Source organism: Neobacillus sp. DZ-9, assembly GCF_059587065.1.
The window spans coordinates 1-161,956 of the sequence record NZ_JCAIOL010000012.1 but is presented as its reverse complement, the minus strand read 5'-3'; the positions used below and the strand labels follow the sequence as shown (position 1 = coordinate 161,956).

General features: G+C 40.4%; 135 protein-coding genes, 2 pseudogenes and 1 riboswitch. Of the genes and pseudogenes, 104 read left to right on the top strand and 33 right to left on the bottom strand.

Annotated elements, in window-relative coordinates; all coding sequences use genetic code 11:
- Together AC59HZ_RS26385 and AC59HZ_RS26380 are read right to left on the bottom strand one after the other, a co-directional pair.
- The coding region (locus tag AC59HZ_RS26385; protein ID WP_496548732.1) for a hypothetical protein at positions 1 to 326 on the bottom strand (326 nt) is incomplete at its 3' end.
- 105 nt (positions 327 to 431) lie between these two features.
- Positions 432 to 746: a hypothetical protein gene (locus AC59HZ_RS26380; protein ID WP_496548731.1), complete on the bottom strand. Its 315-nt coding sequence runs from the start codon at positions 744 to 746 to the stop codon at positions 432 to 434.
- 356 nt (positions 747 to 1,102) lie between these two features.
- Between AC59HZ_RS26380 and AC59HZ_RS26375 the strand changes: the two genes are divergently transcribed.
- The 6 genes from AC59HZ_RS26375 to AC59HZ_RS26350 all read left to right on the top strand — a co-directional run bounded on the left by AC59HZ_RS26375 (position 1,103) and on the right by AC59HZ_RS26350 (position 4,732).
- The gene (locus tag AC59HZ_RS26375) at positions 1,103 to 1,447 is read left to right on the top strand and encodes an alpha-helical endospore appendage domain-containing protein (protein ID WP_496548730.1); all 345 of its coding nucleotides are present in this window, start codon (positions 1,103 to 1,105) and stop codon (positions 1,445 to 1,447) included.
- Between the two features lie 205 nt (positions 1,448 to 1,652).
- On the top strand, positions 1,653 to 2,942 hold the full coding sequence (locus AC59HZ_RS26370; protein ID WP_496548729.1) for a glycosyltransferase: 1,290 nt from the start codon (positions 1,653 to 1,655) through the stop codon (positions 2,940 to 2,942).
- 130 nt (positions 2,943 to 3,072) lie between these two features.
- Positions 3,073 to 3,426 (top strand): alpha-helical endospore appendage domain-containing protein, encoded by a 354-nt coding sequence (locus tag AC59HZ_RS26365; RefSeq protein ID WP_496548728.1) that lies wholly within the window; start codon positions 3,073 to 3,075, stop codon positions 3,424 to 3,426.
- Between the two features lie 152 nt (positions 3,427 to 3,578).
- Positions 3,579 to 3,773, top strand: a complete 195-nt coding sequence (locus tag AC59HZ_RS26360; protein WP_496548727.1) for a DUF7164 domain-containing protein — start codon at positions 3,579 to 3,581, stop codon at positions 3,771 to 3,773.
- 70 nt (positions 3,774 to 3,843) lie between these two features.
- Positions 3,844 to 4,314: an alpha-helical endospore appendage domain-containing protein gene (locus AC59HZ_RS26355; RefSeq protein ID WP_496548726.1), complete on the top strand. Its 471-nt coding sequence runs from the start codon at positions 3,844 to 3,846 to the stop codon at positions 4,312 to 4,314.
- A 79-nt stretch (positions 4,315 to 4,393) separates the two neighbouring features.
- A complete protein-coding gene (locus AC59HZ_RS26350; RefSeq protein WP_496548725.1) occupies positions 4,394 to 4,732 on the top strand; it encodes a hypothetical protein in 339 nt (112 codons plus the stop codon).
- Between the two features lie 45 nt (positions 4,733 to 4,777).
- On the opposite strand, the gene AC59HZ_RS26345 is transcribed toward AC59HZ_RS26350, so the two are convergent.
- The 3 genes from AC59HZ_RS26345 to cidR all read right to left on the bottom strand — a co-directional run bounded on the left by AC59HZ_RS26345 (position 4,778) and on the right by cidR (position 6,794).
- Positions 4,778 to 5,149: a hypothetical protein gene (locus AC59HZ_RS26345; RefSeq protein WP_496548724.1), complete on the bottom strand. Its 372-nt coding sequence runs from the start codon at positions 5,147 to 5,149 to the stop codon at positions 4,778 to 4,780.
- A gap of 13 nt (positions 5,150 to 5,162) precedes the next feature.
- Positions 5,163 to 5,681: an acyl-CoA thioesterase gene (locus AC59HZ_RS26340; RefSeq protein WP_496548723.1), complete on the bottom strand. Its 519-nt coding sequence runs from the start codon at positions 5,679 to 5,681 to the stop codon at positions 5,163 to 5,165.
- A gap of 216 nt (positions 5,682 to 5,897) precedes the next feature.
- Positions 5,898 to 6,794, bottom strand: coding sequence for a cidABC operon transcriptional activator CidR (gene cidR / locus AC59HZ_RS26335; RefSeq protein WP_496548722.1), 897 nt, complete (start codon positions 6,792 to 6,794; stop codon positions 5,898 to 5,900).
- Between the two features lie 179 nt (positions 6,795 to 6,973).
- On the opposite strand from cidR, the gene AC59HZ_RS26330 reads away from it, so the two are divergent.
- The 3 genes and pseudogenes from AC59HZ_RS26330 to AC59HZ_RS26320 all read left to right on the top strand — a co-directional run.
- Positions 6,974 to 7,669 (top strand): helix-turn-helix transcriptional regulator, encoded by a 696-nt coding sequence (locus AC59HZ_RS26330; RefSeq protein WP_496548721.1) that lies wholly within the window; start codon positions 6,974 to 6,976, stop codon positions 7,667 to 7,669.
- 28 nt (positions 7,670 to 7,697) lie between these two features.
- A complete protein-coding gene (locus AC59HZ_RS26325; protein ID WP_496548720.1) occupies positions 7,698 to 7,898 on the top strand; it encodes a CDGSH iron-sulfur domain-containing protein in 201 nt (66 codons plus the stop codon).
- A gap of 14 nt (positions 7,899 to 7,912) precedes the next feature.
- A pseudogene (locus AC59HZ_RS26320) lies at positions 7,913 to 8,005 on the top strand (histidine kinase dimerization/phospho-acceptor domain-containing protein); the annotation flags it as partial.
- Positions 8,006 to 8,114: 109 nt separating this feature from the next.
- On the opposite strand, the gene AC59HZ_RS26315 reads toward AC59HZ_RS26320, so the two are convergent.
- The 4 genes from AC59HZ_RS26315 to bacA all read right to left on the bottom strand — a co-directional run bounded on the left by AC59HZ_RS26315 (position 8,115) and on the right by bacA (position 11,499).
- Positions 8,115 to 8,279 (bottom strand): FeoB-associated Cys-rich membrane protein, encoded by a 165-nt coding sequence (locus tag AC59HZ_RS26315; protein WP_496548719.1) that lies wholly within the window; start codon positions 8,277 to 8,279, stop codon positions 8,115 to 8,117.
- Between the two features lie 17 nt (positions 8,280 to 8,296).
- Positions 8,297 to 10,306: a ferrous iron transport protein B gene (feoB, locus tag AC59HZ_RS26310; RefSeq protein WP_496548718.1), complete on the bottom strand. Its 2,010-nt coding sequence runs from the start codon at positions 10,304 to 10,306 to the stop codon at positions 8,297 to 8,299.
- 3 nt (positions 10,307 to 10,309) lie between these two features.
- On the bottom strand, positions 10,310 to 10,531 hold the full coding sequence (locus AC59HZ_RS26305; RefSeq protein WP_289988616.1) for a FeoA family protein: 222 nt from the start codon (positions 10,529 to 10,531) through the stop codon (positions 10,310 to 10,312).
- A 170-nt stretch (positions 10,532 to 10,701) separates the two neighbouring features.
- A complete protein-coding gene (bacA, locus tag AC59HZ_RS26300; protein ID WP_496548717.1) occupies positions 10,702 to 11,499 on the bottom strand; it encodes an undecaprenyl-diphosphate phosphatase in 798 nt (265 codons plus the stop codon).
- Positions 11,500 to 11,869: 370 nt separating this feature from the next.
- On the opposite strand from bacA, the gene rlmD reads away from it, so the two are divergent.
- On the top strand, positions 11,870 to 13,249 hold the full coding sequence (rlmD, locus tag AC59HZ_RS26295; RefSeq protein ID WP_496548716.1) for a 23S rRNA (uracil(1939)-C(5))-methyltransferase RlmD: 1,380 nt from the start codon (positions 11,870 to 11,872) through the stop codon (positions 13,247 to 13,249).
- A 218-nt stretch (positions 13,250 to 13,467) separates the two neighbouring features.
- Here the strand turns inward: rlmD and AC59HZ_RS26290 are convergent, their stop codons facing one another.
- Positions 13,468 to 14,196, bottom strand: coding sequence for an FkbM family methyltransferase (locus AC59HZ_RS26290; RefSeq protein ID WP_496548715.1), 729 nt, complete (start codon positions 14,194 to 14,196; stop codon positions 13,468 to 13,470).
- Between the two features lie 566 nt (positions 14,197 to 14,762).
- Between AC59HZ_RS26290 and AC59HZ_RS26285 the strand changes: the two genes are divergently transcribed.
- The 11 genes from AC59HZ_RS26285 to AC59HZ_RS26235 all read left to right on the top strand — a co-directional run bounded on the left by AC59HZ_RS26285 (position 14,763) and on the right by AC59HZ_RS26235 (position 28,098).
- Entirely contained in the window at positions 14,763 to 17,933 is a 3,171-nt protein-coding gene (locus tag AC59HZ_RS26285) for an ATP-binding cassette domain-containing protein (protein WP_496548714.1), read from the top strand.
- A gap of 134 nt (positions 17,934 to 18,067) precedes the next feature.
- Positions 18,068 to 20,140, top strand: coding sequence for a sigma-70 family RNA polymerase sigma factor (locus tag AC59HZ_RS26280; protein ID WP_496548713.1), 2,073 nt, complete (start codon positions 18,068 to 18,070; stop codon positions 20,138 to 20,140).
- Between the two features lie 116 nt (positions 20,141 to 20,256).
- A complete protein-coding gene (locus AC59HZ_RS26275; RefSeq protein WP_496548712.1) occupies positions 20,257 to 20,652 on the top strand; it encodes a VOC family protein in 396 nt (131 codons plus the stop codon).
- Between the two features lie 113 nt (positions 20,653 to 20,765).
- Positions 20,766 to 21,263 (top strand): YehS family protein, encoded by a 498-nt coding sequence (locus AC59HZ_RS26270; protein ID WP_496548711.1) that lies wholly within the window; start codon positions 20,766 to 20,768, stop codon positions 21,261 to 21,263.
- Positions 21,264 to 21,276: 13 nt separating this feature from the next.
- Complete coding sequence (locus AC59HZ_RS26265; protein WP_496548710.1) at positions 21,277 to 21,984, top strand: M48 family metallopeptidase; 708 nt, start codon at positions 21,277 to 21,279, stop codon at positions 21,982 to 21,984.
- Between the two features lie 348 nt (positions 21,985 to 22,332).
- Positions 22,333 to 23,109 carry a transporter substrate-binding domain-containing protein gene (locus AC59HZ_RS26260; RefSeq protein ID WP_496548709.1) on the top strand — a complete coding sequence of 259 codons (777 nt, stop codon included), beginning with the start codon at positions 22,333 to 22,335 and terminating at the stop codon, positions 23,107 to 23,109.
- Positions 23,110 to 23,172: 63 nt separating this feature from the next.
- Positions 23,173 to 23,817 carry an amino acid ABC transporter permease gene (locus AC59HZ_RS26255; RefSeq protein WP_289986307.1) on the top strand — a complete coding sequence of 215 codons (645 nt, stop codon included), beginning with the start codon at positions 23,173 to 23,175 and terminating at the stop codon, positions 23,815 to 23,817.
- Entirely contained in the window at positions 23,814 to 24,542 is a 729-nt protein-coding gene (locus AC59HZ_RS26250) for an amino acid ABC transporter ATP-binding protein (protein ID WP_496548708.1), read from the top strand. The genes AC59HZ_RS26255 and AC59HZ_RS26250 overlap by 4 nt, the downstream gene beginning before the upstream one ends.
- A 110-nt stretch (positions 24,543 to 24,652) precedes the next feature.
- Positions 24,653 to 26,098, top strand: a complete 1,446-nt coding sequence (locus tag AC59HZ_RS26245) for an HD-GYP domain-containing protein (RefSeq protein WP_496548707.1) — start codon at positions 24,653 to 24,655, stop codon at positions 26,096 to 26,098.
- A gap of 138 nt (positions 26,099 to 26,236) precedes the next feature.
- A complete protein-coding gene (locus tag AC59HZ_RS26240; RefSeq protein ID WP_496548738.1) occupies positions 26,237 to 27,439 on the top strand; it encodes an MFS transporter in 1,203 nt (400 codons plus the stop codon).
- A gap of 53 nt (positions 27,440 to 27,492) precedes the next feature.
- Positions 27,493 to 28,098 carry a methyltransferase gene (locus AC59HZ_RS26235; RefSeq protein WP_496548706.1) on the top strand — a complete coding sequence of 202 codons (606 nt, stop codon included), beginning with the start codon at positions 27,493 to 27,495 and terminating at the stop codon, positions 28,096 to 28,098.
- A gap of 35 nt (positions 28,099 to 28,133) precedes the next feature.
- Here the strand turns inward: AC59HZ_RS26235 and AC59HZ_RS26230 are convergent, their stop codons facing one another.
- A complete protein-coding gene (locus tag AC59HZ_RS26230; RefSeq protein WP_496548705.1) occupies positions 28,134 to 28,709 on the bottom strand; it encodes a hypothetical protein in 576 nt (191 codons plus the stop codon).
- 319 nt (positions 28,710 to 29,028) lie between these two features.
- Between AC59HZ_RS26230 and AC59HZ_RS26225 the strand changes: the two genes are divergently transcribed.
- Genes AC59HZ_RS26225 through AC59HZ_RS26210 form a run of 4 tightly spaced genes read left to right on the top strand, consistent with a single transcriptional unit; the run spans position 29,029 to position 33,252 of the window.
- Positions 29,029 to 31,014 carry a GAF domain-containing sensor histidine kinase gene (locus AC59HZ_RS26225; RefSeq protein WP_496548704.1) on the top strand — a complete coding sequence of 662 codons (1,986 nt, stop codon included), beginning with the start codon at positions 29,029 to 29,031 and terminating at the stop codon, positions 31,012 to 31,014.
- Positions 31,011 to 31,679: a response regulator transcription factor gene (locus AC59HZ_RS26220; protein WP_496548703.1), complete on the top strand. Its 669-nt coding sequence runs from the start codon at positions 31,011 to 31,013 to the stop codon at positions 31,677 to 31,679. The genes AC59HZ_RS26225 and AC59HZ_RS26220 overlap by 4 nt, the downstream gene beginning before the upstream one ends.
- Before the next feature lie 14 nt (positions 31,680 to 31,693).
- Positions 31,694 to 32,248, top strand: a complete 555-nt coding sequence (locus AC59HZ_RS26215; protein ID WP_496548702.1) for a histidine phosphatase family protein — start codon at positions 31,694 to 31,696, stop codon at positions 32,246 to 32,248.
- A complete protein-coding gene (locus AC59HZ_RS26210) occupies positions 32,227 to 33,252 on the top strand; it encodes a DUF418 domain-containing protein (RefSeq protein WP_496548701.1) in 1,026 nt (341 codons plus the stop codon). The genes AC59HZ_RS26215 and AC59HZ_RS26210 overlap by 22 nt, the downstream gene beginning before the upstream one ends.
- A gap of 29 nt (positions 33,253 to 33,281) precedes the next feature.
- Here AC59HZ_RS26210 and AC59HZ_RS26205 read toward each other — a convergent pair whose 3' ends face one another.
- Complete coding sequence (locus AC59HZ_RS26205) at positions 33,282 to 34,538, bottom strand: ATP-binding protein (RefSeq protein ID WP_496548700.1); 1,257 nt, start codon at positions 34,536 to 34,538, stop codon at positions 33,282 to 33,284.
- Between the two features lie 244 nt (positions 34,539 to 34,782).
- On the opposite strand from AC59HZ_RS26205, the gene AC59HZ_RS26200 reads away from it, so the two are divergent.
- Positions 34,783 to 36,243 (top strand): PAS domain-containing sensor histidine kinase, encoded by a 1,461-nt coding sequence (locus AC59HZ_RS26200; protein WP_496548699.1) that lies wholly within the window; start codon positions 34,783 to 34,785, stop codon positions 36,241 to 36,243.
- A gap of 55 nt (positions 36,244 to 36,298) precedes the next feature.
- On the opposite strand, the gene AC59HZ_RS26195 is transcribed toward AC59HZ_RS26200, so the two are convergent.
- Positions 36,299 to 36,835 carry a ribonuclease H-like YkuK family protein gene (locus AC59HZ_RS26195; RefSeq protein ID WP_496548698.1) on the bottom strand — a complete coding sequence of 179 codons (537 nt, stop codon included), beginning with the start codon at positions 36,833 to 36,835 and terminating at the stop codon, positions 36,299 to 36,301.
- Between the two features lie 102 nt (positions 36,836 to 36,937).
- Complete coding sequence (locus AC59HZ_RS26190) at positions 36,938 to 37,441, bottom strand: DinB family protein (protein WP_496548697.1); 504 nt, start codon at positions 37,439 to 37,441, stop codon at positions 36,938 to 36,940.
- Positions 37,442 to 37,749: 308 nt separating this feature from the next.
- Here AC59HZ_RS26190 and AC59HZ_RS26185 point away from each other — a divergent pair, with 308 nt between their 5' ends.
- Positions 37,750 to 40,137 carry a M14 family zinc carboxypeptidase gene (locus AC59HZ_RS26185; RefSeq protein ID WP_496548696.1) on the top strand — a complete coding sequence of 796 codons (2,388 nt, stop codon included), beginning with the start codon at positions 37,750 to 37,752 and terminating at the stop codon, positions 40,135 to 40,137.
- A 105-nt stretch (positions 40,138 to 40,242) separates the two neighbouring features.
- Here AC59HZ_RS26185 and AC59HZ_RS26180 read toward each other — a convergent pair whose 3' ends face one another.
- Positions 40,243 to 42,639, bottom strand: coding sequence for a M14 family metallopeptidase (locus AC59HZ_RS26180; protein ID WP_496548695.1), 2,397 nt, complete (start codon positions 42,637 to 42,639; stop codon positions 40,243 to 40,245).
- 517 nt (positions 42,640 to 43,156) lie between these two features.
- On the opposite strand from AC59HZ_RS26180, the gene AC59HZ_RS26175 reads away from it, so the two are divergent.
- Positions 43,157 to 43,327 carry a hypothetical protein gene (locus tag AC59HZ_RS26175; RefSeq protein ID WP_496548694.1) on the top strand — a complete coding sequence of 57 codons (171 nt, stop codon included), beginning with the start codon at positions 43,157 to 43,159 and terminating at the stop codon, positions 43,325 to 43,327.
- 148 nt (positions 43,328 to 43,475) lie between these two features.
- Positions 43,476 to 44,402: a phosphotransferase family protein gene (locus tag AC59HZ_RS26170; protein ID WP_496548693.1), complete on the top strand. Its 927-nt coding sequence runs from the start codon at positions 43,476 to 43,478 to the stop codon at positions 44,400 to 44,402.
- A 103-nt stretch (positions 44,403 to 44,505) separates the two neighbouring features.
- Here the strand turns inward: AC59HZ_RS26170 and AC59HZ_RS26165 are convergent, their stop codons facing one another.
- Positions 44,506 to 45,753: a GGDEF domain-containing protein gene (locus tag AC59HZ_RS26165; protein WP_496548692.1), complete on the bottom strand. Its 1,248-nt coding sequence runs from the start codon at positions 45,751 to 45,753 to the stop codon at positions 44,506 to 44,508.
- A gap of 425 nt (positions 45,754 to 46,178) precedes the next feature.
- Here AC59HZ_RS26165 and AC59HZ_RS26160 point away from each other — a divergent pair, with 425 nt between their 5' ends.
- Together AC59HZ_RS26160 and AC59HZ_RS26155 are read left to right on the top strand one after the other, a co-directional pair.
- On the top strand, positions 46,179 to 46,550 hold the full coding sequence (locus tag AC59HZ_RS26160; protein ID WP_496548691.1) for a TfoX/Sxy family protein: 372 nt from the start codon (positions 46,179 to 46,181) through the stop codon (positions 46,548 to 46,550).
- 155 nt (positions 46,551 to 46,705) lie between these two features.
- On the top strand, positions 46,706 to 47,176 hold the full coding sequence (locus AC59HZ_RS26155; RefSeq protein WP_496548690.1) for a nucleoside deaminase: 471 nt from the start codon (positions 46,706 to 46,708) through the stop codon (positions 47,174 to 47,176).
- Between the two features lie 119 nt (positions 47,177 to 47,295).
- Here the strand turns inward: AC59HZ_RS26155 and AC59HZ_RS26150 are convergent, their stop codons facing one another.
- A complete protein-coding gene (locus AC59HZ_RS26150; protein ID WP_496548689.1) occupies positions 47,296 to 48,504 on the bottom strand; it encodes an MFS transporter in 1,209 nt (402 codons plus the stop codon).
- Positions 48,505 to 48,853: 349 nt separating this feature from the next.
- Here AC59HZ_RS26150 and AC59HZ_RS26145 point away from each other — a divergent pair, with 349 nt between their 5' ends.
- Both AC59HZ_RS26145 and AC59HZ_RS26140 read left to right on the top strand, forming a co-directional pair.
- Positions 48,854 to 50,203 (top strand): alkaline phosphatase, encoded by a 1,350-nt coding sequence (locus tag AC59HZ_RS26145; RefSeq protein WP_496548737.1) that lies wholly within the window; start codon positions 48,854 to 48,856, stop codon positions 50,201 to 50,203.
- A gap of 77 nt (positions 50,204 to 50,280) precedes the next feature.
- A complete protein-coding gene (locus AC59HZ_RS26140) occupies positions 50,281 to 50,928 on the top strand; it encodes a hypothetical protein (protein ID WP_496548688.1) in 648 nt (215 codons plus the stop codon).
- Positions 50,929 to 50,948: 20 nt separating this feature from the next.
- Here the strand turns inward: AC59HZ_RS26140 and AC59HZ_RS26135 are convergent, their stop codons facing one another.
- Positions 50,949 to 51,692 (bottom strand): IclR family transcriptional regulator, encoded by a 744-nt coding sequence (locus AC59HZ_RS26135; RefSeq protein ID WP_496548687.1) that lies wholly within the window; start codon positions 51,690 to 51,692, stop codon positions 50,949 to 50,951.
- A gap of 152 nt (positions 51,693 to 51,844) precedes the next feature.
- Here AC59HZ_RS26135 and AC59HZ_RS26130 point away from each other — a divergent pair, with 152 nt between their 5' ends.
- The 30 genes from AC59HZ_RS26130 to AC59HZ_RS25985 all read left to right on the top strand — a co-directional run bounded on the left by AC59HZ_RS26130 (position 51,845) and on the right by AC59HZ_RS25985 (position 92,690).
- On the top strand, positions 51,845 to 52,711 hold the full coding sequence (locus tag AC59HZ_RS26130) for a dimethylarginine dimethylaminohydrolase family protein (protein ID WP_496548686.1): 867 nt from the start codon (positions 51,845 to 51,847) through the stop codon (positions 52,709 to 52,711).
- Positions 52,712 to 52,730: 19 nt separating this feature from the next.
- Complete coding sequence (locus AC59HZ_RS26125) at positions 52,731 to 53,492, top strand: dimethylarginine dimethylaminohydrolase family protein (protein WP_496548685.1); 762 nt, start codon at positions 52,731 to 52,733, stop codon at positions 53,490 to 53,492.
- Positions 53,493 to 53,710: 218 nt separating this feature from the next.
- Positions 53,711 to 55,111, top strand: a complete 1,401-nt coding sequence (locus tag AC59HZ_RS26120) for an amino acid permease (RefSeq protein WP_496548684.1) — start codon at positions 53,711 to 53,713, stop codon at positions 55,109 to 55,111.
- A 37-nt stretch (positions 55,112 to 55,148) separates the two neighbouring features.
- A complete protein-coding gene (locus AC59HZ_RS26115; protein ID WP_496548683.1) occupies positions 55,149 to 56,768 on the top strand; it encodes a M20/M25/M40 family metallo-hydrolase in 1,620 nt (539 codons plus the stop codon).
- Between the two features lie 638 nt (positions 56,769 to 57,406).
- Entirely contained in the window at positions 57,407 to 58,789 is a 1,383-nt protein-coding gene (locus AC59HZ_RS26110) for an L-cystine transporter (protein ID WP_496548682.1), read from the top strand.
- A 194-nt stretch (positions 58,790 to 58,983) separates the two neighbouring features.
- Positions 58,984 to 59,610 (top strand): histidine phosphatase family protein, encoded by a 627-nt coding sequence (locus AC59HZ_RS26105; RefSeq protein ID WP_496548681.1) that lies wholly within the window; start codon positions 58,984 to 58,986, stop codon positions 59,608 to 59,610.
- 78 nt (positions 59,611 to 59,688) lie between these two features.
- Entirely contained in the window at positions 59,689 to 60,981 is a 1,293-nt protein-coding gene (locus tag AC59HZ_RS26100; RefSeq protein ID WP_496548680.1) for an ATP-binding protein, read from the top strand.
- A gap of 265 nt (positions 60,982 to 61,246) precedes the next feature.
- The gene (locus tag AC59HZ_RS26095; RefSeq protein WP_496548679.1) at positions 61,247 to 62,479 is read left to right on the top strand and encodes a Zn-dependent hydrolase; all 1,233 of its coding nucleotides are present in this window, start codon (positions 61,247 to 61,249) and stop codon (positions 62,477 to 62,479) included.
- Between the two features lie 163 nt (positions 62,480 to 62,642).
- Positions 62,643 to 63,422: an IclR family transcriptional regulator gene (locus tag AC59HZ_RS26090; protein WP_496548678.1), complete on the top strand. Its 780-nt coding sequence runs from the start codon at positions 62,643 to 62,645 to the stop codon at positions 63,420 to 63,422.
- A gap of 47 nt (positions 63,423 to 63,469) precedes the next feature.
- Entirely contained in the window at positions 63,470 to 64,354 is an 885-nt protein-coding gene (locus AC59HZ_RS26085) for an acetaldehyde dehydrogenase (acetylating) (RefSeq protein ID WP_496548677.1), read from the top strand.
- A 21-nt stretch (positions 64,355 to 64,375) separates the two neighbouring features.
- Positions 64,376 to 65,404, top strand: coding sequence for a 4-hydroxy-2-oxovalerate aldolase (gene dmpG, locus AC59HZ_RS26080; protein ID WP_496548676.1), 1,029 nt, complete (start codon positions 64,376 to 64,378; stop codon positions 65,402 to 65,404).
- A 597-nt stretch (positions 65,405 to 66,001) separates the two neighbouring features.
- Positions 66,002 to 66,400 (top strand): hypothetical protein, encoded by a 399-nt coding sequence (locus AC59HZ_RS26075; protein WP_496548675.1) that lies wholly within the window; start codon positions 66,002 to 66,004, stop codon positions 66,398 to 66,400.
- Position 66,401: 1 nt separating this feature from the next.
- Complete coding sequence (locus AC59HZ_RS26070) at positions 66,402 to 67,070, top strand: PspA/IM30 family protein (RefSeq protein WP_496548674.1); 669 nt, start codon at positions 66,402 to 66,404, stop codon at positions 67,068 to 67,070.
- 106 nt (positions 67,071 to 67,176) lie between these two features.
- A complete protein-coding gene (locus AC59HZ_RS26065; protein ID WP_496548673.1) occupies positions 67,177 to 67,851 on the top strand; it encodes a response regulator transcription factor in 675 nt (224 codons plus the stop codon).
- Positions 67,841 to 69,235, top strand: a complete 1,395-nt coding sequence (locus AC59HZ_RS26060) for a sensor histidine kinase (RefSeq protein WP_496548672.1) — start codon at positions 67,841 to 67,843, stop codon at positions 69,233 to 69,235. Before AC59HZ_RS26065 ends, AC59HZ_RS26060 begins: the two co-directional genes overlap by 11 nt.
- Positions 69,236 to 69,489: 254 nt before the next feature.
- Entirely contained in the window at positions 69,490 to 69,852 is a 363-nt protein-coding gene (locus AC59HZ_RS26055) for a VOC family protein (RefSeq protein ID WP_496548671.1), read from the top strand.
- A gap of 329 nt (positions 69,853 to 70,181) precedes the next feature.
- Positions 70,182 to 71,714, top strand: a complete 1,533-nt coding sequence (locus tag AC59HZ_RS26050; RefSeq protein WP_496548670.1) for a response regulator — start codon at positions 70,182 to 70,184, stop codon at positions 71,712 to 71,714.
- A gap of 12 nt (positions 71,715 to 71,726) precedes the next feature.
- Positions 71,727 to 73,499 (top strand): sensor histidine kinase, encoded by a 1,773-nt coding sequence (locus AC59HZ_RS26045; RefSeq protein ID WP_496548669.1) that lies wholly within the window; start codon positions 71,727 to 71,729, stop codon positions 73,497 to 73,499.
- Positions 73,500 to 73,683: 184 nt separating this feature from the next.
- On the top strand, positions 73,684 to 74,973 hold the full coding sequence (locus AC59HZ_RS26040; protein ID WP_496548668.1) for an ABC transporter substrate-binding protein: 1,290 nt from the start codon (positions 73,684 to 73,686) through the stop codon (positions 74,971 to 74,973).
- Positions 74,974 to 75,120: 147 nt separating this feature from the next.
- A complete protein-coding gene (locus tag AC59HZ_RS26035; protein ID WP_496548667.1) occupies positions 75,121 to 76,050 on the top strand; it encodes a carbohydrate ABC transporter permease in 930 nt (309 codons plus the stop codon).
- Complete coding sequence (locus AC59HZ_RS26030; protein WP_496548666.1) at positions 76,043 to 76,861, top strand: carbohydrate ABC transporter permease; 819 nt, start codon at positions 76,043 to 76,045, stop codon at positions 76,859 to 76,861. The genes AC59HZ_RS26035 and AC59HZ_RS26030 overlap by 8 nt, the downstream gene beginning before the upstream one ends.
- 35 nt (positions 76,862 to 76,896) lie before the next feature.
- Positions 76,897 to 79,929: a beta-galactosidase, LacZ type gene (gene lacZ / locus AC59HZ_RS26025; RefSeq protein ID WP_496548665.1), complete on the top strand. Its 3,033-nt coding sequence runs from the start codon at positions 76,897 to 76,899 to the stop codon at positions 79,927 to 79,929.
- Positions 79,930 to 80,278: 349 nt separating this feature from the next.
- Entirely contained in the window at positions 80,279 to 83,497 is a 3,219-nt protein-coding gene (locus tag AC59HZ_RS26020) for a glycoside hydrolase (protein ID WP_496548664.1), read from the top strand.
- A 79-nt stretch (positions 83,498 to 83,576) separates the two neighbouring features.
- Positions 83,577 to 85,817 (top strand): alpha-galactosidase, encoded by a 2,241-nt coding sequence (locus AC59HZ_RS26015; RefSeq protein ID WP_496548663.1) that lies wholly within the window; start codon positions 83,577 to 83,579, stop codon positions 85,815 to 85,817.
- Positions 85,818 to 85,953: 136 nt separating this feature from the next.
- Positions 85,954 to 86,790, top strand: a complete 837-nt coding sequence (locus AC59HZ_RS26010) for a DMT family transporter (protein ID WP_496548662.1) — start codon at positions 85,954 to 85,956, stop codon at positions 86,788 to 86,790.
- Between the two features lie 158 nt (positions 86,791 to 86,948).
- Positions 86,949 to 88,130 (top strand): galactokinase, encoded by a 1,182-nt coding sequence (locus AC59HZ_RS26005; protein ID WP_496548661.1) that lies wholly within the window; start codon positions 86,949 to 86,951, stop codon positions 88,128 to 88,130.
- Positions 88,131 to 89,120 carry a UDP-glucose 4-epimerase GalE gene (gene galE, locus AC59HZ_RS26000; RefSeq protein WP_496548660.1) on the top strand — a complete coding sequence of 330 codons (990 nt, stop codon included), beginning with the start codon at positions 88,131 to 88,133 and terminating at the stop codon, positions 89,118 to 89,120.
- A 4-nt stretch (positions 89,121 to 89,124) separates the two neighbouring features.
- Entirely contained in the window at positions 89,125 to 90,606 is a 1,482-nt protein-coding gene (galT, locus tag AC59HZ_RS25995; protein WP_496548736.1) for a UDP-glucose--hexose-1-phosphate uridylyltransferase, read from the top strand.
- 29 nt (positions 90,607 to 90,635) lie between these two features.
- Positions 90,636 to 91,694, top strand: a complete 1,059-nt coding sequence (locus AC59HZ_RS25990; RefSeq protein ID WP_496548659.1) for an aldose epimerase family protein — start codon at positions 90,636 to 90,638, stop codon at positions 91,692 to 91,694.
- A gap of 3 nt (positions 91,695 to 91,697) precedes the next feature.
- Positions 91,698 to 92,690: a LacI family DNA-binding transcriptional regulator gene (locus AC59HZ_RS25985; protein WP_496548658.1), complete on the top strand. Its 993-nt coding sequence runs from the start codon at positions 91,698 to 91,700 to the stop codon at positions 92,688 to 92,690.
- 76 nt (positions 92,691 to 92,766) lie between these two features.
- Here the strand turns inward: AC59HZ_RS25985 and AC59HZ_RS25980 are convergent, their stop codons facing one another.
- A complete protein-coding gene (locus AC59HZ_RS25980; protein ID WP_496548657.1) occupies positions 92,767 to 95,130 on the bottom strand; it encodes a glycoside hydrolase family 3 C-terminal domain-containing protein in 2,364 nt (787 codons plus the stop codon).
- 376 nt (positions 95,131 to 95,506) lie between these two features.
- On the opposite strand from AC59HZ_RS25980, the gene AC59HZ_RS25975 reads away from it, so the two are divergent.
- From AC59HZ_RS25975 to AC59HZ_RS25915, 13 genes are all read left to right on the top strand, one after another.
- Complete coding sequence (locus tag AC59HZ_RS25975; protein WP_496548656.1) at positions 95,507 to 97,915, top strand: beta-glucosidase; 2,409 nt, start codon at positions 95,507 to 95,509, stop codon at positions 97,913 to 97,915.
- A 148-nt stretch (positions 97,916 to 98,063) separates the two neighbouring features.
- Positions 98,064 to 99,065, top strand: coding sequence for a sugar-binding protein (locus tag AC59HZ_RS25970; protein ID WP_496548655.1), 1,002 nt, complete (start codon positions 98,064 to 98,066; stop codon positions 99,063 to 99,065).
- Positions 99,065 to 100,546 (top strand): sensor histidine kinase, encoded by a 1,482-nt coding sequence (locus AC59HZ_RS25965; RefSeq protein WP_496548654.1) that lies wholly within the window; start codon positions 99,065 to 99,067, stop codon positions 100,544 to 100,546. The genes AC59HZ_RS25970 and AC59HZ_RS25965 overlap by 1 nt, the downstream gene beginning before the upstream one ends.
- The gene (locus AC59HZ_RS25960) at positions 100,521 to 102,101 is read left to right on the top strand and encodes a response regulator (RefSeq protein WP_496548653.1); all 1,581 of its coding nucleotides are present in this window, start codon (positions 100,521 to 100,523) and stop codon (positions 102,099 to 102,101) included. The genes AC59HZ_RS25965 and AC59HZ_RS25960 overlap by 26 nt, the downstream gene beginning before the upstream one ends.
- 222 nt (positions 102,102 to 102,323) lie before the next feature.
- Positions 102,324 to 103,388 carry a galactose/glucose ABC transporter substrate-binding protein MglB gene (gene mglB / locus AC59HZ_RS25955; protein ID WP_496548652.1) on the top strand — a complete coding sequence of 355 codons (1,065 nt, stop codon included), beginning with the start codon at positions 102,324 to 102,326 and terminating at the stop codon, positions 103,386 to 103,388.
- A 218-nt stretch (positions 103,389 to 103,606) separates the two neighbouring features.
- Entirely contained in the window at positions 103,607 to 105,109 is a 1,503-nt protein-coding gene (gene mglA, locus AC59HZ_RS25950; protein WP_496548651.1) for a galactose/methyl galactoside ABC transporter ATP-binding protein MglA, read from the top strand.
- Between the two features lie 12 nt (positions 105,110 to 105,121).
- A complete protein-coding gene (mglC, locus tag AC59HZ_RS25945) occupies positions 105,122 to 106,144 on the top strand; it encodes a galactose/methyl galactoside ABC transporter permease MglC (protein ID WP_430063658.1) in 1,023 nt (340 codons plus the stop codon).
- A gap of 433 nt (positions 106,145 to 106,577) precedes the next feature.
- Positions 106,578 to 106,967, top strand: a complete 390-nt coding sequence (locus tag AC59HZ_RS25940; protein WP_496548650.1) for a GntR family transcriptional regulator — start codon at positions 106,578 to 106,580, stop codon at positions 106,965 to 106,967.
- Complete coding sequence (locus AC59HZ_RS25935; protein ID WP_496548649.1) at positions 106,960 to 107,862, top strand: ABC transporter ATP-binding protein; 903 nt, start codon at positions 106,960 to 106,962, stop codon at positions 107,860 to 107,862. The genes AC59HZ_RS25940 and AC59HZ_RS25935 overlap by 8 nt, the downstream gene beginning before the upstream one ends.
- Positions 107,837 to 109,801: a multidrug ABC transporter permease gene (locus tag AC59HZ_RS25930; protein WP_496548648.1), complete on the top strand. Its 1,965-nt coding sequence runs from the start codon at positions 107,837 to 107,839 to the stop codon at positions 109,799 to 109,801. The genes AC59HZ_RS25935 and AC59HZ_RS25930 overlap by 26 nt, the downstream gene beginning before the upstream one ends.
- A gap of 12 nt (positions 109,802 to 109,813) precedes the next feature.
- Positions 109,814 to 110,335, top strand: coding sequence for an RNA polymerase sigma factor (locus AC59HZ_RS25925; protein WP_496548647.1), 522 nt, complete (start codon positions 109,814 to 109,816; stop codon positions 110,333 to 110,335).
- A 153-nt stretch (positions 110,336 to 110,488) separates the two neighbouring features.
- On the top strand, positions 110,489 to 112,114 hold the full coding sequence (locus AC59HZ_RS25920) for an ATP-binding protein (protein WP_496548646.1): 1,626 nt from the start codon (positions 110,489 to 110,491) through the stop codon (positions 112,112 to 112,114).
- A gap of 59 nt (positions 112,115 to 112,173) precedes the next feature.
- Positions 112,174 to 112,917, top strand: a complete 744-nt coding sequence (locus AC59HZ_RS25915; RefSeq protein ID WP_496548645.1) for an NRDE family protein — start codon at positions 112,174 to 112,176, stop codon at positions 112,915 to 112,917.
- A 409-nt stretch (positions 112,918 to 113,326) separates the two neighbouring features.
- Here the strand turns inward: AC59HZ_RS25915 and AC59HZ_RS25910 are convergent, their stop codons facing one another.
- A complete protein-coding gene (locus AC59HZ_RS25910) occupies positions 113,327 to 113,569 on the bottom strand; it encodes a hypothetical protein (RefSeq protein ID WP_496548644.1) in 243 nt (80 codons plus the stop codon).
- A gap of 302 nt (positions 113,570 to 113,871) precedes the next feature.
- Here AC59HZ_RS25910 and AC59HZ_RS25905 point away from each other — a divergent pair, with 302 nt between their 5' ends.
- From AC59HZ_RS25905 to ebgA, 17 genes are all read left to right on the top strand, one after another.
- Positions 113,872 to 116,058, top strand: coding sequence for an alpha-galactosidase (locus tag AC59HZ_RS25905; protein WP_496548643.1), 2,187 nt, complete (start codon positions 113,872 to 113,874; stop codon positions 116,056 to 116,058).
- Positions 116,059 to 116,169: 111 nt separating this feature from the next.
- The gene (locus tag AC59HZ_RS25900) at positions 116,170 to 117,045 is read left to right on the top strand and encodes a GNAT family N-acetyltransferase (protein WP_496548642.1); all 876 of its coding nucleotides are present in this window, start codon (positions 116,170 to 116,172) and stop codon (positions 117,043 to 117,045) included.
- Positions 117,046 to 117,082: 37 nt separating this feature from the next.
- Positions 117,083 to 117,895 (top strand): VOC family protein, encoded by an 813-nt coding sequence (locus AC59HZ_RS25895; protein ID WP_496548641.1) that lies wholly within the window; start codon positions 117,083 to 117,085, stop codon positions 117,893 to 117,895.
- 375 nt (positions 117,896 to 118,270) lie between these two features.
- Entirely contained in the window at positions 118,271 to 119,446 is a 1,176-nt protein-coding gene (locus AC59HZ_RS25890) for an ABC transporter substrate-binding protein (protein WP_496548640.1), read from the top strand.
- A gap of 144 nt (positions 119,447 to 119,590) precedes the next feature.
- The gene (locus AC59HZ_RS25885; protein ID WP_496548639.1) at positions 119,591 to 121,303 is read left to right on the top strand and encodes a sensor histidine kinase; all 1,713 of its coding nucleotides are present in this window, start codon (positions 119,591 to 119,593) and stop codon (positions 121,301 to 121,303) included.
- The gene (locus tag AC59HZ_RS25880) at positions 121,303 to 122,427 is read left to right on the top strand and encodes a response regulator transcription factor (protein WP_496548638.1); all 1,125 of its coding nucleotides are present in this window, start codon (positions 121,303 to 121,305) and stop codon (positions 122,425 to 122,427) included. The genes AC59HZ_RS25885 and AC59HZ_RS25880 overlap by 1 nt, the downstream gene beginning before the upstream one ends.
- A gap of 138 nt (positions 122,428 to 122,565) precedes the next feature.
- Positions 122,566 to 123,831 (top strand): ABC transporter substrate-binding protein, encoded by a 1,266-nt coding sequence (locus AC59HZ_RS25875; RefSeq protein ID WP_496548637.1) that lies wholly within the window; start codon positions 122,566 to 122,568, stop codon positions 123,829 to 123,831.
- Positions 123,832 to 123,892: 61 nt separating this feature from the next.
- Positions 123,893 to 124,792, top strand: coding sequence for a carbohydrate ABC transporter permease (locus tag AC59HZ_RS25870; RefSeq protein WP_496548735.1), 900 nt, complete (start codon positions 123,893 to 123,895; stop codon positions 124,790 to 124,792).
- Between the two features lie 35 nt (positions 124,793 to 124,827).
- A complete protein-coding gene (locus AC59HZ_RS25865; RefSeq protein WP_496548636.1) occupies positions 124,828 to 125,658 on the top strand; it encodes a carbohydrate ABC transporter permease in 831 nt (276 codons plus the stop codon).
- Positions 125,659 to 125,673: 15 nt separating this feature from the next.
- Complete coding sequence (locus AC59HZ_RS25860; RefSeq protein ID WP_496548635.1) at positions 125,674 to 127,356, top strand: amylo-alpha-1,6-glucosidase; 1,683 nt, start codon at positions 125,674 to 125,676, stop codon at positions 127,354 to 127,356.
- A 15-nt stretch (positions 127,357 to 127,371) separates the two neighbouring features.
- Positions 127,372 to 128,151, top strand: a complete 780-nt coding sequence (locus AC59HZ_RS25855) for an SDR family NAD(P)-dependent oxidoreductase (RefSeq protein WP_496548634.1) — start codon at positions 127,372 to 127,374, stop codon at positions 128,149 to 128,151.
- Positions 128,152 to 128,197: 46 nt separating this feature from the next.
- Complete coding sequence (gcvPA, locus tag AC59HZ_RS25850; RefSeq protein WP_496548633.1) at positions 128,198 to 129,586, top strand: aminomethyl-transferring glycine dehydrogenase subunit GcvPA; 1,389 nt, start codon at positions 128,198 to 128,200, stop codon at positions 129,584 to 129,586.
- Between the two features lie 16 nt (positions 129,587 to 129,602).
- Positions 129,603 to 131,177, top strand: a complete 1,575-nt coding sequence (gene gcvPB, locus AC59HZ_RS25845; RefSeq protein ID WP_496548632.1) for an aminomethyl-transferring glycine dehydrogenase subunit GcvPB — start codon at positions 129,603 to 129,605, stop codon at positions 131,175 to 131,177.
- Positions 131,178 to 131,210: 33 nt separating this feature from the next.
- Complete coding sequence (locus AC59HZ_RS25840; RefSeq protein ID WP_496548631.1) at positions 131,211 to 132,506, top strand: ABC transporter substrate-binding protein; 1,296 nt, start codon at positions 131,211 to 131,213, stop codon at positions 132,504 to 132,506.
- A 140-nt stretch (positions 132,507 to 132,646) separates the two neighbouring features.
- The gene (locus tag AC59HZ_RS25835; protein ID WP_496548734.1) at positions 132,647 to 133,504 is read left to right on the top strand and encodes a carbohydrate ABC transporter permease; all 858 of its coding nucleotides are present in this window, start codon (positions 132,647 to 132,649) and stop codon (positions 133,502 to 133,504) included.
- Positions 133,501 to 134,319: a carbohydrate ABC transporter permease gene (locus AC59HZ_RS25830; protein ID WP_496548630.1), complete on the top strand. Its 819-nt coding sequence runs from the start codon at positions 133,501 to 133,503 to the stop codon at positions 134,317 to 134,319. The genes AC59HZ_RS25835 and AC59HZ_RS25830 overlap by 4 nt, the downstream gene beginning before the upstream one ends.
- A gap of 21 nt (positions 134,320 to 134,340) precedes the next feature.
- Positions 134,341 to 137,394: a beta-galactosidase subunit alpha gene (gene ebgA, locus AC59HZ_RS25825; protein WP_496548629.1), complete on the top strand. Its 3,054-nt coding sequence runs from the start codon at positions 134,341 to 134,343 to the stop codon at positions 137,392 to 137,394.
- Between the two features lie 71 nt (positions 137,395 to 137,465).
- On the opposite strand, the gene AC59HZ_RS25820 is transcribed toward ebgA, so the two are convergent.
- Genes AC59HZ_RS25820 through AC59HZ_RS25810 form a run of 3 tightly spaced genes read right to left on the bottom strand, consistent with a single transcriptional unit; the run spans position 137,466 to position 140,521 of the window.
- Positions 137,466 to 138,611, bottom strand: coding sequence for a glycosyltransferase family 4 protein (locus AC59HZ_RS25820; protein ID WP_496548628.1), 1,146 nt, complete (start codon positions 138,609 to 138,611; stop codon positions 137,466 to 137,468).
- A 23-nt stretch (positions 138,612 to 138,634) separates the two neighbouring features.
- Positions 138,635 to 139,165 carry a phosphatase PAP2 family protein gene (locus tag AC59HZ_RS25815; RefSeq protein ID WP_496548627.1) on the bottom strand — a complete coding sequence of 177 codons (531 nt, stop codon included), beginning with the start codon at positions 139,163 to 139,165 and terminating at the stop codon, positions 138,635 to 138,637.
- Positions 139,166 to 139,177: 12 nt separating this feature from the next.
- The gene (locus AC59HZ_RS25810) at positions 139,178 to 140,521 is read right to left on the bottom strand and encodes a UDP-glucose dehydrogenase family protein (protein ID WP_496548626.1); all 1,344 of its coding nucleotides are present in this window, start codon (positions 140,519 to 140,521) and stop codon (positions 139,178 to 139,180) included.
- 417 nt (positions 140,522 to 140,938) lie between these two features.
- On the opposite strand from AC59HZ_RS25810, the gene tatA reads away from it, so the two are divergent.
- On the top strand, positions 140,939 to 141,145 hold the full coding sequence (tatA, locus tag AC59HZ_RS25805) for a twin-arginine translocase TatA/TatE family subunit (RefSeq protein ID WP_496548625.1): 207 nt from the start codon (positions 140,939 to 140,941) through the stop codon (positions 141,143 to 141,145).
- 268 nt (positions 141,146 to 141,413) lie between these two features.
- Here the strand turns inward: tatA and AC59HZ_RS25800 are convergent, their stop codons facing one another.
- Positions 141,414 to 142,889 carry a M20 family peptidase gene (locus AC59HZ_RS25800; RefSeq protein WP_496548624.1) on the bottom strand — a complete coding sequence of 492 codons (1,476 nt, stop codon included), beginning with the start codon at positions 142,887 to 142,889 and terminating at the stop codon, positions 141,414 to 141,416.
- A gap of 219 nt (positions 142,890 to 143,108) precedes the next feature.
- Between AC59HZ_RS25800 and AC59HZ_RS25795 the strand changes: the two genes are divergently transcribed.
- Together AC59HZ_RS25795 and AC59HZ_RS25790 are read left to right on the top strand one after the other, a co-directional pair.
- A complete protein-coding gene (locus tag AC59HZ_RS25795) occupies positions 143,109 to 143,954 on the top strand; it encodes a VOC family protein (protein ID WP_496548623.1) in 846 nt (281 codons plus the stop codon).
- Positions 143,955 to 143,977: 23 nt separating this feature from the next.
- On the top strand, positions 143,978 to 145,051 hold the full coding sequence (locus tag AC59HZ_RS25790) for an LLM class flavin-dependent oxidoreductase (protein WP_496548733.1): 1,074 nt from the start codon (positions 143,978 to 143,980) through the stop codon (positions 145,049 to 145,051).
- 43 nt (positions 145,052 to 145,094) lie between these two features.
- Here AC59HZ_RS25790 and AC59HZ_RS25785 read toward each other — a convergent pair whose 3' ends face one another.
- The 3 genes from AC59HZ_RS25785 to AC59HZ_RS25775 all read right to left on the bottom strand — a co-directional run bounded on the left by AC59HZ_RS25785 (position 145,095) and on the right by AC59HZ_RS25775 (position 147,756).
- On the bottom strand, positions 145,095 to 145,886 hold the full coding sequence (locus tag AC59HZ_RS25785; RefSeq protein WP_496548622.1) for a Cof-type HAD-IIB family hydrolase: 792 nt from the start codon (positions 145,884 to 145,886) through the stop codon (positions 145,095 to 145,097).
- A gap of 181 nt (positions 145,887 to 146,067) precedes the next feature.
- A complete protein-coding gene (locus AC59HZ_RS25780) occupies positions 146,068 to 147,033 on the bottom strand; it encodes a LacI family DNA-binding transcriptional regulator (RefSeq protein WP_496548621.1) in 966 nt (321 codons plus the stop codon).
- An 18-nt stretch (positions 147,034 to 147,051) separates the two neighbouring features.
- Positions 147,052 to 147,756: a polysaccharide deacetylase family protein gene (locus AC59HZ_RS25775; protein ID WP_496548620.1), complete on the bottom strand. Its 705-nt coding sequence runs from the start codon at positions 147,754 to 147,756 to the stop codon at positions 147,052 to 147,054.
- 122 nt (positions 147,757 to 147,878) lie between these two features.
- Positions 147,879 to 147,978, top strand: a riboswitch (purine riboswitch).
- Positions 147,979 to 148,037: 59 nt separating this feature from the next.
- Between AC59HZ_RS25775 and add the strand changes: the two genes are divergently transcribed.
- Complete coding sequence (add, locus tag AC59HZ_RS25770) at positions 148,038 to 149,030, top strand: adenosine deaminase (RefSeq protein WP_496548619.1); 993 nt, start codon at positions 148,038 to 148,040, stop codon at positions 149,028 to 149,030.
- Positions 149,031 to 149,062: 32 nt separating this feature from the next.
- On the opposite strand, the gene AC59HZ_RS25765 is transcribed toward add, so the two are convergent.
- The 4 genes from AC59HZ_RS25765 to AC59HZ_RS25750 form a co-directional block, all read right to left on the bottom strand.
- Positions 149,063 to 149,977, bottom strand: coding sequence for a pseudouridine-5'-phosphate glycosidase (locus AC59HZ_RS25765; RefSeq protein WP_496548618.1), 915 nt, complete (start codon positions 149,975 to 149,977; stop codon positions 149,063 to 149,065).
- Positions 149,978 to 149,979: 2 nt separating this feature from the next.
- A complete protein-coding gene (locus AC59HZ_RS25760) occupies positions 149,980 to 151,083 on the bottom strand; it encodes a carbohydrate kinase (RefSeq protein ID WP_496548617.1) in 1,104 nt (367 codons plus the stop codon).
- 33 nt (positions 151,084 to 151,116) lie between these two features.
- A complete protein-coding gene (locus tag AC59HZ_RS25755; protein WP_496548616.1) occupies positions 151,117 to 152,190 on the bottom strand; it encodes a BMP family lipoprotein in 1,074 nt (357 codons plus the stop codon).
- Between the two features lie 187 nt (positions 152,191 to 152,377).
- The gene (locus AC59HZ_RS25750; protein WP_496548615.1) at positions 152,378 to 154,084 is read right to left on the bottom strand and encodes a ribonuclease J; all 1,707 of its coding nucleotides are present in this window, start codon (positions 154,082 to 154,084) and stop codon (positions 152,378 to 152,380) included.
- Positions 154,085 to 154,230: 146 nt separating this feature from the next.
- On the opposite strand from AC59HZ_RS25750, the gene AC59HZ_RS25745 reads away from it, so the two are divergent.
- The 4 genes and pseudogenes from AC59HZ_RS25745 to AC59HZ_RS25730 form a co-directional block, all read left to right on the top strand.
- A complete protein-coding gene (locus AC59HZ_RS25745; RefSeq protein ID WP_496548614.1) occupies positions 154,231 to 156,438 on the top strand; it encodes a sensor histidine kinase in 2,208 nt (735 codons plus the stop codon).
- Positions 156,419 to 157,066, top strand: a complete 648-nt coding sequence (locus AC59HZ_RS25740) for a response regulator transcription factor (RefSeq protein WP_496548613.1) — start codon at positions 156,419 to 156,421, stop codon at positions 157,064 to 157,066. Before AC59HZ_RS25745 ends, AC59HZ_RS25740 begins: the two co-directional genes overlap by 20 nt.
- A gap of 766 nt (positions 157,067 to 157,832) precedes the next feature.
- Complete coding sequence (locus AC59HZ_RS25735) at positions 157,833 to 158,702, top strand: DUF8832 domain-containing protein (protein WP_496548612.1); 870 nt, start codon at positions 157,833 to 157,835, stop codon at positions 158,700 to 158,702.
- An 11-nt stretch (positions 158,703 to 158,713) separates the two neighbouring features.
- Positions 158,714 to 158,800 (top strand): annotated as a pseudogene (locus AC59HZ_RS25730) (DJ-1/PfpI family protein); the annotation flags it as partial.
- Between the two features lie 152 nt (positions 158,801 to 158,952).
- Here AC59HZ_RS25730 and AC59HZ_RS25725 read toward each other — a convergent pair.
- On the bottom strand, positions 158,953 to 159,444 hold the full coding sequence (locus tag AC59HZ_RS25725) for an RrF2 family transcriptional regulator (RefSeq protein WP_496548611.1): 492 nt from the start codon (positions 159,442 to 159,444) through the stop codon (positions 158,953 to 158,955).
- 174 nt (positions 159,445 to 159,618) lie between these two features.
- Between AC59HZ_RS25725 and AC59HZ_RS25720 the strand changes: the two genes are divergently transcribed.
- Together AC59HZ_RS25720 and AC59HZ_RS25715 are read left to right on the top strand one after the other, a co-directional pair.
- Positions 159,619 to 160,062, top strand: coding sequence for a carboxymuconolactone decarboxylase family protein (locus tag AC59HZ_RS25720; protein WP_496548610.1), 444 nt, complete (start codon positions 159,619 to 159,621; stop codon positions 160,060 to 160,062).
- Positions 160,063 to 160,085: 23 nt separating this feature from the next.
- The gene (locus tag AC59HZ_RS25715; RefSeq protein ID WP_496548609.1) at positions 160,086 to 160,433 is read left to right on the top strand and encodes an ATP-binding cassette domain-containing protein; all 348 of its coding nucleotides are present in this window, start codon (positions 160,086 to 160,088) and stop codon (positions 160,431 to 160,433) included.
- 80 nt (positions 160,434 to 160,513) lie between these two features.
- Here AC59HZ_RS25715 and AC59HZ_RS25710 read toward each other — a convergent pair whose 3' ends face one another.
- Positions 160,514 to 160,747, bottom strand: coding sequence for a hypothetical protein (locus AC59HZ_RS25710; RefSeq protein WP_496548608.1), 234 nt, complete (start codon positions 160,745 to 160,747; stop codon positions 160,514 to 160,516).
- A 287-nt stretch (positions 160,748 to 161,034) separates the two neighbouring features.
- Between AC59HZ_RS25710 and AC59HZ_RS25705 the strand changes: the two genes are divergently transcribed.
- Positions 161,035 to 161,475, top strand: coding sequence for an SRPBCC family protein (locus AC59HZ_RS25705; protein ID WP_496548607.1), 441 nt, complete (start codon positions 161,035 to 161,037; stop codon positions 161,473 to 161,475).
- The last annotated feature ends 481 nt before the right edge of the window (positions 161,476 to 161,956 follow it).

Genomic DNA, 161,956 nt, shown 5'->3' with positions numbered 1-161,956 from the left:
ACAACTACTACAACTACTACAACTACTACAACTACTACAACTACTACAACTACTACAACTACTACAACTACTACAACCACTACAACCACAACAACTACTACAACCACTACAACTACAACAACAACAACAACTACTACAACTACTACAACTACTACAACTACTACAACTACTACAACCACTACAACCACTACAACTACTACAACCACTACAACTACTACAACCACTACAACCACTACAACTACTACAACTACTACAACAACAACAACAACAACAACAACAACAACAACAACAACAACAACAACAACAACAACAACTACTACTACCACTTCTACTACAACAACAACAACAACAACAACAGCAGCTCCAATCAGCGGTTGTGCTTGTGGTGAATTTAGTTGCGCAGCATTAGTATGTATCGCTAATTTAGTAGGTCAAGGACCACTTGCCGGAAGGATTTCCGCAACGGTAACAGCAAATATTAGTAGTGATGGATCAACAATTACATTTACGGTTACGAATACTTCGACTAGCTCTAGCGCGTTAATTGACCAATTTTTCTTTGAACTCAGTCGTGGATTTGATTCTAATATTACAGGGTCTTCACTTACACCACCATCCAAGAAATTTGATTTCGCCTCTGCTGCAGGGGGAGTAACACCAAATGATTGTGGTACTTTCCAATATAAATTTGGACGTGATACGCCTGCAGATAGACTAGCTGTTGGAGAAACTGGTATTTTTGTCATTAACGCAAACGGAGGTACTCCTTTTACGGCAGCGGACCTAATGGGTCAAACAGTTTGTGTGCGTGTTCAGAATATAACTTAAGTGGTGCAAGGAACTGGCGGATGTGCTTGTGGCACTTGGAATTGCCCCTCACAACAGTACCTTAGATTCTTATGAAACAATGACACTTCGATATTGCTTTTATCGGAGTGTCGTTGTTTTTTCAACGCAGATATAATCATTTTCACATGACATACAACTACAACTCCATATTATAAAAGTGCTTTTACATCAGGTGAAACGCCTAAACAAAAAGGACAACCCTTGAATAACCTATAATAGTAAGTCAAAAAAATTTAAGGAGTTGAAAACTTATATGTCTTTTCCTAATACTCCTCCAGGGGGTATAAATCCAATTCAGGGTTTAGATTCTACTCAGGTAGCCCTTTTGCTTCTTGCGAGCATTGCTTTTGAAGAACTTGGACTAGCCCATTTAATTAATGCAGAAGCAGAAAAGCTTCAAGGAGCTATTGGTACGCTTGTGAATAATAATGGACAACCAGTAAATCCAAACATTCGAGCTAGAAGTTTAGCTGAGTTATTAGCAGCTAACCGTTCAGCGGAAAAAATGCTGCAAACAATTATCAAAAAAGAAATGTTACTCCAATTTAAATTTGAAAATGTCCTTGAATTTCTTTCAACAACAACAACAACTACTTAAACACCGATATAAAGAGGCATTCAAAAAAGCGAACTTTTTGGATGCCTCTTTTTCTTTTTCAATCAACAAATTTACTTGAATTTACACCAGATTTTGTTTTCTATAATTAATTTAGTTTATATATACTTCCTCATTTATGTTCACCGGTAACCCTTTCCAAGTATATAGTATAATGTCTAGTCTCACACAAGGAGGAATTTTTTAAATGAAAGTTGCTTTGCTTACCATGTTTAATGGCCTTACTAGCACGTATTCTTTAGTGAATGTAGTGGCTGAACAGCTCCGGATGATGTTAGATTCTGGATTAGAACCGAAACTACTCGTGAGCGAAACCTGTCCACTTGAGGATCGATATGGAGTTTTTTTAGATGAACGGATTGAATGGGTAAAAATTGTAAACCAAATAGATGGAAAACAAATAAATTGGCGAGATTATTCCCAACCAAACGAAAAAGTGCACGACACTTTTTTTAATGAAGCGGAAGTCATCGCAAAAGACTTTGTTAAACACCTTGAAGACGTCGATGTCTGTATTATGCACGATATTCATTATCAAGGTTGGCATTTAGTCCATAATGTAGCCATTAGAAAAGCCCAAGAAAAATTACCTAAAGTGAAATTTATTGCCTTTACACATTCTGCCCCTGCGAATCGTCCGCCTAGTCCCAAATGGCCACTTTCAGCACGTTTTTCTTCCATGCCAAATACGCTGTATGTGTACCCAACACAATCGGGCATTCCGGCTCTAGCTAAACAATACAATGTCCCAGAGGGAAGATGTAGAGTCGTAAATAACAGTCTAGATTTATTAAACTTTGTAAGCGATGAAATTAAGATACTAAACAAAGAAACAGATTTAATTAGCCCTGATATATTAATCGTTTACCCTGGACGTTTAACCACTGGTAAAAAATTTGAAAAGGTAGCTATGCTAGCTGGTGCCATAAAAAAACAATCAGAACTGAGTGTCAAAGTCCTATTTTGTGATTTCCCAAGCATGGATATTTCCTCCAAAACCTATAAAGCTCTAATTCGATTACAAGGTTCAGCCTATGGATTAAGCCAAAGTGATTTATTTTTCACTTCAGATATAAAGGAATTTAAAAATGGATTTCCAAGAAAAGGTGTTATGGAGTTATTTGGTTTATCAAATTTATTTATATGCCCATCCTTTTCAGAGTCGTTTGGTTTAACCGTATTAGAGGCTGCCAGCAAAGGAAATTTCCTCGTTTTGAATGAAAGAGTACCTGCTTTAGAGGAATTAGGGAAAAATTTGGATGCCTATTTCATGAAGTGGGATGCTAGAAACTTTGGTTTTGATACGAAGGAAACCTATAACCCCTCAGAAGAAGCGTACCTTGCCGAACATGCTAATATCATTGTGAATAGGATGAGGGAAAATGCCATGCTGAAAGCTAAAACAATGGCCAGACAGCGTTACAGTCCTAAATGGGTGTGGGAAAACCAGCTCGAACCGATGATCCAATTTTTATAAATATAAACTGATGCCCAAACCAGCAAACAAATTATAGATGTTTCTTAACAATAAATTTTCTCAAAACGTCCAGACAATCTAGGCAAATTAGAATAATGTAATGTAGTATCCAAAAAGGGAGGTGGATGTCATGTCTTTTCCAAATATTCCAGAAGATATTAATCCCATTGAAGGTCTTGATTCTGAACAGGTAGCGCTTTTGCTCCTTGCTTCAATTGCTTTTGAAGAGCTAGGCTTAGCTCATTTAATTAATGTAGAAGCAGAAAAGCTTCAAGGAGCTATAGGAACACTTGTTGATGATGAAGGTAATTTAATCAACGAGGATATAAAGGCAGAAAGTCTAGAAGAGTTATTAGAAGCAAACAAATCTGCTGAAAGAATGCTTCAAACGATTGTCAAAAAAGAAATGTTACTTCAATTTAAATTTGAAAATGTTCTTGATTTTTTAAATCAAATAGAATCCTCTGACGATGATAAAAAGTGATGAATAATCGCTCTATATTACAGAGTAGTGAAAAAGGCCATGAATGATTTATTTCATGGCCAATTGTATTATAATAGTCCCCTTTTCATCCAGAAAATATCTTCTTTGGTCATTTGATCATAGCTAGATTCATATCTTTTAAAAAGTTGCTTTTGGAAGATTATTATATTGTTGTTGAAAGAGTGGACCATTATGATTATATATTAAGAACCGATGCGGGCACCTTTTTAACACCAGCATGGAATTCTTTCATCCCTTCTCTCTATACAGTTGGACAAGGTGGTTATGTCAACGATGCTAAAACACGATCTACCCTAAAAAGAAATACATTTTTAGGCTTGACATAATGGTTCCACCAAACCTATTTGGGCATAGACTACATGAGAAAGCAAATTGTTATAAGGAGGTTTTTCTCAAATGAGTATGCCTACAATCCCAAAAGAACCGCATCGTCCTAATAAGCAAGAAGTAGTAATTGATTTGCTTGAGTCGATTGCGTTAGAGGAAATTGCTTTGTCCCACATTATGAATGCGGAAGCAGAGAAAATCCAAGCATTTGTAGGGAAAAATTTGAATTTTCCTACCCATCCAGGAAATGGGGATATTATTAAATTTAATAATGGCGTTAACAGGCTACTTGAAACCATTGTGATGAAAGAGTGGCTTTTACTCAAAAAATTAGAGAATGTTATAGATTTCATCGAAGAAGAGGAGAACGAAGAGGAAAGCAGTTCATTTTTTAGCTCAAGCAGCAGTAGCAGCTCAAGCAGCAGTAGCAGCTCGGGTAGCAGTGGCAGCTCAGGCAGCAGTGGCAGCTCGGGTAGCAGTGGCAGCTCAGGCAGCAGTGGCAAGCCTGGTAAAAAAGGTCCTGGAAGAAAGGCTCCTTGAAAATAAGGTGAGAAATATACATCATTGAGGCTAAATCAAATGATGGCTGATTTAACAAAGGATAAAGGAGTGATCTTAATTGAACAGCCTAGATAATGATGAAAAAATCATAAAATCATTAAGGTCGGCACCCTACTTGCAAATGGCACTTGCAAACTATTTACAATCTTTTCTTACATTGTTAAAGGCGGAATTCAACATTATAGATCACCAAACAATTGCAGATAGTGTACACAGAATTAAAAAAAGTGTAAATCAATTACAAAATTTAACAGATGAAAGAATCAGGATTTATTCAAAAAATTACTCCAAACTTGAAATCAATAATATGTTGAAGAAGAATCAACCATTAAATGAGAAGATTAATTCTGAATTCAACCAATTCTTTTTGACACTCCAAAAACAAAGAAAAAATTGAGGAAAGGACTGATTACAAACAGTCCTTTTTCATTTTGGGGTAAGATTATTGAATACTAGAGGCACCTAATAAAGACTCAGGGGTATTCCCTAATGCTAAAAGGCTGATTTTTGCATATCCAATACTTTTAAATTTAGCGAAATATTGTTTCAGTACTTCGGAATCAGCATCATTTTTTACTCTTTGTAATTCCTTTTTATACAAACGGAGTACTGATCCATAGACAAAATTGGGGATATATTGACCAGGATCTTCATCCATTATTAAACATCCCATGTAATGATATTTAAATTGGAAAGCACGGGTAAGATTGACTGCTTCCAACAGTTTTTCAAAAAGGTTTGGATAGTCTTTTTTTAGGTTCTCAATGCTTTCTTTGGCTGCTTTTAATTCTTCTATATTAGATAAAGTAATCATAGAGGCTCCTCCTTTATTTATCCCAAGGTTTTTCTATTGAAATATACGATGCTAATTCTTTACTCTTTTGTCTTCTTAATTTACGGATTTCCGCCCTTTCCTTACCTGTTTGGTAAAGAAACTTTTCTTCTTCCGTTTCTGGAATGATACTTGGAACGATTACGGGCTGTTTATTCTCATCTAAGGCTACAAAAGTCAAAAATGCGGTAGCAGAAATGCGGCGTTCGCCAGTCATGATATCCTCAGCAATAACCTTACAAAAAATTTCCATTGAGGTTTTTCCTGTATAAGTTACAAACGATTCAACACAAACAGAATCCGTTTGATGAATAGGGCATAAAAAATCGATTGAGTCTGTTGAGGCCGTCACGCATTCTTTCACTCTCGAATGCCGACGTGCGGATAATGTAGCGGCATCATCTAGTTTTTTCATCAAAACGCCGCCAAACAATGTATTGTAGTTATTTAAATCGCAAGATAATACTTGAGCTGTATTAACAATACGGCTTTCTTTTACTTTTTTTGCTTTCATTGGTTGCATCCTTTCATGCTTGGATTTTAGTTAGTAAAAACTATATCCACGTTATTAAAAGGTTTTTCTTGCCTGAAACAAGTGTAAGCCGCATTGGAACATTAGTAAAATGGTTATATTTCATCAATCCTATAGCTTTTATCTATGTAAATGCTTTCAACTATTCAATGTATATATAGGTAGAATGTAAAAAAACGGTTCACAAAAATGAACCGTTTAATCGTTTTGATAACACATTGAAAGCTGGTCTTTCGTAAACTGCAGCCATTCTTTTGCCGCATAAGAGAAGTATTGATTTCTCCCCCAGATTATCCCGAGGTTCCAACTAATAGTCGGGTTTACAACTCTGACCGCCCTTACATGTTTATTCAAATGATGGCAAATACTTTCAGGTAAAAGCGAAACTCCAAATTTACTTGCGACCATTTCTTCTATAAAAGAGCGCTGTGAACTTTCTGAAATAATGTGTGGATTAAAGCCCGCACTATTGCAAGCAAATATGATTCGATCATTAAGGACGAAATCCTTGTTAAACAATATTAACGACTCATCCGCCAATTCCGCCAAATTTATTTCCTCTTTCTTAGCTAAAGGGTGTGATTCGTGCACGATAAGCTTTAGGTTTTCTTCCATAAAAGAAAAATGCTCAAATATCTCGTTCTTTGTTGGAAGAACTACAACACCGACATCTAGAAGATTCTTTTCAACATTTTCCTCTATTTTTTTTGAACCCTCCTCAACCAATTGGAAAGTAATCCCTGGGTATCTTTCGTGAAAATTGCCAACTATTTTAAGGAAATGGTGAGCATCAAATATTGGCGGCAGGCCGATGCGAATATGCCCTTTTTTAAGTCCTGTAAGGTTGTCCAATTCCATTTCTAAATTCTTAAATGCTTTGTCAATAAGTTTTGCTTGCTCTAAAATGATGCGACCAGCATCAGTTAAGGTTAATTGCTTTCGAGACCGATCAAACAGGGCGACTCCCAGTTCCATTTCTAGGTTCTTAATCATCTTACTAATGGTAGGCTGTGTAATGAATAAATGATTTGCGGCACGTGAGAAACTATTATAATTCGAAACTTCAATAAAATATTGTAAATGTTTAATATCCAATTTTGCGGTACACCTTCTTGTGTTTTATGTTAAACGCATAGTTAAAAAATGTTACTATTAGGCCTATTCATTAGATTGGGCTATTTTAATTCGATTAATCAACTTTATCAATAAAAAACTTGAACTATTATTTAAATTCGTGAATATATTTTTAAAAAGAACAGCAGGGAGGAGAACTTTTGAGTTTCCATGCCGAACATTTATCAGAACCAAGACAGAGGATTATTCATGTCATAAAAAGTAACGGGGCAGCTTCCATGAGTGAACTAGCGTCGGTGTTGGACATTTCTGGTGAGGGCGTACGTCAGCACCTTTTGCAATTAGAAAGGGATGGCTGGGTCAGCCGTTTTGCTGAAAAAAACAATGGCATTGGCCGTCCGCATATCCGTTATCATTTAACCACAGCTGGAGAGCATCTGTTTGAAAAAAATTATGATCATTTAACAATTGAAGTTCTTGATACAATGGTCAATTACCTTGGAGAGCCAGCACTTAAACAGGTACTTTCCGCGATGATTGAAGAAAGAGTTCGTGAATGGGAACCGAAATTGGCGGGGTTAACCACCCTCGAAAGATTAAATGCACTAAAGGATATTTATATGAAAAACGACTTTTATATGGAAGTTGTACAAAAGGGTGAAGAATATTATCTGATTGAGAGAAATTGCCCTTTTCACAATGTGGCCTTAAAGCGGCCCATCCTTTGCAGTGTTACGGTATCCGTTCTTACTCATTTACTTGGATGTACCGTAAATAGAGTCCAGCGCCTTCAGAATGGGGATGGCTGTTGTGCTTTTCATGTGCAAATAAATGAACCTGTCGATTGTAATACTTCCCGTATCATCATGGAGGATGAAAAGTCCAATTCAAAATAAAAAATAAGATGTTAGGAGACTGATAGACATGGAAAATCAAATTAAAATCTCGGACAATGGTCCACTTGCCGTAACCGGTGACTTCCAACTGATCGATGCGGAAGGGAATGAATTTCCGAAAAAGGCAAAAGTGTATTTGTGCCGCTGCGGTCTTTCGGGTAAAAAGCCGTTTTGTGACGGATCCCATAAGAAGGGAGGATTTGAGAGCAGTCCAAGGGCTTCTGACTGAAAGTAAATCCACAGATTGAAAGGCAAAGGCAAACGGAAAAATTAAAGGATGAGCTTATCGCCAATGTTTCCCGTGATTTACGCACACCCTTAACTTCTATCATGGGCAGTTACAAAAATCATATTATTTCCCTATCAATTACACTGCCATTACATGATTAATAAACAACAGGCCCCATGGTTTTCCAACCATGGGGCCTGACTTTTAAACCGTCCATCACTTCGAAACAGTTGTTGCGTCTGGAGTGGAGCAAGAACTGCTGCAAGATTTATTCAGCTCACAAGCCGCACATTTCCCTTGCTTGCTTTTTTTAATATGACGGGCCATCATCCAGCCTGCATATCCAAATATAACGAGACCAATCAATATATTTACGAACATGTGTCAAGCCTTCTTTCTTAAAAGAATAGACCACCAATTTGATAGATTAATATCGAAATGAAATAGGCAATGATCAAGGCATAGATAATGGAAATATAAGTCCATTTTTTAGAAGCTGTTTCTTTTCTAATCGTCGCTACTGTCGCTAAGCATGGTACATATAACAGGACAAACGCCATGAAGCTTAAAGCAGAAAGTGCTGAATAATGAGTGCTTAATACGCCTTGCAGCGATGTTGCATTCGGAACCTGATAGATAATATTCATGGTCGCCACGACGACTTCTTTTGCAAGGAAGCCGGTGAGCAAGGATGCACCCGCTTGCCAGGTTCCAAACCCTAATGGTTGAAAAATTGGCGCAAGAACACCGCCAATCATGGCAAGGAAGCTATCGTCCATTTCCACATTTAATCCATGCGGACCTGCATAGGTCAGCAGCCAAATGAAAACTGATCCTCCAAAGATAAACGTCCCCGCTTTACGGATAAAGCCTTTTCCTTTTTCCCATGTACTTCTCCATAAGGTTAACGCTTGAGGAACCCGGTATGGAGGCAGTTCAATTACAAACACACTTTTTTCTCCTTTTAACAATAAAAAGGAAAACACTCGCGCTACGATCATGGCTACAACAATTCCAAGGACATATAGAGATAAAACCACTAACGCTTGATATTTTACAAAGAAGGCACCAACGAATAAAGCATATACTGGAAGACGTGCTGAGCACGACATTAACGGTGTCAATAAAATCGTTAACAATCTTTCCTTCGGCTGTTCGATGGTCCGCGCTGCCATTACTCCGGGAACATTGCAGCCGAAGCCGATAATCATTGGAATGAACGCTTTCCCGTTAAGACCGATCGATTCCATTATGCGGTCCATCACCATGGCAACCCTGGCCATATAGCCAGAATCCTCAAGGAATGAGATAAAGAAAAACATGATAAAGATTTGCGGGACAAATACGAGCACCCCGCCAACCCCCGCAACAATTCCATCCAGTACCAAATCCTTAATAAAACTAGAAGCGCCAATGGCGGTCAGTCCTTTAGCCAGCCCCTCTGACAATGGACCAGAAAAAAAACCGTCTAATAGATCCGCCAGCGGTGTGCCTAGCCAATCAAATGTCAGCATGAACATCACATACATAAACGCTAGGAATATTGGCAGGCCAAGGAATTTGTTTGTGACGATGCGATCAATGAATTCCGTCGCCGTTTTTTTATTTAACGAGGTAACCGTTGTAACTTGGTCTAAAATACTAGTAACCTTTTGGTCACGAACATTGTAGATATATTGTCTAATAGAGGGTGCAAGACCAAGCTTTACGAGCTCTTCTTCTGTCTCCCTCTTTATTTGATCAAGCTTATCGGCATTGGCGATATGTTGATCAAAATAGGTTTTTACTCGTTTATTTCCTTCTAAAAATTGAATCGCCATCCATCTTCTATTCAAATTAGAATCGTTTGGAAGAATGTTGATGATTCGATCGATTGCTTTTTCTAAGAATCCATAATCCACATTGAAAACAGGGGTCTGGATTTCTTTTTTTTGATTGGTGATCAGTTCCTTCGATAATAGGTCACAACCCTTACCGGACCTGGCAATAATCGGAACAATGCTGACACCTAATAAGTCTTCCAGTTTCTTCTCATCTATTTTTGTGCCTCTTGTTTTGGCGACATCGATCATATTGAGACCCACTAAAAGAGGCTTGCCAAATTCGATTAATTGAATGGTTAGCTGCAGATTTCGTTTTAGCTGGGAAGCATCTACAATATTCAATATTTTTTCGAATTCCTCTGTTAATAAAAACTCCGTCACCACTTCTTCATCCCTGGAAAGTGGATTTAAGGAATATACTCCAGGCAGATCGATTAGCAGTCCGTTTTGATTACGAAGCTTGCCAACCTTTTTTTCAACGGTTACACCGCTCCAGTTTCCCACATATTCATAGGAGCCTGTTAGATTATTAAAAAGTGATGTTTTCCCTGTGTTAGGGTTTCCAAATAAGGCAAACTGAGACATTTGTTATCTCACTCCTATACATGATGCTTCTCTACGGCGCAGACTGAGACACTGTCCACATACTTCAACCATCACTGGCCCGCCAAAGGGCATTGTCCGTTTTAAACAGACTTCTACTCCTTCGACAAGTCCCATATCGATTAAACGTTGTTGAACTAAATCATTTATTTTTGAAATATCCGATACAATCGCTTTTGTTCCTTGCTTTAAATCCGTTAGATTCATCGCAAAGCCTCCTAGTGTTAACACAACTAATAATGATAATTATTCTCATTAGATTATATCACATCTACCACAAATAGACATAAAATATATGTGAAAATTTTATGTCATTAATTAGGCAAAAAAGCCAGTCCCCTTTCATGCAGGGACTGGCTTCCTTCAGCTTTCAATTCCTATAGAATGACAAAAATATAAAATAGGGCGGCCAAGATGATTCGGTAATAGGCAAAAACCGTTAGGCCGATTTTTCCTAATATTTTAAGGAATAGGACGGCTACAAACATGGCTACGACAAAGGCTGTGATAAAACCGATAGCGAACAAAGGAAAGTCGCTTGCCTGTAATATGTCCAAATTCTTTATAAAATCCAAACCTGTTGCCCCAACCATAATCGGAAGGGCAATTAAAAAGGAAAATTCGGCGGCTGTTTTATGATTCGCGCCAGCTAGTAACCCGCCTGATATTGTCGATCCAGCACGGGAAAAACCAGGGATAACCGCCAAGCATTGAAATAACCCAATGGTTAAAGCTTGTTTGTAGCTCAATTCATCCACATTGTCAGCGGTGAATGCTCTATGCTTTTTTTCTGCAAAAATCATCAAAATCGCTCCAGCAACAAGGCTGACAACGACAACCTGTGGTGAAAAAAGCTTTGTTTTAATGAAATCATGCAACAACAGCCCAGCTATTGCAGCCGGGATGACTCCTAATATAATATGTACGACATCTAATTTCTTTTCTGGTTTTCCAATCGTCTTGAAATTTAATAGTGAAAGATATCTTTTCCAATATAAAACTAAAATGGCAAGCATCGAACCAAGTTGAATTATGACCTCAAAGGTATTCGCCTTTTGGCCTGTAAAACCTAACAAACTTCCCACTAATATCAAGTGACCTGTAGAAGATACAGGTAGGTATTCTGTCAATCCCTCCACTATTCCCAAGATAAATGCTATGATGTGTTCGTTCATTTTTTTCCAATTCCCTTCATTTGTTCCTTGGTTTGTATTCAAGGACATACAGATCGGTTTTCTAATGAGGAGAAAAAATATGGTTTCTCTCTATTTGAAAGTATAGTCTTAATATTTTAATGATTTCAAGTCACAACTATTAATTTACACTAGTTTAACATTCTCTCATTGTTCTATTTCCTTTTTAACGTGTATGTTGTAACCATGGTCGAAGCGAATTGACGGAGTCAATCCTCACGGGTAGCTCCGTTTTCCCAGGCTACGGTGTTGGAAAATCGGCGGAATTGTTTGAGAATGCTGGCTCATTTCGTATTTCTGCTCATTCTGTGATACAATTCATCTAGTCAAAACGGAGCAAAGGAAGAAGCGAATGAGCAGAACATTGCCAGTAAATAAGAATGATTACATAGATGTAGTTTTTGAAGATTTAACCCATGACGGGGCTGGGGTGGCCAAGGTGGAAGGCTATCCAATTTTTGTTCCGAATGGGCTGCCAGGTGAAAAAGCAAAAGTTAAGGTTATCAAGGCCAATAAAGGTTACGGTTTTGGGCGCTTAATCGAGCTTTATGAAAAGAGCCCGTATCGGGTTGATATTCCAAACAATGAAAAGCACAAATATGGCGGCTGCCAGCTTGAGCATATTAGCTATGAGGGCCAGCTTCAATATAAGGAAAATCAAGTTCGTCAGGTATTGACTCGTATTGGTAAACTCGAAGACGTTATCGTCCATCCGATTCTAGGGATGGACAACCCTCTGCAGTACCGGAACAAAGCCCAGGTGCCAGTCGGGGAAAAAGACGGAAAACTGATTGCCGGATTTTTTAAGCCAAGAAGCCATGAAATTGTTGATACGGATGAAAGTGTGATCCAGCTGCCGGAAGTGAACGGAGCGGTACAGGCTGTGAAGGAAATCTGCAGCGGGCTTGGTATTCCCGCTTATCAGGAGGAATCGCATAAAGGTGTACTAAGGCACATAATGGCAAGGTACGGAAAACAAACTGGTGAACTGATGGTCGTGATTATCACAAAGACTTCAGAAATTCCTCATCAGAAAAAGCTAGTAGAGGAAATTATGGCCCGCCTGCCAAAAGTTAAGTCGATTGTCCATAATGTCAATTCCAAGCGGACAAACGTGATTTTAGGAGAAAAAACGACTGTCTTATGGGGGAACGAAGTCATATATGACTATATTGGCGACGTAAAATTTGCGATTTCTGCGCTATCCTTTTACCAAGTGAACCCAGTGCAGACAAAGGTTCTATACGATAAAGCGCTTGAATACGCAAACTTAACTGGGGAAGAAAATGTCATTGATGCGTATTGTGGAATCGGAACGATTTCATTATTTTTAGCACAAAAAGCAAAGAAGGTTTTCGGCGTAGAAGTTGTTCCAGAAGCGATTGAGGACGCCAAACGGAATGCGGAATTGAATGGGATTAAGAATGCCGAGTTTGCAGTCGGGGAAGCGGAGATTGTGATTCCTCAGTGGTATAAGGAAGGCAATGTTGCGGATGTACTTGTTGTCGATCCGCCACGCAAAGGCTGTGATGAGGCATTGCTGCGGACGATTATTGACATGAAGCCTAAAAAGGTTGTTTATGTTTCCTGTAACCCTGCAACGTTGGCGAGGGATTTACGGATTCTTGAAGACGGGGGCTATACGACCGTAGAAGTACAGCCGGTAGATATGTTTCCGATGACGACACACGTCGAGTGTGTCTCACAACTTATGTTAAAGAAAGGCAACTAACCCTTTTGGGCGTTGCCTTTTTACGTTTCTTGGGACGGATTAACAAGCTGTATTGAATGTGGACAGTTCCACGTGATAATAGCACTTCTGCTGCTATTTATTTGTATAGAAGAATGTAATAGTAAGGTTATGCAGACATTTGGAAGCGTTAGGAGGCTACCGATTCTGCCAAAGGTTTGCCTCTATTCCTAATATTTCCTGTATTTAGGATGATTCACTTAGATTTCTTTTAAGTTTTCAAAGTCCATTGAAATTTCAATAGGCACACAAAGCATGTTATTATCCGCATCCTGTTGATTCACGTAAAGTCTATACTCAAGACATCGTACATAATTAATTAAGGAAGCAGATTTATTTGCCCGATTATTTTCTACATACAAAAATGGTCTAAATTTTATTATTGTGTTTTGAGCTCCTCTTAAGACATTTTCCTCCATTCCTTCAACGTCTACCTTAATAAAATGGCATGACTTTAACCCAAGATTATCAATCGTGACAACAGGTACAGTCTCGCCCCCAATTACACGAGGCTGCCCGTGTAATGGCTCCGAAAGTGAAAAACCACCGAAATTATAGCTTTGATCCATATCAAGCTCTTTTACAAATATGCTTCCTTCCACATTTGAGACTGCCTTCTGATAGCACCGAACATTCGTTAAACTGTTAATCGCAACAACTCCTGCCAACATGTAAAAGATTAATCTCTGAGGCTCAAAAGCTAAAACATTTCCATTTTCACCAACCAGTCTTGATAGTGCAAGTGTATGGGGACCTATATTTGCGCCAACATCTATTACAGTCATACCTGGACGAAGGAACTTTTTCCAAATATTAATAGAATCCGATTCCCATTCTCCGTAGTAACCAACAATTTGTCCAATATAATCATTTTTATTACAAATCAACAAGCCATATGGACCATTAATAATATGATTAAACTCTTCCATTGTTTCACCCTTTTCTTTAACTTCTGCTTTAATTTATTCGTTAAAAATGGCAGTGTGTGGACAAAACCCCGTTATGCATAAAAATAGGAACCTCTGTTAGTGATTTGGTCTGTGATTGCTGAGGTGTTGTTGCATGAGATTGAAGAAATGGGTTTTGAGACGCTCATATGACAGAAGATATATGTAAGGAGCAGGCGATTGATTTAGATTCTAAAGGGAACCAATTTGTACAGTTGATGAATGGGGAATTTTAGTAACAACAACTCCTCATAACGTGAGGGGTTTCTTTTTTAAAATAAGTGAATTACTAGTTGAATAATCCAAACTAAAAGATTTTAAAAAAATATACTATGAGGAGGATTCTTAGATAGGCCGATGCAATTGGCGAAGATCTAAATGAACTATTGGGAGAAATGTCAGACCAAATCTATGCATACGTATAGGGAAAACAAACGGCTTAGTATTGGACTGAGCCGTTTTGATTCGAAAAAAACTCAGGCACATTCATTTGAAGTTGTGCTAACATGGCAATACTAGATTTAGAGAATAGAGAGAGAGGATACCCGATGAAAATAAATCAATTAATTGCCAACAATATTAACCGTTTAGATTGCCTATTGCCGGAGGATCAATCGATAGGAATTGCTGGTTTGTCCGGATCTGGTAAAACTACCTTTTGTCAAACCATTGGTGAAGAATCCAAGAAGCGTCTTGTTTCCTTATTGCCTAAGGCTGAATATCAGTATTTGTTTTCAAATATAATGGAAACGAATTTTAGTGCCATCAAGATGGAAGATATGCCTTTAGTACTTTTTCTAGGTAAATCATCGATTTCTTCGAATCCGCGTTCAACGATTGGCACCCATACTGGCGTTTTTAAAGAGATTCGAGAGAGGCTTGCAGAAAACTTTCATCTTTCGCCAGAAGTTTTTTCCTTTAATAATGAATTAGGCTGGTGTCCGGCTTGTAAAGGACGCGGAACTACCAAAAATGTCGAATGTCCAAAGTGTAAGGGCCGGCGATATAATCAAGAAGTTGAACAGAAGCAAATCGAATTATTTGAAAAACCTCATAGTATTTCCGATATCAATGAATTAAGCATTGAATCGATCCTTTCCATAGCAGAGGAATTACATATTAGTGAAGCGAAGCAGCATATTCTCCAAAATATCATCGATATGAATATTGGCTACTTAACATTAAATCGAATCATGGGTACATTGTCAGGAGGGGAATTAACACGGCTTTACTTGGCAGAATTCATGGCAGCAAGTGTTAATACAGTTATTATTATTGATGAAATCTCCGTTGGTCTTGATCACCAAACCCTATTGAAAATTTTAGAACAGATTAAACAATTGGGTTATAAGAATCAAATTTGGCTGATTGATCATTCTGACACGGTGCTGGATACAGCTGAAGAGCAATTGTTCTTTGGGCCTGGCAGTGGTAAATACGGCGGAAAAATTGTCGAGGAATCACCTCGTCCAAAACCTGTTTTTTGGGAACGAAATCAGGCTATGCCAACAGAATACTATCAATTTCTTGATCTTTACTGTCGTAATATTCAAATGGCTGAAATTCAGATTCCCAAAAATAGACTTGTAACCTTTACAGGGGAGTCTGGATGTGGTAAGTCGACCCTTGTAAATGAGTGTATCTCTAAGGATTTTCTGAAGCGATATCCAAAAGATAAACTGGTTATGGTAGGGCAGGACCGAAATCAATCGATTACCAGCAGGTCAACGGTTGCGACATTTCTGGATATTAAAAAGAAACTCACCAAATACAGTGACGAAATTGATGATATTTTTCAGCGCTCGATTGAAGATATTATTGAGGAACTGCCAAAGGAAGACATCGCTCATAAACGCTTGAGCTTATTGATCAAATTGGGACTTGGTTATTTGACGTTGGAAAGAAAAACACAGTCCTTATCTACGGGTGAATTTCAATGTGTCCATTTAGTTTCTGAGCTGTTTTCAAACTCAAGAAACCCGCATACGCTGTTTATTTTTGACGAGCCTTCAAAGGGGTTGTCACAAAATATTTTAAATCAATTTATTGATAGTGTCAGGGGCATTCTGCAAGATGAATCTGTCTCGATCGTGATGATTGAACATAACGCCTATATGCTGGAAAGTTCTGATTTTATCGTTGATTTTGGTAAAAGACAGCTTGAACCTGTTCGCCATCTTGATGTAGTCAGTCATGATGATTATTATCATGAACAAAACGGTACTAATGGTGTTGCTCCTTTGCATATTTCTTCAACACTAGCTTCGAAAAATGGCATTTACTACTTAAAAGAAAATCATATTGACTATTTTAAAAATGCAGAAAACGTCTATAAGGGCGGCATATTAAAAAGCTTATCATCAATGGCCCGTTTGATTTATGGTGAATACGAATCTGAAACCATTGCACCCGCCATCGCCATTGATCTTGAAAGGCATTTGTATAGTCAATATAGTTTTCTTTATGAAATGGGCGGTTTGATCAACCATATTGTGGCTGCACATCCGACCAATAAAGATACTAGAAGCTTTGATTTCTATTATCAAGATAATCATTGTCCAAGCTGCTCTGGACGCCGGGTAATTGAGAAATTTGATATTGATGTGGTTATCCAAGATAAAAACGCGCCATTCTGGGAGGGCTTATTACATCCAGACGTGATGGAGGTATTAAAATACTATCAATATCCCAAATTGCAATTCCTATTTGATGAGATCAAGAATGAGCTAGGTCAAGATATTAGTAAAAGCTATAATGAGATGACAGAGGCAGAAAAGCATACCTTTTTATATGGTTATTGGGAAAAGTCATTTTATGATAAAGCAGGCAAGGCTACAAGAACATGGGAGGGCTTCAATATCATCATTGGGCGGTATATGTTCATTTCGAAATCTATTATTAAGGAGCATATGAAAGCGTCAAAAGAGATGATTACTTGTCCAGTATGTCAAGGCACCGTGCTGAACCATCATAAAAAGCTAAGATTTGGTGACATAGATGTCCGTGAGATTATCCATCAACCGATTGATCAAGTCATCAAAACGGTAGGGAAGCTGCCACAACTGGAAAAACTGAAATCCATTGTTGGCGGAGAAATGGTGTTGACTGAGGATGTTTCCTTTCTGTCAAGGGAGACACAAGTGAGGCTGAAAATGCTGGAACTGGAGCTGGCGAGTTTTGCCGGCTATGAAGTGGTTTTACAAAATGCCTTGCCATTTTGGGACAATATTAAAGGCAATATCGAAGCCATTTGCTATAAAAACCAGATTACCATCTGTGATTTTGCCAATATTGCCGAAACAAGAGAAACCATTATTGATAAGTATTTTACCAATGGAAAATACAAAAAATTAACGTATGTCTATGAAGCGTTTGGTTACAAAAAGATTGTTACCCAAATCAATAAGATTAAAGCAAGTCATCCATGCCCATTCTGCAAAGGGAAGAAAGTCATTTCAGAAGATAATCTCCATGAGGGGGTCTATAAATTATCGGTACCATGTGTTAGCTGTTATGCAAGTGGCATCAATGAAGAAGGGCGGAAGGAAATCGTCGATGGTATTGATGTGCAAACATGGCTCACTGGCAAAGTAAAAGATGCTGTGGCTGAAAGCTTACAAACGGAGGATGTTGCTGATATTCCAATTTTTAATCGTATTCGTGAGTTGAATAAACGAGATATGATGGCGGTTTATCAATGTCTTGAGAGGAATAATTAATGTCAGTCAACGATAGAAAACTCATTTGCAATAATTGTAAATGAGTTTTTTTATGCTATTATGAAGGTAAATATAGGAAAAAACGAGTCATGCTCTCGCGTTTAAAGAGAATTTTAGGGGGGAGGAACACATTTATGATCGCAGCAAAAATAGATCCCATTTCAATCACTCCGATAAGAGAAAAAGGTGTGGGAACCATTGTTGAGTGGTTCGATCAGCATAAACATTCGTTCTATACTCTGGGGTGGTCCTATCTTAAAAATCAGCGGGAAATGGAAGAGCTTTTTTACCGGTCTATAATAAAAGTCCACAAAGAGCTGCCGCGATTTAAAGGGGAAACGTCATTCGAAACATGGGTTACCTCCATTTTTATTCATGAATGCCGGGAGCTTTCTAATAATAGTAGTTTAAAAGCTTCAGAGGAAAGTGAACAACATAAGGATTTATTTAAAGCGCTTGATCAATTGAAAGGGTACGAGAAAGAAGCGGTTGTCCTTACATATGTAAAAGGAATCTCTCAGGAGGAAGCGGCACATCTTCTCCAAGTTTCAGTGGAAAAGATGAAAGAGCTTTTGTTTTCCGGAATTCAGTCCCTTAGAAAAGAACTGGAGTATGGGTCATCCTTTAATGGCTGTAAGGAGTATCATAAGGATTACATCGATTACTTAGAAAGAACCATGGATCGATCGAAAAGAATTGATTTAGAGATACATATTTATCATTGTCAAGACTGTCAGAAGGATTTGGGTACCTTTCAGGATACTATGTTAACCATGTTAAATCTTTCTGAAAGGATGGAGGATTTCCATGTGCCATCTGATTTCATGGAGAACGTTAAAGCTAGGCTGGCAGAAAAGGAAAAGAACAGACAACAGAAGAACAAGAAACATAAAAGAATGGGCATTGTTCTTGCAAGTTTTTTGGCATTATTAATGGGTATAGAAGTTTTTACAGGGTTTTTTACCAACCTCTACTATACATGGACAGAAGAAGATCAAGAGCTGCGTGCCTTTCTGCAACAGGACCTGGGTGAAAGGCTGAACCTGGAAGCGGAAAGCAATGGAGTGAAAATTACAATCAAGAGTGCGATTACTGATGATGTTCAGACACTTGTTTTTTATGAAATAGAGGATATAGCTAAAGATAATCAATATGTGATAGAGTCTCAAGAAGGTATGTTTGTGGAGAACGAACATGAAATCATGAGTAGTGAAACATATCCAAGGTACTATCCTCCTGACCTTAAATCGAAAGAAAATAATAAAGGAAAGAATGTGTATCATGGAAAGATTGGTCTGCTGCCACTCAAATCGGATAAAGGGACAATCAAACTTAAGATCACTAAGCTTCAGAAATTGAATCGTGATTCCTCTGACCGGAATGGTTTAAGGGCTTACGAAATTATGGAAAATAAAACAGGGGAGTGGAACTTCGAGATCCCTGTAACAAAACAGCCCTCGATCGAATATGCATTGGATGAAAAAACAGAAATTGAGGGAATCCCGGTTCGATTTGATAAACTAACCATTGCTCCAACAGCGACGATTCTGCAATATGCAATTAATAATGAACGGGCAGGGAAGCGGATAGACGTTCTTAATTTTGACAATCTAGAAGTGAACAATAAAAAAATGAAAGATGATATGTATGGCAGCCCTTTTATGGATTCACAGCAAGACATGAATTGGACTACGCTTCAAACACATTTTGACCCTTTTATTGGAGAAAAACCGAAAGAGATAACTGTTCAATTTGAATCAGTTAATTTAATGTTTGAAGATCCAAAAACCATCGATCTGGATGCTGCTAAGAAGTATCCTCAAACCTTTGAATATGCAGGCAGTACAATTTCCATCGACAAGGTGGAAGTGGGACAGCCTTCCATTGTTGTTATAAGCAATCATGAAATTCAGAATCGAGCGTATGAGGCGCTTAACTTCAATATTTTGAGTGAGGATGAAAATAATCTTAGTTCAATGGAGATGAATTCTGAAGGAGTGCTCGTTGATAAAAACGGGGTGGAATACGATAACAATACGCCTGTCCCATACGATGAAATCGAACAGCCCCGTCATTTCTTAACAGTTCAAAGCATGAAGTTACAGGGTAACAACGATGGAGAGAAAGTGATTCCTAAAAGGCTCGAGATTTATGGATATAATACAACAAAATATTTGGATGATGTTGTGAAGATTTCGTTGGAATAACATTAAGTTAAAATATAATTGAATATTTTTACAAATTTTTTACGATAATAGAGAGGAAATTGAAAGCGGGCATTGAATAATTTAAGAGAATTTTTTGTTAAAAATGGGAGGTAATTATGGGGAGATTAGTTCATTTTGAAGTCCATGTGAGTGACATGGAACGAGCAAAGAAGTTTTACGGAGAGGTATTCGGATGGTCATTTCAAGATTGGAGTGATTATGCGGGTATGCCTTACTTTGGAGCCGTGACTGGCGATGAAAATCAACCTGGAGTCAATGGTGCATTGATGCAGCGTCAAAGTGCTCCGCCAGAACCAAATCAAGCGCTAAATGGTTATGCGTGTACAATGGGTGTGGAAAACTACGATGTAACGGAATCTAAAATTCTGGAGAATGGCGGCACGGTAGCGATGCCTAAGTACGCCTTGCCTGGAATGGCGTGGCAAGGATACTATATTGATACCGAAGGAAATGTATTTGGGATTCATCAGCCAGATGCGAATGCGAAATAGAATTTTTTCATAAGCATCGATCCTTTCATTTGCTGGATTGCACCCAGATAGCTTGATATAATAGTGCCTGTTGCCTTGGGTGACAGGCACTATTTTAAAATCGGAGGTCTATTGTGGATAATAACGATATATTAATTCGCTTGAGATATGCGCTGGAAATAAAAAATAAAGAAATGGCAGAGATATTTAAGCTTGGCGGCATGGATGTAACAGTTCCAGAAGTGATAAAGATTCTTTCAAAACAAGATGAAGATGAACCGGAAAACGACGATCAAATCAAATGTAATAACAGTATGTTCGATTCCTTTTTAAATGGCTTTGTTATTTTTAAAAGAGGAAAACAAGAACCCAAACCAGGACAGCCTGATACACCCGTACAGGTGTCACCAAAGAGCGTAAATGTTAATAATCTCCTGTTAAAGAAAGTAAAAATAGCTTTATCGTTAACTACTGAGGATATGCTGGATATATTCGAAAATGCAGGAATCACAGTGTCAAAAGGAGAACTCGGCGCTTTATTAAGGAAAGAAGGACATAAGAATTATAAAGAGTGCGGAGATAAATTTGCTAGGAATTTCTTGAAAGGTCTAGCTATTAAATACAGGGGATAAGTGCATTAAAGTTATGATTCATACCTACTCTGGTAAGACGATACGTTTTGAGATAAAGTACAAAAACCGAACCTCTATAGGTATTATGATAGATAGTTATGGAAATGTGGAAGTCCAAGCTCCAAAAGGGACCCCAGATGAAAGGGTACTTCAGTTATTAGAGGATAATTGGGATCTCATTCAGCAAAAATTAAAAGAATTGAAAGATAGGCTGCAAGGACCACAGAAAAAGGTCTATGAGCCTGGTGAGAGTTTTCTTTATTTAGGGAACACCTATCCGATACAGATTTTTCAGGAGAAAAATATCGAGCAGGACTATGTGGTGTTTGAAGGTGATAAGTTACATATATATGTAAAGCAGCTTGAAGATGAGAAAATAAAACATGCTTTGAAGCGCTTCTATTATCAGCAGTGTAAAGCCTTAGTAGAGAAGAGTATCACTCGGTATCAAAGTAATTTTAAAACAAAGCCGCGTTCTATACGTATCACGGATAGCAAAACTGCTTGGGGAACCTGTGATTCAAGGCAGCAGTTAACCTTTAATTGGAGGCTGGCAATGGCACCGCAGAAGGTAATCGACTATGTAGTCGTACACGAAATGTGTCACATGGTCCATCTGAATCACGATCGCTCATTCTGGCGCCTTGTTGGGAAAATCATGCCTGAATATAAGGAACAAGAAAACTGGTTAACATTATCAAACTGGAAAATGACCGTTTAGATTACCGGGATAAGTTTCAGACTAATGTACGATGTGGTTTGTAGAGCAGTATCTGAAATGAAACAATGAAATAGAAAACAAATGCCCTATTACATAAAAAGTAGTAGGGCATTTAATTTAACAATATTATTCAAAATTTACTTTGTATTCAAATCAATATTTGTAAAACCTCTTAAAATATAGTATCGACAATGGTGCAGAATGCCCATATTATATTTATTTGCTAAAGAGAATTTATATTCCGATAATTTATACTTTTTAAATGATTATTAACTATGCTATATTAGTAAGGTAAATTCAATATATTCTGCTAAAAAGAATAATCAAAAAAATATAGGGGTGACTTAAATGAAGAAATTGGGTTTATTAAGCTTGTTTCTGATTCTATCAATCTTTATTGCTGCTTGTGGAAGCAGTGATACATCAGGTGAGAAAGAAGAAAAAGGCGGCGGCAAAGTATATAAAGTTGGTGTCGATACAACTTATCCTCCGTTTGAATTTAAAGAAGGTAACGATTATAAAGGAATTGATATTGATTTAATCAATGCGATTGCGAAAAACCAAGGCTTTAAAATTGAACTTTCTCCAATGGATTTTGGCGGAATTATTCCAGCTATGCAAGCAAATCAATTAGACGTTGCCATTGCTGGTATGAGTATTACGGATGAAAGAAAGAAAGTAGTTGACTTCTCAACACCGTATTTTGATGCAGGATTAACAGTGGTTGTTAAAAAAGATAATTCAACTATTAAATCTGTTGATAACCTAAAAGGCAAAACTGTTGCTGTTAAAAAAGGAACAACTGGTGCGAAATATGCACAGGATAATGCAGCAAAGCTAGGAATCAATGTTGTTCAATTTAACGACAGCCCAGCAATGTTCCAAGAAGTATCAAACGGAAATGCTGATGCACTTATTGAAGATTACCCAGTAATCTCTTATGCTATTGCCCAAAAAGACCTTGGCTTAAAAATCGTTGGTGACCGCTTAAATGGAGACCAATATGGAATTGCCGTATTAAAAGGACAAAATCAAGATCTTTTGAAAAAAATTGATAAAGGTCTTGCTGAGCTGAAGAAGGATGGAACTTACGATAAAATCATTAAAACTTATCTTGGTGAATAATAGATTAGCCAAACTTAAGGCGCGCGAACCTGCGCGCTTTCTTTTTGAAAGGGGATGATTAGGATGGATATAATTTCAGCAGCATTGCCTATATTATTAAAAGGGCTTCAAGTAACCCTCTATATATTTGTAATAGCTATTATTCTAGGTTTTTTAATTGGTTTGGTTGTGGCCTTATTACGATTAGCCCCAATAAAGATTTTGAACTGGATTGCAAAGATATATGTTGACGCGATTCGCGGAACACCATTTATTGTTCAATTGTTCTTTATATATTTCGGTGTCAATTCCCTTCATATAGTGTCATTGAATAGTACAACAGCTGGGATTATCACGGTTGCCATCAATGCAGGGGCATATTTTGCTGAGATCATTCGCGCTGGTATTCAGTCAATTGATAAGGGGCAAACGGAAGCCGCAAGATCGATTGGTTTTACAGCCTCCCAAACCATGCGCTATGTCGTGCTTCCACAGGCTTTTAGAAGAATGCTTCCTACCATTACGAACCAGTCTATTATTAGCTTAAAGGATACGTCTCTTTTATCTGTTATCGGGATAGCAGATTTAACACAACAAGGACAAATTCAGGCATCGGCTACTTTTGAAGCGTTTAAAATTTGGTTGGCAGTCGGTGTGATTTATTTTATCATTATCTATTTACTAACCATTCTTGCTAATTTCATCGAAAGGAGGATTCAGCTTCGATGAGTATTATCACTGTTAAAAACTTAAGAAAATCGTTTGGAAAAGTAGAGGTTTTAAAAGATATTAATGCTGCAGTCCAAGAAAAAGAGGTAGTTTGTGTAATCGGACCTTCCGGATCGGGAAAAAGTACCTTCCTCCGCTGTTTAAATCGCCTTGAAGAGATTTCAGGCGGCGAGGTGGTTATTAACGGACATGATATCACGGATTCGAAAATCAATATTAATAAAGTAAGGCAAGAGGTTGGGATGGTTTTTCAGCAGTTCAATCTCTTCCCGCATAAATCGGTGTTAGAAAATATCACGATGGGTCCAATTAAAATCCTTGGAATGGAGAAAGCAGAAGCGGAAAAAATGGCCCTTGAGCTGCTGAGTAAAGTTGGCCTGCGTGAAAAGGCAAACAGCTATCCGGGGGAACTTTCCGGGGGACAAAAACAGCGTGTTGCAATAGCAAGAGCATTGGCTATGAATCCGAAAATCATGCTATTTGACGAGCCAACCTCTGCGCTAGACCCAGAAATGGTTGGAGATGTTTTGGAGGTCATGAAACAGCTCGCAAAAGAAGGCATGACCATGGTGGTTGTTACCCATGAGATGGGATTTGCTAGAGAAGTTGGCGATCGAGTCATTTTCATGGATGGAGGATATATTGTAGAAGAAAATGAACCAAATGAAATATTTAGTAACCCTCAGCATGAGCGTACCAAGGCGTTTTTAAGTAAAGTGCTTTAAAGATGAATAATGAATATTTTCAAAAAAACCCAGTCATTTGACTGGGTTTTAGTTTTAATTAGAGTGCTGCAGCATATGATTGAATATCTATTCGTTTTTGGAGGATGGTTATGAAGTCTTACAGCTTTCTGTGGCCTTTGATTGCTGCGTCATTTCCCTATTTAATATTTGAAGCTTTTCATCAAGGCATATTAAAGGATGAAGTTTTCCGGGTGCCGAGGGGGCATTTTTATATCGTCAGTCTCGTATCACTTCTAGCAAGTATTATTGCAATTGCTGTTGGGATTGCCGGTGTGAGAATCCGCAATATAAAAGTTAGTTTTCTATCACTCTCTTTCTTCTCTCTTGGGATTATGTTTTCGATTCATGGCCTGGCAACTCCGGATTTCTTTCTCGAAGACTACCATTTGCCTGCCATTGCAGCCCAATTAAGCTTGTTATTGGCAAGTGTTTGGATATGGTTGTCTTCGCTGCCTTCGGACAACCCTCTAGTAACTTTTTTAGCAAAACGGCAGCGATGGCTGCTTCCATTATGGACTCCAGTTTTAGTCATTTTCTCGATCATCGGGTTCCTGAATCCTCATCTTACCCATGTTATTCCATTACATGTAATGCCGTTAAATTTGATTTTGACGATTGTCATACTGTTATTAAATGGCGCGGCAGCTTATCGCTATTATCAATCCTATTTATTTACACGATTTCCGTTACAATTATCGATTGTATATAGTTCCGGCTGGTTCATAGCCTCGCAGCTTATTATGGTAAGAGGGACTGAATGGAACCTAAGCTGGTGGATCTATCATTTCTTATTACTCGCCTCGATGATTGTTATGATTACCGGACTCATCAAACAGTATGGCGTAAAAGGGACTCTAGCGGAATCAATTCGCTCCCTCTATACAACCGACCCTTTCGAACGAGTGATGAACAGTATTGGACAAAGTGTCAAAGCCTTGGTGAATGCTACTGAAAAAAAGGATCTCTATACAGTAGGCCATACCTTCAGGGTTACCTTGTATGCGTTGCAGCTTGCAGAAGAACTCGGATTGAAACCGGAACAGCTGCGCGCGGTTGCACAGGGGGGGCTTGTTCATGATGTAGGAAAAATTAGTGTCCCCGATGCAATTTTAAATAAACCTGGGAAGCTAGAGCCAGACGAAAGGGCTATTATCGAAAAGCACCCTTTAGATGGCTACGAGATTTGCAGGGAGCTTGGCTTTATGATGGAAGAGCTAGGAATTATCCGTTCCCATCATGAAAAATGGGATGGAAGCGGTTATCCGGATCAATTAAAAGGAGAAGACATACACTTCTTTGCTAGAATTATGGCTGTTGCTGATGTCTATGATGCGCTCACCTCAGAACGTTCTTACCGTAAAGCGTGGCCCCATTCGAAGGCGATGGAATTTTTAATTGAAAACAAGGGCGCCCATTTTGACCCGATTTGTGTAGATGCTTGGGAAAAGCTTTGTTTGCGAAGTCCATCTGTTTATCAATATCCAGCGCAGGTAATCAAGGATGAATTGGCTATCCGCCAGATTTCATCATTATAAATAAAAACGGCATGACTCCGAAACAAGAGGAATCATGCCGTTTTTTCTTTGGGAAGGGGCAGTATTGCTAATTCATTGAAATATGTTCACTATAGGAGTAAGGTGAAAATGAAACATATTATTGAGAGAAGGGTTTTTGTGAATAAGCTGCAACAGGGGACAACGGCATTTCGGAAAGCAAATCTTGCCCTTTTTGCCGGGGGATTTATTACATTTTCCATTCTTTATGACGTACAGCCGCTTATGCCGATTTTTTCAAAAGAGTTTGGGGTGCGGGCTGCCACGGGAAGTCTAACGTTATCAGTCACTACATTTACCCTCGCAGTATTCATGCTGATTACCAGTTCATTTTCTGAGGCATGGGGACGAAAGATTATCATGGTGGCTTCATTAGTTTTGTCCTCTCTCATTGTTATTTTTACGGCTTTTAGCCCCGATTTTGGGTCGTTACTGGCATTCCGTGTACTTCAAGGGGTTGTTCTTGCCGGCCTTCCCGCCATTGCGATGGCCTATCTTGGAGAAGAAGTCGAACCAAATAGTTTGGGTACAGCAATGGGACTATATATTAGCGGCAATTCCATCGGAGGAATGGCTGGGAGAATTATTACAGGCTCAGTGACGGACTTTTTTTCGTGGCGGATTGCCATGGGCAGCATCGGTGTCATCAGCCTATTGCTAAGTATCTGGTTTTGGCTGAATTTGCCGGAATCTCGAAATTTTAAACCAAAACCTTTGAATTTAAAGGGTTTATTTGTTTCTTTGTTTCGTCATTTGAGGGATCCTGCTTTATTATGCTTATTTGGAATTGCGTTTATCTTAATGGGTAGCTTTGTTACCTTATTTAATTATATTGGCTTTCAATTGCTGGAGCCGCCTTATCAGTTAAGCCAGACTATTATTGGATGGATTTTTATCGTTTATTTAACAGGTACCTTCAGTTCAACTTGGATGGGACGATTATCCGATTCGCTCGGACGCCGCAAAGTCCTTTGGATTGGACTTTTGATTATGCTATCAGGTGCGGTATTAACCCTGGGTGAACCCTTAGTATTAAAAGTAATCGGGATTGCCATTTTTACCTTTGGTTTTTTCGGCGCTCATTCCATTGCCTCAAGCTGGGTCGGACTAAGAGCGAAAACGGAAAAAGCACAGGCTTCCTCGCTTTATTTATTTTTTTACTACAGTGGTTCAAGTATAGCAGGGTCGGCCGGAGGATTTTTCTGGGCTCAATATGGCTGGGGTGGAGTTATTAGTTTTATCATTATCCTGCTTCTTTGCGCTTTCCCATTATCCGTTAAGCTTTCTTCAGTTTCATCGAAAGCCTTACGAGTGAAAAATTAGGAACATACATTTCCATAGCAATCAGCCTAATCATGCATACACAGGAGTCAACTATGAAAGAACATTATTACGACAAATTGTTTAATATTAAAACGAAGGGATATCCAAAGGATGTCCACAAATCCTTACATTATCATCGTTATGAACCAACTCCGTATAGTGCATTAGAGGTGCTTTTTCATCATTACAAATTAAAAAGCAGCGATTATATTGTGGACTTTGGCTGTGGAAAAGGGCGATTGAATTTTTTCATTCATTATTTATTTCATGCCCATGTACTCGGGGTTGAGTTGGACGAATCACTTTTTCAAGATGCGATTGAAAATCGAAAAAGTTATGCAAGGAAACATAACGGAATGGATCAAATTCACTTTGTTTGCTGCCTAGCTGAGGAATACCAGATTAATTCATCAGAAAATCGGTTTTATTTTTTTAATCCATTTTCGATTCAAGTTTTCCGGAATATTATCAACAATATTTTGCGGTCTGTGGAAGAAGCAGTGCGTGATGTGGAAATAGTTTTATATTATCCTTCTGAGGATTATATATATTTTTTAGAAAACCAAACGGCTTTTGAAATGATGCAGGAAATTAAATTGCCTCATGTTTATGAACATAATCCCAATGAAAGATTTTTAATCTATCGATTGGAATATTAAGTGAAAAGCCCCCATGCTTTTGGGGGCTTTTCGCTTTAATTAACGCTTGCATTAGATGTTGTTTTGTCTGTCTGTGCTGTTATGTTTTTGTACTTTCCTGTAAAAATGGTATAGCCCATCGCAACATAAGTCAGTCCCCAGAAGAAGGCAAACCAGTCACCGAGGAACGGAATTCCTAACGACAGCAGCATTAAAGCAAAAATCATGATATACCAGCGCGGAAAGACCTTGGCGCGAAAGGTAACAATCATTAGGATGAGTGTGCCTAGTATTAGTCCAGGATAGGTGAGCGATTCCGCGATATTAACGAACGTCCCCGGTTTCGGTAAATGTCCAAAGGCGAAGAAGCCATAAAAGCCGCTTGCTAATATGATATTGCCGACTGAAAGAAGGATGGCCGCAATAAAACCGAAAACCCCTGTTTGTTTCGATTGTGCTAAAAAGAGATTAATCGAACTAACCCCCATTAAAATACTGGCAATCAAGGCGAAGGTTATTTCCTGCTTGCTGTCCCCGCCAAAAATTAGTCCTGACGGTGTCATCCCCATTCTTGCAATTCCTGCCAAAATACAAATTAAGCCTAGCCACTTAACCACTTTTTCTAACGTCATTTTTCCCAGCTCCCTTATGTTTCTTATTTACATGTCAATCATAACAAGCGGCTATTCCTATTTACGAGGGCAGCCCATACCTAAATAGATGGGGAACTTTTATAGGTAGAATCGGGAAACGACGCTATACAGTAAGGGTCAGTCGTTGCTATAATTTCCCTATATGTTAAAAGGGGATGGTAGAGGACTGTTGCGAAAAAGGAAGGATCTTAAATTACTGCTCTTGCAATCATTCGTTTTCTTGTTTAGCGTTTTTACGATTGTTTTTTTCTTGAATAACATCCCTCAATATTTCGAAATACTTCGTTTGGAGTGTGTGTTGGACACATGCAGTTCACTGGCACCCGCGCCGCCTACAACGTTAGAGAAATTAGCAGTCTATCACTTAACGCCGGAAACCTACTCCTTATGGTTTGTCATCATAGAAAGTACATTCGCGTTTCTTTTTTATCTCGCCGCTTCGCTTATTTATTTAAAAAATAAGCGAGGTGGGATGGGACTTCTTGCCGTTATTGCCCTTGTGGCTTACGGAACCACGTTCACTTCACTTATCTATATGGGATCTGAGGGAGGCGTATTGGCATGGGCACCAGAGGTAATTGCGGGGATCGGAAGGATATCTTTATTTCTCTTTTTGCTGCTTTTTCCCAATGGCAGGCTTGTCCCGCGCTGGACACTGTTTGTGTTTGTTCCATTTTGCGTCTTCCAAATTATTAGCTTAATGATGCCAGGGACAAAGTTCGATCTGTTGAACTGGTCGAATATGGCAAGACTTATCTACTATTTGCTTATGATTGCAGTCACTATTTTCTCGCAGATTTTTCGTTATCGAAAGGTTTCCGGCTCAGTGGAACAGCAGCAAACAAAATGGGTTGTTTACGGGGTTGCCATTTCTTTCATTGGATCGATTATTCTCAGCGGTTTTTTTGTTTACCCCATTTTTGCAGAAAATCCTGTTTCCTATATTTATTTAAGCGCTTCGTTGTATGCGGTTGTGGCGATTATTCCGTTGACATTGGTGCTGGCAATCTTAAGGCACCGTTTGTGGGATATTGACCCGCTTGTGAACCGTACTATTTTATATGGTGCTTTGTCCCTATCTATTATTCTTCTATATTCGGGATTAGTCATGTATTTAAGCAGTTTATTTAAAACAGAAGGAAGTTTTATCATTTCCCTTATTTCTACCGCGGTAGTTGCTGTTCTTTTTTCACCTTTAAAAGAAAGGCTGCAGCGGATTGTGAATCGGCTGATGAAGGGGAGACATGATGATCCTTATGCAGTGCTGAAGGAATTGGGCGACCATCTCAGCAAGCCATTAGCACCTGAGGAGGTTCTTCAAGTTGTGTCGGAGACAGTCAAAGATGCCCTAAAGCTCCCCTTTGTTGGTATTTCGATAAAGGTGAATGGGGAAGAAAAAATGGCTGCCTCATCGGGAGCTGCAGCGTTTGATGTACACTATTTTCCCATCGTTCATGGCGGTGAGGAGTTGGGGCTTCTGACGGTATCAAGCCGATCGGCTGAAGAAGTCTTCACGGCAGAGGATTTGAGGCTGATGGACGTCATGCTCCGCCAGGCCGGACCGATAGTTCAAACGGTAAAAATGACATGGGGGATGCGGGTGCTCGCAACTGATTTGCAGACATCCAGAGAGAGGCTGGTTTTCGCGCGTGAAGAAGAACGTCTGCAAATAAGGAGAAATCTGCATGATGACCTTGCCCCGAAACTACTTTCATTATCCTTTAATGTGGCAGCGGCTGAGCAGTATGTGAAAAAGAATCCGGATAAGACGCTTGAGCTGCTGGGCGATCTAAGAAATGTTATCAGGACGACTGTAAGTGAAATTCGCACGATGGTTCATGATTTACGGCCTCCAACTTTAGATGAATTTGGTTTAATTGGTTCCATTCAAGCTAGAATCGATGAAATGAAAAAATCGTCAGTTCCATTGATGGTGAGTTTCAGTGCTCCTGCCCCAATGCCTTTGTTACCGGCCGCTGTTGAGGTTGCGGCTTACCGAATCATTACTGAAGCTCTGGTTAATGTAGTCAAGCATGCCAAGGCAGCCGAATGCGCGGTGTTGATTAGCGTGATTTCAGAAAAAGATTTGGAGATTGAGGTAATCGATGATGGGATTGGTCTGCCCAACCATATTAAACCGTCTGGCAGTGGAGGGATCGGCTTGAAATCGATTAGGGAGAGGACTTCCGAGCTTGGGGGTTATTGTTTTATTGAAAAAATAGATACAGGCGGGACGCGGGTTAAAGCCCTGCTTCCATTTTTACAAGGGGAGGAACTAAGATGAGAATTTTATTGGCGGATGATCACCCGTTATTTCGCAGCGGAGTCCGAAATCTCATTCAAACAACTGAAGATTTGGAAGTGATTGGAGAAGCAGCGACTGGTGATGAAGCAGTCGAAATGGCTTTGAAGCTTAAGCCTGATGTGGTAGTCATGGATATTCGCATGCCCGGTTTAAACGGGATCGAGGCGACGAGGGTCATTAAAGAACAACTGCCGGAAATGAAAATATTAATTGTCACGATGCTAAAGAATGATAAGTCGGTATTCACGGCAATGAAAATAGGAGCAAGGGGCTATTGTTTAAAGGATGCTGGCGAAATGGAGCTCATGCAGGCGATTCGGATGGTGGGAAATGGAGGTGCCGTATTTAGTTCAGATATTGCAGAACGGATGATGAACTATTTTTCGATGCCGGAGAAAAAAGAAGTTCTGAATCCTGCGCTTAGTGAGTTAACCGGCAGGGAGATCGAAGTGCTGGAGCAGATTGCACAGGGATATACGAACACCCAAATTGGTGCACAGCTGCATTTAAGCACGAAAACGGTGGCTAACCATATTTCCAACATTCTCAATAAACTGCAGGTGGCAGACCGGTACGAAGCAAAGAGGCTCTACAATGCATCGATGAATTCAGTGGAATCTCAAGATGGGGAAGATGAGTTTTAAGGGGGGAATTGGGAATGAAAAGCATTTATGTTATTAGGCATTGTGAGGCAGAGGGACAGCAACTGGAGGCGCTGTTAACGGCAAAAGGGGTGCAACAAGCCGAGACATTAGCGAGATTTCTTGCAAATAAGGATATTGAACGAATCATCTCGAGTCCCTTTGTCCGGGCTATTCAATCGATACAGCCTTTAGCAACCCTGAAAGAAATGAAACTTGAGCTCGATGAACGGTTATCTGAGAGGATATTGAGCGCCCTAAATCTGCCTGATTGGCTTGAAAAGCTAAAGGAAACCTTTGATGACCTGGAGTTAAAATTTGATGGCGGGGAGTCAAGCAGGGAAGCGATGAACCGTGTGGTAAGTGTGGTCGAGGACATTCAGAAGGGTGAGGCGGAAAATACCCTCATCGTGACCCATGGGAATTTAATGTCGTTACTCTTAAAGAACTTCGAGACAGACTTTGGTTTTGAGGAGTGGCGAAATTTAAGTAACCCAGACGTGTTTCTTTTACAGTTTTTGGACAATAATGAAGTGACAGTTGAACGATTATGGGTGTCAGATACCGTTTAGGAAGGAATGCGATGGATATAAGTAATCGGATTGATACGCTGGATTATTTACGAGGTTTTGCCCTTATGGGAATTATCCTCGTCAATATTATTCCTTTGCTTTCAGTAAGACCGCCGGAACCTGGTTCACTGGATGCCTTGTATTGGAGGTTTCTCTATTTGTTTGTGGAGGGCCGTTTTTACACCATCTTTACCTTTTTGTTTGGCGTCGGGTTTTATCTTTTTATCAGCAGGGCCTATGCGAAAGGAAAAAATGGTTATGCTTTGTTTCTGCGAAGGATCCTCGCATTGTTTATTTTTGGCCTAATCCATGTACAGTTTCAGCAAGGGGAAGCTTTATCCATTTATGCTATTTGCGGCTTGTTTATTTTGCCTTTCTATAAAGCAAATAAAATCGTTAACCTTGTGTTCGGAACCGTCATGCTGATTGTATTAAGTATTTTTTCGAACAAAATTTTCATGGTTGTTCCACTAATGCTATTAGGAATCGCTGCCGGACAGTTTCAGATGTTTGAAAGGATTTCTCATCGTTTGAAAATGGCCGTTATTTTTACTAGCATTTTGTTTGTCTTAAGTGGTTTAGGATTGATCTATCAGTATCAGCATATGCCGGTAATGACGGCTGCGAATAACCTCGAGGTGCAAAGGTTCTTCAATATTGGAATCACAATCGGTCCAATTGTCTCAGCTTTTTATATTGGAGTATTCATTTTGCTATTGCAAATTCCAATTATGCGAAAGGTTCTCTCTCCTTTAAAAAGCTATGGCAGGACGGCGCTGACGAACTATGTTTCGCAAACAGCCTTTATTTTGCTTGCTGGGGAGATTTTTGATTTATCTAACCGAATCACATATGTTCAGTCTTTTTTTCTGTGCTTGGCTATTTATATTATCCAGTTTATTTTCAGCACCTTATGGCTGTGTTTTTTCCGATTCGGCCCGTTCGAGTGGATTTGGCGGATGATGACGTACCTTCAAGTACCCCCAATACGGATAAAAGAATGAGGCTAGTTTCTTTTTTAATAGAAACTGCCTCATTTTTTTTCATGCAGTAATGGAAAAACAATTTTGACAACCGTGCCTTTATCGATTTCACTTTCATATTCTATTGATCCGTTTAGTTCACGGATGATTTTGTTGGTAACCATACTGCCTAAGCCAGTGCCTTTTGACTTTGTTGTATAAAAGGGGAGGCCGATCATCTTTAACTGTTCAGGTGTCATGCCCTTCCCGTTGTCTATAATTCTAATCTCAACCAGGTTTTTGAGAGGATCTCTATTTAAATTGATATGAACGGTACCTTTTTTAGATATAGACTCTATCCCATTTTTTATCACATTCATGAGGGACTGCTTTAAATGGTGTTCATCTCCTTGCACATAATATTTTCCTTTATTTTCATAGTCAAGGATGACATTTGAATAGGAAGCAAGGGGTCTCATTAATTGGACACAGTCACTTATGACATCATTTAGTGAAATGACCGAAAGCTGAAAGGGTTCTGGCTTTGCCAGTTTTAAATAGTTTGTAATAATGCTGTTGGTTCGGTCTAGCTCTTCCATAATTAAGGGGGAGAATTTTTTAAATTGTTCATCCTTGGTATCTGTACTTAAATATTGGATAAATCCTCTGACTGTTGAAAGCGGATTTCTAATTTCATGTGCAATGGATGCCGTCAATTGTCCAATCATTGTTAATTTGTCGAGATAAACCATCTCCTCGAACTGCTTGTTTATTTTTATCAAGTGTTCAATCACATAAATTAAGGCAACGGTGGTTAAATAAAAGGCAATAAAGTAAACAAGATAAAATGCCAGGTCTAATAAATGGACATTAAAGTAAAGAATCGTGATATACACAATAAAATAACAAAATATGACAAGGGACCCTGCTGTAACTTTTGACTGTGCTTTAAGAAAAATGCTTCTAAGTAAAATGGCACTTACGAATGAGGCAATCGAAACAATGATTCCAATGAAATGGAATTTCCCTCCGATAATATACCGTAAAATGCAGACACATATTAGAACTATGCTCCCTGGAACCCATCCCCCATATAGAGTGAGGATGATAATTGCACACATTCTTAAATCAAAATGGGTTTCCCCTAAAGTTTCGATAGGATAAAACATACAAAAAAGGGCACCAAATGAACCGATTAAACCCAAAATGAATTGTTGCTTAATGGTAAGAGGAGTCTTCGTTTGGAACGGAAAAAATAGGTTTGCGTTAAAAGTAAAAGAAAATAAAATCGTAATGTTCACTAACAGTGGTTTGATTAAAGTAATCAAGAAACATCCTCCGTGTTATTAATAGACACATTTCCAATCTTATCCTTCCCTGAAACAAAAATAAATTTCCCTAGTAGAAAACAAAAATGACAATGTACGCCTGCAGTGGACAAAATTGGTTGAAATGTCTTTTTGTGGTGCCTGACACCGTATATAATAGTCAAAAATTTCTCTTTTCTTTATCGTATAATTCTGTAAAATGGATATGATGAGTGAGAATAATTGATTGTTTGGGGAGATCTCTATGTCGAAGAGTTTTCAGATATTTGGCGAAGCAAATGAATCTGTCATCTATAATCCTGATGAGTTAATCGATCTTTTTCTTGATTGTACAGTCGATGGAATTTGTTTAGTCGATATGGACAATCGTTTTATTCGTGTAAACCGGATGTATACCAATATATTTGGTTATACGGAGGAAGAAATCATCGGGAAGAGATTTACGGAATTCCCGAATCCTGACATAGTGATCGAAATAATAGAGGCTGTCAAACTCGGTAAAGCTTTTCATAATATCATAACACAGCGTTTTCATAAAGATGGAAGTGTTCTTGATATCGCTGTATCCTATTCACCTTTTCGAAATTCAAATGGAGATATAATCGCGATAATGGCCATTTACCGTGATATTACAGATCGCCTGAATACTGAAAGGGAATTGAAAAGAACGCGGGAGCTATATAAACTAATTACTGAAAACACCTCAGATATGATCAAGGTTTATACGAAAGAAAAAAAAATTCTTTATGCTTCCCCTTCTCATGAGAAAGGGATTGGGTTTACTCCAAAGCAATTAGTTGGAAAGAATGTATATGATATTATCTTTCCTGAGGATAAAGAATATTTTGAAAGCGTAGTTCAAAACTTGATCGATACTGGAGAACCACAGCTGTTTCAAATAAGGATTAAAACCGGTGATAACGATGTAATTTATTCTGAAACGAATATTTCACCGATTTATAACGAGCAAAAAGAAATTGATTCATTTGTGGCAGTTGGAAGAAACATAACAGACAGGGTAAAAAATGACGATGCTCTTCGTAATTTAGACCGACTATCGATCATTGGCCAGCTCGCTGCAGGTGTGGCACACGAAATTCGCAATCCTTTAACCTCATTAAAAGGCTTTTCAAAACTATTGAAAAGTACGAGTGAGAAGAGTAAGCAAGAGAACTACTTATCTATTATTATGAACGAACTAGACCGAATTGATATGATTGTAAATGAGTTTATGTCCTTAGCAAAACCGCAGGCCATTCAATTTGAAAAGGAAAATTTAATAGGGATTTTAGATAGTACGATTAATGTTCTACACCCGCAGGCTTTACTGCATAATGTTCAAATCAAAAAAGCGTATCCACTGGATGATATTGAGTTACTTTGCAGTCCGCACCAATTAAAGCAAGTATTTGTCAATTTCCTTAAGAATGCCATTGAGTCGATGCCAAACGGAGGAAATGTACATATTAATATCCAAAAAATAGAGGACAAAAGGGTACTTGTTAGTTTTAGGGATGAAGGTGTTGGGATCGATACAGAGCTCATGGGTTTTCTAGGAACTCCTTTTTATACTACAAAGGATAAGGGAATCGGGCTTGGACTAACCGTCAGCAACAAAATTATACAGGAACATAACGGTATAATGAAAATCGATAGCCAGCCCGGTGTTGGCACTATAGTTAAAGTAGAATTAGAGTGTATATAATAAAGGGTGTCAGGCACCGCCCGTGGACAATTGTCCATTTGCGGTGTCTGACACCTTATTTAGTGTACCTATTCGCATAGCTGGAGGCAACGAAGGCGTCCGGTTTGATCTTGGGTTCAACTCCCATAGATTCGATTCGCGTAACCATTTCTTTTACAAATTCACTGGTTTTGTTACGTTTGCCGGCACCTATATCGATATGACCTTCTATAGTAAATGTAGCCCCTTGATAAAGATAGGGGAGGACAATGCTAATCAATTCATTTTTTCTATCTTCCGTAAACATGGACACAATCTCTTCTGTTAACGAAAGTTCGAGAGAAATCCTTTCATGTAAATGCGTCATTTTCCTTGGTACAATCACCTTTCTAATGCACGCCCACACGCCATGTCCCTCATTTTGAATCACGATGCCAGTAATAAATATGGTCGTGGATCTATGAACTTGTGAATCTGTGCCGACCATTAAACGGTAGTTCCCATTTGGGTTTATCTTCATGAACTCGACAATCCGTTCAAAGACCTGTTCAAACGACATCCCATTCTCCTGAAGATTTTGAAACGAATGATGATAAGCTTGGGAATTTTTCATTTAAAGCACCACATCTTTCCCTTCCAATCAGAAAGTTTTGTTTCGGTTCTTATTCCTATCATATGGGAAGGAATTTATAGTCGTGCAGCCTGACACCATAAATCAAAGAATTTGCGATTTGATTTCGTTGATTTGTTCGATATGCCGTTGTTCGTGTAAATAGATAAGTTCAATCCATTGAATAAGGGGGAGTTCGCCAAAGAGAGGATGCTTCGCTGATTTATCGCGCAAAATGGAATCGTTCTCAATCTTATTTAAAACGTTTAGCAGCATCGTTCTCGATTCCTTAAGCATATTGAGGATGTGGTGAATTTCAAAGGATTCTTCACTAGGTATGACGAAACTTGGTGCGTCAACTTTACTTGTTCGATCGGAAATACGATCGATTGATTTTGGTTCGATCTTTGGGCTGTCCTTTTGTTTCAGAGCATAATTAATCCCATGTACAAATGATTTTTCTGCTAAATAAAGGTGATGGCATACTTGAGCCACGCTCCAAGAATCACTTCGTAAAACAGTATTCAATTCTTCAAAACTTAATGTAGTAATTTCATCTAATAACTGTTTCCTCGTTTCCACTACGTTTCCATAAATGATTTGATTCATAAGCAAACTCCCCTCAATTATTAAATGTCCATATAGATTCCCTACTGTGTTATATTCGCCTGCTTAGAAAATATTCCTTTTAATATGGTGTCAGGCACCATTTATGGACATTTGTGCGTAGACGGTGGACGTAAGGTTTATTATCACTGGCCGTGATGATGGCATATTTACATATGTCCTTGTACCTAAAAATTTTCCTTATTTGTACAGGGAGTTAGTAGGATGCTATATTTTGGAATTATTACTATAATAATACAAGTGATAAAAATACATTCTTCATTATAAAAATACATATAGGGGGGTTAATCATGAAGAAGAACACTAAGAAAAAAGCTGCTGCCAGTATTTTGGCTGTTAGTTTAATTACAATGGTTCCTTGGTCAACAGGTTTTGCTGAGGGCCCAAAATGGACAAACGTCAATACATACGAAGAACAGGATGGCAGCAAGTTTAATAGTGAGAACTATGATTTTGTGAAGTTCTCACAAATTGGTACAAAATTAAATGAAATTGCAAAACAATCTAATAGAATTAAAGTTGAAGTCCGTGGAAAGTCAGCGGATGGGCACCCACTATATGTTGTCACGATTGCAGATCCAACTACACAAGGTAAGTTTGGCAAAATCCAAGCACTTAGAAAGCAGATGTTTAAAAATCCAGGGAAGGCCCAGGATTGGATTGCTGCAAATCCAGACTTTAAGGTTCCTATTATGATTAATGGCTCCATTCATGGGACTGAATTTGTAGGAAGCGATGCGGTTCTGCAATTAATAGAGCGTTTTGCAACACAAAATGACCAGGAAACAAAGGGAATTTTGGAAAATAATATTCTCATTTTTAATGTTGTGCAAAACCCTGATGGACGTGTTAATGCCACTCGTTTTAACGGTGAAGGGATCGATTTGAACCGTGACTTTATCACACAGTCACAGCCGGAAACGAAGGAAACAGTAGGGCTTATTAAAGAGTGGAATCCGATGGTATTCCTAGATACCCATGGATATGTAAAGAATTACGCACCAAACCGTCAGGGATTAATTGAGCCTTGTACACCCCCGCATAATCCAAACTATGAGTACGACCTATATAACAAGTGGGCTTATCAGCAGGCAGAGGCAATGGAAGCCAATATCATGGAGGATAAAACAGATTTTAAAGGGGATCTCTACAAAAGCATGGAAGGTGTTTACGTTCCACAACGTGATGATGCGGCCGGCTGGGATGATTATCCGCCAATCTTTACACCAATGTATGCAATGTACCATGGTGCCTATGGTCATACGCTAGAAGCGCCAACTAATGACTTGGATGGTGTCCTCTGGCAGTATAATGCCATTATGGGTGCTCTAAAGTTTGCAACCGCAAATAAACAAGCAATGATTTCGGACCAAATTGAAATGTTTAAACGCGGCATCAATTTTGACCATCCTTTCCATCCAGATGGATTCTTCCCGAAAGCTTATATCCTGCCAGTTGATGAAAAGGACCCTACAGTAACTGATAAAGCTGTTAACCACTTACTAAACAACGATATCGAAGTGGTCCAAGCTGTCAAAGCATTCGAAGCTGATGGAAAAACTTATCCTAAAGGAACGTATATTGTAAAAATGGACCAAGCAAAAGCAGGGTTGGCCAATACAATGCTTTGGGATGGAGAAGACATTACAAACGATACACCAGCCATGTATGATATCTCGGCATGGAGCCTGCCAGAACTTTGGGGCTTTGAAGCGGTGCCAACACAAAATTCGGTCGATGTGACATCAACTAAAGTAAATCAGGTGACAGAACAAGGTGCTGTTACCGGTAAGGGCCCATATATAATCCCAAATAGCTCCGTTAAAGCCGTTAATCTAGTAAATACATTGCTTCAACAAGGTGTTGCTGTAAAACGTGACCAACACGGTAATTTCTACACAGAAGCTGCAGCAAATAAAATCTCTGCCGCGGTGAAAGCGTCAGGTTTACAGGTGGGTTCAACAGCTAGCATTCCAGTGGATGCATCCACACTTACCAATTTAAAAGTGGCCATTTTGAAAGACGGCGGTATGGGGAAACAGCAATCCCACAGCGGAACAAAGCTTGCACTAAAACGACTTGGTTTCCAGGTGACAGAGGTCACACCGGTTGAGGCTGCAGAAAATGGCTTGAATGGTTTCGATGTTTTTGTATATAGCGGTACAGAGAGTTTAATTTCTACGAACCTATCAGCAGCGAACAAAGAATTTGGTTTCCAAAATGCCGGCCAACTAGATTCCTTTAAAGCTAATCTTAATAATTTTATGAATGCTGGTGGTAAGTACATTGCGGTTGGTGCAGGGGCTTCAAGAGCAACGTTCACACTCGGGCTTACCGATGACACGATAAAGTCTGGCGGGTCTAACTCTAACGGAATTGTAAAGGTTAACTATGATGGTTCTGGTTTAACCGCTGGTTATGGGCAGAATGACCTTGGTTTCGTATATCGTCCAGTCTGGTATACCGGAACAGATAATGATGAAGTTGCAGCAACTTTGGCAGATTCAGACGATTTCTTTATGGCAGGACACTGGCAAAACAATAGTACTGCAAAAGGTCAGGCAATAATGGTAAAAGAGAAAAATAAAGACGTTACCTTGATTGGTTTAGAAGCAGGCTTCCGTGATCACACCGATTACCTATTCCGCCTGTTATCAAATGCGGTTTTTGAAAAATAAAACGTTATCGTTTATGTAAAAGCCCGGTTCAGCTGAGAATCGGGTTTTTACTTTTTTGATATGATAAAAAGGTTGACCACAAAAGGCCAACCTCCCAATCTATTATTACTTTATTGTTAAGGTTATAGAGTTAAAGTTATTTCCTTTGCTAAATGGATTGTAATTTTTTTCAATGTTTCCGGCTGCATCAACTGCAAACCAATTAATGGTAGTGGTTTTATCGACTTTCAACTTTTCCGCATTTTCACGGATTCCACTTAACTTGATTTTTTCTGATTCAAAAGTTGGACGGCTGCCGTCGAGTGTATAGTATATAGTTGCTGCCTCACTCGTTTCAAAGCTGACCTCAACTGGACCGGAGAATTTTCCGTTGCCAGGCACGGCTTTTGAGGAAGGCGGCTGGTGATCTTTCGAATTGTTGTAAGCTACTTTTATCATGCCTATTAAACCGTTGGCAAACTCCATGGCTTCTTCATGACCTTCTGAAAATGCAGGCTGGAATCCCACTGCTTCCCATCTTTGCCTATCTTTATTCCATAAATCTGCTCCGACTTCAAAATCCCAGGCATAAATGCCTTTTGCATACCATAGGTAGTCGGCAGAGTTGCCAGCTGCAGAGTATAGAACATCTGGTACTGGTCCTGTACGGCTTGGGAGAATGACTGTGCCCCTGTGGTCCTGAATATTGTTAAGAATAGTATCGGATGCTGTCCAATAGAAGGCTTCTTCACCTGCAGTCGGACGCGGCAGCGTTGTACGATTTGCATCATAAGCACCTGGTGACCACATAAAATATCCGCCATAGCTATGAATATTCATCGCGAATTTGATGTTTGAAAACTTATCAGCGAGCCAGACTATATTTTTAGCTTCTGGTTCGGAGTTTTCTGCTGGTCCAGCGTAAGTGGTGCTTCGGCATTGTGATGTTGATGCGCCAATAAACCCATCAAAAGCAGATCCGATTGAGTGGTTACGGTTTAGGTCAACGCCCCAAGAATTTCGGTAACTTGGGTCAGACTCGGTTGGGCCACAATAATTGGTCATATTTTTTCGCTGCATATTGTAATCATAGAAGCTGTAATTTGCTCCGTCTGGATTTACCGTTGGTACAAGGAAAATATCCAGGTTATCAACGAGTTGCTTCGTTTCTCCATCATGGGCATAGTTTCGGAGCAGACGTTCAGCCGTTTCAATTGTCACGAGAGGTGTTACCCATTCACGGGCGTGCTCCTGAGCATACCCCAGCACACCTGGCTTTGAACCATCGCGATGTTTTCCAATACGGATTGCTTTTACTGTAAAAGGATCACGTGAAACGTTAGCAGGAGCTTTTAATCCGTCAGTTAACGCTGCGGTTGCAGGAGAAACCGTTTCTGCGCCAGCATTGCCGCGATATGTAGTTGCGGAAACGAGTTCTTTGGCATCAGCATTAAGGGCATCCACTACTTGTTTTGCTGTACTTGTAACTTTAGCGGAAGAGTCTGTAGCCAAATCCACTATAATCTTTTTACCTTCTATGGTTACTTTCAAAGCAGAGTCACTGGTTTTAGGATTTCGGAACTCTACTTTTATATCATTTCCGCCTTCATGGCCCCATGCTTTTGAGGTAACCACAACAGAAGTACCATTGGTGCTTCCTAATGTTGCTTGTGCCAGGCGGCGGTATCCGTTTGTTTTATTCGGCATGTCAATGATTTCTACTAAATCAGGAAATTCTTTTGCTAAATTATTAGCTCGCTCATAAAGCTCAGCAGGTGCCAGATAATGGTCGACAAAATCTTTGACATAGTGTTTCTTTGGATTTCCAGGCTTGTCCACACCTAGCCACTCGGTAAGGGAGCTCGTAGCGGATCCGCCAAGATTGCTTGTGATTTTTACAGATGATGGAATGGAGCTGACAGGTATTTCAAGCCAATGGTACATATATTCACCTAAGTCAACAAACCTTTCAAGGGTTGCTGATTTTTCAACTCCATTTTCTGTCCAGGTGGCTGTGAGAGCTGTACTTGCCGCAGCACCAGCACTTGTTTTTGCTTCAACGTATAGGAAGGTTTCAGATTGATTCGTGTAATGGTTTGCCCGAAGAATTTTAACAGAATCTTCAGCAGCTGTCAGATTAGCCTCCTGCTGTACGGCAGTCTGTCTCTCTGCTGTTCTAGCATTCCATTCTTTTTCTGTGATTAAGGTGTCCTTTACCTTGATTCCAAAGGTTTTTAACATGGCAAGCTCAGTTTGTGTAACAACGGCGTCTACTTCTAAAATTCCACTGTGTTCACTGGCCCTGTGAGCAAGGTCAATTCCAAGTTCTAGCAGCTTGTCCTTTGCTTTTTGATTAGGAACCTCCAATTGAACAATAGAGACAGATTCCTCTTTTGGCAGAGGCTGATCGGGCAGCCCGCTCGCCTGGGTCTTCGTGGTAAGACCAGGATATAGAGTCGTGAATCCTAGTCCGGTGATAGCGGACATGACCATTAGATTTCGTTTCCATTTCTTTTTAACCAAATACTTGCACCCCCAAAAATTTTCTCATCAAATTTTAATGTTACAAGCCTATTGTAAATTCAATATTCTGTATATTTTGTCAGAAATTTGGAATGCAAAAGTATATTCGTTTTACAAAAATTTCAGAAAACGAAATATTTCTAATGATTCTAGAATAGTATTTTAATAGGAATAAATCCCTATTATAAAAGTTTTATAAGGATTAATAAGTTTATGGGTATATTAATGGTTGTATACCAAGGGTTTATATTTCTATATATCTTTAAATAGTCATTAAGTATGGGATTTGTTATTTTTTATGTAGATTCTTGTAGAATTTCACAGTATTTTGGAAGCAATTTATTGAATAAGTGTGGCACATTTTTATGGAGAATCTAAAACCTTTAAAGGGCAGAGTACTTTTTTAATGTGTGGCATCACAATATTTACTTTAGTTACAAAAACAATTATATGCCTATCAATCTTTATGCCTGTTCAACATTAGATATAGAAACGAGATTTTTTTGGATAGGGATGGATGGAGATGGCGAAGAGGAACCGGGGGAAAACAATCAGCTACCTGCCTTCAAACGGCCGGGGGACATGCCCATTGTGTGGAAGAACAAGAATAAAGCTTCTGTACCCACACACAACAGAAGCAAACGAAAAAATCAAAGTCTGTAAAAACTGCCGTGAAAAAAAATATTAAACGGCATTACGGTGTCAGTTACCGCTCGTCGACATTGGTATTTGACACCGAATTTCTTCTACTTTGTGGTTTGTTTGATTGTTCCATCATATTATATTAATTTAAAGAATAGAATCGGAAGAAGATTAATATAAAAGGGGGACTGATTATGTACGATGATTGTGCATCCAGATTATCGGATAATGTTCTAAAATGGGTCATAGATTCAGTAAATCGGAAAGCAAAAGTACACTCTATCAGTCTGCTTAAAGGCGGTACGTCTTCAAGTGTTTACGGTCTATCACTTCATGGTGAACAAGGGTTCTCAGAGCTTGTTTTACGGTTAATCGACAATGAAGAATGGGTATTGGCAGAGCCAGATTTGGCCCTGCATGAAGCAGAGAGTCTACAAAGGGCAGGACGAACGGGCATTCAGACTCCTAAAATCGTTGCACATGATAAAACCGGTACCTCCTGTCGAGTGCCAGCCGTGCTGATGACGAGGCTTCGGGGCAGTGTGGACCTAAGTCCGGTGGACATGAATCGATGGCTGGACGGTCTTGCAGAAACGTTAGTTCAGATACACTCCGTGGACGCAGGGGACTTTCCATGGTCCTACAACACATACGTGGATATAAACTCCTTGGATATCCCCACTTGGACAAGCTGTCCGGGCTTATGGAAAAAGGCTATTAATATAGTAAAAGGACCTCGTCCCTACACTAAGCAGTGTTTCATTCATCGGGATTATCATCCGACAAACGTCTTGTGGGAAGGACATGAAGTCAGTGGTGTAGTCGATTGGGTAAATGCCTGCCGGGGTCCTGCAGGGATTGATGTTGGCCACTGCCGGTTGAATTTGGCTCTTTTATATGGCGGTCACATAGCGGATGCATTCTTGTCAGCATATCAAAGGCACGCCGGTTTCACAGGATTCAAATATGATCCATATTGGGACATCCTGTCTTTAATCGAAATACTCCCTGGACCTCCACAAGTATATACAGGCTGGACAGACTTCGGATTCAAGGGACTAACCGATGAAATAATGATCCAGCGCGCTGACCAATACATAAAAAGCTTGATGACAGTCTAGGTTGCGAAGCGTCCACCACAGGCGGACAAAAACGTGAAAATGTCTTTTAATGGTGCCTGACACCACCAACAACAAAAAAAGTGGTCTACCTATGACGCATAGGTTAGACCACTTTTTCGTTTAGTAAGCCGTTGATGACGGATACTTTGTTTCTTCCTAGTTGTTTGGATTGGAGCATGAGTTCATCGGCAAGGATATAGCCTTTTTCCATGGAGATGTGTTCGTTTACTTTGTAGTAATAGAGTCCAAATGAGGCGGAATAGGAGATAAAACGCTGTTCTCCGTTATATTCTACTGTGACGGAATTATTAGTAATTCCCCCAAGCATTCTATTTACCAAACTCAACGTTTCATCGAAATTTCTTTTTCTGAGGCAGAGAGTGAACTCCTCGCCGCCGCTTCGAAACAGAAAATCATCAACATCTAGATAGCTTTTTAAAGTTGCAGCAAAGTGCTGAATGACCTTATCGCCCACCGCATGATTGTAGCTGTCATTAATGCCTTTAAATTTATCAATATCGGCCACGACAATCCCAATACTTTCACCCGTTTGATTGAGTTCAGCCATTTTTTTGTCCATAAAGGTACGATTAAATACCCCGGTCAAAAAGTCTGTATAGGCCATTTGCTCGAATTGGTCCCGTTCAACCTTGTTTTGTATACTCTGGGATTTGTAGTAGAAGGATCGGCTAACGATATAATTCAAAATAAACATGATAATTAACATTTCCCAGCTTTTATTTTGCAGAAAAATGAGCAGCAATCCATTTGAAATGGCCACTTTCCCATAGTCGAGGAAGCTAATTCCCCTAAAAATAAAATCGATTCCTTCTTTAAAGGATTTTAATTCTCCCAATATTACAAAAACAATAACCATAAAAGTACCTGAAAGATAAGAGGAAATACAGACTAAGAGAAATATCAGGATCCAAAAGCCAAAAGGGAAGGTTTGAAACCTTTCAATAAAATGCTGGAACAGGAAATAGGCAATTGAGTTCGTTATGACAAAGCAACCAATGTTATAAAAAGTATCAGATAATTCACTAGGATCCGCCGTTTTGGTCCATTTCCGATAAGAGTAAACGGTAAAACGATAAATCGTTTCAAATATTAGTAATCCTATTGGTCCAGCGAACAAGACCATGGATAAGTCATAACTAATGCCAGATTCAATATTCGTACTGCCATTTTTATAAAATACTCGGAGGCGAAAATAAAGAATAGAAAAAAACCAGAAAATAATCAGGGCTTTTATATAATAGGAATTAACGGTCAGAATTTCAGATGAACCAAAAGCTATGGCCAATGAAATGAAAAATAACGATAAGTCGTATACCCTGGCTTTCAGCATTATCGTTCAAGTCCTTTCACAACTGTGATCAAAAATATAGCCCTAGAATTATTGTCCGAAAACTTATTATATTTGGGCAAAATTAACCTTTAATACCATTGTACAAAATTTCAGACATATACGAACTACTTTTTGTGTGAATTTATAGCAATTATATTGTTTCATATTTTTCTAGCATAAAATCTTACATATTATGCAACATCGATTATTTCTGCCTATTACTTTGATTTAATGGGTACAATGAAAGGTAGAATGACTAAAAAGCGGTGGCTTTAATGAGCGCAATCATATGAAGAAAGTAATAGAGGCGAGCTACCTACCGGCTGAAAAAGCGTGGAGCTCGTACAGCTATCAATGCACGCCGATTAAGGGGATTTTGATGTTAGAACAGTAATGCTAAAAAGAACGAAAAGGAGTGAGTATGTATGTCATTTCCACGCCCTGATGAAGACTCAAAAGCATTTTTCTCTTCCGTTATTCCTGTGGATCCTCGCATCAATATAAAGCCGATGTTCGGCAACCTAGCCAGCTTTATTAATGGTAATATGTTCGCGGGATTATTTGGCCCGCAAATTTTCGTAAGACTACAAGAGCAAGATCGTCTTCGTCTTTTAGAGGAAGAAGGGGCATCGGAGTTTTCACCTATGCCAGGCAGGCCGATGAAAGAGTATGTTGCGCTGCCGGAACAATGGAGGGAAGAGCCTGAAAAAATAAAGGAGTGGATTCAGCAGTCCGTAACCTGGGTTGAAACCATGCCTGAGAAAGTACCAAAGAAAAAGAAAAGTAAAGAGAAATAAATAATGCTGATAGGTGAAAAAACTAGCTTCTTTAAATGAGAAAGCTAGTTTTTTTAGTTATAAAAGTGTTTGGGTTTAATAAATTTACAATTCTTTTTCCTGCATAGGGTTAATAAATTATGTTAAGGGATTTCGAAAAAGGATGGAGGCAGTTTATGGGAGAAGAGATGTTTATGAAGATGGCCGTGGATATTGCTTATGAAAATGTTATTACTAATAGCGGCGGGCCATTTGGAGCAGTAGTGGTAAAAAACGGCCAAATTATTGGTGTCGGCCGTAATCAGGTAACGGCAAAGAATGATCCGACAGCACATGCCGAAATCCAAGCGATTCGGGAGGCCTGTGAATTTTTAGATAGCTACCAATTGACAGATTGCGAGCTTTACACAAGCTGCGAGCCATGTCCGATGTGTTTTGGTGCCATTTATTGGTCCAGGCTAAAGACAATCTATTATGGCTGTACAAAAGACGATGCAGCAAAAATTGGCTTCGACGACCAATTCATTTATGATCAATTAGCCCTGCCAGTAGAAAAACTAAGTATCCCAATGATTCGTGTGCTCCCCGACAACAACTACTCTCCTTTCCAAGCTTGGACCAAGTCAAAACAAAAAAAAGAATACTAGATGGTATTGTAGGGTGTCAGGCACCACAAAAAGACACTCTATGGTATTTGTCCGTCATGGATGGACAGTATAAGTTTAAACCGGCCCCAACCACAAAAAGTGGATGGGGCCGGTTTGTTTTATTTTTCTTGTTCGATTGTGCGGGTACGGGTTTGCAGGTATTGGTGCCTTAAATAAAAGATAGCGGTCATGATGAGAGATAGGCTTCCGAAAAGGACGCACATGAGCTGAAGACCAATCAGATCTAACAGAAATCCGCTAATAAGAAGAACGATCTGGAAGCTAATTCGGTCAAGCATGTTTCGGAAAGAGAAGAACCGTCCATGGAAATCCTTCGGTACCTTTGTTTGAAAGATAGTAGCTGTTGTTGGGAAAAAACAGCCGACAGAAAATCCAAATAACACAAAGGCGGCAATTGTTACCACCGGAAGGTTTGCTAAATAGAGCATTACCTCCGATAACCCAATCAAAAATGAACAAGCAAATAGAATGAAATAGGGGGTAATTCTATCACTGATTTGTTTGATGAAGAAAGCACCAATCATAAAGGAGATACCTTCCGCCGTGTAAATCCACCCTTTAATGGCGGAACTATCCTGAATTTCACTGATATTAATCACCAAAAGATTAAATCCTCCGAGAAACAGAACGGGGACTAGTGTCATGATGAGTGTCATATAGACAATTGGCAGATTTGTTATAATTGGAAAAACATCTTTAAAACTAGTCTTTTCTAATGTGCTTTTCTTAACTTGCTGAATTCCCTTGCTTTCATCAATATTCAAGAACCAAGTAAGGATGAATAATCCGATATACGCAACCAGTGAACTCACATAAAGCATCGATAGCGGCATGATGACCAGCAATAATCCGGCCAATGCTGTTCCGATAATACGGGAAAGAGTCGACACATTCATATGGACTCCATTTAACCGAAGCAGTTCCTTATCAGAAACGACCATCGGAAGGGCTGCTTGTAGGGCAGGAAAATAGAAAGCGGCTGAAATTTGAAGCAAGACTAGAAAAACGACCATCCACCATATAGAATTAGTCGCAATGGCGATGAGCATAAAGATTACACTGACTGCCCTCACAAAACCAGCGATAAGCATAACCCTTTTCTTACTAGACTGATCAGTAAGTCTGCCGGCATATGGCCCAACCGCAATTCCAGCAAGCAGTCCCCCCGCTAGAAGGAGCGATTTTAAGAAGTCTGAGGGGAGCATGTCCTGCATGAATTCTAAATTACCAATTATGCCAAACCACAAACCTAGACCAGCGATAAATTCTCCCGTTAATAAAATCCATACATTTCTGTTTTTCCACATATGTTTCGCCTTTCGAAATTCAATTCATTCCTATCAAAGATACAACAATATTTCAAATAATTAAAGAAAAAGATGTGAGACAGCAATTGTTTGTTTTTTGTAAAAAAATAATTAAGAATAACAGGTAAGAAGTACTAGGTGAAGACGTTGGAAGTACGAAATTTTATCCGTTTTTTTAGAGATTGGGATAAAATACCTAATAATTCTCATTTTTCAATTTTCACTCGTTTACAATGCTTTACATTGTCTTAAAACTACCTCTCTATAATGAATTTCGTATGATAATTATTTTAAGGGGGTAATTAAATTGTTTAAGAAAAACCTAGTTAAAAAGATTCTTCCACTAGCTATGGTCTCAACTGTAGCGTTTGCGGGTCTAGAAGGAGCAAGTGCTGCAAATGCACAATCGAATAAATCTATTAACAACAATGCAGAAATTAAAAACGTGATTTTTCTCATTGGTGATGGAATGGGTGTTTCTTATACATCAGCCTACCGTTATTTAAAGGATAATCCTGCTACTAAATTTGTTGAACCTACTGAGTTTGATAAATACCTTGTTGGGCAGCAAACCACCTACCCAGAGGATCCGAAACAAAATGTAACCGACTCGGCGTCGGCTGCTACAGCGATGGCCGCGGGAGTAAAAACCTACAATGCCGCTATAGCGGTCGACAATGATAAATCAGAAGTGAAAACAGTACTTGAAGCTGCGAAGGAACAGGGAAAAGCAACAGGGCTAGTCGCGACATCCGAGATCACTCACGCTACGCCAGCATCTTTCGGATCGCATGATGTAAACCGTAATAATATGAATGCGATAGCGGATGATTATTTTGATGAAAAGGTTAACGGAAAGCACAAAATTGACGTCCTTCTAGGGGGCGGTTCAGATTTATTTATTCGCAAAGACCGCAACCTTGTTGATGAATTCCAAAAGGATGGCTATAGCTCTGTTTCAAACCTTCAAGAATTGAAAAAGGACAACAATGATCAGGTGCTTGGGCTTTTTGCGCAGCGCGGCATGCCGAAAATGATTGACCGTACAGCAGAAATGCCTTCACTGGCCGATATGACGAATTCGGCCATTGAACGCCTAAATCAAAATAAAAAAGGCTTCTTCTTGATGGTGGAGGGAAGCCAAATTGACTGGGCCGGACATGACAATGATATCGTTGGTGCCATGAGTGAAATGGAAGACTTCGAAAAAGCCTTCAAAGCTGCAATTGATTTTGCTAAAAAGGATGGACATACGCTGGTTGTAGCAACGGCTGACCATTCTACCGGCGGTTACTCCATCGGTGCCCGTGGTGAGTATAACTGGTTCAGTGCTCCTATCAATGCCGCTAAACGCACACCGGATTTTATGGCTGAGCAAATCGCAGGTGGTGCCGATGTGAAAGAAACGTTGACCAAATACCTTGATCTTCCTTTAACCGATAAAGAAATTCAGTCAGTTAAGGATGCTGCTGGTTCTAAAAGAGTGGTAGATATCGATAATGCTATCGAACAAATAATTGACACCCGTTCATTCACGGGCTGGACAACTGGCGGTCACACGGGTGAGGATGTAAATGTATATGCATTTGGTCCTGCCAGTGAGCGCTTTGCAGGTCAAATTGACAACACCGATAATGCCAAAATCATTTTTGACATCCTTGAAAAAGGAAGTAGAAAAACAGTAATCGAAGACAAGTAAATTTGATTGAGAAGGTTGAAAAAATATCCCGCTGCACCATGCGGCGGGACTACTTGCAATGGAACGGAGGGATCAATATGAACAAAGCAATGATAGCGATTTTATTTATTTTTCTTCTTACAGGCTGTTCATTATCATCCATTCAACCTAATTCGAAGGAAGTACAAACTCAAGTAAAAAAGATTTCAGAAGCGGAGCATGACGCCTATTATAACAGCCCTCAGGTGACGGATGACTCCACCTTACAAAGACCAGGCCAGTCATTTACGGATGAAAAAGGAGAAGCTACACTAAAAGCAATAAAGCAGGTAAACAAGGCATATCATTTTGGCGATATTGAGTACACAATAAGAGAAGTGAAGCTGCTTCATTACCGCCCAGATTACAGTTTAATTGACTATTTTCATCCGTTAACAGAAGCCGAAGAGTTTGATTTCATAAAAATAAGCCTCGATATTAAAAACCTCTCAAAAGAAAAACGGCAATTTGCTCCTGTGGCTCTATTTGAAACCAATACGGGTGTAAAGGCGGACTGGAATCAGGATATGTACCTCGAACATCTGAATGGCGTCTTAGAAGGGAACGAAGGAAAACGTGGCAGCCTTGGCTTTATTGTAGAGGATACAAAAAAGATTGACCGGATAAAAATCTTAACGAGCGATGTTTATAACGCTAAACAGGAAAGACTAGAAGAAGCACAAACTATCCAAATTCCTTTTAAATAAAAGAAGTTAGTGAGCAGCCACTAACTTCTTTTTCGTCCCAATTTAGTAGAAATACGCATTCCGTATTCCATTACTTTAGTTCTTAAAAAGTTTTCTCTTTCTTCTGTTACATTAAAGCTGACATACCCGACGCTGATGGCACCTATCAATTCATTGGAATGGTCAAAGATTGGGGCAGCGATAGATGAAGTGCCTTTTGTCCTCTCGCCGTGACTTTCTCCAAATCCATCATTCCGAATCTTGATCAATAATTGTAAAAGAGAATCTTTTTCTTCTTCCATAGGAGCCAGTTTTTTGACGATTTTTAAAGCTTCATTTTTTGGCATATGGGCTAGCATGACCTTATTGGCGGCCCCAATATTCATAGGGATACGTATTCCCAGTTGGTCATAAATACGGATTGGGTTATGCGGGCAGTCAATTCTTTCCACAATTAACGATTCCAGGCCAATGGGTTTACTAAAATAAACACTTTCCTCGCACTCGTGCATCAATGCCTCCATTTCAGGGCGGATAAGTCCGACAAAATCAAAGGTATCATACATCTGCAAGCCATACTCCAACCAGGCATTCCCCATTGAATAAAGCTTTGTTTCGGCTTCCTGTTGAATTAATCCGTGCTGAATCATCGAATGTAACAAACGGTGCATAGTGCTGACTGGGAGCTCGCACTCCTTAGATAAATCAGTAATAGAACACCACTTCTTCGTGTCGTTTCCAGAAAGAACTTTAATTACATGCATGGCTCGGTCAATGGTTTGCATCGCTTCATCCCCTAAAATAATTTAATTTTTCAGTTAATTCTAAATATATTGACAGGCAAAAAAAGCTGCATTAATATCATAAATATAAGTTTTTCCGTTAATAAGAATTATATTCCACTATGCGGAAAAATGGAAGGGGGGATTTAAAATTCATGACAGCTTCGATGCATAAAAACCTTAACCGAGTCATCGTCAAGCATCCAAAGGACGCTTTTCTAAATCAGGAACATTTAAATAAGGAATGGAAAAGATTCAATTATATCAGTGAGCCTGATTTTACTAAGGCAGAGCAAGAGTATGAACAATTTCTTGAAATTATAAACAAACATGTGGAGAACATTGAATTTTTGCCTGCTTCAGAAAGTGTTGGTTTAGATTCGCTTTATGCCCATGATCCCGTTAAATTTACGAAAAAAGGCGCGATTATATTAAAATCAGGGAAAAAATTACGTCAGCCTGAGGCAGAAGCCTATAAAAAATTTCTGCTAGAAAAAAATATTCCTATATTAGGTGAGCTCTCAGGTGAAGCGGCGGCAGACGGGGGGGACCTTGTTTGGCTCGATGATCGCACTCTATTAATTGGCCGCGGCTATCGAACAAATGATGAGGCAATTGAACAAATCAAGGAAATGACTAGGGATTTAGTCGATGAATGTATCGTCGTTCAGCTCCCTCATGATCAAGGGGAAGAAGAATGTCTTCATCTCATGTCATTTATAAGTATTGTCGACGACAATTTAGCAGTTGTTTATTCGCGGTTAATGCCGGTCTTTTTACGACAGCTGCTCATCAAACGCGGCTTTCAGCTTATTGAAGTCCCGGATGAGGAATATCACCGGCTTGGCTGCAATGTTCTTGCTTTAGCACCGCGCGTTTGTGTGATGGTTTCTGGAAACCCTTATACAAAGGAAAAATTAGTAGAGGCCGGGGCAACGGTTTATGAATATGAAGGCAATGAAATTTCTTATTTAGGAACGGGCGGACCGACATGCCTTACATGTCCAGTGGTCCGTGATTAATAAAAAGGGGGAAATAATCATGTTTAAAAATACAATTGTCAGAGTACCTGGAGAGAACTACATCAACGGCATAACGACTGCCGATTTAGGAACACCTTTACTAGAAAAAGTTCTAGAGCAGCACGAAGCTTATATTGAAGCCTTGAAAAAATGCGGAACAGAGGTAACAGTCCTTCAGAGTCACGCGGATTTCCCGGATTCTACCTTTGTGGAGGACACAGCCGTTTTAACACCTAAATTCGCGGTCATTTCCAATCCCGGCGCACCAACAAGGAATGGAGAAATCCATGCAATGGAGCCTTCTATCAAATCCTTCTATGAAAATATTTATTATATTAAAGCGCCTGGAACACTTGAAGGCGGGGATATTCTTCAAATTGAAGACCATTTCTATATCGGGATTTCAACGCGCACAAATCAGGATGGGGCCGAACAATTAAAAACAATTTTAGAATTGGAAAACTACAAGGCAACGATTGTTTCGCTGGAAAAGTTCTTTCATTTAAAAACAGGAATCTCTTATTTAGGAAATCAAACAGTTGTCGTAGCAGGAGAATTTATCGACCATCCAGATTTTAATTCCTATAAAAAAATTATTGTCCCGCCGGAAGAGGAATACGCGGCAAACTGTATTCGGGTAAATGACTATGTGATCATCCCGGCCGGATACCCAATCACAAAACAAAAGATGAACGATGCGGGCTATCAAACAATAGAGCTTGAAATGTCGGAATTCCGCAAGCTAGATGGCGGATTAAGCTGCTTGTCACTGCGTTTTTAAGGGGACTTTAGGTTCTGGCTGTGTTAAGGAACATTTTTGATCATGTGCCCATGTTGATTGGAACGGAAGGCGCGAGACTCCTGCGGGAGTACGGGACAGGGAAGACCTCGCAGGCGCCTAAGCGCCGAGGAGGCTTCCCGAACCGCCCGCGACTGGAGTGGAAATCAACATGCAAGAATAACACAGCCTAGTTTTTTAATACAAGGGGTGTGAGAGGTATGGTCGAACAAGGGGAACAGCAAAATCAGTTAACTCGATCCATGAAACGCAGGCATTTGTTTATGCTTTCGTTAGGGGGAGTCATTGGAACGGGGTTGTTTTTAAACGCTGGTTATACCATTAATCAGGCAGGTGCGGGCGGTGCATTAATCGGGTATTTTTTGGGAGGAATCATTTTATATCTCGTCATGGTGTGCCTAGGGGAACTCGCAGTCCATATGCCTGTAACGGGATCGTTTCAAACATATGCCAGTAAGTTCATCAGCCCATCTGCTGGATTTTCACTCGGATGGATGTATTTCATTGGATCTGCGACTACAGCAGGGGTAGAATTTACCGCGGCGGGAATATTGATGAAACGGTGGTTTCCAGATATTTCGGTCTGGGTGTGGTGTGCCGTTTTCATCGCCTTGCTATTCGTGCTTAATGCCTTGACGACGAAGGGATTTGCTGAGGCAGAATATTGGTTTGCGGGTATTAAAGTAGTAGCTGTCATTTTCTTTATCATTATTGGTTTTGGCGCGATTTTTGGCATTATACCATTGGAAGGCCGCCCGGCTCCCTTTTTAGATAACTTGGCTCCATCAGGATTGTTTCCAGCTGGGTTTGTTATCCTTTTTGTGACCATGATGAACGTTATTTTTTCCTATCAAGGGTCGGAATTGATTGGAATTGCAGCAGGTGAAAGTGAAGAGCCGCAAAAGAATATTCCACGTGCGATTCGGAACGTCCTATTTAGAATTATCGTTTTTTATTTGGCCTCAATTGTTATTTTATCAGCGATTTTTCCAAATAAGGAATTAGGATTATTGGAAAGTCCATTCGTCACATTGATGGACTTAGCGGGTATTCCATTCGCGCCAGATATTATGAATTTTGTCATCCTGACAGCCATTCTTTCAGTTGGAAACTCTTGTATTTATGCGTCGACCCGCCTGCTGTGGGCGATGGCGCATGACGGAATGGCACCGAAGGTATTTGGAAAGCTGTCAAAGCGTAAAGTTCCTTTCACATCCCTGGTGTTTACGATGATATTTTCGCTATTATCCTTGTTAACTAGCGTAATTGCTGCAGACACGGTGTTTGTCTTACTTATGTCGATTGCAGGTATATCAGTGACCATTTCGTGGATTGGGATTGCTCTTTCCCAGTTGATGTTTCGAAAGAAATATTTGCGAGATGGCGGTAAATTAGAGGATTTACAATACAAGGTTCCGTTTTATCCATTAATCCCAATAGTATGTATCGTGTTCTGTGTGTCGATCCTACTATTCCTGGCCTTCGACCCAACACAGCTGGTTGGTTTACTAGTAGGGTTAGGATTTTTGGCAGTCTGCTTCATTTTCTACCACTTTAAGAATAAGAGAAGCACCGAAGTGAACATAAAAACAGAACTTTAACTAACACTATTACAAAATTAAAAGGGGTATTAATATAATGGAACAACTTAGATGGGGGACGCCGGATGCGCTTCGAAGGCTCCTATGCGAAGTAGTGAGCTGGAAAAGCATGACATTAACGGAGGGAGAAAGAGAATTTCCTTCAAAAATACAAGCAAAGCTCGCAGAAGTAACCTATTTTCGAGAGAACCCTAATCATTTAGAACTTCATGATGCCGACCTGGGCCGGAGGTTTTTAACGGCAATATATAAACACCCAAGTGCAAAGGAAACCATCGTCCTTATAAGTCACTTTGATACCGTGAATACAGAAGAGTATGGGGATCTTGAGGAATACGCTTATCAGCCAGAAGAATTAACCAAGCTCCTCCTGACCAGAAAAAATGAACTGCCGGAGGATGCTAGGAACGATCTTCAATCAGGCGAATATCTATTCGGCAGAGGCACGATGGATATGAAAATGGGTCTTGTCATGCATATGGGCATGATTGAAAAAGCTGCAGCCGAGGAATGGCCGATAAATCTTCTTCTGTTGACCGTACCGGACGAGGAGGTCAACTCGTCAGGAATGCGTGCAGCAGTGACAAAGCTTTTGGAATTAAAGGAGGAGCATCAGCTCACTTATAAACTTTTCCTTAATGGGGAGCCCGTATTTACGCAGGAACCGGGTGATAAAAATTATTATGTCTACTCAGGTTCAATCGGCAAAATCATGCCGTCCGCACTTTTTTATGGGAAAGAGACGCATGTCGGTGAACCGCTAAGCGGCATTACAGCGCCGTATATCGCCTCATTTTTAACCCAGCGAATGGAATGGAATCCGATGCTGCAAGAAAAGGAAATGGGTGAAACTACTCCTCTTCCTGTCACCCTTCAGCAAAAGGATTTAAAACTGGAATATTCTGTGCAAACACCTTACCGGGCATCAGCCTTATATAATGTGTTTTTAATGAAGCGGAATGCAGATGAAATCATGAGGATTTTTGAAAAGGTCGCCAAAGATGCTGCTGAGGCCTGTAACGGAGCATATAAGCGAGTTTGCCAAGAACTATCTGCAGAGCCGGTTGGAAGCGTGCGTGTGTTACGTTATGAAGATCTATTAAAGCATGCTGCCCAAAAGTTTGGGGAAAAAAAGGTGGAAGCAATTAAGGCTGGCATTCATGCAAACCAAGAGTGGGATGACCGGGAAAAATCCTTCCGTATTGCCGATACATTAATGATCCAGTGCCAGGAGCTTGCGCCGGCTATTGTCTTGCTTTTTGCACCGCCTTATTATCCAGCGGTCAATTCATCGGAGGATGAACTCGTGAAACAATGTGTGGATTACGTAAAGAAGGAGGGGCTGACAAAATTTGATTTGCCGGTAAAACAAATCCATTATTTCAATGGGATTAGCGATTTAAGCTATGTGAATTATAGGGATGAAGGAGAAGGATGGACTACCTTCCAAGCAAACACCCCGGTATGGGGCAGCAGCTACAGCATCCCATTCGCTGAGATGACACAGCTCCAAGCCCCCGTCTTAAATGTCGGTCCACTTGGAAAAGACGCACATAAACGTACAGAACGTCTCCATATGAAAAGTGCTTTCGAGGAAGTACCTGCACTAGTTGAAGGTATGATTCAAATGATAATGAATATGAAACAAGAAAACTGATTCCCAAAAAGTGGATCAGTTTTTTTGAAAGTATTGAAATAAATTGGAAAGATCGAAGGCAGAATTCCTATAACGGAAAAAGTGAGGATACAACTGGAACCAGCATTGTAACTTAGGGAATCGACAAAATAGATATCAGGACTGTCCTTTTTGGGGCAGTTTTTTTCATTTTAAATTGTTGGTGAATTGATTTTTTACTCGATTCGAAAATAAAAGCCCCGGATTCGCAAATAAAAAGTTTCAGAAACTAATAATAAGTCGTTTATCAGCGGATTTACAGCTGAAGCTGCTAAGAAGGCTTTCTAGTCTCTTTGTTTTCAAATTGCAGAAAACTAATCAAACGATTGATTAAACGAGACCGAAGGCATGCCGGGCCTGCTATTTCCCATGTTACAGAAAAACTAATCAAACGATTGATTAAACGGGGCTGAACGCATACCAGGTCTGCTATTTGCTATATTACAGAAAAATTAATCAAGCGATTGATTAAATGGTACAAAAGGCTTGGTATATAAAGCAAATACCTTACATATCCATTAGATATCAAACGTTTGATGAAATTCGCATTTTAAAATTCCGACTTGTTTGATGGGAATGTATGGATTGGTGATTTCCACAAAATGTTGAGGAGGAACAATATGAATACCTTTCTAATCATCGTGAATATCGCCGTTCTGGTATTACTCATGGTTGGTTTGTTCATGATGCAAAAAAAGCACGTTTCCTTTTCAAAGCGTGTTTTTACTGCGCTGGGTTTAGGTATTATTTTTGGTTATCTCATTCATTTAATCTATGGAACAACATCCGAAGTAACCACTGGTTCAATGGATTGGTTTAACATTGTCGGCAACGGGTATGTAAAACTGCTGCAAATGGTCGTCATGCCGTTAGTTTTCATATCCATTGTTGGAGCGTTTACGAAACTAAAATTAACAAAAAACATAGGTAAAATCAGTTTCCTAGTGATAGGAATTCTGCTTGGAACCACTGCAATTGCTGCAGCCATTGGGATTGGGTCAGCATTAGGATTCAACCTTGATGGTGTTCAGTTAACAGAAGGGGCAGCCGAAAAAGCCCGGAATACTCAGTTAGAGGAAAGAGTAGCGGGTGTAGAAAACATGACACTGCCGCAGCAAATTATCGAACTCATCCCAAGCAATCCGTTTCAAGACCTAACCGGTGCCAGACCGACCTCAACCATTGCCGTCGTCATATTCGCAGCCTTTGTTGGCATTGCTTATCTTGGGGTAAAACGAAGGGAATCAGAGCATGCAGAATCGTTTGCGAGAATAATAGATACTCTCTATTCGATAACCATGAGGGTAGTAACACTCATTCTCCGGCTGACGCCATATGGAATCCTTGCGATTATTTCAAGGGTAGCAGCGACAAGTGATTACGATGCCATTGCCAAGTTAGGTAAGTTTGTCATTGCCTCTTATGTGGCACTGATCATAATGTTTATTGTCCATTTATTGCTATTAACACTAGCAAAACTAAGTCCGTATAACTATGTAAAAAAAGCATTACCAACCCTAACCTTTGCCTTTACTTCCAGGACTAGTGCCGGAACCCTGCCGATGACAATTAAAACACAAACGAAGGATTTAGGCGTATCTGAAGGAATTGCCAACTTTGCAGGCTCCTTCGGGCTTACCATCGGTCAAAATGGATGTGCTGGAATTTATCCAGCAATGTTAGCGGTAATGGTTGCTCCAGCTGCTGGGGTGGATCCTACTAGTCTATCCTTCATCCTAACCCTTATTTTAGTCGTGGCCATTAGCTCATTTGGCGTAGCAGGTGTTGGCGGAGGAGCCACCTTCGCAGCCTTAATTGTTCTATCCGTCATGAACCTGCCTGTAGCGATTGTCGGTCTATTAATCTCTGTTGAGCCTTTGATTGACATGGGGCGCACAGCTTTAAACGTCAGCGGAGCTATGACTGCCGGAGTCTTAACCAGCAAAGCGACAGGTGAATTCGAAACAGAAGTATATCAACAGCCTGATATCGTTGAGGCATAAAAAATAATAAATAATAAAGCTGGATAGTCAATTAAAAGCTATCCAGTTTTTTAATGCGGATTCTGTCGCTCCCTTGTTTTTTAAATATACAATTCAGATTATTTGGACATCTTCCTTTACCAATCATTAGGAACTTGGTAAAGTAGATTTTAAGATAATCGAGATTGCGATTAAATACATAAGGGGTGGAGAATATGAATATTTATCTAATTCGCCATGGAGAAGCAGAGCATAATGTGGACAAATTCTTGATGGCACATACTCATGATTCCCAGCATAGTTTGACCGAGGTCGGCCATAAGCAAGCACAATTGACAGCTGAATTTATGAAAGAGATAGTAAATGAAAAGTCTGTCCTATTTTGTTCTCCCTATTTACGGACAATGCAAACGGCGCAGGCGATTCATTCGTTACTGCCTGAGCAAGTTTCATTTTTCCAGAATCCGCTGCTAAGAGAGTGGGAGTTTGGAAATTTATACGATTTTAACAATCGCACTCCGGAGGCAAAGAAGGAATTTAAAGCAGCAGGACAATTTTATTTCCGCTACCAAAATGGAGAATCATTAGCAGATGTGTACCTGCGCGCGACCATGTTTATGAACACCGTCCTAGAACGCGCGAAGCAGCAGGGACGGTACGAAAATGTAGTGATTGTCACACATGCGGCCTTTATTCAGATGTTTCTTACTTTCCTAATGAATTGGCCTATTGAGTCACTTACGAACTTTAAACCAGTAGAAAATGCATCTGTCATTAAGATTCAAGAAGCGGATTGGGACTATCAATTTGAAAAGATTTTTATTCCAATCGTAGAGGAATGAGATGCTAAAATCATCCACTAGACTATTAGCTTAATAGAGGGATAATAAAGGTGTATATTTTTTAAAAAGGAGAACTGAATGAAAAATAATAATGTTCTTTTTCAAATAGGAGAAATAGACCGAGAAGCCTTGCCATATTATTATGACTTTGGCAAAATTGTTTCTACTATTCAAGAAAAGCTTTTAGCTGAAACTGGCATCGAATTTCAAATGTACTCTGATTCAGATACCTCCAATGAAATTTGGGACATCCTCGAGGAAGACTTAAAAGAGGAATCTACGGAATTACAGCTGATTAGCTATATTTATAAGGAAGGCGAGACGAAAACGATTTCGTCGAACCATACTGATAAAACGATGGAGTTCATTGTAAAACCTAGGGTTGAAAACGGGCTTTACTATTATCCGAACTACGAAGTGGCCTTATCGAGAGTGATGATTTTTCAAAGTGACGGGGATATGGACCGGGATCTCATTTTTGCCAAAAATGATGCTTGTTTAATGTCGTTTCTGAAATATGTTCTGAAGAGAAAACGGGAATATATCAAAAATTACGTCACGGTTTTCACAGACACGGATGATGGTGTGGAAACCGAGATTGAAAGCATTACTAGCTTAGTAACCCGAGAAGATGTCTTTTTAGAGGAATCATTAAAGAAAGAAATCTATCGTTCGATTGACCAATTCTTCTCCGAAAGCGGCGAGTTTTTCAAAACCTATGAAATTCCCTACAAGCGGGGGATTCTTTTATACGGAAAGCCTGGGAATGGAAAGACAACACTTGTGAAATCCATTGCCAGCAGCATTAACGCGCCTGTCGCCTATTGGCAGATTACCGAATTTACCTCGAGCTATACGATTAAAGAGGTGTTCACGTCTGTTTTAAAATTGACGCCAATGGTATTGGTGATTGAGGATATCGACTCCATGCCAGCAAGTGTTAGGTCTGTTTTCTTGAATATTTTGGATGGGGCGACTTCAAAAGAGGGGATTTTCCTTATTGGGACGACAAACTATCCGGAAAAGATTGACCCTGCACTGATGAACCGCTCCGGCCGATTTGACCGTGCTTATGAGATCAAATTACCAACGAAGGAGCTTCGTCATCAGTATTTGGTTCGCAAAGAAATCGATCGTATCCTCTCCGAGGAAGAAATTCAGGAAGTCATCGAGGCAACAACGGACTTTTCTTATGCCCAGCTCAATGAACTATATGCCTCCATCGCACTGGAATGGCATTATGATCAAAAGGTTGATATCACCCGTCTATGCGCCGACCTAAAATCCGCCCAGCACAAACAACGAAAACAAAAATGGGATGAATCCTTCTCAACCTCATCCATGGGATTTACTGGCTTTACAAGTGATTAAAAATGGTGTCAGGCACCATTCGTGGACATTTGTGCATGCTCAGTGGACAACCGGCTGTATGCTGGGTGTTTTTTTGTGCGTGTACTGTGAATCATACAAACTATAAAACAATTGGCGTGAAGGATTTGATATTTTGTCTAGTGACAAATGAAGGACGTTCAAGATATGATTAAAATGACTGAATTTTCCCGCTTTTGTGCTCTATGAGATTTATAAACATTAAAAGAAAATAGTTGAACTCATTTTCTAAAAGGGAGTGTTTTAAATGCAGAAACAAAAGTTATTGATTAATGGGGAAAGACTGCAAAGGGAACTGGAACGGTTCGCCGACTTTGGACGCACAGAAAATAATGGGGTCACACGCCTGTCATTAACAGAGGAAGACCGCCGTGTAAGAGACTATTTTCGGACCTGCTGCGAGGAATTAGGCTTGACAGTTAAGGTGGATGACATGGGCTGCATGTATGCCACACTAGAGGGCACGGAAAATAAGCCTCCGATTCTAATTGGCTCTCATCTTGATTCCGTCAAAAAAGGCGGCCGCTTTGATGGTGTCTTAGGTGTTGTTACTGGGCTTGAAGTGGTGAGAACATTAGTGGAAAATAACATCAAGCCGCAGATTCCGATTACTATTGTCAACTTTACGAATGAAGAAGGAGCAAGATTTGAGCCTTCGATGATGGCTTCAGGTGTGCTCTCAGGCAAGTTTGACAAGTCTGTCATGCTGAAAAAGAAAGATGCTGACGGAATTACATTTGAAGAAGCGCTTAAATCGATTGGCTATGAAGGGGAAGCAGCCAACCGTCTGAAAGAAGCTACCGCCTTTTTAGAGCTACATATCGAACAAGGGCCAATCCTTGAAAAGGAAGCGCTTACGATTGGTGTCGTCGAATGCGTCGTAGGGATGGCTTGCTATGAGATTGAAGTGACAGGAGAATCCGACCACGCCGGTACGACTCCAATGGATATGAGAAAGGATGCCCTTTTTGCCACCAATAATTTAATCAATGAAATCCGCACACGTTTAGGTTCTTTAGATCCTGACTTGGTCTTTACGATTGGAAGAGTAAACGTGTACCCAAGCATCCACACTGTCATTCCAAATAAAGTGGTCTTCACTCTTGAAGCACGGCACAAAGATATGGAAATCGTCGGTACCGTCAAAGATTTCATTCAGGGATTGGCAAATTTTAAAGATAATGAGGGCTGTGAGATTAAAACGACCAAGCTTTGGGATCGTGACACTGTTTGGTTTGCACCGGAAATCTGCAGCCAATTAGAACAATCTGCAAACTCATTGGGTTATTCCAATAAACGAATGGTCAGCGGCGCCGGCCATGATGCTCAGTTCATCGCCAGCTACGTCCCTACTGCCATGCTGTTTGTTCCAAGCATTAACGGAAAAAGCCATTGCGAAGAGGAACTAACCACTTGGGGAGATTGCGAAAAAGGTGTAAATGTAATTTTAGATACAGTGTTAGCTTTATTATCAAAATAAAAAAACTTTAAAGACCTTTCCACCACGAATTGGCGGAAGCGTCTTTTTTTTTGAAAAATTATAATTCTGAATTGACAGATATATTGCCCGCTAGTTACTATAAAGACATAAGTTGAAAATTTACGAACAGCGTTCGATAATGTCGAATAGAGAGGGATAAATTATGGCTGAACGATATATTCAATCCATCGAAAGAGCAGCAGACGTCCTTGAATTGTTTTTGGCCTCCAATCAAGAACTCAGTGTAAAAGAAATAAGTGAAAAGCTCGGTCTTTCAAAAAGTACGATTCATGGAATCATCAAAACCCTTGAATATAGAGGGTATCTTCAACAGAAACCTGATGATTTGAAATATAAGCTTGGCTTAAAGCTTTTCGAGCTTGGAAACAAAGTAAGCAATCAATTTGATATTGGAAAAATTGCTCGACCAATCATGAAAGAACTAGTCGAATCACTTATGGAAACCGTCCACCTTGTTGTATTTGAACGCGGTGAAGTCATTTATATTGAAAAATTGGATGGCCCCCGTTCCTTAAGAATTTACTCACAAATCGGTAAAAGAGCTCCAATCCACTGTACAGGTGTAGGGAAATCTATTCTTGCCTTTCAAGAGGAAGAAGAGATAGATAGACTTTTAGCGAACGAGGATTTGGAATCGTTTACCGAGTATACCCTGACGGACAAAGCTGAGATAAAAAAACAGCTTCAAACCATTCGGGAGCAGGGCTATTCTGTCGATGATGAAGAAATCGAATTAGGTCTCAAATGTGTAGCCTCCCCTATTTTTAATCATCAAGGGAAGGTCATTGCCGCCATTAGCTGTGCCTCACCAAAAATAAGGCTTAACGAAGACAAGTTGGCTGAAGTGATTAAAGAAATTAAACAGGCAGCATTAGTGATTTCAACAAATATGGGATATAAAACCCAACCTGCGCTCGCGTAGGCTGGGTTACATAAATTATTTTTAGAAATTAAAGGAGGAGAACGAACATGTCAAAAGTAAAAGTTGCCATTCTTGGTTCAGGTAATATTGGAACCGATCTCATGATTAAATTAGGGCGCTCGGAAATTTTGGAGCTGACGACTGTCATTGGTATTGACCCTGAATCGGATGGATTGCTACGTGCCAAAGAATTAGGATACACAGCTATCGATACAGGATTAGAAGGATTTCTAGAACAGCCTGAATTAGCAGATATCGTCTTTGATGCCACCTCAGCAAAAGCCCACATCCGTCATGCAAAGCTACTAAAAGAAGCTGGGAAAAAAGTGATTGATATGACTCCGGCAGCAAGAGGACCATTTGTCGTTCCATCGGTAAATATGGGATCAAACATTGAAGCGGAGAATATCAACCTGATTACATGTGGCGGTCAGGCGACTATTCCAATGGTTCATGCGGTTAACCGCATAAGCCCAGTAGAGTATGCGGAAATTGTAGCAACCATCTCCAGCCGCAGTGCCGGACCAGGAACACGCGCCAATATTGATGAATTTACGGTCACGACATCACGAGGAATCGAAGAAGTAGGAGGGGCGAAGAAAGGAAAAGCAATCATTATCCTTAACCCTGCTGAACCGCCAATATTAATGCGTGATACCGTGTATACCCTTGTAGAAGAAGGAACGATGGACGAAGCGAAAATCACCCAATCTATTAAAGAAATGGAAAAAGCAGTTCAGTCTTACGTGCCTGGATATCGCTTACGTACCGAACCCATTTTTGATGGCAATAAGGTGACCATTTTTATCGAAGTTGAAGGCGCGGGTGACTACCTGCCGAAATACTCCGGCAACCTGGACATTATGACAGCCGCAGGCGTAAAGGTAGCAGAAGAGTTTGCGAAAAATTTAAAAGCGAATCAGCTAGTTTAATAGAAAGGGGAGAACAACACAATGACAAATGCCCGAGATATTTTTATCACAGAAGTAGCGTTAAGGGATGGCAGCCATGCCATTGCCCACCAATTTACAGTTGACCAGGTTTTAAAGGTAGCAAAAGCATTAAATGATGCAGGCGTTCCGTATATTGAAGTATCCCATGGTGACGGTTTAGCAGGTTCATCCCTACAGTATGGACTGTCCCGAACAAATGAACTGGAATTAATTGAGGCGGCTGTTTCTGTTGCAGACAAGGCTAAAATTGCCGTTCTTCTCCTGCCTGGAATTGGCACGGTTAAGGATCTAAAGGAAGCAGCGAAATTAGGGGCAAAGATGGCGCGTGTGGCCACCCATGTAACGGAAGCGGACGTTTCCCTGCAGCATATTCATGCTGCGAAAGAACTAGGGATGGAAACCGTCGGATTTTTGATGATGTCCCATATGGCACCAGTTAATAAATTAGTAGAGCAAGCAAAATTAATGGAAAGCTATGGAGCAGACTCAGTGTATGTAGTAGATTCTGCTGGCGCCTTGCTTCCTGATGGGGTCCGTGAGCGCATCAGGGCCTTGAAACAGCATGTCGGTGTTAACATTGGTTTCCACGGTCATAACAACCTTTCTCTTGCAATGGCCAACACTTTGGTGGCGATTGAAGAAGGCGCTACTAGAATCGATGGAAGTGTCCGCTGTTTAGGCGCCGGGGCGGGTAATACGCAAACTGAAGTGCTTGTTGCCGTGCTTGACCGGATGGGTATCAAAACAGGTGTAGATGTTTATAAAATAATGGATTTGGCAGAAGAGATTGTCGCACCAATTTTAAAAACTCCACAAGAGATTACAAGAGACAGTCTTGTGCTTGGTTATGCAGGCGTTTATTCAAGCTTTGCGCTTCATGCGAAACGGGCGGCATCCAAGTTCGGCATTGATTCACGTGATATTTTAATAGAGTTGGGCAAACGTAAGGTGGTCGGCGGCCAAGAGGACATGATTGTTGATGTGGCCGCAGAAATTGCCAAAGCAAAGAGTGTAGAAACAGTACGTTAATGGTGCCAGGCAGCACTCAAGGACTTTTCCGTAAATCGGGAGGGTCCTTTTTATTTGTAGAATATGGATTGGGAATTAGTAGAATCCCTCCACGATTTTATAGGATCCCATATACGAATTAAAAGAATATAATCGCAATTGTAGAATAAGGCTTAAATTTTGTAGAATACCCACTCAAATTTGTAGGAAGTACCTAGAAGATTGTAGAATCCCTCCACGATTTTGTAGAATCCCACTTTCTATTAAAAGAATATAATTGCAATTGTAGAATAAGGCTTAAATTTTGTAGAATACCTACTCAAATTTGTAGGAAGTACACATAAGATTGTAGAATCCCTCCACGATTTTGTAGAATCCCACCTTCGAATTAAAAGAATATAACCCAATTGTAGAATAAGGCTTAAATTTTGTAGAATACCTACTCAAATTTGTAGGAAGTACCCATAAAATTGTAGAATCCCTCCACGATTTTGTAGAATCCGACTTTCATATTTTATTTTTTTCAAAAAGAATTCCATAACTAGCTTTCCTTTCACCAAGTTTTCACCAAACTCTATTAGAATTCATAACATCAAGGAACGAAAGGAGGAAAAATATATGAAAAAGAATAAAGTAGTTTTCTGGGGTATCATCATTGCCGGTTCAGTTTTGGTGATCAATGTACTCCACTTTCTTTTAGGAAGGCAGAGTGATTTTGCCAGAGGTCCACATAGACAAGTCCATGAAGGAATGGGACCACGAGGCGGAGATTTCGGTCACCACCAGTACATGAACGGCCCGCACCATGAAGGCGGATTCCCATGGCTTACCCTTATTATTGGACTAGCTGTCCTCGCTCTACTAGTAAGATGGCTTAGAAAAAAAGCAAAAACTTCTTCAATGAAACAGTTTATAGACACATCTATTGTGGGTTCACATACACCGGTCATCAATCAAAATGCAGCGATTTTAGACCAATGGGAAAAAAATATCATTACTAAAAAGGAGACTGAATAAAATGGGTATTTTTAGAAGAGTAAAAACAATTGCAATGGCAGAGGTTAACGGACTATTAGACACAATCGAAGATCCGATTGCGATGTTAAATGAATATTCGAGAGAAATGGAGCAAGAAATTGCAAAAGGTCAAAAAGCATTAGCCCGACAAATTTTTGTAGAAAAAAAACAAGCGGCACTTATATCTGAAACGCAGGCTTTAGTGGACAAGCGTACTCGCCAGGCGAAGCTGGCAATAGAAAAGGGTGAAGAGGGAATGGCAAAACTGGCCGTGCAGGAAAAACTCACCCTAGAAAAGCAGGTCGCTCTCTATCAAGAACAATATGAGGCTGTAAAAACACAGACGAAAATCTTAGTTGAAAAATTGGACCAGTTGAAAGAAACATACAACCAAATGCAGCAAAAGAAAATCGTATTAGCCTCTCGTGCTAATGTGGCACAATCTATGAAACAAATTCAGAAAGCAACTGTTTCCTTCCAAACTGACACGATTGCAAGAGGGGTAGCTCGTGCCGAAGAGCGGATTTTGTTAATGGAAGCGGAAGTACAAGCAGGAAGCCAACTCGCCGCACCTTTAGCACAATTTGATACAGCCTATGATAATTTCATTAACGATGAAGAATTAAATAATGAAATTGAAAAATTAAAAAATGAAAAAGTAACAATTTAGTAGAACAAAGAGCACCTGAGGATGAGGTGCTCTTTTTAAGTTAATTTTAAGCTTGCTAAGTTAGGTTTTAGTTGTATAGAAAAAACTCTTTAAGGAGTCTTAGCAAATGAATATTTTACTAGCAGAAGATGATTCACGCCTAGGTGAATTAATTGTATATATGTTAAAAAAGAAAGCTGGATACAAGGTTGAGTGGGTTCAAGAAGGAGAAGATGCTTATTATTATTCCACCTCCTTACCTTATGATGTCATAATTATGGACTGGATGATGCCAAACGGGAGCGGATTAGAGATCTGCAGGCGCTTAAGAAAAAACGGTTATTCCGGTGCAATCCTCATGTTAACGGCAAAGGATTCAGTTCAGGATCGAATCGAAGGACTGGATTCCGGTGCAGATGATTATCTCGTCAAACCGTTTGAAATTGACGAGCTGCTGGCTCGGTTGCGGGCACTTTCCCGCCGCAACTATGCTCCAATTTTAGAAGAAGAAGTCGAAATGGAAGATTTGATTCTGAATCGGATGAGCCACGTCGTACATTCAAGGGGAAAGGAGATTCTATTAAGTCCCCGTGAATTTCAGCTTTTGGATTTATTGGTGCAAAATAAGGGACAAGTCCTGCCACGCGAGGTCATACTCGAGCGAATTTGGGGCTTTGATGCGGATGTGGCCATGAAAACGATTGATGCGACTGTCAAATTGATCCGCAAAAAGCTGGTTCCGCTTGGAAAACAAGAACGGCTGCAAAGCATTAGAGGGGTAGGGTATAAATTTGAATCTTAACCCATTATCATTCATTCGCTCAGTTACCAGCCATAGGGAAAAGGATGTCTTTAAGAGTACACAAGGCAAACTTACTCGGATTTATAGCGGAATTTTAATGTTATTTCTCATCCTTTTTATCTTCATCGTGTATTTTGTGCTCCATCTTGTAATCATGCAAAATCAAGAAAAGGAGATTCAAACTTTAGTAAATCAGGAAGCCTCCTACATTGAAGAATATTTATTGAAAAATAATCAAACGGATTTGCATGACTTGCAAACTCAAGAGGTTATCTTCGCTGGAGTAAATCAATATTTCTATTATGTAGTAGGCGCTAATGGCGAAGTGATGATGGGACATGAAGCTAATCGTGGCATCCGGCCCGACATCCTCCGCATACTGCGGGAAGGTCATCAAAATGATGTACAAAAGAAAACTCTGCGTATGGAGAGCAGGGGCAATAAAGGCGAATTCCATCCTCCTGCAGCGAATGAGGATATCCGCTTGATCATTGCCAGTAAGCCCATTTATTATAAAGGCCAATTCATTGGTCAGCTTTATGCAGGAAAAGACATATCATTTGTCTATCAATTGTTTCACTGGGTTCTCATTATTCTAGTTGCACTAGGTGGGATCTTTTTCGGAATTGCAATCGCAATTAGTACGTCCATGTCGAAAAGAGCGATGGTTCCGATCAGCGGAGCCTTTTCAAGGCAGAGGGAATTTGTCGCAGACGCCTCTCACGAACTGAGGACACCTTTAAGTGTTCTGCTATCATCGATTGATGCGATGGAAATGACGATTGAACCGCAAAAAGAGGGCTTTTCTGGGAAAATGCTTACGAATATGAGGCAGGAAGTAAAGTGGATGACCCATTTGGTTAGTGATCTTTTGACTCTCGCTAGGTCTGATTCGAATACATTCGAACTGAAAACAGAAACCTTTGATTTTCGTCCATTTGCAGATAAAGCCTTGGAATCTGTAAGTCCGCTAGCTGCGGCTAAACAAATTTCGCTAAGCCTGGAATCACCAGCAGCACTGTTGGCGGTGGGAGACCCCGATCGGCTCTCGCAGCTTTTATATATTCTATTAGACAACGCTATTAAATACACGCCAAATGACGGGAAAGTTAAGTTATTCCTTTCAGGAGAAGGACAGGAGTTAGGCATAGCAGTTCAGGATACTGGAATCGGTATCGAGCGCGAGGATATCAAGCGAATTTTCGAGCGGTTTTACCGTTCCGATAAGTCGCGCTCCAGGCAAATGGGCGGACATGGATTGGGACTTTCCATTGCCAAGTGGATTGTGGATACCCATAAAGGGACCATCAAAGTATCGAGCGAGATTGGAAAGGGAAGCACCTTTATCGTGAGGATTCCATCTGGTCTCAAAGAGGGATTATAGAAAAACTAATCAAACGTTTGATTAAAGGAGCTTACACATGAAGAAAACTAATCAAACGTTTGATTAAATAGAGTCCAACCTTTGATTTATGGGAAGTCTTACAAATGTAGAAATCTAATCAAACGATTGATTAAATTAGCCTGAACCTTTGGTAAATAAGAGTTTTATAAGAAAGTTAATTCGCTTATTGAAAAATTAATTAAACGTTTGATTAAATAAAGTAGAAGTCAAAAATTTTTCAGGAGGAAACAAGGATGATCACGAATATAGCTACGGTCGCTGTTTATGTAGACGATCAGCAAAAAGCAAAGGAATTTTGGACAGAGAAGGTTGGTTTTGAAGTTAAAGCAGAATTTCCAATGGGACCAAATGCCTTTTGGCTTGAAGTAGCACCTGCTAATGCCAAATCACATCTAGTAATTTATCCAAAATCCATGATGCCAGGACATGAAGGCCTGAAGGCATCCATCGTTTTTAACTGTGAAGATGTAATGGGTACATATGAAAAAATGAAAGCAAATGGTGTTTTGTTTAAAGACGAGCCTAAGGAAATGCAATGGGGCACCTTCGTTCATTTTAGCGATGTAGATGGTAATGAATTCCTACTTAAAGGGTAAAAAAAGATACTAATCAAACGTTTAATTAAAAACTAATGCGAGGAAAAGGACTTTGTCAATCCCATACAGGGGGATTAACAAAGTTCTTTTTTTATAACATCTTTATTAAAATCTCCAGTTTGATTATTCCTACTTATTTTAGTGCTTTGAAAAACAAATGATTCTATGAAATAATGAAAACGCTAACAAGGTGTTGATTGAATTGGGGCACCTCTATTTTTAGTGTTCTAAAAAGTGTAATATTTAAAATTCTATTTCAGGATGGTATTTATATATTAAAATAATAGCAAAATGTACATCATTAAATGTTACCATCTGGAGGGATGAAAATGACAGTTGGGGAACGATGCAGAACGCTGATTGTAGACGACGAAATGCTAATCAGGCAAGGGATAAAACATTATATTGATTGGGAACAGGAAGGTTTCTTGATTGTGGGGGAAGCTTCAAACGGACAGGAAGCTCTTGGATTAATAGAGTCGACGAATCCCCATATCATCATTACCGATATTGTCATGCCCATCATGGATGGAGAAGAATTAACAAGAATCGTCAAGGAAAAATACCCTCAAATCGAAATCATCATCCTGAGCAGTTTCGGCGAATTCGACTATGTTCGCTCCACATTTCAAAATGGCGTCGTTGATTACATTTTAAAACCGAAGCTGGATGCACAAAACTTATTAAAAGCATTGAAGACAGCATCAAGCCGCATACCAGCGTTTCAAAAAGTGGTCAGGAATACAGATGCTCGACTCTCTTTAGGACAAATCATTCATAAGCTGGTATCAGGATATGAAGCAATTTATGATATGGATTCAGTGTTAAATTCTTTTCCATACAGCCATTACTGTCTATTGGGTGTTGACTTAAAGACGCTCCATACCGACATCCAAACAAAATTGGAGGAGGCAATACCCCATTATATCGAACAAGCGGCACACTACTCATTTCAATTTGACCAAAATATTCTTGTGCTTTTATTGAATGTGAACAAAGAAAATATGGATCATGTCATAAGCTTGGCTTGCTCATTTGCAAAAGCGAATCCTGGGATTGGTTTAGTACTATCAGAAGAATTCATTGATTTTTCTCAAATAGGAACTATCTATAAAGAAAGCCTTTTAAAGCTGATAAACTATCGTTTTTATTTCCCTAATAAGCAATTCTTAACGAAACGAGATTTGCCGGAATTGCCGGTCAAGCAGGAAAATTTCAATTTGGATTGGTTTACGGAAGAATTTAAAAGGAAGAATTTTGATGAGGCTTTCCGATATCTACATGATCATGTTTCCTCTTTATCAAGGTGTTACACAACAGATGTTTATGAATATAAAGCTTTCTTTGGAAACATTATTTTTAACATAACCATTCTGCTAAGTAATATGGAATATGACGTGAAAGAATTAGAGAATGCCAGGTATTCCTATTTTAAATCGATTGAAGATGCAAGTAATGCAGTAGAGGTTGCGACCCTGTTGAATCAGTTTATCGAGGAAGCCAAAACATGTATATTTTCAACCCAAACGGAGCCTGACAATCTAAACATGAAAAAGATAATGGAATATATACGGAACCATTATGCAGAACCGATTACCCTGAAGGATGTGGCCAAGCAATTTCATTTTAATCCCTCGTACCTATCAAACTATTTTTCCACCCACAATAATGAAGGGTTTATTGAATATCTGAACAAGATCCGGATCGAGGAAGCGGCTAAAATGCTCATCAAAGGGACAGTATCCATTTCTGAAATCAGCGGATTGGTCGGCTACTCGGATCACAGTTATTTTTGTAAGGTTTTTAAGAAAATTAAGGGAATATCTCCGAGCCAATACAAACGAAAACAAACCTTAAGATAAGAGATGATATCAATGAGGCTTATTCCTAATCGGTTTAAACATAACAACCTGTTTATCACTATGTTCCTCATTACCGTTCTGATGATTGTAATCGTTTCCGTTACGATCACATGGACGACGATTCGCATGTCGGAGCAATTCTTTTTTGAAAAGTTCAGCATTACGAACTCGAAAGTGATGAATCAAGTTAAAGAGAGCTTTGAGTCTTTTAATTATTCCATTATTATTGCGTCAAACAACCTTCTGCAAAGCGGCAATCTCAAGAAAATCTTAACGGAAGAAGGCTCGAATACGGAAAAAATGAATGCCATTTTTACGATGAGCCAGCAAATGAAGCATATTAAATCCAATTTGGACGCTTACGAGGTTGAAATCATCGTTACCGGGAAAAATGGGCTTAGCTACGCAACCGACCGAAATTATTGGCCCATAACAGATGAAGACCTAAAGAATAGTACATTAACCCGTAATACGTTTAACAATCCGAAAAGGATCTTATATCAATATGACCACCGTTTTGGCAAAACTTTAGAGGCCGGTGATGGAAATGTGATTGTTGCCTCCAAAGCATTGATGGACCGTCTAACAGGAAATATCTATGGTTCGATGTATTTTGTGATCCATGAGAAGGAGTTTAGAAAGTTTTACTCGAGTTACACGGCACCCGGAAATAATGTTGTAATGGCAGACAGGCGGGGAGTGATTGTGTCTAGTAACCTATCAGAGCTCATCGGGAAAAGAGATGACCAGCTCGTAAAATATGCAGCTAAAATCGAAAAAGGCTCTAACAATTACATCGTGGATAAATTCATGGGAAAGGAACAAATTATTACGATGGAGTACCTGCCATCCTTCGATATGTTCCTCTTCAATATCATCGATAAGCAAAAGGCAGTCGGCGATTTAATTAATAAAAAGGCGATTGTCCTGATCTCGATGGGGATCGTTTTTGCAGCCCTGATTATTGTGTTTTTGGCGTCCAGACGTGTAACGAATTCGCTTTCGAGACTGGTAAAGCAAATCGGGAATGCCCCGAAACACAACTTCCACCAATATGTTGCTGTTACCGGCACGTATGAAACAAGACAAATTGGCAACACCTTTAACTCGATGCTTGATGAACTGCATGATTATGTTGAACAACTTGTTTTGGCGCAGAAACAACAGCGAAATGCCGAATTGGCTGCCCTCCAGCAGCAAATTAATCCGCATTTCTTATACAATACATTGACTTCTATTAAATTCATGGTTCAACAGGGTGTAAAAGAAGAAACAGAGGCTGTTATTAATGCTCTTATTTCCCTACTCCAGAATACGATTGGCAATGTCAGTGAGACCATTACAATTGAACAGGAATTGGAGAACTTAAAAAATTATGTGTTAATAAACCAAAAGCGATATGGGGATCGAATAAAAGTGAACTTCTTCGTTTCACCGGATTGCAGGGATTATCAAATCCCCAAATTGATTTTACAGCCATTTATCGAAAATTCGTTCTTTCACGGTTTTAATAAAAAGGCAAGTGGGTATATAAATGTCCTTGTCTGGCAGGAGGGTGCCAATCTAATTTGCGAAGTGGTCGATAACGGGGACGGAATGGAAGTTTCCGCAGAAAATAAACTACCGAATACAAAGCGGAAGCAGGCGCTTTTCTCCGGTATTGGAGTCCGGAATGTCCATGAACGCATTCAGCTTATTTATGGGGAAGCATTCGGGGTAACCATTTCCAGTGAACTGGGTGAAGGGACAAAAGTCCGGATTACGCTTCCTTGTTCGACGAAATAAAAAAAATCATAGAATCAAAAAATAATACAAATTTAGAGAAATGGAAGCGCATTCAACTCGTAAAAATATTACCAACTCTAAAAAATATCGTCCTAACGGTAAAGCCTCAGCAGGTGCTACGATAATACTTGTAAGGAGATAACGCTTACAAAATCACATTAGATACGCTTGGGGGGAATATCGAATGAAAAAAGTATTAGCACTATTTTTAGTAAGTATTTTACTTTTAACTGCTTGTTCTTCTGGATCAAAGGATAAACAAGCTTCAGGCGAGTCAAAAGATACGAAGGAAATTACCGTATGGGCATGGGACCCGAATTTTAACATTAAAGCGATGAATCTGGCAAAAGAAGCCTATAAATCTGAAAATCCTGATCTTAAGATTAAAGTAGTTGAAAACGCTCAGGCAGACATCGTTCAAAAGCTAAACACCAGCTTAAGCTCTGGAACGACGAAAGGCCTGCCGAATATTGTGTTGATTGAGGATTATCGGGCGCAAAGCTTCTTGAAAGCATATCCAGACATGTTCCAGGAACTGACTGGTTCTTTCAAACCAGATGACTTTGCTCAGTATAAAATGGCTCCAACCAGCTTGGACGGCAAAAACTATGGACTTCCATTCGACACTGGCGTAACTGGATTATATGTTAGAACGGATTATTTAGAAAAAGCCGGCTACAAAGTAGCTGATTTACAAAATATCGACTGGAATAAGTACATTGAGATTGGTAAAAAGGTAAAAGAAGCAACTGGTAAAGTCATGCTGACACAGGATCCAAAAGACCTTGGCCTTATCCGCATGATGATTCAGACAAGTGGCGCTTGGTATTTAAAAAAGGATGGGGTTACACCTGACTTAGCTGGTAATGCAGCTTTAAAAGAAGCATTCAAAACATACAAAGAAATGTTAGACGCTGATTTAGTGAAACCGGTTTCTGACTGGAGCCAGTTTGTAGCAGGCTTTAACAGCGGGGACGTTGCAACTGTTCCAACAGGGAACTGGATTACACCATCCATTAAGTCTGAAGCCTCCCAATCTGGCAAATGGGCAGTTGTACAAATGCCAAAACAATCTGGAATTGCAAATTCGGTTAACGCTTCAAACTTAGGCGGAAGCTCTTGGTACGTCCTTAACGTTCCAGGAAAAGAAAAAGCAGTTGATTTCCTTGCTAAAACCTTTGGTTCCAATGTTGACTTTTACCAGACTTTAAATAAAGAAATTGGTGCGATTGGTACTTACAAGCCAGCAGCTGAAGGGGAAGCATATAAGGCATCAGATGATTTCTTCGGAGGACAAAAAATTATTACTGATTTCGCAAACTGGACAGAGCAAATTCCACAAGTAAACTATGGTTTGCATACGTATGCCATTGAAGATATTTTAGCTGTTGGAATGCAGGACTACCTTAAAGGAAAAGACCTTGATAAGGTGTTAGAAGATGCTCAAAAACAAGCAGAAGAACAAATTAAATAAACCTAACATCTAAAAAATAATAAAGAAGTAAGCCTCGGAAATTCGCCGGCTTCTCCTATACGGTTTAACGGTAACGGAGCTAACTGAAATGTCAGGCGAATGGTTCCGAGGCTGTTTCATTTTTCACAAGGTAAGGAGATGATAAACATGATAACAGCTAAAGCAAACCAAAGCAGCACTTTACAAACAGCAAAATCAGGAAGGAAAGTTCGAGCAAAGAACGCTTTGATCGGCTGGTCCTTTGTGATATTAGCTTCCGCAATGATTTGCTTATTTTATTTCTATCCAATGGTTCAAGCCCTCATCTTGTCATTTCAATCCGGAACAGGAGCGAATCTAACCTTTACAGGCCTTGATAATTATGCTCGTTTGTTTAAGGATCCGACATTCCTAACGACAGTAAAAAATACGGTCATTTATCTCATCATTCAAGTTCCAATCATGATCATTCTCGCTTTATTCCTATCAGTTTTATTGAACAATAAAACACTGAAACTGAAAGGAATATTCCGAACGGCTATCTTTTTACCATGTGTAACCTCGCTTGTAGCATATTCGGTTATCTTTAAATATTTGTTTGGTCAGGATGGCATTATCAACATTATGTTAATGAAGCTTTCGCTTATTTCTGAACCGATCCAGTGGCTGACAGATCCCTTCTGGGCAAAAATTGCGATCATTGTCGCGATTACATGGAGATGGACTGGCTATAACATGATTTTTTATTTATCTGCGCTACAAAACGTCGATGAATCCATTTATGAAGCAGCGAAAATCGATGGAGCTTCATCGATTCAGCAATTTTTCAAAATTACGATTCCAATGCTGAAGCCAATTATCCTGTTTACATCGATCACCTCAACCATTGGTACGCTTCAATTGTTCGATGAGGTCATGAATATTACAAAAGGCGGACCAGGAAATGCGACGATGACGATATCTCAGTATATTTACAATCTATCGTTTAAATATACTCCTGATTTTGGCTATGCAGCTACTGTTTCATACGCCATTGTGATTATGATTGTTATCTTCTCGATTATTCAGTTTAAAGTGGCAGGTGATAAAAATGAGTAAACGGATCTTTAGCTATACAGTCCTTATTATCGCTTCCATTGTTTCGATATTCCCATTTTTATGGATGATTGTTAGTTCAACCAATAAGTCAGTGGATGTAACGAAAGGAAGATTGCTGCCAGGCACACATTTTATCGAGAATCTTCAAAATCTGCTGGATACGGTAGATCTTATCCCGGCATTAATCAACTCAACTAAAATCTCGATTATTACAACGGTTCTTGCGATGCTGATTGCCTCCTTGGCTGGATATGGATTTGAGATTTTTAAAAGCAGGACAAAAGACTTTTTATTCAACTTTTTGCTCCTTTCCATGATGATTCCTTTTGCAGCGCTGATGGTTCCGTTATTCCGGATGTTTGGGACAATATCACAATCGGTTCCGATGATTGGCATTGATACATTGGCAGCCGTTATCCTGCCAACCGTTACCACTGCTTTTCTTATCTTTTTCTTTCGACAAAGCACAAAAATGTTCCCGAAGGAAATACTGGAAGCAGGAAGGATTGATGGATTAACTGAATTGGGTGTCTTTTTTAGGATCTATGTTCCAACGATGAAAACAACTTATTCGGCAGCAGCGATTATTACGTTCATGGCGAGCTGGAATAGCTATTTATGGCCCCTTGTTATCTTGCAATCTCCTGAAAATCAGACGATTCCCCTGCTGATTTCTAACCTTGGCTCTAGCTACTCTCCGGACTTTGGAGTGATTATGACCGCCATTGTGATTGCAACCCTGCCAGCAGCATTCATTTTCTTCATTATGCAAAAACATTTCGTTGCCGGAATGATGGGGTCCGTGAAATAGTGAATTATAAAAGTAGATAGGAAGTGTATTAGTTTATGACGATCAATCCAACGATCGATTGGCTTACAGATTTGAATGTATTCGCCGTTAACAGGGTTCCCGCCCATTCAGATCACACTTATTACGAAACGTTAGAGGAAGCAAGAAATGCTGCTCCAATGAAAATGCGTCATGAATTGAATGGAAACTGGAAATTTCAATATAGTGTGAATCCGGATAATCGTCCAAAAGAATTTTATAGTCCCGAATTCAATTGCTCGGGCTGGGGAGATATTACGGTCCCTGGACATATCCAGCTGCAGGGATACGGAAAACCGCAATATGTAAATACCATGTACCCTTGGGACGGACATAACGATATTAGACCACCCGCAATTCCAACGGATCATAATCCTGTTGGCAGCTATGTGAAGATGTTTACGGTTCCTACCCATATGGAGAACAAGCCTTTGTATATTTCGTTTCAAGGTGTGGAATCGGCTTTTTATGTGTGGTTGAACGGAAAATTTGTGGGGTATAGTGAAGACTCGTTCACACCGTCAGAGTTTGAGTTAACTCCTTATCTAGTTGAAGGAGAGAATAAGCTGGCTGTTGAGGTTTACCAGCGCAGCACTGGCAGTTGGCTGGAGGATCAGGATTTTTGGCGTTTCTCGGGGATTTTCCGGGATGTATATCTTTATACAGTACCAGAGATCCATGTGTTTGATGCCAATGTTCGGACTGAATTGGATTCGTCTTATAAAAAGGGGACACTTCAGGCGGATCTCAAACTTCTCTCCGTTTATTCGCCGTCAAAAATTGCTGCAGAGTTGTACGATGAAAATGGCTACTTGACCGCAGCTGCTGACGGCGTCTTCAGTGAAGGGAATTGGACATTTTCGATGGCGGTTGATGGACCTAAGCTATGGAGTGCAGAAAATCCTTATTTATACAAACTATATATTCAAGTCTTTAACGAGTCTGGAAGTCTAGTAGAGGTTATTCCACAGAAGGTGGGCTACAGACGATTTGAGCTGGCAGATAAAATTATGCGCCTTAACGGGGAACGGATCGTTTTTAAAGGAGTAAACCGTCATGAATTCAATTGCCGAAGAGGCCGCGCGATTACGAAAGAAGACATGCTTTGGGATATTAAAACACTGAAACAGAATAACATCAACGCAGTCCGTACTTCGCATTATCCAAACCAGAGCTACTGGTACGAATTATGTGATGAATTCGGTATATATGTTATCGATGAAATGAACCTGGAAACGCATGGATCCTGGCAAAAGATGGGCGCTGTCGAGCCCTCGTGGAACATTCCGGGCAATAAGCCGGAATGGCAGGATATTGTCATGGATAGAGCTATTTCGATGTATGAGCGGGATAAGAACCATCCGTCCATATTGATTTGGTCCTGTGGAAACGAATCATACGCAGGCGAAGTGATTCTGAATGTTTCTAAATATTTTAAAGAAGTCGACACTAGCCGTCTTGTTCATTACGAGGGCGTATTCCATAACCGTGACTATAACGAAACCAGTGATATGGAAAGCCGGATGTATGCGAGGCCTTCCGATATTGAAAAATATTTAAGTGAGAATCCGGAGAAACCGTACATCAGCTGCGAGTATATGCATGCAATGGGCAATTCGCTTGGCGGCATGTATAAATACACGGATTTAGAGCGGAAATATCCGATGTATCAAGGCGGCTTTATCTGGGATTATATCGATCAATCGATAATCAAGAAGGACCGATATGGAAAAGAATTTTTAGCATACGGCGGCGACTTCGGTGACCGCCCGACGGATTACGGCTTCTGCACGAATGGCATTGTCTATGCAAATCGAGAGTTATCGCCAAAAATGCAGGAAGTCAAATACCTGTATCAAAACTTCAAGCTGGAGCCGGATCAAACTGGCGTGAAGGTGATAAACGACAGTCTTTTCACCGATACCTCCGGTTATGATTTGGAATACATTCTGTTCCGAGAGGGCAAGGAAATGGCTCGCGGGAACCTTAATGTGGCGGTTGCGCCGCTGAGTGAGGGAAGAGCGGAGTTTCAGCTGCCTGCTGATATTGTTAGAGATTCGGGCGAGTATTGTATTCATACCTTCTTTAAATTGAAGGAGAATACACTTTGGGAAGATGCCGGATATGAAATTGCCTTTGGACAGTTCGTGTTTCAGGTAAAAGGGACCGAAAAGCCCGCACCAATTCCTGGAACTTTAAGAGTGGCAGAAGGTGATGTCAATATTGGTGTCCATGGTCGTGCTTTCTCAATCATGTTCTCAAAACAAGCTGGAAGCTTAGTATCGTTGAATTATGCTGGAAAAGAAATGATTGCTCTTCCTCCTGCACCATTGTTCTGGAGAGCGACAACGGATAATGACCGCGGCTTTTCTCAAGACTTCCATTCGGGGCTTTGGTATGCTGCTAGCCTGGCGCGAAAATGTGTTGGGGTTGAGGTGAAGGAAGGTGATGAGCAGGTTTGTGTCACTTTTACCTATAAATTAGCCATTAGCTCGGATGTGGAAGTGAAGATCAATTACACTGTCTTATCCGATGGAAGCGTTCGTGTTAAATCGGTTTATCATGGAGCCGTGAATCTTCCGCAGATGCCGATTTTTGCCGTGTCCTTCAAGGTGTCGGCTGATTATGACCAACTGGAATGGTATGCGTTGGGGCCGGAAGAGAATTATTCCGATCGCTGTAAGGGAGCGAGACTTGGTCTCTTTAAAAACCAAGTTTCAGATAATTTATCTGGTTACGTCATGCCGCAAGAGTCGGGCAATCGTACCGGAGTACGTAGGGCCAGTCTGACGAACAGTGACGGTCAGGGAATTAGAATTTCTTCTGTTGCTGAGCCGCTTGAATGCAATTTTTCACATTATACAGCATTCGAACTTGAAAATGCGCAGCATCATTACGAGCTGCCGAATGTCCACTATACGGTCGTAACGATTGCAGGCAGACAGATGGGGGTTGGCGGGGATGACAGCTGGGGGGCGCCAGTTCACGACGAACATCTCATTCATGCAGAGCAGGATATGGAATTTGAGTTTATGATTCAACGGATTTAAGTATTTCAAAACGATAATGACTAGTAAAGAGTTCGAACTGAACTCTTTACTAGATTAGTTTGTTATTAAAACAGAATAAACCCTACCCTAGTATAGTATTTATCGAAAAAGGTTGATAAATGCTCAATTGATAGAATGACCATTTTTTAGAAAGGATTTTGGAGTGAACTCTGTATTAGGGGGTGATGGCATGTTCTGAGTCACTACATTACTGTTCCCGTAATGCCCGGAATGATGGACAACAGCCAAGGATATGAAGGATTTAGAATCATCCTCCTATGAGTAAACATCGAATCCTAAACTGTCTGAAAATGTACCTTAAAAACTATTGAAGGGAAGGATTTGCTTTATGTTACTTAAGAGATTTGGTAGAAAAATATTTGCGTATTGCATGATCGTTTTACTCATTATGGGGGTAGTTTCCCCCGCTATAACTAAAAAGACTTTTGCTGAGGAAAATTCTGTTGAAGTCAATTCTAATAAAGAGACTATTAAATTAGACCCAAGCTATCAGCATGAACCAATTGATGGCTGGGGAACGGCGCTTGTCTGGTTTGCGAATGTTACCGGAGGCTGGCCGGATGAACTTAAAAACCAGCTGGCAGACGATCTATTCGGGGAGAACGGGTTGAATTTTAATATTGCCCGCTATAATATTGGCGGCGGTGATTCGCCGGAGACAGCACCGTATATGCGTAAAGGCGGGGCAGTCCCTGGCTACTGGAACCGGCCGGCAGAATTTGGCCCTCCAGTAGGAAATACCACTGGCTGGAAGGAACAAACAAATTGGTGGGATCCAAAGAATCCAGACCATTGGAATTGGAATGCAGATGCAAATCAACGCTGGTGGCTGGAGGCTGCTAAATCAAGGGGTGCAGACACGTTTGAAGCCTTCTCCAATTCTGCTCCCTATTTTATGACTAGAAGTGGCTATGTTTCAGGGAACACTAATCCGTCACAGGAAAATTTAAAGGCTGACCAGTTCGAAAATTTTGCTTCATACTTAACAACAGTCGTTGATCATCTACAAAAAGATCTAGACATTGAATTTAAAACGCTTTCACCGATTAATGAACCATGGTCAGGCTTTTGGAAAGCACTGGGAAGACAGGAAGGCTCCAACTGGCCAGTGGAATCACAGGCAAAAATCATTAACGAGGTGAAAAAGCAGTTAGCTGCAAAACAACTTAAAACAGTTGTTTCTGCAATGGATGAATCCCTTCCGCAAGCGTTTATAAATGATTGGGAGCAATATAATGCTGAAACACGTGCCAATATCGGGGGATTAAATGTACATACGTACGTGCATGACCAGCAAATTGGCGTGCGGGATATTGCCAAATCATCTGGCAAGAGGCTGTGGATGTCAGAGGTAGATTACAGTCCCGGAGGCATCGGGCAAAATCATACCGATATTCGAACAGGTCTTGGCCTATCTGAACAAATTACTAGTGATATTCAAAAGCTTGAACCAGAGGCATGGGTGCTATGGCAGGCAATTGAAGATGAAGTCAATATGAACCCAGAACACGAAAATGGAAATTGGGGATTAATTCAAGTTGACTTTGATCCTAAGGATTTCAGCAAGGTGGAAATTTATAAAAATAAAAAATACTTTGCAATGGGGAACTACAGTAAATTTATCCGTCCGGGTTCTCAAGTCATCAATTCAAACAGCAGCAGTACATTAGCTGCCATCAATAAACAGGATGAATCGCTTATCTTAGTTTATACAAACAGTACGACAGAGGAAAAGGCGCTGAACTTTGACTTATCAGGATTTGAAACGGTTAAAGATGACGCGAAAGCTGTTCCTTATGTAACGTCAGCAACGGATAATATTGCTAAGGGATCTGCTATTAAAATTTCAGATAAGAAGTTATCAGCAGTCGTTAAACCGCAATCAATTACTACTTTTGTAATTTCAAAAGTATCCGGTGTTGCCGCTAATCAAAGTGTTGTCGATTCCGATGCAGACTACAATATTATTAATAAAAACAGCGGGAAAGTACTAGACATCGCTCAGGATCAAGCAGCGATTGTACAAAAAACGAAAGTTCTTGAAAAAGATAATCAGAGCTGGAGAATTCAAAAAGTAACGAATGGTAACAGCAACAAGGAGATTTATCAAATTGTCCATCTGGCAAGCGGCAAGGTACTTGGTATTGAAAACGGTTCGGCCATTTTGCAGAAGGATGAGGATCAACCAAGTCAAAAATGGATTCTATCCACCTATGGAAATGGAGAATATACATTTGTCAATGTACAAAATGGCAAACTGCTTGAGATAGGCGGACAATCCAAAGCGGAGGATGCCCGGGCAACGGTGTGGCAGCCGAATGCCGGAAATAATCAGGTATGGAAGCTGGTTAAAGCGGGAATTACCAAGATTGAACCGGTAGAGGTTGTTGTGCCAAAGAAAAAAACGGCACCAGTTCTGCCTAATGAAGTAACGGCAGTATACGGTGATGGGAATCAAGTTTTAAAAGATGTCGTTTGGAATGAAATGGATCCAGCCCTCTATGATCGTGAAAATGTCTTTACTGTTGAGGGTAAGGTAGAAGGCACAAACATAAAGGCCATTGCAACGGTAATTGTTTCTAAGATTGAGAGTATCGAGCCTGTCAAAGTGAAAACGACACCAGGCGTGGCACCAATTTTACCAAAAGAAGCAACAGCAAAATTAACCAACGGTTCTCATGGTAAGGTCGCCATTCTATGGGATGAGATCGATCCTTCGCTTTATGCTGGTCTAGGCAAATTTACAGTGAGAGGAAAAAATCCAGACAGCCCAGTTAAAGCATTTGCAGAGGTTCAGGTTGTAAAGCCTGCTTTGAAAAACCTTGCCTTGAAGAAATCTGGAATTGAGTTCCCGAAAGCAAGTGCTTCCTTCACGGGAATGTACGATAGTGCCGCAAACATAAATGATGGAATTATCTCCAGTGCCCGCTGGACGAACTGGGATCCAAACAATTGGAGAAAAGAAGACTGGGTTGCGATTGATTTTGGCAAAGAAGAGACCATTTCTAAAGTAGATTTCCATTTCTATGATGATGGCGGCGGTACGAGACCGGCACAATCATTCGTGCTGCAATATTGGAATGGCAGTGCATGGGTTGATATTGAAGGCACTCAAACCGAGGTGGCGGCTAAAAAAGATATCAATCTTTCATTTGAGCCTCTCCAAACTTCCAAGATTCGGGCAATGATGCAGGCAATGCCGAACACATGTATAGCCATTTCAGAACTAATGGTATGGGGTGTTGGAGAAACTTCTGTTCCAAGTGCAGGGGAGGATGCGACGCTTGAAAAGGTCCTGATTAATGGGCAGCCACTTAAAGACTTTAAAGCCGATACCTTCACCTATCAAGTGGAAATGAATGGCCGGGTGCATAAGGAATTAAATATGGAGGCAATTACAAACGATCTTTTTGCTGATGCACAAATCAACCTGCCAGCTTCCTTGCCGGGCAAAGCGACTATTATCGTAACATCTGAGGATCGTAAACATAAGGAAACTTATACAATCGAGTTTGTTAATGAAGATGGAACCTTATTAGTTCAATGATATAGGAGATTTATAGGGGGTGTTTATGATGAACCCCCTATTTTCAAAACGACATCCATTTAGAAGAAGGTGAAGTTTTATGCAAATACATACGAATATAGAAAAACAGCAATTCCATTTAACAAATGGTCAGGTAAGCTATATTTTCCACGTGATGAAGAATGGACAGCTAGGTCATCTCTATTTTGGCAAAAAAATAAGGCATCGAAGCGATTTCTCCCATTTGCAGCGGTATGATGTACCAACTGCCGCCAGCTGTCATGTTTATGCAGACGATCCAGCCTTTTGTCTGGAAACACTGCGGCAGGAATACCCGGCCTACGGAAATTCAGATTTCAGGGAACCCGCAATCAGTCTAACCAAACAGAACGTTAACCATGTTCCCAATTTTAAATATGAATCTTTTCGGTTACTGGAAGGAAAGCCTCGTCTTGAGGGTCTGCCAGCAACCTATGCAGAAAACCTCAGCGAAGCCAGTACAATTCAAATCACCTTAAAGGATGAGGTTTTACAAGCCGAATTAATCTTAAATTATACTATTTTCCGTGATAAACCAGTCATTTCAAGAAGCGCCTTCTTGAAAAATAGTGGTCAAGAGGAATTGTCGATTGAAAGAATAATGAGTACATCGCTTGATTTGCCTGATAAGGATTTTCAATTTGTTCATTTAGCCGGGGCATGGTCACGGGAACGGCATGTAAAGGAAAGAAAACTTGAAACTGGAATCCAGTCCATTTCTAGTCTGCGCGGGGCAAGCTCTCACCATCATAATCCATTTTTAGCATTAAAAAGACCATCTGCGACGGAGCATGCAGGTGAGGTATACGGCTTTAATTTTGTTTATAGCAGTAATTTTCTCATGCAAGTGGAAGTGGATCATTATGACATGGCGAGACTGACAGTTGGAATTCATCCATTTGGCTTCCGGTGGTCATTAATGCCGGAGGAGTCCTTTCAAACACCTGAAGCAATAATGGTGTATTCTGATCAAGGGCTAAATGGAATGAGCCAGGCTTTTCATGATCTTTATCGGAGAAATTTAATCCCGGCTCAATGGCAGAAGCAAGAACGGCCAATATTGATTAATAACTGGGAAGCTACCTACTTTGATTTCAATGAGGAAAAGCTGGTGAAAATCGCAAAATCCGCCAGTGACTTAGGAATCGAATTGTTTGTGCTTGACGATGGATGGTTTGGCAAAAGAAACGATGATACAACCTCACTTGGTGATTGGAACGTGGATTTAAATAAGCTTCCCAATGGGTTAGAGAGTCTCGTTCAAAAAATTTCTTCATTAGGCATGAAGTTTGGTCTCTGGTTTGAACCTGAGATGATCAGCCCTGACAGTGATTTATTTAGAGAACATCCGGATTGGGCGGTCGGTATGCCAGAAAAGCGTACACTAGGCCGCAATCAGCTGGTGCTTGATTTTTCAATGTCGGAAATCGTTGATTATTTATACGAAAAAATGGCCGATATTATTAAACGGACAGACCTTGATTACATTAAGTGGGATATGAATCGCAATATTACAGAAGCCTTTTCGCAAAAATTAGTTCCAAATCAGCAAGGGGAATTTTTTCACCGCTATATTTTAGGCGTTTACCGACTATATGAACGGTTAACTAGTGAATTTCCTCAGGTGTTGTTTGAATCGTGTGCGGGCGGGGGTGGGCGGTTTGATCCGGGAATGATGTACTACGCACCACAGGCGTGGACAAGTGATGATACTGATGCCGTCGAAAGGCTCAAGATCCAATACGGAACATCATTTGCTTATCCGGTCTATAGCATGGGATCTCATGTTTCGGCCGTTCCAAATCACCAAACATTAAGAACCACGCCATTATCGACGAGAGCGAATACGGCTTACTTTGGAACCTTTGGCTATGAGCTGGATCCTCTTCATTTAACAGAAGAAGAACGTCTGGAAATCAAAGAGCAGGTTTCTTTTTATAAAAAGCACCGAGGATTAATTCGCGACGGTAAATTTTATCGCCTGCAAAGTCCATTCGATGGAAATGAAACAGCATGGATGGTCGTCAGCCAGGATCAATCAGAAGCATTAATCGGATACTACAAGGTTTTGGCAATCCCCAATTCACCAAAACAGCAAACATTAAAGCTTAAGGGGCTGGACGAAGCAAAGTTTTATCAAGTGGCTGAGAGCGGCCAGTGCTGCTATGGAGATGAACTGATGCACGCAGGCCTTCAGCTTCCCACCGAATTCAATGGTGTAAACAGTCAAAATGCCGAGCGTGGAGGGGACTTCCAATCACATGTTTTTCATTTGACAAGTATAGATGGCCGGATTGGTTAAAAAAAGGGCTGATCCAAAAACGACTATTTGGATCAGCTTCTTATTTTTCGTAACCCCAAAAAAAGGATTGCGAACCTTTTGTTACTGGATTTAAAATGAGTATGTATCAAGACAAGATAGGGAAGAAGGTTTCAGCATGTGGATTGCTGCAGCATTGATAACAACTTTAAGCTTCGGTACGAACAATACTCTATTTAAATGGAGTACAAGCCGCGGCTTGTCCAAGGTGCATATTCAGTTTTTCTTTTATTTTACAGCTTTTTTGCTTACGCTCGGGTATGGGATTGCGACAGGGCAATTCCAGTTTAATCTCTATGCCGTCATCCTTGGCGGACTGATCGGGATTTTAAATGCCAATGGCAATATTCAAATGTCAAAGGCATTCGAAAAGGGGCCTGCCAGCATAACTTCACCGCTAATCGGTGCCAATGCCATTCTGCCGATTTTCGGAGCAGCGATAATTTTCCATGAAAATATCAGCCTTCTCCATTGGGTAGGGATTGCGGTTATCTTAGGATCGGCAATGGCTATTCAATATTCGCCGGGACAGAGCAGGGGAACAGAGTACGGTCCATGGCTATTCCGGGTACTTTTGGCTATCCTGTCCTTCGGAATCCTGGGCATATTAATGAAAACAACATCCTATTTGCACATAAGCTCGTTCAATACAATAACTTGTATGTACGGTGTAGGGAGTGTGTATCTAGGAATAACAAGCATTCGGGAAAAGGAAACCTGGCAGCAATCGGAAGCCAATATCGGTTCTCTTGTCGGATTGGTCAGTGTAATAGGCTACAGCTGTTATTTTTACGCGCTGCAGATTGGGACTGCAAGTATCATCTTCCCAATTGTCAGCCTGAATTGTCTAGTTGTGATTCTTGCAGGCTGCTGGTTATTTAAAGAAAAATTAAAACGATACCAGCTCATAGGCATATTTTCTGCCATTCTCGGAATTATTTTTACAAAAATATGAGATTGAAAGCAGCTCCATTGGGGGCTGTTTTTTTATATCTAACGATCAGCAAAAAAAAAGTTAATTATTTAGTAAAAATTTTAGTAAAAATAATTGTTTAATTTTACTAACGGGAGTAAAATTGAATTAAAGATAATTTGCCTGGAGGGGACTGCCACATGAATTTGACGATGCTAAACACAACATTCGAAAACATATTCCATATTTTACCTGAAAGAGCCTTTTTTGCCCCTGGCCGGATAAACTTAATTGGCGAACATACTGATTACAATGGCGGCCATGTATTCCCATGCGCGATTACCTATGGTACCTATGCGGTTGCAAGGAAGCGCGAGGATCAGCTTGTACGAGTATATTCCATGAACTTCGCCGAAAAAGGAATCATCGAATTTAACTTAAATGAACTTGAATACGATAAACATCATAATTGGGCCAACTATCCGAAGGGGATGATTCGGTACATTATCGAAGCAGGCTATGAGATTCACTCAGGATTTGAGTGCGTCATTCAAGGGAATATTCCGAATGGTGCCGGACTTTCTTCATCCGCTTCCATTGAGCTGCTGACTGGGGTTATGGTGAACGGCCTGTTTGAATTAGAGATCCCTAGACTTGATTTAATCAAGCTTGGTAAAAAAGTCGAAAACGAATTTATTGGCGTGAACAGCGGGATCATGGACCAATTTGCAATTGGGATGGGATTGAAGGATGAAGGAATTTTACTAGACTGCCAGACTTTGAAATGTGAATACGCACCGATTCATCTCGAAAATCACAAAATTTTAATTATGAATACAAACAAGCGCCGGGAACTAGCGGATTCTAAATATAATGAGCGTCGAGCCGAATGTGAAGAAGCACTAGCCCAGCTGCAGATAAAACTGCCGGTTGAAGCGCTTGGTCAGCTATCGGAAGAGGAGTTTGATACAAATCAATCCTTGATAACCAATGAAATCGTCCGTAAGCGTGCGAAACATGCCGTCTATGAAAATATCAGAACCTTGAAGGCTTTGAACGAACTAAAAGCCGGGAATGTGGAAGCCTTTGGCCAATTGATGAACCAATCGCATATTTCCTTGCGAGACGACTATGAAGTAACGGGTGTAGAACTCGACACGTTAGTGGAAGCGGCTTGGAATCATCCAGGAGTCCTTGGGGCGCGGATGACAGGTGCAGGCTTTGGCGGCTGTGCGATTGCCATTGTTGCCAATGAAGAGGTTGAGCGATTTATTGTAAACGTTGGCGCAGCCTATCTTGACATGATTGGTTACGAAGCCGATTTTTATGTTGCCAGCATTGGTGACGGAGCGAAGGAAATTGAGTTGGAGGAGGCGCTGTAAATGAGTATTCTTGTTTTAGGCGGGGCCGGTTATGTAGGCTCACACGCTGTTTATCAGTTAATCGATCAAGGCTTTCAGGTAATCGTAATTGACAACCTGCAAACAGGCCACCGGGATGCAGTACATTCGGATGCGCGCTTTTATGAAGGGGATATCCGAAGCCGTGAGTTCATGCGGTCTGTTTTTGAAAAAGAAAAGATAGAAGCTATCCTGCATTTTGCCGCAAACTCCCTTGTCGGCGAATCGATGGTCGAGCCGTTAAAATACTTTGATAACAATGTGTACGGCACACAGATTGTCCTCGAAATGATGAAGGAATTTGGCATTAAGCACATTGTCTTTTCGTCCACGGCTGCCGTGTACGGAGATCCAAAGGAAGTGCCGATAACAGAAGAAGCACAGACAATGCCAACAAACACCTATGGGGAAACCAAATTGGCGATGGAAAAAATGATCGCTTGGTGTGAGAAGGCATTTGGAATCAAATATGTATCCCTAAGATATTTTAACGTTGCCGGGTCTAGAGGTGACGGGCAAATTGGTGAAGATCACAACCCCGAAACACATCTCATTCCCGTTGTCCTAGAAACAGCATTGGGAAAAAGGCAGGCGGTTACCATCTTTGGGGATGACTATGATACCGCAGATGGTACCTGCGTTCGTGACTACATTCATGTCGAGGACCTAATCGAAGCCCATCTTTTAGCCTTGAAATTTTTGCAAAATGGCGGAGAGAGCCAGATTTTCAACCTCGGTTCAAGTCAGGGTTTCTCTGTAAAGGAAATTGTTGAGACAGCTAGAACGGTAACAGGAATAGATATTACGGTCCAAATGGGGGAACGACGCTCAGGCGACCCGAGTACGTTAATTGCCTCTTCTGAAAAAGCAGGGCAGGTACTTGGCTGGAATCCATCAAGAACATCGATACAGCGAATCATCAACGATGCCTGGAACTGGCATAAGCATAATCCGAATGGATATCAGAGGTGAGGAAATGATTTATCAATTGGTCCAACAACTAGTGGAAAAAGCGCTCGAGGCTCAATTAATAGAGAACGATGATGAGATATATGCACGCAATCAAGTTCTTTCGCTGCTTCATATAGCAGACTATAAGGAAACCGAACCTGGAAAGAAACTATCCATACCAGATTTGCTGGATGAAATCGTTGATTATGCCTGCGAACAGGGAATCATTGAAGATCTCTTTGATGAAAAAGAAATTTTTTCAAGCAAAATCATGAACTGCTTTATGGCAAGGCCATCCACTGTGAATCAGCTTTTTTATGAAAAATATCAACAGGATCCATGGGAAGCGACGCAGTATTTTTATGATTTGAGCAAAAATAGTAATTACATTCAAATGAACCGGATTCGAAAAAATATTGAATACAAGGCTGAAACGAAATTCGGTGAATTGGATATTACGATTAATTTATCAAAGCCGGAAAAAGACCCAAGAAGTATTGCGGCCGAACGGGTAGCCGTGAAAAATGAATATCCCAATTGCCTGCTTTGTATTGAAAATGAAGGCTATGCAGGGCGGGTTGGCCACCCGGCCCGCTCTAATCACCGCATGATCCGGATGAATTTGTTGAATGAAAATTGGTATCTCCAATATTCACCATATGTCTACTACAATGAGCATTGTATTGTTTTATCGGAAAAGCATACCGATATGAAAATTAGCCGGGCGACGTTTCAACGATTATTATCCTTTGTCGAACAGTTTCCGCATTATTTCCTTGGTTCGAATGCGGACATTCCAATCGTGGGCGGTTCGATTTTATCGCATGAACATTACCAAGGCGGGAATTATGAATTTGCCATGGCAAAGGCGGAATCTGATTGGACATTTGAAATGGCAGGATTTCCGAATGTAGAAGGTGCCGTCGTGAAATGGCCGATGTCGGTAATTCGTCTGCGCTCAGAAGATAAGACCGACCTCGTTGAGGCTGCGGACCATATTTTAGCTAACTGGAAAAATTACAGCGATGAGGCGGTTGGAGTTTTAGCATGGACGGGAGAGACTCCGCATAATACCATTACGCCGATTGCCCGCAAAAAGGGTGAAGTATTTGAACTCGACTTGGTTTTACGAAACAACCGGACAAGTGAGAAGCATCCACTTGGAATCTTCCATCCTCACAGCGATGTTCATCATATTAAAAAGGAAAATATCGGTTTGATTGAAGTAATGGGATTGGCTGTGCTCCCTGCCCGATTAAAGGATGAGCTCAAAGAAGTGGAGGATTTTGTTGTTGGGAAAGAAGCAATGGTTGCGGACCATCATTTAAACTGGGCAGGAGAATTAAGAGACCGATATCAAGCTGTTGCGGATGAATCAAATGTGGAGTCACTGGTAAGAGAAGAAGTCGGAAATAAATTTTTAAAGTGTTTAGAGGATGCCGGTGTGTTTAAATGGAATGAAGAAGGTGCTGCTGGATTTCGCAGGTTTATTCGAACTTTATCATGAGAAGCCCTCAAAAAATGGAGTGAGATTTGATGAAGATAATTGATAAATTAGTTGGCAATTATGATGGGCAGTCTGTGATTGAATATTCGCTTACCAACGATTCGGGGATGACGGTCTCATGTCTTAATTACGGATGTGTGATTACCAAAATAATCGTTCCAGACCGCCAAGGAAACTTTGAAAATGTGGTGCTCGGTTTTGAGGAGTTTGAGGACTACCTCGACTTGTCCCCTTACTTTGGTTGCGTTGTCGGACGGGTAGCTGGAAGAATTAAAGGTGCTCGGTTCGAATTGGACGGAACAGAATACTTGCTTGCAGACAATGAACATCCCAATCACTTACACGGCGGGAAAAAGGGATTTAATTCAGTGGTATGGAAAGCTGAAAAAATAGAGGAAGATAAAGCAGTTGGTCTAAAGTTTTATTACTATAGCCCAAATGGGGAAGAAGGATATCCCGGAAATCTGGACATCTTTGTGACCTATCTATTAAACAATAAGAATGAACTGGTTATTACCTATGAAGGGAAAACCGATCAAAAAACCTTGGCCAATTTAACGAATCATTCGTATTTTAATCTGAGCGGCAATCTAAAAAGAGATTGTACCGAGCATATCCTTCAATTAGAAAGCGACCGGTTTTTGGAACTAGGGGAAGATTTGATTCCGACTGGAAAAATGATTGCTGCAAAGAATACTCCTTTTGATTTTCAACATGGCCGCAGAATCCTTTCAGGAGTGAATTCGGTACATCCACAAAATGTTCTTGCCGGAAACGGCTACGATCATCCGCTTATTTTTAGCGAAAATGGTGAAAATACCATTGTTTTGAGCGATGAGGAAAGCGGTCGGACGCTGATGGTAACGACGGACCAGCCTTGTGTCGTTGTTTATACTTCGAACCAATTAGAAGGACCATTTTCGATTTCAGGTGTCAGGGCCAGAAATTATCTAGGCGTCTGTTTGGAAACACAAGGACTTCCTGATGCCATTCATCAACCGGAGTTTCCGTCTGTCATTTTAAATCCTGAGGATGTATACTATTCCACAACGAAATATCGCTTTTTTGCTAACACATTAGGAGACTAAAATATGGCCACCATTAAGGATATTGCACAAATAGCGGGGGTATCGATTGCCACTGTATCAAGGGTGCTCAATTATGATACGACGCTCTCAGTCAGCGATGAAACGAAAAAAAGAATTTTTGAGGTTGCCGAGGAGCTATCTTATAAGAAGAAACCTACGGCACGAAAACAGGAGTCTGGCAAGATAGCTCTCTTGCAATGGCATTCAGAAAAAGAAGAGCTGGAAGACTTATACTATATGTCCATCCGGTTGGGAGTGGAGAATCGCTGCCGGCACCATGGAATCCAAGTGGTAAAGTATTTTCAAGATAATTACGAGGATTTAAGAGAAGATGAAGTTCAAGGGCTCATCGCCATCGGAAAGTACAGCAGCAAGCAAGTGAAGGAACTATCAGCGATTACGAAAAATATCGTCTTTGTCGATTCATCTCCAGATGAAGAGAAGTTTGATTCCGTGGTGATTGACTTTGAGAAGGCAACCGAAAAGGTCCTTGACTATTTTCTAGAAAAAGGTCATGAACGAGTCGGGTATATTGGCGGCAGGGAAGTTTTCAAAGATAAAACTTCCAAAATTGAAGACCCTAGGGAAAGAGCGTTCAAGCGTTATTTAGCAGAAAATGGCTCTTTGAATGAAGCGTTTATGTACATTGGTAATTTCTCCGTGGATGCCGGCCATTCTTTGATGAAACAGGCCATCCAGGAACACGGAGAAAATCTGCCCACCGCCTTTTTCGCCGGGAATGACTCGATTGCAGTCGGTGCTCTAAGGGCTTTACTTGAGGATGGAGTATCTGTTCCAAATCGTGTGAACATCATCGGCGTAAACGACATCAGCATATCCAAATATGTCTTTCCATCTCTTAGCACCGTAAAGGTCTATACTGAACTCATGGGAGAAACCGCCGTCGATACATTGTTGGAAAGAATAGAAGGCAGAAAAACAGCCAAAAAAACATTCATCGCAACAAAACTCGTAATTAGAAATAGCAGTTTCTAACCCAAAAAAGGCAAGACTGTCCGCCTGTGGCGGGCAGTCTTGCCTTTTTTGTCTTTTTGTGGTGCCTGACACCATTCTACTGGTTAAACTTTGATAATCTATCTAATTGCACATTAGGTCCATTGTCATTGTCTACTTCGGCAACGATATCATTGTCGACTTTAAATTCGAGAGTCCCTTTGATATCGGAAGAAGAAGCTCCGATTTTGAATTTATATGTTCCTTTTTCAACGATCCATGAGGAAGTAGATTCATCAAACGATGCTATATCTTTTGGATCAATAAAGAAGTTGAATGTGTCTTTTTGACCTGGCTTTAGTTCGCGCGTTTTTCCGAAGGCCTTAAGCTCAAGGGCTGGTTTCTCTAACTTTCCATCAGGTGCACTTACATATAATTGTGGTGCCTCTTTACCGAAATTAGTACCAGTGTTCGTTACTTTAAATGAGACTTTAATTTTATTAGATAGGTTGTCTTTATTTAATTTAAAGTCGCTATAATCAAATGTCGTGTAGGAAAGTCCGTAGCCAAACTCATAAGCAGGCTTGACATTAAAAGTAGAATAGTAGCGGTAGCCAACGTAAATATCTTCTTGGTATTTTACTAAGTTTGGATTGCCGTCAGAGCTTGGGAAGTTTGCATAACTTGGGGCATCCTCCAAACGAACTGGGAAAGTCTCTGGAAGTTTACCAGATGGATAGGCCTTACCAGATAGAACATCTGTAAGAGCATTACCAGCTTCCATCCCTGGCTGCCAAGATAATAAAATCGAGTCAACAGAACCTCTCCAGCTTACTGTGTTAAACGGAGCACCAACGTTTAACACTACTACCACCTTTTTATTAACAGCGTGATAGGCAGAAGAAACTTTTTGGATTAGTTCTGATTCTTTTGCTGACGGTTCAAAGGTTGTCGCATTTCCATCTGCCCCTTCTCCAGATCCCCTGGCAATTACGATCACACCAATATCTGAATTCTGAGCCATATATGCAGCATCTTCAGCGGTAAGATTTTCATTGATTTCAGCACCGCTGGCGTTCGTGTTAACAGGTATATATCCTCCATTTTTCAATCCTTCTGGAAGTTGGACAGAATGGGTCGGTGTAACATAGGCACTTCCGGTTCCCATTAGGAACATTTTAGAAGCCGCGTTATCTGTGGTACACGCTGATGCAGGCGTACCAAATCCACAGCTTGGCATCGTATAAGAGTTGCCAACAATACCAACCTTTTTGACCTTTTTATCGAAAGGAAGCGCTTTATTCTCATTTTTTAATAAAACCATACCTTCTGGTGCTGATTCTCGTGAAAGCTTTGCATCCGCAGTAGCAAGGTCCGAACTTACGCTTAGTTTCGAATTATCAACTGTACTTAATTGTTTAAATGTTGGGGATTTGACAACTAAGTTAAGAATATTTTCAATTGCTGTATCGAGTTTTTCCTCAGGGAGTGATCCATCTAAAATAGCCGCTTTTACCGCTGCCTTACCAACGGCATTTAAACTTGGCATGGACAAATCATTACCGCCGTTTAACATGGCAATACCATTGTTTTTCGAGCCGCCCCAGTCGGTCATGACCATCCCATTAAAGCCCCAGTCACTTCTTAATACATCATTTAGAAGCCAGGAGTTATGGGCTGAGAAAGGTCCGTTAATAGAATTATAGGAACTCATCACTGTCCATGGATTTGCTTCTTTTACTACACGTTCGAATCCAGCTAAATAAATTTCTCTTAGAGCCCGTTCTGAAATAATCTCGTTTACTGACTGTCTATTTGTTTCTTGGTTATTAGCGGCAAAGTGCTTCATACTAACACCAACACCCTGGTCTTGGACCCCTTTGGTGAACTGAGCAGCCATTTCCCCGCTTAGAACTGGATCTTCTGAATAATATTCAAAGTTCCTGCCGCCCCGAGGATCCCTATGTATATTCAAGGCAGGCCCTAAAATAACATCCACACCATAATCTAATGTTTCTTTCCCCATCGCTGAGGCCACATTATACATTAAATCTTTATTGAAGCTAGAAGATAGAGCTGTTGGAATTGGGAAGCCAGTTGTTGACTTATTGGCAGTAGATCCAAACCTGAGTCCGGCAGGACCATCCGCAAAGGTAAGCTTAGGGATGCCAAGCCGTGGAATAGCGAACGTGCCTCCTGCAGCACCTGTTACCGCAGCACCGGCTCCTCCAATTAAATCAACCTTTTCGTCCAGCGTCATTGCTTGGATAACTGCTGGAATGGAAGCTTGGTCAACCAAAATCGGTGTCTGCTCCTTCAAAGCGCCAGCATTCTGTGTGCCGCTGTTATCTTTTGCAACTGCAGCAGAAGATGAAACCTGCGCCGCCGGCTGTTCCTCCGCAAACACACTTCCGGGTACCGCTGATGATAGAAGCATAAGACTGAACATAGAAGTACTTAGAACCTTGTAGTAACTCTTCATAAATATTCCCCCCATTAAAAAAAATGTAAGTGCTTACAATCAAAAGGTTAGCATGGAGGATGATTCTTCCATAAGTTCGAAAGATAGCATTAAATTGTGATTATCTAAACTATTTTGCTGTTATCTGAAAATTCAGTAATATATTAATAGTTCAAGTATATTTCCTCCTAAATTCCCAACAATTTCCGACATGACTATTATCCTAGCTTTGTCAAACCTTGTAATACGGATTATTTTTTTTAAACCGATGACAAAAAAATGAAGAAATACACAAATTAATCCAGACTATTACTAATATTCAAAATAATTAAAAAACAATTAAACTAGCATTGAAAGCGCTTAAAAAACTAAAACTAAATTTGAAAGGAGATTTATAATGCTAAAAAATTGGAAAAAGAGGAAAAAGTCAAGATTACTAGCAATCACCCTGTCTTCATCCATTATTTTTTCCGGACTAACTTTTGACATGGCTTCTGCCGAAAGCAGCCAATCATCCTCAGCTTCAACTGCCGTACAAAATACCAAAACCACTACAGAGTCTACAACCAGTGTTCCCTATTTAACAGATGCCGCTTCAATCGACCAAGTTATCCAGGCCATGACTCTCGAGGAAAAAGCAAAATTTGTTGTAGGTGTGGGAATGCCTGGATTTACAAGAGGTCCGTTTGAAGTCACTGGAGCTGTAGGCGGGACCTATGGAATTCCGCGATTGGGAATCCCTGAGTTGCGGTTGGCTGACGGACCGGCAGGACTCAGGATCCGTCCTACTCGACCAGGACAGACCCAAACTTATTATGCAACCGCTTTCCCTATTGCCACCTCACTTGCATCAACTTGGGATACAGCTACGGCTGAAGCAGTTGGAAAAGCACAGGGAAATGAAGTGAAGGAGTATGGGGTCGATTTATTATTGGCACCAGCCCTAAACATTCATCGAAATCCCTTAAATGGGCGGAATTTTGAATATTATTCAGAAGATCCGTTGATTGCTGGGAAAATAACAGCTGCTGTTGTAAATGGAGTTCAATCAAATGGGGTTGGTGCTACAATCAAGCACTTTGCTGCCAACAATCAGGAAACTAATCGAATGACCATTGATACTATTGTTTCAGAACGTGCGTTAAGAGAAATCTACTTAAAAGGCTTTGAAATTGCTATAAAGGAATCCCATCCATGGTCTGTAATGAGTTCGTATAATAAGATTAATGGCACCTCAGCTTCTCAAAACACGGATTTATTAACAACTGTTTTAAGGAAGGATTGGGGCTACAAGGGCTTTGTCATGACGGACTGGTTTGCTGGAACAGACCCAGTAGAACAAATGAAAGCGGGCAATGATATGATCATGCCAGGGGCGGACTCCCAATCTGCTGCTATAAAATTAGCAGTAGAGCAAGGGAAGCTGGACGAAAAGGTGCTGGATCGCAATATCAAGAACATCCTGCAAATTGTCATCCAAACACCTGAATTTAAAAACTATCAAAATTCCGATAAGCCTGATCTAACTGCACATGCGCAAACGGCTCGAAAAGCAGCAGCAGAAGGAATGGTCCTACTAAAAAATAATGGTCAATCATTGCCAATCAGCAAAGATAAAAAAATAGCCTTGTTTGGGAATACTCAGATTGAAACCATTAAAGGCGGTACAGGCAGCGGTGATGTGAATGCTGCTTACACCGTTTCCATTGCAGATGGTTTAAAGGATGCCGGTTACCAATTAAATCAAGGGTTATTCAATAGCTATCAAACATATATCAATACATTACGTCAGCAGGAACAATATAAAATTAAACCAAGTCCTTGGGGAGAAGACTTTGGGAAATTAACCCCAGCGATCCCAGAAAAGCCTTTAAATGAAAATGAAATAGCTGCAGCTTCCACAGAATCGGATCTTGGAGTCATTGTAATTGGTCGAAATTCTGGTGAGGGACAAGACCGCAAAGTGGAAAAAGGGGATTTTCTATTAACTGACGCTGAGCAGGACATGATTTCAAAAATATCAACAGAGTATCATAAACAAGGGAAAAAGGTAGCCGTTGTTCTGAATATTGGCGGGCCGATTGAAGTGTCCAGCTGGCGGGATAAGGTTGATTCCATCCTATTGGCATGGCAGCCAGGGCAGGAAGCCGGTAATGCCGTTGCTGATGTATTGTCCGGAAAAGTAAATCCTTCAGGGAAACTCACTACGACCTTTCCTGTTCAATACAGTGATGTGCCATCAGCTGATAACTTCCCGGGAACGCCTGCCGGGAATCCAACACAGGTGGTCTATAAGGAGGATATTTATGTAGGATACCGCTACAACACTACATTTGGTGTGAAGCCTGCCTATGAATTTGGTTATGGTTTGTCCTATACCAACTTTGACTATAGCCATGTAAATATCAGTGAAGGCAAGAAATTCAAAGATAAGCTTAGCGTTTCAGCGATGGTTGAAAATACCGGAATTGTCCCTGGCAAAGAGGTTGTTCAGGTTTATGTTTCAGCCCCAGATGGAAAGCTTAAGAAACCTGCCCTTGAACTAAAAGCCTTTGGCAAAACAAAAGAATTAAAACCGCATCAGCGAGAACTGCTGCAGTTCGAATTGAATGCCAAAGATCTGGCCTCTTTTGATGAAGAGAAATCTGCATGGGTTCTAGAAAAAGGCACTTATACCGTAAAGATAGGAGCATCCTCAGAAAACATTAAAGGAGTAGCAACTTTTACTGTAGATCATGATATGATTGTCGAAAAAGTAAGCGATGCATTGGCTCCGAAAGTGGATTTTGAACGACTTACTAAATAATATGCTGCTATTAAAAAGTTTACGAAACCAGCCTTCATGAACTAAAAGTGAAGGCTGGTTTTCTTCTTCCAACTAAAAGGACATTGTCGATTTTTTGTATGTTCCGTATAATAGCCTTAATTGGAAGGCATAGGGATTGGGAGGTTTTATGAGCAAATTAACCCTAATAGCTTATACATTCGGTATTATATTTTTTTTCGTAAGCTGTTCTTTCGCAAGTTTTTATGGATTTAAGGTAGTCACCCATGAATTGCCTAAAGAAGAGAAAACAGTAGAAAAGTATAATTATCATTTTGTGCTAGTTTCCCAGGAATTGGATAACGAGTATTGGAGACTTGTCGAGAAAGGGGCACGGGCGGCAGCAAAACAATATGGCGTTCTGCTTGAATATGCCGGCCCAAAGCAGGCAAACATCGAAGACCATGTAAAAACGATTGAAATGTCGGCAGCTTCTAAAGTCGATGGAATTATGACGCAGGGGCTGAGCGACGAACAATTTACCCCGCTGATTAATCGGGTTGTTGCCAAAGGAATCCCTGTCATTACAGTCGATACGGATGCAGCTAATAGCAAGCGATTAGCATATATTGGAACGGATAATTATTATTCCGGTTATTTAGCTGGAAAAGCTTTGATAGCGGATACAAAGGGAAAAGCCAATGTCGCTATCATCACGGGAAGTTTTTACGCTAATCATATGCAACAAAGGGTAAAGGGGTTTCAGGATGCAGTAAAAGGAGAAAAAGGAATCCATATCGCTACGATTGAAGAATCAGAGATTAGCAGAGTAAAAGCAGCAGAAAAGGCAAATCAAATTTTACAAGATCATCCCGAGGTCAACGCATTTTTTGGGACAAGTGCTTTAGACGGCATTGAAATCGCTCATGTGGTCGAGAAATATAAAAAACAGGATCAAATTTATATCCTCGCCTTTGATACACTCCCGGAAACCCTTGATTACATTCGAAAAGGCACAATTAAGGCAACAGTTGTTCAAGAACCCTATGAAATGGGATACAAAGCTGTAAAAATGATGATTGACCTAAGAGAGGGGAAACCCGTTCCTCCAATCGTTCATACAGATACCCGGATTTTAAGAAAAGGGGATTTACCGGTTAATTACCACGTGAGATTGGAGGAGAACCGGTAATGTTATTCCGCATCAGATCGAAATTACTTCTTTACTTTATCGTCCTTGTGGTATTGCTAACATCTGTAGGATTCTTTTTTTATAACAGCAGTGAAAAATTAGTGAATGAATATGATAACAGCTTCGAACGATTTCTCCTGCTAAACAATATCTCACAAAGAACAAATTTAATTACCGAAAACCTCCACGCTTATATTTTAGAAAAAGATGAATCCTATCTAAAAGACTATCGAAAAGAAAAGATAAAGCTGATAAAGGACCAAAAGCGGCTTTTTAAAGTCATTAACACAAATGATATTACTCTCTCTAATTATAACAATATGATTGACAGCTTTTTGGATGAAGGCGATGCCACTGTTGGTGCATCTCAAAAAGATGAGATTAACCAATATTCAAGTCATTTTACTGAAGTATTAAAAATTAACTCCTTCCTTCAAGAAAGCACACTAGCATTGTTAAATAATAAGCTAACGGACTATCAAAAGTTTTATAACCAAATGGAACAGCAAAACCATTATTATAAGCTCATGTCGATTTCCTTGTTTGCGGCTGCGTTTTTCCTCAGCACCTTGCTGGCATTATGGATATCTGGCGGGATTACCAAACCGATAAGATTGTTATCACAGGCAGCGAAGCAAATTTCGAAAGGAAACCTATCCGGCGAGGATATTAAAATCACCACAAATGACGAGCTCAAGCCATTAACGGAAACATTTAACCAAATGCGCACAAACCTTAGGCAGCTCGTTACAGAAATCAAACAACAAGGTGAACTGGATAAGCTTCTAAAAGAATTAGAGTTAAAGAGTCTGCAAAACCAAATCAATCCTCATTTTTTATTCAATACTTTGAATACGGTTTCAAAAATGGCATACTTGGAGGAAGCGGAACATACCTCGAGATTGATTGAAGCTGTTGCGGCTCTGCTACGGTATAATCTGAGCGATTTAGATAAAGCTTCAACGCTTAGAGATGAAGTTCGGATTGTAAAAGAGTACTTTTTTATCCAAACAACGAGATTCGGAGAGCGGATTCAATTTATCACAGATATTGAGGATGATTGTTTAGATATTGAGATTCCAAGTTTAACGCTCCAGCCGCTCATCGAGAACGCTTTTATTCACGGTGTAGAGGAATATGAAGAAAATGCCGAAATTCGCTTAAATATATACAGGCAGCGGGACCGGATTCATGTGGAAGTCATTGATAACGGTGAAGGGATGGACACCGCCACAAAAAACAAATTGCTTCAATATGCGGAGGGTGCCATCACCGAAGAGGGATTTGATCGTGAAAAATCAAAAGGGCATTCCAACGGGATTGGCGTAAAAAATGTAATTAGAAGACTTCAGCTTTTTTACCAGCGAAAAGACATAGTAGAAATTGAGTCAGAATTGAAAAAAGGAACAAATTTTAGACTGACAATTCCTGTCGCGGCCAAAGGGGGAAGCGAGCTTGTTGAAAGTTCTTATAGTGGATGATGAAGTTCTTGAAAGAAAAGCGGTTGCCATGATTTTAAAAAACTCTTCAGAGGACGTAACGGTTATTGGCGAGGCCCCCAATGGGAGAAAGGCGATAGAAATGGCAGCGGAGCTGCGTCCGGATATTATTTTTATGGATATCAAAATGCCTGGAATCGATGGCGTACAAGCCGTGAAGGAAATCAGAAAATTCGATGTGAACATCCGCTTTATCATGGTTTCGGCCTTTAATACCTTTGAATATGCCAAAGAAGTGATGCAGCAAGGAGTGAAGGAGTACATCTTAAAGCCGAGCAGCAAGCAGGATATTCTTGAAGGCCTTAAGCGTGTAGCCGATGAAATCCATGAAGAGCGAAAACAAACAGAAGAGCAGCACAACTTGCGGGAAAACTTGATCCGGGCCGTTTCGATTGCCCAAAAAGAATGGGTAACATCGCTGTTAATGAACCAAGTCCAGGATATTACCTTTGATGAATGGGGGCAGCTTCTGGGGGCAGAAATTATTTCGGGCCACGTGATGCTTTTTTCCCTTCAGCCAGCAGGGAAATCTGATTTCACGAACAATAAAAAACAAAATTGGTATTCGTGGCTTAAGGATACCCTTAAATCCGTTGTGAAAAAGCATGAGATCATTATTGGACCAATTACAGACAAACAAGTGCCAGTTGTATTCCTAACATCGGAAAAACTCCATTTCAAAACGAATGCCCAACAAATCTGTGATAACCTGATTAATTTTTTCAAAAAAGAAGACTTTTCAGGTGATATAAGGATCGGAATCGGACATCCATACAGCCAAGCAAAAGAGCTCAATAAATCCTATCATGAAGCGGTTTTGGCACTGGAGCAGCTTGCTAAAACACCTAATCGTAAGTTTTTATTTTGCGACAAGCAGGGAAATACCTTTGAAATGCCTACTGATTCTGGTTTTCTTGAAATAGAAAAAAAGTTGTTAGATGCCGTTCGGCAAGGTGATGTTAATCAGGTGTTGTTCATTTTTGATTCGCTTGTGACCAAGCTTGAAACCAACAAGACTTTAAAAGCTTCCTTGGTTAAAAAATCCTTTGATGAATTGTTTATTCTAATATCCCGAATGCTCCATGATTTAGGCATCATCTACGAAGGAACTCCTGTAATCGAAGGGCTGGAGGATATCGGGCTTATTTTTGAAAAAGGGAAAAAACATTTACTTGCGGTCGTGCAGCAGGTTCAGATTTGGCGCAACAATCATGCCAAGGGAATGCTGCATAAAGCGAAGGAATATATTGAAGAGCATTATGCCGAAGCGATTACCTTGGAATCCGCAGCAGAATATGTGGAACTGAGTCCGTTTTATTTTAGCAAGCTATTTAAAGATCGATTCGGGATGACGTTCATTGATTACTTGACGGAAATCCGAATCAAGCAGGCCAAGGCTGAAATGGTCGACCAAGCCAAAAGCTTAAAGGAAATCTGCTATTCAGTCGGTTACAAGGACCCGAACTATTTCAGCCGTGTATTTAAGAAGGCAACAGGCCTGTCCCCAACAGAATTTCGAAAAGTAACAGTAAGTTAAATTTCAAAAGCCCAATCATCACTGATTGGTCTTTTTTTATTTCAGTTTTGTTGCAAACGATTACAAAATAATCTAGATAATCACAAATATGTGCTATAGTTTTGAACTATTGCGGAAATACTCCTGATGCTAACATATGTGTAAGGGCTTACAGGGAGGCTGAGTTAAGCAGGTTCTTGGTGCTTACCAGAGTCTTTACAAAAGTAAAAGGGGAATGATGACATGTTGAAAAAGAAAAAAGGCGTAGTTCTATCATTGACGATTGCATCTAGTATTCTATTAGCTGCCGGCTGTAGCAGTTCAACTAGCGGGTCTGGAGATTCTGCAGGTAGCAAAGACAGTAAACTTCCTGCAGTGGGTGCAACCATCTATAAGTTTGACGATAACTTCATGAGCTATGTACGCCGTGCGATGGAGAATTCCGCAAAAGGAAAAGTAAACCTAATGCTGAATGACTCCCAAAACGACCAAGCAAAACAAATTGAGCAAGTGGACACATTGATCGCAAAAGGTGCGAAATCTCTTGCTATTAACCTAGTAGATCCAAAAGCAGCACAAACTATCATTGACAAAGCGAAACCAAAAAATATTCCAGTAATCTTCTTTAATAAAGAGCCGGATGCCAATGTTTTAGCTGGCTATGACAAAGCTTACTATGTAGGAACAACTTCTTCTGAATCAGGTGTCATCCAGGGTGAGTTGATTGCAAAAGCATGGGAAGCAAACAAAGCTAAATGGGATAAAAATGGAGATGGCAAGCTTCAATACGTATTACTAAAAGGTGAGCCAGGACATCCAGATGCGGAAGCACGTACGAAATTTGCTGTAGATACTGTAAAAGAAAAAGGTATCCAAGTAGAAGAATTAGCAATGGATACAGCTATGTGGGATGCAACAAAAGCAACTGAGAAAATGGATGCTTGGTTAGCAAAATACAGCGACAAAATTGAATTCGTTATCGCTAATAACGATGGTATGGCACTTGGAGCAATTGCTTCTCTTGAAAAAGCTGGATTCTTCTCTGGCGACAAATTTATGCCAGTTGTAGGTGTTGACGCGATTCCAGAAGCACTTGAAATGATTGAAAAAGGCAAAATGGTTGGTACAGTCTTAAATGACGCGAAAAACCAAGGTAAAGCAACGGTCGAGCTTGCTGCGAACGCAGCAAAAGGCAAGGATGTACTAGACGGAACTTCTTGGAAGCTTGACGATAAGAAAGCAGTCCGGGTTCCTTACGTTGAAGTAACAAAAGACAACATCCAGGTTGGTAAAGACGCTTATAAGTAACAAAAGCGGAAGCGCCAGTCCAGGGGTTCGGCCCTCAGGCGCTCCTCGAACGAAGGAAAAGACGTTGCTTTTCCTTCGTTCGGGGCATTGCTTCAAAGAGCACCCCCTTTGAAGCAGGACATTGCCCTATATGATAAATGGATACTTTTAATGAATAGATATGAGACGAACTTTCAGGGTCTCATATTTTTTAAATGGTTAAGTGAGGAGGTTCGCTCATGTCAGAAGCTAGTTCTACTAATTTACTCGAAATGCTGAATATAACGAAACGATTCCCTGGCGTTATCGCCCTTAATAATGTATCTCTCAAAGTGAAGGTGGGATCGGTGCATGCTTTGATGGGGGAAAACGGGGCAGGAAAATCAACCTTAATGAAATGCTTATTCGGAATTTATTCGATGGATGAAGGCAAGATTCTTTTTGACGGAAAAGAGGTTTCCTTTGTCAATTCGAAGCAGGCGCTTGAAAACGGCGTTTCCATGGTGCACCAGGAATTGAACCAAGTACGCCAGCAAAATGTTATGGATAATCTATGGCTCGGCCGTTATCCGAAAAAAGGTATTTTTATAGATGAAAAGAAAATGTACGAGGACACGAAGGCGATTTTTAAAGGTCTCGATATTAATATCGACCCTCGCAGCAAGGTCAGTACGCTTTCCGTTTCCGAGATGCAGATGGTGGAAATCGCCAAAGCCGTCTCTTACGGTTCTAAAATCATCGTAATGGATGAGCCTACCTCATCTTTAACAGAGAATGAAGTCAACCATCTCTTTAAAATCATCAAAAAGCTGCAAAGTGATAATGTTGCCATCATCTATATCTCGCACAAAATGGAAGAGATCTTAAAGATTTCCGATGAAGTCACCATCATGCGTGATGGTCAGTACATTGCGACAAAAAGCGCGAAAGATCTTACGACCGACGAAATCATTAAACTGATGGTTGGCCGTGATTTATCACAACGCTTCCCTGCAAAAATCAACAAGCCGGGCGATATGATTTTAAGGGTTTCTAACTTAACCGCAGAAACGCAGCCCTCCTTTGTGGATGTAAACTTTGAACTACGAAAAGGCGAAATTCTAGGAATCGCAGGCCTCGTAGGTTCGAAGCGGACGGAGGTCGTCGAATCGATTTTTGGAATGAGAGCTTTGAAATCCGGAACAATTGAATTACATGGTAAGGCGGTCAAAAATCATTCACCGCAGCATGCTATAAAAAATGGCTTTGCCCTTGTAACGGAAGAGCGAAGATCCACTGGAATCTTTCCAGAGCTAAGCATCAGCTTTAACTCGATTATTTCTAATTTGGGTCAATATCGAACAGGTCCGTTCCTTTCTGATAGTAAGGTGAAGGAAGATACACAATGGGTGATTGATTCGATGAAGGTTAAAACGCCTACACAAAAAACATCAATTGGAAGTCTTTCTGGCGGAAACCAGCAGAAGGTTATTATCGGCCGCTGGCTGTTGACTAAGCCGGACATTTTATTGCTAGATGAACCAACACGGGGAATTGACGTAGGAGCTAAGTTCGAAATCTATCAACTTATTAACCAATTAGCAGCAGACGGAAAAGGCATCATCATGATATCCTCCGAGATGCCAGAGCTTTTAGGGGTTACAGATAGAATTTTAGTAATGAGTAATGGAAAAGCAGCTGGAATCGTGGAGACGTCTTCAACTTCGCAAGAAGAAATCATGCGATTAGCAGCTTTGTATTAGGAGGCGATGGAAATGAATACGCAAGCTTCAAAAAAATCGAATGTATCAAAATGGCTTGTTGATAATGTTATTTATGTAGTTTTAATCCTATTGGTAGTCGGTATCGTCGTTGCATCTCCTGATTTCTTATCGATGACCAACTTAATTAATATTTTGGCCCAATCTTCATCAAGGATCATCATTGCACTTGGGGTTGCAGGTATCTTGATTACAGCAGGTACGGACCTATCTGCTGGACGGATGGTCGGTCTTGCTGCCGTTATTTCGGCATCCATGCTGCAGGCTGGCGATTATGCGTATAAGATGTATCCTAACTTGCCTGATCTGCCGCTATTTGTACCGATTTTAATCGCAATGGCTGCAACAGGTCTAATCGCTGCCTTAAATGGTGTGATTGTATCTAAATTTCATGTTCCTCCATTCATCGCTACATTAGGTATGATGATCGGTGTATACGGTTTAACTTCGATTTACTTTGACCGCCCTCCATATGGAGCACAACCAATTGGTGGTTTAAGCGAAAAATTTACAACCTTTGCCCAGCGCGGAATTAAAGTTGGTTCATATGAATTCCCGTATCTCATTCTTTATGCCATTATCGTTTCTATCATTATTTGGGTGATTTGGAATAAAACGCAGCTTGGTAAAAACATGTATGCGATTGGCGGTAACCCAGAAGCAGCTAAGGTTTCTGGTGTAAACGTCGCAAAAAATCTTATTATTATTTATACGATTGCCGGTCTTCTTTACGGCTTAACTGGTACACTTGAAGCAGGTCGTGTTGGCAGTGCAACGAACAACACTGGTAACATGTACGAACTAGATGCGATCGCAGCCTGCGTAGTCGGCGGCGTATCCCTATCAGGCGGTATCGGATCCGTTCCTGGCGTCATCACCGGGGTTCTCATTTTCCAAGTTATCAACTACGGACTAGCGTTCCTAGGAGTAAGCCCATACATCCAATTCATCGTAAAAGGCCTAATCATCATCGTCGCAGTCGCCTTCGACATGCGTAAACACGCGAAGAAAAAATAATAAAAAAAGGGTGTCAGGCACCGCTTGTGGACATTTGTCTACTTGCTGTGGACACTCTTTTTTTTGTTCCGTCATTATGGCCTTCTACGTGACTGAAATCGAATTCCGCGCCTGTTTTGGGTGACGTAGAACCTCTCTACGTGACTGGAATTGCATCTCGCCCCTGTTTTAGGTCACGTAGAACCTCTCTACGTGACTGAAATTCCATCTCGCCCCTGTTTTGGGTCACATAGAACCTCTCTATGTGACTGAATCTCCCCTGAAAACCTGTTTTAAGTCACATAGAATCCCTTTAAGCGGTCATTCGTTTAATTCCAGTCCTCAAAATTAAAAAATCACAATAAAAAACCCTTTCCTTTTGGAAAGAGATGGAATATAATCAAACTGTATTACGAATGATAGTACACTTAGTACAGATTGGGGGCCTCCCGGTATGTTTGAACTGGACATGAGGAGCCGAAAACCTATTTATGAACAGTTGGTGGATAAAATGAAGGAGCTAATTATGAATGAGGTAATCAAGCCAGATGAGCAGCTGCCTTCAGTAAGAACATTAGCAACAGAGCTCACGATAAACCCAAATACGATTCAAAAGGCTTACAGAGAACTCGAGACCCAAGGTTTTATTTACTCCGTAAAAGGAAAAGGCAGCTTCGTCAATCCAAACAATCAAATAAAGGACTTAGAGAAAATAGAGACAGTAAAAAAAGAATTTGAAAAACTTGTCGTCGAAGCCTTATATCTTGGAATCCCGGCAAGTCAGCTTATCAAATTAATCGAAGAGCTAGACGCATCAAAAGGGGGAGGGGAAAGCAATGATTGAAATGAGAGAGGTTAGCAAGAAATTTGACCGTTTTACCGCGCTGGAAAAGGTCAATTTATCCATCCAAAAAGGCTCGATTTATGGTCTTATCGGGTCAAATGGAGCCGGCAAGACAACATTAATTAAGCTTCTTGCAGGGATATACAGTCAGGATCACGGCGAAGTAACCATTAATAATGAACAAGTCTATGAAAATACCGGCATAAAGCAAAAGGTCTTTTACATACCAGATCAGCCTTATTTTTTCTCGCAATATACACCAAAACAAATGGCCCGTTTTTATAAAAGCTGCTACCCAGGCTGGGAAGAAGACCGTTTTCAGAGACTTGCTGAGTTATTTGAAGTGAACCTGAACAAAAAAATCCACACCTTTTCAAAAGGCTGGCAAAGACAAATTGCTTTCATTCTTGCCCTTTCCGCCAATCCGGAGATACTGATTTTAGATGAGCCACTCGACGGACTTGATCCCGTCGTCCGAAAAAAGGTCAAGAACCTATTAATTCATGATGTGGCAGAAAGAGAAATGACAATTCTAATATCATCACATAATCTTCGCGAGATAGAAGACATATGCGACTATATCGGAATTATCCATAACGGGACACTGCTTATAGAAAAAGAACTCGATGACCTGAAAGCTGATATTCATAAAATACAGGTGGCCTATAAAGACGGTACTCCTCCAGACAAGCTGCTTCTAAATCTTAATCCGCTTCATACAGAGAAGCGAGGAAGCGTCTACCTTTTCATTGTCAGAGGCGATGAAGCAGCCATCACAAAACATATTCGTCAGACGAACCCTGTCATTTTTGACTTGCTGCCTCTCACTCTTGAGGAGATCTTTATTTACGAAATGGGGGATATCGGCTATGCCATCAAAAATGTCATGGTGTAATAAAGAATTACTGCTGCAAATTGGACGAAGTACAGGCTGGATTTCCGTTGTTTACTTCCTTGGCTTGTTCTTTATGCTGCCCATTCAAATATTAATGAATTATTCCGATGAGACAGATAGGGTTTACCAAGATACAGACAATCTCTTTCGCTATAATTTTGAATTTCAAATTATAATAATTGCGGTAGTGCCAATCATCCTGGCCGTGTTCTTGCTTCGTTTTTTGCATGCAAAACAGGCAGCTGACCTTATGCATAGCCTCCCGCTAAAAAGAAACAGGATTTTTCATCATTATGCTCTGACAGGGATGCTATTTTTAATCATACCTGTAGCCGCCATCACTTTTATAATCCTTATTATGCATAACACCCTAGACCTAAGCAGCCTGTTTCGTGTAAAGGATATTTTTTACTGGGCTGGCACGACAACTGTAATTACCCTGCTTTTGTACACAGCAGCTGTGTTTATCGCGATGTTGACCGGAATGTCGACCGTTCAGGCAGTCTTAGCGTATGTGTTTCTCTTTTTTCCAGTAGGGATAACGTTATTGATGTTTTATAACTTGAAAATATTACTCTATGGATTTCCCAGCGACTATTTCTTTAGTCGGCAGTTCGAAAAATTGTCCCCGATTACATATGCGGCTGTCCTTGACAGCAAAAGGTTTTCTTTGAACGATGGGGTGCTTTACACCATCTTGATAATCGTCCTGTATGGGCTCGCGCTGCTTCTGTATAAAAAAAGAAACCTAGAAACAGCCTCAGAAGCGATTGCTTTTCCAAAATTACGTTCGGTTTTTAAATATGGGGTTACGTTTTGCATGATGCTGCTTGGGGGTTCGTACTTTCATGAAGTTTCCTTTAACAGTAATAGCTGGACCATCTTTGGTTATGCCATTGGGGCTGTGCTTGGCTATTTAGCAGCTGAAATGATCTTGCAAAAAACTTGGAGAGTTTTCACTCGTGTAAAAGGATTAATCATCTATTTAGCACTTATTGCCGTCCTCGGGATAGGTGTTCAAATTCTTGGAATCTATGAAAATAAAATACCAGAAGAGGCTGAAATTAAAAACGTCATTCTAACTGATAATGTCGGTTATTATATGGGCAATGATGATATTTACTCAGAGTACTATTCGCCGCTGCCAATGAAGGAAAAAGCCAACATCGAGGCAGTGCGGAAGCTTCACAAGCAGATTTTTGCAGATAAAAAAATCAATCAGCAAAGGCAAAACGATCGAACAGTAAATTTCTTTATTCGCTATGAATTGAAAGATGGCAGTTATTTAACTAGGGAATATACCGTAAATGAGCGGCTTTATGAAGACTTTTTCAAACCCGTTTACGAATCAAAGGAATATAAGCTGACAACTAAAGAGGTTTTTAAACTAAAGGAAAATAAAATTAAGAAGCTCACTATTGGCGGAAGAGGACCTATTACAAAAGGTGTAACCATATCGAATCCAGACGAAATTAAAGAAGCGATTGCGGCATTAAGACAAGATGAACTGGCGGAATCCTATGAAGACAGTCATTATTTCGAAGGGCAAGGTTCGATGATCGAAGTGTACCTTGGCAGTGACCACTTTCTAAACTTTGAAATAAAGCCTACTTATCAACACTTTACAGAATGGCTGAAACAAAAGGAATTGTTAAAAGGAACGATGGTAACAGCTGATGATATCACTCATATCCTTGTTGCCAAAAGGGATTCGTCCAAAACGGTCGACATTGAAAACATAAAAAATGAAGTGGAAAAAAGCGCCGATAAAGTCGATGTAACGAATAAGGAACAAATCCAAGAAATGTTAGATAATGCAAGCCAGGACTCGGCTCATGGATACGCGGCCGTCTTTTATTATCATTTTGGCGATTATTTTGAGGTCATGTTTTTTGATGAAAAGCATGCTCCGGACTTTATTAAAGAACATTTTAAATAGGGGGGCAGCAGTTTGAACTCCATTGATTTTAATCAACTGTATGCTATGTACGCGAAGCGCCTGCACGGTCTTGCCTTTAAATATACAAAAGACTGGCTTTGGGCGGAAGATATCGTACAGGAATCATTTATAAAAGCATATAAAAAAATAGATACAATAGAAGATGCTGGAAAATTAGGTGCTTGGCTGTCTGCCATCACTGCCAGGACGGCCATCGACTTTCTAAGGTCAGAAAAAAGAAACCAACGGATACCTGTTGACATCACTGATATAGAACTTATGATGGGACATGATAATAACAGGATAAACACGGAGCAAGCAGTTGACATCCGCCTTTTCCAAGAAGACTTAGGTCGTTCCATGGAGCACCTATCTAAAGAATTCCAAGAGGTGCTTATTCTAAAAGTGACCTATGGATTAAAGGAAAATGAAATTGCCAGTCTGCTCGATTTGAAGGCTGCAACCGTGAAGACTCGGCTTTACCGGGCAAGAAAACAACTAAAACAGGTCTTTGCAGTGAGGGAATCTGCATAAGGAAATAGGGGCATATCCAAAGAAGGATAGTGCCCCTTTTCTGCTTTTAGAAGTTACCAGATAAAAGCAGTTAAATAATATGGAAATAGTTATATCACTAGTTTATCATTAAAGAAAATACGATGAATTCAACGAAGTATGGGTGGGAGTCTGTTGATTCTATTTGACTACATTAGTAATCTCTCAATTTTTTCACTATTGGTAAGCGCTCCATTAGTGATCCAGTCATTCTTTAAAGATAAGCTGATCAAGCCGGTACGCCTTTGGGGCGGTTTATATGCCGGATTGGTAGCAATTATTCTAGTTATGTTATCGTTTCAACATCAAGGATATTCATATGATATACGATATGCATCGGTTATTTTAACCTTTGCCTACCTGGGCCCGGTGGCAGGAGCACTTGCAGGGACTTGTGCACTGGCGGCTAGGCTTTTTTCCAGCGGCCATTGGTCACCTGCCATTAGTGGTTGGCTATTCATTTTGATTGTTTTTTTCATTGTACATTTCTTGTTTAAACATTTAACACCAGTGAAAAAATGTATTATCCTATTTGGTTCATATGTGGCCATATATGTCATTACGGTCCCATTCATTTTTAATGTATTTAGGGATAAACCATCTTTTCATATTACTTATATGTTGTTTGTAATGCTGGGAGTTATCCTTGGAGGACTATTAATCGAGTCCTATATGAAGCTGTATAGAATCATCTCAGGGAAAAAGCAAATGGAGATGACGCTTGCGACGAGTGAATCCAAATATCGGCTGATTGCTGAGAACACATCAGACTTAATTATGGTGATGAACCAAGATCATAGCATTAGTTATTTTTCGCCTTCCCATGTGTCAGTTTTAGGCTACCAGAGTACTGAACTGGAAAAAGTTGAATTATGTAAGTTTATCCACCCGGATGATGTCTGTCTCTTTAAAACCGCTGTAAATAGGATGTTTGAAAATAAAGAGTCACACTCGATGGAATTCCGTCTCAGGCATAGAGGAGGAAATTGGATCGAATTTGAGTCTCGTTGTATGCCAGTGGAGGGTGCAAGACAAACCATTGAGCATATTGTTATCATTAGCCGGGATATCTCTGAACGAAAAAAATCGGAAGAAATTCTCCTGCAGTCTGAAAAATTATCAATTGTTGGAGAGTTAGCGGCCGGAGTGGCCCATGAAATCAGAAATCCTCTTACAACAATAAAAGGGTTTGTGCAGCTTTATAAAAGCGGGATTCAGACCTTTGATTTTAATGAATTGTTATTGAGTGAACTAGAACGGATTGAATCGATTACTACTGAGCTGTTATCATTAGGAAAACCGCAAGCGGTCCAGCTTAACCGGATAAATGTACGGGATTTAATTGAAAATACCCTTGAGCTGATGGCTCCTGAGGCTTTAATGTACGACATTCAATTTCAGCTGAAGTCCGAAGAATCCTCCTATTTTATTACCGGTGAGAAAAATCAATTAAAGCAGGTGTTTCTAAACATACTTAAAAACGCAATGGAAGCCATGAAAAATGGCGGCGATATTCATATCAGCCTTTCAAAGGGTGCAGAAGGTGATTGCGTTATTTCCGTTCAGGACCAGGGATGCGGGATTCCTGAAGAACTGCTTCCAAAATTAGGTGAACCATTTTATAGCCTAAAAGAAAAAGGAACGGGCCTCGGCGTCATGATCTGCCACAAAATCATCAAACAGCACAACGGCACCATTACCTACACCAGCAAAGAAAATGAGGGAACCCTGGTTGAAATCAAACTGCCGCTGGCAAAATAAGCCGATTTAATTTCTTTATAAAATTGATATAAGGGCTGTGGTTGTTAATGTGTTTAATTTTGTTTGCCTATAATGTTCATCCGGAATATAAGTTGGTTGTGGCGGCAAATCGAGATGAGTTTTATAAGCGGCCAACTGCACCGGCTCATTTTTGGGAGGATAGCCCGGAAATTCTTGCCGGAAGGGATTTAGAAAAGATGGGAACGTGGATGGGAGTGACTAGCCTTGGACGTTTTGCCGCATTGACCAATTATCGCAACCCCAAAGAAGTTACGGAGGGAAAACGCTCACGCGGAGAATTGGTGGCAGATGCTCTCAAATACGATGGAAACTTAGAGAACTATATGGCAAAGCTTGCGGAAAACAATGCGCAGTATCCGGGCTATAACTTACTAGCAGGAAATGCTGATGAACTCTATTATTATTCAAATATTGGGCATGAGCTGCAAAAGCTAGAGCCTGGTATTTATGGTGTCAGTAATCATTTATTAAATACTGAATGGCCAAAAGTAAAGATTGGTAAGGATGGTTTATCAAAAATTATCGGTGGAAGGCAGGAGGATATGGTTGAAAATCTTTTTACGCTTCTCCAATATTCCGAAGCAGCTCAAGATGAACTACTACCAAACACAGGTGTTCCATTAGAGCTTGAAAGAATGCTCTCTCCCTTGTTTATCAAAAGCGAGCACTATGGAACTCGAAGCTCTACGATTATGTTAATGTCAGATAGAGAAATACAGTATGTTGAGCGGGTATTCACAAATGGTCAGGTCAATGACCAACACTATACAATTGAACTTTGAAAAACTAATCAAACGTTTGATTAACTAGGTTTGAACCCTTGGTACACAAGGGTTTTTTGTATGCAGAAAAACTAATTAAACGTTTGATTAAATTTCTAGGTTGTTAGAAATGGTTTTTCATTTACTGTGCGAACACTTTTTTCTCGTTTGGGTAAATGAACAGGTCTTTCATTGCCCGAGAGAGCGATAATCTTCGGTTTTGGGTAAATGAACCAGATTCTTCTGTTATTCAATGTTTGTTTTTAGCTAAACAAACATTCGATTAAATGGACATGGATCCTTGTGACACAAGAGTTAGCGGCATTGCTTCAAAAACTAATCAAACGTTTGATTAAACGGACTTGAGTCCTTGTCCAACATGGGTAAGTAACGCTGCATCAAAACTAATCAAACGTTTGATTACATTTTTTTAATGAGATATATGTCCAAAAAATCCTAATGCATATTTAATGCCTTCTTCCACTTCGTTCGTCTCATATCCCTGTAAATCCTCATGCGTAATTTCCAGCTTTGTTCCAGTTAGCGAATAACCGCTGTCTAAGTTAATATCAAGCAGTACTTCATATCCCATTGCCGTTTGTGTAATCTCAATAATGTCATAATCGCGCACGGCAGTTCCTGTTTCATATTCCACTGGCTCTAGCTCTGACATAAAAACACCTCCAATTTCATTTCGAACATAGCATATACAAAAAGCAGGTAACATAAACAGATAATATTACATTGTTTTAAATATAGGCTCTGTTAAACGATAGTTTTGTTTTTTATCCTCTGTTCATTGGAGCGGAAGGCGCTCGACTCCTGCGGGAGTACGGGGCTGGGGAGACCCCACAGGCGCAAAGCGCCGAGGAGGCTCCCCGGCACGCCCGCGGAAAGCGAGCGTCTGGAGCGGAAATCAACAGCCAAATATAACAGAGCCTAAATATAAATAAACAATAGGAGGGAAAGAGCCGATTGCCAATCACTTGGAATGAAAAGGAAGGAATCTTCCATTTATACAATAACAAGATAAGCTATCTAATTCAGATTGTTCATGGAAAATATCCGGCCCATTTATATTGGGGAAAGCGGGTTCATGCGCTGCAGCTATCTTCCATCCTCCAATTTAAAGGCAGGGCATTTTCGCCAACAACAGAACCAGAAAACCCTGCATTTTCACTCGATACTCTGCCACAGGAATATCCAGCGTCTGGTAACGGAGATTTCAGGACACCAGCTTACCAGCTCCATACATCAGATGGGTCTACTGTTACGGAATTTGTCTATGATTCACATGAGATCATTCAAGGAAGACCCAATCTAAAGGGACTTCCCCAAGCATATATCGAAGATAAGTCTGAGGCGGAAACGCTAATTATCACCATGGTAGATTCCATCCTAGGAATTGGGATGAATCTCCATTATACGATTTACCGAGAACTTGATGTAATTACAAGATCGGTTTCGTTTGAACACCTTGGCACCCAGAAAGTTGAAATTCTGAAATGTATGAGCACGTCTGTCGATTTCCACCAATCTAATTGGGACTGGCTTCATCTATATGGAACATGGGGACGCGAGCGTCATATCGAGCGAAAGTCATTAAACCATGGGATTCAATCCATTTCCTCCTCAAGAGGGGCGAGCAGCCACCAGCATAACCCTTTTGTTGCCTTACTTTCCAAAAACGCGAACGAGGAGCATGGGGAAGTCTATGGTTTCAGCCTTGTTTACAGCGGGAATTTCCAAGCCTCGATTGAAGTAGACCCTTTTCAAACTACAAGGCTCTCGATCGGAATTAACCCCTTTAATTTTCAGTGGCGATTAATCCCAGGAGATATCTTTCAAACACCAGAGGCATTAATGGTTTACTCATCAGAGGGTCTAGGCGGAATGTCAAGAACGTATCATAAATTATTGCGCACAAGAGTATGCCGCGGCGTGTACCGTGATAAAACACGCCCGATTCTCATCAACAACTGGGAAGCCACTTATTTTCAATTTAACGAAAAAAAGTTAAAGGAAATTGTTGATGCAGGAAAAGAGCTTGGCATTGAACTGTTTGTTCTCGATGACGGCTGGTTTGGGCATCGTGACAATGATAAGACTTCTCTCGGCGATTGGCATGTTTATCAGAAAAAACTGCCCAATGGTCTAGCTGGACTTGCTGAATATGTTACAAAAAAGGGAATGAAATTCGGTCTATGGGTAGAGCCGGAGATGATTTCCCCAGACAGTGATTTATATCGGAAACACCCCGATTGGTGTCTTCATGTACCCGGACGGAACCGGACACTTTCAAGAAATCAACTAGTCTTAGATTTAAGCAGAGCAGATGTATGCGATTATATCACTGAAACACTCACCAACATCTTCACCAGCACCCGTATTTCCTATGTAAAATGGGACATGAACCGCAATATGACCGAAGTGGGATCGGCTGCACTTCCACCCGAGAGGCAGATGGAAACAGCCCACCGCTATATGCTTGGGCTGTATCGGATACTGGAAACATTGACAACGAGATTCCCTCATATTTTGTTTGAAAGCTGCTCCGGCGGCGGCGGCCGCTTTGATCCAGGCATGCTCTATTACATGCCTCAAACCTGGACGAGTGATAATACCGATGCAGTTGCAAGGTTAAAAATCCAATATGGAACTAGCATCGTCTACCCAGCGATTACAATGGGGGCCCATGTTTCCGATGTCCCGAACCACCAGGTAGGAAGAGTAACTCCATTAACAATGAGATGCCATGTGGCCATGGCCGCCAATTTTGGTTTTGAATTAAATATAGATAAGCTTAGCAGCCCTGATAAAAAGGTAGTTACCGAGCAAATCAAACTATACCATCAAATCAAAGATCTCGTTTGCTTTGGCGACCTGTTCAGACTGTTAAGTCCATTTGAAGGAATGGATACAGCATGGATGTACGTGGCACCAAATAAGGAAGAGGCGGTTGTTTTTTACTACAAAACACTGGCAGAACCGAACCCGCCCTTTATCCGTCTTAAACTGTCCGGACTTCATCCGTCGATGAAGTACAGAATAGACGAAGGATTGAACGAATACTATGGTGATGAGCTAATGAAAATAGGTATCAGACTTCCGCTGATCAAAAATGATTATACTACCTTCATATTTCATCTTAAAGGTGCCTAATCGAATGGAGCGTGGATTCACGCTCTATTTTTATTCGCAATATTCAGTACTTTTGATAAAATTAATTTGATAAAATGGGGATGGCGTAACGATAAAAGGGGTGAGGGGCAAATGAAAATAGAAGCCTTGAAAAGTGCTAGAGTTAAGGATTTCGTTGAATATTGCAAGAAGTATAGAAAAGAAGTCGATGATTCCTTTTTATATGACGAGCATTTAAAAAGATTTGAGCCGGATTCCGAAAATCCTACATACATTGTGACCGATCAAAATGGGGAGATCAGAGCCGCAGCTTCGTTGATCATGGATGAGTACAATCGAAGAGGCAAAAGGGCTCGCTTCCGTATTTTTCATTCAGAAATCAATGATCGAAAACTCTACTATCAGCTGCTAGGATCACTTATAAAACATACTGGCGGATTAGAAAAGGTGTTTATTTTTATCCCATTGGCAAATAAGCCATTAGCGGAGATGATGGAGAAGCAGAATTTTAAAGTGGAACGATATGCCTTTTTGCTGGTTCGAGAGGACATGGACATACCTGAAGTTCGTTTGCCAGAAGATTATTTTATTCGAAACTTTATACCAAATAAAGATGAAGAAATTTGGTGTGAAGTACGAAATGCCGGTTTCGCAACACTTAAAGGAAATGAAACACCTGTCACGCCAGAAATGGTGGCAAAGATGGCTTCAAGCAGTGATTACCTTGAAGGCGGAATGATCCTCCTATTTCATAAAGAAAAACCTGTTGGTGTCGTTAGGGGAGCGGCAGACGAATACGAGGATGCCCCAATTATGAATATCGGCCCGCTGGCTATTTTGCCGGAATACCAAGGCAAGGGCTTGGGAAGACAGTTATTAAGGGCATCTCTTCAATTTGCTAAAGAAAACTCCTATAAAAGAACCATCCTTTCCGTCAACGGAGAAAATGAGCGGGCACAGGCCTTATATATTCAGGAAGGCTTTAAACAGGTTGAAGGTGTAACCTGATATCAATTTGAATTAGAAAAATAAAGAGGGTGCAGCAATGAAATTTTCTTTTGATCATCTAGTTTGGTTTTCTAAGAAGCCAGAGGAAGCCACTCCTATCCTTAAACAAATGGGAATTCACGCAGCGAATGGCGGTCGGCATGAAAAATGGGGGACCTATAATACGCTTAGCTACTTTGGCTTAAGCTATATCGAGTTTTTAGGGATTGAAAATGAATCGATTGCTGAAAAGCATGATGAAAACCGGTTGATAACCCATATCGTCGAACAACTGCCAAAAGCAAGCGGGGAGGGCCCTGCTAGAATTGCTATTCGGACCGATAGCATTGAAAAATTGGCAATAAAGCTAAAAGCGGATGGGTTTACGGTTTATGGTCCAATCCCAGGAGAAAGAGCTCGAGCAGATGGTGAAATCATTAAATGGTCACTGTTGTTCCCGGAAATCACCGGCAATGAGCTTGCACTTCCTTTTTTTATTCAATGGGAAAAGTCTGATGAACAGAGAATGTCAGAATTAGAAAAGCAAGGTTTAATAGGAAATCATAGCCTGGGACAGCCAAGATTTGCGGATGTCGGTTTTGCCGTACGGGATTTGGAACAAACGATGAAAACATGGGGTCGGATGTTGAATCTTCAGCCTGGTGCAGAGTTTATTGACCAAGAATTAAAGGCCAGATGCAGAAAAATCGAATTGTCTGGAACAAATCTGTTGTTCTGTACGCCTATCGATGAAGGTTGTGTAGAAAAGGTGTTAATAGAAAAGGGGGAAACACCATATATGGTAAACCTCCTTGAAACGAATCAAAGTCGCTTTTTTAAAAAGCTGGATGGATACTGGAATTTCCAATAATTTAAATTCGGAAACCCGCTGAGTCTGAGTCAGCGGGTTTTCCACTTTTTGCAATAATAAAAACGTTTCTGTTAGCAGATATGTAAGATAATGAAACTATTATTTTAGAAATAGGCTTAGTGTTATTTTTTCAAATAGAAATCCCTGATTAGTATAATTTCTATATAGCCTTTCCAAATGAAAACGCTACCAAAATTACAGATAAATCAATAATTTCAGAAATATTTAAATAAATAAAATAATATACTAGACGAAAATAAAAACATGTACTAGAATACTATTTAAATAGATTGACTAAACAAAAACATTTATAAAATGATATGGTACCATTCCACGATTTGTTTTGTCAGAAAAATCAGATAGGGGGAGTCACACATGATGAAGAAAAAGTGGGCAAAGACGTTTATGGCCTCAGCATTATTGGCCGGTGTATTAGCAGGATGTTCCGCTCCAAAGGAAAATGCAGCGGGGGGAAATACAATTAAAGTAGGTGTAAACTTAGAGCTTTCAGGTGGCGTCGCTTCTTACGGGGAGTCACTGAAAAAAGGAATAGATATTGCTGTTGCTGAGATCAACAAAAAAGGCGGAGTAGATGGCAAAAAGCTTGATCTTGTAGAGGTGGATAATAAGTCAGAAGCAGCTGAAGCAACAAACGGCGCAGTTAAACTAACAAGCCAAGACAAAGTAACAGCAATCATTGGAGCAGCAACAAGCGGTGACACAGTGGCGCAGGCGCAAATCGCCAATGATACAAAAACAGTTTTATTAAGTCCTTCTGGTACAAGTCCAAATGTAACGGTCACAGATAAAGGGAAATTAAACGATTATGTTTTCCGCACTTCTTTCATTGATCCATTCCAAGGAACAGTAGCAGCTAATTTTGCGGCGAAAGAATTAAAGGTGAAAAATGTAGCTATTTTTGCTGACAGTGCCAGTGACTATGCTAAAGGTTTAGCAGCATCCTTCAAAGAAACATTTGAAAAAGAAGGCGGTAAGATTGTAGCGGAAGAAGCTTATGTTGCGAAGGATACAGACTTCCGTGCGACACTAACTCGTATCAAATCTAAAAATCCGGAGTTCGTCTTTATTCCAGGATATTATGAAGAAGTGGGCTTAATCATTAAGCAGGCTCGTGAACTTGGTCTTAACGTTCCGTTAATGGGTGCAGATGGCTGGGATTCTCCAAAGCTAGTAGAATTAGCTGGTGCTGATTCATTAAATAACACATTCATCACGAACCACTATTCTTCTGAAGACCCAGATAAGAAGATTCAAGATTTCGTTTCTACCTTCAAAGAAAAGTACAATGGCGAAGCACCAAATGCGTTCAATGCTCTGGGCTATGATACTGTTTATCTATTAGCAGATGCCATTAAGCGTGCAGGAAGCACAGATACAGCTAAGATCAAAGATGCTTTAGCACAAACAAAAGACTTATCTCTAGTTACCGGTGTTGTAACAATCGATAAAAATCATAACCCAGTAAAATCAGCAACCGTTTTAGAATATAAAGACGGCAAACAAGTATTTAACACAAAAGTTAATCCTTAAAGAAGCGTGAAAAGTGAAATGGAAGGGTTCGTCCTTCTGTTTCACTTTTTCTATTTCTCCTTTTTTTTCCGCAATAATATTTTCACTCTATTTTTAATGTTTTTGATATTATTAGGTTTAAAGAAACCTCATAAGGTGATTCCGATGAAAAACTTTCTAAACATTATAGCTATAAAAGTGAAAATGCTGTCTTTTGGCAGCATTCGTGCAAAAATGGTATTGTTTTTCCTGATGGTAGCTCTGATTCCATTAGGGCTATTTGGGTATTTATCCTATGAAAAATCCTCGGAAATCGTAAATAAACAATATAACGAGTATGAAAAATTTTCAGTCTCCCAGCTCGACAAACAAATCGAAAATACATTTGAGCAAATGTATGTCATTTCAAAGGATATTAATCATTATTTATCAGATCCTACTCTGGTCATATTAAAAGAGGAAATGCCCCGTACGTATGCGGGATTTATTGAAAATAAAAACTTTGAAAGATACTTAGAAGCACATAAGACGTTTAATACGAAGGGAATCTATTTAATCACCAACACAGGCTACTATTATGGCAATGATCGTGTTGATATTCATAAGCTCTTTCAAAAGCCCTTCTGGAAAGAAGCTAATAGCCTAAAAGAGGGGGACCTGTGGATCGGGTTTTATAATTCAGACCATTATTACACCGGAAGAAAAGATGAAAAGATTATGGGACTTGTTTTCCCGATTGAAAGTCAGTTTGGTGTATTAAAGGGAAGTAAACTATTGGTCGAAACAAACGCAGAGGAATTGTTTTCTTATATTAACTTTTTAGAAAATAAACTCCATGCCTCTATCACTCTTAAAAATGGAAAGCATCAAGTTGTATATCAAACAAAAAAGGCTCCCGAAAAATTAAAGTCCGATATTGTCTGGAATAATCATTTTGAAGCCTATGGCTGGGATGTCGCTGTCCGGATACCACAAAAATACTATTATCAATCTTCCAATGTCATTTACCAATATACATTATTGGCCATTTTATTTTCGATTTTCTTAGTCTGTATTCTGGCGGTATTTCTTTCAGTCCCGCTGTCGAAAAGAATCAAACGCCTGAAGTTCTCGATGGAGCGAGTAAGTGAAGGGGATTTAAATACACAGATTGCGGTTACCTCTAAGGATGAATTAGGGGTACTGGCTCAAAGCTTCAATGACATGGTCAATCAAATTAAAGGCTTAATCGAGCAGATGAGCGAGACAGAACGGTTAAAAAGACAGGCGGAGCTGCGGGCTTTCCATTATCAAATTAATCCGCATTTATTATTTAACACCTTAAACTCTATTCAGTGGAAGGCAAGGCTGGCAGGAACAAAAGAGGTTCAAGAAATGATCTATCATTTGACAGAGGTTCTCCATGAGAATTTAAATTTTTCGGACGAGTTAATTCCGTTGAAAAAAGAACTTGAGACGATTAAGCATTATTTGAAAGTTCAAGAGGTTCGTTATGGACCTACCTTTGAATATAGCGAAAAAATCGATTCTGAATGCTTGGACTATTTGATCCCGAGGATGACCCTGCAGCCGCTATTTGAAAATATCTTTTTTCATGCCTTTGAAGACGGGCAGGGAAGAATCGAACTCATAGTATCCGCAAAACCTGACCATTTAGAACTAACCTTAACGGATAATGGAAAGGGCATGAATGAAGAAACGGCAACGAAACTGTTAGCTCCGGCACATCCTGATGAAAAAGGAAGAAGAATTGGCGTTTATAATGTCGATCAGCGTGTAAGGCTCCATTTTGGATCAGAATATGGCTTATCTATTGAATCTGTAGTAGGAATAAAGACAATTTTTAAGATAAAATGGCCAAAAAGGAGGCAGCTGTAATGATTAAAGTATTACTTGCAGATGATGAGTTGATTGTAAGAAAGGGATTAATCGCCACAGTCGACTGGGCAAAATTTAATATGGAGGTTATTGCCGATGCTCCAAATGGGCAAAAGGCATGGGAGCTTTTCCAGGAGCATTCCCCTGAAGTGGTCATAACAGATATTGTCATGCCCGAAATGACTGGAATTGAACTCGCGAGAAAAATAAAAGAGAATTCTCCTGCCGTAAAAATATTATTGTTAAGCTGCCACCGGGACTTTTCATATGCACAAGAGGGGATGAATATTGGCGCTTCCGGTTATATTTTGAAAACAGCCTTTCAAGACCAGCAGTTTGAGGAATACCTGGAACGCTTTGAAAATGAATTAACGAGCTCCGGTAAAAATCAATCTTCCACATCATTAGAAAAGGATTTTTATGAATGGTTATGTGGTTTTGAAAATTCCTTTCTTGCACAATTAGACGAGAAATTTCTTGAAGATTGGAAATGGATGCAGGAACCCTTTTCTATTTTTCTCGTAAACGGACTAAATTTTCATAAAAAATGGCCTGTTGGGGAAAAACAAATGGCAAAGATCCATTGCGGCCAAGACCAAGCCTTTATCTTTATCCCGGAAACAGCCAAAGTGGAGTTTGAACATCAGCTGGTTGAAGCTAGAAGCAAAGATGCCTCCATCCGTTGGAACGTAAATGGCTCTAATCAAGGGATAACGGAATGGATGAACGGAGTTTCAGCCCTATACCGGCAGTTAAACTTTGAAAAACAATTTAAGATTTCGATGAAGGACTGGCCGCAGCCAATCCAAAAAGCCATGCAAATCATTGTGGAAAATTTACATGAATCTCTTCCTTCCACCTATATCGCAAATGAAGTAGGATTAAGCCGGAGTCATTTTAGTACGATGTTTAAAAAAACGGTCGGGGAAAGCTTTATTTCCTTTACTGAAAAAATAAAAATCCAGGCGGCCTGCGACCTGCTTGAAAATACGTCTTTAACCCTGCAGGAAATCGGGGAGAAGATTGGCATTCAGGACGGAAAATATTTAAGCAAATGGTTTAAAAAATGTTTCGGTGTTACCCCATCGGATTACCGGCAAAACAAAAAGACGAATGGAAGCTAACAAATTCCCCTTGTTTTTGAGAAAATTCAAACAATATTACCAAAAGAATAAGATGAAATTAAGTTCAAGACCGCTTTCATTCACGTTACAATGAAAGCGGTTTCTATTATGTTTACAGAAAAAAGAGGAGGATTTTAGATGAGAAAATGGCTCACGACATTACTGGCATTGATTTTGGTCTTTGCTTTAGCCGCTTGTTCAGACAATAAATCGAGCAGCGGATCTGATCAAACAGCAAAGGATAGCAAAGGAAAAACCACCCTTCGCTTTGCAACCTGGGATTCAGGTGAAGCCTTGAAAATTCAAGAAGAAATTGCGAAGAAATTTGAAGAAAAAAACCCGAACGTAAAAGTGCAGGTTGAAGCGTACGGCGATGGCTTTGATCAAAAGCTGGCTGCATCCTTTGGAGCGAAAAATCCTCCTGATGTCATGTATATGTGGAATTTTCCAGCCTATTTTCAATCGCTTGAACCACTTGATAACTTTATCAAAAGCGATGCGGAAATGGACATGAACGACTTTTACCAAGGCCTTTTCAACTATTCAAGCATGTATGGAAAAGTGTACGGAATGCCAGCTGGATTTACGACAAGGGTAGTCTACTATAACAAGAATTTATTTGATGCAGCGGGTGTTCCTTATCCTAAGGATGGCTGGACCTGGGATGACTTTAAAGCAGCAGCTAAAAAATTATCAGATCCAGCGAAGAAGCAATATGGATTTGGGGTAAGACCAGAGCCGGATACGTATGATCTTCAAGGATTTGTATGGAGCAATGGCTCAAGCTTTATCAGTGAAGATGGAAAGAAAATCAATGGCTACATGAATAGCCCGGAAACGATTGAATCCATCAAATTGTTCGGAGATATGGTGAAAGATAAAAGTGCTGTACTTGTAGGCGGTAAAAACCAACAAAGCGGCGATGATATTTTTAAAGCAGGAAAGATTGCGATGTGGGAAAGCGGCATTTGGCCTTTAGAGGGCTTTAAAGAAGCAAAGGTTAATTTTGGAACAGTGGAAATGCCAGCTTTTAAAGGGAAACCAGTTAAAGGGGTCATTGCTTCTTCTGCAGTTTCCGTTGCTAAGGACTCTAAAAACAAAAAGTTGGCATGGGAATTTGTCAAATTCTATTCCTCCGCTGAAGCGATCAAAATGAGAACAGCAGATTTACCAGTTCGCATCAGTGTCGTAAAAGAAATGAAAACCGAACAAGACCCATTAATCAGTCCATTCTACAAAATGCTAGAAAGATCCAACGATACACCGGCATTCCTGTTAAACAAAAACTGGGATGAAATCAACCGAAATCTATCAGCTGCCATAAATGCCGTCATGCTTGGCCAGGACGCCGATAAATTAATGGACAAAGCAGTGAAAGACTCAGAGAAATACGTTGGGCAGTAAAAAATAAAAAGAGGTGTTTTTGTTGAAACCTATTTATGCCGCAGCTGCACCTGTCGAAACCATCAAAAAAACAAAAAAACGGTGGGACATCATTGTCCCCCTCCTTTTTATCGCACCATGGATCATCGGATTTTTAGCTTTCACGCTCGGACCATTGCTTTACTCCCTATTTATTAGTTTCTTTGATTGGCCAATCGTTGGCGAGGCAAAGTTTATTGGTCTAGATAACTATAAGACTATGTTTACCGAAGACCCGTTATTTTGGGAGTCATTAGGGGTAACAGTAAAGTTTGCTGCCCTTTTTGTCCCGCTTAATATCATTACCGCCCTTTTCTTGGCCATTCTATTAAACCAAAAGGTAAAAGGGTACTCATTCTTCCGTACCTTCTTCTATTTACCGTCAGTTATCTCAGGTGTCGCCCTGGCAATGATCTGGGCATGGGTCTATAACGGAGAATATGGGATTCTCAATTACTTTTTGTCCCTTACTGGGGTAAAGGGTCCCGATTGGCTCAATGACCCGAACTGGGCTTTAATCGCGATGGTCATTGCCAGCCTGTGGGGGCAGGGCACGATGATGCTCATCTTTTTAGCAGGACTAAAGGCGATTCCCGGAGAGTTATACGAAGCGGCTTCGATTGATGGGGCAAATAAAATTCAGCAATTTTTCAAGATAACGATTCCGATGCTAACACCGACAATTTTGTTCAATTTAATTACAACAATCATCAGCGCCTTTCAGCAACTAACGCTGGCTCTAGTATTAACGGGCGGAGGCCCGCTCAAATCCACCTACTTCTATGCGATGTATGTGTATGAGAATGCATTTAAGTATTTTAAAATGGGCTATTCCTCTGCTAATGCTTGGTTTATGTTTGTCATTGTCTTAGTGTTAACGCTTATTGTATTTAAGTCATCATCTGCTTGGGTGTATTACGAAGGAGAAGTCAAAAATAAATAGTCGGCATGACCCAAGACTAGGCAGGAGCGTCTCGCATGAAAACTAAAAGAAGAATTGAGAAAACAACCATTTATATCCTATTAATCTTTTTTTCACTCTTGTTTATAGCACCGTTTTTCTGGATGTTGAGCACTTCAGTGAAATCGCCGGAGGAACTTTACTTGTTCCCGCCAAAATGGATTCCATCAAAGTTTGAATGGAGCAATTTTAAAGAGGCTTGGATGTCCCAGCCGTTTAATCAATTTTTTATTAATACCGTGATCGTGACAGGAATGTCGACGATCGGACAGCTTCTTTCATCGTCATTAGTAGCCTACGGTTTTGCCAGATTCAAGTTCAAGGGAAGGGATTTTTTATTTATCGTCCTCCTTTCTTCGATGATGATTCCATGGGAGGTAACGATGATTCCGCAGTATATGGAATTTAATTATCTTGGCTGGATCAATACGTTGAAGCCGTTGTTTGTACCATCCTGGTTTGGAGCACCGTTTTATATTTTCTTAATGCGCCAATTCATTATGTCGATTCCAAAGGAACTGGATGAGGCAGCGAGAATGGACGGAGCCAATCCATTTCAAATCTACTACAAAATTTATCTGCCATTAATGAAGCCATCCTTAATTTTAGTGGCGGTCTTTAATATTTTAACCTGCTGGAATGATTATCTTGGTCCGCTCGTTTTCTTAAATGATCAAAGTAAATATACGTTGACACTTGGTCTCGCTCAATTTAAGGGAATGTTTGGCGTCGATATGGAGGGCATCATGGCGGTGACATTCTTAATCAGCATTCCGCCGCTGATCTTATTCTTCTTTGCCCAGCGCTATATTGTCGAAGATACCTCAAGGTCTGGTGTCAAGGGATAAGAAAGGAGACAGAACATGTTTGATATTTCAAAGGTTCCGTTCAGCCGTTACGGTTCGTATATCGTAATTTCCCCGCTGCACGGAAAGGATAAAAACCATCTCTATTTACGTAATATCCGAAATGGAGATAACGATTTAGGGGAAGTTTTTCGCCTCGAGCTTTTATTGGAAGGTCAGGTTGTGCCATATCGGTCCCAAATGTTTCCTGACGCTTTAAGGCTGGAGGCAGATGGGGGCTCTGTAGAAATTATTATCTCTGAAGCAAGGGTATTACAGGTTAGAGGTCTAGGGGCAGGACTCCGCTTAACTGGGATGACTGGATCCTACGATTATGCAGTTCCAGCTCATCAGGGCTGCTGGGAGGTTAACCATTCCAGTCAGGAAATCCGCTATATGTTAACGCCGATTAAGGGTCTTCTCCTGGTGGATGCTCCCTTTCAAGAACAGCGCTGTTTAGAAATTATCGCCGACTTTTTACCAGATCCAGAAACACAGGAAATGGAAGGGGCAATCGAAGAGTTCTTTACGGTTTATAAAGAGCGGTCGTACCTTGCCTTTTCGGAAGGGCAAGAATTGGTCCGGAAGGAATATCGAACCTGGAATGAGCACGGTCTGGAATGTGATGGAAGATGGAGAAATGGGAGAGAGCTAGCTTCCTATATTACGTGGTCCTGTGTGGTGCAGCCGGAGGGATTGCTAAACAGGCCTGCCATGTATATGTCGAAAAATTGGATGACGAATATTTGGAGCTGGGACCATTGCTTTAATGCGCTGGCACTTGCGGAAAATTCTCCGGACTTAGCATGGGACCAATTTATGATATTTTTCGACCATCAGGATGAATCGGGAATGCTGCCTGATTTTCTGAATAACCGCTTTGCCTTATGGAATTTTACGAAACCGCCAATCCATGGCTGGACATTAAAGCAACTTATGAAAAACCGTTCGTTCGTAACAAAGGAAAAACTTCAAGAGGTATATGAACCGCTTGTTAAGTGGACAGAATGGTGGTTCAAGTATAGGGATGATGATGGGGACGGAATCCCGCACTATAATCACGGCAATGACAGCGGCTGGGATAACAGCACGATTTTTCATAAAGGAACACCGGTGAAAAGTCCGGATTTAGCATCATTTTTACTTATACAAATGGAAGTTCTGGCAGAGATAGCCGAAGAATTAGGGAAAAAAGAGGAAGCAGAAAAATGGGCAAGTGAATCTATGCATTTGCTGGGCCGAATTATGGGCCTGTTTTGGAAGGATGATCGATTTATCGCGGTTAGGTCTGGAAATCCCGCTGAAATTCAATCCGAAAGTCTAGTTCTCTATGTTCCTATTATTCTTGGTAAAAGATTGCCAGAACCGTTTAGAAAAAGTTTAGTAGCAAGATTAGTCTCAAATGGCTTTTTAACCGATTTTGGTTTGGCTACAGAAAAGCCAAGCAGCCCATTTTTTCGAGAGGATGGCTACTGGAGAGGGCCGATTTGGGCTCCGACCACTTTGCTGATTTACAAAGGTTTAATGGATTCAGGTGAAACGGAATTGGCACGAGAAGTTGCTGAGAAATTTTGCACTATGGCTAATAAGTCAGGAATGGCTGAGAATTTCCATGCTCTTACGGGCGAAGGCTTACGGGACCCGGCTTTCACATGGACATCCAGTGTCTTTCTGCTATTGGCTCATTCACTAATGGATTAAACAGGAGGTATTACGATGGTAACGAAAGATTATTTCGGCTTAAAAGATAAAGTATGTGTCGTAACAGGAGGAGCATCTGGGATTGGATTGGCAACGGCCACTCTATTAGCAGAGGTCGGCGCGAAGGTAGTGATGTTAGATATTAATGAAGAAAATGGCCATAAAGCAGCGGCTGACCTGCAATCAAAAGATCATAAGGCTGAATTTTTCCGCTGTGATGTAACCAAGGCATCAGATTGTATCGCCGTAAGGGACTATTTAGAAAAAGAACACGGTTCCGTTGAGGTCCTTTTTAACAATGCAGGAGTTATCAGAAGAAAAACGGTTGTGGATTTAGAAGAGGCTGACTGGGATTTAGTGATTGATGTTTCTTTAAAAGGAATCTATTTACTTTCCAAATACCTTATTCCACTGATGGCAGAGAGCGGAGGCGGCAGTATTATCAATACGGGTTCCGGCTGGGGAATCAAGGGTGGCGATCAAGCCGCAGCCTACTGTGCGGCGAAAGCAGGGGTCGTCAATTTAACAAAAGCAATGGCGATCGATCATGGGCCGCAAAATATCCGGGTGAATTGTATTTGTCCTGGTGATACCGATACTCCGTTATTAAGGGACGAAGCGAAGCAACTAAACCTGAAAGAGGATGCTTTCTTAGTTTCATCGGCAAAAGGCAGGCCATTAGAAAGACTAGGCACACCAAGAGATATTGCCAAAGGCGTTTTATTCCTCGCAAGTGACCTATCAGCATGGGTAACTGGGACAGATTTAATAGTGGACGGCGGCGGATTAGCTTAATTTTTCTAAAAATTCAAAAATCAATTAACTGCAGGAGGTAATGGTCATGGCACAAAAGGTGCACCCTTATATACCGAATATGGTACCAGAAGTACAAGCCGAGATGCTAAAGGTTATCGGAGCCGAATCGATTATGGAGTTATACTCTTGTATTCCAGAGGAGCTTCAGCTAAAGGAAGCGCTAGACCTTCCGCCGGCTTTAACGGAATATGAGCTCAGACGACATATTGAAGGAATTCTTAATAAAAACACCAGTACGAAGGAATATATCAATTTCCTCGGAGCTGGCTGCTGGCAGCATTTTATTCCGGCCGTTTGTGATGAAATTAATCAGCGCTCCGAATTTTTAACCGCCTATGCAGGCGAGCCTTATGAGGATCATGGAAGATTTCAGGCACTTTTTGAGTATCAAAGCTTAGTAGCCGAATTAGTTGATATGGATGTGGTCAATGTTCCAACCTTTGACTGGGGCCAGGCAGCGGCCACGGCAGTGAGAATGGCTGCCCGTATTACAGGAAGGAAGAAGGTATTGCTTGCGAGGACGGTCGCACCGGAACGGAGCAAAATCATCATCAACTACGGCACACCGCAATTAGAGTTCGAATTTGTGCAATTTGATACGACATACGGAGCGATGGATTTAGGAGACTTACAGTCTAAATTAACCGAAGATGTAGCAGCCGTTTATTTTGAAAATCCATCCTACCTCGGTTTTATCGAGGCGCAGGGCCTGGAAATTTCTAAACTGCTTAAGGCAAATGGGAGCTTAATGGTGGTTGGGGTTGATCCGATTTCACTTGGTGTTCTTGCACCGCCAAGTCATTATGGCGCTGATATTGTCTGCGGCGACTTGCAGCCGCTTGGCATGCACATGAATTACAGCGGCGGTCAGGCAGGTTTCATCGCAACCCGTAATGAGGAGAAGTTTGTCCATGAATATCCATCCCGATTGTTTGGAATCGTCCCTACTGTGAAGGAAGGAGAATATGGATTTGGCGATGTTGCCTATGAGCGGACTTCATTTGCCCAAAGGGAAAAGGGCAAAGAATCGGTCGGAACACAGACAGCCCTATGGGGAATTACTGCCGGGGTATATTTAGCACTTCTAGGGCCAGACGGTATGCAGGAAGTGGGTCAAACTATTATGCAAAATAGCCAGTATGCGCAACAGCAATTAAATCAAATTGAAGGTGTAAAAGGATCTCTTTTGGATTCACCATTTTTTAAAGAATTTATCGTTGATTTTAATCAGTCAGGCTGCACCGTAGAACAAATTAATCAAAAATTATTAGAAAAGAAGATTTTTGGAGGCAAGGATCTTTCACAAGAGTTTCCTGAGTTTGGCCAGTCGGCATTGTTTTGTGTAACAGAGGTTCATACGAAAGAGGATATCGACCATCTCGTTCAATCCATTCAAGAGATTTTAACGAAATAGAGAGGAGTTTTTTCACATGCAAAGGATTCAACGTACGAGTAAGACCCGCGACTTTCACCAAGCAAAATGGAATGAACCGATTATTTTCGAACTTCATCAGCCTGGGGAAAAGGGAGTAGAGCTGCCGCCTGTTAATGAACATATTGCCTTGGCAGTAGGTGATGGAACATCGGCGATTCCGGCGTTAATGCAGCGAAAAAACAAGCCGAATCTTCCGGAAATTGGCCAGGCGCGTGTATTAAGACACTACTTAAGACTATCACAGGAAACGCTTGGTTCCGATTTTAACGTAGAAATCGGGCAAGGGACTTGTACAATGAAGTACATTCCGAAAATCAACGAATTGCTGATTCGTGATCCGAAAATGATGGAGCTGCATCCTCTGCAGCCTGATGATACCGTTCAGGGAATGCTCGAGATTTTTCATAAGCTTGACTTATGCATGAGGGAAATTTCAGGAATGGATTATTTCTCTTTCCAGCCAAGCAGTGGCACCCAGGCTTTGTTTGCTATGGCATCAATCGTAAGGAAATACCATGAACATAAGGGCGAGGGGGAAAAGCGGGATGAAATCATCACCACGATTTTCTCCCACCCATCTCAAGCGGCGACGGCAGCGGTCAAGGGCTATAAGATTATTACCCTGCATCCAGACGAAAACGGTTTTCCTGATATTGAAAAATTAAAAGCAGCAATATCCGAGCGGACAGCGGGATTTGTTGTGGCAAATCCGGAAGATACCGGCATTTTCAATTCGAAGATTAAAGAGTTTACAGACATTGTTCACCAAGCCGGCGGCCTTTGTTTTTACGATCAGGCGAATGCTAACGGTCTTTTAGGAATCACCCGTGCAAAAGAAGCAGGCTTTGATATGTGCTTTTTTAATCTTCACAAAACCTTTGCGGCACCGCATATGTGCGGCGGCCCGGCAACCGGCGCCCTTGGAGTGACTGCAGAATTGAAAGAATTCTTGCCAGCGCCGATTGTGGAATTTACTGATGGAAAATATACTCTGAAGAACGATTTAGAGCATTCAATTGGAAAGGTCCGCTCCTTCCACGGTGTCGCCCAAACGGTGCTGCGCGCTTATGCCTGGATTCGCGCTCTCGGTGCGAACGGTCTGAAGGAAGTTGCGAAAATAGCAGTATTGAACAATAACTATATGTATCACAAGGTGTTGGCGATTCGCGGCGCAAGTGCACCATATGTCAAAGGACACCGCCTTGAGCAGGTGCGTTACAGCTGGGAGCAGCTGACAACGGAAACGGGAGTAACCACTGAGGATGTTACGTTAAGGATGACGGATTTTGGTCTGCATTATTGGACCAGCCATCACCCATATATCGTCAAGCAGCCATTCACCCTTGAGCCGACGGAGTCGTATTCAAAAGAAGATTTAGATGAATATATCCACGCGCTCGAGCAAATTTCAAAAGAAGCCTATGAAAATCCAGCAATCGTCAAAACTGCCCCGCATAATAGCACCATTCACAAAATTGACGAGCAGGATTACTTGGAGCATCCAGAGAAATGGTGTATCACCTGGCGCACGTATTTAAAAAATACAGAAACATGTGAATCGGTTAAATAAACGACATTATTTTAGAAAATAGGGGGCTATTAAATGAAAAAGTACATGTCGATGATGCTTGTCTTGCTGCTGTCATTGTTATCCGCCTGCTCCAATAATACGGCTGGGAATGAAGGGAAATCAGGGGATTCCAAAAATCCAGCTGGAACCATCACAGTATGGGGATGGGACGTTGCGGCAGCAACGATGAAAGCAGCGGTTAAAGACTTTCAGAAAAAATATCCGGACGTAAAAGTGAAAGTGGAGGATTTTAATAGCTCTGACCTTTATGACAAGTTAACCGTTGGTCTTGCGGCACGAGGATCCGGACTTCCAGATGTGGTGTTGATGGAGGATGAACGAATCCCCGGCTACCTGCACCAGTTTCCCGAAGGATTTTTAAAATTAAACAAGCTTGGGTATGACCAATACAAGGATTCATTCAATCCAGCAAAAGTAGCGGCCGTTCAGAATAAAGATGGAGATTTCATTGCGGCTCCATGGGATATTGGGCCGGCAGGTGTGTTTTACCGTGTGGATTACTTTGAGAAGGCCAATGTGGACCCTAATTCCATCCAAACTTGGGATGATTATATTGAGGCCGGTAAGAAAATTAAAGCTGCAACGGGTGCTCAGATGCTGCCGATTGATATCCCGAACTATGACGGTGTCTTCCAAATGATGATGCAGCAGCAAGGGCTTTCTTATTTTGATAAAGACGGGAAAATTACCCTCGAATCCAAGGAAGCAATCAGGGCAATGGAGGTCATCAAGAAGCTTCATGATGCCAATCTAATCCTTAATAATAAAGGCTGGGACGGGATTGTAACCGCAACTGTAAATGGCAGTGTCGCCACTGTTCCTTATGGCGTCTGGTATGCGGGTTCGATTATGGACCAGGCTCAAGATTTAAAGGGGAAATGGGATGTCTTCTATTTACCAAGCTTTGAAAAAGGCGGCACGAGATATGCGAACGTAGGAGGTTCGTCCTTATTAATTCCTTCAACTAGCAAAAATCAATCGGCTGCCTATGCCTTCGTTGAATTTTTTACGACCGATCAAGCCTCACAATTGTTAGGTTTTGAAAAATATGGACTTTTCCCATCCTTGAAGGAAACCTACAGTGCACCACAATTTACATCCAATAGTGAGTATTTTCATAATAGCCCGATTTTCAAAAAATTTGCCGATATTGTCGATCAAGTACCAAGAATCAATGTGAATGAACACTTAGCAAAAGCAAGTGCTCTAACAAGTAATGCCCAGGCAGCCATTTTACTTGAAAATAAATCGGTGGCGTCTGGTTTAAAGGATGCACAAAAACAATTAGAAAATGAAGTCAAAAAATAATTTTAAGGAGAGCTGAGAGGTCATGTTCCAACTCCTCTCAGCTCTTTCTTTTTACTTAAGTTAGGGAGGTGGCTCGCTTGGATCAGACAGAAAAGGTTGTAAATACCACGGCAAACGTTCATGTCAAAACGAGAAAAAATGTGTTAACTCCAAAAAATGCTCCCTATTTCTTTATCGGGCCGGCATTTCTATTAATCTTAATATTTACCGTCTATCCGGTTATTTCTTCGTTTATTTTGAGCTTTCAAGAGGTTCGTGGATTACAGAAGTCATTTGTGGGATTTGCTAATTATTCCCGCTTATTCCATGATCCCATTTTCTATAAATCTCTATTAAATACCTTTCAGATTTTGATCGTCCAAGTCCCAATCATGCTCTTTTTATCATTATTAATCGCGGTGGGACTCCATTCCTCGATGCTAAAAGGCAAGGCATTTTTTCGAATCTCTTATTTCATGCCAGCGATTACAGCCCTAGTAGCCGCCTCGATTGTCTTTATGATTCTACTAGATGAGCACTTCGGGCTGGTTAACTATTTCTTATCATTTATAGGATTGGATGCTATTTCTTGGTTAAACACTCCATTTTGGGCAAAGGTCTCGGTAATTCTTGTTATGACTTGGAGATGGACCGGATATAATATGGTGATTTTTTTAGCAGGTTTGCAAAATATCCCGTCTGAATTATATGAAGCAGCGAGTATTGATGGAGCAGGAAAAGTGAAGCAATTTTTCATGATTACGATTCCACAATTGAAGCCTGTGTTTATTTTTACCGTTGTGATGTCAACCATTGGTACTTTGCAGCTTTTTGATGAGCCGTTTATTTTGACCAATGGCGGTCCAAATGCCGCCACGATGACGATTACGCTCTATCTATATGAAACAGGCTTTAAGTTTTTCGATTTTGGCTATGCGTCCGCGATTGCCTATGTTCTCGTTATCATTACGGCCATCATTTCCTGGATCCAAATGAAGCTGGTAGGTGATGATGAATGATTGCTACTAAAAAAATAGGGATTTATAGTTTATTGATTGCCGGGGTCATCTTATCGATTGGACCATTCTATTGGATGCTGGTCGGTTCTACCCTGCCGTCAGGAGAGATTTTTCATCTGCCGCCTAAGCTTCTGCCAGGTGATTATTTAGCGAAAAACTTTCAATCCCTGAATGAGTCGTTAGGGATTGCGAAAATTTTCTGGAATTCCTTATTTATTGCCCTTGTTTATACGTTCGTCAGCACGCTTATTAGCGCGATGGCTGGCTATGCTTTTGCCAAATTTCAATTTAAGGGAAAGAAGGTATTCTTTTTCATTATTTTATGTACCTTAATGATTCCATCACAGGTAACCTTGATTCCATTGTTTGAAATGATGGTCTCCTTTAATTGGCTGAATACCTATCAAGCGATTATTTTGCCAACGCTCGCTTCTCCCTTTGCGATTTATTTAATGAGGCAGAATATGAAGGCTGTGCCAGACTCGATTATTGAGGCATCGAGGGTGGATGGGGCAGGGGAATTACGAATATTCTTTACTGTCATTCTCCCAGTAACAAGGCCGGCGCTTGCAGCCGTTTCTATTTTTCTGTTTATGTCCCAATGGAATAGCTTACTTTGGCCGCTTATTACGATGAATTCAAAAGAAATGTTTACACTGCCTGTCGCATTATCGAGCTTAATTGGAATGGCGCGGATTGATTATGGGCAACTCATGCTAGGAACCACTTTATCGACCATTCCAATAATGATCTTTTTCTTACTTTTGCAGAGGCATTTTATCTCTGGGATTTTGGGTGGATCGGTAAAAGAATAAACATCAAGGAGTGATACTCTTATGAAAAACATAAAGAGATGGGAAGATATCCATACAGACGGCATTAGCCGCTTAGCCCCTCGGGCTCACTATATCAGTTACTCAACTCGTGCGGCGGCAGAAACTGTTGATGCCCGTCAAGCTCATTACTATCAAAATCTTAATGGAAAGTGGAAATTTATTTTCCTTGAAGCACCGGAATATGGGCCGGATGGCTTTTATCAAGATGAATTGGACCTTAAGGAATGGGATGATATTACAGTTCCTGGGAACTGGCAGCTGCAGGGCTACGGAAACATGCATTATTCGGATTTGTGGTATAACTTTCCGATAATCCCGCCACGTGTTCCTACTGATAATCCGACTGGGATATACCGGCGCGAATTTAAGTTGGACCGTAACTTTTGCAAAGAGCAATTGATCCTTCGCTTTAATGGCGTCGATTCGGCCTTCGAATTGTATGTAAACGGAGAATTCGCGGGCTATAGTAAAGGTGCACGGATTCAATCTGAATTTGATATTTCTGATTTATGCCGTGAAGGAGTGAACTCCTTGACAGTAAGGGTATTCCAGTGGTCAGATGGGACTTATTTAGAGGACCAGGATATGTGGTGGTTAAGTGGAATTTTCAGGGATGTTGAATTGTATTCTAGACCTATTCTTGGACTCTATGACTATACCGTAAAAACGGAGTTTGATCGTGAATGGGAGGATGCAACACTATCAGTGTCCGTTCAATTGACTGAACTGCGAGATCAAACCATTGTTTATGAATTAATTGACCAGGAAGGAATTCAAGTTTTTATTGAGGAAAAAAAGGCGGACGAACCTTTATGTAAAAATATTATTGCACCTTTAAAGTGGAGTGCGGAGCAGCCAGCTCTCTATCATCTTTATATGACGGTTATGGCAGATGGAAATATTATAGAAGTGATTCATCAGCATGTGGGCTTTCGCTCGATTGTGTTGGCCGGGGATACATTCCTCGTCAATGGGGTGGCGATCAAGTTTAAGGGCGTAAACCGCCATGACTATAATCCCAAGACCGGGCGTGTGGTGACGAAAGAGGAGATTGAGCGGGATATCAAGACGATGAAGCAACACAATATTAACGCCATCCGGACGGCTCACTACCCGAATGCTCCTTATCTTTATGACCTTTGCGATTTTTATGGCATGTATGTCATTGATGAAACGGATTTAGAATGCCACGGCTTTGAACTGACTGGAAATTACGATTGGATCAGCGATGATCCTGCGTGGGAAACGGCTTATGTTTCAAGGCTTGAGCGGATGATTGCACGTGATAAAAACCATCCTTGTATTATCATGTGGTCGCTTGGCAATGAATCCTCATTTGGCAGCAACTTCCGTGCCATGGCCAAAAGGGCGAAGGAAATGGATCCGACACGGCTTGTCCATTATGAGGGAGATTTTGAGGCAGAAGTGACTGATGTTTACAGTACGATGTACACGTGGCTCGAGCCTTTTAAGGAAAGGCGGACAATGGATCAGGTTATTGAAAAATCGACAAAGCCGCATATTCTCTGTGAGTATGCCCATGCGATGGGGAATGGACCTGGCAATCTAAAAGAATATCAGGATTTATTTTATAAACATGATAAACTGCAAGGCGGATTCATTTGGGAATGGTTTGATCACGGAATTGAAACCGTGGCGGAGGATGGTTCGGTTTACTACAGGTATGGCGGAGATTTTGGTGATGATCCGACGAATGGCAACTTTTGTATTGATGGGTTGATTATGCCAGATGGGACGCCGTCACCAAGCTTATTTGAATATAAAAAGGTGGTTGAGCCTGTTCAAACGGAATGTATCGATATTGAAAATGGTGTGTTCCGTCTCATTAATCGATATGATTTTCTCTCATTGGATCATTTGGAATTAACCTGTTCACTTTATGAGGATGATAGGTTATTAGAAAGCTTTCCTGTGGAGCTTCCGGCGCTTGCCGGACGTGAATTAGCAGTGATTCAGCTGACTGCAGGGAAGGATATGGAGAAAATCAGCGGTGCCCATTATTATTTAGTATTTTCATATAAACTAAAACATGATACACCATGGGCTGCGAAGGGCCACGAATTAGCAAATGCTTCCTTCGTGCTCCCAGGGAAAGAGAAGATGCCGAAAGTTCATTTAGATGGAGAGCTTCAGGTTAAAAAGGAAGGCGCATTGCTAAATGTCAGCGGTACCGACTTTACCGTAACATTTGATTGTGTCAAAGGAACATTAAAACAAGTAATCCGTAATGGTGTGGTTGAAATTGAAAAGGGACCGAAGTTCAATTTTTGGCGGGCGCCAATTGATAATGATATGTATCTTTTAGATGATTATCGCAAGAAATATTTTATGCATTTAGGCCATGAAATTGTTGAGGATATCCAATATGAATTGAAAGACGGAGTATTTGAGTGGCAAACGGATACCCTTTACGGTACAACAAACAGTTCTTGGTATTATCAAATACAATATCATTACAATATTTATCCAGATGGCGATGTGGTTTGCCGTATTAATGGGGTTGCCTCCGGTGTGAAGGAAAATGCTCCGATCATGATCCCGCGTTTAGGAGTGCACATGCATCTAAATCGAGATTTTGCTGAAACCCAATGGCGTGGCAGAGGACCGGGTGAAAGTTATCCGGATTCAAAGGAGGCAAATCATTTAGGAGTTTTCAGTTCATCTGTCGAGGAGTTGTTTACTAATTATGTGAAGCCGCAAGAAAACGGCAACCGTTCAGATTGTGACTGGGTAAGCTTTACGGATCAAGCAAATAACGGACTCATGTTTATCACGGATGAAACGTTCAACTTTAGTGCTTCTTATTTTGAAATCGATGACCTTGAGAAAGCAAAGCACACGATCGATTTGAAGCCTAGGGATTATCTAGTTTTGAATCTGGACTACAAACAAAATGGGCTCGGCAGCAACTCCTGCGGCCAAAACCAACTAGAAAAATACCGCTGCAAATTCGAAGACTTCACCCTAGCATTCCGGATTTCCCACTTCAACAGTGAAAAAGTAACCGCAATAGAACTAGGGCGTGAATATTGATAGAGTCTTATTGGTGTCCACCGCACGAAGACAATTGTCCTCGGGCGGTGCCTGACACCATTACTCATTTTTCAAGCATATTTTTGGTGGTTATGTTCGTTAAGTGTTTGGGTGTAGTGCATGGTGAGGTTTTCGAATATTTGATCCCATTTTTGTGTTAGTGCGTATTTTCTTCCTGCAATTCCCATTTGTTTCCTTAGCTCGAAATTTATTAAAAGATGGATAATGGAATTTTTGAATTCCTCCACATTCCCCGCTGGACATAAATGGCCAGTAACCCCAGATTGAATAATGTTCTTCACACCTCCAGCATTCGCCCCGATTACGGGGGTTCCACTTGCAAGGGCTTCAAGAACAACATTCCCGAAGGTTTCAGTAGGGGAGGGAAACACAAATAAATCGGAAGCTGAGTAGACTTCAGCTAATCGATTTCCGCTTAGATATCCGGTAAACGTCATGTTGGTAGCTGTTTGAAGAGCCTCCAACTCCTTACGTAACGGGCCGTCTCCGACGATAAGCCAATGTATTTTTTCATTTATATCTTTAGGAATGGATTTTGCAATAGCGAGAAGTGTTTCGATATCTTTTTCAGGGGCCAATCTGCCAACAAACGTCAGCAGATATTTTTGATCTAGGCCGTATCGCTCATAAACTGAAGTTTTATTATAATGAGGATGGAAAAGCTGGCAATCCACGCCGCGCGGCCAAATTTCTAAGTTTGAAAATCCACGTTGCATTAGCTGCCTTAAGGTTTCACTAGAGGGTACGAAAAGCTTTTCACATGTTCGATGAAACCAATGCATATATTTCCAGACGATTGTGGTTAGAAATTGCAGGTCATAATATTTCAAATAATCATCGAAATTGGTGTGATAGGAACCAACGAGGGGGATGTTTAATTTTTTGGCATAATAAATTCCACAGAGCCCGGCACTAAACGGAGTAGCCACATGAATTAAATCGGGTGAAAAACGTTGTAATTCTGATTTGAGGGAAAAAGGATTTGGAAAAGCCAAACGGCATTCAGGATAAAGGAAAAAAGAGAGGCTCCTTAAGCGATGAATATTGTCAGAGACATACTCCCTGCCGTTCGAATCAGGTGCAAAGATTTTAAAAGTAATACTCTTCGTTTCAAAATAATCCGTCAGCCGCTTAAGCGTCCTGGCAACCCCGTTGACATCGGGATAAAAGGTATCAGTGAAAATAGCAATCTTCATAAAATCCCTCCTCACCGAATCTCTCACAACCATAATAAACAGAAGCATAAAATTCCCGTACCCATTCCAAGAATACCGCCAGCAAGAACGTCAGAAGGATAGTGAAGACCTAAGTAAATTCTTGATATTCCAACACACAGCCCTAGGGGGATGAGAAAAAAAGAAAGCTGCGGCAGGAATAATATATAAGGGGTCACAACGGCAAAAAACGCCGTTGTATGTCCCGAAGGGAAAGAATGATCCTTTAATGGATTGGCTGGGAACTTTGTTTCTTCTATTATCAAATAGGGTCTTTTTCTTGGCAGCAGCCGCTTAGCAAGCTGTACGGGAATATGGCTGGCCGATAAAGCAAGAGCGCTGGCAAGGGCAATCAATCTAGTTTCCCCTGGCGAGATGAAAAGGAGAACGAAGGCTGCAGCGATGGTAATATCCGCTCCGCCAAAATGTGTAACCACACGGAAAAATAGATTTAACAGCTTTTTATCAAAATGCCGATTCACCGTTTGAAACACACGGCAGTCGAAGCCATAAAACACATTGATCCATCTCATCATCGCCACTTCCCCTTAAAAATTAATAATACGTAACGCATCTTTTGGTCTATCTCTATAAACATCAGGTCTACCAATCGAGAGATACGTAATCGGATGCTTTTGTATTTCCTCGAGTGAGTAACAATTTCTTCCGTCAATAACAATAGGTTCTTTCATATAAGTTTGAAACATACTCAGCCGGACATGCTTTATTTGTTCCCACTCTGTCGCAATGATAGCTATGTCGGCTTCATAAAGAGCGTAGTGAATATTGTAGGCATATTCGATGCTATCCCCTAAAACCTTTTTAGCATTCGGGATGGCAATCGGATCATAAGCTCTAACATGCGCGCCTTCCTGAAGAAGTTCTTTAATAATTTTCAACGAAGCAGCTTCCCGAACATCATCGGTATCAGGTTTAAATGCTAAGCCTAGTACAGCTACTTTTTTATTTTTTAACGAACCAAGCATTTCCTTCGCTTTTAAAACCGGAAGGGTTTGCTGACGGTTATTTACTTTTATGACAGCCTCGAGCAATTCGAATTGGTGCTTGGCATTTCCCGCAAGCTGGACAAGTGCTCTTGTATCTTTTGGAAAGCAAGAACCGCCATACCCAATGCCGGCCTTAAGAAAATCATGGCCGATCCGTTTATCTTGACCAATTCCAAATGCCACTTCCTTGATATCGGCCCCAACTTTATCACAAAGATTGGCAATTTCATTGATAAAGCTTATTTTTGTAGCTAAAAAGGCATTAGAAGCATACTTAATCATTTCTGCACTTTTTATGTCTGTTTTCATTATGGGAATCTTCAATGGCAGATAAATTTGCTCAATAATCGATGCAGCATAAGGATCATCAGCACCAATCACGATCCGGTCTCCTTGGAAAAAATCAAGGACAGCAGATCCTTCTCGAAGAAACTCAGGAGCCGCGACCACCCCGACCTTAATAGCAGAAGACTTTCGGCTTTGAATAATCTGTTTAATTAACTCATTAGTTCCAACCGGGACTGTGCTTTTTGTACATACAATTACATCCTTATCGATATAATGAGCAATGGTATGTGAAACCACATGGATGTATTTTAAATCTACTGAACCATCCGGTTGTTCAGGAGTACCGACCGCAATGAAAATGATATCAGCTCCTGAATAGGCGTGCTCGGGGTTCATGGTAAATTGCAGCTGCCCGTTAAGTAGATTTTTTTCAATGAGTGACTCTAGTCCAGGCTCATAAATCGGAGAACGGCCGTTTTGAAGCATGTCAATTTTGTCTTTTTCAATGTCTATGCATGTTACGTTATGTCCTATATCAGCTAAACCAGCACTTGTGACAAGTCCTACATATCCTGCTCCAGCAACGGTAATCTTCATCCAATCCCTCCAATGAGTTTTATAATTCCATTTTATTAGGGAATGATGGATTTTTTCTTAACCTAGTGTTAAGAGAGTGTAAAGTCTATGTATAGAAAGACAGATCAAAATGTTTTGTCAACTTTTATGAAGATATTATAAAGAAAACTAGGAATTTAGCATTATGTACAGAGTAATAGAATTACATAAAAACCAGCTTAATCAAGTTTCATAAATTTTTGCCCTGTTAAAAAATACCTAATTTTAGAAATGGTAAAGATCCCTTTCTTTACAAATCTTTACATGTGCTTAAAATTCCCCCTCTATAATGAAACCCATATTAAAAATTGATTCTGAGAGGGGATAGCCGTGCCCATCAAAGCAGTTAGAGAAAAAAGGAGCTAAAGTTCCAAATCATTAATGAAGGAGTTGTCTTTTATGTTTTCTAATATTGGTATTCCAGGATTAATCCTTATACTTGTGATTGCACTCATTATTTTCGGACCTTCGAAGCTGCCGGAAGTCGGCCGTGCCTTTGGCCGGACTTTATCAGAATTTAAAAAGGCAACAAAGGAATTAGTTTCGAGTGAGGAAAAAGAAGAAGAGAAAAAGCCTGATTTAACATCAGTGAAAAAAGAAGGATAAGACTCGTTTTTAGAGTGGACGGGGTGTACCCGTCTGTTTTTTCTATAGGCTGTGTTTAAGGTCCCTGTTGATTTTTTTGGCCCTGTTGATTGGAGCGGAAGGCGCGAGACTCCTGCGGGAGTACGGGTCAGGGGAGACCCAGCAGGCGCTTAAGCGCGGGCGATAGGGGACACGGGACCCCAAAAAGGGAAAAGCAGAGTCTGCAATAAAAGCGATAGAGGACACGGGCCAGCTGTAAACAAAAGCCTTGTGTCCTCGATAACAAAAATTACTTTACAGATTGTCGTTTATTAGATTCCCTAATCACTTCCACATAAAACTTAATCGCGTTAATGTAATTTTCAATAGTAACATGTTCATTCGTTCCATGCATCCGATTAAGATCCTCGGAGGTGATCTGCACAGGGAGGAACCGGTAGGTATTCTTGGAGACAGGATCATATTGCCGTGCATCAGAGCCGGCAAACATTAAATAGGGTGCAACAACAGCATTGCTATAAACATTTCTAGCCGCCTGCTGAATCGACTTGAATTGCCAGCTGTTAACCGAGGATACCTTTGAAGCTTCGCTCCCAGTCACTGTCACCTTTATATCTTTATCTTCAATCGTATCTTTAATGAATCGTTTTACTTCTTCCAAAGAATCCCCTGGCATTAGCCGAAGATTAATGATGGCAGAGGCCTTTTCAGGCAAGGCATTGTATTGCTCGCCAGCTTGAAAAATCGTTGGCGCGATTGTAGTTCGAATTAAAGCGGCAGATGCGGGTTGACCTAGTAAAATTTTTTCAATAACCGGTTCAAAAATCGCTTTGTTGGCAAACACATATTTCATTCCGAAGCTCATTTCAGGAGCAACGAATTCAAACATGTCTTTCCCAGGGCCTCTAAGGTCGCCTTTAAACTGGGTATCCTCTAATTTAGCAATCGCACTGGCTATTCTTCCAATATTGGTGTGATCCTTTGGCTGGGAGGAGTGGCCGCCGCTGCCTTCAATCGATAATTCCGCCGTCGCTGATCCCTTCTCAGAAATACCGACAACACCAACTGGCAGAGTCACACCTGGCACCATGTTTTCAACAATCGCTCCGCCTTCGTCTAACACATATTCAAATGTTATTCCTCTCGCCTTAAGAGTATCGACGATTTTACTTGCCCCTTCGTCACCGCCGATTTCTTCGTCAAAGCCAAACATAAAATACATATCCCGGTCTGGCTCATAGCCTTCTTTTAATAGATAATCAACAGCTTGCAAAATGCCAATGACGCCAATTTTGTCATCTAAGGTTCCCCGTCCCCAAATTCGGCCTTCTACCACGGCACCGCTGAAGGGATCCTGCTCCCAATTGGCTTCCGTTCCTTTTAATACAGGGACAACATCATAATGGCTCGTCAGGCCGATAGGGTTCTTATTAGCATTGGAACCTTTCCATTTATAGACTAGGGCATAGCCATTTACTTTTTCAAACGAAAGCTTCTGATGGATCTCTGGAAAACTTTCTTCCAAAAAAGTAATAAACTTATCGAATTCCTTAAAATCAAATTTACTCCGGTCTTGGTAGGAGACGGTTTTATATGTAATCGCTTTGGATAAATGTTGAACCGCTTCATCTTGGTTTATCGTCACTTTTGCAGGATGTGGCGAAGGTTGTTTCGATCGTACATTGAAAGTATTGAAACCGGTTACAATTAAGAATAATAAAATAAGACCACCAAGTATAATGAAAGACAGTTTTCGTTTTTTCAATGTCATTCCCCCATATTTTCTCTATACATTTTATATTACTATATTTTTTAAATAGTAGGAATTTTGTTAAAAATAAAGATAAATCTCGAATTTTAAATATTTGAATTTGAGATAAATTGAAGATATAATGAAAGATGTAAATACAGGACTATTACTGAATAAAGTAGGAATTGAAAAAGTAACCATATGGATAAGAATAATGAGAGAGGTGTGACGATTATGGAGAAATTCCATCAATCACCAAATATATATGTTGGCGAGGTCAATATTAAGGTGAAAAATTTAGATTACTCGCTAAATTTTTACCAAAATATTATTGGTTTTCAAGTTTTGGAGAAAACGGATCGTAAAGCAGTCTTAACCACGGACGGGAAAACACCATTAGTGACGCTTGAGCAGCCTGCAGATGTCATTCCAAAAACAGGCCGTACCTCAGGGCTGTATCATTTTGCAATTTTACTGCCTACCCGCTCAGACTTATCCGTCTTCTTGCGGCATCTGCTTCAAACCGGCTATCCGTTAGGGGCGGCAGATCATTATGTCAGTGAAGCGTTGTATCTTAATGATCCGGATGGAAATGGGATTGAAGTATACCGAGACCGCCCTTCATCAGAGTGGACGTGGAACAACGGATTCGTCTCAATGGCAACAGAAGAACTTGATGGAGAAGGAATCCTGGCAGAAAGCAATGCCGAGTGGAAGGGCTTGCCGGCTGGCACGCTAATGGGGCATATCCACCTCCATGTAGGTGATTTGCAAAAGGCAGAAGAATTTTATACAAAAGGGCTTGGGTTTAAGACTGTAAGCTACTACCCACAAGCGGCTTTCCTTTCTACAGGCGGCTACCATCACCATATAGCCATCAATACGTGGCAGGGGGTTGGTGTAGAGACTCCGCCGAAAAACAGTGTCGGTTTAAATTGGTACACACTTGTTTTTCCGGACGAATATACTAGAGAGGGCATCATAAACCAATTGAAGCATATAGGTGCCCAAATCACTAAAGAAGCTGACTATTATGTAACAAGTGATCCATCCGGAAACCAAATTCGATTAGTGATTTAACATACGTTGGGGGAAAACAAATGATGGACGTAAAACAACAGAACGACCATTCTGGAATGGAATTTGGCATTTATACATTAGCTGATTTAGGTCCTGACCCACTTACAGGTAAAACAATCAGTGCTGGAAAGCGTCTCCAAGAAATAATTGAAGCAGCAAAAATCGCTGATCAGGCAGGTCTCGACTTATTCGGTGTTGGAGAACATCACCGGTTAGACTATGCAGTATCAGCACCGCCGGTGGTCTTATCTGCTATTTCTCAAGTGACAAAAAGAATAAGACTGATAAGTACGACAACAGTATTAAGTACAGTAGATCCCGTTCGTTTATTCGAAGATTTTGCGACACTCGATCTCTTGTCTAATGGGAGGGCAGAAATTATGGCCGGGCGTGGGGCTTTTGTTGAGTCCTTCCCACTTTTCGGATATGACCTTGAAAATTATGATGATTTGTTTGAAGAAAACATTAAGTTGTTTCAAGAGTTGAATGCAAACGAAAGGGTTACATGGAAGGGACGTTTTCGGTCACCATTGTATAATGCCGAAATTGCCCCCCGGCCAGCTCAAAAAAATATCCCATTATGGGTTGGAGTTGGCGGGACTCCTGAAAGTGCTGCAAGGGCTGGAAGATTAGGAACGGGCTTAGCATTAGCAATCCTCAGCGGTGATCCAATTCAGTTTAAGCCTTTAGTCGATGCATACCGGCAGGCCGCAGGAAAAGCAGGTCATGCTCCTGAGTTGTTAAAGGTTGGTGTGACAGGTCATACCTATATAGCGGAAACAACTCAAAAGGCGAAAGAAGAATTTTTTCCTTATTACGCTAACTACTGGGAATACTTCAATTTTCAACTGGGCAGGGACGCCAGCATGTCGAGAGCTGATTTTGAGCAACTGGCCAGTCCCGAAACCGCATTGTTTGTGGGAAGTCCGCAGCAGATTATTGAAAAAGTCCTCAGACAATATGAGTTATTTGGACATAAACGGTTTATCGCCCAGATGGATATAGGCGCTCTTCCTTTTGAGAAAGTGGCGAAAGGCATCGAGCTTTTGGCCACAAAAGTAGTGCCAGTCGTGCGACGGGAAATTGGAGCAAAATAATGAAATGGGTACCGACTTTAACTGAGTGGTACCCTTATTTATTTTATAAAACAAGATCTTTTTCCAATAATCCTACATGAATGAGACCATTGAGAATTCCATTATTAGAGGAGGAAGTGGTGATGACATCTGCGACAGCCTTTGCTTCAGGCACGGCATTACCCATTGCGATTCCCGTTCCGACCTCTGTCAGCATCTCCAAATCGTTCAACCCATCTCCAAAAGCAAAACTGTTTTCCATCTTCATATCCAATACTTCAAGCATTTTTCGGATGCCGACTGCTTTTGATGCCCCTTTTGGGAGAATATCGTAAGCACTATCATGCCACTTTACAAAACTAAGGTCAGGGAAGTTATCAAAATACAATTTTTCATCCTTACCTTCGCAGTAAAGATGTCCTTGATAAATGGAGGAATGTTTATAGAACTCGGTGTCCACTTCAGGATAGGCCATCATCAAAGCGTCGAAGCCAGACTCGATTAACGGATGATTTTTTTCGCTTACTTTAAAATCGTTGTGGCTGCAGTAGGCTAAGGCATGGCCGTTACTAGCGGTCATGGTTGTAAGTGATTGCAGCTTCTCTGGATCAATGGGGTTTGCGTAAATTTCCTTCCCTTCAAAGACTACATATTGCCCATTCATAGATACATAGGAATCAATATTTAATTCTTTTTGAATCCAGTAAAACATCTTTGGCACACGGCCAGTGGCAATAACGGTATGAATTCCTTTTTCCTGAAGCAAGCGAACAGCTTTCTTTGTAGTATCGGGAATGGTTTTTTCTTCAGTTAATAATGTTCCATCAATATCAAAAAACACAATTGGTTTTTGCATTTCATACACCTCCGGGAAAAATACAACACCGCCGTTACGCTCGGGAAGAATCTGATCACGCCAGCCTGGTGTTGTAAATCTTACAAAATTAGCATATTTTATGAAACGCGTTTCAGGTCAAGCGTTTTTTGGAAAGATTTTTGCGATAAAAAATAGACTTGAAGCATTACCAGCCTCAAGTCTAAACCGTTTTCCGTTCAATTAGCGTAACAGGTATTTCTTGGTGGATAATTTCACTGCTATCGTTCATACCTTGGTGAAATAGTTTTCTCCCGATTTCCAGCAGAGGAATTTCAATCGTCGAGATATTCATCATTTTTGCAATCGGCTGGTTATTGAAGCCAATTATGGCGAGATCGCCCGGTACCGAAAGGCTTCGTTTCTGTGCAGACAAGATGATCCCTGCTGCAACATCATCGTTGGTCACCAATAAGGCAGTGGGAGGATTCGGAATCTGCGCCATCCGTTCAATAACTTTCTCGCCATCTTCAAAGAAAAGACAATCCGCAAAAATATAAGAAGGGTCATAAGGAATGTGATGGTTCACATGAAAATCCTTAAAAGCCGCTTCTCTGAATCTGCTATTTGTTCCGGTGCGGCGGCCAATGCAGTAGCCGATGCTTCGATGACCTTTACCATGTAAGTATTCTAACGCAAACATGAAGCTTTTATAGTGATCGACAAAGGTTGAGGACACCTTTTTGTCTCTTGTATCTTCACACAAGACAATGGGTCCGTAGGGCAAATATTCTTCGATGGTCGACCATTCACATTCTCTCGAACAGATAATTAACGCATCAATCTGCTTTTGTTTCAACATTTGCATGGCATCCAGTTCTCTATCCTTCAAATAGTTAGTTTGAATTAATACCAGCTTGTAGTTGTTTTCCAAGGCTTCACTAGCGATCCCTTTAATTAATAAGGCAAAATAATGATGTTCAATGAAAGGAACAACGACACCAATAAGAAACGTTTTTCCCATGCTTAAATGGACAGCATTAATGTTTTGCTGATAGTTACTTTGCTTGATGGCCTCCAAAACTGCGATTCTTTTCTCCTCGCTTACATATGGGTGATTATTTAGCACACGGGACACCGTCGTTACCGATACACCAGCCATTTTTGCCAAATCTCTAATGTTTGTCATTTCATCACCTTATTATACTCAGTTACTTCCCATTGCTTGAAGTTCATTAACGGTTACAAACCTATATCCTTCGTCCGAAAGGGTTTTTAATATCCCTTCAATGGCCTCTAGCTCATTGTCAGTGCGATCATACATGGGATGCATCAGAATAATCGAACCCGGTTTGATATGATCGGCTACATACTTCACTTTATCAGAGGCAGTGGTGTAGTAGGTATCTGGCTCAAGATTCCAAGTGATCGTATCCTGATTGTGCTTATTGAGGTAGTAGGGCAATCCTAGCAGCTTTTTTCCATTAGGGGGTCGAAAATCGATTTCACCCTTGAATCCAGCCTCCCGAATTAAATCATCAGATTTTTCAATTTCCTCTTTGATATAGGAAGGGGATTTGAACACCATTCGATTATGGGAATAGGTATGATTGCCAACCTGGTGGCCTGCTTTTACGATTTTTGCTGCCTCTTCAGGAAATTTTTTGATCTCGCCGCCAATTAGAAAAAAAGTAGCTTTCGCATGATATTGATTAAGTAGTGGAAGGATTTGCTCGACATTTTTGGTTGGTCCATCATCAAAGGTTAAGGCAACCACCTTTTGATTGGTGTCCACTTGATTGGTTAAACCGCCGAAAAGCTGGAATGTTCGGGAATTCATTAATTTATAGGTTCCAAATAATAAAAGGATAATACAAATTACCAATCCGATAGAGAGTATTATTTTTTTCATAAAGACAGCCTTTCTTATTCTTAGAGATTGTTATAAAAATTATAGCAGAATGCTCTGGTAAACATTACTTGTTTGAGTGAGGTGCTTGACAATAAAAATAAATTCTATTATCCTTTTATAAAATTGATAGGAACAAAAAATTTCGTATAACTCCAATAATATGGTTTGGAGGTTTCTACCAGGAGCCAATAATTCCTGATTACGAAGAAGGTACACGTAACTGTATTTTCTTCGTAATCAGGAATTTTTTTTTATTTTAAAAAATTTTAAGGAGGTACACCATGAACTTTGAAAAGCTACCTAAAATAGAACTTCACTGCCATTTAGATGGCAGTCTTAGACCAGCAACGATTATTGATATTGCCAAAAAAGAGGGGATTATATTGCCTTCCTTTGATATAGAAGAGCTCCAAACGGATCTCATTGCACCGTTAGACTGTGAATCACTCGACGAGTATTTGGAGAAATTTGCAATACCCAACCTCGTGATGCAGTCGAAAGAAAATCTAAAAAGAATAACGTTTGAGCTGTATGAAGATGCAGCCAAGGAAAATGTGAAATACATGGAGGTTCGGTTTGCTCCCTTACTTCATACAAAAAAGGGATTAGAGGTTGAAGAAATCATCCAAAGTGTGTTGGAGGGTATGAAGGATGCTGAAGCTCAATTCGATATAAAAGGAAACCTAATCTTGTCATGTATGCGAACGATGTCTCCGGAAAGTGCTTTTGAGGTTGTTGAAAAAGGAAAGAGATTCCTAGGTAAAGGGGTTGTGGCTATCGATTTATGTGCTTCTGAAGAGGCCGGTTTCTCTAGAAAATTCGTGGAACCAATCGCCCTTGCCAAAGAATATGGCTACAGAGTCACCATTCATGCAGGTGAAACGGGAATCGGCGAAAATGTCCTGGAAGCTGTTGAGCTTTTGGGTGCTGAAAGAATCGGCCATGGGGTTTTTATCAGAGACTGTGAGGAGGCATATAACGTCGTAAAGGAAAAACAAGTGGTACTGGAAATGTGCCCGACAAGCAATGTCCAAACAAAAGCAGTGAGTCAATTTAGCGATCATCCCATCTATGATTTCCACAAGGATGGAATCAGAGTCACCGTAAATACAGACAACAGAACCGTATCCGATACAACGATGGCGAATGAATGCAGCATCATATTCGAAGAATTTAAGGCTAGTTACGAGGAATATAAACAAATCTACATCAACAGTGTTGAAGCATCCTTTGCTGACCAAGAAACAAAGGAAAAGCTCAGAAAGTATCTATAAAAAATGGGGAGCTATCCGCTCCCCAAAATAAATTATTTCATTGCATTGAAACTAACTGCTAATTTCGCTCCAACAACGGCATTGTTTTTTACTAAAGCAATATTGGCATCAAGGCTTTTGCCTTCGGTTAATTCTTTGACTTTACCTAGTAAGAATGGTGTTACATCTTTACCAGTGATGTGTTTTTCTTCTGCTTCCTTTAAAGCAGCTTCGATGACGCCATTAATGACTTTATCATCCATAGCGAATTCTTCTGGAATTGGATTGGCAATAACCGCTCCGCCCTTTAGGTTTAAATCCCATTTTACTTTTAGTGTTGAAGCGATTGTTTCTACAACATCAGCACGTAAGTTTAGCGGGAATTCACTTTTACGTGTATAGAAAGCAGGGAGTACATCGGTTTGATAGCCAATAACAGGTACACCTTTTGTTTCAAGATACTCCATGGTTAATCCTAAATCTAGAATTGATTTGGCACCCGCACAAATAACGGCTACATTTGTTTGTCCAAGTTCCTCAAGGTCTGCAGAGATATCCATAGTGGTCTCAGCGCCGCGGTGTGCTCCGCCAATACCGCCAGTGACGAAGATATTAATTCCTGCAGCTTCTGCGCAAATCATGGTAGCGGCAACCGTTGTAGCGCCAAGTTTTTTTGTAGCGATTAAATAGGCTAAATCACGTCGTGATGCTTTGGCAACATCTGAACTTTTCCCGAACATTTCAAGCTCTTCATCGGATAAGCCAATTTTAATTTTTCCATCTATAATGGCAATAGTAGCTGGTACCGCTCCATGATCACGGACAATTTGTTCCACTTCACGGGCAGTTTGAACATTCTGTGGATAGGGCATACCGTGAGAGATGATCGTAGATTCTAAGGCAACGATTGGTTTTCCTTGTTCCTTGGCAGTACGTACTTCTTCTGATAATGTAATATATTGTTTCATGATTATTCCTCCATGTCTTTTTGTAGTTTTTCTGCAGATAAATCCTGTCTGACTGTATAAGATGATTGCAGTGTTTTCGATGCATTAATGCTTCCAGCTTTGGCAATTTCAATTAAGGATTTGCCTTCTAACCAGGAGTAAATAACTGCTGAGGAAAAAGCGTCACCTGCACCTGTTACGTCGACAATTTCCTTCGTTTCAATAGAAGGAACATGAAAAACCCCTTCTGTTTTGTTGCCGATCATGGAGCCTTGTTTACCGTTGGTAATGACCACATTGGCTATCCCAAGTGACAGCCATTTTTCTAAAGTGTTTTTCCAATCTTCCTCATTTTTGATTTCCGTTTGGAAGTAAGCTTCAGATTCATCACGGTTTGTGATAAGCCAGGTAACACCGTCTAAGTCGTCTGGTAATCGATTAATCTTTGGTGATGAAACAGGTATTAAAACAATCGGCAGGTCATGGCTTTTGGCGAAATGACACAAGAATTGAAGAGTTTCTTTCGGACAGTTTAAATCGGCCATAATACATTTTGCTCTGCTCAGTAATACATCCTGCTTAACAAGCAGGTCAGGTGTAATTGCCTCATACACTTCCATATCCGCTAACGCAATAATTAATTCACCAGAGGAATCCAAAACTGCCGTGTAAGAACCAGTTGATTTTTCAGGGAATTGGGCCACTGTTTCTAAGTTCATGTATAGTGACGATGTTTCTTCGATGAATGACCAGTCTTTATCGGCGCCGCTCGTAGAGATAAGTGACACCTCAAGCCCAAGCCGTCCTAGGTTTTCAGCGATATTCCGTGCAACTCCGCCTGCATTGTGAGTGGCATAAATCGGATTGGACGTACCTAACTGGGCTTTTTCTTTGACGTGTAATTTACGGTCAATATTAGCCCCGCCGATACAAATAACGTGCTGTGATTCATTTAAAATATAAGCTCTGCCTAAAATATTTCCTTTCTTAATTAAACCAGAAATAATATTGGCAATAGAAGGCCGGGATAGGCCTAATATTTGGGCAAGCTCTTGCTGTGAAACATAGGGGTTCTTGCGTATTAAATCCAGAATCGTTTGCTCTTTCTCTGTCATACTTTCAGGCATAAAACTCACCCCATTTATCTTATACATACGTTATTACTTTGCACTAAAGGTTTTTAATTCTTCACGTGTTTCAGGAACTTTTACGGCACCAGATTTAATCTTTTCAATCCATTCTTTAACTGCAGCTTCAATTTCAGCTTTATTAGCAGCTTTTGCATTGATTGGTGCTAAGCCTACGCCATCTTCTGTTAAACCGTATAACGTGACTTCTCCGCCAGGGAAATTGCCAGCTTTTGTTTTGGTTGCAAGATCTTTAACTGCTACATCCACACGTTTTAAAGCGGATGTAAGGACAACATCCTGACCCATATCTGATTGATCTCGGTCTACACCAATGGCCCAAATGTCTTTACTCGGATCTTTTTTCTTTCGGTCATTTGCTTCTTTGAATAGACCGACACCGGATGCTCCTGCTGCGTGGAAGATTACATCCGCTCCCGAAGAATACATTTTAGAAGCGATCGCTTGACCAACCTCGGCCTTGTCAAACGCTCCTGCATATTGAACATCGACTTTTACCTCTGGTTTAGCAACTTTCACTCCGGCTAAGAAACCAATTTCGAAACGCTCGATAACAGGAATCTCCATCCCGCCAATAAAACCGATATGATTGGATTTTGTTGTTTTAGCCGCTGCTATTCCCGCAAGGAATCCGGCTTCTTGCTCTTTAAATAGAATACTTGCAACGTTTGGCAGCTTTACTTCCGCATCGACAATCGCAAATTTAGAATCTTTTTGTTGTTTAGCAATTTCCTCAACTGCTGATGGCATTAAGAATCCGATCGCATAAACTAAATCAAATCCTTGACGGACAAGTGTATTTAAGTTTGTTGTATAATCGGCATCTGATTTGGATTGAAGGTAATCATAGCCGCCTTTACCTTTTTTCAAGCCATTTTCTTTACCAAAATTTTTAAGACCTTCCCAAGAAGATTGGTTAAATGATTTGTCATCAACACCGCCGATATCTGTCACCATTCCGACAGAGAAGGTTTTTTCATTATCGGCTCCGTTACCATTTTTATCATTACTTTTTCCACAAGCACCTAAAAGCGTACCTGCAGCAAGAACAAGTGATAATGCCATTCCAATTTTACGTTTCTTCAATTTATGTTCCCCCTTATGATGGTTGTTTTAATGCGCCGAAATGCGCTCTAAACTTTTGTTTATTTTTTAAACTTATGTTTAGATTATACTTCGAATCATTAGTTAGGTCAACTAATTTGGAATTAAAAAAAGTGTCAGGCACCCTCCGTGGACATTTGTCCACGGAGGGTGCCTGACACCGTCGTATCTAGATTTCGATAATAACGGGAAGGATCATTGGTTTACGTTTTGTTTGGGTGAATAAATATTGCCCGACAGATTTTTTGATGCTTTGTTTCATTACATTCCATTGATGTCTGTTTTCTTCCTGCAGGTCGGTGACGGTTTTCTTCACAAGACGATTCACTTCTTTCAGGAGATCGTCGGAATTTCTTGCATAGACAAAGCCTCGGGTAATCGTATCCGGACCTGATATAATTTTTCGGTCTGTTTTGCTGATTGTTACTACAATGACTAGCATTCCGTCCTCAGAAAGCTGTCTTCGGTCGCGCAGCACAATCTCCCCAATATCACCGACACCCATTCCGTCTACATACGTATCTCCCGCAGGTATTCTCCTAGTTTGCCTGGCCACCCCGTTTTCAATATCGACGACATCTCCATTTTTAATAATGAAGGTATTTCCTTTCTCCACCCCAATCGCTTCAGCGAGAAGACGGTGATGGTGCAGCATTCGATACTCACCATGGATCGGAATAAAATAGGTTGGTTTCATGAAGGTAAGCATCAGCTTCAAGTCCTCTTGATAGCCATGTCCGGAAACATGCATTCCGGTTGTACTGCCAGATCCATAAATCACTTTTGCCCCCAGTTGAAATAAGTTGTCGATGATCTTTGAAACATCCTTTTCATTTCCGGGAATAGGAGAGGCTGCTAAAATAACCGTATCTCCAGGGTAAATAGCTACATCACGATAGTTGCCGCTGGCTAGGCGGGCAAGGGCGGCCATTGGTTCCCCCTGACTTCCGGTACAGAGAATCGCGACCTTTTCAGGAGCCAGTTTATCTACTTCCATTGCCTCAATCAACATTCCCTCCGGCACATCAAGATAACCCCGTTCAATTGCGACAGAAACCACATTCACCATGCTCCGGCCTAAAAGAGCCAGCTTTCGGTTTGTCTTGATAGCTGCCTCCACGACTTGCTGAATTCGATTCACATTAGATGCAAAGGTCGATACTAATATTTTTCCTGTCGCATCCATAAATGCCTCTTCCATATGGTGGCCTACCATTTGTTCTGATGGGGATAGTCCAGTTCGTTCGGCATTGGTGCTTTCCGAAATTAAAGCTATTACACCTTTGCTGCCGATATCGGCCATTTTATGGATATCGGAAAATTGGTTATTAGCTGGTGTTAAATCAAATTTGAAATCCCCGGTATGGACAACGTTTCCTTCAGGTGTATGAAAAACAATGCCCAGACAGTCAGGAATACTGTGACTGACACGGAAAAAGGAAACACCTATCTGGCCAAGCTCAAGCCTGGACTCCGAGTCAATTGGAATCAATTTGGTATCCCCTTTAAGGCGATGCTCGTCCACTTTTAATTCGATTAACCCCAAAGTAAATTGGGTTGCATAAATGGGTACATTTAATTTTTTTAAAAAATAAGGAATCCCGCCGATATGATCTTCGTGCCCATGGGTCACAAGTAAAGCTTTTATTTTTTCCTGATTCTCATCTAAATAAGTCATATCAGGGATGATCAAATCAATCCCTAACAAACTCTCATCTGGAAATTTACCGCCGCAGTCGACGACAATAATATCGTCATCATATTGCACCACGTACATGTTTTTTCCGATTTCATTGATGCCGCCCAAGGCGAAAATGGATAATGTATTTTCATTGCTTCGCAAGTTGATATCCTCCCATTTCCCATTGAATGACATTAGTATCCCCTTATAAAATTTCTTTATTTAGCAGGTTCTTTTAATAAATTGCGTTCCTTCCCCATAATTTTGCGTGTTTTCGATATTTTTCTTCTATTATAATGATTACTAAAGAAAAGAAACGGGGAGAAAGAGGGGGAGAGTGAATGAAAAATGAATCGGATCTTCTTAAGGAAGAGATAAGGTATAAAATTGTTGCTGATCACACATCGGACGGTATAGTTCTTGTTGATAATCAAGCAATTGTTCGTTATGTATCACCATCCATTCAACAAATTTCAGGTTTTACCGTTCAAAAATATGAGGGAATGGATGCCTTCGAAATTATTCACCCAGAGGACCGAGACCGAGTCCGCTCCTTACACGTTCAAGTGATTCAAACTAAAATGCCAATGGATTTGGAATACCGTTTGCTGCACTCACACGGTACAACCGTTTATGTTGAGACAAAGGTGAAGCCTGTTTTCGATAGTTTTGGGAATGTGAAATATGTTGTAGCCGTCGTAAGAGATATAACGGAGCGAAAAAAGACGGAGCAATTACTCGAGAATATTTTGGAAAGTGTAAACGCGGCAGTTTGGTCAACGGATAAGGATTTTTCCCGCTTAACCTTTTGTTCAGGAAGCATTGAAAAATTAGTAGGCATCCCAAGGCATGAGATAATTAATAGTCCAATACGTATGCATGATCATATCCATCCGGATGATAATGAGATGCTCATGGGAGAAGCGAAGGATAATCTAGATCAAGGAATGGCGGTCAATAGTCAAATCCGATTCATCCATGGAGAAGGAGAAACAAGGTGGAATCAAATGATCATCCAACCTTATATGAATAATATGGGCGAGATTGAACGTCTTGATGGCATAAGCCTGGATATTACCGAGAAAAAACGGTCTGAGTTGGCATTAGAAGAGAGCGAGCAGCGATATAAGTCCTTATTTGAGAATAATTTGGATGGGGTTTTTTCCATTGATTTAAATGGAGATTTTGTCAATGCTAATCGATCATTTGAAAAAATTTCAGGTATCGATTTTGATAAACTTACTGACCGGTGTTTTCTCGGGTTGATATATGATGAGGACCATATCGATGTTTATCAAGTTCTTTCAGAGGTCATGAAAAAGAGGGAACCAAAGGACGTCGAATGTCGGATCCTTCGGTCAGGGCAAAGAGAGCAGCGTATTGTTAATATTACCTTTGTTCCTATCTTCCTTTCCGGTCAACTCAATGGTGTACATGGCATCGTAAAAGACATTACCGAGCGCAAAAAGGAAGAGCAGGAGTTAATCCAAAGTGAAGAAAGATATAAGTCGCTGACAGAAAGCATCAACCGTTTTTCTAACGACCTTGCCAACGTCATGAAAGTAACAGATCTTGAGAATCGACTAATAGATGAAGTAAAGCAGGTACTTCCAGTTACCGAAGTATCCATTGAAGAAGTACCTAGAGACCATCAAGAAGTTCTCAATAGCAAGAATGAAAAATGGGTCAAGATTACCGAAAAGGAGCAATGGATTTATTTAAGGATAGGTATCAAGCAGCCATTGCTAAAGATGGAGGAAGAGTGGCTTGAAACAGCCGTTCATTATGTCACCATCCTTTATGATAATTTGCAGCGGACTGAAGATCTGATGAAACGTCTAGAGGACATGGTCACCTATAACATAACTCCAAAATGGATGCTAAAACTTTTGTATAGATTATCGGAAAAGGAACGGGCATCCCTTTCGAGCGACTTGCATGATTCTGTTCTGCAGGATTTGATTATCTGGTACCGCAAGCTGGAATCATTGCGATCGTCTTCTTCTTTTCATAATGAAACAAAGGATGAATTGATGCAAATTGAAGAGGGGCTGCTGGATGCGATCCATCAAATCCGCATTACCTGCAATGAATTGCGGCCTCCGTTTCTCCTAAAAATGGGACTGGTAGCATCGTTAAAAAGCCTATTTTCCTATGCACGGATGTTTTCGAATTATGAAATTGATTTTTCAGCAACGGACCTACAAAATCCGCTGACGGAAGATCAGATATTGGGGTTGTATCGGATTGTACAAGAGCTGTTAAATAATGCGAATAAGCATTCAAGGGCGACAAATGTAACGATGAAATTAACCAGTAATAAGGATACGATTCATTTTTCTTATGCTGATAATGGGGTAGGAATGGATTTATCTGGTTATGGAGGTTCATTTAAACATATGGGAATTGCAGGAATTAAAAACAGGGTTCTTAGTTTAGAAGGGAAAGTAGAACTATATTCTGCTCCTCAACAAGGTTTTCAAGTAGATATTAATATCCCAACAACTATGCAGCAAAAAGGTGATTACTATGGAAATATTATTAGTTGATGATCATAGATCGGTTGTCGAAGGAACCAAAATGTTAATTGAAGCAGAGCCGGATATGAATGTCACGATTGAGACAGATGTCTATCTGGTTTCGGACCTGGTACGTCTTAAGAATTTTGATGTGATTCTTTTTGATTTATATATGCCGAATATAAATGGAGCTGATTTGGCACGAAAGGTGCTCGCCGATGTCCCGGACGCCATCATTCTGATTTATTCAGGATTCGATATTGCGCCGCATTTTAATTTGCTCATGGATTCAGGTGTCTCTGGCTTTATTTCAAAAACCTCCACTCGCGAGCAATTGGTTCAGGCGATAAGAAGTGCTGCAAGGAAAGAGGCTATCATCCCGATGCAGCTGCTGAAACAATTGAGACGCCAAGAAATTGTGGTTCAAGGCGAGAACACAAATGAAAAGACCACCATCGGCAAAAAAGAAGAAAAACTCCTGCGCGAATTGGCGAAGGGGCATAGCAATAAAGAAATTTCCAAGACATTGCTGATCAGCCAGCGGTCATTGGAATATAGTCTGACAGAACTTTTTCAAAAACTAAATGTGAATTCACGGGTGGAAGCCATCAAAAAAGCGAAAAGCCTGGGGATTCTGCCAGCAGAGGATTTACATTAGGTGAGACCGGTACATGTACCGGTCTTTTTTTTGATTCGAGGTGCAAATTGCTGGGGGTGCTACTCTGAGAAGTTTCAGAGTGCCCGTCAAGGGTAAAAAGCGAGTGCCACGGTCACTGTGAGAGGTTCAGAGTGCCCATCAAGGATGAAAAAGAAGCGCAGCAGTCACTCTGAGGGGGTCAGAGTGCCCGTCAAAGGTGAAAAGAAAGCGCCGCGATCACTGTGAGAGGTTCAGAGTGCCCGACAAGGGTAAAAAGCGAGTGCCGCGATCACTATGAGAGGTTCAGAGTGCCCGTCAAGGGTAAAAAGCGAGTGCCACGGTCACTGTGAGAGGTTCAGAGTGCCCGACAAGGATGAAAAAGAAGCGCAGCAGTCACTCTGAGGGGGTCAGAGTGCCCGTCAAAGGTGAAAAGAAAGCGCCACCCACGGTCACTGGAGAGGTTCAGAGTGCCCGTCAAGGGTAAAATAGAAGCGCCGCGGTCACTAAGAAAAGTTCAGAGTGACCGTCAAGTTAAAAAAAGAGCGGTTCATTAAGCCTGACAGACCAGAAAAAGAGCGGAGCCGGTCTTTATCCCGTTGGCCTTTGGGAAATCATGAACCCAACTATATGTTAGTAAGTTTTTAAGTCAAAAAATATTTAGCAAAACTTGTGCGGCACTACCACAAAATTCTGCGGTTTCACTCAAAATATCTGCGGTTTGAACGGAATAGAATCGACGTACAATGTAATCATCTAATACAGGTGAAAACCTTTAGGAGTGAAAAGGATGAGAAAATGGGCAATTGCAGGAATTCTTTACGTTACTTTAGTCGTGCTTGGATTCGGTGCTTATGATAAATGGATTGCAGATGATAAAGGAATGGCTGCCGAGGCAGACAGTCACGGATCAATGGCTCAGACGGCAGGGCATGGTACCGGGGGAGAAGAGAATGGAAATCATAACGGCGATGAAAATGGAAGCAGCCATGCACATGAAGGTAATGCGCATCAGCAAGGCAGCGAAGTCAATGCATTTGTGCAAAACAATCCAGGAAATATCAAGATTTTCTTAAAAGATAAAGCTGGAAGCCCGGTTGATGAATTAGAAGTAAATCATGAGAAGATTTTGCATCTTATTATCGTAGATGAACATTTGCAGAAGTATTACCACCTACACCCAGAACGAACTGGAAAAGGCGAATTTACAATTGAAAGTAATCTCCCTGAAGGATTTTACAAAGCTTATATCGATATTAAACCAAAGAATCTAGCATATGAGGTAGAGCCGGTTCCATTTATCGTGGGCAATCCGAGCGCTCTAGAACACGGTCATGAGCTAGTACCTGACACTAATTTTAGCAAAACGCTAGATGGTGAAACGGTAACATTAAGCATGAATTCCTTTAAGGCAGGAGAACCCGTAACATTATCCTTCGACTTAGATCAAACAAATTTGACTCCATATTTAGGAGCAATGGGGCATGTTGTGATTCTTGATGAATATGGTAAAAAGTTTCTCCATGTTCATCCATCTAATGATAAGGAACCAATTTTTGAAACACAGTTTGAAAAGCCTGGTATCTACAAGGTTTGGGCAGAGTTCAAGCAAAATGGAAAAGTAAGAGCCTTCCCGTTTGTAATTGAAATAAAAAAATAGAGGTGGATGAAATGAAAATGCAGTGGAATGTAGGCATCGTATTATATGATGATGTAGACGTATTAGATTATTCAGGGCCATTTGAGGTGTTTTCGGTAATCGCGAATGATGCTAAACAAGTACCAGAATTTTTCACTCGAGGGAGTTAAGGAGTGGTTGTAATTATCAATAGAAAAGTGAAAGAACATTTCCTTGAACTAAGAAAAACCTCTCTAAATGCCTTATTTAGGAATTTTAGGAGAGGTTTGTTTTATATGTTGCTCTTCGAAAAATATTTCCGAGTATCTTCACGTATTTGTTTAGGTAATACACGGTCGAGCTCTTCATTTAACCATGAAAGTGTTTTACTACGTAAATAATCACGCATTTTTTCTTCCCCAGAAAGCATAACTAAATTGATGGTACAAAAGGTGGGAGCTGAACAGCAGCTTTCTCTATACAAATAACCATTATCTTTAATATTTTTACATTGAAAAATTGGCTTAGGACCTTCAACTGCTTCAACTACATCCCAAAAGGAAATATCTTCTGGGGACTTAGATAACCTATATCCTCCCTTTACACCGGGAACAGAACTTACAATACCAGCCTTAGATAATTTACCGAAAACTTTTGAGAGAAATGTCTCAGAAAGTCCTTGGAACTCTGCCAAATCCTTTATCCCAACACTTTCCTTGGAAGGAACATCAATTAAATAAACCAGACAATGTAAAGCATATTCAACTCCAACGCTATACTGCATATAAACTCACCTACATTTAATTAAGGATTATTAAATTGTATCTTAGGAGTATTTCGAGTTCTAGTCAAATAAATGATCAATTGACAAAAATAATTATAATATATATTATAGACTATATTAATCGACGATTAAGTTTGTCTTTAATTATAGGCATATTTTAAGGAGGTAATTAAATTGGAACAACGAATTGATTATTATAAAGTAGCACCAGAAGCACTTAAAATAATGGTGGAAATGGAGAAGTATACGAAAACAACAGGTATAGACCGGAAACTTCGTGAACTTATAAAAATTCGGGCATCTCAAATAAATGGTTGTGCGTATTGTTTGAACATGCACACGGCAGATGCCCGAAAAATGGGAGAAACGGAACAACGTTTATATTGTATTAGTGCTTGGAGAGAGTGTACATTTTACACAGATGCAGAAAAAGTAGCTCTTGAATTGACAGAGTACGTGACTTTAATCCCGACAAAACGTGTGCCAGATGAGCTTTATCAACGAGTACGAGTACATTATGACGAGAGACAATATGTTGACCTTGTTCTAATAATCAATCAAATCAACAGTTGGAATAGAATTTCTATTGCAATGGGGAATACAGCATCTCAAAAATAATTATTCTCAATGAACATCCTATAGTGCCCGTCACAGATTGTGGCGGACAAAAGCAACGGGTCGCCCTTGCCAGGGGATTTTTGAAAAATCCGTCTTTGATTATTTTAGACGAAGCCACTAGTGCCCTGGATAATGAGAGTGAAAAGCTTGTCCAGGAATCTATTAATCAATTTAATCGTGATAAAACTATTATCATGATTGCTCACAGACTTTCAACGATTTTGAATGCGGATATGATTTTTGTAGTGAAAAACGGAGTAATTGTGGAGAGTGGCAGCCACCCAAGCTTGTTAAAGCGGAATGGTTATTATGAAGAGCTTTATTCGAAACAAAACACTTCGAATGACGAATTGAAATGGGCTGCAGGGTAATAATGCCGAAATCTGAAAAAACTAATCAAACGTTTGATTAGTTTTTTCATTTCGTTTATAGAGGTAGCTATCAATAGAAACTAAAGCAAATTCACTTCAAATTTCTGCTTTTCTTTTTCAAGTTCTAAAGCTGAGACAATGTAGGCAAATCCATTCATAAAGAGGTAAAAAACATTTGATTGGATCCGTTCGGTTTCTCCTAAATAAGTATTGATAATAATGAATACTGAATATAGAACTACAAAAAATAAAGCGATTTTATTAAAAATGATCATTCGAACAACCCCTTTATTGAAGATTCTTATTTTAATCATATTTTCAGGAGGCCGAACTTATGCAAGCCATCCAGGTTTCAAAGTGATTCAAAATAATAATTGGGTAAATTAATGTATGATAAAGCTATCTGATTTGCGACTTGACCCAATGTGTTTAATATGAAGAACTAAGTAATGCTTTTCGTATTGAGCAAGAGGTGCACATCAATACTGGGTTCTTAGAGATAGATGTGAACAAGACCATGCAGAGGGTTGGAAATACCTGCTTGGCACCTTGCTTAAAAAATATTGTGAAAAATAATAAGAGGCACTTGGAGGGAACATGCTTGGTAGATGTTTTTACAGAGATAAAAATTAAGCGTCCAGTTGATCAAGTATCAGCATACGCAGCGAATCCGGACAATGCACCAGAATGGTATGTAAATATTCAATCAGCGGAGTGGCAAACTCCACAGCCCTTGAAAGTTGGTTCGAAAGTTGCCTTTAAAGCTCAATTTCTTGGACGTGAACTAGCTTATGTTTATGAAATCTCTGAGTATACACCAGGGAAGAAGCTTGTAATGAGAACAGCGAATGGTCCTTTTCCAATGGAGACCACATATACATGGGAAGCTCTTTCTGACAACAGTACTTTAATGAAATTAAGGAATAAAGGAAATCCAACTGGATTTTCAAAAATAGCTGCCCCCTTCATGTCTACCATGATGAAAAGTGCAAACAACAAAGATCTCAAGAAAATAAAGGACATTCTTGAAAATCAAACTTGATTATTAAAAGTAGTGCCTGAATCCTTAATGGTGGTCAGGTGCTTTTTAATTGGCTACTGGGTTTTTAGCGGCTTTGATAGATTAAGACAAAGTAAACATAAATTTAAAAACTATTGTTGACATTATCGTTGCATGATAGTAATATAGTAATTCCTGAGAGGGAAGCGCCTAGAGTGATTGTTTCTTATTTCAGGATTCAAAAAAACTCTTGACTAGATTAATATTTTAATATATTATTAATAACTGTCGCTGAGTTGATTGAAAAAGTTTTTTAAAAAAAGATTGACACGACCTGGACGAGATGATATATTAATATTCTGTCTCGAAAAAAATTGCTCTTTGAAAACTAAACAAACAAAAACGTCAACAAACAATAATATTCGTTTCTTTTTGAAACGAGCCAACGTTTTATTTTATGAGCTAATCAACTTTCTTGGAGAGTTTGATCCTGGCTCAGGACGAACGCTGGCGGCGTGCCTAA

Excerpts from the sequence above, each read along its gene's own strand:
- AC59HZ_RS26380 (WP_496548731.1), bottom strand. The coding sequence starts at position 746 with ATGACAAAAATACCAGTTTCTCCAACAGCTAGTCTATCTGCAGGCGTA.
- AC59HZ_RS26375 (WP_496548730.1), top strand. The coding sequence starts at position 1,103 with ATGTCTTTTCCTAATACTCCTCCAGGGGGTATAAATCCAATTCAGGGT.
- AC59HZ_RS26370 (WP_496548729.1), top strand. The coding sequence starts at position 1,653 with ATGAAAGTTGCTTTGCTTACCATGTTTAATGGCCTTACTAGCACGTAT.
- AC59HZ_RS26365 (WP_496548728.1), top strand. The coding sequence starts at position 3,073 with ATGTCTTTTCCAAATATTCCAGAAGATATTAATCCCATTGAAGGTCTT.
- AC59HZ_RS26355 (WP_496548726.1), top strand. The coding sequence starts at position 3,844 with ATGAGTATGCCTACAATCCCAAAAGAACCGCATCGTCCTAATAAGCAA.
- AC59HZ_RS26345 (WP_496548724.1), bottom strand. The coding sequence starts at position 5,149 with ATGATTACTTTATCTAATATAGAAGAATTAAAAGCAGCCAAAGAAAGC.
- AC59HZ_RS26340 (WP_496548723.1), bottom strand. The coding sequence starts at position 5,681 with ATGAAAGCAAAAAAAGTAAAAGAAAGCCGTATTGTTAATACAGCTCAA.
- AC59HZ_RS26325 (WP_496548720.1), top strand. The coding sequence starts at position 7,698 with ATGGAAAATCAAATTAAAATCTCGGACAATGGTCCACTTGCCGTAACC.
- AC59HZ_RS26315 (WP_496548719.1), bottom strand. The coding sequence starts at position 8,279 with ATGTTCGTAAATATATTGATTGGTCTCGTTATATTTGGATATGCAGGC.
- feoB (WP_496548718.1), bottom strand. The coding sequence starts at position 10,306 with ATGTCTCAGTTTGCCTTATTTGGAAACCCTAACACAGGGAAAACATCA.
- AC59HZ_RS26305 (WP_289988616.1), bottom strand. The coding sequence starts at position 10,531 with ATGAATCTAACGGATTTAAAGCAAGGAACAAAAGCGATTGTATCGGAT.
- bacA (WP_496548717.1), bottom strand. The coding sequence starts at position 11,499 with ATGAACGAACACATCATAGCATTTATCTTGGGAATAGTGGAGGGATTG.
- rlmD (WP_496548716.1), top strand. The coding sequence starts at position 11,870 with ATGAGCAGAACATTGCCAGTAAATAAGAATGATTACATAGATGTAGTT.
- AC59HZ_RS26290 (WP_496548715.1), bottom strand. The coding sequence starts at position 14,196 with ATGGAAGAGTTTAATCATATTATTAATGGTCCATATGGCTTGTTGATT.
- AC59HZ_RS26285 (WP_496548714.1), top strand. The coding sequence starts at position 14,763 with ATGAAAATAAATCAATTAATTGCCAACAATATTAACCGTTTAGATTGC.
- AC59HZ_RS26280 (WP_496548713.1), top strand. The coding sequence starts at position 18,068 with ATGATCGCAGCAAAAATAGATCCCATTTCAATCACTCCGATAAGAGAA.
- AC59HZ_RS26275 (WP_496548712.1), top strand. The coding sequence starts at position 20,257 with ATGGGGAGATTAGTTCATTTTGAAGTCCATGTGAGTGACATGGAACGA.
- AC59HZ_RS26265 (WP_496548710.1), top strand. The coding sequence starts at position 21,277 with ATGATTCATACCTACTCTGGTAAGACGATACGTTTTGAGATAAAGTAC.
- AC59HZ_RS26260 (WP_496548709.1), top strand. The coding sequence starts at position 22,333 with ATGAAGAAATTGGGTTTATTAAGCTTGTTTCTGATTCTATCAATCTTT.
- AC59HZ_RS26255 (WP_289986307.1), top strand. The coding sequence starts at position 23,173 with ATGGATATAATTTCAGCAGCATTGCCTATATTATTAAAAGGGCTTCAA.
- AC59HZ_RS26250 (WP_496548708.1), top strand. The coding sequence starts at position 23,814 with ATGAGTATTATCACTGTTAAAAACTTAAGAAAATCGTTTGGAAAAGTA.
- AC59HZ_RS26245 (WP_496548707.1), top strand. The coding sequence starts at position 24,653 with ATGAAGTCTTACAGCTTTCTGTGGCCTTTGATTGCTGCGTCATTTCCC.
- AC59HZ_RS26235 (WP_496548706.1), top strand. The coding sequence starts at position 27,493 with ATGAAAGAACATTATTACGACAAATTGTTTAATATTAAAACGAAGGGA.
- AC59HZ_RS26230 (WP_496548705.1), bottom strand. The coding sequence starts at position 28,709 with ATGACGTTAGAAAAAGTGGTTAAGTGGCTAGGCTTAATTTGTATTTTG.
- AC59HZ_RS26220 (WP_496548703.1), top strand. The coding sequence starts at position 31,011 with ATGAGAATTTTATTGGCGGATGATCACCCGTTATTTCGCAGCGGAGTC.
- AC59HZ_RS26215 (WP_496548702.1), top strand. The coding sequence starts at position 31,694 with ATGAAAAGCATTTATGTTATTAGGCATTGTGAGGCAGAGGGACAGCAA.
- AC59HZ_RS26210 (WP_496548701.1), top strand. The coding sequence starts at position 32,227 with ATGGGTGTCAGATACCGTTTAGGAAGGAATGCGATGGATATAAGTAAT.
- AC59HZ_RS26200 (WP_496548699.1), top strand. The coding sequence starts at position 34,783 with ATGTCGAAGAGTTTTCAGATATTTGGCGAAGCAAATGAATCTGTCATC.
- AC59HZ_RS26195 (WP_496548698.1), bottom strand. The coding sequence starts at position 36,835 with ATGAAAAATTCCCAAGCTTATCATCATTCGTTTCAAAATCTTCAGGAG.
- AC59HZ_RS26190 (WP_496548697.1), bottom strand. The coding sequence starts at position 37,441 with ATGAATCAAATCATTTATGGAAACGTAGTGGAAACGAGGAAACAGTTA.
- AC59HZ_RS26185 (WP_496548696.1), top strand. The coding sequence starts at position 37,750 with ATGAAGAAGAACACTAAGAAAAAAGCTGCTGCCAGTATTTTGGCTGTT.
- AC59HZ_RS26175 (WP_496548694.1), top strand. The coding sequence starts at position 43,157 with ATGGAGATGGCGAAGAGGAACCGGGGGAAAACAATCAGCTACCTGCCT.
- AC59HZ_RS26170 (WP_496548693.1), top strand. The coding sequence starts at position 43,476 with ATGTACGATGATTGTGCATCCAGATTATCGGATAATGTTCTAAAATGG.
- AC59HZ_RS26165 (WP_496548692.1), bottom strand. The coding sequence starts at position 45,753 with ATGCTGAAAGCCAGGGTATACGACTTATCGTTATTTTTCATTTCATTG.
- AC59HZ_RS26160 (WP_496548691.1), top strand. The coding sequence starts at position 46,179 with ATGTCATTTCCACGCCCTGATGAAGACTCAAAAGCATTTTTCTCTTCC.
- AC59HZ_RS26155 (WP_496548690.1), top strand. The coding sequence starts at position 46,706 with ATGGGAGAAGAGATGTTTATGAAGATGGCCGTGGATATTGCTTATGAA.
- AC59HZ_RS26150 (WP_496548689.1), bottom strand. The coding sequence starts at position 48,504 with ATGTGGAAAAACAGAAATGTATGGATTTTATTAACGGGAGAATTTATC.
- AC59HZ_RS26145 (WP_496548737.1), top strand. The coding sequence starts at position 48,854 with ATGGTCTCAACTGTAGCGTTTGCGGGTCTAGAAGGAGCAAGTGCTGCA.
- AC59HZ_RS26140 (WP_496548688.1), top strand. The coding sequence starts at position 50,281 with ATGAACAAAGCAATGATAGCGATTTTATTTATTTTTCTTCTTACAGGC.
- AC59HZ_RS26135 (WP_496548687.1), bottom strand. The coding sequence starts at position 51,692 with ATGCAAACCATTGACCGAGCCATGCATGTAATTAAAGTTCTTTCTGGA.
- AC59HZ_RS26130 (WP_496548686.1), top strand. The coding sequence starts at position 51,845 with ATGACAGCTTCGATGCATAAAAACCTTAACCGAGTCATCGTCAAGCAT.
- AC59HZ_RS26125 (WP_496548685.1), top strand. The coding sequence starts at position 52,731 with ATGTTTAAAAATACAATTGTCAGAGTACCTGGAGAGAACTACATCAAC.
- AC59HZ_RS26120 (WP_496548684.1), top strand. The coding sequence starts at position 53,711 with ATGGTCGAACAAGGGGAACAGCAAAATCAGTTAACTCGATCCATGAAA.
- AC59HZ_RS26115 (WP_496548683.1), top strand. The coding sequence starts at position 55,149 with ATGGAACAACTTAGATGGGGGACGCCGGATGCGCTTCGAAGGCTCCTA.
- AC59HZ_RS26110 (WP_496548682.1), top strand. The coding sequence starts at position 57,407 with ATGAATACCTTTCTAATCATCGTGAATATCGCCGTTCTGGTATTACTC.
- AC59HZ_RS26105 (WP_496548681.1), top strand. The coding sequence starts at position 58,984 with ATGAATATTTATCTAATTCGCCATGGAGAAGCAGAGCATAATGTGGAC.
- AC59HZ_RS26100 (WP_496548680.1), top strand. The coding sequence starts at position 59,689 with ATGAAAAATAATAATGTTCTTTTTCAAATAGGAGAAATAGACCGAGAA.
- AC59HZ_RS26095 (WP_496548679.1), top strand. The coding sequence starts at position 61,247 with ATGCAGAAACAAAAGTTATTGATTAATGGGGAAAGACTGCAAAGGGAA.
- AC59HZ_RS26090 (WP_496548678.1), top strand. The coding sequence starts at position 62,643 with ATGGCTGAACGATATATTCAATCCATCGAAAGAGCAGCAGACGTCCTT.
- AC59HZ_RS26085 (WP_496548677.1), top strand. The coding sequence starts at position 63,470 with ATGTCAAAAGTAAAAGTTGCCATTCTTGGTTCAGGTAATATTGGAACC.
- dmpG (WP_496548676.1), top strand. The coding sequence starts at position 64,376 with ATGACAAATGCCCGAGATATTTTTATCACAGAAGTAGCGTTAAGGGAT.
- AC59HZ_RS26075 (WP_496548675.1), top strand. The coding sequence starts at position 66,002 with ATGAAAAAGAATAAAGTAGTTTTCTGGGGTATCATCATTGCCGGTTCA.
- AC59HZ_RS26070 (WP_496548674.1), top strand. The coding sequence starts at position 66,402 with ATGGGTATTTTTAGAAGAGTAAAAACAATTGCAATGGCAGAGGTTAAC.
- AC59HZ_RS26065 (WP_496548673.1), top strand. The coding sequence starts at position 67,177 with ATGAATATTTTACTAGCAGAAGATGATTCACGCCTAGGTGAATTAATT.
- AC59HZ_RS26055 (WP_496548671.1), top strand. The coding sequence starts at position 69,490 with ATGATCACGAATATAGCTACGGTCGCTGTTTATGTAGACGATCAGCAA.
- AC59HZ_RS26050 (WP_496548670.1), top strand. The coding sequence starts at position 70,182 with ATGACAGTTGGGGAACGATGCAGAACGCTGATTGTAGACGACGAAATG.
- AC59HZ_RS26045 (WP_496548669.1), top strand. The coding sequence starts at position 71,727 with ATGAGGCTTATTCCTAATCGGTTTAAACATAACAACCTGTTTATCACT.
- AC59HZ_RS26040 (WP_496548668.1), top strand. The coding sequence starts at position 73,684 with ATGAAAAAAGTATTAGCACTATTTTTAGTAAGTATTTTACTTTTAACT.
- AC59HZ_RS26035 (WP_496548667.1), top strand. The coding sequence starts at position 75,121 with ATGATAACAGCTAAAGCAAACCAAAGCAGCACTTTACAAACAGCAAAA.
- AC59HZ_RS26030 (WP_496548666.1), top strand. The coding sequence starts at position 76,043 with ATGAGTAAACGGATCTTTAGCTATACAGTCCTTATTATCGCTTCCATT.
- lacZ (WP_496548665.1), top strand. The coding sequence starts at position 76,897 with ATGACGATCAATCCAACGATCGATTGGCTTACAGATTTGAATGTATTC.
- AC59HZ_RS26020 (WP_496548664.1), top strand. The coding sequence starts at position 80,279 with ATGTTACTTAAGAGATTTGGTAGAAAAATATTTGCGTATTGCATGATC.
- AC59HZ_RS26015 (WP_496548663.1), top strand. The coding sequence starts at position 83,577 with ATGCAAATACATACGAATATAGAAAAACAGCAATTCCATTTAACAAAT.
- AC59HZ_RS26010 (WP_496548662.1), top strand. The coding sequence starts at position 85,954 with ATGTGGATTGCTGCAGCATTGATAACAACTTTAAGCTTCGGTACGAAC.
- AC59HZ_RS26005 (WP_496548661.1), top strand. The coding sequence starts at position 86,949 with ATGAATTTGACGATGCTAAACACAACATTCGAAAACATATTCCATATT.
- galE (WP_496548660.1), top strand. The coding sequence starts at position 88,131 with ATGAGTATTCTTGTTTTAGGCGGGGCCGGTTATGTAGGCTCACACGCT.
- galT (WP_496548736.1), top strand. The coding sequence starts at position 89,125 with ATGATTTATCAATTGGTCCAACAACTAGTGGAAAAAGCGCTCGAGGCT.
- AC59HZ_RS25990 (WP_496548659.1), top strand. The coding sequence starts at position 90,636 with ATGAAGATAATTGATAAATTAGTTGGCAATTATGATGGGCAGTCTGTG.
- AC59HZ_RS25985 (WP_496548658.1), top strand. The coding sequence starts at position 91,698 with ATGGCCACCATTAAGGATATTGCACAAATAGCGGGGGTATCGATTGCC.
- AC59HZ_RS25980 (WP_496548657.1), bottom strand. The coding sequence starts at position 95,130 with ATGAAGAGTTACTACAAGGTTCTAAGTACTTCTATGTTCAGTCTTATG.
- AC59HZ_RS25975 (WP_496548656.1), top strand. The coding sequence starts at position 95,507 with ATGCTAAAAAATTGGAAAAAGAGGAAAAAGTCAAGATTACTAGCAATC.
- AC59HZ_RS25970 (WP_496548655.1), top strand. The coding sequence starts at position 98,064 with ATGAGCAAATTAACCCTAATAGCTTATACATTCGGTATTATATTTTTT.
- AC59HZ_RS25965 (WP_496548654.1), top strand. The coding sequence starts at position 99,065 with ATGTTATTCCGCATCAGATCGAAATTACTTCTTTACTTTATCGTCCTT.
- mglB (WP_496548652.1), top strand. The coding sequence starts at position 102,324 with ATGTTGAAAAAGAAAAAAGGCGTAGTTCTATCATTGACGATTGCATCT.
- mglA (WP_496548651.1), top strand. The coding sequence starts at position 103,607 with ATGTCAGAAGCTAGTTCTACTAATTTACTCGAAATGCTGAATATAACG.
- mglC (WP_430063658.1), top strand. The coding sequence starts at position 105,122 with ATGAATACGCAAGCTTCAAAAAAATCGAATGTATCAAAATGGCTTGTT.
- AC59HZ_RS25940 (WP_496548650.1), top strand. The coding sequence starts at position 106,578 with ATGTTTGAACTGGACATGAGGAGCCGAAAACCTATTTATGAACAGTTG.
- AC59HZ_RS25935 (WP_496548649.1), top strand. The coding sequence starts at position 106,960 with ATGATTGAAATGAGAGAGGTTAGCAAGAAATTTGACCGTTTTACCGCG.
- AC59HZ_RS25930 (WP_496548648.1), top strand. The coding sequence starts at position 107,837 with ATGCCATCAAAAATGTCATGGTGTAATAAAGAATTACTGCTGCAAATT.
- AC59HZ_RS25910 (WP_496548644.1), bottom strand. The coding sequence starts at position 113,569 with ATGTCAGAGCTAGAGCCAGTGGAATATGAAACAGGAACTGCCGTGCGC.
- AC59HZ_RS25900 (WP_496548642.1), top strand. The coding sequence starts at position 116,170 with ATGAAAATAGAAGCCTTGAAAAGTGCTAGAGTTAAGGATTTCGTTGAA.
- AC59HZ_RS25895 (WP_496548641.1), top strand. The coding sequence starts at position 117,083 with ATGAAATTTTCTTTTGATCATCTAGTTTGGTTTTCTAAGAAGCCAGAG.
- AC59HZ_RS25890 (WP_496548640.1), top strand. The coding sequence starts at position 118,271 with ATGATGAAGAAAAAGTGGGCAAAGACGTTTATGGCCTCAGCATTATTG.
- AC59HZ_RS25885 (WP_496548639.1), top strand. The coding sequence starts at position 119,591 with ATGAAAAACTTTCTAAACATTATAGCTATAAAAGTGAAAATGCTGTCT.
- AC59HZ_RS25880 (WP_496548638.1), top strand. The coding sequence starts at position 121,303 with ATGATTAAAGTATTACTTGCAGATGATGAGTTGATTGTAAGAAAGGGA.
- AC59HZ_RS25875 (WP_496548637.1), top strand. The coding sequence starts at position 122,566 with ATGAGAAAATGGCTCACGACATTACTGGCATTGATTTTGGTCTTTGCT.
- AC59HZ_RS25865 (WP_496548636.1), top strand. The coding sequence starts at position 124,828 with ATGAAAACTAAAAGAAGAATTGAGAAAACAACCATTTATATCCTATTA.
- AC59HZ_RS25860 (WP_496548635.1), top strand. The coding sequence starts at position 125,674 with ATGTTTGATATTTCAAAGGTTCCGTTCAGCCGTTACGGTTCGTATATC.
- AC59HZ_RS25855 (WP_496548634.1), top strand. The coding sequence starts at position 127,372 with ATGGTAACGAAAGATTATTTCGGCTTAAAAGATAAAGTATGTGTCGTA.
- gcvPA (WP_496548633.1), top strand. The coding sequence starts at position 128,198 with ATGGCACAAAAGGTGCACCCTTATATACCGAATATGGTACCAGAAGTA.
- gcvPB (WP_496548632.1), top strand. The coding sequence starts at position 129,603 with ATGCAAAGGATTCAACGTACGAGTAAGACCCGCGACTTTCACCAAGCA.
- AC59HZ_RS25840 (WP_496548631.1), top strand. The coding sequence starts at position 131,211 with ATGAAAAAGTACATGTCGATGATGCTTGTCTTGCTGCTGTCATTGTTA.
- AC59HZ_RS25830 (WP_496548630.1), top strand. The coding sequence starts at position 133,501 with ATGATTGCTACTAAAAAAATAGGGATTTATAGTTTATTGATTGCCGGG.
- ebgA (WP_496548629.1), top strand. The coding sequence starts at position 134,341 with ATGAAAAACATAAAGAGATGGGAAGATATCCATACAGACGGCATTAGC.
- AC59HZ_RS25820 (WP_496548628.1), bottom strand. The coding sequence starts at position 138,611 with ATGAAGATTGCTATTTTCACTGATACCTTTTATCCCGATGTCAACGGG.
- AC59HZ_RS25815 (WP_496548627.1), bottom strand. The coding sequence starts at position 139,165 with ATGATGAGATGGATCAATGTGTTTTATGGCTTCGACTGCCGTGTGTTT.
- AC59HZ_RS25810 (WP_496548626.1), bottom strand. The coding sequence starts at position 140,521 with ATGAAGATTACCGTTGCTGGAGCAGGATATGTAGGACTTGTCACAAGT.
- tatA (WP_496548625.1), top strand. The coding sequence starts at position 140,939 with ATGTTTTCTAATATTGGTATTCCAGGATTAATCCTTATACTTGTGATT.
- AC59HZ_RS25795 (WP_496548623.1), top strand. The coding sequence starts at position 143,109 with ATGGAGAAATTCCATCAATCACCAAATATATATGTTGGCGAGGTCAAT.
- AC59HZ_RS25790 (WP_496548733.1), top strand. The coding sequence starts at position 143,978 with ATGGACGTAAAACAACAGAACGACCATTCTGGAATGGAATTTGGCATT.
- AC59HZ_RS25785 (WP_496548622.1), bottom strand. The coding sequence starts at position 145,886 with ATGCAAAAACCAATTGTGTTTTTTGATATTGATGGAACATTATTAACT.
- AC59HZ_RS25780 (WP_496548621.1), bottom strand. The coding sequence starts at position 147,033 with ATGACAAACATTAGAGATTTGGCAAAAATGGCTGGTGTATCGGTAACG.
- AC59HZ_RS25775 (WP_496548620.1), bottom strand. The coding sequence starts at position 147,756 with ATGAAAAAAATAATACTCTCTATCGGATTGGTAATTTGTATTATCCTT.
- add (WP_496548619.1), top strand. The coding sequence starts at position 148,038 with ATGAACTTTGAAAAGCTACCTAAAATAGAACTTCACTGCCATTTAGAT.
- AC59HZ_RS25765 (WP_496548618.1), bottom strand. The coding sequence starts at position 149,977 with ATGAAACAATATATTACATTATCAGAAGAAGTACGTACTGCCAAGGAA.
- AC59HZ_RS25760 (WP_496548617.1), bottom strand. The coding sequence starts at position 151,083 with ATGCCTGAAAGTATGACAGAGAAAGAGCAAACGATTCTGGATTTAATA.
- AC59HZ_RS25750 (WP_496548615.1), bottom strand. The coding sequence starts at position 154,084 with ATGTCATTCAATGGGAAATGGGAGGATATCAACTTGCGAAGCAATGAA.
- AC59HZ_RS25745 (WP_496548614.1), top strand. The coding sequence starts at position 154,231 with ATGAAAAATGAATCGGATCTTCTTAAGGAAGAGATAAGGTATAAAATT.
- AC59HZ_RS25740 (WP_496548613.1), top strand. The coding sequence starts at position 156,419 with ATGGAAATATTATTAGTTGATGATCATAGATCGGTTGTCGAAGGAACC.
- AC59HZ_RS25735 (WP_496548612.1), top strand. The coding sequence starts at position 157,833 with ATGAGAAAATGGGCAATTGCAGGAATTCTTTACGTTACTTTAGTCGTG.
- AC59HZ_RS25725 (WP_496548611.1), bottom strand. The coding sequence starts at position 159,444 with ATGCAGTATAGCGTTGGAGTTGAATATGCTTTACATTGTCTGGTTTAT.
- AC59HZ_RS25710 (WP_496548608.1), bottom strand. The coding sequence starts at position 160,747 with ATGATTAAAATAAGAATCTTCAATAAAGGGGTTGTTCGAATGATCATT.